At 64.6% G+C, this 224,104-nt stretch carries 216 protein-coding genes, 2 tRNA genes, 1 other RNA gene, 3 pseudogenes and 1 riboswitch (2 of these 223 running past the window's edge); of the genes and pseudogenes, 100 read left to right on the top strand and 122 right to left on the bottom strand.

Features of this window, described 5'->3' with window-relative positions; genetic code table 11:
- Positions 1-314: the final stretch of a patatin-like phospholipase family protein gene (locus tag METH_RS05830; protein WP_024089498.1), read on the top strand. It extends 502 nt beyond the left edge of the window; the window shows 314 of its 816 coding nt (coding positions 503-816); the start codon falls outside the window, past its left edge; its stop codon occupies positions 312-314.
- Between the two features lie 212 nt (positions 315-526).
- Here the strand turns inward: METH_RS05830 and betA are convergent, their stop codons facing one another.
- The 4 genes from betA to METH_RS05810 all read right to left on the bottom strand — a co-directional run bounded on the left by betA (position 527) and on the right by METH_RS05810 (position 6,654).
- Positions 527-2,182 carry a choline dehydrogenase gene (gene betA, locus METH_RS05825; protein WP_024089497.1) on the bottom strand — a complete coding sequence of 552 codons (1,656 nt, stop codon included), beginning with the start codon at positions 2,180-2,182 and terminating at the stop codon, positions 527-529.
- A gap of 108 nt (positions 2,183-2,290) precedes the next feature.
- Positions 2,291-3,748, bottom strand: coding sequence for a betaine-aldehyde dehydrogenase (betB, locus tag METH_RS05820; protein ID WP_024089496.1), 1,458 nt, complete (start codon positions 3,746-3,748; stop codon positions 2,291-2,293).
- A 63-nt stretch (positions 3,749-3,811) separates the two neighbouring features.
- Positions 3,812-5,320: a choline-sulfatase gene (gene betC / locus METH_RS05815; RefSeq protein ID WP_024089495.1), complete on the bottom strand. Its 1,509-nt coding sequence runs from the start codon at positions 5,318-5,320 to the stop codon at positions 3,812-3,814.
- 125 nt (positions 5,321-5,445) lie between these two features.
- Positions 5,446-6,654: a choline transporter gene (locus METH_RS05810; RefSeq protein ID WP_024089494.1), complete on the bottom strand. Its 1,209-nt coding sequence runs from the start codon at positions 6,652-6,654 to the stop codon at positions 5,446-5,448.
- 159 nt (positions 6,655-6,813) lie between these two features.
- On the opposite strand from METH_RS05810, the gene betI reads away from it, so the two are divergent.
- Positions 6,814-7,389: a choline-binding transcriptional repressor BetI gene (betI, locus tag METH_RS05805; RefSeq protein WP_024089493.1), complete on the top strand. Its 576-nt coding sequence runs from the start codon at positions 6,814-6,816 to the stop codon at positions 7,387-7,389.
- A gap of 40 nt (positions 7,390-7,429) precedes the next feature.
- On the opposite strand, the gene METH_RS05800 is transcribed toward betI, so the two are convergent.
- The 4 genes and pseudogenes from METH_RS05800 to METH_RS05785 all read right to left on the bottom strand — a co-directional run bounded on the left by METH_RS05800 (position 7,430) and on the right by METH_RS05785 (position 11,122).
- The gene (locus METH_RS05800) at positions 7,430-8,452 is read right to left on the bottom strand and encodes a DUF1036 domain-containing protein (protein ID WP_245602956.1); all 1,023 of its coding nucleotides are present in this window, start codon (positions 8,450-8,452) and stop codon (positions 7,430-7,432) included.
- Positions 8,453-8,518: 66 nt separating this feature from the next.
- Positions 8,519-9,379, bottom strand: coding sequence for a DMT family transporter (locus tag METH_RS05795; protein ID WP_024089491.1), 861 nt, complete (start codon positions 9,377-9,379; stop codon positions 8,519-8,521).
- A 110-nt stretch (positions 9,380-9,489) separates the two neighbouring features.
- Positions 9,490-10,435: pseudogene (locus METH_RS05790) on the bottom strand (pirin family protein).
- An 84-nt stretch (positions 10,436-10,519) separates the two neighbouring features.
- Complete coding sequence (locus METH_RS05785) at positions 10,520-11,122, bottom strand: LysE/ArgO family amino acid transporter (protein ID WP_024089490.1); 603 nt, start codon at positions 11,120-11,122, stop codon at positions 10,520-10,522.
- A gap of 89 nt (positions 11,123-11,211) precedes the next feature.
- On the opposite strand from METH_RS05785, the gene METH_RS05780 reads away from it, so the two are divergent.
- From METH_RS05780 to METH_RS22575, 4 genes are all read left to right on the top strand, one after another.
- The gene (locus METH_RS05780; RefSeq protein ID WP_024089489.1) at positions 11,212-12,099 is read left to right on the top strand and encodes a LysR family transcriptional regulator ArgP; all 888 of its coding nucleotides are present in this window, start codon (positions 11,212-11,214) and stop codon (positions 12,097-12,099) included.
- Between the two features lie 12 nt (positions 12,100-12,111).
- Complete coding sequence (locus tag METH_RS05775) at positions 12,112-12,804, top strand: nitroreductase family protein (protein WP_024089488.1); 693 nt, start codon at positions 12,112-12,114, stop codon at positions 12,802-12,804.
- An 88-nt stretch (positions 12,805-12,892) separates the two neighbouring features.
- A complete protein-coding gene (locus tag METH_RS05770) occupies positions 12,893-13,729 on the top strand; it encodes a COG3904 family protein (RefSeq protein ID WP_044008574.1) in 837 nt (278 codons plus the stop codon).
- A gap of 88 nt (positions 13,730-13,817) precedes the next feature.
- Positions 13,818-14,840 carry a DUF1036 domain-containing protein gene (locus tag METH_RS22575; protein WP_052348671.1) on the top strand — a complete coding sequence of 341 codons (1,023 nt, stop codon included), beginning with the start codon at positions 13,818-13,820 and terminating at the stop codon, positions 14,838-14,840.
- 179 nt (positions 14,841-15,019) lie between these two features.
- On the opposite strand, the gene METH_RS05760 is transcribed toward METH_RS22575, so the two are convergent.
- Positions 15,020-15,760 (bottom strand): YebC/PmpR family DNA-binding transcriptional regulator, encoded by a 741-nt coding sequence (locus METH_RS05760; protein ID WP_024089485.1) that lies wholly within the window; start codon positions 15,758-15,760, stop codon positions 15,020-15,022.
- A 123-nt stretch (positions 15,761-15,883) separates the two neighbouring features.
- Between METH_RS05760 and METH_RS05755 the strand changes: the two genes are divergently transcribed.
- A complete protein-coding gene (locus METH_RS05755) occupies positions 15,884-17,659 on the top strand; it encodes an SLC13 family permease (protein WP_024089484.1) in 1,776 nt (591 codons plus the stop codon).
- A 40-nt stretch (positions 17,660-17,699) separates the two neighbouring features.
- Here the strand turns inward: METH_RS05755 and METH_RS25130 are convergent, their stop codons facing one another.
- The 5 genes from METH_RS25130 to mgtE form a co-directional block, all read right to left on the bottom strand.
- Positions 17,700-17,831, bottom strand: coding sequence for a hypothetical protein (locus METH_RS25130; RefSeq protein ID WP_024089483.1), 132 nt, complete (start codon positions 17,829-17,831; stop codon positions 17,700-17,702).
- Positions 17,832-17,942: 111 nt separating this feature from the next.
- Positions 17,943-19,721 (bottom strand): SLC13 family permease, encoded by a 1,779-nt coding sequence (locus METH_RS05750; RefSeq protein WP_024089482.1) that lies wholly within the window; start codon positions 19,719-19,721, stop codon positions 17,943-17,945.
- Positions 19,722-19,934: 213 nt separating this feature from the next.
- Positions 19,935-20,747: a TIGR00282 family metallophosphoesterase gene (locus tag METH_RS05745; RefSeq protein ID WP_024089481.1), complete on the bottom strand. Its 813-nt coding sequence runs from the start codon at positions 20,745-20,747 to the stop codon at positions 19,935-19,937.
- 114 nt (positions 20,748-20,861) lie between these two features.
- Positions 20,862-21,425 (bottom strand): 5-formyltetrahydrofolate cyclo-ligase, encoded by a 564-nt coding sequence (locus METH_RS05740; RefSeq protein ID WP_024089480.1) that lies wholly within the window; start codon positions 21,423-21,425, stop codon positions 20,862-20,864.
- A 9-nt stretch (positions 21,426-21,434) separates the two neighbouring features.
- Positions 21,435-22,823: a magnesium transporter gene (gene mgtE / locus METH_RS05735; RefSeq protein ID WP_024089479.1), complete on the bottom strand. Its 1,389-nt coding sequence runs from the start codon at positions 22,821-22,823 to the stop codon at positions 21,435-21,437.
- A gap of 144 nt (positions 22,824-22,967) precedes the next feature.
- Here mgtE and guaD point away from each other — a divergent pair, with 144 nt between their 5' ends.
- Positions 22,968-24,266, top strand: coding sequence for a guanine deaminase (gene guaD / locus METH_RS05730; RefSeq protein WP_024089478.1), 1,299 nt, complete (start codon positions 22,968-22,970; stop codon positions 24,264-24,266).
- Between the two features lie 29 nt (positions 24,267-24,295).
- Here the strand turns inward: guaD and METH_RS05725 are convergent, their stop codons facing one another.
- The 3 genes from METH_RS05725 to METH_RS05715 all read right to left on the bottom strand — a co-directional run bounded on the left by METH_RS05725 (position 24,296) and on the right by METH_RS05715 (position 27,015).
- Positions 24,296-25,636: an 8-oxoguanine deaminase gene (locus METH_RS05725; RefSeq protein ID WP_024089477.1), complete on the bottom strand. Its 1,341-nt coding sequence runs from the start codon at positions 25,634-25,636 to the stop codon at positions 24,296-24,298.
- Between the two features lie 117 nt (positions 25,637-25,753).
- Positions 25,754-26,545, bottom strand: coding sequence for a histidinol-phosphatase (hisN, locus tag METH_RS05720; protein WP_024089476.1), 792 nt, complete (start codon positions 26,543-26,545; stop codon positions 25,754-25,756).
- Between the two features lie 98 nt (positions 26,546-26,643).
- The gene (locus METH_RS05715) at positions 26,644-27,015 is read right to left on the bottom strand and encodes a helix-turn-helix domain-containing protein (protein WP_024089475.1); all 372 of its coding nucleotides are present in this window, start codon (positions 27,013-27,015) and stop codon (positions 26,644-26,646) included.
- 352 nt (positions 27,016-27,367) lie between these two features.
- Between METH_RS05715 and METH_RS05710 the strand changes: the two genes are divergently transcribed.
- Positions 27,368-28,336, top strand: coding sequence for an NADPH:quinone oxidoreductase family protein (locus METH_RS05710; protein ID WP_024089474.1), 969 nt, complete (start codon positions 27,368-27,370; stop codon positions 28,334-28,336).
- 61 nt (positions 28,337-28,397) lie between these two features.
- Here METH_RS05710 and METH_RS05705 read toward each other — a convergent pair whose 3' ends face one another.
- On the bottom strand, positions 28,398-29,279 hold the full coding sequence (locus METH_RS05705; protein WP_024089473.1) for a LysR family transcriptional regulator: 882 nt from the start codon (positions 29,277-29,279) through the stop codon (positions 28,398-28,400).
- A gap of 125 nt (positions 29,280-29,404) precedes the next feature.
- Here METH_RS05705 and METH_RS05700 point away from each other — a divergent pair, with 125 nt between their 5' ends.
- From METH_RS05700 to METH_RS05690, 3 genes are all read left to right on the top strand, one after another.
- Complete coding sequence (locus METH_RS05700) at positions 29,405-29,626, top strand: DUF1127 domain-containing protein (protein ID WP_024089471.1); 222 nt, start codon at positions 29,405-29,407, stop codon at positions 29,624-29,626.
- Between the two features lie 197 nt (positions 29,627-29,823).
- Positions 29,824-30,600, top strand: a complete 777-nt coding sequence (locus METH_RS05695; RefSeq protein ID WP_024089470.1) for a Bax inhibitor-1/YccA family protein — start codon at positions 29,824-29,826, stop codon at positions 30,598-30,600.
- 94 nt (positions 30,601-30,694) lie between these two features.
- Positions 30,695-31,168 carry a GNAT family N-acetyltransferase gene (locus METH_RS05690; protein WP_024089469.1) on the top strand — a complete coding sequence of 158 codons (474 nt, stop codon included), beginning with the start codon at positions 30,695-30,697 and terminating at the stop codon, positions 31,166-31,168.
- Between the two features lie 719 nt (positions 31,169-31,887).
- Here METH_RS05690 and rpmG read toward each other — a convergent pair.
- From rpmG to gatC, 6 genes are all read right to left on the bottom strand, one after another.
- The gene (gene rpmG / locus METH_RS05680; protein WP_008554190.1) at positions 31,888-32,055 is read right to left on the bottom strand and encodes a 50S ribosomal protein L33; all 168 of its coding nucleotides are present in this window, start codon (positions 32,053-32,055) and stop codon (positions 31,888-31,890) included.
- A 119-nt stretch (positions 32,056-32,174) separates the two neighbouring features.
- Positions 32,175-32,603: RNase P RNA component class A (gene rnpB / locus METH_RS22835), an RNA gene on the bottom strand.
- 119 nt (positions 32,604-32,722) lie between these two features.
- Positions 32,723-33,412, bottom strand: coding sequence for an N-acetylmuramoyl-L-alanine amidase (locus METH_RS05675; RefSeq protein ID WP_024089466.1), 690 nt, complete (start codon positions 33,410-33,412; stop codon positions 32,723-32,725).
- Positions 33,412-34,188, bottom strand: coding sequence for an excalibur calcium-binding domain-containing protein (locus METH_RS05670; protein WP_024089465.1), 777 nt, complete (start codon positions 34,186-34,188; stop codon positions 33,412-33,414). The genes METH_RS05675 and METH_RS05670 overlap by 1 nt, the downstream gene beginning before the upstream one ends.
- Before the next feature lie 41 nt (positions 34,189-34,229).
- Positions 34,230-35,717 carry an Asp-tRNA(Asn)/Glu-tRNA(Gln) amidotransferase subunit GatA gene (gene gatA / locus METH_RS05665; RefSeq protein ID WP_024089464.1) on the bottom strand — a complete coding sequence of 496 codons (1,488 nt, stop codon included), beginning with the start codon at positions 35,715-35,717 and terminating at the stop codon, positions 34,230-34,232.
- 5 nt (positions 35,718-35,722) lie between these two features.
- Positions 35,723-36,010, bottom strand: a complete 288-nt coding sequence (gene gatC, locus METH_RS05660; RefSeq protein ID WP_024089463.1) for an Asp-tRNA(Asn)/Glu-tRNA(Gln) amidotransferase subunit GatC — start codon at positions 36,008-36,010, stop codon at positions 35,723-35,725.
- Positions 36,011-36,196: 186 nt separating this feature from the next.
- Here gatC and METH_RS05655 point away from each other — a divergent pair, with 186 nt between their 5' ends.
- Positions 36,197-36,889 carry a metal-dependent hydrolase gene (locus METH_RS05655; protein WP_024089462.1) on the top strand — a complete coding sequence of 231 codons (693 nt, stop codon included), beginning with the start codon at positions 36,197-36,199 and terminating at the stop codon, positions 36,887-36,889.
- 115 nt (positions 36,890-37,004) lie between these two features.
- Here the strand turns inward: METH_RS05655 and METH_RS05650 are convergent, their stop codons facing one another.
- The 4 genes from METH_RS05650 to METH_RS05635 form a co-directional block, all read right to left on the bottom strand.
- Entirely contained in the window at positions 37,005-37,631 is a 627-nt protein-coding gene (locus METH_RS05650) for a DNA-3-methyladenine glycosylase I (RefSeq protein WP_024089461.1), read from the bottom strand.
- On the bottom strand, positions 37,628-37,921 hold the full coding sequence (locus tag METH_RS05645) for a YciI family protein (RefSeq protein WP_024089460.1): 294 nt from the start codon (positions 37,919-37,921) through the stop codon (positions 37,628-37,630). Before METH_RS05645 ends, METH_RS05650 begins: the two co-directional genes overlap by 4 nt.
- Before the next feature lie 11 nt (positions 37,922-37,932).
- The gene (locus METH_RS05640) at positions 37,933-38,511 is read right to left on the bottom strand and encodes a TetR/AcrR family transcriptional regulator (RefSeq protein ID WP_024089459.1); all 579 of its coding nucleotides are present in this window, start codon (positions 38,509-38,511) and stop codon (positions 37,933-37,935) included.
- A 91-nt stretch (positions 38,512-38,602) separates the two neighbouring features.
- On the bottom strand, positions 38,603-39,052 hold the full coding sequence (locus METH_RS05635) for a nucleoside deaminase (protein WP_024089458.1): 450 nt from the start codon (positions 39,050-39,052) through the stop codon (positions 38,603-38,605).
- Between the two features lie 61 nt (positions 39,053-39,113).
- Here METH_RS05635 and METH_RS05630 point away from each other — a divergent pair, with 61 nt between their 5' ends.
- From METH_RS05630 to METH_RS05560, 15 genes are all read left to right on the top strand, one after another.
- On the top strand, positions 39,114-40,232 hold the full coding sequence (locus METH_RS05630; protein ID WP_024089457.1) for a pseudouridine synthase: 1,119 nt from the start codon (positions 39,114-39,116) through the stop codon (positions 40,230-40,232).
- A 173-nt stretch (positions 40,233-40,405) separates the two neighbouring features.
- Positions 40,406-41,299: a 5-bromo-4-chloroindolyl phosphate hydrolysis family protein gene (locus METH_RS05625; protein WP_024089456.1), complete on the top strand. Its 894-nt coding sequence runs from the start codon at positions 40,406-40,408 to the stop codon at positions 41,297-41,299.
- Positions 41,300-41,317: 18 nt separating this feature from the next.
- The gene (locus METH_RS05620) at positions 41,318-42,508 is read left to right on the top strand and encodes a toxic anion resistance protein (RefSeq protein WP_024089455.1); all 1,191 of its coding nucleotides are present in this window, start codon (positions 41,318-41,320) and stop codon (positions 42,506-42,508) included.
- Between the two features lie 5 nt (positions 42,509-42,513).
- Entirely contained in the window at positions 42,514-43,455 is a 942-nt protein-coding gene (locus METH_RS05615) for a DUF2927 domain-containing protein (protein WP_024089454.1), read from the top strand.
- A gap of 36 nt (positions 43,456-43,491) precedes the next feature.
- The gene (locus METH_RS05610; RefSeq protein WP_024089453.1) at positions 43,492-44,670 is read left to right on the top strand and encodes an SPFH domain-containing protein; all 1,179 of its coding nucleotides are present in this window, start codon (positions 43,492-43,494) and stop codon (positions 44,668-44,670) included.
- A gap of 70 nt (positions 44,671-44,740) precedes the next feature.
- Positions 44,741-45,862 (top strand): TFIIB-type zinc ribbon-containing protein, encoded by a 1,122-nt coding sequence (locus METH_RS05605; RefSeq protein ID WP_044008343.1) that lies wholly within the window; start codon positions 44,741-44,743, stop codon positions 45,860-45,862.
- A gap of 85 nt (positions 45,863-45,947) precedes the next feature.
- Positions 45,948-46,394 carry a D-aminoacyl-tRNA deacylase gene (gene dtd, locus METH_RS05600; RefSeq protein ID WP_024089451.1) on the top strand — a complete coding sequence of 149 codons (447 nt, stop codon included), beginning with the start codon at positions 45,948-45,950 and terminating at the stop codon, positions 46,392-46,394.
- A gap of 447 nt (positions 46,395-46,841) precedes the next feature.
- A complete protein-coding gene (locus METH_RS05595; RefSeq protein ID WP_024089450.1) occupies positions 46,842-48,425 on the top strand; it encodes an ABC transporter substrate-binding protein in 1,584 nt (527 codons plus the stop codon).
- Complete coding sequence (locus tag METH_RS05590) at positions 48,426-49,382, top strand: ABC transporter permease (RefSeq protein ID WP_024089449.1); 957 nt, start codon at positions 48,426-48,428, stop codon at positions 49,380-49,382.
- The gene (locus tag METH_RS05585) at positions 49,379-50,194 is read left to right on the top strand and encodes an ABC transporter permease (RefSeq protein ID WP_024089448.1); all 816 of its coding nucleotides are present in this window, start codon (positions 49,379-49,381) and stop codon (positions 50,192-50,194) included. Before METH_RS05590 ends, METH_RS05585 begins: the two co-directional genes overlap by 4 nt.
- On the top strand, positions 50,191-51,828 hold the full coding sequence (locus METH_RS05580) for an ABC transporter ATP-binding protein (protein ID WP_024089447.1): 1,638 nt from the start codon (positions 50,191-50,193) through the stop codon (positions 51,826-51,828). The genes METH_RS05585 and METH_RS05580 overlap by 4 nt, the downstream gene beginning before the upstream one ends.
- 222 nt (positions 51,829-52,050) lie before the next feature.
- Complete coding sequence (locus tag METH_RS05575) at positions 52,051-52,692, top strand: DUF1326 domain-containing protein (RefSeq protein WP_024089446.1); 642 nt, start codon at positions 52,051-52,053, stop codon at positions 52,690-52,692.
- 6 nt (positions 52,693-52,698) lie between these two features.
- On the top strand, positions 52,699-53,523 hold the full coding sequence (locus METH_RS05570; RefSeq protein WP_044008342.1) for a DUF2182 domain-containing protein: 825 nt from the start codon (positions 52,699-52,701) through the stop codon (positions 53,521-53,523).
- A gap of 148 nt (positions 53,524-53,671) precedes the next feature.
- Positions 53,672-54,508: an alkaline phosphatase family protein gene (locus METH_RS05565; protein ID WP_024089444.1), complete on the top strand. Its 837-nt coding sequence runs from the start codon at positions 53,672-53,674 to the stop codon at positions 54,506-54,508.
- 50 nt (positions 54,509-54,558) lie between these two features.
- Complete coding sequence (locus tag METH_RS05560) at positions 54,559-55,134, top strand: DUF4453 domain-containing protein (RefSeq protein ID WP_245602954.1); 576 nt, start codon at positions 54,559-54,561, stop codon at positions 55,132-55,134.
- On the opposite strand, the gene METH_RS05555 is transcribed toward METH_RS05560, so the two are convergent.
- The 4 genes from METH_RS05555 to METH_RS05540 all read right to left on the bottom strand — a co-directional run bounded on the left by METH_RS05555 (position 55,131) and on the right by METH_RS05540 (position 60,330).
- On the bottom strand, positions 55,131-56,066 hold the full coding sequence (locus METH_RS05555; protein ID WP_024089442.1) for an alpha/beta hydrolase: 936 nt from the start codon (positions 56,064-56,066) through the stop codon (positions 55,131-55,133). The genes METH_RS05560 and METH_RS05555 overlap by 4 nt on opposite strands.
- A 117-nt stretch (positions 56,067-56,183) precedes the next feature.
- Positions 56,184-58,076 carry an acyl-CoA synthetase gene (locus tag METH_RS05550; protein ID WP_024089441.1) on the bottom strand — a complete coding sequence of 631 codons (1,893 nt, stop codon included), beginning with the start codon at positions 58,074-58,076 and terminating at the stop codon, positions 56,184-56,186.
- 213 nt (positions 58,077-58,289) lie between these two features.
- Positions 58,290-60,089, bottom strand: coding sequence for an ABC transporter transmembrane domain-containing protein (locus METH_RS05545; protein WP_024089440.1), 1,800 nt, complete (start codon positions 60,087-60,089; stop codon positions 58,290-58,292).
- A 167-nt stretch (positions 60,090-60,256) separates the two neighbouring features.
- Positions 60,257-60,330, bottom strand: a tRNA-Gly gene (locus METH_RS05540).
- Positions 60,331-60,503: 173 nt separating this feature from the next.
- Between METH_RS05540 and METH_RS05535 the strand changes: the two genes are divergently transcribed.
- Entirely contained in the window at positions 60,504-61,217 is a 714-nt protein-coding gene (locus METH_RS05535) for a CbiX/SirB N-terminal domain-containing protein (protein WP_024089439.1), read from the top strand.
- Between the two features lie 105 nt (positions 61,218-61,322).
- Positions 61,323-61,396 (top strand) — tRNA-Cys (locus METH_RS05530).
- A 151-nt stretch (positions 61,397-61,547) separates the two neighbouring features.
- Here the strand turns inward: METH_RS05530 and METH_RS05525 are convergent.
- The 12 genes from METH_RS05525 to METH_RS05470 all read right to left on the bottom strand — a co-directional run bounded on the left by METH_RS05525 (position 61,548) and on the right by METH_RS05470 (position 77,436).
- Positions 61,548-63,161, bottom strand: a complete 1,614-nt coding sequence (locus METH_RS05525) for an AMP-binding protein (protein WP_024089438.1) — start codon at positions 63,159-63,161, stop codon at positions 61,548-61,550.
- Position 63,162: 1 nt separating this feature from the next.
- Positions 63,163-64,323, bottom strand: a complete 1,161-nt coding sequence (locus tag METH_RS05520; RefSeq protein ID WP_024089437.1) for an acyl-CoA dehydrogenase family protein — start codon at positions 64,321-64,323, stop codon at positions 63,163-63,165.
- 91 nt (positions 64,324-64,414) lie between these two features.
- On the bottom strand, positions 64,415-65,221 hold the full coding sequence (locus tag METH_RS05515; RefSeq protein WP_044008341.1) for an enoyl-CoA hydratase family protein: 807 nt from the start codon (positions 65,219-65,221) through the stop codon (positions 64,415-64,417).
- A complete protein-coding gene (locus METH_RS05510) occupies positions 65,218-65,670 on the bottom strand; it encodes a MarR family winged helix-turn-helix transcriptional regulator (RefSeq protein WP_024089435.1) in 453 nt (150 codons plus the stop codon). Before METH_RS05510 ends, METH_RS05515 begins: the two co-directional genes overlap by 4 nt.
- Complete coding sequence (locus tag METH_RS05505; protein WP_024089434.1) at positions 65,667-66,392, bottom strand: SDR family NAD(P)-dependent oxidoreductase; 726 nt, start codon at positions 66,390-66,392, stop codon at positions 65,667-65,669. The genes METH_RS05510 and METH_RS05505 overlap by 4 nt, the downstream gene beginning before the upstream one ends.
- The gene (locus tag METH_RS05500) at positions 66,389-68,683 is read right to left on the bottom strand and encodes a bifunctional salicylyl-CoA 5-hydroxylase/oxidoreductase (RefSeq protein ID WP_024089433.1); all 2,295 of its coding nucleotides are present in this window, start codon (positions 68,681-68,683) and stop codon (positions 66,389-66,391) included. The genes METH_RS05505 and METH_RS05500 overlap by 4 nt, the downstream gene beginning before the upstream one ends.
- Positions 68,684-68,859: 176 nt before the next feature.
- A complete protein-coding gene (gene ptsP, locus METH_RS05495; RefSeq protein ID WP_024089432.1) occupies positions 68,860-71,100 on the bottom strand; it encodes a phosphoenolpyruvate--protein phosphotransferase in 2,241 nt (746 codons plus the stop codon).
- Between the two features lie 271 nt (positions 71,101-71,371).
- The gene (locus tag METH_RS05490; protein WP_024089431.1) at positions 71,372-72,610 is read right to left on the bottom strand and encodes an aspartate kinase; all 1,239 of its coding nucleotides are present in this window, start codon (positions 72,608-72,610) and stop codon (positions 71,372-71,374) included.
- A 178-nt stretch (positions 72,611-72,788) separates the two neighbouring features.
- Positions 72,789-74,237: a TrkH family potassium uptake protein gene (locus METH_RS05485; protein WP_024089430.1), complete on the bottom strand. Its 1,449-nt coding sequence runs from the start codon at positions 74,235-74,237 to the stop codon at positions 72,789-72,791.
- Positions 74,238-74,284: 47 nt separating this feature from the next.
- Positions 74,285-75,076, bottom strand: a complete 792-nt coding sequence (locus METH_RS22570; protein WP_024089429.1) for a hypothetical protein — start codon at positions 75,074-75,076, stop codon at positions 74,285-74,287.
- Positions 75,077-75,366: 290 nt separating this feature from the next.
- Positions 75,367-76,470: a GTP cyclohydrolase FolE2 gene (folE2, locus tag METH_RS05475; protein WP_024089428.1), complete on the bottom strand. Its 1,104-nt coding sequence runs from the start codon at positions 76,468-76,470 to the stop codon at positions 75,367-75,369.
- Positions 76,471-76,581: 111 nt separating this feature from the next.
- Positions 76,582-77,436 (bottom strand): LysR substrate-binding domain-containing protein, encoded by an 855-nt coding sequence (locus METH_RS05470; RefSeq protein ID WP_024089427.1) that lies wholly within the window; start codon positions 77,434-77,436, stop codon positions 76,582-76,584.
- Positions 77,437-77,538: 102 nt separating this feature from the next.
- On the opposite strand from METH_RS05470, the gene METH_RS05465 reads away from it, so the two are divergent.
- Together METH_RS05465 and METH_RS05460 are read left to right on the top strand one after the other, a co-directional pair.
- Positions 77,539-78,327, top strand: a complete 789-nt coding sequence (locus tag METH_RS05465; protein WP_024089426.1) for a HalD/BesD family halogenase — start codon at positions 77,539-77,541, stop codon at positions 78,325-78,327.
- Positions 78,324-79,574 (top strand): M24 family metallopeptidase, encoded by a 1,251-nt coding sequence (locus tag METH_RS05460; protein ID WP_044008340.1) that lies wholly within the window; start codon positions 78,324-78,326, stop codon positions 79,572-79,574. Before METH_RS05465 ends, METH_RS05460 begins: the two co-directional genes overlap by 4 nt.
- A gap of 107 nt (positions 79,575-79,681) precedes the next feature.
- On the opposite strand, the gene metZ is transcribed toward METH_RS05460, so the two are convergent.
- The gene (gene metZ / locus METH_RS05455; protein WP_024089424.1) at positions 79,682-80,872 is read right to left on the bottom strand and encodes an O-succinylhomoserine sulfhydrylase; all 1,191 of its coding nucleotides are present in this window, start codon (positions 80,870-80,872) and stop codon (positions 79,682-79,684) included.
- Positions 80,873-80,932: 60 nt separating this feature from the next.
- A riboswitch (SAM riboswitch) is annotated at positions 80,933-81,012 on the bottom strand.
- A 484-nt stretch (positions 81,013-81,496) separates the two neighbouring features.
- The gene (locus METH_RS05450) at positions 81,497-82,939 is read right to left on the bottom strand and encodes an NCS1 family nucleobase:cation symporter-1 (protein ID WP_024089423.1); all 1,443 of its coding nucleotides are present in this window, start codon (positions 82,937-82,939) and stop codon (positions 81,497-81,499) included.
- 171 nt (positions 82,940-83,110) lie between these two features.
- On the opposite strand from METH_RS05450, the gene METH_RS05445 reads away from it, so the two are divergent.
- Together METH_RS05445 and METH_RS05440 are read left to right on the top strand one after the other, a co-directional pair.
- Positions 83,111-83,767 (top strand): GntR family transcriptional regulator, encoded by a 657-nt coding sequence (locus METH_RS05445; RefSeq protein WP_044008570.1) that lies wholly within the window; start codon positions 83,111-83,113, stop codon positions 83,765-83,767.
- 128 nt (positions 83,768-83,895) lie between these two features.
- Complete coding sequence (locus METH_RS05440) at positions 83,896-84,579, top strand: glutathione S-transferase N-terminal domain-containing protein (protein WP_024089421.1); 684 nt, start codon at positions 83,896-83,898, stop codon at positions 84,577-84,579.
- 160 nt (positions 84,580-84,739) lie between these two features.
- Here METH_RS05440 and METH_RS05435 read toward each other — a convergent pair whose 3' ends face one another.
- Together METH_RS05435 and METH_RS05430 are read right to left on the bottom strand one after the other, a co-directional pair.
- On the bottom strand, positions 84,740-85,354 hold the full coding sequence (locus METH_RS05435; protein WP_024089420.1) for an inner membrane-spanning protein YciB: 615 nt from the start codon (positions 85,352-85,354) through the stop codon (positions 84,740-84,742).
- Positions 85,355-85,383: 29 nt separating this feature from the next.
- Positions 85,384-86,286, bottom strand: a complete 903-nt coding sequence (locus tag METH_RS05430; protein ID WP_024089419.1) for a DMT family transporter — start codon at positions 86,284-86,286, stop codon at positions 85,384-85,386.
- A 60-nt stretch (positions 86,287-86,346) separates the two neighbouring features.
- On the opposite strand from METH_RS05430, the gene METH_RS05425 reads away from it, so the two are divergent.
- Positions 86,347-86,832 (top strand): MgtC/SapB family protein, encoded by a 486-nt coding sequence (locus METH_RS05425; protein ID WP_024089418.1) that lies wholly within the window; start codon positions 86,347-86,349, stop codon positions 86,830-86,832.
- Between the two features lie 13 nt (positions 86,833-86,845).
- Here METH_RS05425 and ftsY read toward each other — a convergent pair whose 3' ends face one another.
- Together ftsY and METH_RS05415 are read right to left on the bottom strand one after the other, a co-directional pair.
- A complete protein-coding gene (ftsY, locus tag METH_RS05420) occupies positions 86,846-88,024 on the bottom strand; it encodes a signal recognition particle-docking protein FtsY (protein ID WP_024089417.1) in 1,179 nt (392 codons plus the stop codon).
- Between the two features lie 77 nt (positions 88,025-88,101).
- A complete protein-coding gene (locus METH_RS05415) occupies positions 88,102-88,752 on the bottom strand; it encodes a lysoplasmalogenase (RefSeq protein WP_197538822.1) in 651 nt (216 codons plus the stop codon).
- 225 nt (positions 88,753-88,977) lie between these two features.
- On the opposite strand from METH_RS05415, the gene METH_RS05410 reads away from it, so the two are divergent.
- Complete coding sequence (locus METH_RS05410) at positions 88,978-89,364, top strand: hypothetical protein (protein WP_425412324.1); 387 nt, start codon at positions 88,978-88,980, stop codon at positions 89,362-89,364.
- Positions 89,365-89,405: 41 nt separating this feature from the next.
- On the opposite strand, the gene xseA is transcribed toward METH_RS05410, so the two are convergent.
- A complete protein-coding gene (gene xseA, locus METH_RS05405) occupies positions 89,406-90,899 on the bottom strand; it encodes an exodeoxyribonuclease VII large subunit (RefSeq protein WP_024089414.1) in 1,494 nt (497 codons plus the stop codon).
- Between the two features lie 135 nt (positions 90,900-91,034).
- On the opposite strand from xseA, the gene purD reads away from it, so the two are divergent.
- Together purD and METH_RS05395 are read left to right on the top strand one after the other, a co-directional pair.
- Positions 91,035-92,300, top strand: coding sequence for a phosphoribosylamine--glycine ligase (gene purD, locus METH_RS05400; protein ID WP_024089413.1), 1,266 nt, complete (start codon positions 91,035-91,037; stop codon positions 92,298-92,300).
- Between the two features lie 336 nt (positions 92,301-92,636).
- Positions 92,637-93,104 carry a GNAT family N-acetyltransferase gene (locus METH_RS05395; RefSeq protein ID WP_024089412.1) on the top strand — a complete coding sequence of 156 codons (468 nt, stop codon included), beginning with the start codon at positions 92,637-92,639 and terminating at the stop codon, positions 93,102-93,104.
- A 63-nt stretch (positions 93,105-93,167) separates the two neighbouring features.
- Here METH_RS05395 and METH_RS05390 read toward each other — a convergent pair whose 3' ends face one another.
- Together METH_RS05390 and METH_RS05380 are read right to left on the bottom strand one after the other, a co-directional pair.
- Positions 93,168-94,931 (bottom strand): DUF1217 domain-containing protein, encoded by a 1,764-nt coding sequence (locus METH_RS05390; protein ID WP_024089411.1) that lies wholly within the window; start codon positions 94,929-94,931, stop codon positions 93,168-93,170.
- Between the two features lie 968 nt (positions 94,932-95,899).
- Positions 95,900-96,223, bottom strand: a complete 324-nt coding sequence (locus METH_RS05380; protein ID WP_024089409.1) for a 2Fe-2S iron-sulfur cluster-binding protein — start codon at positions 96,221-96,223, stop codon at positions 95,900-95,902.
- Positions 96,224-96,388: 165 nt separating this feature from the next.
- On the opposite strand from METH_RS05380, the gene METH_RS05375 reads away from it, so the two are divergent.
- The 3 genes from METH_RS05375 to METH_RS05365 all read left to right on the top strand — a co-directional run bounded on the left by METH_RS05375 (position 96,389) and on the right by METH_RS05365 (position 98,193).
- Complete coding sequence (locus METH_RS05375; RefSeq protein WP_044008568.1) at positions 96,389-96,841, top strand: OB-fold nucleic acid binding domain-containing protein; 453 nt, start codon at positions 96,389-96,391, stop codon at positions 96,839-96,841.
- Positions 96,842-96,914: 73 nt separating this feature from the next.
- Positions 96,915-97,436 carry a peptidoglycan-binding domain-containing protein gene (locus METH_RS05370; protein WP_024089407.1) on the top strand — a complete coding sequence of 174 codons (522 nt, stop codon included), beginning with the start codon at positions 96,915-96,917 and terminating at the stop codon, positions 97,434-97,436.
- Between the two features lie 88 nt (positions 97,437-97,524).
- Positions 97,525-98,193 carry a Crp/Fnr family transcriptional regulator gene (locus METH_RS05365; protein ID WP_024089406.1) on the top strand — a complete coding sequence of 223 codons (669 nt, stop codon included), beginning with the start codon at positions 97,525-97,527 and terminating at the stop codon, positions 98,191-98,193.
- A 357-nt stretch (positions 98,194-98,550) separates the two neighbouring features.
- On the opposite strand, the gene METH_RS05360 is transcribed toward METH_RS05365, so the two are convergent.
- The 6 genes from METH_RS05360 to rpiA all read right to left on the bottom strand — a co-directional run bounded on the left by METH_RS05360 (position 98,551) and on the right by rpiA (position 104,939).
- Positions 98,551-99,993: a Do family serine endopeptidase gene (locus tag METH_RS05360; RefSeq protein WP_245602953.1), complete on the bottom strand. Its 1,443-nt coding sequence runs from the start codon at positions 99,991-99,993 to the stop codon at positions 98,551-98,553.
- 297 nt (positions 99,994-100,290) lie between these two features.
- Positions 100,291-100,485, bottom strand: coding sequence for a DUF2065 family protein (locus METH_RS05355; protein WP_024089404.1), 195 nt, complete (start codon positions 100,483-100,485; stop codon positions 100,291-100,293).
- On the bottom strand, positions 100,485-101,369 hold the full coding sequence (gene hflC / locus METH_RS05350) for a protease modulator HflC (protein WP_024089403.1): 885 nt from the start codon (positions 101,367-101,369) through the stop codon (positions 100,485-100,487). The genes METH_RS05355 and hflC overlap by 1 nt, the downstream gene beginning before the upstream one ends.
- Positions 101,369-102,514: an FtsH protease activity modulator HflK gene (gene hflK, locus METH_RS05345; protein ID WP_024089402.1), complete on the bottom strand. Its 1,146-nt coding sequence runs from the start codon at positions 102,512-102,514 to the stop codon at positions 101,369-101,371. The genes hflC and hflK overlap by 1 nt, the downstream gene beginning before the upstream one ends.
- A 79-nt stretch (positions 102,515-102,593) precedes the next feature.
- Positions 102,594-103,949, bottom strand: coding sequence for a glutathione-disulfide reductase (gor, locus tag METH_RS05340; RefSeq protein ID WP_024089401.1), 1,356 nt, complete (start codon positions 103,947-103,949; stop codon positions 102,594-102,596).
- 201 nt (positions 103,950-104,150) lie between these two features.
- Entirely contained in the window at positions 104,151-104,939 is a 789-nt protein-coding gene (gene rpiA, locus METH_RS05335) for a ribose-5-phosphate isomerase RpiA (protein WP_024089400.1), read from the bottom strand.
- Positions 104,940-105,082: 143 nt separating this feature from the next.
- Between rpiA and METH_RS05330 the strand changes: the two genes are divergently transcribed.
- From METH_RS05330 to METH_RS05315, 4 genes are all read left to right on the top strand, one after another.
- Complete coding sequence (locus METH_RS05330) at positions 105,083-105,859, top strand: methyltransferase domain-containing protein (RefSeq protein WP_024089399.1); 777 nt, start codon at positions 105,083-105,085, stop codon at positions 105,857-105,859.
- Positions 105,860-105,991: 132 nt separating this feature from the next.
- Positions 105,992-106,699, top strand: a complete 708-nt coding sequence (locus METH_RS05325; RefSeq protein ID WP_024089398.1) for a glutathione S-transferase family protein — start codon at positions 105,992-105,994, stop codon at positions 106,697-106,699.
- Positions 106,699-108,072: an L-serine ammonia-lyase gene (locus METH_RS05320; protein WP_024089397.1), complete on the top strand. Its 1,374-nt coding sequence runs from the start codon at positions 106,699-106,701 to the stop codon at positions 108,070-108,072. Before METH_RS05325 ends, METH_RS05320 begins: the two co-directional genes overlap by 1 nt.
- Before the next feature lie 195 nt (positions 108,073-108,267).
- The gene (locus tag METH_RS05315; protein WP_024089396.1) at positions 108,268-109,182 is read left to right on the top strand and encodes a DMT family transporter; all 915 of its coding nucleotides are present in this window, start codon (positions 108,268-108,270) and stop codon (positions 109,180-109,182) included.
- On the opposite strand, the gene METH_RS05310 is transcribed toward METH_RS05315, so the two are convergent.
- Positions 109,169-109,855, bottom strand: a complete 687-nt coding sequence (locus METH_RS05310; RefSeq protein WP_024089395.1) for a thiamine diphosphokinase — start codon at positions 109,853-109,855, stop codon at positions 109,169-109,171. The two genes, METH_RS05315 and METH_RS05310, sit on opposite strands and share 14 nt — an antisense overlap.
- Before the next feature lie 119 nt (positions 109,856-109,974).
- Between METH_RS05310 and METH_RS24290 the strand changes: the two genes are divergently transcribed.
- A complete protein-coding gene (locus tag METH_RS24290; protein ID WP_169731235.1) occupies positions 109,975-112,095 on the top strand; it encodes a chemotaxis protein CheA in 2,121 nt (706 codons plus the stop codon).
- A 231-nt stretch (positions 112,096-112,326) separates the two neighbouring features.
- On the opposite strand, the gene METH_RS05300 is transcribed toward METH_RS24290, so the two are convergent.
- The 5 genes from METH_RS05300 to nthA form a co-directional block, all read right to left on the bottom strand.
- Positions 112,327-112,563, bottom strand: a complete 237-nt coding sequence (locus METH_RS05300; RefSeq protein WP_024089393.1) for a DUF2842 domain-containing protein — start codon at positions 112,561-112,563, stop codon at positions 112,327-112,329.
- The gene (locus METH_RS05295) at positions 112,563-113,876 is read right to left on the bottom strand and encodes an adenylosuccinate synthase (protein ID WP_024089392.1); all 1,314 of its coding nucleotides are present in this window, start codon (positions 113,874-113,876) and stop codon (positions 112,563-112,565) included. The genes METH_RS05300 and METH_RS05295 overlap by 1 nt, the downstream gene beginning before the upstream one ends.
- A 724-nt stretch (positions 113,877-114,600) precedes the next feature.
- Complete coding sequence (locus tag METH_RS05290; protein ID WP_024089391.1) at positions 114,601-114,933, bottom strand: nitrile hydratase accessory protein; 333 nt, start codon at positions 114,931-114,933, stop codon at positions 114,601-114,603.
- Positions 114,930-115,607, bottom strand: coding sequence for a nitrile hydratase subunit beta (nthB, locus tag METH_RS05285; RefSeq protein WP_024089390.1), 678 nt, complete (start codon positions 115,605-115,607; stop codon positions 114,930-114,932). Before nthB ends, METH_RS05290 begins: the two co-directional genes overlap by 4 nt.
- Positions 115,604-116,230 (bottom strand): nitrile hydratase subunit alpha, encoded by a 627-nt coding sequence (gene nthA, locus METH_RS05280; protein WP_024089389.1) that lies wholly within the window; start codon positions 116,228-116,230, stop codon positions 115,604-115,606. Before nthA ends, nthB begins: the two co-directional genes overlap by 4 nt.
- A gap of 182 nt (positions 116,231-116,412) precedes the next feature.
- Between nthA and secG the strand changes: the two genes are divergently transcribed.
- Positions 116,413-116,775: a preprotein translocase subunit SecG gene (gene secG, locus METH_RS05275; protein ID WP_024089388.1), complete on the top strand. Its 363-nt coding sequence runs from the start codon at positions 116,413-116,415 to the stop codon at positions 116,773-116,775.
- A 171-nt stretch (positions 116,776-116,946) separates the two neighbouring features.
- Complete coding sequence (locus tag METH_RS05270; RefSeq protein ID WP_024089387.1) at positions 116,947-118,590, top strand: CTP synthase; 1,644 nt, start codon at positions 116,947-116,949, stop codon at positions 118,588-118,590.
- Between the two features lie 161 nt (positions 118,591-118,751).
- On the opposite strand, the gene METH_RS05265 is transcribed toward METH_RS05270, so the two are convergent.
- Positions 118,752-119,132, bottom strand: a complete 381-nt coding sequence (locus METH_RS05265) for a DUF983 domain-containing protein (protein WP_024089386.1) — start codon at positions 119,130-119,132, stop codon at positions 118,752-118,754.
- 166 nt (positions 119,133-119,298) lie between these two features.
- On the opposite strand from METH_RS05265, the gene METH_RS05260 reads away from it, so the two are divergent.
- Positions 119,299-120,669, top strand: a complete 1,371-nt coding sequence (locus tag METH_RS05260) for an aminotransferase-like domain-containing protein (protein WP_024089385.1) — start codon at positions 119,299-119,301, stop codon at positions 120,667-120,669.
- Positions 120,670-120,822: 153 nt separating this feature from the next.
- The gene (locus METH_RS05255; RefSeq protein ID WP_024089384.1) at positions 120,823-121,725 is read left to right on the top strand and encodes a fructose bisphosphate aldolase; all 903 of its coding nucleotides are present in this window, start codon (positions 120,823-120,825) and stop codon (positions 121,723-121,725) included.
- A 55-nt stretch (positions 121,726-121,780) separates the two neighbouring features.
- Here METH_RS05255 and METH_RS05250 read toward each other — a convergent pair whose 3' ends face one another.
- The 4 genes from METH_RS05250 to METH_RS05230 all read right to left on the bottom strand — a co-directional run bounded on the left by METH_RS05250 (position 121,781) and on the right by METH_RS05230 (position 123,966).
- Positions 121,781-122,038, bottom strand: a complete 258-nt coding sequence (locus METH_RS05250) for a hypothetical protein (protein WP_024089383.1) — start codon at positions 122,036-122,038, stop codon at positions 121,781-121,783.
- 47 nt (positions 122,039-122,085) lie between these two features.
- A complete protein-coding gene (locus METH_RS05245; RefSeq protein WP_024089382.1) occupies positions 122,086-122,283 on the bottom strand; it encodes a hypothetical protein in 198 nt (65 codons plus the stop codon).
- A 454-nt stretch (positions 122,284-122,737) separates the two neighbouring features.
- On the bottom strand, positions 122,738-123,523 hold the full coding sequence (locus METH_RS05235) for a crotonase/enoyl-CoA hydratase family protein (RefSeq protein ID WP_024089380.1): 786 nt from the start codon (positions 123,521-123,523) through the stop codon (positions 122,738-122,740).
- Between the two features lie 77 nt (positions 123,524-123,600).
- Entirely contained in the window at positions 123,601-123,966 is a 366-nt protein-coding gene (locus tag METH_RS05230; protein WP_024089379.1) for a hypothetical protein, read from the bottom strand.
- 213 nt (positions 123,967-124,179) lie between these two features.
- Here METH_RS05230 and METH_RS05225 point away from each other — a divergent pair, with 213 nt between their 5' ends.
- From METH_RS05225 to METH_RS05215, 3 genes are all read left to right on the top strand, one after another.
- Positions 124,180-125,289: a pyridoxal phosphate-dependent aminotransferase gene (locus METH_RS05225; protein WP_024089378.1), complete on the top strand. Its 1,110-nt coding sequence runs from the start codon at positions 124,180-124,182 to the stop codon at positions 125,287-125,289.
- Between the two features lie 90 nt (positions 125,290-125,379).
- Complete coding sequence (locus METH_RS05220; protein WP_024089377.1) at positions 125,380-125,574, top strand: hypothetical protein; 195 nt, start codon at positions 125,380-125,382, stop codon at positions 125,572-125,574.
- 193 nt (positions 125,575-125,767) lie between these two features.
- The gene (locus METH_RS05215) at positions 125,768-127,627 is read left to right on the top strand and encodes an ABC transporter ATP-binding protein (RefSeq protein ID WP_024089376.1); all 1,860 of its coding nucleotides are present in this window, start codon (positions 125,768-125,770) and stop codon (positions 127,625-127,627) included.
- A 124-nt stretch (positions 127,628-127,751) separates the two neighbouring features.
- On the opposite strand, the gene METH_RS05210 is transcribed toward METH_RS05215, so the two are convergent.
- Positions 127,752-128,432 (bottom strand): TIGR04283 family arsenosugar biosynthesis glycosyltransferase, encoded by a 681-nt coding sequence (locus tag METH_RS05210; protein ID WP_024089375.1) that lies wholly within the window; start codon positions 128,430-128,432, stop codon positions 127,752-127,754.
- A gap of 88 nt (positions 128,433-128,520) precedes the next feature.
- Here METH_RS05210 and ygfZ point away from each other — a divergent pair, with 88 nt between their 5' ends.
- From ygfZ to METH_RS24690, 4 genes and pseudogenes are all read left to right on the top strand, one after another.
- Positions 128,521-129,264, top strand: coding sequence for a CAF17-like 4Fe-4S cluster assembly/insertion protein YgfZ (ygfZ, locus tag METH_RS05205; RefSeq protein ID WP_024089374.1), 744 nt, complete (start codon positions 128,521-128,523; stop codon positions 129,262-129,264).
- A gap of 380 nt (positions 129,265-129,644) precedes the next feature.
- Positions 129,645-131,222, top strand: a complete 1,578-nt coding sequence (locus METH_RS05200) for an oleate hydratase (protein WP_024089373.1) — start codon at positions 129,645-129,647, stop codon at positions 131,220-131,222.
- 275 nt (positions 131,223-131,497) lie between these two features.
- Positions 131,498-132,371, top strand: a pseudogene (locus METH_RS25350) (tyrosine-type recombinase/integrase); the annotation flags it as partial.
- Positions 132,372-132,418: 47 nt separating this feature from the next.
- Positions 132,419-133,120: pseudogene (locus METH_RS24690) on the top strand (IS91 family transposase); the annotation flags it as partial.
- Positions 133,121-133,591: 471 nt separating this feature from the next.
- On the opposite strand, the gene efp reads toward METH_RS24690, so the two are convergent.
- On the bottom strand, positions 133,592-134,155 hold the full coding sequence (gene efp / locus METH_RS05180) for an elongation factor P (protein WP_024089371.1): 564 nt from the start codon (positions 134,153-134,155) through the stop codon (positions 133,592-133,594).
- Between the two features lie 219 nt (positions 134,156-134,374).
- On the opposite strand from efp, the gene METH_RS05175 reads away from it, so the two are divergent.
- Together METH_RS05175 and METH_RS05170 are read left to right on the top strand one after the other, a co-directional pair.
- Positions 134,375-134,692, top strand: coding sequence for a DUF6280 family protein (locus METH_RS05175; protein WP_008556013.1), 318 nt, complete (start codon positions 134,375-134,377; stop codon positions 134,690-134,692).
- A gap of 205 nt (positions 134,693-134,897) precedes the next feature.
- Positions 134,898-136,352 carry a cobyric acid synthase gene (locus METH_RS05170; RefSeq protein ID WP_024089369.1) on the top strand — a complete coding sequence of 485 codons (1,455 nt, stop codon included), beginning with the start codon at positions 134,898-134,900 and terminating at the stop codon, positions 136,350-136,352.
- Positions 136,353-136,662: 310 nt separating this feature from the next.
- Here the strand turns inward: METH_RS05170 and METH_RS05165 are convergent, their stop codons facing one another.
- The 6 genes from METH_RS05165 to METH_RS05140 form a co-directional block, all read right to left on the bottom strand.
- On the bottom strand, positions 136,663-136,983 hold the full coding sequence (locus tag METH_RS05165; protein ID WP_024089368.1) for a hypothetical protein: 321 nt from the start codon (positions 136,981-136,983) through the stop codon (positions 136,663-136,665).
- A gap of 585 nt (positions 136,984-137,568) precedes the next feature.
- Positions 137,569-138,813, bottom strand: a complete 1,245-nt coding sequence (locus METH_RS23780) for a hypothetical protein (RefSeq protein ID WP_024089367.1) — start codon at positions 138,811-138,813, stop codon at positions 137,569-137,571.
- Between the two features lie 75 nt (positions 138,814-138,888).
- Positions 138,889-140,313 carry a TolC family outer membrane protein gene (locus METH_RS05155; RefSeq protein WP_024089366.1) on the bottom strand — a complete coding sequence of 475 codons (1,425 nt, stop codon included), beginning with the start codon at positions 140,311-140,313 and terminating at the stop codon, positions 138,889-138,891.
- 136 nt (positions 140,314-140,449) lie between these two features.
- Complete coding sequence (locus tag METH_RS05150; RefSeq protein WP_024089365.1) at positions 140,450-141,103, bottom strand: protein-L-isoaspartate O-methyltransferase family protein; 654 nt, start codon at positions 141,101-141,103, stop codon at positions 140,450-140,452.
- Positions 141,104-141,338: 235 nt separating this feature from the next.
- The gene (locus tag METH_RS05145; RefSeq protein WP_044008338.1) at positions 141,339-141,680 is read right to left on the bottom strand and encodes a TraR/DksA family transcriptional regulator; all 342 of its coding nucleotides are present in this window, start codon (positions 141,678-141,680) and stop codon (positions 141,339-141,341) included.
- 154 nt (positions 141,681-141,834) lie between these two features.
- The gene (locus METH_RS05140) at positions 141,835-142,161 is read right to left on the bottom strand and encodes a TraR/DksA family transcriptional regulator (RefSeq protein ID WP_024089363.1); all 327 of its coding nucleotides are present in this window, start codon (positions 142,159-142,161) and stop codon (positions 141,835-141,837) included.
- Between the two features lie 175 nt (positions 142,162-142,336).
- On the opposite strand from METH_RS05140, the gene METH_RS23010 reads away from it, so the two are divergent.
- Entirely contained in the window at positions 142,337-142,474 is a 138-nt protein-coding gene (locus METH_RS23010; RefSeq protein ID WP_024089362.1) for an entericidin A/B family lipoprotein, read from the top strand.
- Between the two features lie 56 nt (positions 142,475-142,530).
- Here METH_RS23010 and METH_RS05135 read toward each other — a convergent pair whose 3' ends face one another.
- Together METH_RS05135 and METH_RS05130 are read right to left on the bottom strand one after the other, a co-directional pair.
- Complete coding sequence (locus tag METH_RS05135) at positions 142,531-142,773, bottom strand: hypothetical protein (RefSeq protein ID WP_024089361.1); 243 nt, start codon at positions 142,771-142,773, stop codon at positions 142,531-142,533.
- 111 nt (positions 142,774-142,884) lie between these two features.
- The gene (locus METH_RS05130) at positions 142,885-143,109 is read right to left on the bottom strand and encodes a hypothetical protein (protein ID WP_156927444.1); all 225 of its coding nucleotides are present in this window, start codon (positions 143,107-143,109) and stop codon (positions 142,885-142,887) included.
- Between the two features lie 344 nt (positions 143,110-143,453).
- Here METH_RS05130 and METH_RS05125 point away from each other — a divergent pair, with 344 nt between their 5' ends.
- Complete coding sequence (locus METH_RS05125) at positions 143,454-144,470, top strand: DUF4062 domain-containing protein (RefSeq protein WP_024089359.1); 1,017 nt, start codon at positions 143,454-143,456, stop codon at positions 144,468-144,470.
- A gap of 317 nt (positions 144,471-144,787) precedes the next feature.
- On the opposite strand, the gene lepA is transcribed toward METH_RS05125, so the two are convergent.
- Positions 144,788-146,587 carry a translation elongation factor 4 gene (lepA, locus tag METH_RS05120; protein WP_024089358.1) on the bottom strand — a complete coding sequence of 600 codons (1,800 nt, stop codon included), beginning with the start codon at positions 146,585-146,587 and terminating at the stop codon, positions 144,788-144,790.
- Positions 146,588-147,224: 637 nt separating this feature from the next.
- Between lepA and METH_RS05115 the strand changes: the two genes are divergently transcribed.
- From METH_RS05115 to METH_RS05105, 3 genes are all read left to right on the top strand, one after another.
- Positions 147,225-147,407, top strand: coding sequence for a hypothetical protein (locus METH_RS05115; RefSeq protein ID WP_024089357.1), 183 nt, complete (start codon positions 147,225-147,227; stop codon positions 147,405-147,407).
- A gap of 149 nt (positions 147,408-147,556) precedes the next feature.
- Complete coding sequence (locus tag METH_RS05110; protein ID WP_024089356.1) at positions 147,557-147,868, top strand: hypothetical protein; 312 nt, start codon at positions 147,557-147,559, stop codon at positions 147,866-147,868.
- Between the two features lie 178 nt (positions 147,869-148,046).
- Positions 148,047-149,012: a LysR family transcriptional regulator gene (locus METH_RS05105; RefSeq protein WP_024089355.1), complete on the top strand. Its 966-nt coding sequence runs from the start codon at positions 148,047-148,049 to the stop codon at positions 149,010-149,012.
- Here the strand turns inward: METH_RS05105 and METH_RS05100 are convergent, their stop codons facing one another.
- The gene (locus METH_RS05100) at positions 149,013-149,450 is read right to left on the bottom strand and encodes a low molecular weight protein-tyrosine-phosphatase (RefSeq protein WP_024089354.1); all 438 of its coding nucleotides are present in this window, start codon (positions 149,448-149,450) and stop codon (positions 149,013-149,015) included.
- 49 nt (positions 149,451-149,499) lie between these two features.
- Here METH_RS05100 and METH_RS05095 point away from each other — a divergent pair, with 49 nt between their 5' ends.
- The gene (locus METH_RS05095) at positions 149,500-150,198 is read left to right on the top strand and encodes an NAD-dependent deacylase (RefSeq protein ID WP_044008337.1); all 699 of its coding nucleotides are present in this window, start codon (positions 149,500-149,502) and stop codon (positions 150,196-150,198) included.
- Positions 150,199-150,289: 91 nt separating this feature from the next.
- Here METH_RS05095 and METH_RS05090 read toward each other — a convergent pair whose 3' ends face one another.
- From METH_RS05090 to meaB, 5 genes are all read right to left on the bottom strand, one after another.
- Positions 150,290-150,766 carry a copper chaperone PCu(A)C gene (locus METH_RS05090; RefSeq protein ID WP_024089352.1) on the bottom strand — a complete coding sequence of 159 codons (477 nt, stop codon included), beginning with the start codon at positions 150,764-150,766 and terminating at the stop codon, positions 150,290-150,292.
- A 56-nt stretch (positions 150,767-150,822) separates the two neighbouring features.
- Positions 150,823-151,170: a hypothetical protein gene (locus tag METH_RS05085; RefSeq protein WP_024089351.1), complete on the bottom strand. Its 348-nt coding sequence runs from the start codon at positions 151,168-151,170 to the stop codon at positions 150,823-150,825.
- 139 nt (positions 151,171-151,309) lie between these two features.
- On the bottom strand, positions 151,310-151,600 hold the full coding sequence (gene rpmB, locus METH_RS05080; RefSeq protein ID WP_024089350.1) for a 50S ribosomal protein L28: 291 nt from the start codon (positions 151,598-151,600) through the stop codon (positions 151,310-151,312).
- Positions 151,601-151,749: 149 nt separating this feature from the next.
- Positions 151,750-152,553: a hypothetical protein gene (locus METH_RS05075; RefSeq protein ID WP_024089349.1), complete on the bottom strand. Its 804-nt coding sequence runs from the start codon at positions 152,551-152,553 to the stop codon at positions 151,750-151,752.
- Between the two features lie 5 nt (positions 152,554-152,558).
- On the bottom strand, positions 152,559-153,536 hold the full coding sequence (gene meaB / locus METH_RS05070) for a methylmalonyl Co-A mutase-associated GTPase MeaB (RefSeq protein WP_024089348.1): 978 nt from the start codon (positions 153,534-153,536) through the stop codon (positions 152,559-152,561).
- A gap of 200 nt (positions 153,537-153,736) precedes the next feature.
- Here meaB and hrpB point away from each other — a divergent pair, with 200 nt between their 5' ends.
- The 3 genes from hrpB (at position 153,737) to METH_RS05055 (ending at position 158,440) form a co-directional block, all read left to right on the top strand.
- Positions 153,737-156,196 carry an ATP-dependent helicase HrpB gene (gene hrpB / locus METH_RS05065; RefSeq protein ID WP_024089347.1) on the top strand — a complete coding sequence of 820 codons (2,460 nt, stop codon included), beginning with the start codon at positions 153,737-153,739 and terminating at the stop codon, positions 156,194-156,196.
- A gap of 213 nt (positions 156,197-156,409) precedes the next feature.
- Complete coding sequence (locus tag METH_RS05060; protein ID WP_024089346.1) at positions 156,410-156,868, top strand: NUDIX hydrolase; 459 nt, start codon at positions 156,410-156,412, stop codon at positions 156,866-156,868.
- Positions 156,869-156,958: 90 nt separating this feature from the next.
- Positions 156,959-158,440 carry an inorganic phosphate transporter gene (locus METH_RS05055; protein WP_024089345.1) on the top strand — a complete coding sequence of 494 codons (1,482 nt, stop codon included), beginning with the start codon at positions 156,959-156,961 and terminating at the stop codon, positions 158,438-158,440.
- 307 nt (positions 158,441-158,747) lie between these two features.
- On the opposite strand, the gene argF is transcribed toward METH_RS05055, so the two are convergent.
- Together argF and METH_RS05045 are read right to left on the bottom strand one after the other, a co-directional pair.
- Complete coding sequence (gene argF / locus METH_RS05050; protein ID WP_024089343.1) at positions 158,748-159,674, bottom strand: ornithine carbamoyltransferase; 927 nt, start codon at positions 159,672-159,674, stop codon at positions 158,748-158,750.
- A gap of 76 nt (positions 159,675-159,750) precedes the next feature.
- Positions 159,751-160,926: an aspartate aminotransferase family protein gene (locus METH_RS05045; protein ID WP_024089342.1), complete on the bottom strand. Its 1,176-nt coding sequence runs from the start codon at positions 160,924-160,926 to the stop codon at positions 159,751-159,753.
- Positions 160,927-161,398: 472 nt separating this feature from the next.
- Between METH_RS05045 and METH_RS05040 the strand changes: the two genes are divergently transcribed.
- On the top strand, positions 161,399-162,316 hold the full coding sequence (locus METH_RS05040; RefSeq protein ID WP_024089341.1) for a DMT family transporter: 918 nt from the start codon (positions 161,399-161,401) through the stop codon (positions 162,314-162,316).
- 123 nt (positions 162,317-162,439) lie between these two features.
- Entirely contained in the window at positions 162,440-163,678 is a 1,239-nt protein-coding gene (locus METH_RS05035; protein WP_024089340.1) for an MFS transporter, read from the top strand.
- A gap of 5 nt (positions 163,679-163,683) precedes the next feature.
- On the opposite strand, the gene METH_RS05030 is transcribed toward METH_RS05035, so the two are convergent.
- Positions 163,684-164,496 carry an ABC transporter permease gene (locus METH_RS05030; RefSeq protein WP_024089339.1) on the bottom strand — a complete coding sequence of 271 codons (813 nt, stop codon included), beginning with the start codon at positions 164,494-164,496 and terminating at the stop codon, positions 163,684-163,686.
- A gap of 160 nt (positions 164,497-164,656) precedes the next feature.
- On the opposite strand from METH_RS05030, the gene METH_RS05025 reads away from it, so the two are divergent.
- A complete protein-coding gene (locus tag METH_RS05025; RefSeq protein ID WP_024089338.1) occupies positions 164,657-165,256 on the top strand; it encodes a GcrA family cell cycle regulator in 600 nt (199 codons plus the stop codon).
- 102 nt (positions 165,257-165,358) lie between these two features.
- On the opposite strand, the gene METH_RS05020 is transcribed toward METH_RS05025, so the two are convergent.
- Positions 165,359-165,877 (bottom strand): YHS domain-containing (seleno)protein, encoded by a 519-nt coding sequence (locus tag METH_RS05020; RefSeq protein WP_024089337.1) that lies wholly within the window; start codon positions 165,875-165,877, stop codon positions 165,359-165,361.
- 271 nt (positions 165,878-166,148) lie between these two features.
- Here METH_RS05020 and yghU point away from each other — a divergent pair, with 271 nt between their 5' ends.
- Positions 166,149-167,024 (top strand): glutathione-dependent disulfide-bond oxidoreductase, encoded by an 876-nt coding sequence (gene yghU, locus METH_RS05015; protein ID WP_024089336.1) that lies wholly within the window; start codon positions 166,149-166,151, stop codon positions 167,022-167,024.
- Between the two features lie 294 nt (positions 167,025-167,318).
- Here yghU and METH_RS05010 read toward each other — a convergent pair whose 3' ends face one another.
- Entirely contained in the window at positions 167,319-168,110 is a 792-nt protein-coding gene (locus METH_RS05010; RefSeq protein WP_024089335.1) for an SseB family protein, read from the bottom strand.
- Positions 168,107-168,700, bottom strand: a complete 594-nt coding sequence (locus METH_RS05005) for a uracil-DNA glycosylase family protein (protein WP_024089334.1) — start codon at positions 168,698-168,700, stop codon at positions 168,107-168,109. The genes METH_RS05010 and METH_RS05005 overlap by 4 nt, the downstream gene beginning before the upstream one ends.
- A gap of 270 nt (positions 168,701-168,970) precedes the next feature.
- On the opposite strand from METH_RS05005, the gene METH_RS05000 reads away from it, so the two are divergent.
- From METH_RS05000 to METH_RS04985, 4 genes are read left to right on the top strand one after another with little or no spacing between them, the layout of a single operon-like run.
- Complete coding sequence (locus METH_RS05000) at positions 168,971-169,630, top strand: ABC transporter ATP-binding protein (protein WP_024089333.1); 660 nt, start codon at positions 168,971-168,973, stop codon at positions 169,628-169,630.
- Entirely contained in the window at positions 169,608-171,323 is a 1,716-nt protein-coding gene (locus tag METH_RS04995; RefSeq protein ID WP_024089332.1) for a KpsE/RkpR family capsule polysaccharide export protein, read from the top strand. The genes METH_RS05000 and METH_RS04995 overlap by 23 nt, the downstream gene beginning before the upstream one ends.
- 15 nt (positions 171,324-171,338) lie before the next feature.
- Positions 171,339-172,172, top strand: a complete 834-nt coding sequence (gene kdsA / locus METH_RS04990) for a 3-deoxy-8-phosphooctulonate synthase (RefSeq protein WP_024089331.1) — start codon at positions 171,339-171,341, stop codon at positions 172,170-172,172.
- Positions 172,173-172,193: 21 nt separating this feature from the next.
- Positions 172,194-173,690: a phosphomannomutase/phosphoglucomutase gene (locus METH_RS04985; RefSeq protein ID WP_024089330.1), complete on the top strand. Its 1,497-nt coding sequence runs from the start codon at positions 172,194-172,196 to the stop codon at positions 173,688-173,690.
- Positions 173,691-173,902: 212 nt separating this feature from the next.
- On the opposite strand, the gene METH_RS04980 is transcribed toward METH_RS04985, so the two are convergent.
- Both METH_RS04980 and rimO read right to left on the bottom strand, forming a co-directional pair.
- Positions 173,903-175,819 (bottom strand): AsmA family protein, encoded by a 1,917-nt coding sequence (locus METH_RS04980; protein ID WP_024089329.1) that lies wholly within the window; start codon positions 175,817-175,819, stop codon positions 173,903-173,905.
- Between the two features lie 467 nt (positions 175,820-176,286).
- On the bottom strand, positions 176,287-177,690 hold the full coding sequence (gene rimO, locus METH_RS04975; RefSeq protein ID WP_024089328.1) for a 30S ribosomal protein S12 methylthiotransferase RimO: 1,404 nt from the start codon (positions 177,688-177,690) through the stop codon (positions 176,287-176,289).
- Positions 177,691-177,914: 224 nt separating this feature from the next.
- Here rimO and METH_RS04970 point away from each other — a divergent pair, with 224 nt between their 5' ends.
- Entirely contained in the window at positions 177,915-178,169 is a 255-nt protein-coding gene (locus METH_RS04970) for a CDGSH iron-sulfur domain-containing protein (RefSeq protein WP_024089327.1), read from the top strand.
- A gap of 235 nt (positions 178,170-178,404) precedes the next feature.
- On the opposite strand, the gene METH_RS04965 is transcribed toward METH_RS04970, so the two are convergent.
- The 4 genes from METH_RS04965 to METH_RS04950 all read right to left on the bottom strand — a co-directional run bounded on the left by METH_RS04965 (position 178,405) and on the right by METH_RS04950 (position 180,167).
- Positions 178,405-178,665 (bottom strand): DUF6455 family protein, encoded by a 261-nt coding sequence (locus METH_RS04965; protein ID WP_024089326.1) that lies wholly within the window; start codon positions 178,663-178,665, stop codon positions 178,405-178,407.
- Between the two features lie 41 nt (positions 178,666-178,706).
- Entirely contained in the window at positions 178,707-178,970 is a 264-nt protein-coding gene (locus METH_RS04960) for a DUF6455 family protein (RefSeq protein WP_024089325.1), read from the bottom strand.
- Between the two features lie 88 nt (positions 178,971-179,058).
- On the bottom strand, positions 179,059-179,451 hold the full coding sequence (locus METH_RS04955) for a YigZ family protein (protein ID WP_197538821.1): 393 nt from the start codon (positions 179,449-179,451) through the stop codon (positions 179,059-179,061).
- 2 nt (positions 179,452-179,453) lie between these two features.
- Positions 179,454-180,167 (bottom strand): M48 family metalloprotease, encoded by a 714-nt coding sequence (locus tag METH_RS04950; RefSeq protein WP_024089323.1) that lies wholly within the window; start codon positions 180,165-180,167, stop codon positions 179,454-179,456.
- A 149-nt stretch (positions 180,168-180,316) separates the two neighbouring features.
- Between METH_RS04950 and METH_RS04945 the strand changes: the two genes are divergently transcribed.
- Positions 180,317-180,553 carry a hypothetical protein gene (locus tag METH_RS04945; protein WP_024089321.1) on the top strand — a complete coding sequence of 79 codons (237 nt, stop codon included), beginning with the start codon at positions 180,317-180,319 and terminating at the stop codon, positions 180,551-180,553.
- A gap of 2 nt (positions 180,554-180,555) precedes the next feature.
- Here the strand turns inward: METH_RS04945 and METH_RS04940 are convergent, their stop codons facing one another.
- The gene (locus METH_RS04940) at positions 180,556-180,837 is read right to left on the bottom strand and encodes a DUF167 domain-containing protein (protein ID WP_024089320.1); all 282 of its coding nucleotides are present in this window, start codon (positions 180,835-180,837) and stop codon (positions 180,556-180,558) included.
- 198 nt (positions 180,838-181,035) lie between these two features.
- Here METH_RS04940 and METH_RS04935 point away from each other — a divergent pair, with 198 nt between their 5' ends.
- Positions 181,036-181,623, top strand: coding sequence for a nitroreductase family protein (locus tag METH_RS04935; RefSeq protein WP_044008562.1), 588 nt, complete (start codon positions 181,036-181,038; stop codon positions 181,621-181,623).
- Positions 181,620-182,309 carry an EI24 domain-containing protein gene (locus METH_RS04930; RefSeq protein ID WP_024089318.1) on the top strand — a complete coding sequence of 230 codons (690 nt, stop codon included), beginning with the start codon at positions 181,620-181,622 and terminating at the stop codon, positions 182,307-182,309. The genes METH_RS04935 and METH_RS04930 overlap by 4 nt, the downstream gene beginning before the upstream one ends.
- A 278-nt stretch (positions 182,310-182,587) precedes the next feature.
- On the opposite strand, the gene METH_RS04925 is transcribed toward METH_RS04930, so the two are convergent.
- Both METH_RS04925 and mce read right to left on the bottom strand, forming a co-directional pair.
- On the bottom strand, positions 182,588-182,863 hold the full coding sequence (locus tag METH_RS04925; RefSeq protein WP_024089317.1) for a DUF1467 family protein: 276 nt from the start codon (positions 182,861-182,863) through the stop codon (positions 182,588-182,590).
- 56 nt (positions 182,864-182,919) lie between these two features.
- Positions 182,920-183,324, bottom strand: a complete 405-nt coding sequence (gene mce / locus METH_RS04920; RefSeq protein WP_024089316.1) for a methylmalonyl-CoA epimerase — start codon at positions 183,322-183,324, stop codon at positions 182,920-182,922.
- Between the two features lie 177 nt (positions 183,325-183,501).
- On the opposite strand from mce, the gene METH_RS04915 reads away from it, so the two are divergent.
- Together METH_RS04915 and METH_RS24285 are read left to right on the top strand one after the other, a co-directional pair.
- A complete protein-coding gene (locus METH_RS04915; RefSeq protein ID WP_024089315.1) occupies positions 183,502-184,221 on the top strand; it encodes a response regulator in 720 nt (239 codons plus the stop codon).
- A 1-nt stretch (position 184,222) separates the two neighbouring features.
- Positions 184,223-184,363 (top strand): hypothetical protein, encoded by a 141-nt coding sequence (locus tag METH_RS24285; protein WP_024089314.1) that lies wholly within the window; start codon positions 184,223-184,225, stop codon positions 184,361-184,363.
- A gap of 493 nt (positions 184,364-184,856) precedes the next feature.
- Here METH_RS24285 and METH_RS04910 read toward each other — a convergent pair whose 3' ends face one another.
- The 5 genes from METH_RS04910 to METH_RS04890 form a co-directional block, all read right to left on the bottom strand.
- The gene (locus tag METH_RS04910) at positions 184,857-186,065 is read right to left on the bottom strand and encodes a DUF1501 domain-containing protein (protein WP_024089313.1); all 1,209 of its coding nucleotides are present in this window, start codon (positions 186,063-186,065) and stop codon (positions 184,857-184,859) included.
- A 15-nt stretch (positions 186,066-186,080) separates the two neighbouring features.
- Positions 186,081-187,466 carry a DUF1800 domain-containing protein gene (locus METH_RS04905; RefSeq protein WP_024089312.1) on the bottom strand — a complete coding sequence of 462 codons (1,386 nt, stop codon included), beginning with the start codon at positions 187,464-187,466 and terminating at the stop codon, positions 186,081-186,083.
- 215 nt (positions 187,467-187,681) lie between these two features.
- Positions 187,682-189,460: an aspartate--tRNA ligase gene (aspS, locus tag METH_RS04900; protein ID WP_024089311.1), complete on the bottom strand. Its 1,779-nt coding sequence runs from the start codon at positions 189,458-189,460 to the stop codon at positions 187,682-187,684.
- Between the two features lie 419 nt (positions 189,461-189,879).
- Positions 189,880-190,533 carry an aminotransferase class IV family protein gene (locus tag METH_RS04895; protein WP_044008561.1) on the bottom strand — a complete coding sequence of 218 codons (654 nt, stop codon included), beginning with the start codon at positions 190,531-190,533 and terminating at the stop codon, positions 189,880-189,882.
- Positions 190,476-191,657 (bottom strand): aminodeoxychorismate synthase component I, encoded by a 1,182-nt coding sequence (locus METH_RS04890; protein ID WP_024089309.1) that lies wholly within the window; start codon positions 191,655-191,657, stop codon positions 190,476-190,478. Before METH_RS04890 ends, METH_RS04895 begins: the two co-directional genes overlap by 58 nt.
- Positions 191,658-191,855: 198 nt before the next feature.
- Between METH_RS04890 and carB the strand changes: the two genes are divergently transcribed.
- Both carB and METH_RS04880 read left to right on the top strand, forming a co-directional pair.
- Positions 191,856-195,203 carry a carbamoyl-phosphate synthase large subunit gene (gene carB, locus METH_RS04885; protein ID WP_024089308.1) on the top strand — a complete coding sequence of 1,116 codons (3,348 nt, stop codon included), beginning with the start codon at positions 191,856-191,858 and terminating at the stop codon, positions 195,201-195,203.
- Positions 195,204-195,494: 291 nt separating this feature from the next.
- Complete coding sequence (locus tag METH_RS04880) at positions 195,495-196,013, top strand: recombinase (RefSeq protein ID WP_156927443.1); 519 nt, start codon at positions 195,495-195,497, stop codon at positions 196,011-196,013.
- Between the two features lie 104 nt (positions 196,014-196,117).
- Here the strand turns inward: METH_RS04880 and METH_RS04875 are convergent, their stop codons facing one another.
- The 3 genes from METH_RS04875 to METH_RS04865 all read right to left on the bottom strand — a co-directional run bounded on the left by METH_RS04875 (position 196,118) and on the right by METH_RS04865 (position 198,649).
- Complete coding sequence (locus tag METH_RS04875) at positions 196,118-196,828, bottom strand: trypsin-like serine peptidase (RefSeq protein ID WP_024089306.1); 711 nt, start codon at positions 196,826-196,828, stop codon at positions 196,118-196,120.
- Positions 196,829-197,463: 635 nt separating this feature from the next.
- Positions 197,464-198,192: an arsenical resistance protein ArsH gene (gene arsH, locus METH_RS04870; RefSeq protein WP_044008336.1), complete on the bottom strand. Its 729-nt coding sequence runs from the start codon at positions 198,190-198,192 to the stop codon at positions 197,464-197,466.
- Complete coding sequence (locus METH_RS04865) at positions 198,176-198,649, bottom strand: hypothetical protein (protein ID WP_024089304.1); 474 nt, start codon at positions 198,647-198,649, stop codon at positions 198,176-198,178. The genes arsH and METH_RS04865 overlap by 17 nt, the downstream gene beginning before the upstream one ends.
- Positions 198,650-199,019: 370 nt before the next feature.
- On the opposite strand from METH_RS04865, the gene METH_RS04860 reads away from it, so the two are divergent.
- Both METH_RS04860 and METH_RS04855 read left to right on the top strand, forming a co-directional pair.
- Entirely contained in the window at positions 199,020-199,622 is a 603-nt protein-coding gene (locus METH_RS04860; protein ID WP_024089303.1) for a thymidine kinase, read from the top strand.
- A 66-nt stretch (positions 199,623-199,688) separates the two neighbouring features.
- The gene (locus METH_RS04855) at positions 199,689-199,946 is read left to right on the top strand and encodes a LapA family protein (protein WP_024089302.1); all 258 of its coding nucleotides are present in this window, start codon (positions 199,689-199,691) and stop codon (positions 199,944-199,946) included.
- 28 nt (positions 199,947-199,974) lie between these two features.
- Here the strand turns inward: METH_RS04855 and METH_RS04850 are convergent, their stop codons facing one another.
- The 6 genes from METH_RS04850 to METH_RS04825 form a co-directional block, all read right to left on the bottom strand.
- Positions 199,975-200,928 carry a 2-hydroxyacid dehydrogenase gene (locus METH_RS04850; RefSeq protein ID WP_024089301.1) on the bottom strand — a complete coding sequence of 318 codons (954 nt, stop codon included), beginning with the start codon at positions 200,926-200,928 and terminating at the stop codon, positions 199,975-199,977.
- 1 nt (position 200,929) lies between these two features.
- Positions 200,930-201,268 (bottom strand): tRNA-binding protein, encoded by a 339-nt coding sequence (locus METH_RS04845; RefSeq protein WP_024089300.1) that lies wholly within the window; start codon positions 201,266-201,268, stop codon positions 200,930-200,932.
- Positions 201,261-202,076, bottom strand: a complete 816-nt coding sequence (gene proC, locus METH_RS04840) for a pyrroline-5-carboxylate reductase (protein WP_024089299.1) — start codon at positions 202,074-202,076, stop codon at positions 201,261-201,263. The genes METH_RS04845 and proC overlap by 8 nt, the downstream gene beginning before the upstream one ends.
- A 39-nt stretch (positions 202,077-202,115) precedes the next feature.
- The gene (locus METH_RS04835) at positions 202,116-202,616 is read right to left on the bottom strand and encodes a type III secretion system chaperone family protein (protein ID WP_024089298.1); all 501 of its coding nucleotides are present in this window, start codon (positions 202,614-202,616) and stop codon (positions 202,116-202,118) included.
- 298 nt (positions 202,617-202,914) lie between these two features.
- A complete protein-coding gene (locus tag METH_RS04830) occupies positions 202,915-203,466 on the bottom strand; it encodes a 2OG-Fe(II) oxygenase (RefSeq protein ID WP_024089297.1) in 552 nt (183 codons plus the stop codon).
- 203 nt (positions 203,467-203,669) lie between these two features.
- Entirely contained in the window at positions 203,670-203,915 is a 246-nt protein-coding gene (locus METH_RS04825; RefSeq protein WP_019296037.1) for an accessory factor UbiK family protein, read from the bottom strand.
- A 97-nt stretch (positions 203,916-204,012) separates the two neighbouring features.
- Between METH_RS04825 and lgt the strand changes: the two genes are divergently transcribed.
- From lgt to METH_RS04805, 5 genes are all read left to right on the top strand, one after another.
- Positions 204,013-204,912: a prolipoprotein diacylglyceryl transferase gene (gene lgt, locus METH_RS04820; protein ID WP_024089296.1), complete on the top strand. Its 900-nt coding sequence runs from the start codon at positions 204,013-204,015 to the stop codon at positions 204,910-204,912.
- Positions 204,909-205,976, top strand: a complete 1,068-nt coding sequence (locus METH_RS04815) for a class I SAM-dependent methyltransferase (RefSeq protein ID WP_024089295.1) — start codon at positions 204,909-204,911, stop codon at positions 205,974-205,976. The genes lgt and METH_RS04815 overlap by 4 nt, the downstream gene beginning before the upstream one ends.
- On the top strand, positions 205,973-206,728 hold the full coding sequence (pgeF, locus tag METH_RS04810; protein WP_024089294.1) for a peptidoglycan editing factor PgeF: 756 nt from the start codon (positions 205,973-205,975) through the stop codon (positions 206,726-206,728). Before METH_RS04815 ends, pgeF begins: the two co-directional genes overlap by 4 nt.
- Before the next feature lie 288 nt (positions 206,729-207,016).
- Positions 207,017-207,139: a hypothetical protein gene (locus METH_RS25120; RefSeq protein ID WP_024089293.1), complete on the top strand. Its 123-nt coding sequence runs from the start codon at positions 207,017-207,019 to the stop codon at positions 207,137-207,139.
- 329 nt (positions 207,140-207,468) lie between these two features.
- Entirely contained in the window at positions 207,469-208,248 is a 780-nt protein-coding gene (locus METH_RS04805; protein WP_024089292.1) for a Hint domain-containing protein, read from the top strand.
- Positions 208,249-208,333: 85 nt separating this feature from the next.
- Here the strand turns inward: METH_RS04805 and METH_RS04800 are convergent, their stop codons facing one another.
- Positions 208,334-208,834 (bottom strand): Lrp/AsnC family transcriptional regulator, encoded by a 501-nt coding sequence (locus METH_RS04800; protein WP_024089291.1) that lies wholly within the window; start codon positions 208,832-208,834, stop codon positions 208,334-208,336.
- A 240-nt stretch (positions 208,835-209,074) separates the two neighbouring features.
- On the opposite strand from METH_RS04800, the gene trxB reads away from it, so the two are divergent.
- The 5 genes from trxB to METH_RS04770 all read left to right on the top strand — a co-directional run bounded on the left by trxB (position 209,075) and on the right by METH_RS04770 (position 215,790).
- Positions 209,075-210,016 carry a thioredoxin-disulfide reductase gene (gene trxB / locus METH_RS04795; RefSeq protein WP_024089290.1) on the top strand — a complete coding sequence of 314 codons (942 nt, stop codon included), beginning with the start codon at positions 209,075-209,077 and terminating at the stop codon, positions 210,014-210,016.
- Positions 210,017-210,022: 6 nt separating this feature from the next.
- Positions 210,023-210,361 (top strand): ribonuclease E inhibitor RraB, encoded by a 339-nt coding sequence (locus METH_RS04790; protein WP_024089289.1) that lies wholly within the window; start codon positions 210,023-210,025, stop codon positions 210,359-210,361.
- Between the two features lie 318 nt (positions 210,362-210,679).
- Entirely contained in the window at positions 210,680-211,738 is a 1,059-nt protein-coding gene (locus METH_RS22550) for a Hint domain-containing protein (protein WP_024089288.1), read from the top strand.
- A 75-nt stretch (positions 211,739-211,813) separates the two neighbouring features.
- Complete coding sequence (locus METH_RS04780) at positions 211,814-213,493, top strand: adenylate/guanylate cyclase domain-containing protein (RefSeq protein WP_024089287.1); 1,680 nt, start codon at positions 211,814-211,816, stop codon at positions 213,491-213,493.
- A 233-nt stretch (positions 213,494-213,726) separates the two neighbouring features.
- Positions 213,727-215,790 carry a bifunctional sulfate adenylyltransferase/adenylylsulfate kinase gene (locus METH_RS04770; RefSeq protein WP_425412323.1) on the top strand — a complete coding sequence of 688 codons (2,064 nt, stop codon included), beginning with the start codon at positions 213,727-213,729 and terminating at the stop codon, positions 215,788-215,790.
- Between the two features lie 114 nt (positions 215,791-215,904).
- Here METH_RS04770 and METH_RS04765 read toward each other — a convergent pair whose 3' ends face one another.
- The 4 genes from METH_RS04765 to METH_RS04750 form a co-directional block, all read right to left on the bottom strand.
- Entirely contained in the window at positions 215,905-217,137 is a 1,233-nt protein-coding gene (locus METH_RS04765; RefSeq protein WP_024089284.1) for a class I SAM-dependent methyltransferase, read from the bottom strand.
- A gap of 204 nt (positions 217,138-217,341) precedes the next feature.
- Positions 217,342-218,226, bottom strand: coding sequence for a PhzF family phenazine biosynthesis protein (locus METH_RS04760; protein WP_024089283.1), 885 nt, complete (start codon positions 218,224-218,226; stop codon positions 217,342-217,344).
- A gap of 126 nt (positions 218,227-218,352) precedes the next feature.
- On the bottom strand, positions 218,353-218,577 hold the full coding sequence (locus tag METH_RS04755) for a DUF1150 family protein (RefSeq protein WP_024089282.1): 225 nt from the start codon (positions 218,575-218,577) through the stop codon (positions 218,353-218,355).
- A gap of 5 nt (positions 218,578-218,582) precedes the next feature.
- Entirely contained in the window at positions 218,583-218,996 is a 414-nt protein-coding gene (locus METH_RS04750) for an Hsp20 family protein (RefSeq protein ID WP_024089281.1), read from the bottom strand.
- Positions 218,997-219,177: 181 nt separating this feature from the next.
- Here METH_RS04750 and METH_RS04745 point away from each other — a divergent pair, with 181 nt between their 5' ends.
- Positions 219,178-219,402: a YdcH family protein gene (locus METH_RS04745; protein ID WP_024089280.1), complete on the top strand. Its 225-nt coding sequence runs from the start codon at positions 219,178-219,180 to the stop codon at positions 219,400-219,402.
- A 179-nt stretch (positions 219,403-219,581) separates the two neighbouring features.
- Here METH_RS04745 and METH_RS04740 read toward each other — a convergent pair whose 3' ends face one another.
- Positions 219,582-221,621, bottom strand: coding sequence for an NADH:flavin oxidoreductase (locus METH_RS04740; protein WP_084013761.1), 2,040 nt, complete (start codon positions 221,619-221,621; stop codon positions 219,582-219,584).
- A 251-nt stretch (positions 221,622-221,872) separates the two neighbouring features.
- On the opposite strand from METH_RS04740, the gene METH_RS04735 reads away from it, so the two are divergent.
- The 3 genes from METH_RS04735 to METH_RS04725 form a co-directional block, all read left to right on the top strand.
- On the top strand, positions 221,873-223,168 hold the full coding sequence (locus METH_RS04735; RefSeq protein ID WP_245602952.1) for a uracil-xanthine permease family protein: 1,296 nt from the start codon (positions 221,873-221,875) through the stop codon (positions 223,166-223,168).
- Between the two features lie 246 nt (positions 223,169-223,414).
- On the top strand, positions 223,415-223,903 hold the full coding sequence (gene purE, locus METH_RS04730) for a 5-(carboxyamino)imidazole ribonucleotide mutase (protein ID WP_024089276.1): 489 nt from the start codon (positions 223,415-223,417) through the stop codon (positions 223,901-223,903).
- A protein-coding gene (locus tag METH_RS04725) for a 5-(carboxyamino)imidazole ribonucleotide synthase (RefSeq protein WP_024089275.1) crosses the window boundary here: on the top strand, positions 223,896-224,104 show its start. It continues 880 nt past the right edge of the window; the window shows 209 of its 1,089 coding nt (coding positions 1-209); it begins with the start codon at positions 223,896-223,898; its stop codon lies beyond the right edge, outside the window. Before purE ends, METH_RS04725 begins: the two co-directional genes overlap by 8 nt.

Raw genomic sequence — 224,104 nt, 5'->3', positions numbered from 1 at the left:
GCAATGGCAGGCTGGCCGATCTGGTGCGGTTCGCCGCAACCATCCCGCCGGTGTTCAAACCGCCCCGCTGGGACGGGATGGCGGTGATTGATGGCGGCATGGCCGATCAGGCCCCTATGCCGGAGCCGGATGACGGGCGCACGCTGGTGGTGCTGACGCGGCCCTACAAACGCCTGCCGCAGGTGGCCGGGCGGCTGTATGTCTGGCCCGCTGAGGAAGTTCCTGCGGACAAGATAGACTTCACCGATCCAGCGAAGATCCAGGCGACCTGGGATGCAGGCCTGGCGGCTGGGGAAGCGTTCCTGCGGGAGTGAGCGGCAGTGGGGCTGCGGCCCAAGTCCGATCTGAGTACGATCTGGAAGCAACTGACCCGAGGCAAAAACCGGGACAGCGCCCCTGCCCGGCCGCCGAGGCGCAGATCAATGGATGCGGCGGCAGCGCTGATTGCCGGGCTGTCTTTCAGGCAGGAAATAAGCCGCCCGCGTAAAGGGGAGGTGGCGGGCGGCTTGCTGGCAGCGCAACAGGATCAGCGCTGCGCTTCGCGCCAGTTCGGGTTGAACCACGGCTCGGCGTTCGACGACGGCAGGCGGCGGCCCAGGATGTGGTCGGAGGCCTTCTCGCCGGTCATGATCGACGGGCCGTTGAGGTTGCCGTTGGTGATGCGCGGGAAGATCGAGCTGTCGGCAACCCGCAGGCCATCGACGCCGATGACACGGCATTCCGGGTCAACCACCGACATCGGATCCTCCGCAGCACCCATTTTGCAGGTGCCGCAGGGGTGATAGGCGCTTTCCACATGCTCGCGCAGGAAGCCGTCGATCTCGTCGTCGGTCTGCAGATCCATGCCGGGCTGGATCTCGTGCTTGAGGAACGGCTTCATCGCGTCCTGGGCAAAGATCTCGCGGGTGAGGCGCACGCATTTGCGGAAGTCGATCCAGTCCTGTTCGGTCGACATGTAGTTGAACAGGATGCTTGGCGCATCTTTCGGATCGGCAGAGTTCAGCGTGACCGCGCCGCGCGACCCGGAGCGCATCGGACCGACATGGGCCTGGAAGCCGTGGCCTTCGGCTGCGGCCTGACCGTCGTAGCGGACGGCAATGGGCAGGAAGTGGTACATGATGTCCGGATAGTCCACGCCCTTGCCGGAGCGGACAAAGGCGGCGCTTTCGAACTGGTTCGACGCCCCCAGGCCGGTCTTGGTGAACAGCCACTGCGCCCCCACCAGCGCCTTGCCGAAGAGGTTCCAGTATTTGAACAGGGTGATCGGCTGTTTGCAGGCGAACTGGAAGTAAAACTCCAGGTGGTCCTGCAGGTTCTGGCCCACGCCGGGCCGGTCGGCAACCACCTCGATGCCATGTTCGGCCAGATGTTTGGCCGGGCCGATGCCCGACAGCATCAGCATCTTGGGCGAGTTCAGCGAGGAGGCCGCCAGGATCACCTCGGCATTTGCGCGGATCACCTCGACCTTGCCGCCGCGTTCGATCTCGACCCCCACGGCGCGGCCGTCCTCGATCACCACCTTGCGGGCGAAAGCGCGGATCATATCGCAGTTGCTGCGCTTCAGCGCCGGGCGCAGATAGGCGTTGGCGGCGGACCAGCGGCGGCCTTTGTAGACCGTCATTTCCATCGGGCCGAAGCCTTCCTGCTGTTCACCGTTGTAGTCGGATGTGACCGGGTAGCCGGCCTGTTCGCCGGCCCTGACGAAAGCGTCATGCAGCGGGTTGTCGCGGGGGCCGCGGGTCACATGCAGCGGGCCGTCCTTGCCGCGCCAGTCCGGATCGCCGCCATGGCCGCGGCCGTTCCAGGTTTCCATGCGTTTGAAATAGGGCAGCACGTCGGCATAGGACCAGCCCGCGGCACCGCTGTCGGCCCAGTGGTTGTAGTCGCCTGCGTGGCCGCGCACATAAACCATGCCGTTGATCGAAGAGGAGCCGCCGATCACCTTGCCGCGCGGGCAGACCAGCTCGCGGCCGCCCAGATGCGGTTCGGGCTGGGATTTATAGCCCCAGTCGTAAAGGCTCATGTTCATCGGGTAGCTGAGCGCGCCCGGCATCTGGATGAGCGGCCCGGCATCGGTGCCGCCGTGTTCGATCACCAGGACTTTCTTGCCGGCCTCAGACAGCCGGTAGGCCATTGCACAGCCGGCAGACCCGGCCCCGACAATCACATAATCCGCGTTCATTTCTACTCTCCATCCGGCAGCCGGAAGATCTGGACTGCTGCCGTTTTCTTCAGATTGGGCGGGCGCGGGGCGCGCCCTGCCCGGCCGTTGTTTTCAGACGGGTGCCGGTCAGAACGCCGCTTCGACGTCGCCCATGCGGACGTAGACGGATTTCACCTGGCTGAAGTGCTTGATCGCCTCTTTCGAGTTCTCGCGGCCCACGCCGGAGGCTTTCACACCGCCGAACGGCGCCTCGACCGGCGCGTCGTTGTAGGAGTTGATGAAGCAGCTGCCGGCCTCAAGATTGCCGATCACCCGGTGCGCACGGGTGAAATCCTTGGTGAAGACACCGGCGGACAGGCCGAATTCGGTGTCATTGGCGCGGGCCACGACTTCTTCCTCGGTGTCGAAATCCAGCACCGACATAACCGGGCCGAAGATTTCCTCGCGCGCGATGGTCATATCGTCGGTCACGTCAGCAAACACGGTGGGCTCGATGAAGTAGCCGTCCATATCGGCGCGCTTGCCGCCGCAGATCAGGCGGGCGCCTTCGGCTTTGCCCTTTTCGATGTAGCCCAGCACGATGTTCATCTGGTTCTCAGTCACCATCGGGCCGAAGCTGGTGGACTCATCCATCGGGTCGCCCAGAATGGCGTTGCCGGTGCGCTCGGCGAGGCGGGCAAGGAATTTCTCCTTGATGCCCTTCTGCACAAACACCCGGGTGCCGTTGGAGCAGACCTGGCCGGAGGAGTAGAAGTTGCCGTTGATGGCGCCGCCGACGGCGTTGTCGATGTCGGCGTCATCGAAGATGATCAGCGGCGACTTGCCGCCCAGTTCCATGGTGACGTGCTTCATCCCCGCAGCGGCGGCGGCGTAGACCTTTTTGCCGGTCGGCACCGAGCCGGTGAGCGAGACCTTGTCGACGCGCGGGTCGGTGACCAGCGCGCCGCCAACCTCGCCCATGCCCTGAACGACATTGAACACGCCTGCGGGGGCGCCGGCCTCGATCAGGATTTCGGCCACTTTCAAGGCGCAGAGCGGGGTCGTCTCGGAGGGCTTGAACACCATCGAGTTGCCGCAGGCCAGCGCAGGCGCGCCCTTCCAGCAGGCAATCTGGGTGGGATAGTTCCAGGCGCCGATGCCGACGCAGAGGCCCAGGGCCTCGCGTTTGGTGTAGACCCAATCCTCGCCCAGCGGGATGTGTTCGCCGGTGAGCGAGGCCGCGAGGCCGCCGAAATATTCCAGCGCGTCGGCGCCGGAGGTGGCGTCGGCCACGAGCGTTTCCTGCAGCGGTTTGCCGGTGTCGTAGGTTTCCAGCACCGAAAGGCCGTGGTTGCGCTCGCGCATGATGTCGGCGGCCCGGCGCAGAACGCGGCCGCGTTCGGTGCCGGTCATTTTCGCCCATTCTTTCTGGGCTTCCTTAGCGGTGGACAGCGCCTGTTCGACGATTGCCGGGGTGGCGGCGTGGACAGTGGCGATCTGCTCGCCCGTCGCGGCATAGATCACCGGGATCGGGGTGCCGGCAGTGTCTTCGACGTAGGCGCCGTTGATGAAATGGCTGGCTTTGGGCTGTGCGGGGTGTGTCATGGTTTTCATGCCTCCGGCGGGGATATTGAGGGCCAGCAGAACTGGCCGGATACTGAATTCGGGTTACTCGCCCCTTGGGAAGCGTTTGCTTTCCTCAAGGGTGTTGAGATCCATGTGGTTGCGCATGTAGCGCTCGGATGCTTTTTGCAGCGGCTGGTAATCCCAGGGGTAATAGCCGCCCTGGCGCAGGGCCTCGTAGACGACCCAGCGGCGGGCCTGGCTGGCGCGCACCTCGGCGTCGAACTGGCCGAGGTTCCAGCGCGCGTCTGATTTGGCGCGCAAGGTTTCCAGCGTTCCGGCATGGGCCGGATCGGCCGCCAGATTGGTCAGCTCGTGCGGGTCGGCCTGCAGATCGAACAGTTGATCGGGGTCCAGCGCGCAGCGGTTGTATTTCCACTTGCCGTAGCGGAGCGACACCAGCGGCGCATATGAGGCCTCGGCTGCGTATTCGATGGCGACCGGTTCGGTCCGTTCCGTGCCGGTGGCCAGCGGCACCAGGTTGTGACCGTCGGTCCAGGGTTCGATCTCGGCCATATCGACACCGGCCAAGGCGCCCAGCGTCGGGGTCACATCCAGGGTGGAGACCGGTGTTTCGATCAGCCCCGCAGGCAGGTCCGGCGCCGAGATCATCAGCGGCACGCGCGAGGAGCCGTCATAGAAGCTCATCTTGAACCACAATCCGCGCTCGCCCAGCATGTCGCCGTGGTCGGAGACAAACAGGATGATCGCCTCCTGCCGCGTGGTTTCCAGCACGTTCAGGATCTCGCCGATCTTGTCGTCGAGATAGGAGATATTGGCGAAATAAGCGCGGCGGGAGCGTTTGATGTGGTCTTCGGTGATGTCGAAGCTGCGCCAGTCGTTGGCGTCAAAGATCCGCTGCGCGTGGGGGTCGTGGTCGTCATAGGCCATTGCCGGGACTTGCGGCAGCAGATGCTCGCAATCCTCGTACAGATCCCAGTATTTCTTGCGCGCCACATAGGGGTCATGCGGGTGGGTGAAGCTGACGGTCAGCGCCCAGGGGCGATCGTCCAGCCCGCGCGACAGCTCATACAGTTTGGCGGTGGCGTTATAGGCGACCTCGTCGTCGTACTCCATCTGGTTGGAGGTTTCCGCGACCCCTGCCCCGGTGACCGAGCCCATGTTGTGATACCACCAGTCGATCCGTTCGCCCGGTTTGCGGTAATCCGGGGTCCAGCCGAAATCGGCCGGGTAGATGTCGGTGGTCAGGCGGTCTTCGAACCCGTGCATCTGGTCGGGGCCGACAAAATGCATCTTGCCCGAGAGGCAGGTGTAATAGCCGGCCCGGCGCAGGTGGTGGGCATAGGTGGGGATATCGCTGCGGAATTCGGCGGCGTTGTCATAGACGCCGGTGCGCGACGGCAGCTGGCCGGACATGAAGCTGGCGCGGCCAGGCGCGCACAGCGGCGACGCGGTATAGGCGTTGGCGAAACGGGTGGAGCGTTCTGCCAGTTTCTTGAGGTTCGGAGCATGCAGCCAGTCGGCGGGGCCGTCCGGGAAGAGTGTCCCATTCAGTTGGTCAACCATCAGGATCAGGATATTCGGGGCACTCATCGCGGACCTCCCAAGTATTGGCGATGTTTCTTCGAAAGGCGCCTGGCAGGCCCGAAGGCACTGCCAGGCGGTTGGTGGCTGGTCCCGTCATTCAAGGAAACCAGGGGCCAGCCGGGAGACCGCCCCTAGTGGGCCGCCTTGATCTTGTCGAAGTCGAGCGTGTTTTCCTCGGGCGAGGCGGTGATGCTCATCACTTCGCCGCGCTTGAAGACCACGATGTAGGCCAGGCAGGCGACGTAGATGCCGATCACCGCGGTGCCGATCCACTGGATCTGCAGCCACTGGCTCTGGAATGCCAAGGTGAGGACAAACAGAACAACCGCATTGCCCAGCACATAAGGAATGGTGCCGAAACGCTTGGCCGTCAGGTTCAGGTTGTCGGTGTAGAGGCGGATCAGCGAGTCAAAGGAGTTGACCACAAAGATGATGCCCACCGCGACCATGGAGACGTTGATCAGCAGCGTCGTCTCGATGCTGTTCAGGTGGTAGTAGTAAAGCACCGAGAACCACACACCCAGCGGGATCGACGGGAAGATCAGCAGCGCGGCCAGAACCTGCCAGGTGCGCAACCCGCCGACAAAGCGCGAGGTGAACTGGCCGATCATGATCGACCAGGCGAACCACCAGAACAGGTAGAATTCGTGGTAGTCGGTCAGCGGCAGCACGAATTTGTGAATGTTGGCAAAGTAGCCGCCGATGTTGGAGGCGGTATCGCCGAAGGCGCCCAGACCCATGCCGGAATAGGCCCACATGCCGAGGATCAGCGCCAGGAACAGCACGGTGGATCCGACGGACAGAATGCGCACGTATTTGATGTCGGTCGAGGAGAAGGCGGCAAACAGGATCACCAGGAAGGTGATGACATAGAAGGCCGGGATCACCGTTTCGCCGTCGCCCATGAAGGTGGCGTAATACGGCAGGTAGATCAGGAACAGCGCGCCGGTGAAGGCGCAGGTGCCGATGATCACGATGTTGTTGATCCATTTCACCAGCGGGATCTCGAAGAACTTCACCCGCGGCTCGATCACGCAGAAATAGAAGGTCGTCAGGAAGTAGAAGCCCCAGATCAGGAAGCCCCAGAAGCCGAATTCCAGCGCCAGCGGGTTGGTGAAGCCGTAGGCGGGCTCGGCCGCGGTGTCGGCATAAAGCGGGAAATCCCAGGCCAGCGGGAACATGATCAGGCCCACGTCCAGCCCCGAGGTGAAGAGAATTGCGATGAAGGTGAACAAGTGGACCGGGGTCACGCCGACGTTGCGGACGTTCCACCACTTGATCACGCAGAACACCACCAGCGCAAAGGCCAGCAGAATCCCGAATGAAATGATTGAAGTCATATGTCCCTCCCATTTCCGGGCGGTTTCCGCCCTTAGACATGGGAGGAGTACATACCACAGCCGGCTGATGCGCCAAACAGTTTTTTAAACAGCCATTCAAGTTTTCAATTCGCGCTAACAACAGTTGAAACTGCGCCCCAATTGCCTCACAACTTATTCATGAGCAGGAAACGCATCCGGGACATCCGCAACGAAGAGCTGATCGAAGCCACCATCGTTGCCGTGCACAAGCGCGGCTACGGGGTTGTAACCATGGCGGAAATCGCGCGTGAGGCAGGCGCCTCGGCGGCGTCGATCAACTATTATTTCGGCTCCAAGGAAGGCCTGATGGAAGCCACCATGCTGCACCTTCTTGGCAAGCTCCGCCGCGCGATGAGCGAAGGTTACGCAACCGCCCGAACCCCGCGCGAGCGGCTTTATGCGGTGATGGATGCGAATTTTGCCGACGGCCTGTTCACCGTGCCGCAGTGCAGCATCTGGATGCAGTTCTGGGCAAATGCCCCCTATTCACCGCGCCTCAGCCGCCTGCACCGAATCAACCGGGCCCGGGTGCGCAGCCATTTCCTGGCCGAACTGCGGGCGCTGCTGCCTGCCGGGCAGCTGGAGACCGCGCGGCAGGCGCTGCAATGCTACATGGACGGGGTCTGGCTGCAGGCGGCGCAATCCGACGCTCCGCTGGACCCGGATGAAGCCCGCGCCGCGGCGCACCGGGTGGTGGATCTGGTGATCCCCTGAAGGCGCAATCTGCCACCCCCCCGGCCCCGGCGCCCTGCCTCTAGTACAGCCGCCAGTAGTCCAGCCGGGTGCCCTGCGGCAGGTAGATCAGGGTCATGGTCTCGTCGGTCAGGGATTTGATCTGGTAACACAGGCTGGTGCTGCTCAGGCTGTCCCAGACCTTCAGGTAGTCGCCCTCCTCTTCGGTTCCGCCGCAGCTGCCCTGCACCGCGATAAATTCCGGGGGCAGCTCGATGCCGCCGTAGCTGAACCGGCGCACGGCCCCGGAGATTTCGAACCTGTCCATTGGATTCCGCTCCGACATCCATTCCCCCTGCATCTGCTCCAGCATCCGGTCGAACCGGTTCGGTGCGCGCGGCGTGACACTGTACAATTCCAGGCTGCCAGAGTTGCCGAACCGGGTGGTCATCTCTCCGTCAACCTCCAGCGGGGTGCCGTGCAGCAGTCCCAGAAGATACGTAAAGACCGGATCCGAGATCTCCACCCTGCCTTCGGCGCCGAACTTCATACCGTTGCCGACAAACCTGCAGGTGACGAATTCGGCTGCATCCGGCTGTGTGCAGCCCTGAAAGACCACGTCCACCGAATAGTGTTCCTTGTTTTCCGCGTCGCGGCGGATTTCCTGAGGCGGCACTATCGCCGCGCTGCCGCTTGCGGGATGCGAGCGGCGGCTGAGTTGGATTGTCCGGTTTTCTGTGTCGAAGACCGCCTTGGCAAACCCCTGCCTGGCAGGATCCTGCAGCGCGCAATCCGCGCCATCCTCAATCCGGAAGCGGCCCGGTGCGGTGCAGAACCGGACACTGTCGTCGCGGAACCTGTAACCGGGGCTTTCGGCGCGGAAGTAGAAATAGTTGCGATGATAGCCCTGCGGCACCGGTTCCGCGCAATCGCCCGAAGGCAGCGGCTGCCAGCCCTGCGCAACCCAGCGGCCGCCGGTGTGCAAGGTGACGGCCAACTGATGCTGGACCTTTGTATCGTTGCAGATACGGGTCCCGGCCCGGGCGGCCATCTGGCCAAAGAACACGTCCAGCAACAGCACCGGCAGCCAAAGGTATTTCATCATTCTCCGCCCCCGCAGATGTCTGTAAGCGCGGGGCTTTAGCCCGGTGCCGCCACAACCATAAGAAAATCAAACGCCTGCTGCATTACCGGAAAGTGAAGAATCTTTCTTTTTTATCCTGGATTCACGCCAGGAAATGAAGCTGACCGCGGCCAGGATCAGCCCGCCGCCGGACATCACCCAGACGTCAACCGGCTCGCCGAATGCCAGGGCGCCAAGCAGCGTCGCCCAGACCAGCTGCAGGAATGTGACCGGCTGGGTCACCGCCACAGGCGCCGCGGCAAAGGCCAGGGTCATGGTATAGTGGCCCGCGGTGGCAAAGCAGGCGACCCCGAACAGGATGGCGATCTCGGCCGGCGTGGGTGTCACCCAGACCGCCAGCGCAAAAGGCGCCAGCCCCAGGGTCACAAAGGCCGACAGCATGCCGACCACAACGGCCGGGCTGTTGCTGCCGACGGTAAATTTGGCGATCAGGTAGGAGGCGCCGAAGAACACCGCAGTGAACAGCATCGCCATATGGCCGGGCGAAATCTCGCGGAAGCCCGGCCGCAGGATGATCGCGGCGCCGACCAGCGCCACGGCTATCGCCGAAATCCGGCGGATCGCAAGTTTCTCGCCCAGGAACAGCGCGGCGCCCAGGGTGACATAGACCGGCGACAGGTAGTTCATCGCGGTGACCTCGGCCAGCGGGATCTGGGTCATGGCGAAGAACCACAGGATCACCCCGGCGGTATGCACCGCGCCGCGGCCCGCAAACAGCGCCCAGAGCCGCGGGGTAAGATGCGCCCGGCGCAGGGCTCCGGCCATCGGAATCAGGAAGACCAGCCCCAGCAGATAGCGCAGAAAGGCGCTTTCAGCGGGCGGGATGCGGCTGCCAAGGTGTTTGACCAGCGCCGTAACAGCCACAAAGCAGAGGCCGGTGACGACCATCCAGAACACGCCCTTGAGCGGGTTCTGTGCATGTTGGATGGCGGCGGCGTTCTGTCTCATGAGCTGACAGAACACCCGTTCGGGCGGCAGCGCAAGACTTCACATGTGAATTATTTCCAGGGTTCGGGCAGCGGGGTGAATTCCTGATCATCGCCGGGGGGCAGATGGAAACGCCCCTGCTGCCAGTCGCCTGCGGCCCAGGCGGATTTTGCGGCCTCGATCCGGTCCCGGGAGGAGGCAACGAAGTTCCACCAGATGTAGCGCGGCCCGTTCAGCGTCGCTCCGCCCAGCGCCATCAGCCGCGCCCCCCTGCGCGCCGGCGGTCACGGTGATCTCATCCCCCGGGCGGAACACCATCATGCGGCCGGCCTCAAAGGTTTCGCCGGAGATTTCCACCGCCCCTTGCGTGACATAGAGCCCCCGGTCCTCGTGATCCGGGGGCAGAGGCAGCTTGGCCCCGGCCTGAAGCACCGCATCAGCATAAAAGGCTTCGGAATAAAGCGTTGCAGGCGCCTTTTCACCCCAGGCCGAGCCGAGGATCAGGCGCACAGCTTTGCCCTTGCCCTCCAGCAGCGGCAACGCCTCCTTGCCATGGTGTTCGAAAGTGGCGGGTGCATCCTCGTGGCTCTCGGGCAGTGCGATCCAGGTCTGGATGCCGAACAGGCTGCTTGGGCCTGTGCGGGTTGCGGGTGAGGTGCGCTCGGAATGGGTGACGCCCTGGCCTGCCACCATCCAGTTCACCTCGCCCGGAAAGATCATCTGATGGGTACCTAAGGAATCGCGGTGCTCAAACTCGCCCTGATAGAGGTAGGTCACGGTGCCAAGGCCGATATGCGGATGCGGCCGCACGTCGATCCCCTGCCCGGTCAGGAATTCGGCCGGGCCGGCCTGATCGAAGAAGATGAACGGCCCGACCATCTGGCGGCGCGGCGCGGGCAAGGCGCGGCGGACCTCAAACCCGCCGATGTCGCGGGCGCGCGGGATGATCACCGTTTCAATAGCATCAAGGCTGCCTGCATCAGGGCATCGCGGTTCCAAAGCCGGGTTCCAGCTCATCCTTCTCTCCTGTTGGTGGCTGCAAAAGACAGATAGCGCGATTCTGCGCAGGCGTCAGGGCGGCCTGCGCACAGGGGCTGTTCGTCACATCATCAACAGTTTGAGCGCAATCGCCCACATGGTGAGGCCGACAATGGCGTCCAGCACCTGCCAGGCGCGCGGCCGGGCAAAGACCGGGGCCAGCAGGCTGGCGCCATAGCCGAGCGTGAAGAAGAAGGTGAAGCTGGCGATGGCGGCACCGGCGGCAAAGACCAGCGGCTGCGGATACTGGGCCGAGATCGACCCCAGGAGCACCACGGTGTCCAGATAGACATGCGGGTTCAGCCAGGTGAGCGCCGCAACCGTCGCCAGCACCGGCAGCAGGGCCGCGCCTGCGCCTTCGCCCGCAGCGTCCAGGGTTTCGCCGCCGCGCCAGGCCGCGCGCAGGGCGCGGGCGCCGTACCAGACCAGAAAGGCGGCACCGCCCCAGCGCATCGCCTGTTCGAACCACGGAACCGCCAGCGCCACCGAGCCGAAGCCCAAGACCCCTGCGGTGATCAGCAGCGCGTCGGAGCCGGCGCAGGTGAGGCAGATCCAGAACACATGCTGGCGCCGCAGCCCCTGGCGCAGGACAAAGGCGTTCTGGGCGCCGATCGCCATGATCAGGCTCAGGCCAAGGGCAAATCCGGCAAGCAGGCTGGGGGGCATCGTGGTCTCCGTCGTTGTGCTGGGATTTGACTAATGCCCGCCGCGGCATTAATCCAGTTAAAGACACTTATGTCAGATTAGAGTTGCTAATGCAGATGGACCCCAGCCAGCTGGCAGCGCTGAGCGCGGTGCTGCGCCTCGGCGCCTTTGAGGCCGCGGCGCATGCGCTGTCGGTGACCCCCTCGGCCGTATCGCAGCGGATCAAGGCCCTGGAGGACCGCATTGGCACCGCGCTGGTGCTGCGCGGCGCGCCGTGCACCGGCACCGCAGCGGGCCTCAGGATTGCCAAACATGCCGAGGACATCGGCCTCTTGGAGGCGCAGCTGGCGCGTGAATTGTCATTGGAGGCGGACCACGGCCCGGTGCGGCTGCGGATTGCAGTCAATGCCGACAGTCTGGCCAGCTGGTTCATCGAGGCAATGGCTGGTGTGGAGGGGGTGCTGTTCGATCTGTTGGTGGACGATCAGGACCACAGCGCGGAGTGGCTGAAACGGGGGGAGGTGTCGGCGGCGGTGACCGCCAGCTCCAAGCCCGTGACCGGGTTTGATGCCTATCCGCTGGGCACGCTGAATTACGTGGCAACCGCCAGCCCGGATTATTTGGCGCGGTGGTTCCCGGACGGGGTGACCCCCGGGGCGGCCGCCCGCGCGCCCTGCCTGATTTTCAACGCAAAAGACAATCTGCAGCGGCTGTGGCTGGAACGGAATGCGGGGCCGGGGCTGTCTCCGCCGGCGCATTACCTGCCCTCGACACAAGCCTTCATTGATGCTGCCGCAGCGGGCCTGGGCTGGGGCATGAACCCGCTGGCCATGGTCGCCGGCGACATCCGCAGCGGACGGCTGGTGCCGCTGATCCCGGACACCGCGCTGCCGGTGCCCCTGACCTGGCAGGTTGCGCGGGTCATGGCCCCTGCCCTTGCGGAGGTGACCCGCGCGGTGCAGAAATCAGCTAAGATGTATTTGTCGCAAACCGCATGAGAAAGGCCGCCCATGGTTTCAAAAGATGCTCTCAGCTATGATCCGCTGCCCTTGCCGGACCGGGCTGGGTATTCCGACAAGGAAATGCAGCAAAAGGCGGCCGGTTTCCTGGCCCATATGCAGCGGCGGCACTCGGTGCGGGATTTTACCGGTCAGCCGGTTCCGCGGCAGGTGATCGAGACCTGTATCCGCGCCGCCGGAACCGCACCCTCGGGGGCCAATCACCAGCCCTGGTTCTTCACCGCGATCTCCCGCCCCGACCTGAAGGCGCGGATCCGCGCCGAGGCTGAGGAAGAGGAGAAAAAGTTCTATGCGGGCGGTGCGGGCGATGAATGGATCAAGGCGCTGGAGCCGATCGGCACCAATGCGGACAAACCGCATCTGACCACAGCGCCCTGGCTGATCGTGGTGTTTGCCCAGCGCTGGGGGGAATTCGAGGACGGCAGCCGCTACAAGCACTATTACGTGCCGGAAAGCGTGAACATCGCCACCGGTGTCTTGCTGACGGCGCTGCACACCGCGGGCCTGTGCACCCTCACCCACACGCCGAACCCGATGAAGTTCCTGAACAGCGCCCTGGGCCGCCCGGCCGCGGAAAAACCGACGATGATCATCGCCGTGGGCCATCCGGCCGAGGGCGCGACGGTGCCGTCTGTTGCCAAGCTGAAAAAACCGCTGGAGGAGATTTCGGCATTTCTGGAGTGACCGCCGCCGCGGGGATCCGGAAAATTCAAATTTTCCGGCCGGTTTTCTTGCAAGAAAATTGCACCGCTTGCGGCGGGCGGTGCGGCTGATGCGGGAGCCTGCCTCCCTGCGCCGCAGCCTGGGCCTGCAGGTGCTGCTGCCGCGGGCGGCGGTGGTGCTGGTCTGGCTGGCGCTGAACCAATGGACCCGCCTGCCGCTGCCGCTGGTCTTTTCCCTGATGGCGGCAGACGGGCTGTTTCTGCTGTGGCAGGCCCGTTTCTTTCTGCAAAGCGCCGATGCGCATGTGCGCAGCACCGGGGCGATGGCGCCGGTCTGGGGCGGCTATCTGGTGCTCATGCTGGCCGGCTTTGCCGCGGTCACCCTGTGGTGGGATGCGCAGCTGATTGCCCGGGCGGTGGATGAACCCGCCTATGCCGAACAGCGGCGGCAGGAACGCGAGGCGCTGTACCGGCTGACGGTGTCCGAAGATGGCCGCGTGCTGGTGTTTGACGGCGAGATCACATTCGGGCTGACCGGGCGGATAGACCGGATGGCCCGCCGGCACCCCGGCCTGCAGCAGATTTCCCTGACCGGTCCCGGCGGGCTGATTGCCGAAGCCCGGGGCGCGGCCAGGCTGATCCGGGACCGCGGGCTGGCCACCCGTGCAGAGGGTTTGTGCGCCTCTGCCTGCACGCTGATGTTCACGGCCGGCCATCGGCGCAGCCTGGGGGCCCTCGGGCAATTGGGGTTTCACGGCTATGGCTTGCAGTCCGCCAGCGGCCTGCCGCAGATCGACCTGGAGAAAGAGCAGGAAAAGGACCATGCGTTTTTGCTTGCGCAGGGGGTGAGCGCAGCGTTTGCAGACAGGATTTTTGCTATCCCGCACAACCAGATCTGGATACCGGACACCGCAGCCCTGCGCGCAGGCGGCGTTGTGACCGACTAGCAGGCCTGCCGCCGGGCAACCGGGTTTTCCTTGCCGCATCCGCCAATCTTCCCTAGCGTTTCGGGCATCAACCGGGGGACATTCGGACATGAAGCGCATTTTTGCGGCGGCGGGCCTGGGCTTGGGGCTGGCAGCTTCGCCTGCCATTGCCGGGCTGGAAATCTGCAACAAAGCAGGGCAAAGCCTGAGCCTGGCCATCGGCTATTCCAGCGACGGGGACTGGGTGTCCGAAGGCTGGTGGAACATTCCGGCCGGAGCGTGCAGAACGCCGGTCGGCGGCGATTTGAAGATCCGCTATTATTATTACCGGGCCAATGCCTCGGGCGCGGCTTTTGCCAGCGGCGATTACACGTTCTGCACGTCGCCTGAACCCTTTACCATTCACGGCGACAGCCAATGCGGCCCGCGCGGATATGAAACGCAGGGCTTTCGCAAACTGGACACCGGCGAGACCGCCACCCATTTCACCCTGACGCTCAATGCTGCGGCTGACCCGCCCGCCGCGCAGGCCCCGGTTGCGCAGGATCCGGCCCCGGCGCAAGGCATCACTCCGGGCACTTACGGCGAGCCTTATGCGGACGATGCGACCTTGCAGGGCTGTTCTTCCGACGGGCCGCGGGAATGCAGTTTCCACGCTGGCGGCACCAAGTTCTTGGTCCGCGATGACGGGCGCACGCCGCAGTTTGTCTTTTCGGTCATGGAAACGCTGGATACCGGCACGCCGATCGTTGTGGAGGGAGATCTGGAAGCGATTTACGACCGGACCGCGGATGTCGTCCTGCGGGATGTCTCGGTGCGGCCCTGGAGCGAGCATGACGGGCTGCTGAACAAGCTGCAGGGGCACTGGTATTCGGTGGACGATCCCAACGCGCAGTTTACCGTTCTGGGCGCGGAACGGGACAACAGCTATGACGGTGCATATGCCGGGCGGGACTACCTGGCGGTCTCGGAATGGTGCGGCGGGTTTGAAGGCAGCGGGCCGTATCTTTATGCCCGCGAGGAAGAGACCGGCGAGGATTACTGCTATGTGATCGACCATGTGGATCACCTGGAGCTGACGCTGATGTATCTGCCGCGCGGATCTATCCTGCGCTACCGCAAGCTGGAGTGACCCGGCGCGGGGGCGCTGCCCCCGCGGCCTTGCGCGGCCTCACCCCCGGAGTATTTGCGACCAGAAAGAAGCAACGGCCCGGTTCGGCCGGCCTGGTGCGGCTGGTCCGGTGCGGCTGGTCCGGACGTGAAAAGGCCCGCCGGTCCGGCGGGCCTGAATCGTGAAACGGCAGCCGCGGCTTAGAGCTGCGCCATGACCTCGTCGGAGGCTTCAAAGTTGGTGGTGACGCGCTGCACGTCATCGTCATCTTCCAGCGCATCGACCAGCTTCATCAGCTTTTGCATGCCTTCGAGATCCAGCTCGGTGGTGGTGCCCGGTTTCCAGACCAGCTTGGTGCTCTCGGACTCGCCCAGCTCCGCTTCCAGTGCGCTGGAGACATCGTTGAGGTCGGTGTCGGCACAATAGATGATATGGCCGTCCTCGGAGCTTTCGACATCTTCGGCGCCGGCTTCGATTGCTGCCATCATCACGGTATCGGCGTCGCCTGCAGAGGCCGGATAGGTGACTTCACCCTTGCGTTCGAACATGAAACCGACCGAGCCGGTCTCGCCCAGGTTGCCGCCATTCTTGGAGAAGGTCGAACGCACGTTGGAAGCGGTGCGGTTCTTGTTGTCGGTCATTGCCTCGACGATCACCGCCACGCCGCTGGGGCCATAGCCCTCGTAACGGATTTCGTCATAGTTTTCGGCGTCGCCGCCGACGGCCTTTTTGATCGCGCGGTCAATCACGTCCTTGGGGACGGACTGGCTTTTGGCTTCCTTCACCGCCAGGCGCAGACGCGGGTTCTTGTCGGGATCAGGGTCGCCCATCTTGGCGGCCACGGTGATCTCCTTGGCCAGCTTGGAAAACAGTTTCGACCGCGCGGCGTCCTGACGGCCCTTGCGGTGCTGAATGTTTGCCCATTTTGAATGGCCTGCCATGGTGCATCCTTGCTGCTGAATATCTGAATTGGCGCTCATATAGCCTTTGTCAGTGCCGGGTTTCAAGCACCCTGCCCCCGGCTTGGCCCTTGCTCCGCGGGGTTTCGCGGTTAAGCTGGCCCGATGACATATGATCAAGCCGTTTTGTTTTCGCTATTTGCTGCCGTTTTTGCCCTGCTGTTATGGGGGCGCTACCGGTATGATCTGGTGGCCTTTGCCGCGCTGATGGCGGGGGTGGTGCTGGGGGTGGTGCCTGCAAGCGATGCTTTTGCCGGGTTCGGCCACCCGGCAACGCTGGTGGTAGCGCTGGTGCTGATCGTTTCAGCCGGGCTGGTGCGGTCAGGCGCGGTGTTTCTGATCACCCGCACATTGGTGGATTCCACGCGGGGGCTGGGCGGCCATATTGCGCTGATGGGCGGGGTTGGCGCGGTTTTGTCGGCCTTCATGAACAATGTGGCGGCGCTGGCGCTGCTGATGCCAGTGGATATCCAGACCGCGCGCAAAGCCGGCCGGGCGCCGGGGCTGAGCCTGATGCCCCTGTCCTTTGCCACCATTCTGGGCGGCATGGCGACCCTGATCGGCACACCGCCCAACATCATCATCGCGGCGATCCGGGAGGAGCGGCTGGGAGAGCCGTTCCGGATGTTCGATTTTGCCCCTGTGGGCGGTGTGGCGGCGCTGGCGGGACTTGCCTTTGTGGCCTTGGCCGGCTGGCGGCTGATCCCGGCGCGGGAGAATGCAGCGGGCGCGTCCGAGGCGCAGCTGGCACCCTATATCGCGGAGCTGACGGTCGGCGAAGACTCGGAGGTTGCCGGCAAGCGGCTGGGTGAGCTGGAGGAAGAGGCCGAGAAGGCTGACGTGGCCATTCTGGGGCTGATCCGCGACGGCAAGCGGCGCTACGGGCGCTCGGTGGCGGCGGTGCTGCGGGAAGGCGACACGCTGGTGATCGAGGCAGAGCCGGAGGCGCTGGACGAGTTCCGCAGCGCGCTGAAGCTGGACTTTGCCGATGCCGCCCGGCAGGACAAGCTGACCGCCGCCGGCGAGGGGCTGGAACTGGTGGAACTGGTGGTGCCGGAATCCGCCCGCATCCGCGGCCGCAGCGCACAGTCCATCGGCCTGTCCTGGCGGCAAAGCGCAGTGCTGCTGGGGGTTGCCCGGCAGGGCCGCCGGATCACCCGGCACATCCGGCAGACCGATATCGAAGCCGGTGACATCCTGCTGCTGCTGTGCCCGCGCGGCCGGGTTGCGGATGTGGCTGAATGGCTGGGCTGCCTGCCGCTGGCGCAGCGCGGGCTGGCGGTGACGGCAGATGACAAGACCTGGGCCGCCATCGGTCTGTTTGCCGCCGCAGTTCTGGCGGCATCTGTCGGCCTGATCTACCTGCCGGTGGCCCTGGGGCTGGTGGCAATCGGTTATGTTCTGTTCAAGATCCTGCCGGTGGCGGAGATCTATGATCACGTGGAATGGCCGGTTGTGGTGCTGCTGGGGTCGATGATCCCGCTGGGGGCGGCACTGGACAGCTCAGGCGGCACCGCACTGATTGCCAATGCGCTGACAAGCCTGACCGAAGGCCTGCCCGCCTGGGCGGTGCTGACAGTGCTGATGGTGGTCACCATGACGCTGTCGGATGTGCTGAACAATACCGCCACCGCGATTGTCGCAGCGCCCGTGGGCATTCAGATGGCAGAGTCCCTCGGGGTATCTCCTGATCCGTTTCTGATGGCGGTGGCGGTCGCAGCCTCGGCGGCGTTCCTGACGCCGATCGGGCATAAGAACAACACGCTTGTGCTGGGTCCCGGCGGGTATCATTTTGGCGATTACTGGCGGATGGGGCTGCCGCTGGAGGTCTTGGTCATTGCCGTTTCCATTCCGGCAATCCTGGTATTCTGGCCTTTGTAGCGGGGGCAAACTTTTGCGGAAAAGTTTTGCCACAATCCTTTCACAAGGATTTTGCCGCCTGCGCGGATACCTCGGCAGGCTGCGTTTGCCGGTCCGCCCAGGCCTGCGTCATCAGCACAATGGCTGTTGATCCGCCCAGAACCGCGATCAGGAACAGTTTTCTGAAGTCCATGTGCCACCCTGTGAAACAGTCCCTGTTTCATATAGGCACGGCCGTAACAATTTCATGTAAACGGCGGGTGATGCGGCGGAACACTGCCATCACCAAAGGCATCCCGTGCTATCAGAGCGGCCAGAAAAACGGAATGATCAGCGACGCCAGCATGCCAACAGTCAGGTTCAGCGGGATGCCGACACGCAGAAAATCGGTGAACTTATAACCGCCCGGACCGTAAACCAGCGTATTGGTCTGGTAGCCGATCGGGGTGGCAAACGAAGCCGAGGCGGCCACCATCACGGCCACCACCAAGGGACGCGGATCCACCCCCATCGCCTGGGCCAGGCCAATGGCAATCGGGGTCACCACAACCGCCACCGCATTGTTCGATACCAGCTCGGTCAGGACAGAGGTCAGCAGATAAACCGCCCAGACCAGCAGGACCGGAGGCAGCATCGACAAGGCGGGCGCAATGGCGTTGACGATCAGGCTGACGGCACCCGAGCTTTCCAGCGCAGCTCCGATGGCAAGCATCGAAAAAATCAACGCCAGCAGCCGCCCGTCCACGAAAGAGAACGCCTCATCCGCGTCGATGCAGCGGGTCACGAACACCAGTGACACCATCAGCAGCGACAGCATCAGGATCGGCGCCACGCCCAGGGCGGCCAGCAGAACGATGCCCAGCAGAGCAACAACGGCAATCGGTGCGTGGCTGCGGCGGTAGGCGCGCTGGGTCGGTTGCGAGACGTCTGCCAGTTCCATATCGGTCGCCAGACGCTGGATATCGGCAGGTGCCCCCTCGAGCAGCAGAGTGTCGCCGATCCGCACCACAAGGTCATCCAGCTGCACGCCGATATTCTGGTTCCGGCGGTGCACCGCCAGGGTATAGACGCCATAGCGGCGGCGCAGGCGCATCGCGCCCAGGCTGCGGCCGACCATACGGCAGCCCGGAGTGATCAGCACTTCGACGGTTTCAGTTTCCACTGCCGAAACCTGGTCGACCCGTTTCAGCTCCTTATTGCTTTGCAGACTCAGCAGCTCGGTCATCCTGGTCCGCAGAACCACCCGGTCGCCGACCTGCAGCTCCACGCCCTCGAGGTTGCGGCGCAGCGATTCATCGCCGCGGATCACGTCGATCAGCCGCACGCCGGGGCGCTTGAACAGCTGCACGCCGGATGCTTCGCGGCCGATCAGGTTGCTTTCAGGCGGGATCACCGCTTCGGTGAAGAACTTCATCTTGGACTTATCGCTGAGCAGCATCGCCATGCTGTCGCGGTCCGGCAGCAACCGCGGTGCGATAAAACGCAGGTAGATCATGCCATAGACGACCAGGATCACGCCCAGCGGGGTGACCTCAAAAATCGTGAAGGGTTTCAGGCCCTGCGCCCGCGCCACGCCATCCACCAGCAGGTTGGTCGAGGTGCCGATCAGCGTCAGCGTGCCGCCCAGGATCGCCGCATAGCTGAGCGGGATCAGCATCTTGGACGCCGAAACATTCAGGGTGCGCGATATCTGGATGAAGACCGGGATCATCACCACCACCACCGGCGTGTTCGACACCACGGCAGAGGCGGCAACCACAAAAGCCACCAGCAGGGCAACCGCAAGCTTTGGGTTCACCTCGGCCTGTGTCTTGGCGATTTGGGTGAAGGCATCAAGAGCGCCGGTCCGCACCAGGGCGCCCATGATGATGAACATCGCGGCAATTGTCCAAGGCGCCGGGTTGGACAGCACCGGCAACGCCTGATCGTATGGCAGAACGCCGGTGGCCAGCATTGCCGCCACGCCGGTCAGCGCCACAACCTCGGTGGGGTAGGTTTCGCGCAGGAAGGCCAGGAACATGGCCAGGACAATGGCTATTGCCAGGACCGCGCTGCCGGTGTCGCCAAATTGGAAGAACTGCATATGCCGTGATTATGCCCATGTTGTTTCAGGCGGGTTTAGCGCGCCGCTGCACGCTCCGCCATCGCGCAGTTTCCCTGAAACCCCGGGACTGAGCAAGAATTTCCGCATCTGCTCCGCAACAGAGGCCTGCATTCGGGAATTTGTGCGGAAAATCGCGTCTGCACCGGCAAATCATCCCGCCCCAGCTGCGCCGCATGGCCGCAGGACACGGCGTTAGGGAGCCGCTTCCTGCAGCAGGCCGCCGTTGCGCACCATGCGAATCTGCTTGGCCGCGCCAGTGCGGTCGTCGGTCTCCACGAACACACCGGACAGGCTGGCCTCGCCATTTGCGGGAGTAAAGCGCGTCTTGGGCATTCCGGTCAGGAAGCGGCGCATCGGCTCGGCCTTATCCATGCCGATAACCGAATTGTAGTCGCCGCACATGCCGGCATCGGTGAGATAGCCGGTGCCTTCGGACAGGATCTGCGCGTCCGCTGTCGGCACATGGGTGTGGGTCCCCACCACCAGCGAGGCACGCCCGTTGCAAAAATGGCCCATCGCCATTTTCTCGGATGTGGCTTCGCAATGCACATCCACGATGATGGCCTGTGCCAGCCCGCCGCGGGGGTGCGATTTCAGCACCGCCTCAACCGCGCCGAAGGGGTCATCGAAAGCGCGTTTCATGAACACCTGGCCCAGCACCTGCACCACCAGCACCTTGCGCCCGCCCGGGGCCTGGAACAGCCGGTAGCCGCGGCCCGGTGCGCCCTTGGCAAAGTTCAGCGGCCGGATAATGCGCTGTTCCTGTTCGATGAACTGCAGCATGTCCTTCTGATCAAAGGCATGGTCGCCGAGGGTCAGGCAATCGACCCCGGCCTCCAGCAGCAGCTTGGCGTGATCGCCGCTCAGCCCCATGCCATTGGAGGCGTTTTCGCCGTTCACCACAACAAAATCGAGCCGCCAGTCCTGGCGCAGCCGCCGCAGATTTTCGGTAATGGCACTGCGCCCCGCGCGGCCCATCACATCGCCTAAAAACAGAATTCGCATTCCGGCGTGGTACGCCGTTGCGGCCGGCAGAACAAGGCCTGCGGCAGGCGTGCAAAACTTTTCTGAAAAATTTTGCCAGGATTTTTCACCAAAATCCTGGCTGTCCGGCCGATGTCAGCGGCTGAATTGCAGGATCCGGCTTTCGGTAACCAGCATATCGAGCGGCTGGTCGGTGGGTTCCAGCGGCAGGTCTTCGGCCTCTTGCGCGTCATAGGCAAAGCCGATCGCCAGCGTCGCCCGCTTGCCGCGCAACAGCTCCAGCGTGCGGTCATAGAAGCCGCCGCCATAGCCCAGCCGCCCGCCCTTGGCATCAAAGGCAACCAGCGGAACAATCAGGATCTCAGGCTCGAAAAAATCATCCGTTTCGGGAACCATGGCGCCAAAGGGGCCGTCGCGCAGCGGGCCTTCGGGCTGCCAGCGGCTGAATTTCAGCGGCTGGCCCGCCCCCATGATCACCGGCACGCCAACAGGCCCATGCGCAGCGGCTTCGGCCATTGCGGGCACCGGGTCGATTTCAGTCCGGATCGGCAGAAAGCCCGACAGCGGCACACCGCGGTAACCGGCCAGCACCTCGGACAGATGGCCGGCCGCGCCTGGGATATTGCGGGCGTGCGCTTCCTTGCGGCGGGCAAAGGCGGCCTTGCGGGCGGCGGCTTTGATTTCAGTCAGATCCGTCATCGCGGTCTCCTACAGCAAAACGGTTGCGGCAAGCCCGAGGAAGGCAAAAAAGCCGACCACATCGGTCACCGTGGTCACAAAGGCCCCCGAGGCCAGTGCCGGATCAATTCCGGCTTTCTCCAATAGAACCGGGATCACCGTGCCCGCCAGCCCTGCCACGACCAGATTGACCACCATAGCGACGGCAATCACCACACCCAGAATCGGCGAACCGAACCACGCGAGGCCCACCAGCCCCATCACGATGGCAAAGATCACCCCGTTGACCAGCCCCACCAGCACTTCCCTGCGGATCACCCGCCAGACGTTGGAGCCGGTCAGGTCGCGGGTGGCAATCGCACGCACCGCAACCGTCAGCGACTGGGTGCCCGCATTGCCGCCCATGGAGGCGACAATCGGCATCAGCACCGCAAGGGCCACGAACTCGGCAATAATTTCCTCGAACTGGGCAATCACCAATGAGGCCAGCACCGCCGTCACCAGGTTCACCGCCAGCCAGGGGAAGCGGCGTTTGGTGGTTTCTATCACCCGGTCGGCCAGCGAGCTTTCCTCGCCCACGCCAGCCAGACGCAGGATGTCTTCCTCGTGCTCCTCGTCCTGCACGATCATCGCATCGTCGATGGTGATCACACCGACCAGGCGCCCTTCGCCATCGGTCACTGGCGCCGAGATCAGGTGGTACTGGTTGAAGGCGTAGGCCACGTCCTCCTCGTCCTGATCGGCGGGAATCACCTGAAAGGTGTCTTCAACCAGTTCGGTCAGCGGCACTTCGCGCTTGGTGGCCATGATCCGGCCAAGGGTAACATTGCCGATCGGGTGCAGGCGCGGATCGACCAGGACCACATGATAGAACTGGTCCGGCAGATCCTCGGAGTTGCGCATGTAATCAATGGCCTGCCCGACATTCCAGTGTTCAGGGGCCATCACCACTTCGCGCTGCATCAAACGGCCGGCCGAGTTTTCCGGATAGCTCAGCGACTGTTCGACCGCGACCCGGTCGGCATCTTCAAGCGCCTCCAGGATGGCTTCCTGCTGCGGCACCTCAAGGTCTTCGAGAAGGTCGACGACATCGTCGCTTTCCATCTCCCGGACCGCATCGGCCAGAACCAGCGGGTTCAGCGTCTCGATGACTTCTTCGCGGATCGATTCGTCCAGTTCGGACAGGATCTCGCCGTCAAACTCACGGTCGTAAAGGCGGATCAGCCGCGCCCGGTCGCCGGCATCGACCTGTTCCAGAAGGTCGGCGATATCTGCCGCGTGCAGGTTTTCCAGCAGCTCCGTCAGCGCCTGCTGATCGCTCTGCTCCACCGCATCCAGAATCTGGACAACCAATTTGCGGTCCAGATCGTAGGAGTCGTCCTGAGACAGGTCGCCGGTGATGTTGTCGCCGCTGCTCATGTGGTGCTCCCGGGCATTTTGTGAGTGTTTGCCTGCAAAATAGAAGAAGCGGCTACCGGAAAACAATGACATCGGCATAATTTACCGGAGCTGATGCGGCGGGTATCCTGCCCGGAGCCGTTTTGCAAGGAAAGGGTTGGAAGAATGGGCACCGATTACATCCTGAAAGGGCGCGTTCTGTCTTTTGCCGGCTCTCCCTTTGCGGCGGAGCGGCCCGAAGATGCGGTCCGGCTGCTGGACGCGGTGGCGGTGCGGGACGGCCGGGTCGCAGGTGCGGGGCCGCTGGCACAGATGCAGGCACTGCTGCCGCAGGCGGAAACCCTGGATCACAGCGGCAAACTGATCATGGCGGGGTTTGTGGACGCCCATGTGCATTACCCGCAGACCGCGATTATCGCCAGTTGGGGCAAGCGGCTGATCGACTGGCTGAACAGCTATACCTTCCCCGAGGAGATGCGGTTTGCGGACCGGGCCTATGCCGATGAAATCGCCAGCCGCTACCTGGACCTGACAGCGGCGCATGGAACCACCACGGTGTGCAGCTATTGCACCATTCACCCGGAAAGCGTGGATGCGTTCTTCACGGCGGCGCAAGCGCGCGGGCAGCGGGTGGTTGCGGGCAAAACCTGCATGGACCGCAACGCACCCGGCGGCCTGCAGGACACGGCGCAGTCGGCGTATGACGATTCGGAGGCGCTGATCGGGCGCTGGCACGGCGTGGACCGGCTGGAATATGCAATTACCCCGCGGTTCTCCCCCACCTCCACCCCGGAGCAGCTGGAGGCGATGGGGGCCTTATGGGGCAAGCACCCTGAATGCCTGATGCAAACGCATCTGAGCGAGCAGACGGATGAGATCGCTTGGGTCAAATCCCTGTTCCCGCAGGCGCGGGATTATCTGGACACCTACGAGGAATTCGGCCTGCTGGGCGCGCGCGGGCTTTATGGCCATGCGATCCATCTGGAGGAGCGTGAACGGCACCGGCTGCGGGACTATGGCGCGGCGCTGATCCATTGCCCGACGTCGAACACCTTCATCGGCTCCGGGCTGTTCGATATGGCCGGGCTGATGGCCGAAGGCCAACGGATCGGACTGGCCACCGACACCGGCGGCGGGTCGAGTTTTTCGATGCTGCGCACGATGGCGGCGGCCTATGAGATCGGCCAGCTGCGCGGCACGGCGCTGCATGCGGCGCAGCTGTTGTGGCTGGCGACGCTTGGCTCCGCCACGGCGCTGCGGATGGAGGCGAGGATCGGCAATATCGCCCCCGGCATGGAGGCCGATCTGGTGGTTCTGGATCTGGGCTCCACCCCCGCCATCGCGCAGCGGTCAGCACGCGCCGGGGATCTCTGGGAGGCAGTGTTCCCCACCATCATGATGGGCGACGACCGCGCCATTGCCGAGGTCTGGATCGGCGGGCGGCCGGTTGAGCCGAGGCGCTGACGCGCCCCTGCTTCCGGCCTTGAGTATGTTCAGAAAGATGAAGCCAGCGCCCGGGCCAGCTTCCCGTGGCGTTCGATCAGCTGCGGCAGGTCGAGCGTGGTGATCTCGCCGCTGCGGATGATCTGCTTGCCTTCGACAAACAGGTGTTTCACCTGGGCCGGACCGGCCAGCAGCAACGCGGCGGCATCCCAGCTGCCGCTTGAGGCTACGCCGCCGGTGTCCCAAATGGCGATATCGGCCCGCTTGCCCGGCGCCAGCCGCCCGCAATCGGGGCGGCCCAGCACATCGGCGCCGCCGCGGGTGGCGATCTCCAGCGCCTCATAGGCGCTCATCGCGTCGGCGCCGTTGGCAACCCGCTGCAGCAGCATCGCCTGACGCGCCTCCGACGTCAGGCTGGCCATGTCATTGCTGGCGGATCCGTCCACCCCCAGCCCCACAGGAACCCCGGCGTCCCGCATTGCCCGCACAGGTGCAATGCCGCTGCCCAGACGGCAGTTGGAACAGGGGCAGTGCGCCACCCCGGTGCGGGTTCTTGCAAAGAGATCAATCTCTTGCACATCCAGTTTCACGCAATGCGCGTGCCAGACATCATCGCCGGTCCAGCCCAGCTCTTCGGCATACTGGCCGGGGCGGCAGCCGAATTTAGCCTCGGAATAGGCGATGTCCTCGTCATTCTCGGCCAGGTGGGTGTGCAGCATCACGCCCTTGTCGCGGGCCAGCAGTGCGGCGTCGCGCATCAGCTCGCGGCTGACCGAGAAGGGCGAGCATGGCGCAAGACCAACCCGGCACATGGAGCCTTCGGAGGCGTCATGAAAGGCATCCACCACGCGGATCATGTCATCGAGGATGGCGCGCTCCTCCTCAACCAGGCTGTCGGGCGGCAATCCGCCGTCGCTTTCGCCGATGCTCATCGCACCGCGGGTCGGATGGAAGCGCAGGCCCACATCGCGGGCGGCGTGGATAGTGTCCTCCAGGCGGGAGCCGTTGGGATAGAGATACAGGTGATCCGAGCTGAGCGTGCAGCCCGAGAGCGCCAGCTCCGCCAGGCCCAGCTGGGCAGAGACGAACATCTCGTCCGGGGTGAACTGCGCCCAGATGGGATAGAGCCGTTGCAGCCAGCCGAACAGCAGCGCATCCTGCGCCCCCGGCACCGCGCGGGTCAGGTTCTGGTAGAGGTGGTGGTGGGTGTTCACCAGCCCCGGCGTCACCACGCTGCCGCGGCCGGAGACGACGTTTCCGCGGGTTTGCAGCCCCTGACCCACGGCGGCAATCTCACCGCCGCGGATCAGTACATCGGCGCCATGCAGCACCCGCCGCGTATCATCCATCGTCAGGATGGTATCGGCATTTTGAATGAGGATCTCTGTCATTTTCACACACTCCTAAAGACAGCCCGCTTCAGAGGAATGTGCGATTGGCCGATGGAAAACGGGCGAAGAACCGGCCTGTGGGAAAAGTACAGGCAGGCACGGCCGGGTTCAACCGGTTTACGCCTGCCGCAGCAGTTTCAGCGCAGACGCGTGGATATCCGCATTGGCCGCGGCCAGGGCACGGCCGCCGTTGTGGGCCGGGTTGCCCTGCCAGTCGGTGACCATGCCGCCCGCGGCCTGGATCAGCGCAATCGGCGCCTGAATGTCATAAGCATTAAGACCGGCCTCGATCACCAGATCCACTTGCCCTGCCGCCACCAGCGCATAGGCATAGCAATCGGTGCCGTAGCGGGTCAGCTTGGCCTGGGCCGAGACCCGTTCGAATGCGGCGCGATCCTGCGGTGTGCCGACTTCCGGGAACGTGGTGAACAGGATCGCGTCTTCCAGCGCCGCAGTGGCGCGGGTCTGCAAAGGCCTTGCGCCGAGCGGGCCGGTCATGGCGGCAACGTCCGGTCCGCCGCAGAAACGCTCACCGGTATAGGGCTGGTCGATGACGCCCAGGAACGGGCCGTTTTCATCTGACAGCGCAATCAGCACGCCCCAGGTCGGGGTGCCGCTGATGAACCCCCGGGTGCCATCAATCGGGTCCAGCACCCAGGTGCGGCCGGAGGTGCCCGGCTTGGTGCCGAATTCCTCGCCCAGAATGCCGTCGCCGGGGCGCAAGTCCGCCAGAACCGCCCGCATCGCCTGCTCGGCAGCGCGGTCCGCGACAGTGACCGGATCAAACCCGCCTTCGAGCTTGTTCTCGGCGGTCAGCGCAGATGTGCGGAAATGCGGCAGGATGGCAGCGCGGGCTGCGTCTGCCATCCTGTGTGCAACGTCAAGATCTGAAAATGCGGCCTGTGTCATACCCGTACGGGTGCCACCCAGCCAAAATTATTGCAAGCGCAATCCCTGCCACCTGCAGGTTTTACGCCGGCAATCTGTCTATACCGGCCGTCCGGGTTTCAGGCGACGTCGCTCAGAACACGTGCCAATTCAAACAGGCGGCGGCGCTGGTTTTCCGGAATCGCATAGTAGGAGCGCACCAGATCAAGGGCTTCTTTGTCGCCCATCAGATCTTCCGGAACGGAGGCTTTCTCCGCGGGCGCTTTGCCTACTTCCTGCAGACCTTCGAAGAAGAAGCTCACCGGCACCTCAAGGGCGTCGGAAATGTCCCAGAGCCGGGAGGCGCTGACCCGGTTGGCACCGGTCTCATACTTCTGAATTTGCTGAAATTTTATGCCGACCTGCTCGGCGAGTTGCTGCTGCGTCATGCCGATCAGCCACCGGCGGTGGCGGATGCGCTTTCCCACATGCACGTCAACTGGATGAGCCATGCGTTTCTCCTAAGTCTAAAAATCCGGCCGTAACCCGGATCGCTGCAGTCATATAACCCGTTCTGGCGGCTTCAATTCTTTGCCGGAACACGGCTCCCCATCAGAGCGATCTAAGCTCAACCTCTGAGCAAAAGTGTACAACCCTTGCGATTGATTGCAAGGCTGTCGTCGCCCCGTGCGCAGCCCGCACGTTCAACCGCATGATTTCATGTATCATTTTTATAAAGGTTTTATTGCCAAGCTGCTGACGATCACGTACCTCCCCAGAAATAGCGAGGTGCGCACCGGTTCAGCACCCCGCAAGTGTGAGGGTGCGAATCACAGGGATTCCCGCAGAAGGTGAGGACAAAACATGCAGGCTTTCCAAGTTCAGGCCTTTGACCGACCAGCGTCGCTGACCGAAATCCAATGCCCCCCGCCGGGCCCCGGGGAAGCCGCCGTTGCGCTGCGGGCCTGCGGGCTGAACTTTGCCGACCTGCTGATGATGAAGGGCAGCTATCAGGACACGCCCGCGCCCCCCTTCACCCTGGGACTGGAAGCGGCAGGCGTGGTGACGGACCTGGGCGCGGGCACTCAAGGGTTTGCTCCGGGAGACCGGGTCGCGGTGTTCGGCGGCTCCGGCGGACTGGCCGAAGCCGGGGTTTTTGACGCAGCCCGGCTGATCCGGATCCCTGACGCGATGAGTTTCGAGCATGCCGCGGCAATGCAGATCGCCTATGGCACCAGTCACCTCGCACTGGATCACTGCGCCCGCCTGCAGCCGGGCGAGACGCTGCTGGTAACCGGAGCCGCCGGCGGTGTCGGGCTGACGGCTGTTGAAATCGGCAAACTGATGGGCGCGACAGTGATTGCCCAGGCCCGCGGACGGGAGAAGCTGGAGGTCGCTGCGGCTGCCGGTGCGGATCACCTGGTCGATGCCGGTGAAGACCTGCGCAGCACTGTGAAGGCATTGGGCGGCGCTGACGTGGTCTATGACGCAATCGGCGGGGACGTTTGGAAAGCGGCTTTCCGCTCTGCCAATCCCGGGGCGCGGCTGCTGCCGGTGGGGTTTGCCGGCGGCGACGTGCCGCAAATCCCGGCCAACCACCTGCTGGTGAAGAACCTGACCGTGATCGGTTTCTATCTGGGCGGTTACATGAAATTCCGGCCCGAAGCGGTGCGCCGGTCCTTTGAGACACTGTTTGCCTGGCACGGGGAAGGCCGCATCAAGCCGCATATCAGCCACACCCTGCCGCTGGAACGCGCGGCCGAAGGGTTGGACCTGCTGCGCAGCCGCAAGTCCACCGGCAAAGTGGTGATTACCATCGGCAGCAGCCGCTGACCGGAACAGGAAGCAGCCGCGCGCCCGGGCCCCTCCCGCCCGGTGCCGGAGCATCAGCGCGTTAACTGGCAGCGCGCAGCGGCGCGGACCACAGTCCCTGAAAGGCCTGACGGATGAATTCGGCCAGCTCGCCGACGTAGGGCGCGCGCACGCGCTCGGCTCCGTAGAGGTTGATGTGCTGCATCGGAAGATCCGGCAAGCCGCAGCCCTGTTCGACCAGCTCCTGATAGCCCGGCTGTGTCCCCTCCAGCAGCACACCGATGGCCAGATCGGCGCTGACCGTTGCCTCGACGGTGCGGTCGGAATCGCTGTCGAGCGCCATCTCCCATTCGATACCCGCCGCATCCAGCGCCGCCGTGGCCACGGGGCGGAAACTGCAGTTGCGGCAGAAGCCGAGCCGCAGGGGACGCTGCCGCCAGACCGATCCGTCCGGCGCGCCGACCCAGCGCAGCGGCATGCTGTGGATCGTCTCGGCGCCGCCGCCTGATTCGTTTTCCGTGGTCAGGATGAGGTCGTATGCGCCGCGCGCGAATTCGGCTTTGAGGTCGCGGGTATTGGACGTGCAGAGGTTCACATTCACCCGCGGGTAACTGAGATTGAACCGCTTCAGCACTTGCGGAATGACCGGATGCACCACGTCATGCGGCACCCCCAGCAGCACCTCGCCCTCAAAGGCCTGGTCTGTCAGCCTGCCGATCACCTCGTCATTCAGCGCCACCATCCTGCGGGCATAGCCAAGCATCTGCTCGCCCTCCGCTGTCAGCGCAATGGTGCGCCCGGATCGGTCCAGAAGGCTCAGCCCCAAAAGCTCCTCCAGCCGCTTCATCTGCATGGACACCGCCGACTGGGTGAGATGCAGAAAACCGGCCGCCCGGGTCACGCCGCCATTATCCGCCACCGCCACAAACGACCGGAGAGTCGTGATATCGAGATTTCGTATCATCACAGCACCTGATGCATTGTATCAAAAACATTCGTTTTTAAAATGTGCCACAAGGCGCCATATTCATCAACAGAATTGATCACCCAAAAGGGACGCATCACAAACCCAACTGAAGGATCCGCGCCATGACCCTTGCAACCTCCTCCTGCACCACCCCGTGCTCCGCCGCCAAGCCGCCGCTTACATTGGCCGCGCGCTTGCGTCTGCACCTTTCAGCATGGCGCCAGCGCCGCCAGCTGGCCAAGCTGGACGCCCGCGCATTGGACGACATCGGCCTGACCCCCTCCGAGGCAGATGCCGAGGCCCGGCGCGGGTTCTGGAGCGCTCCGGATCACTGGACCCGCTGAGTGTCTGCAGCCCGATTTGACACCGGCATTCGAGGCGGGCCGCCAGCCAGCGGCCCGTTTCCTCGTTTTTCATCTATTTATTGCCCCGAAATACTTGAACCGGAAGGCACTTCCACCGATATTTAGCGGGAAAGCTGCCGGCCGCGGCCCGGGTCGCGCGACGGCAGCAAGGGAGTAATTTACGGAGACCACCCAAGATGGCACAATTCGACACCATCCGGTCTGCCGCCGGCGCCCGCGCCGCGCAGATTGATGAGGGCCTGCGCGCCCATATGAACAAGGTCTACGGCACCATGGCCGCAGGCACTTTCATAACCTTCCTCGCTGCCTGGGCCATTTCCGGCCTGGCTGTCACTGCAGACCCGGCCAATGCCGTGGCCCAGCTGAGCGGGGACAAATACCTGACCAATCTCGGCTACGCGCTGTACGCATCGCCGCTGAAATGGGTCATCATGTTTGCACCGCTGGCCTTTGTCTTTGGCATCGGCGCGGCCGCAAACCGCATGTCGGCGGCCGGCGTTCAGCTGCTGTTCTACGCTTTCGCCACCGTGATGGGCCTGTCGATCAGCTCGATCTTCCTGGTATTCACCGGCGAGAGCATCGTGCAGGTGTTCCTGATCACATCCATCGCCTTTGCAGGTCTGTCGCTGGTCGGTTACACCACCAAGAAAGACCTGTCCGGCATGGGCGCCTTTCTGATCATGGGCCTGATCGGCCTGATCGTTGCCTCGATCGTCAATATTTTCCTGGCGTCGTCGGCGATGGCCTTTGCAATCTCGGTGATCGGCGTGCTGATCTTCGCGGGCCTCACCGCCTATGACACCCAGCGGATCAAGAACGACTACCTGCAGATGGCCCATTCCGGCGATCAGGAGTGGCTGGCCAAGTCTGCGATCATGGGCGCACTCAGCCTGTATCTGGACTTCATCAACATGTTCATGATGCTGCTCCAGCTGCTTGGTAACCGCGAATAAGCACTCAAAGGTTTTCACAATCAGCAAGGGGCGGGTCCTGAGGATCCGCCCCTTTTCATTTGCCGGTACAAAACAATAACAGGAGGAAATCCCCATGAAGGTCATCGAGATTCCCGCCGCGGAAGCCGGGCGCCTGCTGCCGCTGTTGCAGGACCTGCACGCGCTGCATGCCACGCACCAGCCGGAACGCCACATCCCCCAGCCCGGCAGCGCCGATCTGACCGAGTGGCTGCAGGACTGGCTGAAGGAGGAAACCGTCTTTGCTCTGGCTGCGGAAAGCCCGCAAGGGGCCCTGCTGGGCTATCTGATCTATGAGCTGCAAGACCGCCCGGCGCTGCCCATCCGCGCGGCAGAGACCCGCGCCATGCTGCACCATATTTCGGTAACCGAAGCCTGGCGCCGGATGGGTGTCGGCAAGGCTCTGGTGGAGGCGATGAGGACACGGGCACTGGCGGCCGGCGCCACAGTGATTGCCGCCACCTACGCGCCGTTCAACACCGCCTCGGCGGCGCTGTTGCAGGGCATGGGCATGGATCCGGTGCTGACCATGGCCGAGTGGCGCGCCTAGGGCCGCAGCCCCGGCGCCAGAGTCCGCAGCCAGGGCCAAGGGATAACGGCAGAGGCGGCCTTAAGATCCGGTGGCAGGGTGCAGGGTCAGGATCCGGGACCGGGGCAATCCAGCCCGGCGGATGCGGCGATTGCCCCCCCCGGCGGCCCGGCAGCCCCGCATCTCGCGGACTTCTCCGTCCGGGCGGCAGCCGGAGGCATCAGCGACCAGATCAGGAAACTCAGCCGCCGGGTCCTCCGGCAGCCCGGGCACTGCACTGTCCTCCGGGACGCTCAGCACGGCCATCCCGGCGCTGCCTGAGCGGACCCAGGCACAAAGACGGCCTGCGCCCCTGCAGCCGCACGATTTTGTCCGCCACAGCCTGCTGCCCCCCGGCAGGGGCTGACGGCACCACCCGCAGATCCCGTGCCTCGACTGCAGGCGGAAACGGCACCGCCGTCCCGCCATCAAAGGAACTGGAAACCGGTGCCCCGGCCGCTGCAAATGCAGCCGCAATCATGTAAATCTTCACAGCACATCCACCCGTTTGTTCATTAACCCACGGGCTTGAAGCTAGGCCGGAATTGGGGCGGAAACATGCGCGGCAGCCGGCTGCGCCGCGAAATCCGCCCGGTATTTTCCGAGAATTAGAAGCAGCCGCACGCGGCGGCGGCCGGCCAAAAAGAAAACGGGCCGCGGCTGGCGCGACCCGTTTCCGAAAATCATTCCAAAGGAAAGGCTTACTTGATTTTGCCTTCTTTGTACTCGACATGCTTGCGCACAACCGGGTCATACTTCCGCACAACCATTTTCTCGGTCATGGTGCGTGCGTTTTTCTTGGTCACATAGAAGTGGCCGGTGCCCGCGCTCGAGTTCAGGCGGATCTTGATTGTGGTCGGCTTCGCCATGGTGCTTCTCCTGCGTCCGAAAAGGCAGGAGCCTCTCGGTAAATTCCTATCTGAAGCCCGGCTTGTACCCGCCCCAGCCCCCAAGTCAATAGGATTCGGCCCAAATCCCGGGGTGTTTTATGCGCAGAAGGCCTGTAAGCCGGATCCTGTCCCCCCGGGACCGAAATCCCGGGCTCGACGGCCATTCATCTGGGGCGCGCATTGCTGCGTGCCTCTAGCTGCCAACCCGGCCCCTCTCGGCTGAAGCGTGCCTAGCAGCGGTTTCCCGTTTCCGGGACCTGCCTGCGCGGGGGCCCTATTTGGCATTGCTCCCGGTGGGGCTTGCCGTGCCGCCCCTGTTGCCAGGGGCGCGGTGGGCTCTTACCCCACCGTTTCACCCTTACCCCGGCTGCCGGCCGGAGGCGGACCTCCAAGCCGCCGGGGCGGTCTGTTTTCTGTGGCGCTTTCCGTCGGGTTTCCCCGCCCGGGCGTTACCCGGCACCGTTGCTTCATGGAGTCCGGACTTTCCTCGCGGAGCCGAAACCCCACGCGGCCGTCCAGCCTTCTGCGCGCCGGATGCGTAGAAACATCAGCGCGCGGCGTCAAGCGGATAGTTCAGGAGAAGCGGCTTTGCCCCACTTGGCGTCCGGCCAATTCGCCCCGGGGCGGTGCCTCGCAAAAACCCTGCTCAGAGCCCGCAGCAGCCAAGGGGCGGGAAATCCTCCGCCGCGAGCGGGCCGCGGGCCCAGGGCCGGAAGCGCAAGCGGACTGCGGCCAGCAGCGCGTCATCCTCTGCCGGAGCGGTAAAGCCAGCCCTATGCGCTGCCTTGCGGAAGTGATCGAAACTGAAGCCTTGCGGCGCCCCGCCGTTTCCACGTTCCGCGGCCAGCCCCTGACGGGCCAGCCGGGCCCAGTCGAACCGCGGGCCCGGGTCGGCCTTGCGCCCCGGTGCCATGCAGGAATGGCCGATGACACCGGCCGGAGGAATGGACCAGCGCTGCATGATCCCCTGCATCAGGTCTTCCAGCGCTGCCATCTGCGGCGCGCTGAAGGGATGATTGCCGCGATTGTCCAGCTCGATGCCGATGGAGCGGGAGTTTATGTCAGCCAGCCCGCACCACTCCCCTGCCCCGGCGTGCCAGGCGCGGCCTGCCTCGGCCACCAGCTGCCAAAGGGTGCCGTCCGATCCGATCAGGTAATGGGCGGACACCTCCGCCACCGGGTCGCAGAGCCGCTCCAGTGCGGCCTGAGCGCTTTCCATGGCGGTGTAGTGCAGCACAATCAGGGCCGGCGTCAGACCATCCCTGCGCGGCCCTGAATTCGGGCTGGGGCGCCAGCTGGCGCCCGGATGATCAGGCCCGCGCTGATCCGGCGCCATCAGTTCTGGACAGCCAGCCGGTACGGTGCCGGGTCCCAGCCGCAGGCAAAGCCGTCGCCATCCGGGTCCAGCGCCTGGCGGTCCCGCTGCGGGCCGCCTGCCTCGAGGAAAGCGATCTGGGCCTGGTCGGGCGACGCGAACTCTGCGCAGTTGCGCTTGCTGCGCGCCTGCAGGTTGATGCCGGAACGGCTGTAAAGGCGGGCGCCTCTGGGGTTGCTCGTGCTCAGCGCGTAGCGGACGATATTGGGGCTGGCGCTGTCTGCCCGCTGCGGCACGGCGACCGGCTGCACCTGCTGGTATTGCGCCCGCTGCCGCTCCAGCCGGGCGGCATCGCTTTCGATCGACTGACGGGCCGAGACCGCCTGGAAATCATTCTCATCCGAAATGGCGGCAGTCCCGCCCGGCTGCGGCGCCGGGTTGGAGGGGCTGGCCTGCAGCGGCGCGACTCCGGAATTCGCCTGTGACGCAGCAAGTGCCGCCGCGGTTTCGCGGGCGATGTCGGCAGCGCTGCCGGCGGCGGGTGCTGAAGACGCGAACGTGCCTGCTGCCGAAACCGAGCCCGGGCTGCGCGGCGCCGGGCTTACCTGATACGGTTCGCTGGAAACCCGGGCAGGCGGCACCAGCGGCGCCCCTGTAATTGTGGTGCCCGCGGCAGGCGGCGGCGCAAAAGGATCACCGTCAATGCCGACATTTGCGGCGCTGTCGGGAACCTGAGGGGAACAGGCAGCCAAAACCAGAAGGCTGCCTGCAGCGGCGTAAGATGCGAATGCGCGCATGGGGTTACCTGTCAGTTCTGCTCAACTCATTGAGCAGAGCATTACCACCATTGCTGCGGCTTGGCTACAAAGCCTGCTGCATTCTCCAGCGCATAGGCAGTGTTCAGCAGATCGCCCTCTTCCCAGGGTTTGCCGATCAGCTGCAGGCCCAGCGGCAGGCCCTGGCTGTCCAGCCCCGCAGGCACTGCAATTCCTGGCAGGCCGGCCAGGTTCACGGTGACGGTAAAGACGTCATTCAGATACATTTGCACCGGATCCGCGTCCGTCATCTCGCCAAGGCCAAAGGCCGCTGACGGGGTTGCCGGGGTCAGGATCGCATCGACACCAGCGGCAAACGCATCCTCGAAATCTTTCTTGATCAGGGTGCGGACGCGCCGGGCGCGGTTGTAATAGGCGTCATAAAAGCCTGCCGACAGCACATAGGTGCCAACCATCACACGGCGCTGCACCTCATGGCCGAAACCTTCGGCGCGGGTCTTTTCATACATCTCGGTGATGCCGTCGCCGGCTTCCAGCGCGGCGCGCTGGCCATAGCGGACACCGTCATAACGGGCCAGGTTCGAAGATGCTTCGGCCGGGGCGATCACATAATAGGCAGGCAGCGCGTATTTGGTGTGCGGCAGCGAGATGTCGACGATCTCGGCGCCCGCGGCCTTCAGCATTTCGGCGCCGTCCGCCCACAGCTTTTCGATCCCGCCCGGCATGCCGTCCATGCGGTATTCCTTGGGGATACCGATTTTCTTGCCTTTGATGTCGCCGGTCAGCATCGCCTCGAAATCCGGCACCGCCAGTTCGGCGCTGGTCGAATCCTTGGGGTCATGGCCGCACATGGCTTCCAGCATGATCGCAGCGTCGCGCACCGATTTGGTCATCGGGCCGGCCTGATCCAGCGAGGAGGCAAAGGCAACAATGCCCCAGCGCGAGCAGCGGCCGTAGGTCGGCTTGATGCCGACAGTGCCGGTGAAGGCGGCAGGCTGGCGGATCGAGCCGCCGGTGTCGGTGCCGGTTGCCGCGAGGCAAAGGTCGGCAGCGACGGCAGACGCAGAACCGCCCGAGGAGCCGCCGGGGGTCAGTTCTGCCGTGTCGCCGTCGCGGCGCCAGGGGCTGACGGCGTTGCCGTAAACCGAGGTCTCGTTGGACGAACCCATGGCGAATTCGTCCATGTTCAGCTTGCCCAGCATGACGGAGCCGGCATCGGCCAGCTTCTGCGAGACGGTGGATTCATATTCCGGCTTGAAGCCTTCGAGGATGCCGGAGGCCGCCTGCGACGGCACACCTTTGGTGCAGAACAAATCCTTGATGCCGACCGGCAGGCCGCACATGGAGGGGGCCTCGCCCGCCTTGATCCGCAGGTCCGCCGCCTTGGCGCGCTCGATGGCCATTTCCGGCGTCTTGTGCACAAAGGCGTTCAGCGCATCGGCCGCATCGATTGCCTTGAGGCAGGCCTCGGTCAGCTCGACGGAGGTGGTGTCGCGCTTGCGCAGCGCGTCGCGGGCCTCTGCCAGGCCCAGTTTATTCAGATCGCTCATGTCTCTTACTCCACAACCTTGGGCACGGCGAAGAAGCCTTCGCGGGCATCGGGCGCATTGGCCAGCACCTTGTCCTGCTGGCTGCCGTCGGTGACTTCATCCGCCCGGCGTTTCAGGCGCTGCGGAGTGACAGAGGTCATCGGCTCAATGCCCTCGACATCCACCTCGTTCAGCTGCTCAATGAAGCCCAGGATGTTGTTGAACTCGTCTGCCAGCGCCGGAAGTGCTGCGTCCTCAACCTTGATCCGGGCCAGTTTGGCCACCTTGGCGGCGGTGCTTTGGTCAATCGACATGGAAACCCTCATCTGGTGTTGCCTAGGCATTTACCGCCGCACCGCCCCGCCTGCAAGCCTGCAAGGGGCGTTCGCTGCATCCTGCGATGACAGGGCGGCTGGCCAGGCAAATTTTCCGCAGGCTTCAATTCCATTCCGCACCAGGCCTGTTAGGCTTCCGCCCGAAGACACGGGAGGAGATTTGAGATGAAGATCATTTGGCTGGGCCACGGATCGTTCCGCATCGAGACCAGCGGCCGGGTGCTGCTGGTAGACCCTTGGCTCAGCGGCAACCCGGTTCTGCCGGAAGACCGGCACGAGGCGGCCATTGCGGGCGCCACCCATATCCTGCTCACACATGTGCATTTCGACCATGTGGTGGATGTGCTGCCGCTGGCCAAACGGCTGGAGGTGCCGGTGGCGGGGCAATACGATTTGATGGGGCTGTGGGGCGAGACCGAAGGGGTTGAGACCATTGGCTTCAACAAGGGCGGCACCGTGGATCTGGACGGGGTGAAAGTTGCAATGGTGCCTGCTTCGCACAGTTCGACCTTCAACACTCAGGACGGCTTGCGCACGGGCGGCTCGGAGGTCGGATACATGCTGATGGCAGAGGGCAAGACAGTCTATCTGTCCGGCGATACCGCCATCATGGCTGACATGGAGTGGATGGGGGATTACTACAAACCCGATATCGGCATCCTGTCCGCGGGCGGGCATTTCACCATGGACATGAAGCAAGCGGCCTATGCGGCCAAGCGTTATTTCAACTTCAAGACGGTGATCCCCTGCCACTACAAAAGCTTCCCGGTGCTGGAGCAGGACGCATCGGACCTGATCGCGGGGCTGCCAGGCGTCGAGGTCATCGAACCGGAAGTGATGAAAGCAATCGAGCTTTAATCCGGAACCGCCGCCGCGCGGCTCCCGCCCGCCGCCGGATCTGCGCGGCAGACCGGCGCCCGTTGGGCCGGGCGCCGGGCCTCCTGGCCCGGCGCGGTAGCGCTACGGCCGGAAGCTATCGGCCAGAAGCCTCCAGCCGCGGCACGGTAAAGGCCTTTCTCGCCTCTGCTGCCTTTTTCCGGCAGATGCAGCCGTTGGCGTGGTCGTTGATCAGACCCATCGCCTGCATGAAGGCAAAAGCAGTCGTGGGGCCGACAAATTTCCAGCCGCGTTTCTTCAGCGCCTTGGACAGGGCCGCGGAATCAGGGCTGGTTGCGGCGGTCTGCGGTTCCGGCAGATTTTCGGGCCTGGGCTCAAAGCTCCAGAAAAACGCGGCCAGCGAGCCGGCCTCGGCCACCAGTTCCTGTGCCCGGGCCGCGTTGTTGATCACCGCTTCGATTTTGCCTCGGTGGCGGATGATGCCCTTGTTCTGCAGCAGCCGCTCCACATCTGCCGCGCCGAATTTGGCCATTTTGTTGAAATCGAAGCCGGCGAAGGCCGCGCGGAAATTTTCGCGCTTGTCCAGAATTGTCCGCCAGCTGAGGCCCGACTGGAAGCTCTCCAAGCAGACCTTCTCGAACAGGCGGATGTCGTCGCCCACCGGATAGCCCCACTCCTCGTCATGATAGCGCAGAAAATCCGGCGCAGAGGCGGCCCAGCCACAGCGGGGCTGGCCATCGGGGGCGGTGTAAAGCCGGCTCATGCGGCCGTCTTGAGAAAAGCAAGCCGCGCATCGGTCAGCACAGGCGAGAACCCGGTGATCTCAGCCGTCACGACATCCTCCGCCACAAAGGGATCCTGCGCCACGCGGGCGGCCAGATCCTCGCGGCTGCAGCCGTGGGCGAGGATTGCGCCGCCCCGCCCCTCTTCTATCGAACCGGCGGCCAGGAACACCTGATCCGCAAAGCCCTGGCGCAGCCAGGCCTTATGCGCCTCCATAAATTCACCCGCGCGATCCCTGCGGGCTGAAAATTTCAGAAAAACGACAAACATATCTGCTCCCTTCAATTTGGTTCCACAGGCACCAGGCCATGCAGCCAGGCCTGCATCTGTTCAACTTCACTTATGATAAATGCCGGATCGCGGAACGCCTGCGCCAGCGTGGCCACCCCTTGGCTCCGGGCCAGCAGGTGCATGGCCAGCGCATCCGCACCATTGGAGCAGCCCATTTCCTCGAACTGACGGCCAAGCCAGTCGCGGAACAGGGTGAAGACCGCATTGGCCTGGCCCTGTGCGGCGTGATCCAGCTTGCCCAGTTCCGTCACCAGCGTGCCAACAGGGCAGCCGTACAGCGTGATTTTGGCCTGATTGACGATCAGGATGCGGATGAAGCAGATGATCCGCCCTTCGGGGCTGCCGCCTTGGGCCTGCCACTTGGCCAGCATTATACGGGTGCTGGCCATACGGCGAGTGATCACCGCATCAAGAATCTCGTCCTTGCTCTTGAAATGGTGGTAGAAGTTCCCGCGCGAGATGCCGACGGAGGCAGCAATGTCCGCAAAGGATGTGGCTTCGAACCCACGTTCATAAAACAGCTGATCAGCTGCCCCGGCTATCCTGTCTTTTGTCCCATTCTGCGCCATTTCCACTCCCTAGGACAATCGACCTAAATCCACAAATAGGACAAATGACCTAATCCAGCAACCCTCAAATGAGACCGCGATGCGCCTGCATTCAGCGTTTTCTGGCGAAGAATTCCTTGAGCAATTCGCTGGCCTCGACCTCGGCGATGCCATCGTAGACCTCGGGCGCGTGATGCGCCTGAGGGTGCGAGAACACACAGGCGCCATGCGCCACGCCGCCGGACTTGGGGTCGGAAGCGCCGTAATAAACGCGCCGGATGCGGGCCGCGGCGATGGCGGCGGCGCACATTGCGCAAGGTTCCAGCGTCACATAAAGGTCATAGCCGGCAAGCCGCTCGCTGCCCAAGGACGCACAGGCTGCGCGGATGGTCAGGATCTCGGCGTGGGCAGTGGGGTCGTTCATCTCGCGCGTGCGGTTGCCCGCCAGGGCGGCAACCTGTCCGTCCGGCGCGATCAGCACGGCGCCGACCGGCACCTCGCCGCGTCCCGCCGCCTCCCGCGCCTGCTCGAGCGCCTTGTCCATATGCGATTTGAACGCCATGCCCCTTCCTGCCTGCGATTGCGCGCTTTCGCAAGGCGGCGGAATGCTCTATGGCACGCACATGAGCAATACACCCGCATCCCCCAAGGGCAAACCGGCCCCGAAAGCCGCGGCAGGCAAAGCGCCCGCCGCAAATCCGACTGACGGCAAGGCGCCCGAAGGCGACCGCATCGCCAAGGTCCTGTCGCGCGCCGGCGTCGCCTCGCGCCGGGAGGCTGAACGGATGATTTCCGAGGGCCGTGTGACGGTGAATGGCGACAAGATCGCCAGCCCGGCGCTGAACGTGACCGCCGCCGACCGGATCAGCGTCGATGGCAAGCCCCTGCCCGAGGCCGAGGCGCCGAGGATGTGGCTGTATTACAAGCCTATCGGGCTGGTCACCTCGAACAGCGACGAAAAAGGCCGCACAACGATCTTTGACGAGCTGCCCGAAGACATGCCCCGGGTGATGACGGTGGGACGGCTTGACATCAATTCCGAGGGCCTGTTGCTGCTGACCAATGACGGCGCCATCAAGCGCAAGCTCGAACTGCCCTCGACCGGCTGGCTGCGCCGCTACCGCGTGCGCATCAACGGCCGCCCGCGGGACGAGGATTTTGCGCCGCTGCGCAAGGGCGCGGTGATCGACGGCGAGAAATTCCAGCCGATGACGGTGTCGCTGGACCGCCAGCAGGGCGCCAATGCCTGGCTGACGGTGGGGCTGCGCGAGGGCAAGAACCGCGAGATCCGCCGCGCGATGGAGTATGTCGGGTTTAACGTGAACCGGCTGCTGCGGGTGTCCTATGGCCCGTTCCAGCTGGGCGAGCTGAAGCCCGGCGAGGTGGAGGAGCTGCGCTCGCGGGTGGTGCGCGACCAGCTGGGGCTGGAGCCGGAGGAGGAAAAACCTGCCGCCCGCCCGACCCGCGGGCGCGGCAAGCCGGGTGGCAAACCGGGTGGTAAGCCCATGGGAAAAACCGGTGGCCCTGGCGGCAAGCCAACTGGCAAGCCCGGCGGCAGGCCGGGCGGCGGTTTTGGCGGCAAGCCCGGTGATAAATCAACCCGTTCTGGGGGCGGAAAACCCGGCCCGAAAGGGCCTGGGAGCCGCGGCAGTACCGGTGACCGGGGCGCATCCCAGGGTGGAGGCCGGCCCGCACAACGCGGCGGCGGCAAGCCCTCTGGCGGAAAGAATCCCCGGCGCTGAGGCATTTGCGGCAGACTTCCCCCTAGCAAGATCGCCGGCTATCCCCTAGGTTTCCAATCAGTTAATCATTGCTGGCCGTTCTAGGGGGACCTGCGTGCAGAAACTTGCCTATGCCGCCCTATTGATCCTGATGCTGGGCCTCAGCACCGGCTGGATTGCAGGGGGCTGATCCTATGGCACAGCGTTACGGCGGCAAATACAGTCCCGACGGCAAATCCGCGCAGCCGCCCGCCAAACCCGCGCAATCCTTTCGCAATGCGCAAGTAGATCCTGTTGGCATGCGCGCCAACCTGATGTTTCTGCCGCCTGCGATCCTGACGCTTTTGTCACTGAATGACGGGGCAACAGGGCTGGCGCTGGGGTTGGTTGGCGCAGGCCTGTGGACCGGCGGGGCCTTCCTGCTGCGCGAAGGGCTGAAGGCCGAGGCGGCCTTTGCCGCCCGCAAGGTGGCCCGCAAACCCGCCCTGCCCCGCAAGATCCTGGCGGCCTTGCTGGCAGGCACCGGCGCAGCACTGGCCGCGTGGAAAGCTGAACCCGGCCTCCTGACCGCTGCCATCTATGGCACCGCAACGGTTGGGTTGCACCTTACTGCATTCGGGATCGACCCGCTGCAGGACAAAGGCGCCGAGGGCGTCGATGAATTCCAGCAATCCCGTGTCGCCCGCGCGGTGGACGAGGCGGAAGCGAACCTTGCTGCGATGCAGGACGCCGCCCTGCGGGCGCAGGACCGCAAGGTGGAGGCCCGGGTGGAGCAGTTCCAGGCGGTGGCCCGCGACCTGTTCCGCACGGTCGAGGAAGATCCGCGCGACCTGACTGCCGCGCGCAAGTATCTGACCGTGTATTTACAGGGCGCCCGCGATGCGACGGTGAAATTCGCCGAGATCTATGCCCGCAGCCGGGACGCCCAGGCCCTCAGCGATTACTTGGCTCTGCTGGATGATCTGGAACAGAATTTTGCCGCGCGCACCCGCAAAATGCTGGTGGCGGACCGCGCGGATCTGACCATTGAAATTGATGTGCTGCGCGACCGTTTGCAGCGTGAAGGGGTCCATCTGGACCAAAACTGATTAGCGAGGAAGCCGTTCATGTCCGAAGCCGTGCAACAGAAAGCCGTCCAAACCGAGGCCCTGGTCAACGAGGTCACGGCAATCGAACTGCCCGAGCCCGCCGCAGACATCCAGCCGCTGGAACAGGCCGACGCGGCCACCAGCGAGGCGATCCGGGTGCGGATGGATCAGATCGACATGGGCGACACCAATTCGATCATCCATTTCGGCTCTGCCGCCCAAAGCGAGCTGCAGACGATCAGCCAGGCGATGCTGGCCGATGTGCGCAACAAGGACGTCGGGCCTGCGGGCGACAGCTTGCGCAATATCGTGACCACTATCCGCGGCTTTTCGGTTTCCGAACTGGACATCCGCCGCAAGCCGACGTTCTGGGAACGCCTGCTGGGCAAGGCAGCCCCCTTTGCCAAATTCACTGCGCGGTATGAAACCGTGCAGGACCAGATCGACAAGGTCACCGATGACCTGCTGGGGCATGAGCACACCCTGCTGAAGGACATAAAGTCGCTCGATATGCTGTATGAAAAAACGCTGAGCTTTTATGACGAGCTGGCACTTTACATCGCGGCGGGCGAGGCCAAGCTGGCGGAGCTGGACGGGACGGCGATCCCGGCGAAAGAAGCCGAAGTGCAGGCCGCGCCGGAAGGTGATCAGGTGATGAAGGCGCAGGAGCTGCGCGACCTGCGCGCCGCCCGCGACGACCTGGAACGCCGGGTGCATGATCTGAAGCTCACCCGCCAGGTCACTATGCAGTCGCTGCCTTCGATCCGGCTGGTGCAGGAAAACGACAAGTCGCTGGTGACCAAGATCAACTCGACCCTGGTGAACACCGTGCCGCTGTGGGAGACCCAGCTGGCCCAGGCGCTGACCATCCAGCGTTCGGCCCAAGCAGCGGAGGCCGTGCGTGATGCCAATGACCTGACCAACGAATTGCTGACCTCCAACGCCGCCAATCTGCGCCAGTCGAACGAAATGATCCGGCAAGAGATGGAACGCGGTGTCTTTGACATCGAAGCGGTCAAACAGGCCAATGCCGACTTGATCGGCACCATTCAGGACAGCCTGCGGATTGCTGACGAGGGCAAGGCCAAACGCGCCGCAGCCGAGGCCGAATTGCAGAAGATGGAAGCCGAGCTGCGCGATACGCTGGCCGCTGCCAAGTCGCGCCGCGACGGGGTTGGCGACAACGCCGGCACCGCTGTGCCGGGCTGAGCGGAGTGGCAGGCGTGCAGGCAACGAAAGCCGTCTGGAAAAGCGCAGCAGCCCTGGCCGGGCTTGCCGCCGTGTCCGCCTGCCTGCCCTTTGCCCAGCCGGAATCGCTGGTGCCGCGGGCCCGCCCTGCTGTGCCGGTGCCGGCGGTCTACAAACCTTCTGCCGACAGCGCGCAGCTGGCCTATTACTATAATGCCTTGCAGCGCGACCTGCTGACCCGCGGGCTGCTGCGCACCGATGGCGGCGGCCCGGACACGCCCTATGATGCCGAGGATCTGGCGGAAAGTTTCGAGGCGCTGGCGTTTTACGATGAATACGGCGGATCCGGAATCTCCGGCGGCTTGGGCCGCTGGGCCGGGCCGGTGCGGATCGCCGCTGAATTCGGCCCGTCGGTGCCCGCGGACCAGCGAACAGCGGACAGGGAAACGGTTACCGCTTATGCCGCCCGGCTGGCCCGGATCACCAGCCACCCGGTCAACACTGTGGCCTCCCGGGCAAATTTCCACGTGATCTTTGCCAGCCTTGATGACAGCGCCTTTGTTGCTGAACGGGTGCGCGAACTGCTGCCCGCGATCAGCGCCAGGGACCTGTCGCTGCTGGCCGCCCCGCCCCGCAGTTTTTACTGTCTTGTGGTTGCCGGCGGCCCGCAAAGCAATCCGCTGTCCTACACCCGCGGGGTGGCGCTGATCCGCGCCGAACATCCCGATCTGGTGCGCAAGAGCTGCGTGCATGAGGAAGTGGCGCAAGGGCTGGGCCTCAGGAACGACAGCCCGCGGGCGCGGCCCTCGATCTTCAATGACGATGACGAATTTGCGCTGCTGACCAGCTTTGACGAAAAACTGCTGCAGATGCTGTATGATCCAAGATTGAAAACAGGGATGGGCGCCGCAGACGCCCGCCCGGTGATCCGCATTCTCGCCCGCGAGGCGATGGGCCAGGAACTGTAGGCCTGAAAATAAAGCCATGTGAAGAGGACCTGACAGATGGGTATTTTCGATTTTCTCAAAGGCGAATTCATTGATGTCATTCATTGGGTGGATGACACCCATGACACCATGGTCTGGCGGTTCGAGCGCGAGGGCCACGCGATCAAATACGGCGCCAAGCTGACGGTGCGCGAGGGCCAGGCAGCGGTGTTCGTGCATGAGGGCCAGCTGGCGGATGTGTTCACCCCAGGTCTCTACATGCTGGAGACCAACAACATGCCGGTGATGACCACGCTGCAGCACTGGGACCATGGCTTTCAGTCGCCGTTCAAGTCTGAGATCTATTTCGTCGACACCACCCGTTTCAGCGATCTGAAGTGGGGCACCAAGAACCCGATCATCTGCCGCGACCCCGAATTCGGCCCGGTGCGGCTGCGGGCCTTTGGCAGCTATACCATCAAGGTCGCCGACCCGGCCCGGTTCCTGACCGAGATCGTCGGCACCGATGGTGAATTCACCATGGACGAGATCTCCTTCCAGATCCGCAACATCATCGTCCAGGAGTTTTCCCGCGTGGTGGCGGGCAGCGGCATTCCGGTGCTGGACATGGCGGCCAACACGGCGGATCTGGGCAAGCTGGTGGCGGCGGAGATCTCTGGCACGCTGGCGGACTATGGCCTGATGATCCCGGAGCTGTACATCGAGAACATCTCGCTGCCGCCCGCAGTGGAAGAGGCGATGGACAAGCGCACCCAGATGGGCGTTCTGGGCGATCTGGGGCGTTACACGCAATTCTCGGCAGCCGAAGCGATGACCGCTGCGGCGCAAACCCCGAACAGCGGCATGGGCGCCGGCATGGGGATGGGCATGGGAATGGCGATGGCGCAGCAAATGGGGAACATGGCAGCGGGTCAGTCCGCAGGCCCCTGGGGCGCCCGCCCCGCCCCCGCTGCAGCCGCACCGTCCGCCCCTGCCGCAGCCCCGCAGGCCGCCCCCGTGGCCCCGCCGCCGCCGCCGGTCGAGCATGTCTGGCACATTGCCGTGGACGGGCAGACCTCCGGCCCGTTTTCCAAGGCGCGGATGGGACGGATGGCTCAGGAGGGCACGCTGTCGCGGGACACCCATGTCTGGACCCCGGGCCAGGATGGCTGGAAACGGGCCGGCGACGTGAACGAGGTGGCGCAACTGTTCACCGTCCTGCCGCCGCCTCCCCCGCCGCCGCCGCCAGCTGGCTGAGCTGCCAGGCCGCTGCGTCTGCTTCTTACCTTGACCAACTTTGCTACGACAGGTTCCTCTCCCCGTGACGATGCCCCCGCCGCCGCCCGCCGACCGCGCGCCGTCTGCCCTTGAGGGCAGCCACCGTTTCCCCTGCCCCAACTGCGGGGCGGATTACCGGTTTGATCCGGACGCCGGCGCGCTGATCTGCGATCATTGCGGTCAGCGGGAAGACGTGCGCGGCGGGCCCTGGGCAGGCTCCGCCCTGCAGGAGCAGGATTTCCGCGCCGCACTGGCGGAACAGCTGCCAGACGCGGAGATGGAGGTAACCCGCGTCTCCGCCTGTCCGAATTGCGCGGCGCAGGTGGAATTTGATCCGGATACCCACGCCAGGGAATGCCCATTCTGCGCCACCCCCGTGGTCACCGGCACCGGCAGCAACCGCCACATCAAACCCAAGGGCGTGCTGCCCTTTGCAATGACCGAGCGCGCTGCGCATAAGGCAATGACCGACTGGCTGGGCGGGCTGTGGTTCGCACCGGGCGGCCTGAGGGAATATGCCCGCAAGGGGCGGCGGATGCAGGGGATCTATGTGCCTTACTGGACCTATGACGCCCAGACCCGCAGCCGCTATTCCGGTCAGCGCGGCACGGTTTATTACGTGACCGAAACCTACCGGCAGGATGGCAAGACCAGAACCCGGCAGGTGCCCAAGGTGCGCTGGACAGCGGTTTCAGGCCGGGTGCAGCGGTTCTTTGACGATGTGCTGGTTCTGGCCTCCAAAGGCCTGCCCAAACGCTATACCGAAGCGCTGGAGCCCTGGGACCTGTCACAGCTTGAACCTTACCAGCCGCAGTATCTGGCGGGTTTCCGGGCCGAAGCCTATACCGTGGATCTGGAAACCGGCTTTGCAGAAGCGGGCCAGAGGATGGACCGGGCGATTGAACGCGATGTGCGCTTTGACATCGGCGGCGACCGGCAGCGGATCGGCGGTATCGACACTCAGGTGTCGGATGTCACGTTCAAACACATCCTTCTGCCGGTCTGGCTGGCGGCCTATAAATACCGCGGCAAGACGTATCGGTTTGTCATCAACGGGCAATCCGGGCGGGTGCAGGGCGAACGGCCCTACTCTGCAGTCAAGATAGCGGCTGCAGCGCTGGCTGCGGCCATCGTGATTGCCGCCATCGCCTATTTCGCCGGGCAGCAGTAAGCCCTGCCAGGCCTTTCGCACCAGCCGCGCGGCGTTGCAGGCGTTCATGGTCTGGCGCGGACAATACTTAGCAAGGACATAACAGATGCGGGCATTGATACAGCGGGTCAGCGAGGCCTCGGTCACCGTTGAGGGCAAGGTCACCGGAGAAATCGGAGCAGGGCTGCTGATCCTGATCTGCGCGATGCACGGCGACACCGAAGCCCAGGCGGACCAGCTGGCGGTCAAAATCTCCAAGCTCCGGATCTTCAAGGATGAAGCCGGCAAGATGAACCGTTCAGTGCTGGAGACCGGCGGCAGTGTGCTGGTGGTCAGCCAATTCACCCTGGCCGCCGACACCCGCCGCGGCAACCGGCCCGGGTTTTCCACCGCCGCCGCCCCTGCCGAGGGCGAACGGCTGTATGAGTATTTTGCCAGGCAACTGTCGCGGCTAGGTTTGGGAACTGCAAAAGGACAGTTCGGCGCCGACATGAAGGTCCGGCTTCTGAATGACGGCCCCGTCACGGTCTGGATGGACACAGAGCAGGTCTGATCCAGCATCAAAAGCCTGCCATCCGGTGTGCCGAAAACCCGCATCAGTGGTTGCCCCGCAAAGCCCCGCTTTACGCTGCAGAAACAGGCCAGGGTTTGGCCTTTTGCGGCGCGGAAGACGTTTTCAGACCTCAAAGCATCGATTCTTCCCGAATTCAAACCGGACTGATTGCCCGATCGTGGCAGATTCGAAAAAATTCCGGCCTTCCGGAGCACAAAAATTTCTTGTCGCATTCCAGATGTTTTTTTGATTTACACTCGGTATCACTCACAAAAACGGCACCTTACCCGAAAAAGGCGACGCCCGCTCCACCAGCCTCACAAGTGCGCATTCCCCCCCGCCAAGGGTTTCGCGAATAACGCTTGCGAGGTTGCAGCAAATGCGCAAATCTTGAACCATCAATCAAAAAACAGGTGCCGCAGCACCGCAATCAATCGGGAGAAATCGATGAATAGACATATGCAGTATCTCGCCAGCCAGGCTGTGGCGGGCAAACTGTCGCGCCGCGACTTCCTTGGCAAGGCCGCCGCTCTGGGCTTCACCGCTGTTTCTGCCAACCTGCTGCTGTCCGGTGCTGCCAAGGCGGCCGGACCGCAAAAGGGCGGCACCATCCGTTTGGGCCTGCAGGGCGGCTCCACCACCGACAGCATGGATCCGGCCCTGGTCACCAACACCGTTGGCCTGATGGTCACCCGCCTGTGGGGGGAGACGCTGGTCGAACTGGCTGACGATGGCGGCATCGAAAACAAGCTGGCTGAAAGCTATGAGGCTTCGGCGGATGCCAAGACCTGGACCTTCAAGATGCGCCCGGGCGTCACCTATTCCAACGGCCAGGATGTCACCGCCGAAGACGTGGTCAAGACCATGGAACGCCACAGCGGCGAGGACACCAAGTCCGGCGCCCTGGGGATCATGCGCGGCATCAAGGACGTGCGCGCCGATGGCGACAGCGTCGTCTTCGAACTGGACAGCCCGAATGCCGACCTTCCCTATCTGCTGGCAGACTACCACCTGATCATTCAGCCGGGCGGCGGCAATGACGATCCCGCGGCAGCCATCGGCACCGGCCCCTACATCATGAAGTCCGCCGATATGGGCGTGCGCTTTGTGGCTGAAAAGAACCCGAACTACTGGGGAGATCTGGGCAATGCGGAAACCGTTGAAATCATTGTCATCAATGATGACACCGCCCGTGTAGCCGCGCTGCAGTCCGGCCAGGTGGATGTGATCGACCGGGTGCCGCCGCGCACCGCAAAACTGGTGGACCGTGCGCCGAACATCTCCGTGCACTCGACCTCTGCGGCCGGCCATTACGTGTTCATCATGCACTGCAACACCGCGCCGTTCGACAACAACGACGTCCGCATGGCGCTGAAATACGGCATCAACCGCCAGGAAATGGTCGACAAGATCCTGAACGGCTATGGCACGGTGGGCAACGACACGCCGATCAATGCCTCCTACCCGATGTATACCGCGCTGGAGCAGCGCGCGTATGACCCGGACAAGGCGATGCACCACCTGAAAAAGGCGGGCTATGACGGTGAAATCCTCCTGCGCACCTCGGACAATTCCTTCCCGGGCGCCCCGGATGCTGCCGCGCTGTTCCAGCAGTCGCTTTCCAGCGCGGGCATCAAACTGGACGTGAAGCGCGAGCCGAACGACGGCTACTGGTCGGAAGTCTGGAACAACAAGCCGTTCTGCACCAGCTACTGGGGCGGCCGTCCGACCCAGGACCAGATGTTCACCACCGCCTATCTGTCGACCGCGGACTGGAACGACACCCGTTTCAACAACGAGCAATTCGACCAGATGCTGGTTGCCGCCCGCGGCGAACTGGACGTCGCCAAGCGGACGCAGATGTATGCCGACATGTCGACCATCCTGCGCGACGAAGGCGGTCTGATCTGTCCGATGTTCAACGACTTTGTCGAAGCGACCACCGATAAGGTGGACGGCTGGGTCGAAGGTGTGCCCGGTCAGGTTCTGATGAACGGCTATGCCGCCAGCAAGCTGTGGGTCAAAGCCTAAATGTCGCCTGTTTTCAAACTCTTGGCTCAGCGCATCGCGCTGAGCCTCCTCCTTCTTCTGCTCATCTCAGTAGTGATCTTTGCCGGCACGATGGTGCTGCCCGGCGATGTCGCCCAATCGATTCTGGGCCAATCGGCAACTCCCGAAGCGCTTGCCAACCTGAGAGCTGAGCTTGGTGTCAACGATCCGCCCGTGCAGCGCTATTTTGCCTGGCTGTTCGGTGCCATCCAGGGCGACCTGGGCACCGCGCTCACCAGCGGCCAGGATATTTCCGAGGCCCTTGCGAGCCGCTTCTGGAATACCCTGTTCCTTGCCTTCTGGGCGGCCGTGGTTGCGGTGCCCCTGGCCATTTTTCTGGGCCTGCTCGCCGTCCGCTTCAAGGACCGCTGGCCCGACAAGCTGATCTCCGGCGTCACTCTCGCCTCGATCTCCATTCCCGAATTCCTGATCGGCTATGTGCTGATGTATCTCATCGCGGTGAAGCTGCGGTGGTTCCCGTCGGTGGCGATGATCAACGACTCGATGAGCCTGTTCGAAAAGCTCAACGCCATCGCCCTGCCGATCGCCGTGCTGACCCTGGTGGTGCTGGCGCACATGATGCGGATGACTCGTGCGGCGATCCTCAACGTGATGCAGTCGGCCTATATCGAAACTGCCGAGCTGAAGGGGCTCAACGCCTTTCAGGTGATCTACCGGCATGCGTTCCCGAACGCGGTTGCCCCTATCGTTAATGTGGTGATGCTGAACCTTGCCTATCTGGTGGTCGGCGTCGTGGTGATCGAGGTGGTATTCGTCTACCCCGGCATGGGCCAGTATCTGGTCGACCATGTATCCAAGCGTGACGTCCCTGTGGTGCAGGCCTGCGGCCTGATCTTCGCCGCCGTCTATATCGGTCTCAATATGATTGCCGATATCGTTGCAATCCTGAGCAACCCGCGTCTGAGGCATCCGAAATGAAGAATATCCCCGTTTCCGCACTCATCGGGCTGTTCTTCACGGCCCTTTATTTCCTCGGCGCGATTCTTGCGCCGCTGCTGGCCCCTTACGGGGTGGGCGAAGTGGTCGGCGATGTCTGGGAACCCGCCAGCGCGGAGTTTCTGCTGGGCACCGACAACATCGGCCGCGATCTGCTGACCCGGATGATCTACGGCGGCCAGACCACAATCTTCATTGCCACCGCGGCAACCGTGCTGTCCTTTACCACCGGGTCCATTCTGGGCTTTATCGCCGCCGAGGCCGGCGGCTGGCTGGACCAGGCGATGTCGCGGTTTGTCGATCTGCTCATGTCGATCCCGACACTGATCTTTGCGCTGGTTGTGCTCTCGGTCATGCCAGTGACCATTCCCACCCTGATCGTGGTGATGGGCCTGCTGGACTCGACCCGGGTCTACCGGCTGGCCCGGGCGGTCGCGGTCGATATCGAAGTGATGGACTACGTCGAAGCAGCCCGGCTGCGCGGCGAGAAGACCTCGTGGATCATCTTCCGCGAAATCCTGCCCAATGCGCTGTCGCCGCTGGTCGCCGAGATGGGCCTGCGGTTCATCTTTGCGGTGCTGTTCGTCTCCACCCTGTCTTTCCTTGGCCTTGGTGTTCAGCCGCCGGCGGCTGACTGGGGCGGCATCGTGAAGGAAAACAAGGACGGCATTGTCTATGGCATTCCCGCGGCCCTGATCCCGGCCTTTGCCATCGCCACCCTGGCGATCTCGGTCAACCTGGTGGCTGACTGGGTGCTGAACCGGACAACCTCACTGAAAGGAGGCCGCGGATGAGCGATCCTCTGTTGAAAGTCCGCGACCTGAAGATCGGCGCGACCATCTATCCGCCGGGGGAAAAGCCCAAGGATATTGAGATCGTGCACGGGGTCAGCTTTGATCTCGCGCCCGGCAAGGTTCTGGGGCTGATCGGCGAATCCGGTGCCGGCAAATCCACCATCGGTCTTTCGGCCATGGCCTATGGCCGCGGCGGCGTGCGGATCACCGGCGGCGAGGTCTGGGTCAACGGGCGCGATATCCTGAAAACCGGCCTCCGCGATGTACGAAAACTGCGCGGCGGCGAAGTGACCTATGTGTCGCAATCGGCGGCGGCCTCTTTCAACCCGGCCAAAAAGATCATGGACCAGGTGGTCGAGGCGGCGGTGGAGCAAAAGAAGTTCTCCCGCAAGGAGGCCGAGGAGCGGGCACGTACCCTGTTCGCCAAACTGGGCCTGCCGGATCCGGACAACATCGGCGAGCGGTTCCCGCATCAGGTGTCAGGCGGCCAGCTGCAGCGCTGCATGACCGCGCTGGCGCTGTGCCCGGAGCCGGATCTGGTGGTGTTCGACGAGCCCACCACGGCGCTCGATGTGACCACCCAGATCGACGTGCTGATGGCGATCAAAGAAGCAATCCGCGACACCGGCGTTGCCGCGCTCTACATCACCCACGACCTGGCGGTTGTGGCGCAGGTGAGCGACGACATCATGGTGCTGAAGATGGGCAACACCGTGGAATACGGCAGTGTCGATCAGATCATCAACAACCCGCAGGAGGAGTACACCCAGGCGCTGGTCTCGGTCCGCTCCATCGAGCATGAGGAAAAGGCCCCGACGCCTGATCCAGTGCTCAGCGTGCGCAACATCACCGCGCGCTACAAGGGCACCCGCTTCGACGTGCTGCACAATGTGAATGTTGACCTCTATCCCGGCCAGACGCTGGCGGTGGTGGGCGAGTCCGGATCCGGAAAGTCCACCCTGGCCCGCGTCATCACCGGGCTTCTGCCGCCGCGCGAAGGCGAGATCGAATTTGCAGGGCGCACGCTGTCGGCAGACCTCAAGGGGCGCACCCGCGAGGACCTGCGCGAGTTGCAGATGATCTACCAGATGGCAGATGTCGCGATGAACCCGCGCCAGACCGTCGGCACCATAATCGGCCGGCCGCTGGAGTTCTACTTCGGGATGCGTGGCGCCGAGAAGAAGAAGCGGATCATCGAACTGCTGGACGAGATCGAGCTGGGCGAGAAGTTCATGGACCGCTATCCGGCAGAGCTGTCCGGCGGCCAGAAGCAGCGTGTCTGCATTGCCCGCTCGCTGGCTGCCAAGCCGAAGATGATCATCTGCGACGAGGTCACCTCGGCGCTGGACCCGCTGGTGGCAGACGGTATCCTGAAGCTGCTGCTGGATTTGCAGAAGATCGAAGATGTCGCTTATCTGTTCATCACCCACGATCTGGCAACCGTGCGCGCCATCTCTGACAACATCGCAGTGATGTACCAGGGCAAGGTTCAGCGCTACGGCGGCAAGTCCAAAGTGCTGAGCCCGCCGTTTGACGATTACACCGACCTGCTGCTGAGTTCCGTCCCCGAGATGAAGCTGGGCTGGCTGGAAGAGGTGATCGCCAACCGTAAAATGGAAAGCGCCGGCAACTGATCCGGCGGCCGATTGCGACGCGATGCGCCCCTGCCCGATTCCGGGCGGGGGCATTTTCTTTTTTTGCCCCTCGTGATTTTGTGGTAAATTGCCGCCACCGGAGCGAATGCGGCGGGTCCAGCCGCTAACAAGATCCAGACATTGAGCGCGGCCGTTTCCTGTGCAGGCCACCCCGTTTCCGACGGGCGGTTTTTTTGTTAACGATTTCCGGGAGGAACTGCCATGAAAGACTGGGCCATTCACGGTTTGGGAATTTCCAACTGCAACTGCGTTCCCGGCTGCCCCTGCCAGTTTTCGCAATTGCCCAGCGACGGCACCTGCGAGGCGATGCTGACTTTCCGCATCGACAAGGGCCATCACGGCGAGGTGTCTCTGGACGGGTTGACGGCTGCGGTGCTCTACAAGTGGCCGGGCGCCGTTCATGAAGGCAACGGCGAGATGCAGATGATCATCGACGAAGGCGCCTCCGCCGGGCAGCGCGCGGCGCTGGAAGCGATCATGCGCGGCGAGGACACCCAGGAATTTGCCACCATGTTCCATGTCTTCAGCACCATGAGCCCGACCAAGCACGAGACCCTGACCGCCCCGGTCTCCATCGATTTCGATGCGGAGAAGATGACCGGCTCGGCCAAGGCTGGCGATATCGCCGAAACCACGGTCAAGCCGATCGCCAATATCGTATCGGGAGAACCCCATTCCGTCAGCATCAAGCTGCCCAACGGGTTCGAGTACGCCGAGGCCCACGTTGCCAGCGGCAGCACCGTCACCCATCAGGGGGCAATCCGGCTGGAAAAAAACAGCGATACCCACACCCATGTGGCCGAACTGCATCTGACCGGCGACGGCGTCCAGCGAGCGGCCTGACCCGCCGTGGGCCGGCAGCAGCAGTTTCAGGGGCCGGCCGAACGCCTGGCCCGCCGCGATCAGGCGGTGGTGCTTGCTGCTGTCGGGGTGATCCTGCTGCTGAGCCTGCTTTACACCGTTTCCGGCGCAGGGATGGAGATGAGCGCGGTCGAGATGACCCGCATGGCCCGCCCCATCGGGGAGCCGATGCAGATGGGCGCGGTTGGCGCCTGGACCCCGGGTTACGCGGCGCTGATCTTTCTGATGTGGTGGATCATGATGATCGCCATGATGACTCCCAGCGCGGCGCCGGTTCTGCTGCTGTATACGGCCATCAAGAAAGCCGGCGCCCGGCCCGGCCAGGCACCGTTGCTGGGCCTCCTGTTCCTGTGCGGCTACCTGCTGGCCTGGGCCGTTTTTTCATTTGCTGCCACTGCCTTGCAATGGTGGCTGGAAACAGCGGGGCTGTCGGACGGCCCCATGATGTCGCTCAGCAGCCGCGCGCTTGGCGGCACGTTGCTGCTGGCGGCGGGCACCTATCAGTTTACCCCCTGCAAGCACGCCTGCCTGTTTCATTGCCGTATGCCGGTACAATTTCTGACCGCGCATAACCGCACAGGACTGGCCGGTGCTGTGCTGATGGGCGCCCATCACGGCGTTTTTTGCCTCGGCTGCTGCTGGGCATTGATGCTGCTGCTGTTTGCCGGCGGGGTCATGAACCTTTACTGGATTACCGGCCTTGCGCTGTATGTGCTGGCAGAAAAACATGCTCCCGACCCGCGCCTGTTTGCCTGTTCCACCGGCGGGCTTCTGGTGCTGGCCGGCTGCTATGTCCTTGCTACGGCATTCTGAGATCCGGCCGGCGCCTCCGCGGCAATGCAGCTGAACATCCACCTGTAATGCCGGTTTCTGACCATTCATTCGTTTTTTGAATGGCAAATCAAGAATCCGTCACGATGATACGGCACCGAGGCCCTTGCCATGCAAAAGGATTCGGCGAATGGACAACAAACTCCTGCTCATCATTCTGGATGGCGTGCCCTGGCGCAACTTCCGCCGCCTGTTCGGCAACCTCGAAGGCTGGGTGGACAGCGGCGATGCCCGGGTCTGGAAACTGCGCTCGGTGCTGCCGTCGATTTCGGCCAGCTGCTATGCCTCGATCCACACCGGCGTCGCGCCCGCCATCCATGGCTGCACTGGCAACGCCAATGTGTTCCGGCTGAAGGAAAAGGACGTGTTCTCCCAGGTGCGCGAAGCCGGCGGCGTCACCGGCGCCGTGGCACACAGCTACTGGTCGTCTTTCTTCAACCGTCATCCTTTCGACTACGTGCGCGACATCGAATATGACGAGCCGGAAAGCAAGACCATCACCCATGGCCGCTTTCATTCCATGACCGGCTACGGCAAGGACAACCAGATGACCCCGTCGGATATCGATCTGTTCGGCACGCTGACCAATCTCTGCCTGCGCTTTGGCCTGGACTACGGGATGCTGCACACCTGCACCCTGGACAGCATGGGCCACCGGTTCTTTCACGACTGCCACGAAATGGATCACGCCTGTTTCGTGATGGACGAAATGCTGGCCCCTTTCATCACCCGCTGGCGCGGCCTGGGGTATGAGGTGATTGTCACTGCCGACCACGGCCAGGACGAACGCGGCCATCACGGCGGCCGCAGCGCCCTGCAGCAGGAAACAGCACTCTATTACTTTGGCGAGGCCGAAGGCCCCGATCATGACGCAGTGGTCGACCAGCGCCAGCTGGCGCCCACTATCCTCAAGCGGCTGGGCGCGCCGGTAGCGGACAGCATGAAGGCAGAACCGTTCCTGAAATAACGCGGCTGCGGCGGCTTTGTGCTAGACTGCCGCTCAGCCGCCGTGTTCGAATGACAGGAATGATTGCCATGAAGTCCTTTGCTGCTGCGCTGTGCCTGCTGGCGTCCCCGGTTCTGGCCAGCGATGCCTGCCACGACCTTTGGTTCACCAGAAACGCTGTCATCGACCGTGCCGGGTACTGTTTCGGCTCGCCGCTGGGGCGGGCTGTGTTCAACAACGGCGATTGCATCGGCAAATCGGTCTCATTGCTGCCGCCTGCCGAGCGGATAGTGGCATTGGTCAAGGAGATGGAGGCGCGCTTTGGCTGCCGGGTGAACAACAAGCAGACCTATCTGGACCTGGACGATCTGTTCCTCAGGCACCAGCTGTGGGACCTTCCTGTGCGCGACGAATTTGAAAGCGCCTGCCTGGGCTGGCTGGGCCCGGTGACCGGCCTGCGGGCGGGGCACCGCCCGGAGGCCCCGCTGGTCGGGCAGATCGTTGCCGGGGACTATGTCAGCTACTCGCATATCCCGGTCGGCAGCTGGACCTATGTCACGACCTCCGGCCCGGACTGGCAAGCAACCAGCGGCGGCTGGCTGGATACATCCCTGGTTCAGGAGCAATGCCGCGAGGTTGCCGGCTAGGGCGCCTCGTGATCGTAGCTCCAGATCCCCTGCCCCAGCGCCTCGATCGCGACCGAGATCCGCTCAAAACTGTCCCGCGCCCGGCCCACGGTGTGGCGCGCGCGCAGGTATCCGTGGATCAGGCCCGGCTCGTTGATCCAATGCGCCTTGCCGCCGGCCTCCAGGATACGGTCGCGGTAATCGCGGGAGTCATCGCGCACCGGGTCGCAATCAGCCGTCACCAGCACTGTCGGCGGCAGGCCTGCAAAATCGCTGTCGGCAAGCGGTGTCAGCAGCGGATCATCTTGCGGTGCCGCGCCATCGGTTCGGATATCCATATAATACAGCACGTCCTCGCGGGTCAGCATCGGCGCCTGGGCGTGTTCAATATATGATCCCTGGTTCACATCGCCGCCAAAGACCCCATAGATCAGCACCTGTCCCAGAATTGCTTCCGTCCGGCCACGCGCATGATGGGCAACCGCGGCGCACAGGTTCGCACCGGCACTGTCACCCGCCAGGACAATACCGTTGCCGTAAACCGCCTCCACCCATTCCAAAGCTGTCCAGGCACCCTCGAAACCGGCCGGGTGCTTGTGTTCCGGCGCCAGGCGGTAATCCACGGCCACCACCCGGTAACCGGTCTGGGCGCAGATCTCGGCACAGACATCGTCGTGGCTGTCGAGCCCGCCGACCACAAATCCGCCGCCATGGCAGAACAGCACCGTGCGGGTCGGATCGCCTGCGGTGTAGACCCGGACCGGCACGCCATTGGCCGAGCTGTCGGTGACCGCCACAACATCCGGGCGCGGCGCCCGGAACTCGCGTGCCATGGAATCGTAAATCCGGCGCTGTTCCTCGATGGACATTTCCACGGCGTCATCAGGGTATAGCTCGCCGGTCTTCTGGATAAAGTCCCAGGTCTCCTCGTCGATCAGCCGTTCGTAATCCATCCGCGAGCCTCCCTGCGTGCCTGTTTTTCAGAGCCTAGGCAGAGATTCCCGCAAATGGAATGCCTGAATGAAAAAGCGCCCCTGAGGGCGCCCTTTATCTCACGCTGGCCGCCCGGTTCAGGCTGCCGCCGGCTCCCAGGGCCGGGTGAAACGGTCCAGAACACACGCGATTTCAGGCTCAGCACTGCCATTGGCCGCCACTTGGGCCACCAGACCCCGTTTCTTGTCGTCGGTCACGCTGACAACGCGCGCGGCCAGCCCGGCCTGTTCAAGCGCGCCGTTGTAAACGCGGGTGATCGCGTGTTTGCGCAGATCCGGCTTGAAGACTTTGCCCACGGCAGTCTTCGGCAGCTCCTTCAGCACTGTCAGATGCTTGGGGATCGCCGCGCGCTCATGCACGTGGATCTTGCAGTAGTCCAGAAGCTCCGCCTCGCTGACCGAGGCGCCTGCGACCAGTTCGACAAAGGCGCAAGGCAGCTCACCCGAATGGGCATCCGGCTGGCCGATAGCGCCGGCGAAAGCCACCGCTTCATGCCCCAGCAGCGCTTCTTCGATCTCAGCCGGGTCGATATTGTGGCCGCCCCGGATGATCAGATCTTTGGCACGGCCGGTGATCCACAGATAGCCATCCTCGTCAATCCGACCCAAGTCGCCAGTGCGCAGGTATTTGTCCTGATAGTAGAGGTCCACGTTTTTGTCGGTTTCGGTATAGGTGTTGCCGGGGTAGACGCCGGGGTTCGAGATGCAGATTTCCCCCACTTCATCGACACCGCACTCCAGCGGGCCGCCGGAGGTCTGCTTGACAATCCGCACATCGGTATAGGGGAGCGGGATCCCGACCGACCCAACCTTCTTCTCGCCGCCCGGAGGGTTGCAGGAAACCAGGCAGGTCGCCTCAGTCAACCCGTAACCTTCTACTATGGTCACGCCCGAAGCCGCTTCAAACCGCTTGAACAGCTCCATCGGCATGGGCGCCGAGCCGGAAAACGCAGTTTTCACCGAGGATATATCAGCGTCCACTTCGCGCTGCATCAGCGCCGAAACAGCGGTGGGCACGGTGATGATAAAGGTGATCTTCCAGCGTTCGATCAGCTTCCAAAAGTTGTCGAATACCCCCTCGCCCCGGTAGCCCTGCGGCGTCGGGAACACCACATGCGCCCCCGAGGATACGGCCGCCATCATGATCACATGCACCGCAAAGACGTGAAACAGCGGCAGCGGGCACATGATGTTGTCTTCTTCGGTGAAGAGCAGCGTGTGCCCCAGCCAGCCGTTATAGATCAAGCCCGAGTATTTGTGCTGCGCCACCTTGGGCATGCCGGTTGTGCCGCCGGTGTGGAAATAGCAGGCAACCCGGTCGCCGTTGCTGTCGGCGAAATTCAACGTGGCGGGCTGTTTCGCCATCTCTTTGGAGAAATTCAGGTAATCCGCATGGGCCGCCTTGGCCTGATTGTCCAGTTTGGGCCGGATCAGCGGCACGATCCAGGATTTCGGCGGCGTCAGATAGCGGTTCAGGTCCACTTCCAGCACCGTGTTCACCCCGGGCGCATGGCGCACCGCCTCGGCCACCTTCTGCGCCACATCAGTCTTGGGGAAGGGCCGCAGGGTCACCACCACCTTGGCCTTGGTCTCCCGCAGGATCGAGGCGATCTGTTCCGGCTCCAGCAGCGGGTTGATCGGGTTCACGATCCCGGCCACCGCGCCGCCCAGCATGGTCACCAGTGTTTCGTTGCAGTTGGGCAGCACATAGGCGACCACATCCTGCTCCCCGATCCCCAGCGCGCGGAACATGTTGGCCGCCTGGCTCACCTGAGCCTTCAGCCTGCTCCAGGTCAGAGTTTCCGCCTTATCCTGGGGGCCGGAAAAAATCTGATAGCTCACCGCCTTGCTGTTCGGGTATCTGCCCGCAGTCCGTGACAGCAGCCCGTACAGCGTGGCCGGCAGATCCCGCGCCTCATACGGCATTTCGTTCTGCAGCGCGTCGCGGTCCGCGACTCCGGAAAATCCCATTTATCTCCTCCCCGTTCCCCCAATGAATGGGGTGTTCTGTTTGCGCCAGACTATTGCAAACGCGCAATTGCGCAAGCTCCGGAGCAGGGTCACGCCAAGGCAGTTTACGGCATGACGTGGCGCCATTTTGCGGCCCGTTGCAGATTTCAGAACACAAACAGCCCGGACCCGGTGCGGGGTGCGGGGTGCTGGGTATTTTGCAGAATTCGGCGTCTACTCCGCGGCCAGCCCTTCGGTGAACTGCAGTTTGGCAAGACGCGCATAAAGCCCGCCCTGCGCCACCAGCTCATCATGGGTGCCGGTGGCCACGATCCGGCCCTGATCCATCACCACAATCCGGTCGGCCTTTTTGACAGTCGCCAGACGGTGCGCCACAATCAGGGTGGTCCGGCCCTGGCTCAACTCGTCCACCGCGGCCTGCACCAGACGCTCGCTTTCGGCATCCAGCGCCGAGGTCGCCTCGTCCAGCAACAGCACCGGCGCATCGCGCAGGATGGCACGGGCGATGGCAATCCGCTGCTTCTGGCCGCCCGACAGCATCACCCCGCGCTCGCCGACAAAGCTGTCATAGCCTTCGGGCAGTTTCGAGATGAAGTCATGCGCCGCGGCGGCCAGGGCGGCAGCCTCAACTTCGGCATCCGAGGCCTCAGGACGGCCAAAGCGGATGTTCTCGCGGGCCGAGGCCGCAAAAATCACCGGATCCTGCGGCACCAGCGCGATGTGATGGCGGAACTCATCCCGCTGCAGTGCAGTCAGCGCTACGCCGTCCAGCTTCACCGCACCCTGGTTCGGGTCATAAAACCGCTGCAGCAGCTGAATGATGGTGGTCTTGCCCGCCCCGGACGGGCCGACAAAGGCCACAGTCTCGCCCGGTTTCACCGCCAGCGACACCTTGTCCAGAGCCGAGACATCCGGGCGCGACGGATAGCGGAAAGACACGTTGTCGAACTGGATCTCACCCTTCACCGGCGCGGGCAGCACCTGGGCCGCAACGGGATCCAGCACGGTATCGGCCGCATTCAGCAGCTCCACCAGACGCTCGGTGGCGCCCGCCGCCCGTTGCAGCTCGCTCCAGATCTCCGACAGCGCCGCCACTGAGCCCGCCACCAGCACCGCGTAGATCACAAACTGGATCAGGGTCCCCTCGGACATAACCCCCGCGCGCACATCATTGGCACCCATCCACAGCACGCCGACAATGCCCGAGAACACCAGGAAAATAACGATCACCGTCAGATAAGCCCGGGTCCGGATCCGGCGGCAGGACACGGTATAGGCGGTCTCGGTCATCTCGCCGAACTTTTGGCGGCTGGCGGCCTCATGGGTAAAGGCCTGCACGGTCTGCACCGCCCCCAGCGCCTCACCGGCATTGCCCGAGGAGGCCGCAATCCAGTCCTGGTTTTCCTTGCTGATGGCACGCAGGCGGCGCCCCAGGACCAGGATCGGGACAATGACGGCCGGCACGATCAGCAGCACCATCATCGTCAGCTTGGCCGAGGTCAGCAGCATCAGCACCATGCCGCCCAGGAAGATCAGCAGGTTGCGCAGCGCGATCGACACCGAGGATCCCAGCACCGATTGGATCAGCGTGGTGTCGGTGGTGATCCGGCTCAGCACTTCACCGGTCATGACCCGTTCGTAAAACTCCGGGCTCATCCCGATCACCCGGTCGAACACCGCCTTGCGGATATCAGCCACAACCCGCTCGCCCAGCCGGGTCACCAGCGCATAGCGCACGCCGGTGCCCGCCGCGAGCAGCGCAGCAATCCCCAGCGCAGCGCCGAAGTAGAGGTTCAGCAGTTCGGACTCCGAGACCCGGAAATTATCCACCACCCGGCGCACCGCCAAAGGCAGCGTCAGCGACAGCCCTGCGGTCATCACCAGCGCACAGGTCGCGGCAAGCATCAGCAGACGGTACGGCCGCATGAACGGCCACAGCGCCGAAAGCACGCCAATCTTCCGGGAGCCTTCGCGCTCCTGTTCCGCATTCGGGGCCGCCTGTCTCCGCGCCATTCCGGATCCTTCTGCACTTTGGGCTGGCGGGTATGAAACCCCGCGCATTCGCCACGGTTCATGGCCCCGCAGGCCCCGCGCGTCAAGCGCTGAGCCGGTTCAAAAAGCACATGAACGCGCGAACATCCCGCGTCACGGTGTAACAGAATGGCAGAAGGGGGAGGATCTGGAGCGGGTAGCGGGAATCGAACCCGCACCTTAAGCTTGGAAGGCTCTTATGATACCATTTCACCATACCCGCTCAGAGTGTTTGCTGATTTAGGTGAAGCGCCCGGGAAGGTCAACCTCCTTGGTTTCGTTTCTCAGCACGCCGCAGAAAAAATCTTCCCAAGCCTTGCGGAGTGCCCGGCAAGCCCCCCAAATAGCGGAACAATCCCGACTACTTACGCAGTTTCAACAATCCGGACCCCCGCCTTGACGAAGACCACGCGCACCGCCGTCATCACCGCCCATGGCCAGCCTTCCGACCCTGGTCCGGCAGAGGCCGCTCTGGCCAGGCTTGCGGCCGAGGTTGCGGCGCATCTGCCGGATTGGGATATCCGCTCCGCCACCCTCGCCACGCCCGGGCGGCTGGAGCACGAAATGGCCGATGACACCGTGGTCTATCCGTTTTTCATGTCGCACGGATGGTTCACAGCCAAGGTTCTGCCTGACCGCCTGCAGGGCCGCAGCTATTGCATGGCCGCGCCTTTCGGTCTGGATGCCGCCCTTCCGGCCCTCGCTGCAGAGGCCGTCCGCCAGGCCGCGGAAAGGCAAGGCTGGCCGCTGGCTGAAACGCATCTTCTGCTCGCCGCCCACGGGTCTGCCCGCGGTCCCAAGGCGGCAGAGGCCGCAGAATGTTTTGCTGCCAGGCTGCGCCCCCTGCTGCCCGGCTGCGCAGTCTCGCCCGGCTATGTGGAGCAAGCTCCAAGGGTTGAATCCGCCGCAACCGCTTTGCCTGCGTATTCCATTTGCCTGCCGTTTTTTGCCCAGGCCGGCGACCATGTTAAACAGGACATCCCCCAGGCGCTCGAGGCTGCCGGTTTCCAAGGGCTTCTGCTGCCAGTCACGGGTGCCCTGCCCGGCATTCCCGCCCTGATTGCCGCTGGCATCCGCGCGGCGGCACTTGACCAAACTGCGGCGAGGTGAGATTCTACCCATCCGGAAAGAAAAGCAATTTTTGGTCCGGACAGAGGCAAAACGCCTCTTGCGCAGGCAGCGGGCATGTGATTAATCACGCCCTACACCACGGATGGCGAGTTGGCGGAGTGGTGACGCAGCGGATTGCAAATCCGTGTACACCGGTTCGATTCCGGTACTCGCCTCCACCCGCACTCAGATGTAATTGCCGCTCTATCTCGGCCCCTTACAGCCGCTGCAGCGTGGCAAAGGCTTGGTGAGCCCGTAAAACCCGCGCACCCACCCTGCCGGCAGTTTGACAGCCGCTGTCAGGACAAGCACCGGGAATGGCTCTGGCAGCTAGGCTTTCAGTCTGAAGCGCTGGATTTTGCCGGTTTCAGTCTTTGGCAGCGCTGCGGTGAACACAACCGAGCGCGGATACTTGTAAGGCGCGATCGCCGCCTTTACGTGGTCCTGCAGACGTTTCACCAGATCCGCCGACGGCTCCTGCCCCGCGGCCAGCACCACATGCGCCTGCACAATCTCGCCGCGGGCCTCGTCCGGGGCGCCGATCACCGCGCATTCCGCCACTGCCTCATGCGCCAGCAGGGCGGCTTCCACTTCAGGACCTGCAATATTGTAGCCGGCCGACACGATCATGTCGTCGTTCCGGGCGGCAAAGTGCAGATAGCCATCCTTATCCCGGATGAAACTGTCGCCGGTGATGTTCCATCCATCCCGGACATATTCCGCCTGCCGGTCATCAGCCAGGTAACGGCAGCCGGTCGGTCCCTTTACTGCCAGCCGCCCGACTTCGCCGCGCGGGGCCTCGGCGCCGTCTGCATCCAGCACCTTCACCTGGTAGCCGCCGACCGGTTTGCCGGTGCAGGCAGGCCGGTGATCGCTGAACCGGTTGGTGATGAAGATATGCAGCATCTCGGTCGCGCCGATCCCGTCCAGCATCGGCTTGCCGGTCTTCTGCATCCATTCGTCATAGACCGGCGCGGGCAGGGTTTCCCCGGCCGAAACCGCCGCCCGCAGCGAGGACAGATCCGCCCCCTCCTCCATCGCCCGCAGCATCACCCGGTAGGCTGTCGGCGCGGTGAAGCAGACCGTTGCCTTGTATTTCTCGATGATCTCGATGAGGTTCGGCGGGGTTGCGTTTTCCAGCAGCGTCGCCGCAGCGCCAAACCGCAAGGGAAAAATTGCCAGCCCGCCAAGCCCGAAGGTGAAAGCCAGCGGCGGCGAGCCGACAAAGACATCCTCGGGCTGCACATCCAGCACTTCACGCGCATAGCCATCGGCAATGATCAGCAAATCGCGGTGAAAATGCATCGTCGCCTTGGGCGACCCGGTGGTGCCGGAAGTGAACCCCAGCAAAGCCACGTCATCGCGCCCCGTCCGCACTGCCTCATAAGCCACGGGTTTTTCCAGCGCCAGCCGGTCCAGTTCCGCATCGTGATTGGACGTGCCATCAAAGCCCACCACGGTCTTCAAGAATTTCGAGTCTTTGGCGCAGGCGACCAATTCGTCCTTCAGCCGGGTGTCGCACAGCGCATGGGACACCTCGGCCTTATCGACGATCTTGGCCAGCTCCCCCTTGCGCAGCATCGGCATGGTATTGACCACCACCGCGCCCGCCTTGGTCGCCGCCAGCCAGCAGGCCACCATCGCCGGGTTGTTGGCCGAGCGGATCAGCACCCGGTTGCCAGGCTTCACCCCCAGATCCTCGCTCAGCACATGCGCCAGCCGGTTGGTCCAGTCGGCCAGCTCCTTGTAGGTGCGGTAGCGGCCGTTGCCGATCAGCGCAGTGCGGTCGCCAAACCCCTTCTCCACCATCGCATCGGTCAGCTCGACCGCGGCGTTCAGGTAGTCGGGATAGTCAAACCCCTCCAGCAGAAACCCGGGCCACTGCTCCGCCGGCGGCAGGTTATCCCGGGTGAAAGTGTCTTCATGCGCTGATGGTCCCAGCATCTCAGTTCCCTCCCTGAAAAGCGGCAAGCGCCTGGCGGGCGATCACCACCCGCTGCACGTCCGAGGCCCCTTCGTAAATGCGCAAGGCACGAATATCGCGGTAAAGCTCCTCAACCTTCTGGCCCCGGCGCACGCCGTCGCCGCCATGCAGCTGCACCGCCTTGTCGATGACCTGCTGCGCCTGATCGGTGGAAAACAGCTTGGCCATCGCCGCCTCGCGCGTCACCCGTGCCGCCCCGGAATCCTTGGCCCAAGCGGCGCGGTAAACCAGCAGCGCGCTGGCATCCACGTCCAGCGCCATATCGGCAATATGCCCCTGCACCATCTGCAGATCAAACAGCGGCGCGCCCTGCACCTGCCGGGTGGTAACCCGCGCCAGCGCCTCGTCCAGCGCCCGGCGGGCAAACCCCAGCGCCGCCGCCGCCACGGTCGAGCGGAACACATCCAGCACCGACATCGCGATCTTGAAGCCCTGCCCCGGTTGCCCAAGCAGCGCGGACTTCGGGATCCGGCAATCGGTAAAACGCAATGTTGCCAGCGGGTGCGGCGCGATGGTTTCCAGCCGTTCCACCACCTCAAACCCAGGCAGATCCGCCGGCACAACGAAAGCACTCAGCCCTTTGGCGCCCGGTGCCTCGCCGGTGCGGGCAAACAGCGTGTAGACATCGGCAATGCCTCCGTTGGAGATCCAGGTCTTCTCGCCATTCAACACGTAAGTATCGCCATCCAGCGTCGCCGTCATGGTGGAGTTGGCCACATCCGAGCCTGACTGCGGCTCGGTCAGGGCAAAGGCGGATATCGCCTTGCCTGCGCGGGTCAGCGGCAGCCATTCGCCCCGCTGCTCTGCCGTGCCGAACAGCGAGATCGCACCCGTCCCCAGCCCCTGCATGGCAAAGGCAAAATCTGCCAACCCGTCATGGCGCGCCAGCGTTTCGCGGATCAGGCACAGGCTGCGCACGTCCATCTGCTCCCCGGCCATAGCCCCGGAATGCTGCGTCCAGCCGCCCTCTCCCAGCGCAGCCACCAGCGCCCGGCAGGCCGCATCGGTGTTCGAATGATCTATGCCCGCCAGATGCGCCCCGGCCCAGTCTTCCAGCTCTGCCGCCAGTTCCCGGTGCCGGTCCTCAAAGAACGGCCAGTTCAAAAACGACTTGTCCGCCATGGCGCGGCTCTCCCTGCTTCATCTTTGTCCAAATACTCCCGCCGGAGGCTCCCGCACTCTCCTCCAGTGCAGCAGCCGCGGCTCAAGCGGTTCAGTCGCCCTCGAACAGCGGTTTTTCCTTGTTCACAAAGGCATGGTACGCGCGTTCGAAATCCGCGGTCTGCATGCAGATCGCCTGCGCCTGCGCCTCGGCCTCGATCGCCTGTTCGATCGACATCGACCATTCCTGCGCCAGCATCGTCTTGGTCATCATATGGCCGAAATTCGGCCCCGCCGCGATCCGCGCCGCCCAGGCCTGCGCCTCGGCGTCCAGCTGATCCGCCGCCACCAGTTTATTGTGGAATCCCCAGGCCTGGCCTTCCTCGGCGCTCATCGACCGCCCGGTATACAGCAGTTCCGCCGCCCGCCCCTGGCCGATGATCCGCGGCAGGATTGCGCAGGCGCCCATGTCGCAGCCCGCCAGCCCGACGCGGGTGAACAGAAACGCGGTCTTGGCTTCCGGCGTGGCGATGCGGATGTCCGAGGCCATGGCGATGATCGCCCCCGCCCCGACACAAATGCCGTCAATCGCCGCGATCACCGGTTTGCCGCAGGTCACGATCGCCTTGACCAGATCCCCGGTCATCCGGGTGAACGCCAGCAGCTCCCTCATGCTCATTTTGGTCAGCGGCCCGATAATGTCATGCACATCGCCGCCCGAGCAGAAATTTCCGCCATTGGATGCAAAGACCACCGCCTTAACGCTGTCGTCGTAATGCAGATCGCGGAACCAGTCGCGCAGCTCGGCGTAACTGTCGAACGTCAGAGGGTTTTTGCGCTCCGGCCGGTCCAGGGAGACCGTGGCGACGCCCTCCTCGATCCGGCACAGGAAATGCTCGGGATCCCTGTTCACCTTCATGACTTGCCTCCGTTTTCCAGCCTTCGGGCCACTGCTTCCAGGCTCTCGGCGATCCCCTGCACCTCATCCGGGTTCAGACCCGCAAAGGCAGCAGCGATCCAGCCTTCATGCGCCTCAGCCTGACGGGAGAATTCCGTCTTCCCCGCTTCGGTCAGCCGCACCAGATTGGCGCGCCGGTCGCCCTCAACTTTCTCGCGCAGCACATGGCCATCCTCGACCAGCCGCTCGACAATGCCGGTGACATTGCCGTTCGAGACTTTCAGAACACCTGACAACTCGCTCATCTTAAGGCCTTTTTCGTGCTGAACCAGCGCCGCCATCACGTCAAACCGCGGCAAGGTGGTGGCAAACTCGCGCCGCAGGTTCTCACGCACCTCGCTTTCCACCGCCTTGGTGGCCTTCAGCACCTTCAGCCATAGCCGCAGCCGGTCTTTGGAGGTGGTACTCAAACCTCGCCTCCCGAAACGCTCATCGCGTGCCCATTGACTGATGCCGCCCCCTCCGACGCCAAAAACACCGCTGTTGCCGCCACTTCTTCCGGTGTGATCAGCCGCTGCATCGGGTTGCCGCCGACCACCATCTTCAGCGCCTTGTCGCGGGAAATCCCCTGCCGATCCATCAGACCGGTGATCGCCGTCTCTGCCATTTCGGTATCAACAAACCCGGGGCAGACCGCATTGCAGGTGATGCCGCGCTTTGCCACGCTCTGCGCAACCGACCGCACCAGACCCAGCACCCCGTGTTTCGAGGCCGCATAGGCCGGGATATGCGCACCGCCCTGCAAGGACGCGGTCGAGGCAATGGCGATCAGCCGCCCGCCCGGTTTCATGCCGGCCCGCAGGGCTGCGCGGAAGGTCAGGAAGGTGCCCGTCATATTCACGGTCAGGGTCCGCTGCCAGTCCGCCAGCTCAACATCCTCAATCCTGGCGGCCGTCCCGGTGCCGGCATTTGCCACAACCACATCATAGGGCGTGTCGAACAGCGCCTCGACCTGCGCCTCATCCGTGACGTCGGCGGGTCTTATTTCCAGCCCCGTACCCGCCGCGGCTTGCTCCAGCGCGTCGCGCCGCCGGCCGGAAATTGTCACCTGACACTTCTGGGCTGCAAAGGCCTGCGCGATTGCCTTGCCAATGCCGGTGCCGCCGCCTGTCACAAGAACCCTGCGTGTCATGCCCGGATCACCTCCGCTTCGCGGTCGGCCAGCCGCCAGGCCTGATCCCGGCCCGCGTGATAGGGCAGCGGCCACTCGCCATGCCGGTCGCCGATCCGCGCCGCCTCGTGCAAGGTCCAATAGGGATCGGCCAGATGCGGCCGGCCCACGCAGACCAGATCCGCCCGCCCCGCCATCAGGATCGAATTGGCATGGTCCGCCTCATAGATATTGCCCACTGCCATGGTGGCAATTCCGGCCTCGTTGCGGATGCGGTCGGAAAACGGGGTCTGGAACATGCGGCCATAGACCGGTTGCGCGTCGGTCGAGGTCTGCCCGGCGGAAACGTCGATGATATCCGCCCCGGCGGCGGTAAAGGCCCTGGCGATTTCCACCGCTTCTTCCGGCGTGACGCCTTCGTCTCCAACCCAGTCATTGGCAGAAATCCTGACCGACATCGGCTTGGCCTCCGGCCAGACCGCACGCATCGCCTGGAACACCTCCAACGGATAGCGCAGGCGGTTCTCCAGCGCGCCGCCGTACTCATCGCCCCGAATGTTCGATTTTGGCGAGATAAACGATGAGATCAGGTATCCATGCGCCGCATGAAGTTCGATCATGTCAAACCCTGCACGCTCTGCCATTTCCGCAGATGCCACAAATTCCGCCTTGATCGCATCCATTTCCGCCCGCGTGATCTCCCGCGGGGCCGGATTGTTTGCCGACCATGGGATAGCTGAGGCCGATACGGTCTCCCAGTTGCCATCTGGCAAGGGCGCGTCCATCACCTCCCAGCCCAGCTGCGTCGAGCCCTTGCGCCCCGAATGGCCGATCTGGCAGCAGATCTTCGCGCCGGTCTCAGCATGCACAAAATTTGTCAGCCGTTTCCAGGCAGCCTCATGCTCCGGCGCATACAGCCCCGGACAGCCCAGCGAGATCCGGCCCTCGGCGCTGACACAGGTCATCTCAGTATAAACCAGCCCGGCGCCGCCCTTGGCCCGCTCGCCCAGATGGACGAAATGCCAGTCCGTCGGGCAGCCATCAACCGCCTTGTACTGCGCCATGGGGGAGACCACGATGCGGTTCTTCAGCTCCATATCCCGCAGCTTATAGGGGGCGAACATCGGTGGCCGCACCGGCGCATCCGCGGGCGCTCCGGCCCTGTCCTGGAACCATTTCTCGGCGCTCTGCAGCCACTCCGCATCCCGCAGGCGCAGGTTTTCGTGGGAGATCCGCTGCGACCGCGTCAGCAAGGAATAGTTGAACTGCACCGGATCCATATCCAGATAGCGCTCGACGTCCTCAAACCACTCCAGCGAGTTGCGCGCCGCCGACTGCAGCCGCAGCACATCCAGCCGCCGCTCCTCCTGATAGCGCTCAAAGGCGCGCTCAAGCGTCGGCTCGGAGCTGACCAGCTCCGCCAGCGCAATCGCGCTGTCAAAGGCCAGCCGGGTGCCGGATCCAATGGAGAAATGCGCCGTGGCCGAGGCATCGCCCAGCAGCACCACATTCTCGTGATACCATTTTTCGCACAGCACCCGCGGGAAGTTGATCCACACCGCGGCACCACGCAGATGCGCGGCATTCGACATCAACGCGTGCCCGCCCAGATGATCCGCAAAGATCTCCTCGCAGGTGCGGACGGTCTCCTCCTTGCTCATCCCCTCAAAGCCCCAGTTCTCCCAGGTCTCGGCCGAGCATTCCACAATCACCGTCGCGGTGTCCGCATCGAACTGATAGGCGTGGATCCACATCCAGCCGTGTTTGGTCTTCTCGAAAATAAAGGTGAAGGCGTCGTCGAATTTCTGATGCGTGCCCAGCCAGATGAACTTGCAGGGCCGCACATCGATTTCCGGTTTGAATTGTTCGGCGAACTCAGTGCGGACACCGGAGTTCAGCCCGTCGCAGCCGACCACCAGATCATAGTCTTTCTGATAGGCGGCAGCGGTCTTGGCCACGGTTTCAAATTGCAGGTCAACGCCCAGTTCGCGCGCCCGGCTTTGCAGCAGCAGCAGCATCTTCTTGCGGCCGATCCCGGCAAATCCGTGCCCGCCCGACACCGTGCGGGTGCCGTCATGAACCACCGCGATATCGTCCCAATAGGCAAAGTTCTCGCGGATCGCTTCGGCGCTTTCCGGGTCGTTTGCGCTCAGGTTGTCCAGCGCGTCATCCGACAGCACCACACCCCAGCCAAAGGTATCATCGGTTTTATTCCGCTCAATCACCGTGACCTGCGCCTCCGGCTGCCGCAGCTTCATCGAGATCGCAAAGTACAGGCCGGCAGGCCCTCCTCCCAAACAGGCGACTTTCATGATCATCCCTTCCCGCTCAGCGCACATCCTTGCGGATCAGGATAAGCGGGTCCGGAAAAACTTCAAGCCTAAAGTTTTAAGCTTGAAATAAGAGAGCGCAAAACTTTGGCGCAGCCCGTGCCCGGCCCGCTCAAGAGCTCAATGAAAACATCTGCCAGGCCCTGGGGCCGCGGCCGTCAAAGTTCCCGCAGGTATTGCATCACGGCCGGGCGCACCGCCTGGTCGCCGCGGTGGCGCGCGTCCGCGATGATCTTGCGCAGCTCGCCCAGATCCACCCGCAGCAGCAGGGACTTGACCGGCCCGATAGAGGCCGGGCGCATCGACAGCGTGCGGATGCCCATGGCAGCCAGGCACACAGCCTCGACCGGGCGGCCCGCATCCTCGCCGCAGAAGCTGAGCGGCGTGCCGGAGATCGCGCAGCGCTCCACGATCCGCTCGATGAAGCTCAGGAAGCTGACGTTCAGCGTGTCATAGCGCTTGCGCACCCGCTCATTCTCGCGGTCGGCCGCAAAAAAGAACTGTTTCAGGTCATTGCCGCCGATCGAGACAAAGGCCACCTCGTCAAAGAATTTCTGCGGCGCATAGGCCAGCGACGGCGTTTCCAGCATCGCGCCGATCTCCAGTTCGGCAGGCAGCACGTGGCCCAGAATACGTTCGCGCTCGATGGTCTTGTCCACTTCGGCCTTGGCCGCGCGGTATTCTTCGAACTGGGCGACAAAGGGGAACATGATCGACAACGGCCGCCCTTCGGCCGAACGCAGCAGCGCCTGCAGCTGCATCCGCATCACACCGGGCTTGTCCAAACCCACCCGGATCGCCCGCCAGCCCAAGGCCGGGTTCGGCTCATCCGTCGGCTTCATGTAGGGCAGCACCTTGTCGGAGCCGATGTCCAGCGTCCGGAACACCACCGGCTTGCCATGTGCCGCATCCAGCACCCGCTTGTACAAAGCAACCAATTCCGAGCGTTTCGGCATCTGATTGCGCACCAGGAATTGCAATTCCGTGCGAAACAGCCCCACGCCTTCGGCACCGGAACCATCCAGCGACGGCAGGTCCGCCATCAGCCCGGCATTCATCACCAGGCTGATGCGCTGGCCGTCGGTGGTGATCGCCGGCTTGTTGCGGATTGAGGCATAGCGCTCCTGCGCCTGGGCGTGCATCGCGATCTTGTCGCGGAACGCGCTGACAACCGTTTCATCGGGCCGCAGATGCGCCACGCCCTGATCGCCGTCCACCATGATGTGGTCGCCGTTCAGCGCCTCGGTTGTGATCCGCTGGGCATTCACCACCAGCGGAATGGCCAGCGCCCGCGCGACGATTGCGGCGTGGGATCCGACCGAGCCTTCCTCCAGCACGATGCCCCGCAACCGGCGGCCATACTCCAGCAGATCCCCCGGACCTATGTTGCGGGCGATCAGGATGGGATTTTCCGGCAGCTCGGCCCCGGTGTCCGCCCCCTGCCCGGTCAGGATCCGCAGCAGCCGGTTGGACAGGTCGTCCAGATCGCTGAGACGTTCGCGCAGGTAGGCGTCCTGCACTTGCGACATCCGGGCGCGGGCCTGGGATTGCTCCTTTTCCACCGCCGCCTCGGCGCTGAGGCCGCGGGCGATGTCTTCTTCCATCCGCCGCATCCAGCCTTTGGAATTGGCAAACATCCGGTAGGCTTCAAGAACCTGCAGCTGCTCCTTGTCGCCGTGGCGGGAGACTTCCAGCATCTTGTCAACGCCGACCCGCAGCTCCTCGACCGCGCTGTTCATCCGTTCCAGCTCACGCTGGGGATCATCGGCAATCGGATTGGTCACGATCACCCGCGGCTCATGCAGCCAGACATGGCCTTCCGCCGCGCCTTCCTGGGCCGAAGTGCCATGGATCAGAACCGGCTGCTGATGCAACGGCGACAGCGCCGCGCCTTCGCCGACAAAGGCGCCCAGTTCCGTCATCTCGGCGATGACCATCGCCACCACTTCCAGTGCATAAACCGCATCAGCCGAAAACTCGCGCGCCTCTTTGGACTGCACCACCAGGACGCCCAGCATCTCGCCCAGCCGCTGCACCGGCACCCCGAGAAAGGAGGAAAACCGCTCTTCCCCGGTTTCCGGCATATAGCGGAATCCTTTGGCATTCGGTGCATCCGGCGTGTTCACCACCTTGCCGAATTTTGCCACCCGGCCCACTAGGCCCTCGCCGATGCGCATCCGGGTCTGGTGCACCGATTCAAGGTTCAAACCCTGTGTTGCACAAAGCTCCAGCGTCTCGTCATCGCGAAACAGATAGACCGAGCACACCTCGGTCCCCATGCTATCGGCGATCAGATGGGTAATCTTGTCGAGCCGCGCCTGGCCGGCATCGTCGCCCGCCATCGCCTCGCGCAAGCGAACCAGAAGCTTCCTGCTTTCGGATTCTGTCGTGTCAGCCATTGCCACCCTCTCCCGAGGTCATTTCCCGCGCACCGCCGCCCTGACTGATCCCCGCAGAACGGACACCCCTCAGAGTAGTGCGCCAGTGCTCTCTCCTCCACCCACTTGTCCCACCCCAGCGGAAAAAGTCCAAGTGTTTTTGCAGCATTGCCCGCAAACAAAGCAGCCTGCCACGGCATTGCGCAAGATACCGCCCGCGGCAGGGGAGACACAACAAAGGCGCCGGAGCGGCGCCTTTGCAAGATACGGAAAACGGCTTCCCGGTCGGCGCTTAGCCGGCTTTTTCCAGCTCAAACGCGTCATGCAGCGCCTGCACGGCCAGCTCCATGTACTTGCGGTCGATCAGCACCGAAATCTTGATTTCGGAGGTTGTGATCACCTTGATGTTGACGCCCTCATCCGACAGCACCTTGAACATCTTGGCGGCCACGCCGGACTGCGAGCGCATGCCGATGCCGACCACCGAAACCTTGGCGACGTCCTTGTCGGCCAGCAGTTCGGCATAGTTCAGCTCGCCCTTTTCCTTGATTGCCAGCAGCGCCTGTTCGGCGCGGGCCACCTGGTCGGTCGGGCAGGAGAAAGTCATGTCGGTGCGGCCCTCATCCGAGATGTCCTGCACGATCATGTCGACATTCACGCCCGCATCGCTGAGGGTGGTGAAAATGGTTGCCGCGATACCGGGGCGGTCGGCCACCGACTGCACGGTCAGCTTGGCCTCGTCACGGGAATAGGCCACACCGGCCACAACATTGGATTCCATGATTTCCTCCTCGGCGCAGACCAGGGTTCCGGCCTCGTCAGTTTGTTCCTCAAAGCTCGACAGCACGCGCAGCTTCACCTTATAGCGCATTGCCAGTTCAACCGAGCGGGTCTGCAGCACCTTGGCGCCCAGCGAAGCCAGCTCCAGCATTTCTTCAAAGGCGATCTTGTCCAGCTTGCGCGCCTTGTCGCAAATCCGCGGGTCGGTGGTATAAACGCCGTCCACGTCGGTATAAATATCACAGCGCTCGGCCTCGAACGCCGCCGCAAAGGCCACCGCGGTGGTGTCCGAACCGCCACGGCCCAGCGTGGTGATGCGGCCTTCGGGGCTGATGCCCTGGAAACCGGCCACAACCGCCACCTTCATGCCCTCGTCAAACTTGGCACGGATGTTTTCCGGCGGGATCTCCTCGATCCGCGCCTGGCTATGCGCCGAAGTTGTCTTGAGCGGCACCTGCCAGCCCTGCCAGCTGCGGGCGGGAACATCCATTTCCTGCAGGGTCAGCGCCATCAGGCCGGCGGTCACATTCTCGCCCGAGGACACAATCGCATCATATTCGCGTGCGTCATACAGCGGCGAGGTCTCATCGACCCAGCCCACCAGCTCGTTGGTCTTGCCGGACATCGCCGACACAATGACGATCACGTCATAGCCCTTGGCCACTTCAACGCCGACGCGTTTGGCGGCGCGGCGGATGCGGTCCAGGTTGGCGACAGACGTGCCGCCGAATTTCATCACAAGTACGGGCATATGGAGCGGGTCTCCCTGCGCTTGCGGGTTTCGTTCCCGTGCCTCATATGCGAGCGTTCCCTTAAGGGCAAGGGCATGCAGCCCCATCCGGCAAGGAAGCTGCGGTTCAGGCGTCCGTTTCAGCGCGGCAAACCGCCACAACGGTCAGGCAGCGCAATTTTAGCCAACCCGAGGGCCCTCAGCTGCGCCAGAAGCGGACAGTCAGCATCGCGTAAACCGCCATCAGCTCCAGCCGCCCGATCAGCATCGCCGCGCTCAGGATCCATTTTGCCGGGTCGTTCAGGGTCGAAAAGTTGCCGGCAGGCCCGATGACATCCCCCAGGCCGGGCCCGATGTTGGCAACCGCCGTTGCGGCGCCTGAGACTGAGGTCACGAAATCCAGCCCGGTCAGCGCCAGCAACCAGGCGACAATGCCCAATGTCACCACAAAGAACATGAAAAAGGAGATCACCGAGCTCAGCACGTCGGCACCGACCGCCCGCCCGTCGAACCGCGGCACAAAGATTCCATGCGGCGAACGGATCCGCTGGATCTGCACCCGGATCGCCGAAAACAGCAGCTGATACCTGAAAATCTTCACTGAACAGGTGGTGGATCCCGCACAGCCGCCGATCAGACCGATGAAGAAGAACACTATGATCAGAAAGCTGCCCCACTCCATGTAATCGACACTGGCATAACCAGTGCCTGAGATGATCGAGGTGATATTGAACAGCGCTTCGCGGAACGCCTGTTCAGGATGATGCGGAAACACATAGACCAGCACAGCGGATGTAACGCCGACCAACAGCAGAATGACGATCAGGAACACACGGATCTGACTGTCGCGGAGCAGCGGCTCGGCATGGCCGTTGACCAGCTGCACATAGCGCACAAACGGCAGCGCCGCGAGAATCATGAAGACCGACGCCGCGTATTCCGCTGACCCAGAGAAGGTGCCGAACGACGCATCGTAATTGGAGAACCCGCCAGTCGACACTGTGGTCAGCGCATGAACCAGCGCGTCGAACCCCTGCATGCCCAGCATCAGGTAGACGATCATGCAAAACAGCGTCAGCACCGCGTATATAATCGAGATCTGCTTCGCGATCGCCTGTGCGCGCGGCAGGATTTTCCCCATTGTCTCAAAGGCTTCGGATCGGAAGATCTGCATCCCGCCGACCCGCAGTTCGGGCAGGAACACCATCGCCACCACAATGATGCCGATGCCGCCGAGCCATTGCAGGATGCCGCGCCACAACAGCAGCCCGCGCGGCAGATCGTCCAGCCCGGAAATCACGGTTGATCCGGTGGTGGTCAGCCCTGACATCGCTTCGAAAAACGCATCGACGAACCGCAGCTCGGTTGCCCCCAGCATCAGCGGGATGGCCCCGAACAGCGGCAGCGCCACCCAGACCATCGTGGTCAGCAGGAAGGTCTGGCGGATGCTCAGCCCCTCGCGCACCCCGTTGGCACAGCTCAAGGCCAGTATTCCGCCCACCAGAATGGTGAACAGCGCACTTTCCAGGAACACATGCCATTCTCCGCGGCCATCCATCAGATCGACCAGCAGCGGGAACAGCATCATGGCTCCCAGAATGACGACCAAAAGGCCGATAACATATCCAACCGGACGCAGATCAAACATGCGGGGCAGCGTTGGACCTGCGCACGGTAAGTGTCAAGCCTGCGACGCTATTCCTTGCCCTCGCCGCCTTTTGCAGCGTTGCGCGCGGGCATCTTCCGCAGCTTGGACGGCTTGCGCGGGCGTTTGCCGGGCGCCGCTTTTTCTGGTCGCGCCGGTTTGGCGGCCGGGGGCGCCGGTTCCGGTGCGGGTGTCTGCACAGCGAAGGATTTGGTCACTGCCGCCACCGCCGCGGACTGCGCAGTGTTCCGCTGTGTTTCCGGGCCGGCACGGCGGGCGGCAGATCCGCCGAACACCGCGGACGGCTCCGAAGCCGCATCAGCGGCTGCTTTATCTGTTGCGCCCGGCGTTGCCTGACTTGCCTTCGCCACCACCGGTTTTGCAACTTCCGGCTTCGCAACCGCAGCCTCGGCCGGCACGTTTTTTCCGACGGCTGCATTTCCTGCAGCGGCCGGCACGGCCGGTTTTTGCTCTGCGGTCTTGGGCGCGGCCGGCTTTCTGGCAACCGTCTTCCTTTTGGCAGCAGGCTTTTCTGCCGTCTTCCTGGCAGGCGGTTGCGCGGGCTGGACTGCGGGTGGAACTGAAGCCGCGTCTTCCGCAGCCTTTGACGATTCCGCAGTCTGCGGCTGTGCCGTGTCAGCCCATGCTGCCTGCGGCACCGCGAGGCCGAGGATTTTCCGCTGCAATTCAAACATGGAACGGGCGGCCCGCAACTGCTGCAGCGGCGCCGCAATCGCTGCTTCGCTCATTTGCCGCCACAGCTTCAACTGCGTGCCAGCCGTATAGCCGGCCCATTCCTGCGCCAAGGCCGGGAATGCGCCAGGCTGGTGAAAACTGCTCATCAGATACTCCTTACTTCATGCACTGGTTTCACCCTGCCTGTTCGGGCTGCGGCCGGGCAAAATAGGAGAAGCGCAGCCCCGGAGCAACTCCGGGCCTGCAGCAGCGGCAATCGGGTGTATCTTCCCTGCCCCATGCACAACGGCTCCCCAGAACACCTGGAGAATCCTCCAGGCTACAGTCCGGAGTTTACCATATTCCGCTGCGCGGCAGCATAAATAATGCGGCAGCGCAGAAATCACAGAGGATCCGCCGGAAGACTGCCTTATAATCAGGCACGTCAGCCCAGCATTTACCCTTGATGGATAAGGGTCGCGAACAGTTTCGGATCCAGGCTCATCGCCTTGAACAGCGGACCCTGGGTCAGCACGCTGACCGCATCATGGCTGTGCAGGCTTTCCTGATGGCTTGCGATCACCCGGAAATCGCCGATCCGCGCATCGCCTTGCAATGCTTCGCAGAACAGCCGCGCCGCGTCTTCAACAAAGATCGGATTGGCCGCGTTCAGCTCGGCAAAGGCCTGTTCATCCTCGCGCTTGACCATCACCTGGGTCTCGGTCGGCACCGCCTGGCGGCACAGTTCGATCAGGTCCTCGAACCACAGGCAGCCGCTGTCCGGCACCGACTGGACCGAAATCCGCGCCACCGAGCGCTGCGAGTGCGGCGTCGCCAGCTGGCCGCGCGACTGGCGGGCATGTTCAGACAGCTCCAGCGAGCACGGACAGGTCGAGGAATAGACATAGTCCAGGTGCATGATCTTCTCACGCACGCCGTCATGGTCCACCAATTCCAGCGCAAAATCGTAATATTGATAGCCGCTGAGACCGGACCGCAGGCTTTCGACCCTTGCCGGGAAGGAGAACCGCATCTGAATGCGCGCATCCGGGCTGTCCAGGTCGCTCAGGTAATCATCCAGCGCCGCCGCCATGACCTCAAAGCTGAAGGTGCGTTCGGCGTGGTTATAAAAGGTGCGCATGATCCGGGACATGTTGATGCCCTTCTTGGCCGCATCCAGCGAAACGGTGCCGGTGACGCTGGTTTCCAGTGTCAGATCGCCATCATCGCGGGTATGGAAGCGGATCGGCAGGCGGAAATTGGAAATCCCCACATGCTGGATCTGCTCCTGCGCGCCGCGGATCAGGCTGGTCGGCCCGTTCTGCAGGTCGGGCAGCGTGGCGCGGTACGCCTCGTCCGATTTGAAATCCTCGGGGTAGTGCCGCGACAGATCCGGGTAGTTTCCCACCTCGCGGCCGGGCAGCAGCCGCGCCACAGCCGGATCCAGCTGGGCGATCTCGGTCTCGGTCACAGTGCCGGCCCAGGCCCGCAGCACATCCAGCGCGGCGGCAGCGGCCTCGCGGTCCGGCGCCCCGGCAGCGTCGCGGTTGTGAATGTTCATCGGCGTTTCCCCCAAGTCATACGGCCCATATAGGAGCCGGCAGGCCACCCTCATATACTGTTACGCGGCAATTTTCAAAACGGATCCGCCAAATGCGGCAGAACCGGCGCCTTATCGGACCCCCAGCGCCTCTGCAAGCGCCCGCAAGCGCCGCGAGCGCGACTTGTAGTGCGCGGTGATCAGCACATAAGGCCGCGGCATGTCCAGTGCAGGTCCGTCCAGCCGGTGCAGCCGTCCGGCCCGGATTTCCCTGCCCGTCACCTGCGCGGGCAGCAAGGCAATGCCCAGCCCCGCCTGAACCAGTGCCACCGCGGCGGGCACCGTCGGAGCAACCGCCGATGCAACCGGTGCCTCCTGCCCGATCCCATGCTGCACAAAATACTGCCGCCAGCCCGGCACCGACGAAATCGTTGCCCCCCAGCTCATTTCCACCAGCGGCGCTGTCCGAATGTCCGCGGCCGGATCCATGCCAACCGGAATCAGCGCATCCGTGAACATCTCCTCTGTCCGGTAATCCGGATGTTCACCGCCATAGGACAGCCGGGCGTCGATGCCCTCGGCCTCCAGATCGATGCTGTCATCCTCGATCCGAAGCCGCACAGCCACATCCGGACGCGCCGCCCGGAAGATCTTCAGCCGATCCGGCAGCCACAGCTGCGCCAGCGCAGGCGTTGCCGAAATCACCAGCGGACGGTGCCCGCGGCCCTCGGTCAGCGCCTGGGTGAAACTGGCAATCTCTGCCAGCGACATTGCGGCTTTCCGGTAATAATCGCGCCCCGCATCCGTCAGCCGCACCTGATTGGCGCGGCGGGTGAACAGTTTCAGCCCCAGCCAGTCCTCCAGGTTCTTCACCTGCATCGACACCGCAGCCGAGCTCACCCCCTGCTCCGCCCCCGCTGCCGAGAAACTCCCGGTCCGGGCGGCGCATTCAAAGGCACGCAGGGCATTCAGGGGCGGCAGTTTCATGGCCGCACAGTGCAAGATTTCCTTATGCTCGCCAAGATATTTTATAGTGGTCAGACCCTCGCCCGGCGCGCAGGGTTTGCAAAAGCGCTTGGGAGATCAAACATGCACGATATTCTGGATCTGAACCGTTACCCGCTCGACCGCCCCGGCAGCCCCGAATGGCAGGCGCTGGTGGACCGCTGCCGCGCCGAACTGGCGCAGGACGGCATGTTCAGCCTGGACGGGCTGATGCAGCCTGAGGTGGCGCAGGGCGCCGCAGATGCGCTGCAGGGCAAGTTTGCGACCGAAAGCTTCCACCACAAACGCGAACACAACATTTATTTCAAAGACAGCGTTGAAGGCCTGGCGCCGGATCACCCGGCGCTGCAGAAGGTCGAAACGTCAAACTTCACCCTCTGCGCCGACCAGTTCCAGGGCTCGCCGGTTCTGCGGCTTTACGACTGGCCGCCGTTTGCCGAGTTCCTGGCCGCCACCATGGACAAGCAGAACCTCTACACCATGGATGACCCGCTGGCGCGGCTGAACATTATGTCCTACGGGGCGGAACAGGCGCTGAACTGGCATTTCGACCGGTCCGAATTCACCACCACAATGCTTCTGCAGGCCCCGGATGAGGGCGGCGAGTTCATCTACAGCCCCGAGCTGCGCAGCGACGACGACCCGAATTACCCAGGCGTCGAGCGCCTGCTGGCGGGCGAAGACCCCAACATGCGCGCGATCACCCTGTCGCCCGGCACCCTCAACATATTCCGCGGCAAAAACTCGCCCCACCGGGTGGGCACAGTGAAAGGAGACAAACACCGGGTGATTGCCGTCTTCACCTTTTACGAGCGCCCCGGCGTGCGGTTCACCGACGAAGAGAACATCGGCTTCTACGGCCGTGCATCATGACGGAGCTGGCGGTTTTCAAGGACGAACGCAAACGCAGCTTTCTGAATGCCGAAGGCGCGGACAAGCCGCTGAAATCCCCGCTGCCGCAGCCGGTGCTGGACCGCGCCAGGGCCTACCGGCTGCAGCGCTTGCGCGATGAGATGGCCCGCCAGGATGCGGCCGGGCTGCTGCTCTATGATCCGGTCAACATCCGCTATGCGTTTGATTGCTCCAACATGTCGGTCTGGACCGCCCACAACCCGATCCGCTATGCGCTGATCCTGAACGGCGGGCCGGGCATCATGTTCGAATTCAAAGGCTGCGAGCATTTGAACCACGGGCTGCCGGGGGTGGATGAAATCCGCAATGCCATTGGCTGGATGTTCATGTGCGCCGGCGATCAGGCCGCGGACCGGCTGCCCCCCTGGGCAGCGGAAATCGCGGATCTGGTCAAGCAACACGGCGGCGGCAGCATGCGGCTGGGTGTCGACCGGATGGAGCCCGAAGGCGTCCACGCGCTGAAGAGCCACGGTATGCAGATTGTCGACGGCGGCAAGATCACCGAGACCGCCCGTGCCATCAAATCGGCGGATGAGATCGAGCTGATGCGCTGGACTATCCGGGTCTGCGAGGCCGGCATGGCGCGGATCTATGAGCATTCGGTGCCGGGCGTCACCGAACAGGAGCTCTGGGCGCATCTGCATTTCGAGAATGCGCGCTCCGGCGGCGAGTGGCTGGAGACCAAGCTGCTCACCTGCGGGCCGAACACCAATCCCTGGTACAAGGAATGTTCCCCCCGCGAATGCCAGATCGGAGAGATGATCAGCTTTGACACCGACATGATCGGCCCCTACGGCTATTGCGCCGACCTGTCGCGCAGCTGGACCTGCGGCTATGCGCCGATGAACGGCACCCAGAAGCGGCTCTATGCGGCAGCGCGGGCGCAGATCGACCACAATATGGCGCTGCTGCAGCCGGGGCTGAGTTTCGCCGAGTTCAACGCCAAGAGCTGGCAAATCCCCGAAGCCTACCAGCCCTACCGCTATTCATTGGCGGCGCATGGTGTGGGGATGGCGGACGAATGGCCGGTGGTCCCGCTGCATCCCGATTTCGAGAGCAGCCACGGCGGCCAGTTCGAGGAAAACATGGTGATTTGCATTGAAAGCCTGATCGGCGAGCAGGGCTCGGAATCGGTCAAGCTGGAAACCCAGGTGCTGGTGACCAAAGACGGGCCGCAGCGGCTCGACAGTTTCCCCTGGGAGATGTGAAACAAAAAGAGGGGGCTGTCTGCCCCCTCTTGCGCCTCCGGCGCAATTCATCCCCGAGGATATTTCCGGACAGATGAAAAAGCGATCACCTGCCCGAATGCACACCCTCAGACGCTTGCCGCTTCCAGCGCCGCCGTGAGATCGGCGATCAGGTCATCCGTGTCCTCCAGCCCGACAGAGAAACGCACCAGGCCGGGGGTGATGCCCAGTTCAACCTTCAGCGCGTCACTGAGACGCTGGTGGGTGGTGGTCGCCGGGTGGGTGGCAATGGATTTCGCATCGCCGAGGTTGTTGGAAATCACCGGGATGGTCAGCGCGTTGAGGAACTTGAAGGCCGCTGCCTTGCCGCCTTTCAGGTCCAGCGACAGCACCGTGCCGCCCTTGCCGCCCAGCTGGGTCTGCACCAGCGCGTTCTGCGCATGCCCCGGCAGGCCCGGATAGATCATGCGCGCCAGCGCCGGATGACCGTCCAGGGCCCCGGCAATTTGCAGCGCGCTTTCGGCCTGTGCGTTGACCCGCAGCGAGATGGTTTCCAGCCCTTTCAGCATCACCCAGGCATTGAACGGGCTGAGCGAGCCTCCGGTGTGCTTCATATAGGGTTCCAGCGTGCCGCGGATATACTCCTTGGTGCCCAGCACCACGCCACCCAGCGCCCGGCCCTGGCCGTCGATATGCTTGGTGGCGGAATAGATCACCACATCGGCACCCTGTTCGATGGCACGGGAAAACACCGGCGTCGAGAACACATTGTCCACCACCACCGTCGCGCCGGCAGCACGAGCGATCTCCGCAACGCCTGCGATGTCGATCACTTCCAGCGTCGGGTTCGACATCGACTCGAAAAACACCGCCTTGGTGTCCGGCCGCACGGCAGCGCGCCAGGCCTCCAGATCGGTGCCGTCGATAAAGGTCACCTCGACCCCGAAACGCCCCAGTACATCCGCCAGGATATAGTTGCAGGAGCCGAACAGCGCCTTGGCAGAGACGACGTGATCCCCCGCCTTCACCAGCGAGGTCAGCGCGCCATTGACAGCCGCCATGCCCGAGGCCGCGGCAAAGGCATCCTCGGCCCCTTCCAGCGCCGCCATGCGCTTTTCGAACATGTCCACGGTCGGGTTGCCATAGCGGGCGTAGATGAATTCATCCGGGCCGGTTTCGATAAACCGCGCTTCGGCCTGTTCGGCGCTGTCATAGACAAAGCCCTGGGTCAGGAAGATCGCCTCGCTGACCTCGTTGTACTGGCTGCGGCGGGTGCCGCCGTGCACCAGTTTGGTGCGTTGGTTCCAGGTTTCGCTCATCACATGTCCTCCTGCGCCTTCCGCGCAATAAAAAACCCCCGTCCGGCCAAGCGAAAGGGGGTCCTTCACATCCTGACCTCTTTAGCGGGAATGTTTTACGTGGCCCGCAATCCGGTAACAAATCGCGCACGCCCGAGGCGGCAACCCTCAGGATTCAGTCAGTCCAAAGAAAACACCGCATCGGTCGTTTTCCACAGAGGGATCTTTGCCACGATCCCAGCAGTTCCCCCTCTCCGCCTGGGTATGCCAGCATGCTGAACGTCAAGCCCCAGGGCATACTTTAGCAAACCCGGCCGCTTGCGGCCATCTGGCCGGTCCGGGCACCGGAAAGGATTACGCCGGAATACAGCAGAAAAGCCCGTTTATGCAAGGCCGAATACGGCCTGGAATGCCGGCCGGCCTGCCGAGCAAAAGGTCTCGTTTTTCATCGCGGAGCCTGCGCCCCCTGCCCGGATAGCAGAACCGGGCGATCCTCAGCAGGCAGCGGGACTGTCCAGACGTTCGCCGCAGCCGCAGCCTGCAGGATGCGGCGCGGTCCCTGAGGTCAGGGAAGTGCCTGCCGCAAGGTTCCGGCAGTTTGCCGGTGGAGCACGCCTCCCCACCGGCAGCAACCTGGGTTCACACTCAGGTTTTAACGTGGTGCCTGGCAATGACGTTGTAGGCCAGGCCGCCGAGGATTGCGCCGATCACCCAGTTGAAACCAGACAAGAACGCGAACCACGGCACCCAGACAGTCGCCACCGAGAAAATGGCCGCCGCCGCGAAGGCTTTGACCGCAGCGTTGTTCCAGCCGTTGTCATAATGGTAAAGACCGGCATCCATGGTGTAGAGCTCGGCGACCTTCAGCTGCTCCTGACGGTGCATATAGTAGTCAACGATCATGATGCCGAAGATCGGCGCCAGTGTCGCGCCGAGCGTGTTGACGAAGCCGCTGATGCCGAACTGGCTGATGAAGCTGTTCCAGAACCCGCCGATGACCAGCGCAAACAGCGAGGTGATCAGGCCGGCCTTGCGGAAGCTGATCTTTTCAGGCGCCAGATTGGCAATACCGTTCACCGCCGGGATGAAATTGGCGACCAGGTTGATGCCGACAGTCGCCGCAAAGAAGGTGATTGCGGCAACGATACCCAGCAGCACACTGTCGGTCCGTTCAACGATCTCGGTCGGATTGATGATCTCCTCCCCGAAGACAACAGCCGCACCGCCGGTGGTCAGCAGGGCCAGGGCCGAAAACAGGATCATGTTGAACGGCAGCCCGGCAAAGTTGCCCAAGACCATCGCCCGCTGGTCCTTGGCATAGCGCGAAAAGTCGCTGAAATTGATCATCACAGCCGCAAAATAGGCCACCATGGTGCCGACGATCGCAATGAACCCCTTGAATTCGCTCCAGAAGGTGCCTGCGGGGTTGGCAAAGATCGTGGCCGTGGCGCTGAGCAGCTGACCGTCCGAGCGCTGCCAGAGCACGGCAACCAGGCCGATCATCACCAGATAGACAAAGGGGCCAGCGATATTGAGAAAGGTTTCCACCCAGTTCATGCCGCGCCAGAAGATGAGGATATGAAAGCCCCAGACCAACACGAAGGAAAGCCAGTCGATGCCGGTGAGGCCGAGGATCTCGGTGCCGCCGGAGATGCCGGTGAGCGAACGGATCAGCAGCGCCAGTGCGGTTGAGGCAAAGTAGACCTGAACCCCGTACCAGAACACCGCCACCGTTGCGCGCAGAATGGCCGGCAGTTTGGCCCCTTGGGTCCCCATGCTGGCACGGGCAAGGACCGGATAGGGTATGCCGTATTTCTCGCCCGGAGCACCGGAGAGATTCACCATCCACATCACGAACAGCCCGGCGCAGATCAGCGCCGCAAAGGCAGTCCAGCCGCCGACGCCATAGGAAATGAACAGCGACGCCACCAGCGAATAACCGAACAGCGACTGCACGTCATTGGCCCAGATGTTGAAGATGGCGAACCACCCCCATGTTTTTTCGTCGCTGCCAGCGGGGTTAAGCGCATTGCCTTCGGGGTCGAGTGTGCCCCCTTGCGCTATGCGCATGTCTCCTGTTGCAGTCATGTCTTCCTCCCTGGTGCTGTTCCGCGGCCGGCGGCTTCCTGCCGCCAGCCAAACAGCGTGGCAATCTAGTCTTGCAACTGACATATTAGCAGATATTCTATTTGGCATCTGTTCGGAATTCCAGATAGCACTTTATTGAAACCGCAGATAATGCCCATTAAGGAAAGCCGGATGACCCAGTCTCAGAATGTTCAGCTTTTGGCGGTGAAGGCGCAGCAGGCGCTGATGGCGGCGCTGCGCAGCGGGCAGCTGCGCGACGGGCAGTTTCTGTCGATGTCACAGCTGGTTACAATGCTCGGCTTGCCGCTGTCCGCGGTCCGCGAAGCGGTTAAGCACGCCAGTTCGCTGGGCCTGCTGGTCACGATGCCGAAACGCGGCATCCAGGTGATGGAGGCGCGCCCCGAAACCATCCGCGACTGCCTCGACTTCCGGATGGTACTGGACCAGGAGGGGGCACGGCGCCGGATTGCCAACGACGATCTGACCGGCCTCGGCGCCCTTCGGGACCGGCATCAGGCCTTCCGGGAAGCCGCCCTGCGCGGCGAGACCGGCAATACGCCGGACGGCCCCATAGAAGTCGACCTCTCGCTGCATGACTTCCTGGCCGCTGGACTTGGAAACGCCCAGCTGGCAGCAGCTTATGCAGCCAACCGGATGCGGACTGCCATTATCCAGAACGCCCGCCCTTTCCTGCAGGACCGGATCATTTCGGCTATGGAAGAACACCTTGCCATTATGGACGCCCTTGAACGCCACGATGCTGACGCCGCAACCGGCGCAATCCGGCTTCACTATACGCAGACCCTGCGATGGTGGGGCGTCACCTGACCTCCGCATCCCGCCGCGCTGTAAACCGGCCGGGGCCGGAACGGTCACGACGGCGGGAGAGCAGCCGCCTCTTGCATGCCCGGCGCCTGCCGTGTTCCTGTAGCCGGACAACCTGACGGAGAAAACAGATGCAGGAACCGATCCGGCTTTACTACTGGCCCACGCCCAACGGCTGGAAAATCTCCATAGCGTTGGAGGAAATGGGCCTGCCGTACGAGGCGACGCTGATCGACATCGGCAAGGGGGATCAGTTCGCACCGGAGTTCCTGAAGCTCTCCCCCAACAACCGGATGCCCGCGATTACGGACCCGGACGGCCCCGGCGGCACACCGGTTTCGCTGTTCGAAAGCGGCGCCATTCTGCAGTATCTCGCCCGCAAGGCCGGCCGGTTCTACGGCGCGGATGAACGCGCGTGGCTGGCTGTGGATCAATGGCTGATGTGGCAGATGGGCGGGCTCGGCCCGATGGCAGGCCAGGCGCATCATTTCCTGAAATACGCCCCCGAAGACCTGCCCTATGCGCAGGACCGCTACCGCAAGGAAGTCGCCCGCCTCTACGGCGTGCTGGACCGGCAGCTGGCAGAGAATGTGTTTGTGGCCGGGCCGGATTTTACGATTGCCGATATCGCTATCTGGCCCTGGGCGTCGCTGTGGGAAGGCCAGCAGCAGACGCTGGAGGACAAACCGCATATGGCCCGCTGGCTGGATCAGATGTGGTCCCGCCCCGGTGTGATTGCCGGCCGGGCGCTGCATGCGGACCTGCGCGCGGACCGGTCGGACACCAGGGCGCAGCAAGTGCTTTTCGGTAAGTAATCAATCGCACAAAACACAAGGCTTGGTCCGGCCGAAAGGCCGGGCTGCGCCTGCCTGCCCGTCAAACCCAAGGTTTGCTATGGCAAAACGGACAGGCGCATTCGCGCCAGCCCAGGCAGGCTCCGCCCTCAACGCCATTTCCGTAGGGTGGCTGCGCCGGTTACTCCGCCGGTTCGGCCTCTTCTTCCTCAGCGCCGTATTTCTGAAACAGCTGCCCTTGCAGCATGAAGAAGGCAAACATCGCCACCGGCAGCCCGAAAGTCTTGAAATAAACCCAAGTGTCGGTGCTTTGCGTCCGCCAGATCAGTTCATTGGCCACAGCCAGGCCAAAAAAGAACGCGCACAGCCGCCGGGTCAGGATCATCCAGCCTTGCTGCTGCAGCGGCATGACTTCCTCCATCACCACCTTCAGCCAGCTTTGCCCGCGCATAAGGCCGATGCCCAGCAGCCCGCCGAACAGCAGATACAGCATCGTCGGCTTCATCTTGATGAAGCGGTCATCGTTGAACCACACCGACATGCCGCCGAACAGCACCACCAGGATCAGGGTGGCAAACTGCATCCGCGACAGATGCCCGGTCAGCTTCCACAAGGCCAGCGTCGATGCCGCCATCAGCGGGATAAAGGCGGCGGTGATGACGATGAAGCCCTTGTATTCATTGCCGCCGATCAGAAACACCTCATCCTTCAGCTTCAGATAGCCGATGAAGAACAGCACGATCGGGCCCAGCTCGAGCAGCATCTTCAGGGTCGGGTTGATCTTCTTTCCGGCCATGGGGCCTCCTGTCAGTTCTGCGCGCGGTCTCAGCCGCCCATTTCCACTATCACGGCGCCCAGCGCGATCAAAGCCATCAGCGCAATCCGCCGCGGGCCCACGGTTTCCTTCAGCACCAGCCAGCCGATCAGCGCTGCAAACACGGTGGAAGTCTCGCGCAGCACCGCCGCCTCGCCCACCTTGTCAAGCCGGGTCGCCAGCATCACCGCCCCGAAGGAGGCAAAGGCCACCAGCCCGCCGAAGACCCCCTTGACCATCAGCGGCCCCGGCGGCGGCGGCTCCGGCATCCGCCGCCAGCGGGCAAAGGCAATAACCGGAAACACCAGCCCGTCGATCATGAAGAACCAGGCCAGGAAGGTGAAGGGATCAGCGGTCGCCCGGATGCCGTAGGCGTCATAGGTGGTATACAGCGCCACGAACAGCCCGGTGATCACCGCCAGCACCAGCGCAATCCCCAGCGTCTCCCGCGCGGAGACCAGGAAGATGAAATTGTAAATGGCAAGGCCGAAGATGCCGGCCAGCAGCACCCCGACACCAAGCCACTGCGTCACCGTGAAGACCTCGCCGAACAGCCAGTAGGCGCCGATCACCGTGAACAGCGGCCCGGTGCCGCGCACCACCGGGTAGACCACCGTATAGGCGCCCTTGGTATAGGCCAGCGCCTGGAACAGCTTGTACAGCACATGGATCACCCAGGCGCCAAAGAAGATCAGCCACATGTGCGGCTCGGGCCAGGGCACCACGAACAGCGCAAACGGCGCTGCCATCAGGGCATAGGAAATGTCGATGGCCCCGCGCGACAGCCAGGGGTCGTGGCGGCCCTTTTGCAGCGCCCCGAAGACCGCGTGCAGCACCGCGGCCATCAGCGCCAGATACAGCGCCGCCTGATGCCCGGCCGCGGTGCCTTCCAGTGAAATCAGCCATTCGCTCATGCCGGATTTCCTGTTGGCCGGCAGGGTGGAAATCGACTGGCGTCAGGGATCATGGACAGCATACGCGACACTCTGAGGCAGGATTTCGCAAACGGGTTCGGCGGGGTGCCGGCCCCGGTTGCCGCGTTTCGCCTGGTCGCGGCGCTGCTGCTCGCCGGGGTGATCGGGTTCGAGCGTGAACTGCGCGACAAGCCCGCCGGGCTGCGCACCCATATGCTGGTGTCCGTGGCGGCCTGCCTCTTCATGCTGATCAGCCAGCAGCTGGCGGCAACCCCCTTCATGAACTCAGGCGATGCACTGCGGGTGGACCCTCTCCGCCTGATCGAAGCGGTGACTGCAGGGGTGGCCTTTCTCGCTGCGGGGCTGATCTTTTCCTCCGGCGGCGAAGTGCGCAATGTCACCACCGGGGCCTCGCTCTGGCTGACCGGCGCCATCGGGCTCAGCTGCGGCAGCGGCGAGATCGCCTTGGCAGCGCTGGCCACCGCGCTGGTGCTTGCGGTGCTGATCCTGATGCGGGTGCTGGAGCACTGGATGGGCACCCGGTAACCGGGCGCAGCTCTCATCGGGTTTCAAGACCGGTGAGAGCCGCAGCAAAGTCTTCCGGATCAAAAGGGGCGAGGTCGTCGATCTGCTCCCCCACACCGATGGCGTGGATCGGCAGGCCGAATTTGTCCGCCAGCGCGACCAGCACGCCGCCCTTGGCGGTGCCGTCCAGCTTGGTCATCACCAGGCCCGAGACATCGGCCAGTTTCTGGAAGGTGCCCACCTGCGACAGCGCGTTCTGGCCAGTGGTCGCATCCAGCACCAGAAGCGTATTATGCGGGGCGGTTTCATCCTTCTTGCGGATCACCCGGACAATTTTCGACAGCTCCTCCATCAGGTCGGCGCGGTTCTGCAGCCGGCCTGCGGTGTCGATCATCAGAAGATCGGCGCCCTCTTCCTGCGCTTTCGTCATCGCGTCGAACGCCAGCGAGGCCGGGTCCGAACCTTCCGGGGCGGTCAGCACCGGCACGCCCGCACGGTCGCCCCAGACCTGCAGCTGTTCAACAGCCGCGGCGCGGAAGGTGTCGCCTGCAGCGATCACCACCTTTTTGCCGGCGCCCTTGAACTGGCTGGCCAGCTTGCCGATGGTGGTGGTCTTGCCCGAGCCGTTGACGCCCACCACCAGCACCACCTGCGGGCGTTTGGCGTAGATCGGCAGCGGCTTGGCCACCGGCTCCATGATGCGGGCGATTTCCTGCGCCAAGAGTTCCTTGATCTCGCGCGAGGACACCCGCTTTCCCATCCGGCCCTCGGCCAGATTGGCGGTGACGCGCAGCGCCGTGTCGACCCCCATGTCGGCGGCAATCAGCAGCTCTTCCAGCTGCTCCAGCATGTCGTCATCCAGCGCCCGGCGCGGCTCGGCGGCACTGCCGCGGCCCATCAGACGGCCCAGCAGGCCCGGCGCTTTCTTCTCCGGTTCAGGTGCAGATTCCGCTGCCGGTGCAGTTTCCGCTGCGGAGGCAGGCTGCGGCGCCGGTTCAGGCGCTGGTTCTGCCTCAGGGTCCGGTTGCGGCACAGGCTGCGGCACAGGCGCCGGGGCCGGCTGTTCAGGCGTGACAGCGGGCGCGTCCGCCAGGGCTTCCACTGCCTCGGCTGCACTGTCCTCCGCCCCCTCCTCGACAATCGCATCGAGCCCCTGCTCGAGCTTGGAGGAGGATTTGAACAGCCGCTCCTTGAGCTTTGAGAAAAACGCCATCTTGGTCTCCGCAAAAGGGTCTGCACCCCACCTAATGCGGATTGCGCCGGAGTGCAAAGCGCAAGGCGTCCTGCGCATCAGGAAAATATAGCAAAAAACCCTGCTTGCGCGCCCCAGTAAAGCAGCCAGACCGCATAGGGCGTGATCCGCCGCAGCGGGTGCTTTGCGCTCAGCACAAAGGTTTCCGCGGCCAGGATCATGTCCGACAGCATAAAGGCGCAGGCCGCGGCAAAGACCCAGGTGCCGGATGGCAGGGTCAGCGCCGCCGCCCCCATGCCAAGGATGACCGGGATATAGACCAGCACCGGCCCCTTCAGCGCGCCGGCCCGCGGTGCCAGAACCCGCGCCATGATCAGGCCAAGCCCCAGCAGCCCGGCCGCACCCAGCGCAGCCGGCAGCTGCAGGAGCCGGGCAGGATCGCTGTCCGCACGGGTCAGGAACAGCGCCGCATAAGCCAGATGCCCTGCGGCAAAGGCCCCCACGCCCGCGATAAAGGCGCCGTCGCCGTCGCGTGACAGGAACAGATCCCCCAGGGCGCAAAGACCCAGCGCCAGCACCAGCAGCAGCGGCGCCCCCGCCATGCCGGCGCCAAGCGCCAAAAGCGCGACCGCCGCGGTTTTGGCCAGGCTGCGCAGAATACCGGGCGGCTGCGCGGTCAGACCCAGATACCCGGCGGCGCAGAGCGCGGCCCCTGCCCCTGCCCCTACACCTGCTGCTGTCGCTTGCATCATCACGGTCCTGCCTCCCTGCCTGTTTGCGTCAGTTGGCGGCAACTCCCCCTCCGGTGTCAAAGGTGACCAAGCGGGAGCCATGTCAGCGCCGCCCGGCTTTGCGCCCCGCTTATGTCCCGCTTGCGGCCCGGTTGCTGCCCGGTTGCGGCCTGATTGCAACCCCGTGTGTTTCCCTTGGCCGCGACCCGCACACTCTGGCACAGTGGACCCATGCGCTGTCTGATGCTGATTCCCCTGATTGCCGCCCTCAACGGGCCGCTGCTGGCTGCCGAGCCGCTGAACGCCGAACAATTCGACCGCTATACCCAGGGCCGCACCCTGTTCTACGGTTTTGGCGGCAGCATGTACGGGGTGGAGCGCTACCTGCCCGGCCGGCGGGTGATCTGGTCCTTTCTGGACGGCAGATGCCAGGAGGGCAGCTGGTACGAGGACGCAGGCCGGATCTGTTTTATCTATGAAAACCGGGGCGATCCGCAGTGCTGGAGCTTTGAACTCGCCCCCGGCGGGCTGACCGCCCGGTTCGAAGATGACCCGGCCTCGACCGAATTGTACGAGGCCGAAGACATCGGCGAGAAAATGCTGTGCTACGGCCCTGACGCCGGTGTCTGAGGCCTGCTCCGGCGCAGTGAGTATTTCAGACCGCAAAGAAGCTAGGACAGCGAGCCCTGGCCGCCGCCGGACGGTTTCGCTGCGGCGGTCTGGGAAGCCGGATCCGCAGTGCCCGCCTCCAGGTCCAGAATGCCGTCGGCAAATTCGATCTGCAGCGGGCCGGCCTGGGCCGCAGCGGCCTTGGTGGTGAGGATCCCGGCCCCTGAACGCACCACCGCATAGCCGCGCTCCAGCGTCGCCTTGTAGCTGAGGATCTCCAGCTGGCGGCCTGCGGCCGAGAGGGTCTGGCGCTGGCGGTTGAGACGCAGCGACTGCGCCGCATCCAGCCGTTGCGCCAGATGGCCCAGCGCGTCTCTGCGGGCGGTGATCTCGCGCCGGATCGGCCGCAGGGTCAGGCGGGAGGACAGGTTTTGCAACCGGTCGCGGCGCCCCTGCACCAGCTGGCGCAGGGTGGCAGGGCGCAGGGAGGCGGCTGTTTCGCTCAGATGCACCCGGCGGCGCTGCACCCCGGAGATCAGCGCGCCCGGCAGCCGGTCGGCAATCCGGTCAAGCCGCTGGCGCGGGGTTTCCAGCAGGGTATCGGGCCTGGGCAGCGCGCGCGCCAGATCATTCAGCCGCTGACGGCGCTGCTGCACCGCCTGGCCGGCGGCGCGGGTCAGCCGCGCCCCCTGGGTCTCGGCCCAGGCCATCAGTTCCAGCCGCACCGGCACAGCAAGTTCCGCCGCCGCCGTCGGGGTCGGCGCCCGGCGGTCCGAGACAAAGTCGATCAGCGTGGTATCCGTCTCATGCCCCACGGCGGAGATCAGCGGGATCTGCGACGCCGCCGCGGCGCGGGCGACAATTTCTTCGTTGAAACCCCACAAATCCTCGATCGAGCCGCCGCCGCGGGCGACAATGATCAGGTCCGGCCGCGGCAGTGCGCCGCCCGGTGTCAGGCGGTTGAAGCCGTCGATGGCGCGGGCCACTTCGGGCGCGCAGTTCTGTCCCTGCACCGCCACCGGCCAGACCAGCACCTTGCGCGGGAAGCGGTCGCGCAAGCGATGCAGGATGTCGCGGATCACCGCGCCGGAGGGCGAGGTCACCACCCCGATGATCTGCGGCAGATAGGGCAGCGGCTTTTTGCGCCCGGGCGCAAACAGCCCCTCTGCCTCCAGCTGTTTCTTGCGCTTTTCCAGCAGCGCCATCAGCGCGCCCTGCCCCGCAACCGCAACCTCGTCGACGTTCATATTGTATTTCGACTGGGCGCCAAAGGCGGTCAGCCGGCCGGTGACCACCACCTCCAGCCCTTCCTCGGGCACCACCGACAGGCTGGAGACCTGCCCCTTCCAGGTGGTGCAGGCCAGCACCGACCGGTCGTCCTTGATGTCGTAATAGAGATGGCCGGAGCGCGCCTTGAACACCCGGCCCACTTCGCCTTTCACCCGGATGCGGCCGAAGGTGCCCTCCAGCGTGCGCTTCACCTCGCCGGAAATTTCCGAAACGGTGAATTCGGGCGCGTTCTGCCCCGGTTTTGGATCATCAAACAGGTCGGACATGACGGGGCTGCTCTCCTGCGGCTTGCGGCTGGTCTTGTTTTGAATTCGCGCGCAGCATAGAACCCGCCGCAAGCAAGGCAAGCCCCGGACAGGACCGGGGCGGCTCTCGGCTCAGTCAGATCGGAGTAGACGCAGATGAACATCCTTATCCTTGGCAGCGGCGGGCGTGAACATGCACTGGCCTGGGCGGTGATGCAGAACCCCAAATGCGACAAGCTGATCGTGGCGCCGGGCAATGCCGGGATCGCGCAGATCGCCGATTGCGCATCATTTGACATCGAGGACGGCGGCGCGGTGGCGGCGTTTGCCGAGGAAAACGCCATTGATTTCGCGATCATCGGCCCCGAGGCGCCCTTGGCCGCTGGGGTTGCCGACCGGCTGCGCGCCGCAGGATTGCTGGTGTTCGGCCCGTCTGAGGCGGCAGCCCGGCTGGAAGCCTCCAAAAGCTTCACCAAGGAAGTCTGCGACGCGGCGGGCGCGCCCACTGCCGCCTATGGCCATTTCACCGATGCAGAGGCCGCCAAGGCCCATGTGCGCAAACATGGCGCGCCGACCGTGGTCAAGGCCGACGGGCTGGCTGCCGGCAAGGGCGTGATCATCGCGATGACCGAGGCGGAGGCCATCGCCGCCATCGACGACATGTTCGGCGGCGCCTTCGGCGGCGCCGGCGCCGAGGTGGTGATCGAGGAATTCATGGAAGGCGAAGAGGCCTCTTTGTTTGTGCTGGTGGATGGCGAGGACGTGCTGGCGATCGGCTCGGCCCAGGACCACAAGCGGGTGGGCGAAGGCGACACCGGCCCCAACACCGGCGGCATGGGCGCCTATTCCCCCGCGCCGGTGCTGAGCGCCGAGATCGAAGCCCGCGCCATGGAAGAGATCGTGAAACCCACCATGCGTGTGATGGCAGAGCGCGGCATGCCCTATCAGGGGGTGCTTTATGCCGGCCTGATGATCAAGGACGGGTTGCCCCGGCTGGTGGAATACAACGTCCGTTTCGGCGACCCGGAATGCCAGGTGCTGATGATGCGGCTTGGCGCGCAGGCGCTGGACCTGATGCATGCCGCGGCTGAAGGGCGGCTTGGCGAGGCGCAGGTGAACTGGGGCGACGATCACGCGATCACGGTGGTGATGGCCGCCGAAGGCTATCCCGGATCTTATGAGAAAGGCACCGAGATCAAGGGCCTGGACGCGCTGCCCGAGGACAGCAGCAACATGGTGTTCCATGCCGGCACCAAGGCCGAAGACGGCAAGGTGCTGGCCGTCGGCGGCCGGGTGCTGAACGTGACCGCCCGCGGCGATACCCTGCAGGAGGCCCGCGACCGCGCCTATGCGATGGTGGACGGGGTCGAGTGGCCGCAAGGCTTCTTCCGCCGCGACATCGGCTGGCGCGCGCTGGACTGAACGCCTGCCGCGGCGGCGGCTCTCCCGCCTGTTCCCGGCCAATCAAAGATTGACCGTCGCAGTTGGGCCTGGCCGGGCGCGCCGGCGCCCGGCCAGGCCCCCTTGTTCCGCCCGCCGGCGGTATCCTTGCCGGGTGCAGTGCGGTATTCTGCACTTCAGCCGGACGCGGGATGCTGCAAAGCGGTGAGAATGGCCCTGGGAGGCAACGATCCGCCGTTACCGGCAGGACAGGCCATGCCGGTTGTCCGCTGCAGCCACCCGTGCCGTCTGCGCCTCCTGCGGACTGCACCGGGCCGGCCAGGAGGATGCGCGCCCCGCCCGCTGGGAGGTCCGACTTTGAAACTGCCCCGCAGACTCAGCGCTGACGATCCGCTGCTTGCCGAGGTGCTGGCCCTGATCCAGCGCAGCTTTGCCTATATGGACGGGCGCATTGATCCGCCCTCTTCCATGCACCGGCTGACAGTCGGCGGCATGGCGGAGCATTGCCGCGCTGGCGGCGAGATCTGGGCCGCCGGCAGCCCGCCCGCGGCCTGCATCTTCCTGATGCCGCAGGCAGACTGCCTGCACCTTGGCAAGCTGGCAGTTGATCCCGCCCGCCGGGGATCTGGCCTGGGCAGGCGGATGGTGGACCTGGCGGCACAGCGCGCCAGGGATCTGGGCCTGCCTGCGCTTGAGTTGCAGACGCGGATCGAACTGGTGGAAAACCACCGCCTGTTCGCCCGGCTGGGATTTGCCAAGACCGCAGAAGGTTCCCATCCCGGCTGCAGCAGGGTGACGAACATCACCATGCGATTGACGCTATAGCGCGCCCCTGCGATGCCGGGCGGTGCGGTTTGCTGTGCCTCAGGCCAAAGCGCATCCGCCGGGTCAGAACAGCGCCAGAATCGGATCGCTGAAGCCAGAGTTCCCAGACCCGTTGAGATCCGCCAGCATGAGGAACCTGTTACGGAAATCATCCAGTTTTGCATCCTCGAGAAGATCCGCCGGATGGGTGGTTCCGAATACGGAAAACGAGCGCTCCTTCATCTCCTCGACCTGCCGGTCCACGTCCAGCTGGCCGAAACTCGACGGCAGCGCCAATGCGGTTTCGAATACCGTTTTCAGCGGCGGCGAGCCGATGATGCCGTACCAATGGGCGTTCTCGCTGCCGCCTGCATCCGCAACGGTTTGCAGCTCGCGCTCAAAAGCCAGCGCCAGCCGCATGTTCGGATCGCTCTCGCCGATCTCAATTTCAAACTGGCGGGTGGTGTAAAGCTCGGAAATCTGCCCGGCAAAATCTTCCGGATACTCGCGGCCGGTGTCCCCGCCGTTGAAGGAGAACGCATACGCCATGGCTTTCAAACCGGTATCGTAATGCAGGTTGGCGTATGACGTGCTGGACGACAGGTCGGATTCAAATGCGCGGATCACAGTGTCGAAATCCAGGTTCCGTTTGCTTTGGCCGAAGATATCCAGCGTCGCTTCAAACAGGCTTGAATCAAAAACCAATTCCCGCGGATCTGTAAAGGTGCCCAGCTTGCCGGTGATTTCATCGGAGAACACCTTCATCTTGCTGACATAATCCGGCCAGCCGTTCTGAAACGCGTCGGCAAAGTCGTAATAGGCTGAATTTTCGGGCTGATTCACATAGGAGTCCGGATCGGACAAATCCGATTCCAAAATCTGGCGCAGCTCGTCCTCATCCCTGCCATACAGCCCGAATGTATCCAGCGCATGCTCCAGCACCTCCGGGTTCGACAACAGCTCATCCGGATCGGTCATCGCATTGATATCCGGCCAGCCGAATCCAAACGCCTTGGAAACAGCAAGATATCTTTTGTCCTCCAGCTGGTTCACAAAGGAGTCCGGATCGGTGGTATCAGAATTCAGAACCCGGCGCAGGAAATCGGGGCTGGTGCGTTCCAGATCAAAGGTATCGACGACGGCCTGCAGAAGATTTTCATCCCCCAGCAGGTCATCCGCGCTTGCCAGGCCTTCGGCGTGCTCGTTGAATTCCCCGACCAGCGCCTGGATGCTGTTTTCATACACCGGCGGCGTATTGAAACTGAATTGCCGGGCAAACTCGGCATATTTGGGATTACTCAGCTTGTTGACAAAGGACTCCGGATCTCCCAGGTCGGATTCCAGCACTTTCTGCAGAAAGAACTGATTTTTCTCGAACTCTTCCATTCCCACGTTGGCAAGCGCCTTGCGCAGCAGGGTGCCGTTTGCCAGCAAATCATCCGGCGAGGCGACACTGGCAAATTCAGCGCCGGCCTTGGCGCTGGGAAGCGACGGGCCATCCGGGCTGTTGAAGCCAAAGGTTTCCGCCAGCGATTGATACCGGCTGTCGTTGAGCCGGTTCGCAAAGGAGCCCGGGTCGCTGATATCGGATTCAAGCACCTTCTTGATGAACGCCCTGTTGCCGATATCCTCGTCCAGGCCAAAGGCGCCCAGCGTCACGGTCAGCAGTTTGTAGTCATCCAGCAGCTGGTCCGGTGTCTCAACGCTGGTGATTCTCTGATTGAAGTACTGCACCGTCCGGTCGATGACCGGCGACTTCTCATAGATTTCCTGCTGCTGGTCGCGGGTCCGCTGCAGGAAGGTCCACCCGCTGATACCGGTGCCCAACACATAGGGTGTAAAGCTCACGCGCCTGTCTCCTGTAAAACCGGCTCAGGCAGGTAAACGCCTGGCGCCGCTCGTCAGGGGCAAGGTAACCCGAAGGGGATGAATAAATCTGAAACACCGCGCAAAAACCGGGCAAGCCGCGGCGCAGCAGGCCTGGCTGTCCGGGCTGTCCGGGCTGCCAGGGCGGCAGGCACTCCCGCCGGTTCCGGCCCATCCTGGCGGAGGCCCTTCACAGTTGGGCCCGGCGCCGCGCCCTGCGCGCCGCAGGCCAGGGTTCCGCCGCAGGCCAGTGCGGCCTGCAGCCCCGTGTCCCTATTGGAACGGGCCGATGTCCCGGCTGGTAGATTGCGCCGTTGTGCAGACGCGATGCGATGATCCGGCGCCCATCGCCGCCGGCCGTCATCAGCTCCGGCCCCTGCCCGCATTTGCGGATGCCGGAGGTGATGCGGATGCCGGAGGTGATGAAGCCCTGGCCGGTCCGTTGATTGATCAGCCCGGGCCGGCTGGCGGTTGCTGTGGCCGGTATGCGGTGTTCCGGCGATCTTGCCCGCTGCGCCATGCAAGCCCGGCACGGCGCCAAGGCTCACATCGGTTTCGGCCACCATCACCGCATCCAGCCTGCCGTTGCGGGTCAAGTCCGCCAGACGCGGCGGCAGGTCTTCACAGACGCGATCCCGGGCAATACGGTTTCAAACCCCCAAACCTTGCCGTCCTGCCCGGCCGGCCAAAGCGGCAGCCCGGACCAGTCAGCCTCACCCCCCGGGCTCCCATGTGCATAACGCAGGGCCGGACCGGTGTATGCGGATGAGAGGATTCCGGCTGCCCGACCCGGCGCGGAGCCAAGGCCTGCGGAGGCCCGTTGCGCAGCGGCCGGTCCGCAGACCAGCCCTGCGCTGCCAGCGGCCCCAGGCACTGCACCTGCCCTGCGCGGCGGGCGGAACGGGGCCGGGCGCGCATCCTCAGACGCCGCGCCGCTGCCCCTGCGATCATCAGATCTGTTTTTCGGGCATATGCACCACCAGCCCGTCCAGCGCATCGCTCACCTTGATCTGGCAGGTCAGCCGCGAGCGGGCCGGATCCGGCTCATAGGCGAAATCCAGCATATCCTCTTCCATGTCGTCCTTGGCGGGCAGCTTCTCGACCCAGTCCGGCGCAATGTACACGTGGCAAGTCGAGCAGGCGCAAGCGCCGCCGCAATCGGCCTCGATTCCGGGAATATTGTTGTCGCGCGCGCCTTCCATCACGGTCAGCCCATTGGCGACATCCACGACATGGCTGGTGCCGTTGTGCTCAATGTAAGTGATCTTTGCCATTGTCAGCTCTCTTCCCTTTTCCGGTACTTGCGCGACTGTGTAGCCAAGCCCCTGCGCCGGTGCCACCCCCAATTGCGACCCTGCCCTGCCGCAGCTGGACTTTTCACGTCAATGTTCTATATTTGTTCACTCCGGATATTTTTCAACCGCAAGGCCGTTTTCCTCATGCCAGCCGCCGCCTCACCCCCCGCCCCCGGTCCCGCCCCCGCCGCAGCCTGCGCTGCGGGCGGGCACCGCTCACAGCCCTGGCCGCAGCCGCCGCACTGCCTGCCTGCGGCCCGGCTGCAGGAGCCGCCCCGGAACGCCCGCATCACCGTGGCCGGGCTGGTGATCCTGCGCCAGCGTCCCGGCACCGCCAAGGGGGTGATTTTTGTCACCCTTGAGGATGAAACCGGCACCGTCAACGTGATCGTCTGGCGCAAGATCTACGAGGCGTTCCGCCGGGCGGTGATCTCGGGCCGGCTCTTGCGCGTCACCGGCCGGCTGCAGCGGGCGCATGCCGTCACCCATGTGATTGCCGAGACGGTTGAGGATATTTCGCCGATGCTGGACCTGTTGCTGGCGGAACAAGGCCGCCGGGATGATCCCGCCTTTGCGCAGGGGCCGGAACTGGGCTAACCTGCCGTCAAAGCACCGGCGCCTGGAACGGACATGCGCGCCGGCAAAGTCACAGTGACAAAGGCATCCGGGCATGACGCCGAGCATATTCGAAACCAGCCGCCGGGTCTGGCCCGGGCTGCTGCTGGCGGTGCTGGCGGCCTGCGTCCAGCCGCCGCCCGGCGGCGACGTGTCCCGCGCCGGACGCTATGCCCCGCCGGGCGCGCCGCCCGGCACCTGCTGGAGCAAGCACATCTCGCCCGCCGTCATCGAAACCGTCACCAGCCAGGTGCAGGCACAGCCGGCGCAAACCGACAGCAGCGGCCGGGTCACCCGCCCCGCCGTCTTCCGCACCGAGACCCGCCAGCAGATCGTGCAGCCGCGGCAGAAGCACTGGATAGAAATCCCCTGCCCCGCCATGATGACGCCGGACTTTATCCGGACACTCCAGCGCGCCCTGGCCGTCCGCGGGATCTACCGCGGACCGGTTCACGGACAGATGGACGCCGCCACCCGCACGGCCGTGCAACGCTATCAGGCCCCGCTGGGGCTGGACAGCGGCACCCTGACGCTCACCTCCGCCCGCAGGCTGGGACTGATCGCCGTGGCGGGCTGAACCAACCGGTTCAGTTCCCCGGTTCCCCGGAGCCCATGGCTCTGCTAAGGTCCGCCGGACTGGGCACCTGACGCAAAGAGATTTGGCCATGCTGACAACCCGCCTGCCCGATACCGGCTTTCTTTCCGGCGCCTCCGGCCCGCTGCGCCGGATGCTGGAAAGCCAGGCCGCGGACGTGCGCCTGCGCCAGGGCGAGGTGCTGTTTGAACAGGGCGATGCGGGCGATGCGCTTTATGCGATCGCCGAGGGGGCGCTGGAATTTTCGGTGCTCTCTGCCTCGGGCCGCAAACTGTCGCTCGACATGATGCGCCCCGGCGCCGTGTTCGGCGAGATCACCCTGTTCGACCCCGGCGAACGCACCGCCACCGCCATCGCCGCCGAACCCAGCCGGGTGCTGCGCCTGCGCAGCCGCGACGTGCTGGATCAGATCCGCCAGTATCCCGATCTGGCCGCCGACCTGCTGCGGCTGGCCGGCCAGCGGATGCGCTGGATGAACACCCAGCTGAACGAGCAGGTGTTCCTGCCGATGCCGGTGCGGCTGGCGCGCAAATTGCTGTATCTGGCCCCCGAGGGCCGCGATGGCCGGATTGCCCTGTCGCAGGCCGAGCTGGCGGAGTTTGTCGGCGCCACCCGCGAGGCGGTTTCAAAAACCCTGGCCGCCTGGAAACGCAGCGGCCTGGTCAGCATCAGCCGCGGCGGCGTGCAGATCCTGGACCGCGCGGAACTGGCAGTGCTGGCCGGGCCGGATTCGATCTGACCGCCCCCGCAGCGCAATTTCCCGGAAAATCCGCACGAAAAGCCCTGTTCTGTAATCCCGGTCACAGAACCTTTGGCGGCATCCGGCAATAACCGGAAACAGACAGCCATTATCCGTTCCATCCCATTGGCTGCCTATCCCAAAAGAGCCATGCGCCCGCCAGCGCATGGCTCTTCCCCTTTCCGGGACCGGTCCCGGACCTCACGCAATATCCCGCTTAGCGCCCCGCGGCGGCCCTAGGGTGCCCTCCAGGGTTTTTACCGCCTGCCTCAACGCGCATACCCAATTGCGGGAACGGAAAAAGGCCGGGCAGAGGCCCGGCCTTTGACAGGTTGAACAGGATCGGCCTGCAGCGCGTTACTCCGCCAGGTTCAGCGCCACGAAACGCGGCTCGCCGCCGCGGCGCACCAGCAGCAGCAGCGACTTGCGGCCCGCCTCCCTGGCTTCGGCAACGCGGGCCTCCAGCTCGCTGATCGAGGTGACCTTCTGCTGGCCTGCCTCGGTGATCACATCGCCGGCGCGCAGGCCTTTTTCCCAAGCCTCCGATGCCTCGTCCACGGACAGAATGGCCAGTCCTTCGACCTCTTCGCCCACATTCAGCTCACCGCGCATCTGGTCGGTCAGAACCCCGACCGACAGGCCCAGCAATTCCTTTTCGCTCTGGCCCGGCTCGCCATCACCGTCCTGACGCCTGGACGGTCCGCGCTCGGCATCCTCGCGGCGGCCCAGGGTCACCCGCAGGGTTTCGGTCTTGCCCTCGCGGTAGACCACCAGCCGCACGGTCTTGCCGACCTCGGCATTGCCGACCTGGCGCACCAGGCCGCGGGTGTCCTTCACCTCGCCGCCGTCAAAGCTGACAATCACGTCGCCGGCCAGCACCCCGGCGTCCTTCGCGGGGCCATCCGGCACGTCCGTCACCAGCGCGCCGCGGGCCTTGTCCAGCCCGATCGCCTCAGCCAGATCCGCATCCACATCCTGGATCTTCACACCCAGCCAGCCGCGGCGCGTCTCGCCGAATTTCTTCAGCTGGTCGACCACTTTCACCACCACATTGGAGGCCATCGAGAAGCCGATCCCGATGGAGCCGCCATTGGGCGACAGAATCGCGGTGTTCACCCCGACCACATCGCCATCCATGTTGAACAGCGGCCCGCCGGAGTTGCCCCGGTTGATCGCCGCATCGGTCTGGATGTAGTCGTCATAAGACCCCGAAAGCTCGCGGTTGCGGGCCGAGACGATGCCCGCCGACAGCGAGAACCCCTGCCCCAGCGGGTTGCCCATGGCCACCACCCAATCACCGACGCGGGCGGTGTCGCTGTCGCCGAACTTGACGTATTTCAGCGGCGCCGGCGCCTCGACCTTCAACAGCGCGATATCGGTGTTGGGATCGGTGCCGATCACCTTGGCCGGCAACAGCTCATTGGGCTGGCCGGTGCCGGGGAAGAACTCGATCTCGATCTCATCCGCGCCTTCGATCACATGGTTGTTGGTGACGATATAGCCGTCCTCGGAAATCACAAAACCCGACCCCAGCGCCGAGGACCGGCGCGGGCGGCTGCCGTTGCCATTGCCGTTGCGGTCCTGGAACTCCCGGAAGAAATCCTCAAACGGCGAACCTTCGGGCACAATGCCCTGCGGACCGGTGCGGCCCTCGATCACGGTGGTGGTGGTGATGTTGACCACCGACGGGCTCACCTGGTTGGCCAGCGGCGCCAGGCTTTCGGGGCGCGCCATCGCGGCCGCGGCCTGCATCAGCAGGACCGCCATGGCCAGCACCGCAAGCCAGATCATGCGCATCATCGCGCTGCTGCTGCCTGCCCGGCCGGAAATTGCAATTGCCTGTGGCTGCACGGATCTACTCCTTGTCACTTCTCATTCTTCTTATCCGCCCCGGACCGGCGCAATCGCCGGCCACGCCGGGCGGAGCCTTACGGACCCAATGTAGGAACTCCCGCCCGCCCCGCAACAAATGTTGCAAGGAATAAAGCCGCTGTGAGCGGGTTTTCAGCCCGGACGGGGCGGGGACAGGTCCTGCTGCGGGCATCCTAGCAGGGAAACCTTACGGTTTCGCTGAAAATCTAGGGGGAAAACGGCGCCTCAGACCCCAAAACGGAACGCCAGCCAGACCAGGATCAGACCCAGCGCCAGCGCCGCCAGCCCGGCATTGCGGCGCTGCGCCTCGCTCAAGGCGCGCAGCATCTCCAGCAGATGCTCCACAAGCGAAGGGGCCAGTGCGTACACCAGCCCCTCTGCAATCAATACCAGCCCGAGAGCCAGGAGGATAAACCCCATTACTGCTCTGCCAGCGGCTTGCCGCTCGAGGATTTCAGGTAGTTGAAAAACTCGTTGTCCGGCGACAGCACCATGGTGGAATTCCCCGCCTTCAGCGAATTCGAATAGGCGTTCAGGCTGCGGTAGAATTCAAAGAACTCCGGGTCGGCACCATAGGCCTGGGCAAAGATCGCGTTGCGTTCGGCATCCGATTCACCGCGGATGATCTCGGCTTCGCGCTGCGCTTCGGACACCAGCTCGACCACGGTCCGGTCGGCCTGCGCCCGGATCCGCTGCGCCGCCTCGTTACCGCGGGCGCGCTCGTCGGTGGCTTCGCGCACACGCTCGGCCCGCATCCGCTCAAACGTCGCATCCAGGTTTTCCGACGGCAGGTCGGTGCGCTTCAGCCGCACGTCGATGATGGCAATGCCCAATGCGCGCGCATCGGCAATGGCGCCGTTGCGGATCCGCAGCATCAGCGCGGCACGGTCCGACGACAGGATATCGTTGGAGCTGACCGAGCCGAGGATCTCCCGGGTTTGCGCCCGCAGGATCGAATCCAGACGGTTTTCCGCGGTGGCGATACCGCCGACGCCAACTGCCTGACGGAACCGGTTGACGTCCACGATGCGGTAGCGCGCAAAGGCATCGACCACCAGACGGCGGTCGTCCGACGGGGTGATTTCCAGCGGGTCGATATCGCGGCTCAGGATGCGGTCGTCATAGCGCACGACCTCCTGGATCAGCGGGATCTTGAACGCCAGGCCCGGATCTTCCTTGACCGAAACCACCCGGCCGAACTGCAGCACCAGCGCCTTTTCACGCTCGTCCACAATAAACACCGATGACAGTGCGGTAATCACAGCGATCACCAGCACCGGCAGCAAAAGAGTTGTCTTACGCATCAGTTGCTTCCTCCGCGGCGCAGTTCATTCAGCGGCAGGTACGGCACGACGCCCTGGCCGTCGCCGGATTGCTCATCGAGGATGATCTTGTCGACCCGGCCCAGCACCTCTTCCATGGTTTCCAGGTACAGACGCTTGCGGGTCACCTCAGGCGCCTTCTGGTACTCGGTCAGAACCGCCGAGAACCGGCTCGCCTCACCCTGGGCTTCGTTGACAACCCGGGCGCGGTAGCCTTCGGCCCGTTCCAGCAGTTCCGCAGCCTGGCCGCGGGCCTCAGCCAGCGCATTGTTGGCATAGGCATCGGCTTCGTTCTGGCGCCGGTCGCGTTCCTGTTCAGCAGCCTGAACATCGCGGAAGGCGGCAATCACGGAGGCCGGCGGGTCGGCCTTGTCGAAGTTGACGCGGATGATGTTGATGCCGCTGTCATAATCATCCAGCGTGAACTGGATCAGCTCCTGCAGCCGCGAGGCGATCGAACCGCGGTCGCGGTTCAGGATCGGCGCCAGTTCGGACTGGGCGATAATCTCGCGCATCGCCGATTCCGACACCGCCCGGATGGTGGTGCGGGCATCGCGCAGGTTGAACAGGAACTTCGCCGGATCGCTGATGTTCCAGACCACCTGGAAATCAATATCGACGATGTTCTCATCGCCGGTCAGCATCAGCCCGGCTTCCGAGCTGCGGCCGCCGCCGACACCGATGTCTTCGGTCTGTTCACGGGTGACCGGCAGGATCTCCTTGGTCACCAGCGGCCAGGGCGCAAAGTTCAGGCCCGGCTGCCCGGTCGAGGAATATTCGCCCAGGAACAGCTCAACCGACTGTTCTTCCGGCTTCACAGTATAAAAGCTGGCAAAGCCCCACAGGACCGCTGCCGCAATAACGGCCAGCCCCACCGTGCCCTTGGTGAACATCGGTCCGCCGCCGCCGGAGCCGCCGCCGCCGCGCCCGCCGGAGCCGCCGCGCCCGCCCATAAGGACGCGCAGCTGCTCCTGGCCTTTCTTCACCAGTTCGTCAATCTCGGGGATCTGGGGCTCATCCGGCTTGCGGCCGCCGCCGCCGCCATTGTTGCCGCCGTTATTGCCCCGGTTGCCTCCGCCGCCAGAGGAGCCACCGCCCCCCCAGGGGCCACCGCTATTGCCCGCCATTTCTCTCCTATCCGTATGCTGCTGCCCATGAGTTTCCCCGATGGGCGGCATGTGTTGTCAATTATTGCCGGCCGCCCGATCAGGTCGAACGCACCGGAGTCTTCAAGGTTACCAACTCTTCCGACATTGTCGGATGGACCGCAACTGTACGGTCGAAATCTTCCTTGGTCGCACCCATCTTTACGGCGATTCCCGCCAGCTGGATCATCTCTCCGGCGCCGGGTGCGACGATATGGCAGCCCAGCACCTTGCGCGTCGCCTTGGAGACGATCAGCTTCATCAGCACCCGCTGGGCACGGCCCGCAAAGGCCTGCTGCATCGGCTTGAAGGAGGTTGCATAAACCTCGACCGGCTCCTGGTCGCTGGCGTCCTCTTCGCTCAGCCCCACAGTGCCCATCTCCGGCTGGGTGAAAACCGCCGTCGGGATCAGGTCATGGTCGGGGCTGGTCGGGTTGCCCTTGAACACCGTCTCGACAAAAGCCATGCCTTCGCGGATCGCCACCGGCGTCAGGTTCACCCGGTCGGTCACATCGCCGATCGCATAGACCGACGGCACCGAGGTCTGGCTGTACTGGTCGACCACGATCTCGCCCTTGCGGCCGCGCTCCACACCGATCTCCTCCAGGCCAAGGTTGCCGGAATTGGGGTTGCGGCCGGTGGCATACATCACCTTGTCGAACAGCCGTTCCTGGCCATTGGTCGACTTCACCCGGATCTTATCGCCTTCCTGGCGCATCTCCAGCACGTTGGTGCCCAGATGCACGTCGATCCCGGCCTGGCACATTTCCTCGCAGATCAGGCCGCGCGCCTCGTCGTCAAAGCCGCGCAGGATCTGCGCGCCGCGGTAGAACTGCGTGGTCTTCACGCCCAGCCCGTTCATGATGCCTGCAAACTCACTGGCGATATAGCCGCCGCCGACGATCAGCAGCGTCTCCGGCAGCTTGTCCAGGTGGAAAATCTCGTTCGAGGTGATCGCCAGCTCCGAGCCCGGAAACTCCGGCACCGACGGCCAGCCGCCGGTAGCGATCAGGATGTGCTTGGCGGTCTTGCGGGTGCCGTCGGCCAGCTCAACCGTATGCGCATCGGCCAGCTTCGCGCGCTGGTCGAAACTTTCGACGCCGTTATTCTTCAGGATATTGCGGTAGATGCCTTCCAGCCGGTCCAGTTCGGCATGCAGCTTGCCCTTGAAGCTGTCCCAGTTGAACCCGCCGGCCTGAATGTCCCAGCCATAGGCCTGGGCGTCCTCGACCATGCCGGAATATTCGGAGGCAAACACCATCAGCTTCTTCGGCACGCAGCCGCGGATCACGCAGGTGCCGCCATAGCGGTCCTCTTCGGCCAGCGCCACCTTGACGCCTTCCTGCGCCGCAACGCGGGCTGCCCGCACCCCGCCCGAGCCGCCGCCGATGACAAACAGATCGTAATCAAAGCTCATGAATTTCCGCCCTTTGCATCTCTTGTGCAGGTGTATCCCATAACGGACCACCAAACGCCATATGCCCAAGTGGGCGTTATTCGGCCGCTTTCAACCTTTTGCTGCAGAAACAAACGGGGATGTGAGGCGGAAAGCCCGTCACTCCGACCCAAGGCGCCGCCCGGCCTGCCGGCCGGGCGCACCATAGGTTTGCACCGGTCCTCAATCCGTCAGATCGGTGAACAGGTTGTCGGTCTCGGCAAAGTCCAGCCTGTCTTTCTCAACCGTGCCCTCGTTGATGTCGCGCACCTCGACCCGGCCGTCGCCATAGCCGATCACCACCGTGTCGCAGATGTCGATGAACAGCCCGTTCTCGATCACGCCGGGGATCTGGTTCAGCACCAGCGCCAGCTGACGCGCGTTACCGATGCGTTTCAGATGCAGGTCAAGAATGTAATTCCCCTCATCGGTCACAAACGGCGCATCGCCGTTCATCCGCAGGGTGGTGGTGCGGCCCATCACATCCATCGACACCAGGGTTTCCTCGATCAGCGCCTGGCTGCTCTGCCAGCCGAACGGCAGCACCTCGACCGGCAGCGGAAAGGCCCCCAGCCTCTCGACCGACTTGCTGGCGTCCGCAATCACCACCATCTGGTCCGATGCGGTGGCAACGATCTTCTCCTGCAGATGCGCGCCGCCGCCGCCCTTGATCAGGTTCAGATCGGCGTCAAACTCATCGGCGCCGTCAATGGTCATGTCCAGCCATTTGGCCTCGTCCAGCGACACCACATTGATGCCCACATCCCGCGCCAGCGCCGCGGTCCGGCTAGAGGTCGGCACGGCGGTGATCTTCAGCCCGTCGCGGCTCACCATCTCACCCAGGCAGCGCACCAGCCAGGCGGCGGTCGAGCCCGTGCCAAGACCAACCCGCATGCCATCCTCAACCATTTCAGCCGCCCGTTTGGCAGCCACGAATTTCGCCTTGTCGATCGGCGACAGCTCTCCGGTCATCGGGGGCCTCCATGAATACGCGTTTGCGGCGGTTATAGGCGGTTTGGCGCCTCTGCGCGAGGGGGCTTGCAGCGGTTTCCGGCACCGCGGCTGGAAATGCGCCGCAGCCGGGCTATTGATTTTCAACTTGGGGGACCAGAACCATGCTGCAATTCGACGAAGAAACCGCCCGCGTCCTGGAAGACGCCTATCAGGGCGCCGATGTGTCGCAGCGGCGGCGGGCCAGCTTTGACGCGCTGGCGCCGCTGCCGGGCGACCGCATCCTGGATCTGGGCTGCGGCAACGGGCTGCTGACACTTGAGCTGGCCCGCGCCGTCGGCCCCGCCGGCCATGTGACCGGCCTGGACGCCAGCCCCGACATGCTGGCCGCCGCCCGCAACCGGCTGGCAGGCCGCGCCAATACCACCCTGGCCGAGGGCGATGCCGCACGCCTGCCGTTTGAGCCGGAAAGCTTCACCAAGGCGGTTTCGCTGCAAGTCTTCGAATATCTGAACGACCGCCGCCCTGCCCTGAGCGCCCTGCACAACGTGCTGCAGCCGGGCGGGCGGCTGGTTGCGGGCGACATGCATTGGGGCACATTGGCCTGGCACAGCGACAACACCCGGCGCATGGAGCGGATGCTGGAGGCCTGGAACCGCCACATGGCGGTGCGTGATCTGCCCGCAAAACTGCCGGCCGAACTGCGCAGCTGCGGATTTGAAATGCAGCGGATGCACCCGGTTGCAGTCTGCGACACCGCCCTGCGCCCCGACGGGCTGGCGGCGATGATGATCCAGCTGATCCGCGCCTTTGCGGTGGACATCGGCGCCACCGACCCCGACGATGCCGCCGCCTGGGCGCAGGAACAGCAGGAACTGGCCGCCGAGGGGCGGTTCTTCCTGTCGCTGACCCATTTTGTCTGCACCGCCCGGCGGCAATGACCGCCTGTGCCGCAGGCAGGGATCCGCCGCTGTGCAGGGCGGCAGGGAATCAGGCATCACAAAGGCGGGTTTCCTATTGGAAACGCCGGAAATGGACACACGCGGCGGAGGTTTGCGACATATTGTTACGCCATGAAACCCGAATACCGTCTTCACTTCGCCCCTGACAATGCCTCGCTGGTCATCCGGCTGGCGCTGGAGGAGCTTGGCCAGCCGTATGAAACGGTGCTGGTCGACCGCCGGGCAAAGGCCCAGCGCAGCGCCGGATACCGGGCGCTCAATCCGAACGGTTTGATCCCGGTGCTGGAAACGCCGGACGGGCCGCTGTTTGAGACCGCTGCCATCCTCTTGTGGCTGGCCGGCCGGCACGGGGCGATGGCCCCGGCGGCAGGGAGCGCGGATTACGCGCCGTTTCTGAAATGGCTGTTCTTTGCCTCCAACACCCTGCACGCCGACCTGCGGATGCTGTTCTACCCGGAGCAATACATTGGCGCGGACAAGGCCCAGCAGGCACAGCTGCAGTCCGTCTTGCGCCAGCGGCTGCACCAGCATCTGACCAATCTGGACCGCGCCGCCGCCGGCCGCCCCGCCTGGCTGGGCGCACCGCAGCCCTCGGTTCTGGACTATTACCTGGCCTGCCAGATGCGCTGGATGGCGCTCTACCCTGCCGATGCGGACAGATCCTGGTTCCGCATTGCCGAATACCCCAGCCTGCAGCGCCTCTGCGCCGGGCTGGAACACCGCACGGCCGTTACCACCGCGCGCCAGGCCGAGGGCCTCGGTGCCGCCCCGTTCACCTCCCCCGCCTATGCCAATCCCCCAGAAGGATCAGCCACCTGATGTTCCTCTCCGTTTTCGACATGTTCAAAGTGGGCATCGGCCCGTCCTCCTCGCACACCATGGGTCCGATGGTCGCCGCCGCGCGGTTCCTCGATGTGATGCGCGCCTCGCCGTTCGAATTCCACGGGCTGCGCGCCTCGCTGCACGGCTCGCTGGCCTTCACCGGCGTCGGCCATGCCACCGACCGCGCCACCATTCTCGGCCTCGGCGGCTTCCGCCCCGATGATTACGACGATCAGAAGGCCGAGGCCTTCCTTGCGGAACTGGCCGAAACCCGCAAGATGCAGCCCGAGGGTCTGGGCGAGCTGCACTTCGACCCCAAGGCCGACATGATCTTCGACTACGATCACGCGCTGCCGGGCCACGCCAACGGCATGATCCTGATGGCCACCGACGCCCAGGGCGACGTGATCCTGAAACAGGTCTACTATTCGATCGGCGGCGGCTTTGTCGTCACCGAGGAAGAACTGGCCCAGGGCAAGGCGACCGACGAAGGCGACCCGGTGCCCTACCCGTTCAAATCCGCGGCCGAGATGCTGGAGATGGCCAAATCCAGCGGCAAATCGATTGCCGGCATGAAACGCGCCAATGAAATCGCCCGCGGCTGCCCCGAAAGCCTGTCCAAGGGCACCGCCCGCATCTGGCAGGTGATGAACGACTGCATCAACCGCGGGCTGGAGCGCGACGGCATCCTGCCCGGCGGCCTCAATGTGCGCCGCCGCGCCAAGGGCATCCATGACGCGCTGCTGGCCGAACGCGGCATGAACCTGACCGCGCCGCACACCATCAACGACTGGATGAGCGTCTATGCAATGGCGGTGAACGAGGAAAACGCCGCCGGCGGCCAGGTTGTGACCGCGCCGACCAATGGCGCCGCAGGCACCCTGCCGGCGGTGATCCGCTACTACCTCGACCATGTGCCTGGCGCGTCTGAGTCCCATGTCGAGGATTTCCTGCTGACCGCCGCCGCCATCGCCGGCCTGGTCAAATACAACGCGTCGATTTCCGGCGCCGAAGCCGGCTGCCAGGCCGAGGTCGGCTCGGCGGCCGCGATGTCGGCCGCCGGCCTTTGCGCGGTGATGGGCGGCACCCCCGAACAGGTGGAAAACGCCGCCGAGATCGCGCTGGAGCATCACCTCGGCATGACCTGCGACCCGGTCAAGGGCCTGGTGCAGATTCCCTGCATCGAGCGCAACGGCCTCGCGGCGATCAAGGCGGTCTCCGCCGCCTCCCTCGCGCTGCGCGGCGACGGCCAGCACTTCGTGCCGCTGGACGCCTGCATCGAAACCATGCGCCAGACCGGCGCCGACATGCATGACAAATACAAGGAAACCTCGCTCGGCGGCCTGGCGGTGAACGTCCCCAACTGCTGAGCCCCCGCTGTCCTGCAAAGAGAGCGTGACACAAGGCCCGTGGCTGACCTTGGGAAGGCGCGTATGCGCCTGACCGGGGGCAAGGTCAGGCGCGGGCCGTGCCGCGGCGCACCACCTCCCGAAAAGAGTGCAGCGCTCCTCTTTCCCCCGCAACTCCAGCTTGCACCGCCCACCGCGCCGGCCTAGCGTGGCGCCATGATACAGGACCGCCCCCTCCTCGGCATTGCCCTGATGCTGGGCTTCTGCGTGACCATCCCGGTCTGCGACGCCATCGCCAAACTGCTGGGCGCCCATATTCCCGTGGGGCAGATCGTCTTTGCCCGCTTCGCCTTTCAGGCGGCGCTGCTGGTCCCCTTTGCCTGGCTGCTGGGCTGCTCGCTGAGAATGCCGCGGCATGTGCTGCCTTACCTGCTGCTGCGGACCCTGCTGCAAATGGGCGGCGTCGGCGCCATGTTCACCGCCTTCAAATACCTACCCCTGGCCGATGCGGTGGCGATTGCCTTTGTGATGCCCTTCATCATGCTGCTCCTGGGCAAATACGTCCTGAACGAAGAAGTCGGGCTGCGCCGCCTCGGCGCCTGCGCGGCCGGCTTCACCGGCACCCTTCTGGTCATTCAGCCAAGCTTTGCCGCGGTGGGCTGGAACGCCCTGTGGCCGGTGCTGGTGGCGGTGATCTTTGCCCTGTTCATGCTGGCCACCCGCAAGATCGCAAAGGAGACCGAACCGGTCTCGCTGCAGGCGGTCTCCGGCCTACTGGCCAGCCTGTTCATGCTGCCGATGCTGTGGTTCGGTGACAATGCAGGCCTGGTCGGCCTCAACTTCGACATGCCGCCCAGCCACACCTGGGGCTTGCTGGCTGCGACCGGCGTGCTGGGCACCATCGCGCATCTGCTGATGACCTGGAGCCTGCGTTTTGCCCCCACCGCCACGCTGGCCTCGATGCAATACCTGGAAATCCCGGTGGCGGTGTTCTTCGGCTGGCTGATCTTTTCCGAGCTGCCCAACACGCTGGCCGCCTTCGGCATCCTGCTGACCATCAGCGCCGGGCTTTATGCGGTGCTGCGCGAGCGCAAGGCCTCGGAAACCGAGGAACGGATCAACCCCGCCTGAGATCCTGCCCGAGGTCCAGCCTGACCGCCGCCACCACCTCGGCCAGCAGCCGCCGCGGCACGATCGCCAGCAGCCCCGGCCCCTCCGGCACCAGCCGCAGCGGCCCGGTGGCCCGGTTCGAGGTGCCGATCCGCCCCATCGGCGACATCCGCAGCCCGCCGATGGGCCACTCCAGTCCTTCCGAACGCCCGGTCACCTCCTGCATCGGAAACAGCGAGATCACCTCCCCCGCCTCTGCGGGCAGCTCGACCGCATGGGTCAGGTGAAAGATCACTTCGGTTTCGCCGATCAGCACACACGGCGCCGGATGCCCCTGCACCAGCGTATTGAACGCCGCCAGCTGGTGATCCACCCGTGCGCCCAGAAACCCCACCGCCAGCACCGCCGGCGCCGCAATCCTGCGCAGCGCCTTGTCGAAATCGGTGCTGTCCTGCTCCGCCACCGGAAACAGGCTGCCCGGCGGCAGCCGGCCCCGCACATCCCCGGGCAGCGAGTCGAAATCACCGATCACCGCCTGCGGCACATGCCCCGCCGCCAGCGCCGCAACCGCGCCGCCATCCGCCGCCGCCAGCACCGGCGCCAGCGCCAGCGCCTCTTCCAGCGCGCCGGAGGCCAGCTCACCGCCGCCAACCAGGGTGATTGGTTCCAATTCCTCAACAATCAGATGATTCATGGGCAGCATTCCTGGCAGTTTTGGAAACAAGTCACAATGTGAACACAAAATGATACGATCAATTGCACGGATTCGAGCAAAATTGGTCCTTCAAGCCCATATGGTAAATAACAACTGATGTGACGAAGACGAGCGAGCTGATGGTACATAACAACAAAGTCTTGACCGTATCCTATGGAACCTTTTCCTGCACTTTGGAAGGGTTCGAGGATTCCTTCGGCACAATGAAGGCGATTGCCGAGTACTTCCGCGACCTGGCTTCCGATGACCGTTACTTTGGGGCGGAACCGCCGCAACCCGACGCCGACATGCTGGCCCGCATCGCCCAGCGCGAAATTGCCCGCCAGGTCGAGGCCCGCACCAGCGACGGCGGCATTCACCTGCGCGCCGCCACCCCGGCCCTTGGCGCCGCTGCTGCCGAAGCCCCGGCGCCGGCCCCGGCTGCCGCTCCGGCACCTGCACCTGCACCTGCGGCAGAAACCGCACCGGCCGCTGCGCCGGCTGCTGAACAGCCCGCTCCGGCACCCGCCGCGGACCAAGCCGCCGAAACCCCTGCCCCGGCGGCAGCGGAGCCGGCGGAACAGCCCGCAGCAGCTGAGGCCGAAGCTCAGGCAGACAGGCTTGCAGCCAAAGAGGCCAAAGCCGCTGCCGAAGCCATTGCCGAAGAAGCCAAGGCCGCCGCCGCAGAACTCGCCGCAGAAATCGCCGAAGCCGAAGCCGAAGCCGAAGCCGAAGCCGAAGCCGAAGCCGAAGCCGAAGCCGAAGCCGAAGCCGAAGAAACCATCACCGCCGTGCTGGAAACCGCAAGCGAAGACTCCGCTCCGGCCAAGGCTTCCTCTTCCGTCGAACTGCTCGAAGTCAACGAGCCGGAGGCCGAGACCGAGGCGGAAACCGAAGAACACGCCGCAGCGCCCGTCCGCCGCGAAGAAGACACCGTGCCGGCCGCCGACAGCATCGCCGCCAAGCTGCAGCGCATCCGCGCGGTGGTGGCACAGACCCCTGTCGAAGACTTCACCGAAGACGAACATGCCGACGATGTGCTGGAAAGCGCAGCCGAGGACATCACCAGCGCGCTGCTGGAGGATGGCAGCGACGGCGCGCCGGACTTCGATGATGAAGGCGACGATGCAATCGCCAAGGCACTGGACCGCCTGGACCTGAACACCGGGGCCGCCGAAACAGCAAGCGATGCGCCCGCACAAGACGGCGGCAGCCTGTTTGCCGGCCTGCAGGATGAAGACCTTGCGCCGGCTGCTGCAGATACCGCAGATGCCGCAGACAGCCGCGGCGCCGGCAGCACCGCTGACGAGGCCGCCGCCAAGCCTGCTCCGGCCCGGGTGCGGATCACCAAGGTCAAACGCGCCGATTTTGACCAGGCCGTCGCCTCTGGACAGCTGCAGGAAACCAATGCCAGCGAAGACCCGGCGCCCGCCCAGCCGTCCCTTTCGGAAGACGACGAAGCCGACCTGATGCGCGAACTGGCCGAGGTGGAGGCCGAGATCCTCGCCGCCTCCGAGGCGGATGAAGGTGCCGCTGAATCGCCCGATGCCGAAGCCCCGGCCCAGCCCGCAGCCGCCGGGCTGCCGGACAGCGATGTCTCCCGGCTGATGGCCGCCGCCGACGAAAAACTCGAAGACCCGGACACAACCTCTTCCCGCGAGGCCTACAGCCAGCTGCGCGCCGCCGTCGCCGCCACCAAGGCCGAAGGCGCTGCCGCCGTCAGCGCAGGCAGCGATGGCGCCAAACCCTACCGCGAAGACCTGGCCAGCGTGGTCCGCCCGCGCCGCCCGGAACCCCGCCCGAACGCCTCGGAACGCCCGGCCGCCCCGGCCGCCCGCCCGGCGCCGCTGAAACTGGTGGCCGAACAGCGCATTGACGAAGGCAGCGCGCCGCAGCAGCCGGTGCGCCCGCGCCGGGTCTCGGCTGGGGTTCTGGACGACGGCACCGAAGGCAGCAGCGGCTTTGCCTCCTACGCCGCCGACCGCGGCGCCGCCGAGCTGCATGAGCTGCTGGAAGCCGCCGCCGCCTATATCAGCTTTGTCGAAGGCCGCGACCACTTCTCGCGCCCGCAGCTGATGAGCAAGGCGCGCAGCGCCGGCAGCAGCGACTTCAACCGCGAGGACGGGCTGCGCTCCTTCGGCCAGCTCCTGCGCGACGGCAAGATCGAACGCTCCGGCAACGGCAAGTTCACCGCCTCCGGCGACATCGGCTTCAAGCCCGGCAAACGCGCCGCAGGCTGACACCCCGGACAGAACACACAAAAAAGGCGGCCTCCGGGGCCGCCTTTTTCCGTTCCACCGGCCAGATGCTGCTTCATCTGTGCAGAAATACCCCGGGGTGAATTGACCCGCAGGGCCAAGAGGGCCAGCGCCCCTCTTCATTCAAACCTGAGGGCCAGCGCCCCTCTCCACTCAAACCTGAGGGGCAGCGCCCCTCTACCCCTTCAAACCTGCGGGGCAGCGCCCCTGCGCTTACTGATCTTCCGCGTCCGGCTCCGCCTGGCCGACGCCGCGGAACACAAATTTGAACGGCAGCACCCAGGCAACCCCCAGCGCCACATAGACCAGCAGCTCCAGCCACAGCGGCGGCCGGTCCAGCCAGTTCATCACCGTGACCGCGGCCACGATGTAGACCGGCATCCCGACCAGCAGGATCACCAGCGCCCAGCGCCGCCGGGCCTTGTAGCTCAGCCCCTTGCTCCCGGCCATCAGTCGGCAAACGGGTCGGTCACCAGAATGGTGTCGTCCCGCTCCGGGCTGGTGGACAGCAATGCCACCGGGCAATCGATCAGCTCTTCCACCCGTTTCACGTATTTGATCGCATTGGCCGGCAGGTCGTTCCAGCTGCGCGCGCCTTCGGTGCTTTCGCTCCAGCCCGGCATTTCCTCGTAGATCGGGGTGCAGCGGGCCTGCTGGTCTGCCGCGGTCGGCAGGTAGTCCAGACGTTCCCCGTCCAGCTCATAGCCGACACAGATCTTCAGGGTCTCGAACCCGTCCAGCACATCCAGCTTGGTCAGCGAAATGCCATTGATGCCCGAAGTGGCGCAGGTCTGGCGCACCAGGCAGGCATCAAACCAGCCGCAGCGGCGCTGGCGGCCGGTGGTGGTGCCGAACTCATGGCCGCGCTCGCCCAGACGCTGGCCATCCGCATCCGGCGAGCCATCGGCCTGCAACAGCTCAGTCGGGAACGGGCCTTCGCCGACCCGGGTGGTATAGGCTTTGACAATGCCCAGCACATAATCGATCGAGCCGGGGCCGATGCCCACGCCGGTGGCCGCCTGGCCCGCAATCACGTTGGAGGAGGTCACAAAGGGATAGGTGCCGAAATCAATGTCCAGCAGGGCGCCCTGCGCGCCTTCGAACAGGATCCGCTTGCCCGCCTTGCGCTTCTCGTTCAGCACCTTCCAGACCGGCGCCGCATAGGGCAGGATCTGCGGTGCGATCTCTTTCAGCTGCTCGATCAGCGCGTCGCGGTCGACCGGATCGACGCCCAGCCCCTTGCGCAGCGGATCATGATGCTGCAGCGCGCGGTCGACACGGGCAATCAGCGTTGCCTCATCGGCCAGATCCGCCACGCGGATCGCACGGCGGCCCACCTTGTCCTCATAACACGGGCCGATGCCGCGGCCGGTGGTGCCGATCTTGGTGCCTTTCGAGGCCGCCTCTTCGCGCGCCCGGTCCAATTCGCCATGCAGCGGCAGGATCAGCGGCGTGTTTTCCGCAACCATCAGGGTTTCCGGCGAGATCTCCACACCCTGCGCCTGGACCGTGGCGATCTCTTTCATCAGGTGCCAGGGGTCCAGCACCACACCGTTGCCGATGACGCTCAGCTTGCCGCCGCGCACCACACCCGAGGGCAGCGCGTGCAGCTTGTAGACCTTGCCGTCAATGACCAGCGTATGGCCGGCGTTGTGGCCGCCCTGGAAGCGCGCGATCACGTCCGCACGCTCGCTCAGCCAATCCACGATCTTGCCTTTACCTTCGTCGCCCCACTGGGCGCCGACTACGACGACATTGGCCATATCCGGTCCTTTACAGTCTTGGTTCAAACCCACGCTCATATAGCGATGCTGCACCGGCAGGGGAACCGGTTTTTCGCCGCAGTCAGACGCCAGACACCCTTTTCAGCCCGATCACCAAGGGCTGCGCCTGCCTGGGCGGGCGCGAATGCGCCGGCTTGCCGCTGATTCCCGAACTGACAAAAAGGGCAATCGTCCCTTCGGCAAAAGGGCGGGCGTCTGCCCGCGGGGGGGGCGCCGCTGCGCTTGTGCGGGGCAATTTATCCCCGCAACATCCGTACGAGTTACTAATGGAGCACTGCCGTCTCGAAAGCGCCAGCCCGTTGGGGCGGGCAGGCGCTCGCCCGGCGGCGCTGCCGCGCCTTGATACCGGGCGGGTGTTGCGCACCCGCCGCACGCACGCTTCACGCGATCCTCATCCCCGTCGGACAGACTGCCAGCTGATCGATCGCCCGCCATGGCTCCGCGCGCGGGGCCATGATACAAGGCACAGGCATCTGTGCGGCTGCCTGCGCAGCACCCGGAGACCGGCCCCGATAATAAGGGGGTCGTTCAGGAACTCCTGTCCGAGCAGGCCCTGCGGGGTCTGTCCATCCTCTCACCGGCGGCGCCGCCCCCCTTGCTATCCGGTACCCCGACATAAGACAAAGCGTCAGCAGACAGACAGACAGACAGACAGACCCGCTTAGGGCGCAATGCCCCCCGGCGGCCGGACCTGCGGGCGCATTCAGCCCTGCAGATGCACCGGCGCGCCATGCGGGGTGGACAGATAGGCCTCCTCCCAACGGCTGCGCATCCCCTCGGCCTCGGCGCGGGAGGCCGTGCCGTCATCGGCCAGAACCTGCTCCAGCGTCTCCAGCCAGGCGCGGAAATAATCCTCGCCGCCATCCAGCTCCCGGTTCAGCCCGTGGCGTTTCAGCGTGGCCGAGAACCGCTGCACCCAGTCCGCCCAGGTAAACCTCCCAGCCTCGTTCAGTTGCACCGTGAGAGCAAAGACCTGCGCGTGCCAGGGTTCGGCAAACACAGGCTCCGGCGCGGATATGCCTGCACAGTCACTCATAGCGGCTCCAGATAGCTTTGCCACAGATCCAGCACCACCTCGTCCCCCGGGTGTTCTGCATGCGCCCACAGCACGCGCGCCGGAAACCGCACCGCATACAGCGGCTCGGGCGCCTCGCCCAGCCCATGCGCGCTGCTGTCAGGAAACACATGGGTGCCATGCATCCGCAGAATATAACCGCGCGCCCCGGCGGCATATTGCGGCAGCCGCGTGTGGCCGCCGTCCACCAGCGCATTATCCGCCGGCAGTCGCGCCCGCACCGCCTGCCCCGGATTGAACCGCGGCTTCGGCCCGCCCTGCCGGTCCGCCGGGCCGCCCTTGGCCAGCGCAGCGGCGGCATTCTTGGCCGTCAAGGCCCGTTCCGCCAGCGCGTGCAGCCCCGCCGCGCCCTTGCCCTGCAGATCCTCCCGCGTCAGCACATCTTTTTCGACCAGAAGATCCGCCAGCGCCGCGATCCATTTCTCATAGTAGGAAAAGCGGCTGTAATCCTGCGGAGACAGCCGCTCGCGCGCATGGCGCGAGGTATCGATGTTCCACTGCCCCAGCGCACCGCAGGCCAGCGTCACCGCCAATGCGCGGGCATGCCAGTCTTCGGCAAACACCGGTGCATCCGCGGCTTCCGGCACCACCGGGCCGTCGCCGAATCGCCCGCCCATGTCATGCACCCGGGTCATGACGGCGCCCCTTCCGGCACTTTTGCCAGACCGGTGCCGATCATGCTGTCACGGGTGACCAGCGCCGCCAAATCATCCTCGCTCAGACCCGCGCTGCCTTCGGGGCGCACCGGCAGCACAAGATACCGCACCTCAGCGGTCGAATCCCAGACCCGCACCGCGGTGCCTTCGGGCAGGGTTACGCCGAAATCCGCCAGCACCTTGCGCGGCTCCCGCACCGCCCGGGCGCGGTAGGCGTCGGATTTATACCAGCCCGGCGGAATGCCCAGCAGCGGCCACGGGTAGCAGCTGCACAGGGTGCAAACGACCATATTGTGCTGCGCGGGCGTGTTCTCCACCACCACCATATGCTCGCCCTGGCGGCCGTAATAGCCCAGGTCTGCCAGCACCGGATCGGCATCCGCCAGCAGCGCCGCCTTGAACTCCGGGTCGCTCCAGGCCCGCGCCACCACCCGGGCGCCGTTCTGCGGGCCGATCCTGTTCTGATAGGTCTCGATGATCTCCTCCAGCGCGGCGGGATCAATCAGCCCTTTTTCAACGAGAATCGTTTCCAGCGCTTTGACCCGCAAGGCGGGTTCCGGCGGTAAAAGAGCGTGCGGGTGGTCAGGGTCATCATGAGGCATGAAAAAACTCTGCCCTGCCGCCAGGGCCCGCGTCCAGTCACAATGCACTGCGCAAAGGCCGCAACAGGCCCTCTGACCGCACGTCACGCCGATGCTCCAAGGCGAAGCAAACTCCGCCCTTGCCCCCCCGGTCAATCTTGCCTATTTACCGCCCGATACTCAGCCAACCGCCGCAGGGACCCATGGAAAACGTTGTTCTCATCATCCATCTTCTTTTGGCTCTCGGCCTGATTGCAGTTGTACTGCTGCAGCGTTCCGAAGGCGGCGGCCTTGGCATGGGCGGCGGCGGCGGCGGCGGAGCGATCTCCGGCCGCGCGGCAGCCACCGCGCTCAGCAGGCTGACCTGGCTGCTGGCGATTGCCTTCATCTGCACCTCGATCACCCTGACCGTTCTGGCCGCGCAGAAATCAGCGGGCGCCTCGGTCACCGACCGTCTGGCCGTGCCGCAGACCGAAGATCCGGGCGCACCGGCGGCGCCGCTGGGCAGCGATCTGCTGCCGCCCAGCGAAGGCGACAACGCTCCGCTGGTTCCCAGCGCAGACTGATACACTACACCTTGAGAGGGTTTTAGGAGCCGCAACAGCATCTTGCGGTTCCCTTGCGTATGTCGCGCGAATCCTTTATATATAAAGTCCCGTGGTGCAGCGGTTTTTGAACCTGTTTCAAAACCCGCCGGGCAGCTGAAATCTGACTTCTCACGGGGGCAGCCGATACTCATGGCGCGTTTCATTTTCATTACTGGCGGTGTTGTTTCATCTCTGGGCAAAGGCCTGGCCTCGGCAGCGCTTGGCGCGCTCCTGCAGGCGCGCGGCTACTCCGTTCGCTTGCGCAAGCTGGACCCCTATCTGAACGTCGATCCGGGCACGATGAGCCCGTTTGAACACGGCGAGGTCTTTGTCACCGACGACGGCGCCGAGACCGATCTGGACCTGGGCCACTACGAACGCTTCACCGGCGTGCCCGCCCGCAAGACCGACTCGATCTCCTCGGGCCGGATCTACACCAACGTGCTGGAGAAAGAGCGCCGCGGCGATTACCTCGGCAAGACCATCCAGGTCATTCCGCATGTCACCAACGAGATCAAGGATTTCATCTCGATCGGCGAGGATGAGGTGGACTTCATGCTCTGCGAGATCGGCGGCACCGTCGGCGACATCGAAGGCCTGCCCTTCTTCGAGGCGATCCGCCAGTTCGCCCAGGACAAGCCGCGCGGCCAGTGCCTGTTCATGCACCTGACCCTGCTGCCTTATATCAAGGCGTCCGGCGAGCTGAAGACCAAACCGACCCAGCACTCGGTCAAGGAGCTGCGCTCGATCGGCCTGGCGCCGGACATCCTGGTCTGCCGCTCCGAAGGGCCGATCCCGAAGAAAGAGCGTGAAAAGCTGGCGCTGTTCTGCAACGTGCGCCCCGACTCGGTGATTGCCGCGCAGGATCTGAAATCGATCTACGAGGCGCCGCTGGCCTATCACCGCGAAGGCATGGATCAGGCGGTCCTGGATGCTTTCGGCATCTCCCCTGCCCCCAAGCCGAACCTGGCCCGCTGGGAAGATGTGGCCGACCGCATCTACAACCCCGAAGGCGAAGTGAAGGTGGCCATTGTCGGCAAATACACCCAGCTGGAAGACGCCTATAAATCCATCGCCGAGGCGCTGACCCACGGCGGCATGTCGAACCGGGTGAAGGTGAAGATCGAATGGGTCGACGCCGAGCTGTTCGACAAGGAAGACGCCGCCCCCTACCTGCAGGGATACCACGCGATCCTGGTGCCCGGCGGCTTTGGCGAGCGCGGCACCGAGGGCAAGATCAAGGCGGCGCAATATGCGCGCGAAAACAAGGTGCCCTATCTGGGCATCTGCCTCGGCATGCAGATGGCGGTCATCGAGGCCGCGCGCAACGTCGCGGGCATTGCCGAGGCCGGGTCCGAGGAATTCGACCATGAGGCTGGCAGGAAACGGTTCGAACCGGTGGTCTATCACCTGAAGGAATGGGTGCAGGGCAATCACAAGATCAGCCGCAAGGCCGATGATGACAAGGGCGGCACCATGCGCCTGGGCGCCTATGACGCGGCGCTGACCGAAGGCTCCAAAGTGGCCGCCGCCTATGGCAGCACCCATATCGAGGAACGCCACCGCCACCGCTATGAGGTGGACATCAAATACCGCGAAAAGCTGGAAGAATGCGGGCTGAACTTCTCGGGCATGTCGCCCGACGGCCGCCTGCCGGAAATCGTGGAATGGAAAGACCATCCCTGGTTCATCGGCGTGCAGTTCCACCCGGAACTGAAGTCCAAGCCGTTTGCGCCGCATCCTTTGTTTGACGATTTCGTGCGCGCCGCCAAAGACACCTCGCGCCTGGTCTGAGGGATCGTGCGGCAGGCAGGGGTCTCCCGCCCGCCGCCTGGCTCACATCACGTGAGCAGCGTCCGTTGGGCCCGGCGCCGCTGCGCGGCGCCGGGAACATACAGAAAAAGGCGGGCCAGCGGCCCGCCTTTTGCCTTTTTATTGATTTCATTCAGGCCGGTTCAGAAACCGTGCATCCGCTTGGCCCATTGATAGGCCACCACCAGCCCCTTCATCCGCGGCAGCATCGCCAGCGACGCCCCCGCCGTGATCACCGACATGATGATCGCCAGGGTCCAGGGGTCCGGGCGCAATTGCGTATAGACGATGTGCAGCGCAAAGCCGAGGATGTGGCCCACCACCAGGATGGTCAGATAGGCCGGGCCGTCATCGGCGCGCTGGTGGTGCAATTCCTGACCGCATTCCGAACAGCCGTCGTACACTTTCAGATAACTGTGCAGCAGCTTGCCTTCGCCGCAGTTCGGACAGCGCAGGCGCAGCCCCTTCAGCAAGGCCGGCTTCAGCTCCCGCTGGTCCTGTTGCAAAACATCCATCCCAGTCATCGCGGCGTCTCCTTGGGTTTGCCGCCTGATACAGTGATTCCCGCATTGAATGCAATCAACATAAAGTCAATATACCCTCATTGAAGTTGCATTGACGGCGGAAATCAGGCATTGAACCGATCAATCATGACACAATGCGCCGGAACACCGGCGGGAGACAGCGCAGATGAAACCCTGGACCCCTTCCAGCCTGAACAGCGGCAAGCCCCGCTACGTGGAGATCGCCGAAGCGATCAAGGCGGATATCGGCGCGGGCGTGCTGTCCCCCGGCGACCGGCTGCCGCCGCAACGGCGGGTGGCGCAGGATCTGGGCGTCGATTTCTCAACCGTCGCCCGCGGTTACGCCGAAGCGGTGCGGCGCGGCTATATCGAGAGCTTCGTCGGCCGCGGCACATTCGTGAAGGCGCCGGACGCGCTGCCGGAACGCCCCGATCCGCGCCGGGCGCTGGAGGAAGACCCGATGATGAACATGCCGCCGGAGCCGGACGACCCGGCGCTGCTGGCGCAGATGCAAAAGGGGCTGGAGCATGTCTCGGCCAATCTGATGCCGCTGCTGCGCTATCAATCGGTGACCGGCAGCCCGCAGGACCGGGCCATTGCGGCGGATTTACTGCAGGCAAACCACCTGCCCTGCGCGCCGGAACGGCTGGCGATCACGCCGGGCACCCATGCCAGTCTCTATGCAATCCTGACGCTGCTCTGCGCGCCGGGTTCGACCGTTTTGTGCGAGGCTGTGACCTATCCCGGGCTGCGGTCGATTGCGGCCCGGCTGGGGATCCGGCTGATCGGACTGGCCGCAGACCGTGACGGCATTCTGCCGGAGGCGCTGGAAAAGGCCGTCACCGGCCACTGGCCGGCGGCGCTGTATCTGAACCCGACCCTGCAGAACCCGACCACCCGCACCATGCCCGCGGCGCGGCGGCAGGAGATTGCCGCGGTGCTGCAAAAGCATGAGCTGCCGCTGATCGAGGATGACGCCTATTGCTTTGTCGCCCAGGAGGCGCCGGCCGCCATCAGCAGCCTGATCCCGGATCTGGGCTGGCATGTGGCGGGCCTGTCCAAATGTTTCGGCGCCGGGCTGCGGCTGGCCTGCACCACGGTGCCGCAGCGCGGCCTGATGGGGCAGTTCAGCCAGGCGCTGCGGTCGATGCATGTGATGGTGTCGCCGCTGAACCTGGCGCTGCTGGGGCGCTGGATCGAGGACGGCACCGCGGCGGAGATCCAGGCCTTTGTGCGCAAGGCCGCGGCCGCGCGGCAGGCGCTGGCGGCGGAGGTGCTGCAGGCGTGCTCCGCCGATGCGGACCCGCTGGCCTTCAACCTGTGGCTGACCCTGCCGCGCGGCACCAGCCGGGCCGAGGTGATGGGCCGCATGGCGACCCGCCAGATCGGCATCCTGCCCAGCGATGCCTTCACCGTCACCGGCCAGCCGGAGGAAGCGGTGCGGGTGTGCCTGGGCGGGCCGGTCAGCCTGGAAGAGCTGCGCGGCGATCTGATTGCGCTGAATGACGCGGTCACCCGCAAGGACTGGCTGGGCTGACGCCTGCTGCCGCGGCGCCGCGCGATCTGCTGCGCGATCTGCTGCCGCAGGCGGCAAATCCTGGCGCCGTTAGCGCAACACCCCGTTGTTTTCCAGCGGATTCGCGGTATAGACAGCGCCAAGACAGACCATTCCCAAGAAGAGTGACGCATTATGGCCAAAGACGCTTCCGTACATCAGGCACAACTCGACCGCATCGCCAACGGCAAGGGCTTTATCGCCGCGCTGGACCAGTCGGGCGGCTCGACCCCGAAAGCGCTGAAGCTTTATGGCGTGAATGAAGACGCCTATTCAAACGACGACGAGATGTTCGCCGAGATCCACAAGATGCGCACCCGCATCATCACCTCGCCGAGCTTCGGCAAGGACCGGATCCTGGGCGCGATCCTGTTTGAGAAGACCATGGACAGTGCCATCGGCGGCACACCGACGGCTGAGTATCTGTGGAACAGCTGCGGCGTGGTGCCGTTCCTGAAGGTCGACAAGGGCCTGGCGGAAGAAGCGAGCGGCGTGCAGATGATGAAACCGATGCCGGAGCTGGATGCGCTGCTGGCCCGGGCCAATGATGCAGGTATTTTCGGCACCAAGATGCGCTCGGTCATCAAGGACGCCAATGCCGCGGGCATCAAGGCGGTTGCCGCCCAGCAGTTCGAAGTGGGCCGGCAGATCGCCGCGGCCGGCCTGGTGCCGATCATCGAGCCGGAAGTGGACATCAATTCCGCAACCAAGGCAGAGGCCGAAGAGGTCCTGAAGACGGAGATCCTGGAGCAGCTGAATGCCCTGCCCGCGGACTGCAAGGTGGCGCTGAAGCTGACCATCCCGACCAAACCGGGCCTTTATGATGATCTGGCGGATCACGCCAATGTGGTCCGCGTTGTGGCGCTGTCCGGCGGCTACAGCACCGACACCGCCTGCGCGCGCCTGTCGCAGAACAGGAAGATGATCGCCTCGTTCAGCCGGGCGCTGACCGAAGGGCTGAACGCCGCCATGAGCGATGCGGAGTACGATGCCGCCTTGGGGGCTAATATCTCAAAGATCTACGACGCGTCGCTGTAAGCCGGCCGCAGATCAGTTGAACAGAAAGCCGCGCCTGCACAGGGCGCGGCTTTTTTCATGTCTGGCGGGTCAGGGGCTGGCGGGTCAGAGGCTGGCGGGTCAGGGGCTGGCGGGCCGGAGGCCTGACCGCCGGGCGCAGCCCGGCACCGCTGCGGAACGGCAGCCAGAGAAACCGCAATGCGGTCAGGGTGAACCAGACGGGCTGATCCTCTGCCGCCTGTCCCGCGCCGCTGGTCCAGGCCCAGAACACCAGCGCCGAGGCGGAGATCATCACCCCGCTGACGGCGCGCAGCCAGCGTGCCGCGCCAGGCATCGCCGCCTCTGCCGCCGGGGGCCTGCAGCTGGCGGCAAGCCATCCTTTCAGGCCGCTTCGGTCAGCGACGGGCGCAGGCCGGTGCAGCTGACCTTGTTTCCATTGGCCGCAAGGTAGCGCCGGGCCGCCTCGCGGTCTGCGAAGCTCAGAGCCTCGTCATAGAAATAGGTGATCCTGTCCCCGGTGCGGGAGAGCAGGGCGCCGCTTTCAAACAAGATGAACCATTTTTTCTGCACCATTTGCATCAGCCTCGCTCCTTTCTGAAGTCCGGTCCTGAGACAGGGGCGCCTCAGCCGGATGTACTGCAGGTGTTCAGAGCGCAACCAGCCATCCGGCGCCCGAACGGGCCTCCCGGCAGCAGAATTCCGAATGCTCGATTGGCCTGATTTGTGCCCTGCTGACGGCAGAATTCGCCCGCAAATGTTGCCAAAAAGTTAATCGGGGTTTCTGCTGATTCTACGCGGCATTTTTCTGCCGGCTGGCGGCGGTTTCCCGCCGGCAGAAGCGGATATTCGGAAAAATTGACGAGAAAGCACTGTTGCGGTTTCCGAAGGCCAGCCGACAGGACGGCGCCGGTTCCGGGCGCGCGTGCGCCCTCGGCGGCAAGGCGGCAAGGCGGCCTGCCCGGCCGCGGGACGGGCGTATTTGCGCCGCAAAGAAGAATGCAGGGCACGGCATCAGCCGGAAGCGGGCGCCGCGTCAGCCGAAGTCCGCAGAGCGTTTTTGCAGCTGTGCGGCGACCGCCTCCATCTGATCCGGCTTGCCGATCAGCTCAAGCTGTTCGGCGCTTTCCGCCAGCAGCACATCGGCCTGGGCGGCGCCGCTTTCGGCGACAGCGATCAGGCGTTTGGCGGCCCGGATGGCGGAGGGGCTTTTTGCTGCGATGACGGCGGCCAGCTCCTGGGCGCGGGTCAGCGGGCTGTCTGACAGTTCGCTCAGCAGGCCCCAGTCCAGCGCCTGCCGGGCGCCGATTTTCTCGGCCGTGTAGGTGAGCCGGCGCAGCACGTCGGAGCGCAGCAGCCGCGGCAGCAGCGCCATGCCGCCCATATCCGGGATCAGCCCCCATTTCATTTCCATCACCGACAGCTGCGCCTCGGGGTGGGCAATGCGGATGTCGGCGCCCAGCGCGATCTGCAGCCCGCCGCCGAAACAGGCGCCGTGGATGGCAGCGATCACCGGCACCGGCACCCGGCGCCAGACCATCGCCACCTCCTGGAACGCATTGGCGTCATGGTGGGTCCGCTCCATCACCAGGCTGTTCAGGTCGCGCTGCATCAGGCTGGTGAAACTGGCCATGTCGAGGCCCGCGCAGAAGCTTTTGCCTGATCCGGCCAGCACCACCGCGCGGGCATCCGAGGCGGCGACCTCCTGCCCGGCGGCGATGATCGCCTCGATCATCGCATCGTCGAGGGCGTTGTGCTTGTCCGGGCGGGCAAGCGTGACATAGGCGATGTGGTCCTTGTAGCCGGTGGTGACTCGGGCCATGGTGTGTTCCCCGCTGCTGATCTGCAGCCAGCCTGCCCCGGATGCGGGAGGGTTGCCAGTGCTACGTGGGGGCAGGATCAGGGCGCCAGCGGCAGGCGGGCGAACCAGGGAGAGCCGAGCGTCATCACATTAAGCCGCCCGCCCGCGCTCTTGCCGCCGGTGGTGACGCCAAGGCGCCCGTCCGGATCCTGCAGGGTGCGCAGGATGTTCGCCTGCCCGTCGAACTGCATCAGCATGCCGCGATGCACCGGGGCCGGGCGCACCAGCGGCCCCAGCCGCCAGATCGGATTGCGCAGAAACGGATAGGGCATAAGCTTTTCCGGCGGCAGGCGCGGGCTGGCAAAGGCAAGCCAATAGGTGCCGCCGCCCTGCGCCTCGAGGTTGCCAGGATAGCCGGGGAGGCTATTGAGGAAGACCTCGCGCCGGCCTGCCCTGTCCCTCATGAGCCAGGGCCGGTGGACCCGGGCGCGGTAGGCGGATCTTAGGCGATGGGGTCCACCGGCACCGGCCAGAACAGGAGGCAGGCAAGGGCTGCGGCCAGCAGGGCGCAGACAAAACGCATGAAAGAATTCCTGAAAGATCCCGTGCAGATCTGCGCGGGCGGCTGCGGCGACGCAAGCCTTGCCCCCTTCGCGAGCTTGCGGTTATCTGCACGCATGACTGGTCCCCGCTATACCCCGCTTGCGCAATCCCTGCCCGCCACCGTGCCGTTTGTCGGCCCCGAAACCCAGGAGCGCGCCCGCGGCCAGGCTTTTGCCGCGCGGCTAGGCGCCAATGAGAACATATTCGGCCCTTCGCCCAAGGCGGTTGCGGCGATGGCGCAGGCTTCCGCGGAGATCTGGAAATACGGCGATGCGCAAAGCCATGATCTGCGCCAGGCGCTGGCGGCGCATCACGCGGTGCGGCCGGAGCATATCATTGTCGGCGAAGGCATCGACGGGCTGCTGGGGTATCTGGTGCGGCTGCTGATCGGGCCGGGCGATGCGGTGGTGACCTCGCTCGGGGCCTATCCGACATTCAACTATCATGTGGCCGGGTTCGGCGGGGTGCTGCATACGGTGCCGTACCGGGACGACCGCGAGGATGTCGGGGCGTTGTTTGCCAAGGCGGCAGAAGTCGATGCCAAGATCGTCTATCTGGCCAATCCCGACAACCCGATGGGCAGCTGGCACAAGGGGGCTGAGATCGCCGCGGCGCTGGACCATCTGCCTGCGGGCTGCCTGCTGCTGCTGGACGAGGCTTATGTGGAATGCGCGCCCGAGGGCACCGCAGCCCCCGTCAGCGCCGATGACCCGCGGGTGATCCGGATGCGGACATTCTCAAAAGCCTATGGCATGGCCGGGGCGCGGGCGGGCTATGCGATGGCGCACCCGGATCTGATTTCAGCCTTCAACAAGGTGCGCAATCATTTCGGCATGAACCGGGCGGCGCAGGCCGGCGCCCTGGCGGCGCTGCAGGACCGGGACTGGCTGGCGCAGGTGCTGGCGCAGATCGCTGAGGCCCGTGCCCGGATTGCCGGGATCGCGGCGGACAACGGGCTGAGCGCCCTGCCCTCGGCCACCAATTTCGTGGCGATTGACTGCGGGCGGGACGGGGTGTTTGCCAAGGCAGTTTTGGATTCGCTGGTGGATCAGGGGATTTTTGTGCGGATGCCCTTTGCCGCGCCGCAAAACCGCTGCATCCGGGTGAGCTGCGGGCCGCAGGCGGAGCTGGATGGCTTTGCCGCGGCGCTGCCGCGGGCGCTGGCTTCGGCACGGGCCGGCTGAAACTTGCCAACGGCCGCCGGATCGCGCTGGTTTTACCGGACATTCCCCCCTGCTGGACTACTATTTTGGGGCAGAACCGGGAGAATTGTCATGCGTGACCCTGAATTGCCGGCCAGCGTGCCGGATTTCTTCATCGCCGCAATCACCTTTGCCGGGATCAACCTGGTGTGGATCTTCTTTGTGGTCTGGGTGATGTACGGAATGGTGCCTGTTCTGGTGCTGGCGGTGCTGATCAACCATCTTATCACCAGGCTGGACATCCGCCTGAACGCGCGGAAGGCTTGAAGCCCGCCTTGCGCCTGTTTCCAAGCGGCCGCTGACACGCGGCCCGGGCCATTGCGGCCGTCCTGCGGGGGCGTTTCCGCCCGCTGCCGCGTCACGGCGAATTGCTTGCGCCCTGCAACCGACCTGCTTAAATGGTTGCGGCATGTCAGAAAAGGCGCGAAATGACCCGAACTCCCTGCCGGACCCTCCCCGCATGAGCAAGCCTCACAAATCCTCCCGCGAGCTGTTCGGCTGGCTGTGGCGCGGCTATCTGCGCCATTACATCGGGCTGCTGGGCATCGCCGCGATCTTCATGCTGCTGGAAGGCGCCACCATGGGCGCGCTTGGCTACATGATGCAGCCGATGTTCGATCTGGTGTTTGTCGCCGGCAATTCCGACGCGCTGGTCTGGGTCAGCCTGGCGTTTCTGGCGATTTTCACCATGCGCGGCGTGTCCAGCGTCACCCAGAAGGTGCTGCTGAGCAAGGTCTCGCAGACCTCGGCGGCGCATCTGCGCAAGGACATGCTGGCGCGGCTGATCCGCCAGGACCCGGCATTTCACCAGCAGCATCCGCCGGGGCTGCTGATCCAGCGGATCCAGTCGGATGTCTATGCGATCAACGCGGTCTGGCAGGCGGTGATCACCGGCGCGGGGCGCGATCTGGTGGCGCTGGTGGCGGTGCTGGGCGTGGCCTTCAGCATTGATTGGCGCTGGACGCTGATCCTGCTGATCGGGGTGCCGGTGCTGCTGCTGCCGATCTCGACCATTCAGCGCTATGTGCGCAAGAAGGCGTCGCGGGCCCGGGATCTGGGCGCCGATCTGGCGACCCGGCTGGACGAGATTTTCCACGGCATCGTGCCGGTCAAGCTGAACCGGCTGGAGGAGTATCAGGTCCACCGGTTTTCCGAACGCACCGATGATTTTGTCCGCTCGGAAGTGAAGGCGGCCTTTGGCACCTCGTCGATTTCCGGGATGACCGACATCATGGCCGGTGTCGGTTTCATGGCGGTGCTGCTTTATGGCGGCAACGAGATCATTGCCGGCGAAAAGACCGTCGGCCAGTTCATGAGCTTTTTCACCTCGATCGGGCTGAGTTTCGAGCCGATGCGGCGGCTGGCGAATATTTCCGGCGTCTGGCAGGGCGCCGCGGCAGCGCTGGAGCGGATCAAGGAGCTGCTGGATGCGCCGATCCTGCTGAGCGAGCCGGAGCAGCCGCAGGCGGCACCCGAGGGGCTGCCTGCCATCAGCCTGAGCGGCGTCGATCTGAGTTACGGCGACGCACGGATCCTGCACGGGCTGACTTTGGAGGCCGAAGCAGGCAAGACCACCGCGCTGGTGGGCGCATCAGGTGCGGGGAAATCGACGATCTTCAACCTGCTGACCCGGATGGTGGATCCGCAGGCGGGATCCGTGACCGTGGGCGGGGTTGAGGTCACCAATCTGACAACCGCCGATCTGCGCGGGCTGTTTTCGGTGGTGACCCAGGATGCGATGCTGTTTGACGAGACCCTGCTTGAAAACATCGTTCTGGGCCGCACCGATGTCAGCGACGCGGAGCTGCAGGCGGCGCTGGAGGCCTCGCATGTGGCAGATTTCCTGCCCAAGCTGGAACATGGGCTGGACACCCGGGTCGGCCCGCGCGGCTCGGCCCTGTCGGGCGGCCAGCGGCAGCGGGTGGTGATTGCGCGGGCGCTGCTGCGCAACACGCCGGTGCTGCTGCTGGACGAGGCCACCTCGGCGCTGGATGCGCAATCCGAGAAGGTGGTGCAGCAGGCGCTGGACAAGCTGGCCGGCGGGCGCACCACGCTGGTGATCGCGCACCGGCTGTCGACCATCCGCAACGCCGACAAGATCGTGGTGATGGACCGCGGCCGGGTGCTGGACCAGGGCACGCACGACGAACTGCTGGCGCGCGGCGGCGTCTATGCCGACCTGTACCGGCTGCAGTTCCAGGACGGCAAGACGGTGGTGGATACTGCCGGCATTGCCGCTCAGGCGGAACAGGTGCCGGGCGGCGGCGCAAGCGGCAAGGAACGCTGGTTCCGCCGGTTCTCGCGCAAGGTGTTCGGCTGACGTCCATTTTTCATCTTAGAAAGCGCAGGGCGGTGCCAGACCGCGGGCGGAAGCGAAGCGCCCGCCCATGGGGGCGGTCGGGGGCGGTCGGGCGCTGCCCGGCCCCTCGGCCGGGAGCGGCATTTCATTTACTGTAGGCCTTTGCCAGCCTTTCTGGTTTCACTCCCAGAAAATACCGCATCAGCGTCCACAGGTTCCGCCCCCCGCGCCGCAGCCAGCCGGCCCGCTGATAGCGCGCCGCGCTGGTGAGCGCCGCGCAGGGCAAAGCGGTCAGCCCCGTCAGGCGCCGCACCAGGGCCACGTCCTCCATCAGCGGCTGATCCGGGTAGCCGCCCGCGGCCTCATACATATCGCGCCGGATCAGCAGGGCCTGATCGCCATAGGGCAGGCCGAACAGGCGGGACCGCAGATTGGCCCAGCCGGCAACCAAGGCAGGCATCAGCCCCTTGGCCCGGAACCGCAGCCGGAAATAGGCGGGGCGCCCCTGCCCGTCCTGCAAGTGCTGCGCCACGGCTGCAGCCCAGCCCGGTTCCATGTGGGTGTCGGCGTGCAGCACCAGAAGCCAGCTGCCCCTGGCCGCCGCACAGCCCCGGCGCAGCTGGCCGCCGCGCGACGCGGCGCCGCTGATCCATTCCGCCCCGGCAGAGTGGGCAATGGCGCGGGTTTCATCGTTTGAGCCGCCATCGCTGACCACCAGCTCGCGGATCAGCCCGGCGGCCAGACCCTCCATCAGATGTTCGAGGGCGGCGGGCAGCTCCCCGCTTGCGTTCAGGGTGGGAATGATGATGCTGACCGGCGCGGGCATGGCAGGAATTCCTGTTTTCTTCCGCCCTGCTTCCTATATCACTGGGCGGCACTATGAAACGTCCCCTTAGCCACACCGGAGACACAAAATGAGCGACCGCCGCATCCTGCGCCTGACTGGCAGTGACGCCAAACCCTTTCTGCAGGGGCTAGTCACCAACAATGTGGACCGGCTGGACGGCGGGCTGGTCTATGCCGCGCTGCTGACGCCGCAAGGCAAGTATCTGGCGGATTTCCTTCTGGCCGCGGACGGCGAGGCGGTGCTGCTGGATGTGGAGGCGTCGCTGGCCGAGGGGCTGCTGAAGCGGCTGAACATGTACCGGCTGCGCGCCGATGTGCAGGTGGAGATGACCGATCTGCAGGTGAAACGCGGCACAGGGGAGCCGCCCGCGGGCGCCCATGCCGACCCGCGCCATGCGGCGATGGGCTGGCGGGTGTACGGCGCCGAGGGCGGCGATGACGGCAGCGACTGGGATGCGATCCGGGTGGCGCATTGCATCCCTGAGACCGGCATTGAGCTGGGGCCGGAGAGCTATATTCTGGAAGCCGGTTTCGAGGCGCTGAACGGTGTGGATTTCCGCAAGGGCTGCTATGTCGGCCAGGAGGTGACGGCGCGGATGAAGCACAAGACCGAGCTGCGCAAAGGGTTCCGCACAGTGGACGTGGACGGCACGGCGCCGGTTGGCACGGAGATCACCGCAGACGGCAAGCCGGCGGGCACGCTGTTCACCCAATCCGGCGGCAAGGGCATTGCCTATCTGCGGCTCGACCGCGCCAAGGACGGGATGCTGGCCGGGGAGGCCCGTGTCGCCTGGCGTCCGCAAGCGGGCTGAACGGGACGGTTCTTTCCGTTCCGGCAAAGAAATACCGCGCAGCCGTCAGCTGCAGGGCGATGACGGGCTTGGGTCAGCTCTGCCCCAGCCGCACATCCTGCGTGCCTGAGGCGTTCCTGCAGCAAGGAGTCCCGGCCGGCTCTGCGGGACGGAGCAGACTCTTGTTTCATTTTATTCAAGTTCTGCTTTCGCTTCATACCTGCCGTTTTGCCAACAACTGCCTAAGACGATCCGGCATTCAGCAAGCGGCAATTGGCGTGCCGCGCAGGCGTCCTTGACGCGAACAGTCGCAAGTCCGACGCCGGATTAACCTAAGGCAACGCGATGCCAATCGCCCAGAGCTAACTTACGCAGGCCCCACACCGGAAGGGAAATGGCCAGTGTCAAAGCGAACATCACCTGAGCAACACCACATTTTGGGGGGTGGCATCGCTGGACTGGCAACTGCGGTCTATTTAGTCCGGGATGCAGGAGTCGAAGGCAAGAACATCCACATCTATGAGCAGCTCGGGGTTGCTGGTGGATCGCTGGACGGTTCAGGCGACGCCGAGTCCGGATATATGATCCGCGGTGGCCGCATGTTCGAGAAACACTTCGCCTGCACGTTCGACCTTCTGGACACAATCCCGTCCGTGAACGATCCAGACGTCAGCGTTACAGAGGATATCATGGCATTCAATCGCATGGTGCCCGGGTCGTCCAATTGCCGCCTCGTTCGGGACGGCCTACCGGCTGAGAACCGCTATGACCTCACGCTCAGTGCGCATGACATTGTCGCAATCAACCGCCTCATCCTTCAGCCAGAAAGCAGGTTGGCGGGGCGGAGCATCGAGGACTGGTTCAAGCCTTCCTTCTTCGAGAGCAACTTCTGGCTGATGTGGTCCACGATGTTCTCGTTTCAACCATGGCATGCGCTGACTGAAATGCGGCGCTACCTGCGGCGGTTCATCCATCTCTTCCCGGGCTTCACACGCATCGCGGGCATTCTGCGCACGCGTTATAATCAGTATGAGTCCCTGATCGCCCCCATCGTTACATGGCTGCGGCATCGGGATGTCAGGATCGCCACCGGCACGCAGGTTACCGACGTCACAATTGAAGGCACGCGGCAGGACCGGTGCATCACGGCCCTCGCTTTGGCCGATGGAAGACACGTGCAGATCAGTGAAGATGACCGTGTCTACCTCACCTTGGGGTCGATGACGGACGCGACCACCCAAGGGTCGAACGACCGCGCACCTGATCTGCATGATAAAGAAGGGGGTGCCTGGGCGCTTTGGCGCAAGCTGGCGGCACAAAACGAAGGATTTGGTCGCCCCGAGGCGTTCTGCGGCGACTTGAGCAAGACCGCATGGCATTCGTTTACGGTGACAATGGATGGCCCTGATTTTTTCGAGTTCATGGAAGATTTCACAAACAACCGGACAGGCACCGGAGGACTTGTCACTTTTGCTGATTCAGGGTGGACGCTGTCGGTCGTGCTGTTCCACCAGCCGCATTTCCGCGACCAAAAACATGGTGTCTACACCTTCTGGGGCTACGGTTTGCGCGGTGAGAGGCCCGGCGACTTTGTCAAGAAACCGATGCGGGAGGCGACAGGCAACGAGATCATCGAAGAGCTTTGCGGGCATCTGAAACTCCCTAAGGCGCAGGCAGCATGGTTCGACGACGCTCGGGTTCTGCCGTGTCGCATGCCGTACATCACCAGCCAGTTCATGCCCCGTCAACCAGGCGACCGCCCCGATGTACGCCCCAATGGTGCACGGAACTTCGCAGTGATTGGCCAATTCTGTGAACAGCCCCGCGATTGCGTTTTTACGGTGGAGTACTCCATACGCTCCGCGCGCTCCGCGGCCGCAGGGCTGACGGGCCGTGTCGATCCACCGCCGCCCGTCGCACGCACTGACCTTGACCCGATAGTTCTGATACGGGCGGCCCGTGTACTGACGGGTGTGTGACCATAGTGTTTGTCCACGAATACAATTCGGGCGCGCATCAGGCGCTTTCTTAGTTTGGTCCCTTTTTGCCTGGCATGAACGTTCGCTTCCCGCCTCTAACGGTCATCTGAGCGCGATGCAGCATGGGTCAATATGGGCCCATGCACTAAATCGCTCCGCGATATGGGCGCCTGTGGCTGGCGTTGCGGGAAACCGGGAATTGTTGCGCGGATTTCGATGACGGGTGTGTGCTGTTGGCCGAGGTGATTGTACCTCGGTTGACAGGGGGGGGGGCCATGACCGTTCAGCATCCTACACCGGCGACACCGCTTCGTGGCCGTATGATCGCGGATATGTCGGCGCGCAATCCGGGGCCGGCGTCTCAAACCAGCCACTTGCGGGCCTGCAAGCGGTTTGCAGCCTGGCTGGAGCGATCCCCCCGGGACCGCGGCACCCGATGATATGCGGGGCTTCCAGCGGCATCTGATGGAAAGCGGCAGCAGCATCTGTACCCGCAATCAAACCATGACCGGGGTGAAGTTTCTGTTCCGGGTGACGCTGCGGCGGCATGACCTGGCCGCGGAGGTTTTCAGCCTCAAGGAGCCGGGGAAGGTGCCGCTGGTGCTGAGCGGCACCGAGGTCAAGCCTATCCTGCTCATGGCACCAAGCTTGAAGGCGCGTGTGATGCTGTCGCTCGCCTATGGCTGCGGCCTGCGTGCGGGCGAAGTTGTCCGGCTCAAGGTCGGCGGCATCGACGAGGACCAGAAGATCATCCGCATCGTACAATCCAAGGGCCCGCAAGGATCGCAACGTGATGCTGCCCGCCGGCATTCCGGGATCATTGCGGGACTGGTGGAAAGAGCGTCCCACTGGTCAGGACACAGGCGTGGCCGGGCCTGAACGGGTCATTTTCCACGGCTATCGCGGCAAGCGCCTGTCTGCCCGTCAGATCCCGCGTTTGTTCAAGCAGGCAGCGCGGGCCGCGGGCATCACCAAGCCTGTGACGCTGCACACGCTGCGGCACAGTTTTGCGACACACCTGCTGGAGCGCGGCGTCGACATCCGGGTCATTTATTACCCGGCAGTCGGAACCCAGTTTCGATGAGAGGGCAGGCGCTGCTCGGGCACACCAAACTGACCACGACGGCGCACTATGCCAGTGTCGCTACCACTGCCCGGCAGGCGATTGCGCAGCAATCTGCCGAGAGGGGCACGACGGCCTGTCTTCGGACAGCACCAAGTGGATCGCCCGCCGCAGGAACTTCTTCCTCTCCGTCCGGGTGCTGTCCCGCCTCTAACGGCGCCTCATCCTGGACGGGCTGAACCGGCTGCACAAAGCCGGAAAGCTGCACTTCTTCGGCAACCATGCCGGGCTTGTGGATCGCGCGGCCTTCGACGGGTTCCTGCAACCGCTGCGCAGGATCGATAGGGTTGTGTATGCCAAGGAACCCTTCGCCGGACCCAGAGCCGTGCTGGCATAGCTGTCGCGCTACACCCACCGCGTCGCGATCGCCAACAGCCGCCTGATCCGCATGGACGGCCAAGGCGTCACTTTCCGCGTCAAGGATTACCGCGTCAACGGTCCGGGGCGGCATACCGCCATGACCCTCAAGACCGGCGAGTTCATCCGCCGGTTCCTGATCCCTGTCCAGCCCAAGGGGCAGCATCGCATCCGCCCCTACGGCTTCTTCGGGAATGGCAACCGTACCGCCGATATCGCCAGGATCAGGGACCTGCTCGGGGCCGCAACATCTGATCAGGGGCACGCGCACGACGGCACGGCCGGTGAGGCCGATGCACTTGCCCGCGTCCTCGCGCTGCCATGCCCCTGCTGCGGCGGGCGGTTGATCATCATCGGAACGATCCCGCAGGAACGGCAGCCCAGAGCGCCGCCAGGAACAGCGAGGGCTGCTGCATGACACGCGCGCCAAAGACCGGAAGTCCAATTGCCGCTGCTCGCGATACCGCTTGCGACCCCACCGGCATGGCCGGCACCCAGATGGCCGTAGTGCAAAAGGTCCCGAAAACCGCAGGATACAGCGCATGTTGAGCAAAGCCCGCAAAACTCACGCTGAGGCTGCCTTCAAGAGGGCAGCCGGCTCAACTTGGCCGGCTGGGACCAAGCCAGTCAACCGCTTCAAATCCCCATAGAGCCAGCTGATCCGCCCAATCCCAACCCCGCAATTTCCCGCTTGAGCGCTTCTCCGACGCCAGGCAATGCCGCGCGTCACTCAAACGTCGCGCGCGGCGTCCGAGGAGCCTGCACCTTCGCGGTTAATCCGGGGGGACACCGGCAGATGCGCCGCTGAAAGCTGAATTGGACGGCGCAGCAAAAATGAATGCCCCGCGCATCTGCACGGGGCATTCAGCTTGCGGTCTTCTGAGGCGGCTCAGGCGCGCTCGGAATATTCCATGGTCTCGGTATTCACCACGATCATCTCGTCCTGGCCGACAAACGGCGGCACCATGACCTTGACGCCGTTGTCCAGGATCGCGGGCTTGAAGGAATTCGCCGCGGTCTGGCCTTTGACGACCGGCTCGGTCTCGACGATCTGGCAGGTCACCTTCTGCGGCACGGTGGCGTTCAGCGCCTCGGATTCGTGGAATTCCACCACAATGGTCATACCGTCCTGCAGGAACGGGCGGCGTTCGCCCAGAAGCTCGGCCGGCAGTTCGATCTGCTCGTAGGTTTCGGTGTCCATGAACACCAGCATGCCGTCGCTCTCATAGAGGAACTGCTGGTCTTTCTGCTCCAGCCGGACCTTCTCGACCTTGTCCGCCGAGCGGAACCGCTCGTTCAGCTTGGAGCCGTTGCGCAGGTTGCGCAGCTCGACCTGGGCAAAGGCACCGCCCTTGCCGGGCTTGACGTGATCGACCTTCACCGCTGCCCACAAACCGCCATTATGTTCCAGGACGTTTCCGGGACGGATTTCGTTACCGTTGATCTTGGGCATGGGAAAATGCCTTTCAGATGGTTGTTGAAAACTTGCAAGACCCTATATCTGGCAGGCTGATCGCTGGCAAGACAAGGATATGGTGTGTACGAAGGATGAAGAAGCTATGCGCAAATTGCATGAATGCTATGCATCTGCGCTCTATCCGAATCGTCACACTTCCGTCATAAGCAGCGCTACGCCGAAAATTGCAATAGCAAGAACAACAAGGGATACGAGATGCGAGATTTCGTAGACGGCACCGCTTATAACAACGAGCAAGGCAACCGTGCCCGCAAACTTTTTGCAGCCGTTGTCCTGGCCGCACTGGATGATGCCATCGCCGACGACAAGAAATACGGCAATGGCCCGGAACAGATTGCCCGCTGGGCGCGCTCGCGCGATGGCCGCGAAGTGCTGTCCTGCGCCGGTATCGACCCCAATGAACGGGTGGTCGAAGGGCTGATGGACTTTGTCGGCCGCGGAGTGCGGACGTCCGTTGCGCTGTCGCGTGAAGAAAGCGAACGCCGCAACGCTGCGCAGGCAGAAGCCGCCTAAGGCCGCTGCCCCGCATTGCTGAAAAGCGCGCCCCTTGGGGCGCGTTTTTCTTTTGCGCGCCGCACTTTCCGCCAGGTCAACCCGCCGCAGGCTGACGTCGCGCGGGGACAGGGCGCCGACGGTTCCGGCACAGCGCCCATGGACGGCGCCGCCTAAGCTGCTATGCAGGCCCCTGACAGAGGGGCGCAGGCAGGGAGAGGCAGCAATGGCGCGTTCGATCATGATCCAGGGCACCGGCAGCAATGTCGGCAAGTCGCTCATTGTGGCGGGGCTGGCGCGCGCCTATGTGCGCCGCGGCCTGAAAGTGGCGCCGTTCAAGCCGCAGAACATGTCGAACAATGCCGCCGTCACCCCCGAAGGCGGCGAAATCGGCCGGGCGCAAGCGTTGCAGGCCCGGGCCGCGATGCGCCCCCCCCATACCGACATGAACCCGGTGCTGCTGAAGCCCGAGACCGACACCGGCGCCCAGGTGATTGTGCAGGGCCAGCGCCGCGGCACCCAGGGTGCCGGCTCCTTCATGCGCGACAAGAGCGGCCTGTTGGAGGCGGCGCTGGAAAGCTACCGGCGGCTGGCGGCGGAGGCCGATCTGGTGCTGATCGAGGGGGCGGGATCGCCCGCCGAGACCAACCTGCGCAAGAACGACATTGCCAATATGGGCTTTGCCTGTGCCGCGCAGGTGCCGGTGGTGATTGCCGGCGACATTCACCGCGGCGGGGTGATTGCGCAGATCGTCGGCACCCATGCGGTGCTGGAGCCGCAGGACCTGGAGCGGGTTGCCGGGTTCCTGGTGAACCGCTTCCGCGGCGATCTGAGCCTGTTTGATGCGGGCCGCGACGATATTGCCGCGCGCACCGGCTGGCCCAGCCTGGGGGTGGTGCCGTGGTTCTGGGACGCCTGGAAACTGCCGGCTGAAGACATGATGGACATCGCCTCGCACAAGGGCGGCGCCTGCAAGGTGGCGGTGCCGCAGCTGGAGCGGATGGCGAATTTCGACGACCTGGACCCGCTGGCCGCCGAACCGGCGGTGACGGTGGAGATCGTGCCGCCGGGCCGCGCCCTGCCCGGCGATGCCGATCTGGTGATCCTGCCCGGCAGCAAATCGACAATCGGCGATCTGGCGTATCTGCGCCGCCAGGGCTGGGATATCGACATTCAGGCCCACTGCCGCCGCGGCGGCCACGTGCTGGGCCTGTGCGGCGGCTATCAGATGCTGGGCAAGACCATTGACGATCCGGACGGTGTCGACGGCCGCCCCGGCAAGGTCGCGGGGCTGGGGCTTTTGGATGTGCATACGGTGATGTCGGGCGAAAAGCGCGTCACCCTGACCGAAGCGGTGACCCGCGACGGCAATCTGCCGGTGAGCGGATATGAAATCCACATGGGCCGCACAACCGGCGCGGACTGCGCCCGCGCCTGGCTGAGTATCGGCGGGCGGGCCGAGGGCGCCGCCTCGGCTGATGGCCGGGTCAAGGGATCCTACCTGCACGGGCTGTTTTCCTCGGATGCCTTCCGCGCCAGCGTGCTGGCGGCACTGGGGCACGAAAGCCAGGCCGGTTATGAAGACGGCGTCGAGGACACGCTGGACGCGCTGGCGGCGCATCTGGAGCAGTACATGGATCTGGACCAGATGCTGGAATTGTCCCGGCCGGTGAGGGTCTGAAAACGGGTTGAGGCAGCACTCCCGCGCCCGCGGCCAGCCCTGGCTGCGCCAGAGCCGTCCGCGGTCTTGGGCCCGGCGCCGCGCAAGGCGCGGCGCCGGGCCCAACGGGCGGGGGCTTTTTTAAAAGCCGCAGGCCGGGCGGGAGCAGCCCGTTTTCAGCGGCAGCTACCCGTCAGGACCGGTTGGTTCTGCGGCCGGCAATCGCCGAATAATAAAACACACCCGGATCCACCCCTTTGCAGTCAATGGTGCAGCCACTGAAACTTCAGTGGCTGCACTTCTCATTGCTCCAAACCGGGTAAAGATTTCATCAGGCGATTGACTGCGCCTGCCTGTTCGGCCGGTTCAGGCGCAGGGCCTGCGGGCCTGTTGCGAACCGGCGGCCGGCGGCCTGCCAGTTGACGCCCTTGAACGCGTTTTCCAATCGTGCTGTGTGATCCGCCACTCGATCGCAGATGAAGCCGATCTTCTTGTAGCCATCTCGCGGACAGAGGCCGGTGAATTCACTGATCTTCGAGATCGGGCTGCCGTTCGCAATCATCCGGAGAACGGCCCTGTTGGCGCTGCTGCGGTGCGGGCCCCTGATCTGGGGCCGATAGAGAACGATGCCAGGCGGGCTCTGCCCTTGCATCTCTGGGCACCCTTTGCCGCGGGCCCGGATTTCCGATAGAGCCCGGGATTGTCCTCAGGGCGTTTCCCGTGGTTCCCGCAGCCCTCGTTCGGTCAGCAGTCCCCCGGACCCTCCGCTTGGAACCGGCTGCGAAGGCGGCGATATTCGCCGGCCGCGGCAGCAATGTTTTTTATGATCGAGCATTGACCGCAAGCGCCGCACTTTAAGGTTTTTTCGTCCCCGGAGCCGCTGACTTTGCCTCGAGATTGGTTCGATTTGACGTTCCGGGAAAAATTTCTTTCCTTCTTGAAGAGCTCTGGCGGCTCCATGAAGAGACCGCGCGGGGGGGGGCGGCAGAAACTGACGCCGATCCCGTGACACGGCACTTGCAGACGACGTTCTCTCTCTGGCGAAGAATTGTTCGCGAGCACGTCCACGCGCCCTGCCTCGGAAAAAACCGCATACCGCGGTCATCGAGGGTAAGATTGGCCGGCATCTGGCCAACCGAAATTTTCTCTGCACCACGACCTGCAAAGGGCTGGCACCCGGGCACGTCTTTTTAAAGCCTGCCGCTTGCCCGCAGCGGCCTGCGGACGGTTTCAGGCCTCAGAGCAGATCATGCGCGGCCAGCGCGCGGTGGATTTCGCGGCGGACCAGTTTGCGCACGTTGCGGGTGATGCGCTCCCCCAGCGGGCCCTGCAGCTCCTCGCGCACGATACTGGCCACCAGTTCGCGCAGGCTGTCCTCGTCGAGGTAGTCGTCAGCGGACTCGGCCAGGGTTTCCAGGGCAGCTCCGGCGACAGCGGCTTCGGCCACGGTTTCAGCCCGCGCAACCGCGCTGCCATCGTTGACGCCGGGTCCCGGCGAAACCTCTGCGCCCGCCTCCTGCAGCGTATCATCAGCGGCGAATGCGCCGCCCCCGGCCTGCGGTCCGGAACGGCGGGCGGAGAGCGGTTCGTCGCGCCATTCGATGGTGTCGGTGCCGGCAAACGGCGCCTCCGTCTGGCTGTCCGGCTCCCATTGCTGCTGCTCCTGCTCATGCCCGCGGGCGCTGCGGGCCTCAAGCTCGGCAATTTTGCGCACAACAGAGGCGGCGCGGGCGCCGGCGGTTTCGATGGCGTGACCGGCGTCCGTGGCCTGACCGCCTGCTGGCGCGTCAGCGGCCGGACTGCCTGTGCCATCTGCCCGCTGGTCCGCGTCTGCGGCAGCGGCAAAAAGAGTGGCATTGGGGTCGCCCCAAGGGGCGCCCGCCGCAGCACCGGGCACGGTTTGCGAATGCGGGTCATGCAGTTCTGCATTCAGGCCTGAACCCTGGTTTCCCGAGTCCAAATGACCGGTATCCGAGCAGTCCGTTTCCAAATGGTCCGTATCGAAATGGCCGGTGTCGAAATGGCCTGGATCCGGCTGGACGGTCTGCAATCCCGAGTCCGGCTCCGCTTCGGCCAGCCCGTCATCCAAGGACGATCCGGTTTCAGGCACGTTGTTGCGGTGGCGGAAGGCAATCGGGGCTTCCGCTTCCAGCATCGCCGCGCTGCCGGAAGGGCCGGTTGCCACCGGTGCATCAGCGCCGTCTCCGGCCTGGCCGGAGCGGTCAGCGGCGCCGTCAGCCGGGCTGCGGGATGCTGCGCCGGTTTCAACTGCCGGAACATCAGCCGCCGGAACATCAGCCGCCGGATCACGAGTTCCGGGACCGCGGTCCGGGCCGCCCTCCTGCACCCGCAGGGCGGGCGTCAGAACCAGCCGCGCCGCCGGTTCGGGGGCCGCCGGCCCGCTGCGGCTGTCATCACTCACCAAGCGGCGGATTGAGGACAATACATCTTCGATCTCAGCATGGGTAACTGGGTCGGACATTTTATAAACCACTCTTGCCTCTTGAGTCAGAGTGTAGCGGCCTTCCCGTCACCGCACAACCGATAGGATGAATTGTCAGTTACGTCCCAAGGCCTTGAGCACCCGGTCCAAATCCTTGCCGCGCTTGCTGTATTGCGCAGGCGCGTCCTTGACCAGGTTGTAATAGAGCGCCGGGTCGTAGATCTCGACCGCCAGCCCCAGATGCTCGGCGGTGAGCAGCCCCTGCGCCTGCAACAGCTGGTAGGCCGCGATGGCCTGGTTGGCACGCGCATTCACCTCGCCGGTCTGAGCATCGAGATACTGCTGCTCTGCCTGCAGCACGTCCAGCGTCGTCCGTGCCCCCAGGGTCGCCTCTTCCCGGATGCCGTCAAAAGCGACCTTGGATGCACGCACCCGTTCATTGGAGGACACCAGGGTCGCCCGCGCCGTTTCCACGTTGAAGAACGCCGAGCTGACATTCTGGCGCACAGCGCGCTGGGTATTGATCAAGGCGCCGCGTTCCGAGTCGGCACTGGCAATGGCCCGCCGCCGGGTCGCCGCGTTGAGACCGCCGGCATAGAGCTGTTGCGACAGTGTCACTGAAGCCGAAGCATCCGAGTCGGTGCCGGTGCTGCCGTTCACGTCCTCGCTCAGGCCTGCGGAGGCACGGAACCTCACATTCGGCCCCAGGGCCTTGGTCGCTGCCTGGACCAGAATGTCGGCGGATTTGACCGAATGCTGCTGCGCCAGCAGATCCGGCTGGTTGCGGGCCGCGATGGACTGCGCCCGGTCAATCGAAACCGCCCGCGACGGCAGCCGCGGCTGACCGGCAATCCTCCCCGGCGCGTGGCCGACGATCTGCAGATAGGTCGCCCGGGCGGTCAGCAGAGCGCCTTCGGCATCGGTCAGATTGGCGCGCGCGGCAGCCACCTGGCTTTGCGCCAGCGCGACATCGGTGCGGGTCACCTCGCCCACTTCGAACCGGTCCTGCGCCGCCTTCAGCTCCTCTTGCAGCAAGCTCAGGTTGTTGCGGCGCAGGGCGACATTCTCCTGCCCCTGAAGCACCCCCACATAGGCCTGCACGGCATTGAGCAGCACCGTCTGCTCGACACTCAGCAACTGCTGGCGCGCGGCAAGCACCAGCTCCTGCGCCGCCAGTTTGCGCAGGCGGGTCTCGCCGCCGTCATAGAGCAGCTGGGTCAGCTGGATCTGGGTGCCGAGATCGTTGTTGGTGAACTCGTTGAAGGTGCCGAGCTGGTTGATGCTGCGGGAATAGGTATGGCTGGCGGTGATCGTCCAGTCGATCACGGGGCGCAGCCGGGACACGGCAATCGCCACGTCCTCATCCGCGGCCCGCAGCAGCGCCCGGTTCTGATCCAGCAGGCCGCTGGTCTTATAGGCGCCGATCATCGCGTCGGACAGGTTGTCCGCCGCCGCCGTCACCGGCACCAGCGCCGTGGCCGCCACGCCGCCGGCAAACACAAAAGCCTTCAACACATTCGCCGGGAATTTCATTCGCATCGGTCGCCTTATCTTTTGCCGCGCCGCCAGCCGCGATGGTTTTTTACTGCACTCCGGGCGCTCCTTTGTCCGGCGCCCGGCCTCTGGTTCAGTCTAACGGCTGCATCGCTGCGAAGGCAATGCCGCGTTCCGCGGATCAGAGCGCGAATTCACGCGCGGCTGCAAACCCCGGCAGCACCGGGGCGCCGGCATTGAAGGCAAACCGCCAGGAGATTCCGGAGCCGCTCTTGTAGCCGATTTTCATCTCGCCAAGCGCGCCGGTCATCATCAGCGCCGCAATCCGGCCGCCGTCCTTGAGCTGGTCCAGCAGGGCCGCGGGCAGCGCCTCGACGCCGCCCTCGACCAGGATCACGTCATAGGGGCCGTGTTCGGCGGCCCCTTCCGCCAGCGGGCCGCTGTGCACAATGGCATTGTCCGCGCCGGTCTCCGACAGCAGATCCTGCGCGTCGGCGGCCATGTCCGCGTCTTCTTCGACGCCGATCACCATCTGCGCCATCCGGGCGGCCACTGCGGTGGAATAGCCCAGCCCGCAGGCCACATCGAGCACCAGTTCGTCGTTCTGCAGATCCACCGCATCGAGCATCTTGGCCAGGGTGCGCGGTTCCATCAGCACCCGGGTGCCGCCCAGTTTCACGTTCTTGTCCGCGTAAGCCGCCTCGCGCTGCGCGTCGGGGACAAACTGTTCCCGCGGGACTGCCAGCATCGCCTTGATGATCGGGTATTTGGTGACATCCGACGGACGGATCTGGGTGTCCACCATCATGCGGCGGCGCTCAGTGAAATCTGGCATCTGCTAAACTCATTTGTTCAGTCGGTCAGGCAGGTTGTGACATATCCCGGCCGACACGGCAACGGGGCCTTTTGCGCAAAGCCCTGAAGTAGTGCAGCGCCGCAGCAGGACAACGGCGGCGGTTCAGGACCGGCTTCAGCCGGCGGGGCGGCTGCCCCCCGGCTGATGAAGCTCCCGGACCTGTCCGAGGCGTGTCACGCTGCCGCCCTGCCCCGCTGCGGCCGGGGCCGGACTGTCAGAGCGCGCAGCTTTTGCAGAAGGGCGAGGCCGGACGCTGGTCCAGCCAGTCATCGGCGATGTTGTCGCCGCAAATCCGGCAATAGCCATAGGACCCCTCGCGCAGGCGGGCCAGAGCCGCATCGATGCGGCGCAGCTCGTCCAGGCCGGCCCTGGCGGGGACCGCGATGGATCCGGCACCGGCATGGCCTGCCCCCGCCTGCCGGGCTGACCCCATCTGCACCGGGTCCGGCGCAAGGCCGGAATTTGCCGGGTCCGGCGCAAGGCCGATATGTGCCAGGGTGCCTGCCAGCGCCATCCGGCGCAGTTCAAGGGTTTGTTTTCTAGTGGAAAAGTCCATAGTACATGCCCTCCAGCTCAAATGTCGCACAACTTGCTGCGGGGTCAAAGCTACAGCCTTGATCCAAGTCAAGATACCCGCGATTTCCGGGGAGCACACTACCCTATAAGTTGCAAATTTCTGGTAAATCGCTTTCCGGACCGGAGGCCGGCCCCTAGCCCGCTGCAGCGCCTGCGCAGGTTTTGCACAGGGGGGCAGCGGGCAGCAGGTCCAGCCGCGCATCGGAAATCCGCTCGCCGCAGCCGGCGCAGATGCCGTAGGTTCCTGCACGGATCCGAGCGAGCGCGGCGTCAATGCGGCGCAGCTCGTCCAGTTCGGCCTTGCCAAGGCTTTCCAGCACCTCGTCGCCCTGCCGCTCGGAGGCGCGATCCTCCCAGTCCTTGGGCATCGGTGCGTCCAGCGTGTGCTCGACCCTGCCAAGATGGCCGGTCAGTTCGGCGCGGCGCGCCTCCAGTGCCTGTTTGCGGGTGGACAGGTCCATATCTCTGGTCTCCTCATGACTGTTTGCACATCCCAGTATACCTTCTCCTCGCCTGCCGCCTTGACCTTGCTCAACCGCATCGGATCCGCTGGCCTGCAATTGCTCTGGTCTGGACTGAGGCGGCTTGCTAGACATCCGCCAAAGAGTTTTGAGCAGAGATGAGGAGCCTTCGACGATGATCAGGATTTTTACGTGTGCGCTGATGCTGCTGGGGCTGGCCGCCTGCGAGACCACCAAGGGCGCAGGGCGCGACATTTCCAAGGCGGGACAGGCGATCAGCGGCGCCGCACAGGACGTGCAGGACGCGCTGTAAGCCCATCGGTTTCAAGACAGCAACGCCCGGCCCGGTGCCGGGCGTTTTTGTTGCGGTCACTCGATCCCGAGCATCGCCTTGGCTTCGGCCAGAACGGCGACCGAGGCCGCATGATCGCCGCCGTCATGCAAGCTCTGGCCCTCGTCGCGCATGCCTTGGACCGTTGCCAGATCGGCCTCCGACAGCTCGGTCCCGGAGGCCAGCGCCGCGTCGATGGCGGCAATGTCGGCGGGGCATTGCCCGGCCAGAAGCGGCGACGCCAAGAGGGTGATCGCGGCGGCCAAAGTCAGGTGTTTCATGGTGTTATCCTCCCCAGATGAACGGGGCGGAGGATAGCATGGAAATTGCACGTTTTCAGCAGCGGAATGCTGGCCTGGCCGCGGATGCGCGGAGAGTGGCGCATGGGCCAATCAGGCCTCCGCCAGCCAGATCATCGCTTCCCAACCGGCTTCGGCAGTGACTTCAGCCAGAACTTGCTTGTAGTAGCTGAAAGACGCAGCCAGGTCCTGCGCGCTGTTATCGCTGAACTGAAACAGGAAAGACGCGATGGCGAGCGGGGCGTCCGGGCATCCGGCCACTGGATAGCTGACAAGGTTGCCGCAGCCGTCCAGCAATTCAATTCTGGCAATCGCCATTCTTTGCTCTCTTGCAAAGGCCAGGAACCCGGCGATGTCCGGAAATTGCAGGATGAACGGTGAGGACCGGGAAACTACGGCGAAATCTGTCATATGGATTGGCCCCTTTGGAAGCCGATGGTTTGACCCGCACGCGGAGGGCAGCGCCCGGCCCGGCGGGGTGGGAAGCGAAGCGCCCGCGTCGTGCTGGAACCACGCCTCTGGCGTGGCGGGGGGCGGGACGGGCGCTGCCCGGTTTGGCGGCCGGGCGGTTAGGTCGACGTAAGTCGCAAGGAGCGACTTCAATAACGAGCATCCAGCAGATACAACCCTCGTCAAGCAGAACAACACCTTTGAGCGGAATAATGTCAAAAAAGAAGTACCAAGTTTTTCTCTCTTCGACTTACTCTGACCTGCGTGCCGAAAGAGACGCCATAACACGCACACTCTTTGAAATGGGTTGCATCCCGATTGGCATGGAAGCGTTCCCTGCAGCTGACGAGGAGCAGTTCGAGTTCATCAAGAAAATCATTGATGAAACGGACTACTACATCCTTGTAATCAAGGCCAGATATGGATCGATTGCACCTGATGGAATAAGCTACACAGAAAAGGAATATCTTTATGCAAAGGAGAAAGGCATTCCGGTTCTAGCATTTGTTCATAACAACCCACAGGCGCTAGATGGAAACGAAACAGACTTGCAAGATTCTCTAAAAGCTGAAAACTTCTTCCGTTTTCGAAACGAAGTCACCAATTCTCGCCTTGTGAAAATGTGGGATGATCCCGGAACACTGCCGGCTTTCGTTGTTTTGGCCTTGAACAGAGCTATGACGGAAAACCCGGGCATAGGTTGGACCCGCGGACCGACGGTCGACTCCGATCAGACGCTACTTCAGATTGTTTCATTGCAAAACGAACTTAAAGAAGCGAAGGAAAAAATCAGAGATTTTGAAGGTCAGCAGCAAGAGATCTCTAATATCGCAGGAATTGAAACAGATATTCCACTAACCGTAGAACCTTGGCTTTACAACCACCAAGGCTCCACTATTCGCGGCACTGACGTTACAGTCACCACAAGCCTAGAAAAGATATTCTCTACGCTTAGCCCAAACATGATTGAACCTCTCAATCAAGATGCCGCTTCTAATATTATGGCCTTGGAAGCGACAGACCAAAATCGCCCTTCAAAAGCGATCGAATATAAGTACAGATTAGAAAGGGAGACCCTAAATACAGCTCGCCTACAACTGGAAGCCCTCGGATTGATTACCGTCTACAGATCAAAGACAGTTGGAGGAGATGTGGCCAATTTCTGGCAACTAACAAAGCTAGGAGTTTCGGAAATGCGCAGGTTAAGAGTTCTAAAACGGAGCGATTGATTCTAGTGCTCCGTCGCACGTTTCTGATAACTAAAAAACATCTAGAACTTTACCTCATCTGACCTTCAACGGGCCGAACCGAGGTGATTTTGCTTGGCTTTAATATTGAGCCGTGCCCGCCCGTGGCGGCGGATCGGGCGCTGCCCGGCCTCTCGGCCGGGCGGGACTTTGGATGGGGCAGAAACAGAAAACGGGGCCGAAGCCCCGTGTTGCAACTGTTTGAAAAGGTCTCGTTTCCGCCGCAGAACGCCGGGGTGCGGGCACGCAATTGGCTGCGCCAACCGCTTTCGCCCGCGCGCCCTCGGAAACGGACAGCCTCAGCTGTCCATTTTGAGGGCGGAAATAAACGCTTCCTGCGGGATGTCGACCTTGCCGAACTGGCGCATCTTCTTCTTGCCCGCTTTCTGCTTGTCCAGCAGCTTGCGCTTCCGCGTCGCGTCGCCGCCGTAGCATTTGGCGGTCACGTCCTTGCGCAGGGCGGACAGGGTTTCGCGGGCAATCACCTTGCCGCCGATCGCCGCCTGGATCGGGATCTTGAACATGTGGCGCGGGATCAGCTCTTTCAGCTTTTCGCACATCGCACGGCCGCGCATCTCGGCCCGGTCGCGGTGCACCATCATCGACAGCGCATCGACCGGCTCGTCATTGACCAGCACCGACATCTTGACCAGCGCATCCTCGCGGTAGCCGGTCATCTGGTAGTCAAAGGAGGCATAGCCCTTGGTCACCGATTTCAGCCGGTCGTAGAAGTCGAACACCACCTCGTTCAGGGGCAGGTCATAGACCACCATGGCGCGGGAGCCGGCATAGGTCAGGTCTTCCTGCAGGCCGCGGCGCTCCTGGCAGAGCTTCAGCACATCGCCGAGGTAGTCGTCGGGCACCAGGATCGTCGCCTTGATGCGCGGCTCCTGGATGTGGTCGACCTTGGACATGTCGGGCATGTCGGCGGGGTTGTGCAGGTCGATCTTCTCGCCGTCCTTCATGAACACGTGGTAAATCACCGAAGGCGCGGTGGTGATCAGCTCGATGTTGTATTCGCGCTCGATCCGGTCGCGGATCACTTCGAGGTGCAGCAGCCCGAGGAAGCCGCAGCGGAAGCCGAAGCCCAGCGCGGCGGAGGTTTCCATTTCAAACGAGAAGGAGGCGTCGTTCAGGGCCAGCTTGTCGATCGCCTCGCGCAGGTCTTCGAATTCGGCGCTATCGACCGGGAACAGCCCGCAGAACACCACCGGCTGGGCGGGTTTGAAGCCTGGCAGCGCCACCTCGGTGCCGTTGCGGTCATTGGTGATGGTGTCGCCGACACGGGTGTCGCGCACCTGTTTGATCGAAGCGGTGAGGAAGCCGATCTCGCCGGGGCCGAGGCTGTCGATCATCTGCATTTCCGGGCGGAACACGCCGATACGGTCAACGTTATGCAGGGTGTCATTGGACATGAATTTGACCCGCATGCCCTTTTTCAGCACCCCGTCCATGATCCGCACCAGCACGATGACGCCGAGATAGGCGTCGTACCAGCTGTCCACCAGCATCGCCTTCAGCGGCGCGTCGCGGGTGCCTTTGGGGGCCGGCAGGTGCTGCACGATGGCTTCCAGCGTTTCGCGGATGCCCTGGCCGGTCTTGGCGGACACCTGAATGGCGCCCGAGGCGTCGATGCCGATCACATCCTCGATCTGTTCCGCCACCCGGTCGCAGTCGGAAGCCGGCAGGTCGATCTTGTTCAGCACCGGCACGATCTCGTGGTCGGCCTCCATCGCGTGATAGACATTGGCCAGGGTCTGCGCCTCGACCCCTTGCGAGCTGTCGACCACCAGAAGCGAGCCTTCGACCGCGCGCATGGAGCGGGAGACCTCATAGGCAAAGTCGACGTGGCCGGGGGTGTCGATCAGGTTCAGCACATAGGTGTCGCCGTCATCGGCAGTGTAATCGATGCGGACGGTGTTGGCCTTGATGGTGATCCCGCGCTCGCGCTCGATATCCATCGAGTCGAGAAGCTGTTCCTTCATATCGCGGTCCTTCACCGTGCCGGTCTCCTGGATAAGCCGGTCAGCGAGGGTGGATTTGCCATGGTCGATATGGGCGACGATGGAGAAATTGCGGATTTTGGCGAGGTCTGTCATGCAAGGGGATATGATTTGGTTTTGGGGTTTGGTCAAGCGGGCGCAGCGGTCCAGCTGATGATATTTCACCGGGTGGGGAATTGGAGGCCGGGTTTTGCGCCAGATCGAGACCGAAGATCAGCCAGGAGCCCGCTGTCAGGGGCGGCGCGTTCAGCCTGCGCCGCCTGCGCTTCAGGGCACTTCTGCACGCACATGCGTATCAGCATCAGGCAGCATGGTAATTCAACCACCCGCCCGGCCGGGAGGCCGGGCCGCGCCTGACCGCCCCCGCGGCAAGGCGCGCTGCGCCTCCCCAAGGTCAGACGCGGCCCTTCGCTCTGCAATAGGTCCGCCGCGCCTGAACAGGGCTCCGCCCGTTCGGGTCTGAAGTGGTGCCCCGCATCAATTCCAGGACGGCCCTCACTCCCCGCCGGAAGGCGCGCTTGCCCCCCAGAAAGTCAGCCGCCGCCCTCGGAACAAAGACGCGGCTGTTGCTTCCTGAAGGGGCCGTGCGGACAGCCCCCGGCGCTTCCAGACGCCCCGAACGCCTCAAATTCTCCCCGCCCCCTTCGCGTGCACCCGAAATGCGCTATACTCCTTCTGTACCGCGAAACGCGCGCCCCTCTGGTGGGAGACACAGCAAAGGAGGACGACCCGCATGGATGCAATCAAAGCCGCTGAATATGCACGCGCGCTCTATGCCGCGCATGGCGACAAAGCCGAAGCCGAAGCCGCGCAGAAGATGCGCACCTGCCAGGAAGCCGGCAAGGACACCGAGGCCGCAGACTGGAAAGCCGTGCGCCAGGCAGTCCGCGCCCTGCGCGGGCCGAACCAGGCCTGAAGACGGCAGCAGCCGGAGGGCCGGGGCAACCGGCGCTCCGGCCCTGACTCTCCCGATTACCGTGATTGAAACGCGCTTTGGCTTTTGGCATACTGCCGCCAATTCTGCGGGCAGCAGACCTGCTTGCCAAAAAACGGGGCACGAGCAAGATGAAATTTTTCCTGACCGCCGCGCTTTGCGCCGGGTTCCTCACCGCACTGGCGCCTGCCGGCGCCGAAGCCGGCGAGATTGAGCGCGCCTGCCGCCAGTCCGACCGCACCGCCGCCTCGCCCGGCTTGTGCCGCTGCATCCAGAAGGTGGCCAACCGCAGCCTGACACGGGCCGAGCGCAAGACCGTCTCGAAATGGTTCTCCGATCCGCACCAGGCCCAGGTGGTGCGTCAGTCCTCCAGCCGCACGGACGAACGGCTGTGGCTGCGCTATAAGGCGTTTGGCGATCACGCGGCGCGCAGCTGCGGCTGACGCCCCGGCTTTCAGTCTTTCAGTCAAACCGCGGAAACAGCCGCCCCTGCGGGCGCCTGTTTCCGTTCAGCTGCATCTGCGCTGCGGCATTTTCGCAAGGGGTTAGGCTGCGCCTTTGCCCCCCTTGACCGGGCTGCTGCAACGCGGAACAAACGGCGTAAGCTATTGGAGCGATTGCATGTTGATCAAAGGTGTTACCCTGCGCGGGCTGGAAGTGTTCGAAGCTTTGGCCAAAACCGGATCGGTGGCGCAGGCGGCGGAGATGACCGGCCTCAGCCAGCCCGCCGTCAGCCAGCAGATGCGCAACCTGGAAAAGGCGCTGGACAGCGAATTGATCGATCACGGCCGCCGTCCGATGGTGCTGACCGCCGCCGGGCGCAGTTTTCTGACCCGGACCGAGGCGGTCCTGTCCGAACTGCGGCTGGCGCAAAGCGAACTGACAGTGATGGACCTCACCCATCTGCAGGCGCTGTCGATCGGGCTGATAGATGATTTTGACAACGACCTGACACCGCGGCTGGCGACCATCCTTGCCGATAGCCTGACCCAGTGCCGGTTCAAGATGATCACCGCCTCCAGCCATGACATTGTGCAGGCGATGGAGGCGCGCGAGCTGCATATTGCCGTTGCCGCCACCACCGGCAGGCCGCACGACGGGCTGGTGGAGCACCCGCTGGTGCGCGACCCCTTCATCCTGGTGGCGCCCAAGGGGGCCTTGTCCGATGCGGCGCAGGCGGCAGAGCAGCTGCAGGATCTGCCCTTCCTGCGCTATGCGCGCGAGCAGCTGATCTCGCAGCAGATCGAGGGGCTGCTGGCGCGCCAGAAGCTGGAGTTCGAAGACCGGTTCGAGGTCGGCTCGCATCTGGCGCTGATGGCGATGGTGGCGCGGCGGATCGGCTGGGCGGTCACCACCCCGCTGGGCTACATGCGGGCGGCGCGGTTCCACGACCAGATCGAAGCCTTCCCGCTGCCCTTCGGCGAGATGTCGCGGACGATTTCGCTGTTTTCGGCCGCCGATTGGGCGGACCGGGTGCCGCGCGACGTGGCGGAAACCCTGCGGCGGCTGGTGCAGAGCCAGATGATCGACCCCGCCGTGCAGCGGCTGCCGTTTCTGGCGGGCGGGTTCCGGGTGATCGGGGCGTAATTACAGGGCCGCTTTCAATCCTTTGGCGGCCGCTTCGATCAGATCCAGGCAGCCATCGAAGTCGCGGGTGTAATAGGGATCGGGCACATGATCGGCGCCGGTTCCGGGGGCGTAGCCGGTGAACAGGCGCACTTGGGTATCATTGCCCGCCGGGCGCAGGGCTTCGATCGCCTCAAGGTTGCCGGCATCCATTGCGATGATCAGATCGAAGGCGTCGAAATCACCGCGCCGGAACTGCCGCGCCCGCAGGTCCGAGATATCCAGCCCGCGCGCGCTTGCCGCCGCCTGCATCGGGCCATAGGGCGGCTCGCCTGCGTGATAGGATGCCGTGCCGGCACTGTCTGTCTCAACCTCCGGGCACAGCGCGCGGAACACGCCCTCGGCCGCCGGCGAGCGGCAGATGTTTCCTAGGCAGACAAACAGAATACGGGTAGGCATGCGTTTATGGCTCCTGTGAACAGGGCCCGTGATAGGAGGTTCCGCAGCGATGGGAAAGAGTGCAAAGATCGTGATCCTGACCGGCGCCGGGATTTCCGCCGAAAGCGGGCTGGGCACCTTCCGCGACGAGGGCGGCCTGTGGGCGCAGCACCGGATCGAGGATGTGGCAACCCCTGAAGGCTTTGCCCGCGACCCGGATCTCGTGCATCGCTTTTACAACGCCCGCCGCGCCCAGGCGGCGGCGGCCCGGCCGAACCCTGCGCATCAGGCGCTGGCGCGGCTGCAGGCACAGCACAAGGGCGAGGTGGTCATCGTCACCCAGAATGTGGACGGGCTGCACGAGGCCGGCGGCGCGCAGGCGGTGCTGCATATGCACGGCACGCTGGCGGGGGCGCTGTGCGCCGCCTGCGGCCACCGCTGGCCCGCCCCTTTGGCAATGCGCACAGGCATAGCCTGCCCCGCCTGCGCGGCGCCTGCGGGCCGCCCGGATGTGGTCTGGTTCGGCGAGATCCCCTATTTCATGGAAGAGATCTTTGCGCATCTGGCGGCGGCGGATGTGTTTGCTGCCATCGGCACCTCGGGCGAGGTCTACCCGGCCGCCGCCTTTGTCGATGAGGCGCATCTGGCGGGCGCCCGTACGGTAGAGCTGAATCTGCAGCCTTCCGCCGCCGCCTCGCGCTTTGCCGAGCGCCGTTTCGGCCCGGCCAGCGAAACTGTTCCGGCCTGGGTGGCAGAGCTGCTCGGCTGACCCCGGACCCCGGAAAGCCCGCCCTCCGGCGGGCTTTGGGCGCGCAGGAGGGCTGCGGCGCAGCCTGACGCCGCGCCCGCCCTGCCCGGGTTCAGTTGGAGTGGCTGCCGTGGCCCCCGGCCTTGCGCTCCAGATCGACCGGCACCTCGACTTCCACCTCGCCGGCCTTCTCGAACACCAGCGTCAGCGTCACCGCATCACCGTGGTTCAGCGCCCGTGTCAGCCCCATGAACATGACATGATCGCCGCCGCGCTTCAGCATAAGGGTGCCGCCCCCGGCGATGGCAAAGCCGTCCTCCACATGCATCATCTTCATGACGCCGTCATCACTTTCCTTGTGAGTATGCAGCTGCACCCTTGCCGCCGCATCCGAGCGGACGCCGATCAGCCGGTCATCCGCATCGGTCTGGTTCACGATCTGCATGAAGGCGGCACCGGCCTTGGCAGCGGGCGAGGACACCCGGGCGTATTGATCACGCACCAGGATCTTATCGGCGCCGCCGGCAAAGGCCGAACCGGCCAGAACGGCCGCAGCGGCGGCGGCAACGAATTGGGATTTCAGGGACATTGCCTGTCTCCTTGTAAGAAAGCATTTGAATTTTGGGGTAACGGGGTTGTCTGCGGTCAGGCCGCAGGCGGCGAACGGGCGGTGGCCTCCGGTTCGCGATGCCCGCCCCTGGCCGGTTTTTGCGGAACCGCATCCACACGGCCCGCCGACTGACCGGGAACCGGCAGGGCGGCAGGCAGCGCCACCGCATCCAGCAGATGCATCACGCATTCGGGGCAGCTGTGCGGCGGCGGCACCGGCTGGCCGTCGCTGTCCACATAGACAATTTCCGGCCCCAAGCCTGTGCAGATCACCATCTGCCCGGCCGCGTCCCGCGCGCCCTGCCGTGCCGCAGCGCTATGCGCCGTCAGGGCAACCGCAAGGGCCAGGAACAGACCAAGATACAGGCGCGGAAAATGTTTCATCACCGGCAGATATGCCCGCCCGCCGCCGCCGCCGCAAGAGCCATCGCCGCGGCAGATTGCGCAAACGCAAACACCGCGCCGGGTTTCCCCGGCGCGGTGCCTGTAACTGTAATCCGGTGAAGGGATCAGGCCAGGTCTATCAAGCCTGGGCGGCTTGTGCCTTGGCGATCTCTTTCTTCACTTTCAGTGCGTTGTCGGACAGCTCTTCGTTCTTGGCTTTTGCCAGAAAGGCGTCCAGACCGCCACGGTGATCAACCGAGCGCAGCGCAGCAGCGGAGATCTTCAGCTTGACGCCGCGGCCCAGGGTCTCGGACTGCAGGGTCACATCATTCAGGTTCGGCAGAAACCGGCGGCGGGTTCTGTTTTTCGCGTGGCTGACATTGTTGCCAGTCATCGGGCCTTTTCCGGTCAGTTCGCAACGGCGCGACATATCATCATCCTTCGTTTCTGGAAGCCCGGAGCAGCTCCGGGCTAAATCACAAGGGGCGCGGCCATTGGCTGCGCCCGAAAACTGGTCCGCTGCTCATACGATCAACCAGCAACAGCGTCAAGTGATTCAACTCAGCTTTCTTGCGGGGTTTATTGCCCCTTTTCCTGTTCGGCTGCAAGCCTTTCCAGCCATGCGTCCGCAGCGGCGCCGAGCTGCGGCCTGCCGCGTTGCCGCGCAACCCGCGCCAGGCGCTGCCAATAGGTCGGAGAGCGCCTGCGCCGCTCTCTGTGCAGGCCAACAACCCGCGCCGCGGTCAGCGGCCCTGTGTGCAGCATCGACTGCAGGTCCCAGAAGCTGCCGCCCTCGCGGATCACCTGGCTGGCCGGATGGCCGCCGCAGGACAAGCGGCACAGCTGCAGATCCGGGAACACCGCCTGAATGTACAGCGCGTGGCTCAGGTCCATCTTGCGGAACGGATCGAACAGAACCACCCCCTGCAGGCCGTGGCGGCCATAGCGGATCAGATCGCCCAGGGCTTCATCGAAAGCCGCCGCTTCCTTGCGGCGGCGGTCGTGCGGCACCGCACCTTGCGCAATGGTGTATTGCGGCGAGACGGCGATCAGCCGCTGCAGGTTCAGCGCCGCAGAAAACCGCAGCGCCCCGTAGCCGCCCATCGAAAACCCCATCGCCGCCGCGTCCCGATAGCGCCCGGCCAGCTCTTTCAGGCTGCGGGACAGGGCCTGGGTCTCGCTGTTCACGTACCAGTCATTCTTGCGGCACTGGATATGCAGATGCGCATAGCCGTGCTGCGTCATGTTCCTGACCGGGCCGCGGTCTTCGAACTCCCCGGCCACGGCCACCCGCTGGCGGAAAGTCACGAACAGCCGTTCTGCCTGCGCATTGAACAGCGAAGCGCGCAGTTTTTCGCCGTCAAAGACGCGGATCTCCTGCATGCGCCTCAGCCCTTCAGATGATCCTGCAGCATCTGTTCCGCCGCCGCCGCCGGGGTCAGCGCGCCCTCGGCCACCTGGCCGGACAGCGCTGCCATGGCGGTTTGGGCACTGGCGGTATGCAGCCGCGCCAGCAGCGCCTGGCGCACCTCCTGATCGAACCAGTAGCAGGACTGATCCGCACGGCGGCGGTCCCAATGGCCGTTTTCCCGGCGCCAGGCGGTCAGCGCCTGCATCTCCTCCCAGGCCTGTTCCAGCCCGTGTTCCTCGACCGCCGAGACCATCAGCGCCTTGGGGAAGCCTTCCGGGTCCTGCGGGCGCTTGCGCAGCAGCCGCAGCGCGCCGGCGTAATCGGCGCAGGTGCGGGTCGCGACGGGTTTCAGGGGGCCGTCGGCCTTGTTGACAAGAATGAGATCGGCCATTTCCATGATGCCGCGCTTCACCCCCTGCAGCTCATCGCCGCCCGCAGGCGCCAGCAGCAGCAGGAACAGGTCCGACATCTCGGCCACCACGGTTTCCGACTGGCCGACGCCGACGGTCTCGACCAGCACCACGTCGAACCCGGCCGCCTCGCACAGGGCCACCGCCTCGCGCGAGCGGCGGGCGACGCCGCCCAGGTGGGTCTGGCTGGGGGACGGGCGGATAAAAGCGTTACGCTCGCGGCTGAGGCGCTCCATCCGGGTCTTGTCGCCCAGGATCGAACCGCCGGAGCGCGCCGAGCTGGGATCCACTGCCAGCACCGCCACCCGCAGGCCCAGCGCTGTCAGCATCATGCCGAAGCTTTCGATGAAGGTGGACTTGCCCACCCCCGGGGTGCCGGACAGGCCGATGCGCAGCGACTGGCGTTTGTGCTTTGCCAGCTCCGACAGCAGCTCCTGCGCCATGCTGCGGTGATCGGCGCGGCCGCTTTCCACCAGGGTGATGGCGCGGGCCAGGGCCCGGCGGTCGCCGTCCAAGATCTTCTGCTTCAGCTGTTCGGTATCCATGCGCGTCTTCCTGTCGTGATGGGCGGACCTTGGCGCAAGCCCGCCCGGATTGTCCAGTGCCTGCCATCTGCCGGGCAATCTACAACAGCAGCGGGCGCGGAAAAGGCGGCAAATCCGCCGCGCCTGCCCCCGTTTGCGCAGACTGCCGGGTGCTGACTGGGCGCTAGACCTTGCCGCCGCCTTTGGCGATAAGGCGGGTCATGACCAGATTGCCGATCGAAGACGCCCTTCCTGAATTGCTGGACGCCCTGCGCAAGCGGGGCCGTGCTGTGCTGCAGGCGCCGCCCGGCGCGGGCAAGACCACCCGGGTGCCGCTGGCCATGCTGGAGGCCGGGCTGACCGCGGCGCGGATCGTGATGCTGGAGCCCCGCCGCCTGGCGGCGCGCGCGGCCGCCGAGCGGATGGCGGAAACGCTGGGCGAGAGACCCGGGGAAACCGTCGGCTACCGGGTGCGCGGCGATGCCAAAGTGTCGAAATCCACCCGCATCGAAGTTGTGACCGAAGGCATCCTGACCCGGATGCTGCAGTCGGACCCGGATCTGCCCGGCGTGGGCGCGGTGATCTTTGATGAATTCCACGAACGGTCGCTGAACGCAGACCTGGGCCTTGCCTTGTGTCTTGAAGTGGCCGGCGCGCTGCGCGATGACCTGATCCTGATGGCGATGTCGGCAACGCTGGATGCCGGACCGGTGGCGGCGCTGATGGACGCGCCGATGGTCACCTCCGAAGGACGCAGCTATCCGGTGGAAACCCGCTGGCTGGACCGTCCCCTGCCCGCCCAGGCCCGCCGTGCGGACGCGCTTGCGGATCTGGTGGTGCAGGCGGAAAAGGACACCCGCAGCGCAGACAGCGATCAGGGCGGCGGCATTCTGGTGTTCCTGCCCGGCGAGGGCGAGATCCGCCGTGCGGCCGGCGCCCTGGCCAAACGCCTGCCCGGCCATTGCCATGTCCGGCCCCTGTTCGGCGCCCTGCCCTTTGCCGATCAGCGTGCCGCCATCCAGCCGGAAAAGGACGGGCGCAAGGTGGTGCTGGCAACCTCGATTGCCGAGACCTCGCTGACCATTCAGGACATCCGGGTGGTGGTGGATATGGGCCAGGCGCGGCGCGCGCGGTTCGATCCCGGCTCCGGCATGTCGCGGCTGGTAACGGAGAAAGTCACCCGCGCCGAGGCCACCCAGCGCCGGGGCCGCGCGGGCCGGGTTGCCGAGGGCGTCTGCTACCGGCTGTGGACCAAGGGCGAGGAAGGCGCGCTGATGGCGTTCCCGCCGGCCGAAATCGAAAGCGCCGACCTTACTGATCTGGCGCTGGAGCTGGCCTTGTGGGGCGCGGCACCGGAGGAGCTGTCGTTTCTCAGCCAGCCACCCGCCGGCGCGTTGAGCGAAGCGCAAGCGCTGCTGCAGATGCTGGGCGCCTTGACTGCGCAGGGGCGGATCACCAAACACGGCAAGGCGCTGTCGGCGCTGCCGCTGCACCCCCGACTTGGCCATATGCTGCTGACCGCAGGCCCGGCTGCAGCGCCGCTGGCGGCCCTCCTGGGCGAGCGCGACCCGTTGCGCGGGGCGCCTGCCGATCTGTCTCTGCGGCTGGAGGCGCTGAAAGATCCCAAGGGGTTTGAGCGCAAGCGCCCCTACCAGCTGAACCGCCCGGCGGTGGAACGGATCAAAAGCGAGGCCCGGCGGCTGGAGCGGCAGGCAGGGCGCGGCACCGGCATGCTGTCCCCGGCGGCGATGGCCGCGCTGGCCTATCCCGACCGCGTCGGTCAGCGGCGCAAGGGCGACGCGCCGCGGTTTGTGCTGTCCGGCGGCAAGGGCGCGGTGCTGGAAAGCAGCGACACGCTGGCGGGCGCTCCTTTCATCGTGGCGCTGGACACCGACGGCAACCCGCGTGAGGCCAGGATCCGGATGGCGGCGCAGATCTCCCTTGGCGAAATCCGCGCGCTGTTTGCGGATCAGACCGCCTGGAACGATGTCTGCGGCTGGTCCAAACGCGACCGCCGGGTGGTGTCGCGCCAGCAGGAGCGGTTCGGCGCCATCGTGCTGGACGACCGGATCTGGAAAGAGGTTCCGCAAGACGCCGTTGCCCACGCCATGCTGGACGGTGTGCGCGACCTGGGCCTGCGGCTGACCGGCGCCGCTGCGCGGCTGGCGGCGCGGGTGGAGTTGGTGCGGGCTGAGGGCCATGAGCTGCCGGATTTCACCATCCCCGGCCTGATGGACCAGCTGGAAGACTGGCTGCTGCCGATGCTGGACGGGGTGAAAAGCGCCGAAGAGTGGAAGCGTTTCGATCTTCTGCCCGCGCTGCGCGCCGCCCTCAACTGGGAGCAGACACAGCTGCTGGACCGCGAGGCGCCGGGCAGCTTCATCACGCCGCTGGGCCGCAAGATCCCGATCGGCTATGACGGCGAGGTGCCGGAAATCTCGGTCCGCCTGCAGGAGCTGTTCGGCGTCAGCCGCCACCCTGCCGTGGGCGGTGTGCCGCTGAAGATCACGCTGCTGTCGCCGGCCCAGCGCCCGATCCAGATCACCCGCGACCTGCCCGGCTTCTGGGCGGGGTCATACGCGGACGTGCGCAAGGACATGCGCGCGCAATATCCCAGGCACCCCTGGCCCGAAGACCCCACCCGCGAAGACCCGACGCTGCGCGCAAAACGCCGGAAATAGGCGCCGGGCTGCGATCCCGGCCCGGCCCGCGCCGGGGTCCGCCCCGCTGGGGTCTGCACCGCGGGCGCAAGCAGCCCGGGACCCGATGCAGCCTGCCGCTTGCAAGGCCGGCATATCTGCGGCTGCGGCCTTGAAACTCCGGGGATTCAGGCTTACTTTTCCACAATTCCAAACAAAACACGGGACCAACCCAACAACAAAGGCTGGGCAGATATGACAAGCACTCTGATCCGCGCCTGGGAAGAAATTCTCAAGCCGATGCTGAAACGACCAAACCGCCTGCAGGTTGCTGCGCTGTGCTACCGAACCGGCGCGGACGGCAAGGAAGTGCTGATGATCACCAGCCGCGGCACCGGCCGCTGGATCCTGCCCAAGGGCTGGCCGGTCGATGGCAAGGACGGACCGGATTCGGCCCTGCAGGAAGCCTGGGAAGAAGCCGGCGTCAGCGCGGCCCGCATTTCGGAAAAACCGATCGGCGAATACAATTACACCAAATACCACGACAACGGCACCGAAGAACCGGTGACGACGCTGATTTTCTCGGCCGAGGTCGAGCAGCTGACCGACGACTATCCCGAATCTGCTGAGCGCAACCGCCAGTGGATGCGCCCGGAGGAAGCCGCAACCCTGGTGCACGAGCCGCAGTTGCAGGACGTTTTGCGTCAATTGTAAAAGTTATGTGACATTTTCATGTCAGACGCTTGATCCGTAACCAGAGCGGCGTTAGGCGCGTGCGCAGACTTCGGAATCAGGAATGCCACGATGAGCGATGCAGATCCGCGCACGCAATGGAACACGCTGGACAAGGATCTGAACCGGATCTCCCAGCTCGAACTGGCCACAAGCTATGCCTCCCGCCCTCTGGTAGCACCCGGCATTGCGCTGGCCTTCATCGTGCTGGCAGGTCTCGGCGCCGGCGTGTTCTTTGGCAGTTCAGCGATGAATATGGTGGTAATCGCCGCCGCTGCCTTTGGCGCCTATATGGCGATCAACATCGGCGCCAATGACGTTGCCAACAACATGGGGCCGGCGGTGGGCGCAAACGCGCTGACCATGGGCGGCGCCATCGTGATTGCCGCTGTTGCCGAAAGCGCGGGCGCGCTGCTGGCCGGCGGCGATGTGGTCTCGACCATTTCCAAGGGCATTGTCGATCCCACGGCTGTCGCCAGCAGCGACGTGTTCATCTGGGCAATGATGGCGGCGCTGATCTCCTCGGCGCTATGGGTGAACCTGGCCACCTGGGTCGGCGCGCCTGTGTCCACCACCCATTCGGTGGTGGGCGGTGTTCTGGGCGCCGGTGTGGCGGCCGCAGGCGTTGCCGCCGTGAACTGGCCCACCATGGGCAAGATCGCCGCCAGCTGGGTGATCTCGCCCGTATTGGGCGGGGTGGTTGCCGCCCTGTTCCTGGCCTTCATCAAGGCCAAGATCATCTATCAGGACGACAAGATCGCAGCCGCGCGGCGCTGGGTGCCGGTGCTGGTCGGGATCATGGCCGGCGCCTTTGCTGCCTATCTCGCGCTTAAGGGCCTGAAACGGATCGTCAAGATCGACCTCGAGACCGCGCTGATGATCGGCGCCGGCACCGGGGCGCTGTCCTATGTGATCACCGCGCCGCTGATCAAGCGCCAGTCCGAGGGCATGGAGAACCGCAACAAGTCGCTGAAGGCGCTGTTCGGCCTGCCGCTGGTGATTTCCGCCGCCCTGCTGTCCTTTGCCCATGGCGCCAATGACGTCGCCAACGCAGTCGGACCGCTGGCTGCCATCGTGCACGCCACCGAATTCGGCGACTTCGCGGCCAAGGTGACCATCCCCACCTGGGTGATGGTGATCGGCGCCTTCGGGATCTCGTTCGGCCTGTTCCTGTTCGGCCCCAAGCTGATCCGCATGGTGGGCAGCCAGATCACCAAGCTGAACCCGATGCGCGCCTACTGTGTGTCGCTGTCTGCGGCGATCACCGTGATCGTGGCCAGCTGGCTGGGCCTGCCGGTGTCCTCCACCCATATCGCTGTGGGGGCCGTGTTCGGCGTCGGTTTCTTCCGCGAATGGCATATGGAGCGCCGCCTGAAAAAATCCGCCGAGGGCCTGCCGCCGGAAAAGCGTATCGCGCCCGAAGAACGCCGCCGCCGCAAGCTGGTGCGCCGCAGCCACTTCATGACCATTATTGCGGCCTGGGTCATCACCGTGCCCGCCGCCGCGCTGCTGTCAGCGGTGATCTACCTGTTGCTGAACGCCATCGTCGGCTGATCCGCACGGCTTCGGCACTTGAGAGCCCCCGCGCCAGCCGGCCGCGGGGGTTTTTTCGTTGCCCGGGTCAGAACGGCTCGCCCCCAAGGCCGCAGCACCAGCCCGCCGCGCCGGGCGCAAGGCATTGCGGAGGCCGGCACCGGTATCGTCCCAGGCCGTATGGATGCCTTTGGGCGGCAATTTCCGCGCCATCAACCGGGCCGGCCCGCGCCGGGCCAAAGGCCCGGCGCCACGCCCAACTGGCAAGGTTCATTCCATGGAAGGGACCGCGGCAGGCGGCAGCCCGCCGCCGCGCTAGCCGCAGAAATCAGCCGCCCATGCACCAGCGCATGACGGCCTTTTGCGCGTGCAGCCGGTTTTCCGCCTCGTCAAAGATCACGGACTGCGGGCCATCCATCACCGCCGAGGTCACCTCTTCCTCGCGGTGGGCGGGCAGGCAATGCATGAACAGCGCATCGGGCTTGGCATGGGCCATCAGGTCATCGTTCACCTGATAGGGACGCAGCATGTTATGGCGGCGCTCTTTGGACGATTGGCTGTCATGCATCGAGACCCAGGTATCGGCCACAATCAGATCGGCGCCTTCAACCGCTTTGAACGCATCCCGTTCAATGGTCACCTTGGCGCCCGCCTTGCGCGCCAGACCGATGAATTCCTCCTCCGGATCCAGTTGCGAAGGACCGGTGAAGGTGAGGTCGAACCCGAACTGCCCCGCCGCATGCAGGAACGAGGCGCAGACATTGTTGCCGTCGCCGGCCCAGACCACCTTCTTGCCCTTGATCGGGCCGCGGTGCTCTTCATAGGTCAGCACGTCGGCCATGATCTGGCAGGGATGGGTGCGGTCGGTGAGGCCGTTGATCACCGGCACATCGGCATAGTCCGCCATCTCGGTCAGCACCGTCTCGTCAAAGGTGCGGATCATGATCATATCGACATAGCGCGACAGAACGCGGGCGGTGTCGGCAATGGTCTCGCCATGGCCCAGCTGCATGTCCTTGCCCGACAGCACCATGGTCTGGCCGCCCATCTGGCGCACCCCCACATCAAAGGAGACGCGGGTCCGGGTCGAGGGTTTCTCGAAAATCAGCGCCACCATCCGGTCCTTCAGCGGCAGCTCGTCGTCCAGCGCCGCCTTGGGACGGCCGAGGCGCGCCTGTTTGGTGGCGCCGGCCTGGTCGATGATTTTGCGCAGGTCGGCAGGGTCGGTTTTGTGGATGTCGAGGAAATGCTTCATGTCGGTATCGCTTTGTTCTGGCGAAGGCCGGGGGCGCTGCCCCCGGACCCCCGGAGTATTTCTGCAAAGATGATGATCAGGCGGCGGTGACCTGGGCGGCGGTTTTTTCCAAGCGGCTGACGGCCTCGGCGATGTCTTCGTCGGTGAGAGTCAGCGGCGGCAGCAGGCGGATCACATTGTCCGCCGCCGGCACGGTGATCAGCTCGTTTTCATAGCCTGCGCTTACCACATCACTGTTCACCGCCTTGCACTTCAGGCCCAGCATCAGGCCAGCGCCGCGCACCTCCTCAAAAACCTCCGGGTGGTTGCCAACCAGCCCTTCCAGCTTTTGCCGCAGCAGGCCTGCCTTGCGGTTCACGTCGGCCAGGAAATCCGGGTCTGCCACATGGTCCATCACCGCGCAGCCGACCGCGCAGCCCAGAGGGTTGCCGCCGTAGGTGGAGCCATGGGTGCCCGCGGTCATGCCGCTGGCAGCACCTTCGGTGGCCAGCACCGCGCCCAAAGGAAAGCCGCCGCCGATGCCCTTGGCCACCATCATGATATCCGGGGTGATGCCCGCCCATTCATGGGCGAACAGCTTGCCGGTCCGCCCGACGCCGCATTGCACCTCGTCCAGGATCAGCAGCAGGCCGTGTTCATCGCAGATCTGCCGCAGCGCCTTCAGTTCGGCATCCGGCACCGGGCGGATGCCGCCCTCGCCTTGCACCGGTTCGATCATGATCGCGGCAGTGGTCCCGGTAATGGCATCGGTCAGCCCATCCAGATCGCCGAAGGTCAGGTGCACGAAGCCGGGCAGCAGCGGGCCGAAGCCCTTGGTCATCTTTTCCGACCCGGCTGCGGCGATCCCGGCAGAGGACCGGCCGTGGAACGAACCGTCAAAGGTGATGATCTCCACCCGCTCCGGCTGGCCCTTGTCGTAGAAATACTTGCGCGCCATCTTCACTGCCAGTTCGCAGGCCTCGGTGCCGGAATTGGTGAAGAACACGGTGTCGGCAAAGGTATGCTCCACCAGCTTGTCCGCCAGCGCCTGCTGTTGCGGGATATGGTAAAGGTTTGAGACATGCCACAGGTTCTGCGCCTGGCTGGTCAGCGCCTCAACCAGCGCCGGATGGGCATGGCCCAGCGCATTCACCGCAATGCCCGAGCCCAGATCCAGAAAGCGTCGCCCGTCCGCCGTGGTCAGCCAGGCGCCTTCGCCTTTGACGAACTCAAGCGGTGCACGGTTGTAGGTCGGCAGGACGGACGGGATCATCAGGATCATCCTTTTCATGGAGTGAAGCCAAAGCTGTGACTCAGCAAGGGCCTTAGGTCAACGGTGGGTCAACGGTTTTGGGAAAGCAGAGGCGCCGGAAAACGGCACAACAGATCAAAGGGCCGGTTACGCCAGGCGGCGTCGGCGTCGCGGAAGGGTGATATAAGCGCGTTTGATCATAAGAAGGTTCCATAATGGAGGTTCCGGCAAAAGAAAACCCCTTTTGGGAGGCTTGGACCGGCAAACCGGCACTGGCGCCCGGCAGCCGTTTTTTTCTGGTCCGAAATACTCCGGGGTGAATTGGCCGACTGGCCAAGAGGGGCCGCGCCCTTCTTTCATTTAGCCCTGCGGGGCAGCGCCCCTCTCCCCTGTAAACTTGCAGGGCAGCCTCCCCCTTTGCCGCATCGGAAACGCGGCTGGCGGCGATGCGTTTCCCCTTGCATCCCGCGGCGGCTTGCCGCACCGCTTGCCCATGAGCCTCGCTACTCCGCAGAACCCGCCGCTGGCCGCCGCCCTCATTCTGGCGGCAACAACCTTCATTGCCGGCACCACCCTGCTGGCCAAGGCGCTGGGAACCGATCTGCTGGGCGCGCCGCTGCACCCGCTGCAGATCAGCCATGGGCGGTTTGTGTTTGCCTTTCTGGCAATCTCCGCAGTGGTGATTGCCCTGCGGCCCAGGTTTATCCGGCCGCATTGGGGCTACCACATCGGACGCACCGCGTTCGGCTGGGCCGGGGTCACGCTGATGTTTGCCTCGGTTGCCTATATCCCGCTGGCCGATGCCACTGCGATCACCTTCCTGAACCCGGTGTTCGGCATGCTGCTGGCCATCCCGCTGCTGGGAGAGCGGGTCGGCCCCTGGCGCTGGGGCGCGGCGCTGATTGCCATGATCGGCGCCATGATCCTGCTGCGGCCGGCCCCGGCCAGTTTCCAGCCCGCGGCCCTGCTGGCGCTGGCGGCGGCGGCAGTGATGGGGCTGGAGCTGATCTTCATCAAGAAACTGGCAGGCCGCGAAGCGCCCTTGCAGGTGTTATGGTTCAACAACCTCTTGGGGATGCTGATTGCCAGCTGCGCCGTGCTGCCGGTCTGGCAAATGCCCAGCCTTGCGCAATGGGGGGCGCTGGCCGCGCTGGGGCTGCTGATGGCCTGTGCCCAGGCCTGTTTCATCAACGGCATGGCCCGCGCCGATGCCTCCTTTGCGGCGCCGTTCAGCTATGCCACGCTGGTTTTTGCAGCATTTTACGACTTTCTCGGCTTTGGCGCGGTGCCGGATGCCATCTCCCTGCTTGGCGCCTTTATCATCCTGGCGGGCGCCGCCATCCTCGCCTGGCGGGAAGGGCGGCCGATTCCCCCGGCCGGCCGCGCAGCCGCCGCCGCACAAAGATCCTAGGCGGCCGGCCTTCACGGAAGTTATTTCCGGTGCGCGGCCCGCCTGCGACCCCCGCGTCGAAAACCGGCATTTTTCCGGCATTTTGCGCGCCACCCTGTCCGGTAACAGGAGAGGAGGACGCAGATGCACGAGAGGCGGATACCCGAATGGCTGCGCCATGCGCCGGTGCCATCGGTGCGGGATTTTGGCATCCTGGCCGGGCTGGAAGCGGTGGTGCGCGGCACGCTGATCTCGGTCTTTCCGCTGATCATGTACCGGGCCTTGGGCGATGCCGGGCTGGTGTCGGCCTCATACTTTGCTGTCGGTATCCTGTCGCTGCTGGCCGGTCTGATGATCCCTGCCCTGATCCGGCTGGTGCCGCGCCGCTGGGCCTATTCGCTGGGGGCGCTGATGTTCGTCGCTTCGGCCGGTTTCGCCATCGAAGGCAGCCCGGCGTCGGTGCTTGCGGCCCTTGCGCTGAACACGGTGGCGGCGGTGACCACCTTCATCTGCTTCAATGCCTACGTGCTGGACTACATCTCGCGGGTGGCGCTGGGGCAATGCGAAACCTCGCGGATGTTCTATTCGGCGCTTGGCTGGACCGCCGGACCGGTGGCCGGCGTGCTGCTGCTGGAGGTCTGGCCCCCTGCCCCGTTCCTGATTTCCGCCGCGGCGGCGCTGCTGATGCTGGCGGCCTTCTGGTGGATGCGGATGGGCAACGGCAAGCAGATCGCCCGCGCCCGCGGCCCCGCCTCCAGCCCGCTGGCCTATGTGCCGCGCTTCCTGGCCCAGCCGCGGCTGGTCGCCGGCTGGCTGTTTGCAGTGATCCGCTCGGCCGGGTGGTGGATCTATGTCGTCTACCTGCCGATCTTTGCGATCGAAAAAGGCCTGGGAGAGGAGCTCGGCGGCATCCTGCTGTCTGTGACCAACGCGGCCCTGTTCGGCGCGCCGCTGCTGCAGCGCTGGGTGCAGCGGCATTCGATCCGGCTGGCGGTGCAGACCGGCTTTCTGGGGGTGACGGGCTGTTTTGGCGCGGCGGCCCTGGCCCAGGGCTGGCCGCCTGCCGCGATCGCTCTGCTGGTGGCCGGCTCGGCAGCGCTGATCCTGTTGGATATCTGCGCCGGGCTGCCGTTTTTGATGGCGGTCAAGCCGTCCGAGCGGACCGAGATGTCAGCCGTCTATTCCAGCTACCGCGACATTTCCGGCATTCTGACGCCGGGGGTTGCCTGGCTGGTTCTGCTGGCCGCGCCGGTTGCCGGGATCTTTGCGGCAGGCGCTGCGGCCACTGCGGGGGCTGTGCTGCTGGCGGGCAACCTGCACCCGCGGCTTGGCCGCAGGAAACCGGCGCCGGCGCCCGGAGGAAATCCGGTTCCGGCAGAATAGCGGCGTCAGGGTTTCAAACGGTAGCCGGAGCGCAGCATGGCCCAGGCCAGCAGGCACACACCAAAGGTGGCGCCGCTGCAGACGGCCAGCCCCAGCCAGGGCGAGCTGTCCGAAGTGCCGATCACCCCGAATCGCACCCCGTCGATCAGGTAGAACACCGGGTTCAGATGCGAAATCACCTTCAGTACCGGCGGCAAAGCCTCCACCGAATAAAAGGTGCCGGACAGGAAGGCGAGCGGGGTGACGATGAAATTGGTGATCGCCGCCATCTGGTCGAATTTGTCGGCAAAGACCCCGGCGACGATGCCCAAACCGCCCAGGAAAGCTGCGCCCAGCACGATAAACACCAGTGCTGCCAGCGGATGTGCGGGCACGATCTGCAACACCGCCATCAGCCCCAGTCCGATGGCCAGCGCCACCAGCGTGCCGCGGGCCACGGCGCCTGCCAGATAGCCCAGCAGGATCTCCAGCCCCGACAGGGGCGGCATCAATGTGTCGACGATGTTGCCCTGCACCTTGGCAATCACGATGGAAGACGAGGTATTGGCAAAAGCATTCTGGATCACTGTCATCATCATGATGCCGGGCGCCAGAAAGGTCAGGAACGGCACCCCCATCACATCGCCGCGTCTGGGGCCGATGGCAATGTTGAAGATCATCAGGAACAAGGCGGCCGTCATCAGCGGCGCCAGCAGCGTCTGGGTCCAGACCGCCAGGAACCGCTTCACTTCGCGCCAGGCCAGCGCCTTGAGCCCCAGCCAGTTCACCCGCCCGAACCGCCGCGCGCCCAATTCAACCTGATACCCCTGATCCGCCATGCTGCCCCCGTTTTCCGCTGCTTTGCCTGCATAACGGCTGCGGCATGGGGCGCAAGATGTCTTGTAACTCCGCCCGCAGTGATTAAAATAGAGCGATCATACGGAATAGGATGGCGGCCGCAGAAACCCTGGGGCCGCTATTAGCTTGGAAAGGCAACATATGTCCTGGACAGACGAGCGCGTCGAACTGCTCAAGAAAATGTGGGGCGAAGGCCAGTCGGCGAGTCAGATCGCCAAAGAACTGGGCGGCGTCACCCGCAACGCCGTGATCGGCAAGGTGCACCGCCTCGGCCTGTCCAACCGCAACAGCGGCGGCTCCAAGGCTGCCGAGCCGAAGGAAAAGCCCGCAGCCGCCCCGGCATCCGCGGCGCCAAAACCCGCCGCGGCGCCAAAACCCAAGCCGCAGCCGAAGACCGAACCGGCCCGTCCGGCGGCGGCCCAGCCTGCGGCAGCCGACGCCAAACCGGCAACGCCTGCACGCCGCCAGATCATCCCGGCCGGCCAGCCGCTGCCGCCGCAGCCCTCGGCCAATGAAATCAGCCCCGAGGCGCTGGCCAAGGTCAACGAGATCGAAAAGAAGGCCAAGAAGCTGAGCCTGATGGATCTGACCGAGCGCACCTGCAAATGGCCGGTGGGCGATCCGGCGACCGAGGACTTCTGGTTCTGCGGCCTGCCCGCCCAGCAGGGCAAGCCCTATTGCGAGGCGCATGTGGGCGTGGCGTTCCAGCCGATGTCCTCGCGCCGCGACCGCCGCCGCTGAGCGGCCCGCATCAGCAATGAAACAAACCCGCGCCAGCCAGCGCGGGTTTTTCTTTCGAGAGGCCCGGATTGCGGTCCGGGCACGCTGGGCTTCAGCCGCGGCTCAGTTCGCAACCGGCCCCTCAGACGTGAAGTTCGGGATCACGCTGTCCGAGGCGCCATCCGGCTCGATGCCCGGCCAGTTGCCCTCGGCCAGGGTGATATTGCCGGGAATGTCCGCTTCCCAGAAACCGACGACATTCTTTGTGATGTTCAGGTACAGCTTGTCATCGACGATGCGCCACAGGTTCGGGTTGGCGGGCACCTTGCCGCCCTTGGACACGCCATAGGCGCAGTGTCCGTCAAACTGCGGCGCATAATGGGCCGGGTTTTCCAGGAACGCGGTGCGGTTCTCCTCGGTCGAGAACGCCCAGGTCGCGCCATTGTAATCCGCCGTGATGTCCTGGCGCCCGCGGACCGGTGCGGTCTGGGGGCTGCCCACCGGATTCATGTCAAGTCCGCGGTAAGCCACCACGTCATAGCCGGACACGGCAAAACCGGTGCCGTCGACATATTGCCCGCCTGCAAAGGCCGGCAGGGCAAAGGACAGCGCTGCCACGGCAGCAAATGCAAAACGCTTCATCAGTTCATCCCTTTCATCGGTGTCCGGTTCCATCCCGGCGCCGGCATCGCATCCGGCTTGGGATCAAACACTACAGCCCCCGGTGCAGATGCGAAGGGGGGCTCACGCCTCTGTGTGCGCACACGAGCCGCCGTGAGCATTCTGTAAAATTTCCGTGGCCGGACCTTCCAGTCATTGGAAAATACAAATACTCCCTTATCTCTGCCAAAGCCGATTGCCGCAGCGCGTGCGATTGACCGCATACCGGAAACGATAAAACGAGGCCCGACAGATGAGCGACACCCCCTATACCCCGCCGGAAGTCTGGAAGTGGGAACGAGAGAACGGCGGCCAGTTCGCCTCCACCAACCGTCCCATTGCCGGTGCAACCCACGACAAGGAGCTGCCGGTGGGCGCGCACCCGCTGCAGCTTTACTCGCTGGCGACCCCGAACGGGGTGAAGGTCACGGTGATGCTGGAGGAGCTGCTGGCCAAGGGCCACGCGGGCGCCGAATACGACGCCTGGATTATCAAGATTGGCGACGGCGACCAGTTCGGCTCCGGCTTTGTGGAGATCAACCCGAACTCCAAGATTCCGGCGTTGATGGACCGCAGCGGCAGCGAACCGCTGCGGGTGTTCGAAAGCGCGTCGATCCTGATGCATCTGGCCGAAAAATTCGGAGAGTTCCTGCCCACGCAGGGCGCCGCGCGCACCGAGACCCTGAACTGGCTGTTCTGGCAGATGGGCAGCGCGCCGTATCTGGGCGGCGGCTTCGGCCATTTCTATGCCTATGCGCCGGAGAAATGGCAGTACCCGATCGACCGCTTTGCGATGGAGGCCAAGCGTCAGCTGGACGTGCTGGACCGGCAGCTGGCGGAGCGGACCTATATCGCCGGTGAGGACTATACCATTGCCGACATGGCGATCTGGCCCTGGTACGGCCAGCTGGTTCTGGGCCGCCTCTATGATGCCGCCGAATTCCTGGACGCGCAAAGCTACAAGAATGTGGTCCGCTGGGCCAAGGCGATCGACGCCCGCCCGGCGGTGCAGCGCGGCCGCATGGTGAACCGGTCGTTCGGCGACTTGGAGATGCAGCTGCACGAGCGCCACGATGCCAGCGACTTCGAGACCCGCACCCAGGACAAACTGGAACCGGCGGCGGAGTAACCGCCGGCCAGCCCCTCCCGCGCCCGCGGACGCCCGGGCAATGCCCGGGCCTGCCCTTGCGGCCTTGGGCCGGGCGCCGCGCTGACGCGCGGCGTGCGCGGTTCCCCCCTGACGCGGCAATAGGCCGGCTCATCCTTGTGGTGGCGCTTGAGGGCATATTTGCCCTCAAGCGCCTCTCAGCAGAAACCCCGCGCTGTGCGCCAGCACAGCGCCGCGCCCAACTGGGAGGCACATTGGACAATGTGCTGCAACAGGCGGGAGCCCCCGCGCCAGCTTCAGTCAGACCAGCTTCAGTCAGACCAGCCGCGGCGGCTTGTCCGGGTTGCTGCCCGGGATCTCCGGCTGATATGTATCCGGCTCCGGCGGCTGCGGCAGGTCGAACCGCAGACCAACCCGGGCCAGGCTGGCCGCAACCGGATCCTCGGCCGCAAAAAAAGCCACATCCATCGCCCCGGCCTCAATCCCGGAAAAGGTCAGCGCCTCGCTTGCCGCCTTGGCCAGCGACGGCTGCGCGGCCTCCTTGGCGCCGACAAAGCCCAGCAAATGCCCCTGGCCGCCGCCGGCATAGCGCACCCCCGCCAGATAGGCCGCCGCCGCCAGCCCGCCGGCAGTGGCCAGCTTGGCATCCAGCGCCGTCAGCAGCGCCTCCGGCAGCCCCTTGGGCGCAGTAAACATCTCCACCGCAGCTTCCACCTCTTCCGGCGCGTGGCCAAGGGTCTGATGCAGCCAGCCGACCGCCCCGGCCGGGATCAGGATGGCGGACGGAGCCACCTCCAGGTTCAGCCCCAGCCCGACCCCCTGCCCGGCCAGCATCTGCGCAATCACCCGGCCCGACAGCGCCGCATAAGGCACCGCCTTGCCGGCAAACTGCCCCAGCCGTTCCTCGCGGTCGAACACCAGGACAAACGCCCCCTCAGGTGTCTCGAACAGCTCCGGCGAGATCTGCCCGCCGGCGGCTTCTTCGGTCAGCATCAGGAACAGTTCGCTGTCGGCAAGCCGCTCGTAGAACCGCAGCCGGGCGGCATCATCCGCAGGCGCCGCCTCCATCGCCGCATGGGCCAGATCCAGCGGGGTCTCTTCTGTCATTGCATCAGCTCCTTCACCCCGGCCTGCAGCACCGGCAGCAGCTCGGTCTCGAACCAGGGGTTTTTCTTCAGCCAACCGGTATTACGCCAGGACGGATGCGGCAAGGGGAAGACCTGCGGCGCATGCTCCCGCCAGCCCTGCACCAGCGCCGTCACCGGCCCTTTCACCCCGAGGTGATAGCGCTGCGCATGCGCCCCGACCAGCACCCTGAGCCGGACCTGCGGCAGCTGCGCCATCACCTCGGTGTGCCAGGTCCGGCCGCAGACCGCAGGCGGCGGCAGATCCGCCTTTTTGCCGTTGTAGCCGGGAAAGCAGAACGCCATCGGCACCACGGCCACCCGGTCCTTGTCATAAAACTCCGCCTCACTCAGGCCCAGCCAGGCCCGCAGCCGGTCGCCCGAAGGGTCGGTAAAGGGCCGGCCGCTTTCATGCACCCGTGCGCCCGGCGCCTGGCCGGCAATCAGGATCCGGGCTGAGGGCCGGAACCACACCACGGGGCGCGGCTCATGCGCGGTTGCGGTTGCGGCAAAACGGTCTGCACAGATCCGGCAGCCCCGAATCTCTGCCTTCAATTGCTGACCCGCCGTCATTGTTCCGCGCCTGGAAACAGTCATCGCTCACTCCGCCTTGCCGCCCTGACGCCTGAAAACACGCCCCCTGCCCCGGATCAGGGCTGAAATGGTTAAAACTTCATTGATCAATTGCGGTACAATTCGACATAATAAAGCCAAAGTCGCGGCGTAGGCCATTAACACTCTTTTGATATCAAAGAGCCATGGGCGCCTAAGTACGCCGATGTGGAAAAGAGGCAGACAGTCAGAGCCCGCAAGAAGGCCGCACGAGCAGCACCGGAACCAGCAATGCTTGAGTTTGAAAACGTCAGCAAGTCCTTCTGGACAGGGACCCAGCGCAAGGTGATCCTTGACCGCGTGTCGTTCCGCGTCGAGCCGGGCAAATCGCTGGGCGTGCTGGCTCCGAACGGCACCGGCAAGACGACGCTGATCAACATGATGGCCGGCCTGGAAAAACCGGATGAGGGCGAGATCCGCCGGAACTGCAAGATATCCTTTCCGCTGGGGTTCATGGGCGGGGTGATCAGCCGCCTCTCGGCAATGGAGAACTGCCGCTATATCGCCAAGCTTTACGGGCTGGATCCCGACTATGTGGAGGCCTATTGCCGCTGGCTGTGCGGCCTGGGGGAGTATTTCGACCAGCCGCTTGGCACTTATTCTTCGGGGATGCGGGCCCGGTTCAGCTTCTCGCTGATGCTGGCGCTGGACTTCGACATCTACTTGATCGATGAAGGCATGCCCAGCACCACCGATGTGGAGTTCAACCGCAAGGCCGGCGAAATCCTGCAGGAACGGCTGGCGACAACCACAATCATCATTGTCTCCCACCAAGCCAAGACGCTGGAGAAATTTGCCCGTTCAGCTGCGGTCCTGCTGCAGGGCCAGTTGCACATATTTGACACTTTGGAAGAAGCGAAACAGCTCTATGACTACGAAACCGAGAGCTAAAAAGTTCCGCATCCGCCGCAGCCCAGCTGCAGCCGACGCCGGGGATCAGCCGCAGGCGGCCGGCGCCGCTGCAAGCCCGGCCGGGCACCCCCAGCCCCAACCAACGGCTGCCGCCCGGCCCGCGGCTCCTGCGGCGGCAGCGGCGCCTGCATCAGCAGCCCCGGCGACCCCGGACGCAGCACATCCGGCTGAACCGCAAACCCGCGCCGCGCCGCTGTCCGGCATGGTCAGCTCGGCCCGCGAGACCCAGCAGGAAACCGATATCGATGCGATCCGCCGCGAAGGGCTGACCGGCCGCCAATTGCGCCTGGCCCGCCGGATGGCGCAGAAACACAACCTGCCCGCAACCTCGGATTTTGAAGCTGTGCGGATGCTGCGCGAGCGCGGCATCGACCCGTTCAAGCGCGCCAACATGCTGGAACTGGTGGTGCCGCAGAACAAGGCGCAGCCGCCAGGCACCCCGCCTGCGCCGGGTTCCGTCCAGCTGCCGCAGACGGTGCCGGCGGGCAAGACCAGCCTGCCCTCGACCGAGCTGAGCCCGGCAGAGCGGCGCACCCGTGAAATCCAGGAAATTCAGCGCGATATCGCCCGCCGCCGCCGCCGCAAACTGACCTTGCTGGCAGCCAGGCTGGCCTTTTTCGTGCTGCTGCCGACGCTGGCCGCGGGGTTTTATTTCTACTCGGTGGCGACGCCGATGTATTCCTCCAAATCCGAGTTTCTGGTGCTGAAGGCCGACAGTGCCGCCGGTGGCGTCGGGGGTCTGCTGTCGGGCACCCAGTTTGCCACCAGCCAGGATTCGATTGCGGTGCAAAGCTACCTGATGTCCAAGGAGGCAATGCTGCGGCTGGACCGCGAGGCCGGCTTCAAGGCGCATTTCACCCAGGACTGGCTGGACCCGATCCAGCGGCTGGAAACCGACCCGACAAACGAGGAGGCCTATGCCACCTACAGCCGCAATGTGAAGATCGGCTATGACCCGACCGAAGGCGTGGTGCGGATGGAAGTCTCTGCCGCCGATCCCCAAGCCGCCGCGGAATTTTCGCGCAAGCTGATTTCCTATGCCCAGGAGAAGGTGAACAACCTGTCGCAGCAAAAGCGCGCCGACCAGATGTCCGAAGCCGCTACCGCCCTGCAGGACGCCGAAAGGCAGCGCCGGGCAGCGCAGGAACAGCTTGTGCTGCTGCAGCAGCAAGGCTCGGTTCTGGACCCCGAAGGGGTGGTGGCCTCATTGCGCCAGCAGATCAGCACCTTTGAAATCCAGCTGGAGGAAAAGCGGCTGGAACTGGCCGCCCTGCAGGACAATGCAAGGCCCAACCGGGCGAAGGTGTCCGGCGCCGAGGCGGACATCCGGCGGCTGGAAGCGGTGATTGCAAGCCTCAACAACCGGATGGTCGATGCCTCGGCCGGCGAAAATTCGCTGGCCAATCTGCGGATCCAGATCCAGATGGCCCAGGCCGACCTCGCGACCCGCGACCTGATGCTGCAATCGGCCTTGCAGCAAGTGGAAACCACCCGTCTGGAAGCCAACCGCCAGGTCCGCTATCTGACCACCGCAGTCGAGCCGGTGCCAAGCCAGGAACCCTCCTATCCGCGCAAGTTCGAGAATACCGTTTTGGCTTTCCTGATCTTTTCCGGTATTTATCTGATGTGCTCGCTCACCGCATCGATCCTGCGGGAACAGGTCTCATCGTAAAGCTATCGGAAGCTCATGAAAAACATCGACATCGCCGGCCTCACCCTCGGCAACGATTGTCCGCTGACAATTATTGCCGGTCCTTGCCAGCTGGAAACCGCAGACCACGCCCGGATGATTGCCGGGCAGCTGAAAGAAGCCTGTGAAAAGGCCGGCGCCCAGTTTGTGTTCAAAGCCTCCTATGACAAGGCCAACCGGACCTCCCTGTCGGGGGTGCGCGGCCTGGGGCTGGACGAAGGGCTGAAGGTCCTGGACACAATCCGCAGCGAATTCGGCGTGCCGGTGCTGACCGATGTCCACACCGAAGCGCAATGCGCGGTGGCGGCCGAAGCCGTTGATATCCTGCAGATCCCCGCGTTCCTGTGCCGCCAGACCGACATGCTGCTGGCGGCAGGCAACACCGGCAAGGCCGTCAACATCAAGAAGGGCCAGTTCCTGGCGCCCTGGGACATGGCCAATGTGGTCGCCAAGGTGGAAAGCACCGGCAACGAAAAGATCCTGCTGACCGAGCGCGGCACCTCGTTTGGATACAACACGCTGGTGGCCGACATGCGCGGCCTGCCGCAGATGGCCAAAGGAGGCTACCCGGTGGTGATGGATGCCACCCACTCCGTCCAGCAGCCCGGCGGCAAGGGCGGCTCCACCGGCGGCCAGCGCGAATTCGCACCGCTGATGGCGCGCGCGGCAGTGTCGCTTGGCATCTCGGCGGTCTTCATCGAGACCCATCAGGACCCGGACAATGCGCCGTCGGACGGGCCGAACATGATCTATCTCGACAAGATGCCGCAGCTGATCGAAAGCCTTATGCGCTTTGATGCGCTGGCCAAGGCCGACCCTATCCGTATTTGACCCAGAAAGAGATTTCGACAAATGACCAAACCGCAGCCTGAGGTGACCCCGAACACCTGGAGCTTTCTGCGCGACGCGATGATCAAGCCGACGGGCTTCCGCGAATATGATGCGCGCTGGAAATACCCCGAGGAAATCAACCTGCCCGGCATGACCGCGCTTGGCCTTGGCCTCGGCACCCAGATCCGCAAGCGCGGCATCGAGCCGGTGATTGCCGTCGGCAACGACTACCGCGACTATTCGCTGGCGATCAAGAACGCGCTGATCCTGGGCCTGATGCAGGCCGGTATCCAGGTCAAGGACATCGGCCCCGCCGTGTCGCCGATGGCCTATTTCGCGCAATTCCACCTGGATGTGCCTGCGGTCGCCATGGTCACCGCCTCGCACAACCCCAACGGCTGGACCGGCGTCAAGATGGGCTTTGACCGGCCGCTGACCCACGGCCCCGACGAGATGAACGAGCTGCGCGATATCGTGCTGAACGGCGAAGGCCGGCCTGCGCCCGGCGGTTCCTATGAATTCGTGGACGGCGTCAAGGAAGCCTACCTCGACGATCTGGCGGGCGATTTCAAAATGTCCCGCCCGCTGAAGGTGGTCTGCGCCACCGGCAATGGCACCGCCTCGGCCTTTGCGCCCGAACTGTTTGCCCGCATGGGCGTCGAGGTGGTCGAGAGCCACAACCAGCTCGACTACACCTTCCCGCATTACAACCCCAACCCGGAAGCGATGGAGATGCTGCACGACATGGCAGCCTCGGTGAAAGCCTCGGGCGCAGACCTGGCGCTGGGGTTTGACGGCGACGGCGACCGCTGCGGCGTGGTCGATGACGAGGGCGAGGAGATCTTTGCCGACAAGGTGGGGGTGATCATGGCCCGCGACCTCAGCAAGATCTATCCGAACGCCACCTTTGTCGCGGATGTGAAATCCACCGGCCTGTTCGCCAGCGATCCCGAGCTGCAGAAGAACGGCGTCACCGCCGATTACTGGAAGACCGGCCACAGCCACATGAAGCGGCGGGTCAAGGAAATCGGCGCGCTGGCAGGGTTCGAGAAATCCGGCCACTACTTCCTGGCGGAGCCCATCGGCCGCGGCTACGACTGCGGCATGCGGGTGGCGGTTGAAGTCTGCAAGATGCTGGACCGCAACCCGGATCAGTCGATGTCCGATCTGCGCAAGGCACTGCCCAAGACCTGGTCCACCCCGACCATGTCGCCCTATTGCGCCGACACCGAGAAATACACGGTGCTGGAGCGGCTGGTGCAGAAGCTGGTGGCCAAGCATGAGGCAGGCGAACGCATTGCCGGGCGGGCGATCAAGGAAGTTGTCACCGTGAACGGCGCCCGGATGATCCTGGACAACGGCTCCTGGGGGCTGGTGCGGGCCTCGTCGAACACCCCGAACCTGGTGGTGGTCTGCGAAAGCTCGGACAGCGAAGACGAAATGCGGGCGATTTTCGCCGATATCGACGCGGTGATCCGCACCGAACCGCTGGTCGGCGACTACGACCAGACCATCTGATCTCCTGATCAAGAGGGATCTCGCCTGCTTCGCAGGCGATCCGCGCCCGCCTCCGGCGGGCGCTTTTCTTTTGGCTGAGAAGCGATGCAAGGGCAGGTCTGCCCTTGCATGCGCCAGTTCCATTGTAAGGCGCCTGCGGCCGCGTCAAGGACAGGCCGGGCTTTGCCCGGGGACCTAGCGGCTCTGCTTGACCCGGCCTCCGGCTGGCGGGATCAGTCGCCGCCCAGGAGTTTCAGCAGCTGGTCGCGGGCCTCCTGTTCGATGCGCTGCTTCAGCACATCGTTGATGTCCTGTTCCGGAGCGATCTCCGTTTCCAGGTTCAGCTCCTCGCTCAGCTTCTGGCGCACCCGGTCCTTGGCCTCCTGCCCGGCATCATCAATTCTGGTCTGCAGCGCCTGGCTCAGGTCCGGGCGGATATCCGGGTTTGCCCAAGGACCGGTGATCCGCACCGGGATGGTCAGCACCTGATCGCTGCCTGCGCGCATCAGCTGCGGTGTGAACAGATAATCCAGATCCCGCGCGCCCAGTCCGATCCGGCCCTTGCCTTCGGCCCGGAACCCCTTGAGCAGAACCAGCAGGTCCTGGTTGCGCAGGTTGCCGCCTTCGAGTGTGTAGCTGGCCGTCATCTGGTCGAACACGGTGCTGCCGCCATTGCCGCCCGAGCGCATCAGCTGCTCCAGATCAAAGCCGGTAAAGAAACCTTTGCCCGCTTCCAGCCAGCCCTTGCCGCTGAGCGAGCGCATGATTGCGTCAACCGAATTGCCGGACCCGAGGAATTCCAGCTCCCCCAGCGCCTCGCCGTTCAGCCGGCTGTAGCCCGCGGTTTCCCCCAGGGCCCGCTCCAGCCTGATACCATCGAACGAAAGCGTCCCGGCCACCGACAGGCCATCGCGGTTGTTGGCAACCACCTGGCCCCGAATCTGGCCGTCGAACATGGATGCAGGCAGGAACTTCAGCACCGCGCGTTCCCGGTCGAGCGTCAGGTTCAGCGTGCTGGCGCCGAGTTTCACACCGCCGGTTTTCAGGCTGTCAAAGGACAGATCCACGGCGGCATCGGCCAGCCCCAGCACCGAGGCATCGATCGCGTCCTTCGGCCAGCCGGATGCAGCGCCGCCGCTGCTCCCGGAACCGCCCGGCCCGCCGGAAAACGCGGAGAAATCCAACGCGCCGCCGCGCAGCTGCGCGGTGATCTCAGGCCGCGGTTTGAACACGGCATCCGCTGCGCCGGTCAGCCTGTTGCCGCCCAGCTCCACCGCCAGATCGCGCATCGACAGCCGCCCGTCGGCGGTATAGGTCACATCGGCCCCGAATACGGTCTTTTGCGCCAGGGCATCCGGCAGGAACAGCCCCAGCGCGACACCGGTCTGCAGCGCGTCATCAGCGCCAAAGGTCAGCCGCCCGCTCGCCTCGCCATTGATATCGGCATGGCCGTCAAAGCGTCCCTTGCCGCCCGGTGCGGTGACGGTTGCCCCGACCGAGGATACCTCCCCCGCCAGGAACGCCGCAAAGGTTCCGATTTCGGCATCCAGCTCCACCGGCTCGCCGGCCGGACGCAGGGTCGCCTTGGCATTCACGGTTCCATCCGGGTCCGGCCACAGCAGGCCGAGGTCGATATTCTTCATCTCCACCGGCGCTTCGCCATGCGCGGCATAGCGCAGCGAGGCCCCGGTCAGCTCCACCGACTCAATCCTGAGCGGCAGCGCGCCGCTGCCGCCGGCAGAGGCACCGCCTTGCCCGGCTCCGGTGGCGCCAAAGACCCAGTTGCCGGTGCCATCCTCGCGGGTGGCCAGGTTCAGATGCGGCAGGATCGCCGAGATTTCCGTGACCCGGACATCGCCCTGCAACAGCTCGGCCGCCGCCACCCCGATGGTCAGCCGCTCGGCCCGCAGCATCGGCTCGGGGCCCGCCCAGTCCGCATTGGACAGCGTCACCGCATCCGCCTTGACCCCCAGTGTCGGCCAGAAGGTGAACCGCACCTTGCCGCCGAACTCCAGCTTGCGCCCGGTCTGGGTTTCCAGCTGATCGGCGGCCAGGCGCGCGATTTTCTCGCCCGGCAGCAGCAGCACCAGCGCCGCCAGTGCCACAACCGTCAGCACCAGCGCCGTCACGACCCGGATTATCAGCTTCATCGGCCCACTCCTCATGCCTTGTCCCCTTGTTCCGCCAAGGGTCTTTTCCCCAGCTTACCGCTTGGGTGACAGGGTGCAAAGCATGATACACCGCCCGGCATCAATGCTCTGCGTGCTTGGGGGGATTTACCGCAGCCGGCACCGCTGGTGCAGGCCAGGATATGAGCCGGGCCCGGGAACGGTCCGGGCAACCGTTTTCCGGCGATTGGATGTATGCCGTGAATTGGCCGAGGCAAGCCGCATGGCATCCGTCGGCGACCGTCAGGCGGCAGGCATCGAGGTCCGCGCTGCCGTCCCTGGCACAGAGCCCATAGGGTAAAAGCGTCTGGAGAGAAGGAAACCCCGGGTTTTGCCCCTATTGCACAGCAAAGCCGCCGTGATGGAGCCGCCTAGCTATGGATGCAGCTCCAGATCAGCTGCGGCCATACATCTTGTGTTCTTGCGAATTACGTTCCTGCGAAGCCTGTTCAGCGCAGCGCGCCCCACAGGTCATACTCCCCGGCCTCATCCACTTCAACCGTCACCAGATCCCCCGCCTGCAACCCTTCGGTTCCCTCATCAATGAACAGGTTGCCGTCGATCTCCGGCGCGTCGGCCTTGGTGCGGCAGGTGGCGATGCCGTCTTCGTCGATCTCGTCAACGATGACCTGCATGGTCTGGCCGACCTTGGCTGCCAGCTTGGCCTCGGAGACCGCCTGGGCCTTCTCCATAAACCGCTCCCAGCGCTCCTGCTTCACCTCTTCCGGCACATGGTCCGGCAGGTCGTTCGACCGCGCACCATCGACGTTTTCGTATTTGAAGCAACCGACGCGGTCCAGCAGCGCCTCGTCCATCCAGTCCAGCAAATGCTGGAACTCACCCTCGGTCTCGCCGGGGAAACCGACGATGAAGGTGGACCGCAGGGTGATATCCGGACAGGTCGCGCGCCAGGCTCGGATTTCGTCCAGCGTCTTGGCCGCCGCCGCAGGCCGCGCCATGCGGCGCAGCACATCCGGGTGGGCGTGCTGGAACGGAATGTCCAGATAGGGCAGCAGCGCGTTGTCCGGGTCCGCCATCAGCGGGATCAGGTCGCGCACATAGGGGTATGGGTAGACATAGTGCAGCCGCACCCACAGCTCGTCGGCCGGGGCCAGCTTGCCCAGCTCGCGCGACAGGTCGAGGATATGGCTGCGCACGTCCTCGCCCTTCCAGGGGTGGGTCGAATACTTGCGGTCCAGCCCGTAAGCCGAGGTGTCCTGGCTGATCACCAGCAGCTCGCGCACCCCGGCCTCAACCAGCTTTTCCGCCTCGCGCAGCACCGCGTGGACCGGGCGCGAGGCCAGCTTGCCGCGCATGTCGGGGATGATGCAGAACTTGCACTTGTGGTTGCAGCCCTCGGAGATCTTCAGATAGCTGAAATGCCGCGGGGTCAGTTTCACACCCGCCGCGGGCAGCAGGTCCACGTAAGGGTTCGGAGAAGGCGGCACCGCCGAATGCACCGCGTCCAGCACCTGTTCATACTGATGCGGGCCGGTGACCGCATGGATGCGCGGGTGGTGTTCGCGGATGTAATCCGGCTCGGCGCCCAGGCAGCCGGTCACGATCACCTTGCCGTTTTCCTTCAGCGCCTCGCCGATCGCTTCCAGGCTTTCCGCCTTGGCGCTGTCGAGGAAGCCGCAGGTGTTGACGATCACCGCATCGGCGCCCGCGTAGTCGGGCGAAATGCCATAGCCCTCGGCGCGCAGCCGGGTCAGGATGCGTTCGCTGTCCACCAGCGCCTTGGGGCAGCCGAGCGAAACCATGCCAAGGGTCGGCTGGTCGTTGCGCGGCGCATCACCGAACTGCGGGCGGGGGGCGAGGTCGGGGCGGAGGTCTGGCGGATTGCTGGTCATTCGCGCGCGTATATCAGGAATGCGGCAGGAGGCAAGGAAAACGGAGGGGGCCCTGCCTGCGCGCCGGGCACCGGCCGTTCCCCGCGGGAAGGCGTTTCACGCCCGGCCGGAGCTAGGCGCTGCCCGCGCCTTCCCGCGGGGTTGTGACCATCTGCCCCTCCCCTCGCGCCAATTCCCTGCTACGCTCTGGCCAGACCGCCACCAGCCAAGGAGCCCCCCCAGCCATGCCAAGCGACAGTACTCCAGCACCGGAAATCGCCCAGAAAGCCCCCTTCCCGGTCGAGGTGAGTGAAGGAAAGACCTATTTCTGGTGCGCCTGCGGCAAGTCCAGCAAGCAGCCGTTCTGCGATGGATCGCATAAGGGGACGGCCTTTGCGCCGGTCAAATACACCGCGGAGAAGGACGGCAAGCTGTTCTTTTGCGGCTGCAAGCATTCAGGCAACAAGCCCTTGTGCGACGGCAGCCACGCCAAGCTGTAGCAGACCACCCCGCCCGCCAAGCCTGCCAAGCCCGCCAAGCCTGCCACGCGCGCCGGGGGGGCCGGGCGGGCCGCGCTGCGGCCTAAGGCATCAGCCGATTGAATACAGCTGCAGCCAGGCAGAAATCCGGAACGGCGGGAGGAGTGTCATCGCGGCGGGCGGAACTCCACAGCACGCAGCAGCCACAGGTGGCGGAAGACACTGCCGAGGCTCCGGGCCTCGACAGCCATGTCTTTCATGCACTTCGGTCCTTCAGCTGCAACAGCGCATCCGCATTGCGGCAGCCCGGCACCGGTGCCTCGGCGCGGTCATTTGCGGACAGGAAAGCCTCGCATAGATCCGGCGCGCCGCAGCCGCGGCAGCGGGTGATCATCGCGGCCCAATCCGCGTGGCTGATCTCCCCCGCGGCAAAGGCAGATGTCAGGTCTGCCCCCACAGCCTTGCCCATCCGGGCCATCAGCCGGAAATGATACAGAGGGTCACCCAATGACTGCATGCTCGCGCTCCCTGCAGAGGCCGGGATAAGATCCCGGCCCATCAGGCCTGCTGCTCGTTCAAATAGGCCAGCAGATCGCGGTTGCGGCAGAAATCGGGGGCCTCAGCACCGGGGCGCAGGCCTTCGGACAGCCACTGGCGGCAGGCGCCAACGCCGCCGCAGCGGCCGCAGCGCAGCACCGCCTCGGCGATCTCGTCAAAGCGCAGGGTGCCGGCAACCGCCTCTTCCTCCAGATCCAGCCCGACGGCGCCGGCCATCCGGTCAAACAGTTCGGCGTGTTTTTTCAGATCGGCATGGGCGGTCATCGCGCGGCTCCCCGGATTTATTCATTTCCGGTACAGCTTAGCGGCAGCGCGCAGGCGCCGATTTGATGCAGGTCAAACCGGACCGGGTTCAGCCGGTGTTTCCGCTTAGATGGCCGAGATAGGCCCGCACCGCATCCTGCACCCGGCGGAACCGGTCGCCGCCCAGTTTCTTGCCGCCATACCAGCGGGTGACGATGATCACATGGTCTTTCAGGCCCTCGCGCTCCATCATCCGCAGGATCACCATGCCCGCGCCGCTTTCGCCGTCATCGGCCTTGAGCCCGCCCGCGGGCAGCATTGCGGCCCAGGTGTTATGGGTGGCCTTGGCATAGGCCCGGTCGGTCTTCAGCTCAGCCAGCACCGCGTCGACCTCGGCGCGCGACGCGACCCGCGCGCCGGTCACCGCATAGCGCGAGCCGCGGTCGGTCAGCACCACGCCCAGCCTGTCCAGCGCGGGCACAGCCTGGTCCTTGGCGGCCACGCTCAGTTCAGCCCGTGGCGGTCAATGGTGGATTGCACCACCCGGACCCGGTCGGGATTGGCGGGATGGGTGCCCAGGAAACGGTCGCCCGGATCCGGCAGCCGGTTGAAAAAGCGCACGCCGATGCTGGGCCGGTAGCCGGATTGGTGGGTGATGATGGTGCCCAGTTCATCCGCCTCCAGTTCAAAATCCTTGGAATAGGTGCGCGCGCCGACATAGCCGCCCACATCCTGCGCGGTCGAGACGGTGGCCGCGCTGCCGCCGACAAGGGCTGTGATCAGCCCGGCGCCGGCGCTGACCAGCGCCGAGTTCTGCGCCTGCCGTGCCAGATGGCCGCGGATATGATGCGCCGCCTCATGCGACATCACAAAGGCCAGCTCATCCTGATTGGCGATCTGCCCCAGCATCCGCTGCGTGAAGGTGATCACGGGCCGCCCCGAGCGGTCAAGGCTTTGGTAGGCATTGGGCGCTGCATTGGGGTTCGGGTCGATGCGGATCAGAAAATCGCAGTTCAGCCCCTGGGTCCGGCTGCGGCACGCCCGTTCAGCCACCGGCTCCACCCGCCGGCTCACGGAGGCAAAGGCGGTGCGCGCCTCCCCCGGTGCCATCCCCTGCACCCGCGGCGTCTGGGCAACCGGCGCAGAGTGCGGTGCAGGTTCAACCGCCACATCACAGGCGCTGACGGCAAGGGCAAGCAGACACAGAAAACGGCGCATGGCGGATCCTTTTGCGGTTCGCCTGCACTTTATCGCGCAAGGCCGGCGGAAGGCAATCGCCCGGCAGCGGAACCTTGCCGCCGGAACCCAGTGATAGTCCGTGATTGCAAGGCCTTGCCAGCGGCCCGGCAGCAGTGCAGGCTGGCCTTATGTTTACCATCGAACACGAATTCGACTCGACGGTCATTACCCTAGTGGATGAGGACGGCCCGCCGCTCATCGAGGATGTGACAATCAATTCCTTTGCCGAATGCGTCACCGTCGAGCAATACGACGCGCGCACCGACAGCGTGCAGAAAATCACCCTCTCGCACCTGCAGGTGCGGGATCTGGCCGCCGCGCTTGACCTGCCCGAGGGCGTCTACCGGCTGGTCGGCGAAGACTAGCCTCAGGCCGGTCCGGTATAGACAAAGACCTTGCTGCGCGAGGCCGCGCCGCGGCGCAAATTCAGATTGGAAGCCGCGGTGCCCATTGCCGCGGCAAGCAGGCTGCGGACGGCCTCCGTCGCCTTGCCGTTTTCCGGCGCCGCGGTGACCGAAACCTTCAGAACCCCCTCTGCCGGCACAATCGCATTGCGCGCCGCCTTGGGCGTGGCCCGCACCGCGATCTCCAACCCCGGAACACATAAATGGCCCAGGTCGGGCAGGTTTTTCTTCTTTGGCTTTCCCATGGCACCAGACATGCCCTGTGCAGGTTGCAAAGACCATAGGCCTTGCCGCTGCCCGGCAGCTCTGCCTCCGGCAACGGACCCCGGCCCCGCCGCCTGCTGCCTTTGCAGCACAAGTGCGGCACGCAAGGCCCGCCGGCCCTTGAAAATTCCCGCCAGCTTGCCGAAATTGGCAGCAAAAGATGTAAAAAGGTTTCACATATGCCCGCACGACCCGCACGCAATGACGCCGCCCTCGACTTCCTGCTGTCGCGCCGCTCGCGCCCGGCCAAGACGCTGGTGGCCCCTGCGCCCTCGCGCGAGGAGCTGCTGCCGATCCTGACCGCCGCGGCCCGCACGCCGGATCATGGCAAACTGGAGCCCTGGCGCTTCATCGTGGTGGAGAAACCCGCCATGGCCCGCTTGGCCGCCCTGACCCAGGCGGCCGGCGCGCGCCTCGGCAAAAGCCCCGAAGACATTGCCAAGGGCCGCAGCCAGTTCGACCTGGGCCAGCTTGCGGTGGTGGTGGTCGAGGTGCAGAAGGACAGCCCCAAGATCCCGGCCCTGGAACAGACATATTCCGCGGGCGCCGTGTGCCTCGGCCTGCTGAACGCCGCCCTGGCCTCGGGCTGGGGCGCCAACTGGCTCACCGGCTGGGCAAGCCATGACCGCGGCTTCTGCCAGGCGGCCTTTGATCTGGCGGAAAACGAGCGCATCGCCGGCATTGTCCACATCGCCACCGAAAGCACCGCCCCGCCCGAGCGCCCGCGCCCGGACCTGGAGGCCATCACAACCTGGGTGAACGCATGATCTTCACCGCCTTTTTCAAGACCCTCGGCCAGACCGGCGACCCGCGCTTCCGCAAGGTGCTGTTTCTTGGCGTCGGCCTGACCATTGCCCTGCTGATCGCCGCCTATGCAGGCTTTCTGATGCTGATCCAGTGGCTGGTCGGCCCCGAAGCCACCCTGCCGCTGCTGGGCGAGGTCACCTGGCTTGATGACCTTTTGTCGATCGGCTCGCTGTTCTTCATGCTGGTGCTGTCGGTGTTCCTGATGGTGCCGGTGGCCTCAGCCATCACCTCCTTGTTTCTCGAGGAGGTCGCCCAGGCGGTGGAGGACAAGCACTACCCGGCCCTGCCCCCGGCAGCCAAAGTGCCGTTCTGGGATGCGGTCAAGGACACGGTGAACTTCCTTGGCCTGCTGATTGCTGCCAACATCCTGGCGCTGTTCCTCTATGTGCTGTTCCCGCCTGCGGCGCTGTTCATTTTCTGGGGCCTCAACGGGTTTCTCTTGGGCCGGGAATATTTCACCCTCGCCGCCGCCCGCCGCATCGGCACGGCAGAGGCCAAGAAACTGCGGCGCAAACATGCCACCACCATCTGGGCCGCCGGCACGCTGATGGCGATGCCGCTGTCGGTGCCGCTGGTGAACCTGGTGATCCCGATCCTGGGCGCCGCCACTTTCACCCACATCTACCACGCGCTGTCCCGCAGATAAGGCACCCCGTCCCCGCCGCAGCCTTGACGCGGCTGCGGCGGATTGAAAAAAATGGCAGTGGCGTCTTGCGGGGCTGCCCTGCCTCTCAAGCGCTTCTCAGAAAAAACACTTCCTACTGCCTCTGTTTATTTTCACTTGGCGATACAGCCAGCTCCAGCCGGGCTGGCCGCCGCCGCGCCGCGCGCCCGCGCGGCGCCTTGCCCAACGGGCCCGGATGCAGGCCCTGCATCCAAGCCGGGCGGGAGCCGTTTTTGCAGATAATCAAAAATGCCCGCGGCTCACTCCTGCGCAGGCAGCATCCCCATCCAGTCGAAATCACGCACGCTGATCAATTCGGACAGGATGATTCCGGCAACAAGTGCCCAGATCACCGCAGCCGCACCGGTGGTGATCCAGGCCTTCTGCTTCAGAAAATGCTTCTCCGGCGCCCCCGCATGGGTGCCCGGCACCACATCGCCCCGGTCGCCCTGGGTCTCCAGACGGATCGGGATGATCACCAGAAAGGTCAAGAACCAGATCACCGCATAAAGCACGATCGCTGATGTAACACCCATGGCTCCGCCTTCCCGAAATTGCCCTGCCCCGCAGCCGGGACAGGGTGCTCATACCGTCAAACTTCTTCGAGTTCCACCAGGCAGCCGTTGAAATCCTTGGGATGCAGGAACAGCACCGGCTTGCCATGGGCGCCGGTCTTCGGCTCGCCCGTGCCCAGCACCCGCGCGCCCTCGGCCTGCAGGTGATCGCGCGCCGCCAGGATGTCTTCCACCTCATAGCAGACATGATGGATGCCGCCCGCCGGGTTCTTCTCGAGGAAGCCGTTGATCGGCGAGTTTTCCCCCAAGGGATACAGCAGCTCAATCTTGGTATTGGGCAACTCGATGAACACCACAGTGACGCCGTGATCCGGTTCATCCTGCGGTTCTCCGACCTTGGCACCCAGCGCGTTGCGGTATTGGGCGGATGCGGCCTCCAGATCGGGGACGGCAATGGCAACATGGTTCAAACGGCCAATCATCTCTGTTGTGCTCCTCTCACAAACATTTCCTCCGCTCCGGTTATGCGGCGGATGCTGCGCCGCGGCAAGTGCGCCAATCCGCACGGCGGCCCGCGCCGGCAGCAGAGCCCGCGCCGTTAACCAGTAATTAGCCTCGAATCCCTAGCGTCTGAGCCTATCCCGCAAGGAGGATACGTTATGGACGATTCGGAATTGTTTGCTGCTGCTCAGCGCCTGCCCGCCACCCGGCGCCCGCTGCTGGGGCTGACCATCCTGGTGGTGGAGGACAGCCGCTTTGCCTGCGAGGCGCTGCGCCTTCTGTGCCTGCGCAGCGGTGCCCGCATCCGCCGCGCCGACTGTTTGAAATCCGCCCGGCGGCATTTGCAGGTCTACCGTCCCTCGGTGCTGATTGCCGATGTCGGCCTGCCGGATGGCTCCGGCCTCGATCTGATCCGCGAACTGGCAGAAGCCAGCCCGCGCCCCAGCGTGATTCTGGCCACCTCGGGCGATTCAACGCTTGAGCAGGCCGCGCTCGACGCAGGGGCCGGCGGCTTCCTGGAAAAACCGATCACCTCGCTTGCGGCTTTCCAGGAAAGAATTCTGTCAAACCTGCCGCCCGACCGCCAGCTGCCCGGCCCGCGCGCCTTGTATGACGAAACGGTGGAACCCGATTTCCTGGCCTACCGCGATGACATGGCCCATGCCGCCGATGTGCTGAACATAAACCCGGAAGATAAAACCCTGGCTTATCTGGCGCAGTTTCTCGGCGGCGTTGCCCGCAGCGCCGGCGACGGCCCGCTGGCCGAGGCCGCCGACCGTCTGGCCCGCGCCCGGCGCAAGGGCAAACCGCTGACCCAGGATACCGCAACCCTGGCCGGCCTGGTGCAGGAGCGGCTGGAACGCCGCGTGGCAATCTGAGATGATCGAAGCATGCCTCATTGCCCTCGCCACGCTCGTCATCGTGCTGTACGGCCAAACCCGGCTGGAGGCCCGCGCCATCCGCCGCAACCGCAGCCGCCAGGACGGCCGCGCGTTAATCCTCTCCTCACGCAATCCATAGCTCCTGCGGCCGCCCCCGCGATGGTGGTCTGCCGGTTCTGGCCGCAGGCGCCGCGACCCCGCAAAGACGCGATGGCCAGCAGCTGCAGGCCTGACTGCCGGCTCCCCTCCTGTGGCCAGCCGCCGATGATCTGCCTGCGCGGCTGATCCCGGCCGGAACCTGCGCCCCTCCGCCAACGGACAGGCAAGAGCGCCCTATATCCCGCTGGCAATCCAACGGCCCGCTCGCGCCTCTGTGCCTCTGTGCCACTGCGGAGCGGCCTGGCAGCAATTGGCGCCGTTTCCGCCCCCCATTAAGCCTTTCCGGCCGCGCTTTCCAAGGCCGCACGTTGCCAGGACGCACCTTCCCAGGGCGCACTCCCGCGCCCGCCGCTCAGCGGCTTGCGCCGCACCGCTTGGCGGCCTTGGGCCCGGCACCGCCTTTCAGGCGGTGCCGGGCCCAACGGCTCTGACCGTTCCCTGAACGGGTTGAGCGGGCAGGAGATCCGCCGCTCTTACAAAAGCAAACCGGGGTCCTCTGCCATCGCCAGCCCCGGAAACACCGTTGTTTCCAGATCGGTTTTCCGGGCCCCCGCCAATCCATGCATCAGCCAGGCAAGATGCTGCCGCACATCCGCGGTCGGCATCAGATCCCGGCGCTCGTAAAGATCAGCCTCCGCCAGCCCCGGCCAGCGCCCCAGCACCCTGCCGCCGCGGATCGCCCCGCCTGCCAGCAGCATCGCACCGCCGGTGCCATGATCGGTGCCGCCAGTGCCGTTTTCGCGCACCGTGCGCCCGAATTCGGTCACAGCCGCCACCGCCGTCTTGCCCCAGATCCCGTCCCCCAGGCCGCTGCGCAGCTTCAGGACCGTCTCCGACAGCCGCCCCAGCGCGGATTTCAGGCCGTTTGCCTGGCGGTAATGCGTATCCCAGCCATTGATCGAAAACGCCGCAATCCTGGTATCGCCGCGCAGCTGCTCTGCGGCATAAGCGGCAATCTCGGTATGCGCTCTCGCCCTCGGCGCTGCCTGCATCATGCCGCTGTCCCCGCCGCCATCCTCTTCGGACCCCAAGGTCAGATCCTGCCGGGTCAGCTCCAGCGCCTCGTTCAGGGCGTTGTGGAACAGCGGATCCTCTTCCATCAGCAGGCCCGCCAGCCGCTCGGCCTGCGGGCTCATGGCCAGCCCCGCCCCGGGGGCCCAATGGGAGACCGGCGCCGCCCCGTCCAGCAGCAGCATCCGCTCCTGACCGATGGCAAAGGCGGTGCGCGCCTCCACACCGGGCATCTGCTGCAGCAATCGGTTCAGCCAGCCGTCTCTGGCGCCCCCCAATGCCGCGGTGCCCGCTTCCAGAATGTCCTGGCCGTCAAAATGACTGCGCCGGTCGCGGTAGGGGGTGGACACCGCCTGCACAAACCCCAATTCGCCTGCGCGCCACAACGGCAGCAACGGCGCCAGGCCCGGATGCAGGGCATAGAACCCGTCAAGATCGGCCGCCCCGGCCTGCGGCCCGCCCGACAGGGTCTGCCGCAATCCGGCCAATGAGGGGTCGCCGTAAGGCTGCACCGCATCCAGCGCATCCATGCCGCCGCGCAGGATGATCACCACCAGCCGCGTGTCCCAGGGGGCCGCGGCAAAGCTGACCGGCGTGACCAGCGGGCTGGCCGCCAGCGAACAGCCCAGCAGGGCGGAACGGGTCAGCAAGGATCGGCGTGTCAGGTGCATAATGCAGGCCTCCTGTTAGCGGCGCTGAAAGGCAGGAGAGGTCAGGATCAGCCCGACCGCCTCTGACTGGGTTTCGGCGGCGCGGGCCGCAAACCGGACCCGTTCATTGGCAAACCGGCCCAGCGCCGCAGTGGCAAAGACACGCGGATCCGGCAGCGGCTGCGCCAGCCGCCGCGGCGCGGCCAGCGCCCAGCGCAGCCGCGCGGCCAGCGCTTGCGGCGTGATCCAGGACAAATCCTCTTCCGGCCAGCCATCCGGCCCGCCGGAAAACTCCCAGCGCTGCCCCATCGGCGTCAAGGGCGCCAGCAGCAGCCGGTTCAGCTGCCCCGGCTTCAATGCGGAAAACCGCGACTCAGGCACCGCCAGCGCCCGGCAGGCAGAGGCGACATAATCAAACGGCGGTTTTACATTGCCCAGAACCGGCTGCCAGGCCGCGGAGTGTTCCAGCAGTGCGGCATAGACCTGCATCAGATCGCCGCCGCTGTCCTGATAACGCGCCGCCAGATGCGTCACCAGACCGGGGTCGGGCTGGTCAGAGGTGAAATGCACCGCCAGCTTCCAGGCGATATGCTGCGCGGTGGCGGGGTGGCGCGCCAGGTCGCGCAACGCCGCCAGCACCTGGCCCAGCTCCGGCTTGCCGCCGCCATAGGTCTGCCCCAGCACGGTTTCGGCTCCCGGCTCAGCCATTCCGGGGCGGAACACAAACCCCTTGTCCTGCGAGGCGCTCAGGCCGGTGAACAGCTCGGCCAATTGCCGCACATCCGCCTGGCCATACGGCCCGTCGACACCCAGCGTGTGCAATTCCAGCACTTCGCGGGCCAGGTTTTCGTTCAGCCCGCTCAGGCGCTTGCGCCGCTTCGCCGCCCGGCTGCCCGGCCCGGCCGAGCGGTTCTGGTCCAGGTAATGCAGCATCAGGGGGCTGGTGGCAGCGGCAATCAGCATATCCTCGAAACGCCCCCCCACATGCGGCCGGATCACCGTTTCGGCATAGGGTGCTGCCAGAATGCGCAAGGCACCGTTTTTCCCTTGCGCGGTAAAGTGATCGGCCCAGAACAGCACCAGCCGTTCACGGAAGGCATCGCGGGTAAAGACGTGGCGCAGCAGCCTTTGGCCATGCCACTTGAAGCGCGCCGCATTATGCGTGCGGCGGTACGCCTTAAAGGCTTTGTCCGCGGCCTCGTACCCGTGCTGGCCTTCCTGCCGCTTGCGGTTCCGTCTCAGCCGCTGGAACTCCTTGGCGCGCGCAAAGGCTTCGTCAAAACCGCTGACCGGAAATCTGCGCGCCATTTCATCGGCGCCCTGCAGACGGCCGAGCATGGCCTCAGCCGAAACCGGAGGCCGCACCAGCGGCGACAGCCCTGCGCCAAAGCGGATCTCCGCCAAATCTCCGTCAAACTGCATCGTCCTGTTCTCCCTGGACGGACTGGCTTCGCCGCAGGTTAGAGCATCAACGCCCGGGTCCACAGCTGATTTTCAAGTGATACGCAGATCTCCGCGCGTTCCGTCGCCAGTTCTGCAGATTTCCGGACCACCGTTGCCCAGCAATAAATGCGGCTCCGTCCCACGAAAAAGGCCCGGACAGTCGCCCGGGCCTTGTTTCAGCATTAAAATGCGGATTACTGATCCTGCGGAATCACCCGCAGGCCCAGTTCCATCAGCTGATCGCTCATCGGCTCGGACGGGGCCGACATCATCAGGTCTTCGGCGCGCTGGTTCATCGGGAACATGATGACCTCGCGGATGTTGGCCTCATCCGCCAGCAGCATCACCATGCGGTCGATGCCGGCCGCGCAGCCGCCGTGCGGCGGGGCGCCGTACTGGAACGCATTAACCATGCCGCCGAACCGCTTTTCGACCTCATCCTTGCCATAGCCGGCGATCTCGAACGCCTTGAACATGATCTCCGGCTTGTGGTTCCGGATCGCGCCCGAGACCAGCTCATAGCCGTTGCAGGCCAGGTCGTACTGGTAGCCCTTCACCGACAGCGGATCGCTCAGCAGCGCGTCCATGCCGCCCTGCGGCATCGAGAACGGGTTGTGCTCGAAATCAATGCGGCCGGTTTCCTCGTCTTTCTCGTAGATCGGGAAGTCCACGATCCAGGCAAAGGCGAAGCGGTCCTTGTCGGTGAGGCCCAGCTCTTCGCCGATCACGGTGCGGGCGCGGCCTGCAACGCTTTCGAACGCTTTCGGCTTGCCGCCCAGGAAGAAGGCCGCGTCGCCGACACCCAGACCCAGCTGCTGGCGGATCGCCTCGGTGCGCTCGGGGCCGATGTTCTTGGCCAGCGGGCCTGCGGCTTCCATGCCCTGGCCCTGGTCGCGCCAGAAGATATAGCCCATGCCCGGCAGGCCCTCTCCTTGCGCGAATTTATTCATCCGGTCGCAGAACTTGCGGCTGCCGCCGGTGGGGGCGGGAATGGCGCGGATTTCGGTGCCGTCCTGCTCCAGGATCTTCGCAAAGATGGCAAAGCCGGAGCCGCGGAAATGCTCGGAACAATCCTGCATCTTGATCGGGTTGCGCAGGTCCGGCTTGTCGGTGCCATACCATTTGGCGGCATCTTTATAGGAGATCTGCGGCCATTCGCTGTCGACCTTGCGGCCGCCGCCGAATTCCTCGAACACCCCCTGCATCACCGGCTGGATGGTGTCGAACACATCCTGCTGGGTGACAAAGGACATCTCCAGGTCGAGCTGGTAGAAATCGGTGGGCGAGCGGTCGGCGCGCGGGTCCTCATCGCGGAAGCAGGGCGCGATCTGGAAATACTTGTCAAAGCCGGAGACCATCATCAGCTGCTTGAACTGCTGCGGCGCCTGCGGCAGCGCGTAGAACTTGCCCGGGTGCAGACGCGAGGGCACCAGGAAGTCGCGCGCGCCCTCGGGGCTGGACGCGGTGATGATCGGGGTCTGGTATTCGTTGAAGCCCTTGTCCCACATGCGCTTGCGGATCGACTGGATCATGTTGGAGCGCAGCAGCATATTCTTCTGCATCTTCTCGCGGCGCAGGTCCAGATAGCGGTAGCGCAGGCGGGTTTCTTCCGGGTATTCCTGCTCGCCGAACACCATCAGCGGCAGTTCCTCGGATTTGCCCAGCACCTCGATGTCGCGGATGAACACCTCGATCTCGCCGGTGGGGATCTTGCTGTTGACCAGGCTCTCGTCGCGCGCCTTTACGTTGCCGTCAATGCGGATGCACCATTCGCTGCGGACCTTTTCGATCTCGGCAAAGACCGGGCTGTCCGGATCGGCCATCACCTGGGTCACGCCGTAGTGGTCGCGCAGGTCGATGAACAGCAACCCGCCGTGGTCGCGCACGCGGTGGACCCAGCCCGACAGGCGGACGGTGTCACCGACATTGGATTTGTTCAGTTCGGCGCAGGTATGGCTGCGATAGGCGTGCATGGCGGGACCTTTCGTGTCTCGGGTCGTCTGTCCGGGTGGACCGTCATTCGGGAGATGCGCCGGGGCGGCGCTTAAATTCGTCCGGGGTGGTACACAAGTTTGCAGCGTGGTTGTCAAGCAAACTGGCCAATTTCACCGCCCGCAGGCCGCCATTTGCGCAGGCTGCGCCCTGTGCGCAGAGGCTCCCGCCCCGTCCGCGTCCCGCCGCTGACGCGGCCAGGCGGCAAGCGTTGGGCCCGGCGCCGCGCCTGCAGCGCGGCGCGGGCGGCGTCCGGACGCCGCCGCAGCGCGCCAAGGGCGCGCTGCCGGGCCCAAGGGCAAGCGCCGTCTGGCGCCAGCCAGGCGTCGTTTCCGCGCGGGAGCGCCGCTTGCCGGATCTATTGTCAGATCCATTGTCAGATCCATTGCCGGACCTGCCGTCAGATCAGCCGGGCCGGGATCAGCCCGCGCAGGGAATTGCCCATGCGGATGGCCCGCGCCGCCTGCAGGTCTTGCAAGCCAAGAACCGCCTCGCGGCACTCCCCCCGCTCCAGCATCACCTGCCGAAGGATCCCCGGCAGCAGGCCGCAGGTGAGCGGCGGCGTGACCACCTGCCCATCCGCGCGGGTGACAAACAGATTGGTGATAGTGCCTTCGCAGACTTCGCCGCGCTGGTTCAGGAACAGCAGCTCATCCATACCGCCGGGCAGATTGGCCCGCGCCGCATCATACAGGATCCGGCGGGTGGTCTTGTGCTGCAGCCAGACATCCGCCGCATCCAGCCTTGTTTCAGCGATGCCCAGCCGCCATTCCGCAGGGCTGCTGCCCAGCGGCGGCGCCGTCAGCTCCAGCTGCCCGCCCGCGTCCAAAGCGAGGCGGCAGCGCCGCGGCCTGTCCCCGGCAGCCTCCGCCAGAACGTGCCGCGCCTGCGCCGGATCAAAGGGGATGCCGAACGCCGCAGCGCTGCGCGCCATCCGGGCCAGATGCTGCTCCAGATGCCGGAACCCCTCTCCCGGATGCCAGCCCAGCGTCTCGATCAGGCGGAAAGCGGGATCGTTCCGGATGGCGTCACGCGGGCGAACCGGGCTTTCCATAGCGCTTCCTCATATTCGGATCCGGCGGTGCTGTCCCAGACCACCCCGCCGCCCACATTAAGTGTCGCGCGGCCCTCTTCCAGCATCAGCGTGCGGATCGCCACGTTGAACTCCGACGCGCCGTCCGGCGCGGCCCAGCCGATGGTGCCGCAATAGACATCACGCGGCCAGGGTTCCAGATCGGCCAGGATCTCCATCGCCCGGATCTTCGGCGCACCGGTAATGGAGCCGCAAGGGAACAGCGCCGCAAAAATCTCTGCCAGCCCGGCGTCGGGCCGCAGCTTTGCCCGCACCATCGAGACCATCTGGTGCACGGTGGCGTAGCTTTCGACCGCGAACAGTTCCGGCACATGCACCGACCCGGTCTCCGCCACGCGGGAGATGTCGTTGCGCAGAAGATCCACGATCATCAGGTTTTCGGCGCGGTTCTTTTCGTCCTGGCGCAGGAAATCGCGGCGGCGCGCGTCCTCGACCGGATCATCGCTGCGCGGCTGGGTGCCCTTCATCGGTCGGGTCTCGATCACCCCCTCCGCATCGGTGCGGAAAAACAGCTCCGGCGAGCGCGACAAGAGATCCGGCAGACCGTCCTGCTCGACAAGGACGCCGTGGCCCACCGCCTGTCTGGCCTGCAGTGCGGCGTAAAGCTCCCCGGCAGTGCCAAAGGCCTCCGCATCAATCGGAAAAGTCAGGTTGGCCTGATAAATATCGCCCTTGCCGATATTGCGGTTCACCTCGGCAAAGGCTTCGGCGTAGCGTTCATAGCTCCAGCGCGGTTCCAAGTCGCCCAGCCCGCCTCCGCCCGGCTGAAAGGCCGGCACGCGCTTCGCCCCCGCCCAGGGCCGGACGCTGTTCTCAGCCTTCTGCGGCAGCGGCTCCGCGTAGACCCCGAAACAGATCAGCGGCAGCCGCCGCCCCGCTGGCATCCGCCCCGCCAGCTTCACCTCCAGCGCATAGCCCAATTCATAAGAGGCATAGCCCGCCAGCCAATGCCCCGCCGCGCGTGCGGCATCCAATGCGGCCAGCGCGGCGGGCACCTCTTCCGGCCCGTCCGCGCGGATCATGCGCAGCGGCTGGTCGAAACATGTGCCGGCCCCCTTGGGCCCCTGATCAAAGCGAATCCGCACTGGAATTGACTCCGTGAACGTCTGCCCCCACATATATCCGTTCGCTATGCGAACAAAAGGGGTGGATGCGGCATTTCCAATTCCGTTTCCGATCCCCCTTGAACCTTTCGGCGCGGTCCCTATAACGCAGGACAATTTGGGCACTTGCCAGTGCCCCTGATTCAATGCTGCCCGCGCGTCAACCAAAGGAATATGGCCATGCCCAAAAGAACCGACATCCAGTCGATTATGATCATCGGAGCCGGTCCGATCGTCATCGGGCAGGCCTGCGAGTTCGACTACTCCGGCGCCCAGGCCTGCAAAGCCCTGCGCGAAGAGGGCTACCGGGTCATCCTGGTGAACTCCAACCCGGCCACCATCATGACCGATCCGGGCCTGGCCGACGCCACCTATATCGAGCCGATCACCCCCGAAGTGGTCGCCAAGATCATCGAGAAGGAACGCCCCGACGCGCTGCTGCCGACCATGGGCGGGCAGACCGGGCTCAACACCTCGCTGGCGCTGGAAGAAATGGGCGTGCTCGAGAAATTCGGTGTCGAAATGATCGGCGCCACCCGCGATGCCATTGAAATGGCTGAAGACCGCAAGCTGTTCCGCGAAGCAATGGACCGCCTCGGCATCGAAAACCCGCGTGCCACCATCGTCACTGCACCCAAGCTGGTTGACGGCAAGGCGGACCTGGACGAAGGTGTCCGCATCGCACTGGAAGCGCTGGACGACATCGGCCTGCCCGCAATCATCCGCCCCGCCTTTACCATGGGCGGCACCGGCGGCGGCGTCGCCTACAACCGCGAAGATTACATCCACTTCTGCCGCACCGGCATGGACGCGTCCCCGGTGAACCAGATCCTGGTCGACGAAAGCCTGCTGGGCTGGAAAGAGTTCGAAATGGAAGTGGTCCGCGACAAGGCGGACAATGCGATCATCGTCTGCTCGATTGAAAACATCGACCCGATGGGCGTCCACACCGGCGATTCGATCACCGTGGCCCCGGCGCTGACGCTGACCGACAAAGAATACCAGATCATGCGCACCCATTCGATCAACGTGCTGCGCGAGATCGGCGTGGAAACCGGCGGCTCCAACGTGCAATGGGCGGTGAACCCCGCCGACGGCCGCATGGTGGTGATCGAGATGAACCCGCGGGTCAGCCGCTCCTCGGCGCTTGCGTCCAAGGCCACCGGCTTCCCCATCGCCAAGATCGCGGCGAAGCTGGCGGTCGGCTATACGCTGGACGAACTGGACAACGACATCACCAAGGTGACTCCGGCGTCGTTCGAGCCGAGCATCGATTATGTCGTCACTAAAATCCCGAAATTCGCCTTTGAGAAATTTCCCGGTTCCGAACCTTACCTCACCACCGCGATGAAATCGGTGGGCGAGGCGATGGCAATCGGCCGCACCATCCATGAATCGCTGCAAAAGGCGCTGGCGTCGATGGAATCCGGCCTCACCGGCTTTGACGAGGTGGAGATCCCCGGCGCCCCCGACAAGGCCGCGGTGTTCAAGGCGATCAGCCTGCAGACCCCGGACCGGATGCGCACCATCGCCCAGGCGATGCGCCACGGGCTGAGCGACGATGAAATCCACGGCGTCACCAAATTCGACCCCTGGTTCCTGGCCCGCATCCGCGAAATCGTCGAGGCCGAAGAAAAGGTCCGCGACGGCGGCCTGCCGGCCGACGAAAAAGGCCTGCGCGCGCTCAAGATGCTGGGTTTCACCGATGCCCGCCTGGCCAAGCTGACCGGCCGGACAGAGGCAGAAGTCCGCAAGGCCCGCCGCGCCGCCGGCGTCAACGCCGTGTTCAAGCGGATCGACACCTGCGCCGCCGAATTCGAGGCGCAGACGCCCTATATGTACTCGACCTATGAAGCGCCGGCCTTTGGCGACGCGGAGTGCGAGGCGCGCCCCTCTGACCGCAAAAAGGTGGTCATCCTCGGCGGCGGCCCGAACCGGATCGGCCAGGGCATCGAGTTCGACTACTGCTGCTGCCACGCCTGCTTTGCGCTGACCGACGCGGGCTATGAAACCATCATGATCAACTGCAACCCGGAAACCGTGTCGACCGACTATGACACCTCGGACCGGCTGTATTTCGAACCGCTGACCTTCGAGCACGTGATGGAAATCCTGCGGGTTGAGCAGGACAACGGCACCCTGCACGGCGTCATCGTGCAGTTCGGCGGCCAGACCCCGCTGAAACTGGCAAACGCGCTGGAAGAGGAAGGCATCCCGATCCTCGGCACCTCGCCCGACGCCATTGACCTGGCCGAAGACCGCGAGCGGTTCCAGGAGCTGGTCAACAACCTGGGCCTCAAGCAGCCGAAGAACGGCATTGCCTCCACCGACGAGCAAGCGCTTGCCATCGCTGAGGAAATCGGCTTCCCGCTGGTGATCCGCCCGTCTTATGTGCTGGGCGGCCGGGCGATGGAAATCGTCCGCGACATGGACCAGCTCCGGCGCTACATCGCCGAGGCGGTGGTGGTCTCCGGCGACAGCCCGGTGCTGCTCGACAGCTACCTCTCCGGCGCGGTTGAACTGGATGTGGACGCGATCTGCGACGGCAAAGACGTGCATGTGGCAGGCATCATGCAGCACATCGAAGAGGCCGGCGTGCACTCGGGCGACAGTGCCTGCAGCTTGCCGCCCTACTCGCTCGGCAAGCCGGTGATCGAACAGATCAAGGAACAGACATTCGCGCTGGCCAAGGCGCTGAATGTGGTGGGCCTGATGAACATCCAGTTCGCGATCAAACCCAATGACGCCGGCGAGGAGGAGATTTACCTGATCGAGGTGAACCCGCGCGCCTCGCGCACCGTGCCGTTTGTCGCCAAGGCCACCGACAGCGCCATTGCCTCGATCTCGGCCCGGGTGATGGCCGGGGAGCCGCTGTCGAACTTCCCGATGCGCGCGCCCTATCAGCCGGACGCAGGCTATGACGTCAACACCCCGATGGCCGACCCGATGACCCTGGCGGATCCGGACATGCCCTGGTTCTCGGTCAAGGAAGCGGTGCTGCCGTTCGCCCGCTTCCCCGGCGTCGACACCATCCTCGGCCCGGAAATGCGCTCCACCGGCGAAGTCATGGGCTGGGACCGCTCCTTTGCCCGCGCCTTCCTCAAGGCGCAGATGGGGGCCGGCATGGTGCTGCCGTCCCAGGGCCGCGCTTTCATCTCGATCAAGGATGCCGACAAGGGCCGGCTGATGCTGGAAGCGGCGCAGATCCTGGTGGAGCAAGGCTTTACCCTGGTCGCCACCCGCGGCACCCAGACCTGGCTCGATACCCAGGGCGTGGCCTGCGAGCTGGTGAACAAGGTCTATGAGGGCCGCCCCCACGTGGTGGACATGCTGAAGGACGGCGACGTCCAGCTGCTGATGAACACCACCGAAGGCGCGCAAGCCGTCGAGGACAGCAAGGAAATGCGCTCTGTCGCGCTTTATGACAAGATCCCCTATTTCACCACCGCGGCCGGCGCCAATGCCGCTGCACGGGCGATCAAGGCCCAGGCCGAAGGGGATGTCGAAGTGAAGTCGCTGCAGGGCTGACGCCCGGCGCCGCCTCTCTTCAGCACAGCGTTTCCAGCCCCGTATTTTGAGGGCTGTGTTCAAAAAAAGCCCCGGCATCGCCCGGGGCTTTTCCTTGTCCGCCGCCGCCACGGCATTCCGCTCAGGTCCCGCCGGGCGGTCACGCAGCCGTGTAGAGTTCTGACGCCGCAAGGCCCCGATCTGTGCCGCCGGTGCCCCCCGCAAGCCGCCGTTTCCAGATCAGGGAGAAGGGCCATGCCCCCCCAGCAAAGACCGCCGCAGGGTTGCCGGCCCTGGCGCCAATGGCCGCCTTTGCCCAGCACTGCCCTGTGGACGGCGGCCCTTCTGAACCTGCAGCAGCAAGCCGTGGCCGGAATCTATGAAGGCATCAAAGCCAGAATGGCCGAGGGCTGCGCCGGCAACGGCGATCCGGTCGGTGCTGACGTCCGCTCCTGGCAGGTGACATCAACCCGCCCGGCCCGTGCCGGCCCGCAAGGCGGGCGGTTTCTGCAGACCTTTGCAAACGGCATCGCCGCTGAACAGTATCTGAAGTTTGCGGATGACGGCTTTACCATGCCGGCCGGGTCGGTCCGTGCCAAGGAAAGCTTCAAGGTCAAGAACGGCAACGCCGTTCCCGGCCCGCGGTTCATCAGGACCAAACTGGCCGGCGGCGGGGCGCCCGTGGCCGGCGGCTGGCTTTATGCGGCCCTTCTGCCCAATGGCGCCGGGATGAAGGTCCGGCAAAGCTTCTGCGCTGGCTGCCGCATGGACTGGGAGGCCCCGGACAGCCTGGCCTGCCCACTGGAAGACGTCCGCCTCAGCAGCCAGTGACCGCAGGCCGGCCTGCCGCACATGGAAACAGCCCCGGAACCAAACGGGGCTGTTTCAGTTGATGCCGACCGCCGGGCGGCAGGGCTGTTGGGCTGCTCCCGCGGTCAACCGGCCTGCCGCATCAGCGTTTGCAGCGCGTGGCCCAGCGGGGCTGCCAGCGATACGCCTTTGCCGCCCATCCGCGCTTTGGACGAGATCACCGAGACCAGCCGCGGCGCGCGGCCCGGACGCGTCTGCAGCACCGGCGATCCGGACGCCCCGAGATCGACCCTGCAGGTGGTGATCAAGGAGTTCTGCCGCGCCACCAGCACCTGGCATGCGGTCTGCAGCCTGGGCGATCGTTCATGGCTGCGGGAATATGACATCACATCCACCCGCGCGCCCCGCTCCGGGGTTGCGGCCAGGGCCAGCGGACGGATCACATCAGGGCTGATCGGGCTGTCCAGGCGCAGCACAGCAATGTCGGTGACGGTTTGAAACTGGCCGGTCCGGCCGTGGCGGTAGCCCGGGTGAACAACCGCCTTGGCCACAGTGCGCGACGCCTTGGCCCGGAAGCCGTTGAGGCCCGCTTCAAATTTTATGCTGCGCGGATTGACCGCCTGGCCGTTGCGGATGTCATACATGCAATGGGCCGCTGTCAGCACCATATCCGGTGCGATCAGGCTGGCCGTGCACATGGCAGTGCCGCCGATATTCAGGCGGCCCACCGCCTCCCATCCCGGCACAGATTGCACCGGCGCCGGTTGCCCGGCCGCAGCCTCTCCAGTGCTGAATCCCATCAAAACGGCGGCGGCAATTCCCAGTAATCGTCTCATAACCCACTCCATGTTCCCACACCGCCATGGTCGGTGAGCCCTGGGGCTGGAATGCGGCTTGCTGCGGTGCCGCGCGGGCAGAAAGATGGGCAGAATGCGGCAGGATTAACAAAACGTTAACGCGGAGCCTCCGTGCCGGGACCGGGGCCCTGAAACCCCTTATTTACTTAACGATTGGCCTCAATTTTCGACAAATACCCTTAAAAACAAGGGAAAATCCGCTGGGTTTCGTTAGGAAAAAAATTCAGGATTTCCCCTATTTCCGCGTGTTTTCCAGCCTGGGCGGTAACTTCACGGCCCAATTGCGGCGGAAATGAGCCTTAACAAATGCCTAAATACCGGGAGAAGGGCCGCCCAATTTCTTAACTGCGCAGCACATGCTATGCGGGAAGGTCTGATCCGGACCGCCGCAATGCCTGTGCCGCCGGAGGCTTGCAGCGGCCCGTTTTCCGCTGCAAGGTGGCCAGACCCGATTGCTGACACCGGAGCCCTTGAATGCGCCTGACGCTGTTTCTCACCGCCCTTCTGGCCCTGGCTGCCTGCGACGTGCCATTGATCCCGCTGATCTGAATCAAAAAGCCCCGGCAGCGGCGCCGGGGCTCAGGTGTATCTGATTTACGGGACTGCCCCCGGGGCTACGTCTGCGACACCCGCTGATGGACCTCCTCGGCGCTCTCCACCCGCTCCGAATAGCGGTCGGTCAGATAGTCCTTGCGGCCCCGCACCAGCCAGGTGAATTTCACCAGCTCTTCCATCACATCCACCAGGCGGCGGTAGAACGGGCCTTCCGGCAGGCGCTCTCCCTCCCCGAATTCCAGCCAGGCCTTGGGGATCGAGCTTTGGTTCGGGATGGTCAGCATCCGCATCCAGCGGCCCAGGATCCGCATCTGGTTGACCGCATTGAAGCTTTGCGAGCCGCCCGAGACCTGCATCACCGCCAGCGTCTTGCCCTGGGTGGTGCGGATTCCGCCCTGCAGCGACAAGGGCAGCCAGTCGATCTGCAGCTTCATAATGCCGGTCATCGCGCCATGGCGTTCCGGGCTGGACCAGACCATGCCCTCGGACCAGACCGCCAGATCGCGCAGCTCAGCCACTTTGGGATGCTCCGCCGCGCCCGTGTCATCCGGCAGCGGCAGGCCGGAAGGGTCGAAAATCCGCGTCTCGCAGCCCAGGCTGCGCAGCACCCGCGCCGCCTCCTCAGCCGCCTTGCGGGAATAGCTCACGTCGCGCAGGGAGCCATAGAGCAGCAGAATACGCGGCGCATGGCGCGGGTCATCGGGCGCCGCCAGCGCCTCCACATCGATCGGATGCAGTTCGCTTTCCGCAATGGCGGGCAGGCTGTCGCCGTCACCGGTCACAGACACTGTCTTCCTCCAGATGCAGCTTCATATCCAGCAGGACCTGCTGCAGCAGCACCGTTTCCCGCAGCAGCCGCTTGGCCTCGTTGACGGTGATGATGCCATCCTCCATCGCTTCCTGGTATTCGCACATCAGCTGGGCAAAGCGCTGGCTCAGCGCGATCACATCGGAGTTCACTCCGCCGCTGCGGCCGGTCTCTTCTGCAGTGCCGTTGCCGTTGTAGGACAGCGTGATATTCTTCAGCTCCGCCAGCGCCGAGGTCACATGCGGATAGGACGCCGCCTTTTCCAGCTTGGCCACTGCGTCCACCGGCATGAACCGGTCGGCATGCTCGGCATTGTCCGAGTAATAGCGCCCCAGCGTCGCCTTGGACTTGCCGGTGATCTGGCAGGCGGCTTCGATGCCGACATCCTTCACCAGCGCTTCGGTGTGCTTTTTCAGATACGTCCCGATTTCAGCCATATACTTCCTACCTGGCTTGACCGCCGCCCCCTTGGGGGAACGAACCGGTTATTTTCCCATTTCTGAGTTGTAGAGGAATTGCGATACCTTATCCATCCCTCTGGTTTTTGGGGATTTAGCGAGTGGGATGATGCAATTGGCATCTTTTGATCAGTGCAATGCCGAACGGGTGAGTGACGTTCTGCGGTTCGGGTAATTGGTCTGCCCAGCACTTTGGCTCTCCGGGGCTTTCGGTTTGGATCTATCGGGGGTTGTTCCTCCCCGGCCATGCCTGCCCCGGCGAGCCCTCCCGCCACAGCCTTCCCGTTCTCTGCAGAACCCGCACGAATCCGGTTTTCCCCGCAGGCCGGGACAGATAAACCCCGCCCCCATGGCCAAGCTCTATTTCAACTACTCCACCATGAACGCGGGCAAGTCGACGGTGCTGTTGCAGGCGTCGCATAACTACCGCGAAAACCGCATGGACACCTACCTGCTGACCGCCCGGCTGGATGACCGCGCCGGCGAGGGCAGAATCGCCTCGCGGATCGGCATCGGCGAAGCGGCGGACATGTTTGCCGCGGGCGACGATCTTTATGCCCGCATCGAACAACGGCTGCGCCGCGGCCCGGTTGCGGCGATCTTTGTGGACGAGGCCCAGTTCCTGTCGCCCGACCAGGTCTGGCAGCTGGCCCGCGTCGTCGATGACCTGCGGGTGCCGGTGCTGGCCTACGGGCTGCGGGTGGATTTTCAGGGCAATCTGTTCCCCGGCTCCGCCACCCTGCTGGCGCTGGCGGATGAAATGCGCGAGGTGCGCACCATCTGCCACTGCGGCAAAAAGGCCACCATGGTGGTCCGCCAGGACGATCAGGGCCGGGTGCTGACCGAGGGCGACCAGGTGCAGATCGGCGGCAATGAGACCTATGTCTCGCTCTGCCGCCGCCACTGGCGTGAAGCGGCAGGCGATCTGCGCAGCAGCGGAACGGCAGAGTAAGCCGTCCGGATTAATCCGCGGTGATATGTGCTATACTTCTTTGAACCGCTTTCAAAGGAGGCCGTCATGGCAAACCGCGACCCTCTGGGCGACCCGCTGGCCGGCAAGCTGCGCTTTCACCTGTCCATCATGATCGGCGCCTGCATCGCCGGGGCAGCCGTCGTCGCCGCATTTGTGCTTGGGTACTATTCAGTCAGGGCCATTCTGATCTGCGCCGCCATCGGTGCACTTCTGGCCTGGCCCGCGGGCACCTGGGCCACCCGCAAGATCAAGCGCGAAGATCCCGCCTGGGACCACCGCAAGGACAAACCCAAGGACGCCTGAGCCGGGCAGGCTCAGGCAGACAGGTTTCTCAGACCCGGTTGGGCAATGCCGCGCCCGCAAGATATGCGGCCACATTGTCCAGCGCCATATGGCCCATATCGCTGCGCACCTCTTCGGTGGCGGTGCCCAGATGCGGCAGCAGGGTGGCGTTATCCAGATCAATCAGCGCCTGCGGCACCTTGGGCTCGAACTCATAAACATCCAGCCCCGCACCGCCGATCCGGCGGTTCTGCAGCGCCTCGATCAGCGCCGCCTCTTCCACCACTTCGCCGCGGGCGATGTTGATCAGATGCGCATGGGACTGCATCGCGCCCAGCACCTCGGCGTTGATCAGATGGGTGGTCTCGGCGCCGCCCGGCACCGCCACCACCAGGAAATCCACCTGCCCCGCCAGATCGATCAGGCTTTCGGCCCGGTCGGCCGGGAAATCCAGATCCTTGGGCGACCGCGCCACATAAGACACATCCATGCCGAAGCCATAGTGGCAGCGCCGCGCAATCGCCTGGCCGATCCGGCCCATGCCGGCAATGCCGACCCGTTTGCCGGTGGCGTGCAGGCCCAGCATCTGGGTCGGGTGCCAGCCCTCCCAATCGCCTTTGCGCAGCATCCGCTCGCCCTCGGAGGCACGGCGCGCCGACATCAGGATCAGCGTCATGGCAATGTCGGCGGTGGCATCGGTCACGGCCCCCGGCGTATTGGTCACTTCGACGCCTGCCGCCCGCGCGGCCGCCACATCAATGTGGTTGTAGCCGACACCGAAGTTGGCCAGCAGCTTGCAGCGCGGTGTGCCCGCCTTGGCAAAGATCTCAGCCGAGAACTTGTCGCCCAGCGTCGGCACGACAATGTCGAACTCCGCCAAGGCGCGCAGCATTTCCGCCTCGCTCATCACCGCGTTGGTCCCACGGATTTCCAGGTCGGCAAAAGCTTCCCGCGCCCGTGCCGTGACCGCTGCCGTCATCGGCCGCGCAATCCAGATTTTCATCTCAGTGCATCCTCCCGCCCAGCGGGACCTTTCCATCAGGCCCGGCCAGGAATATCTCTCCGTTTTCATCCGGCAGGCCCAGGACCAGGATCTCTGACATGAACGTGCCGATCTGCCGCGGCGGGAAGTTTACGACGGCCAGAACCTGCTTGCCCACCAGCGTTTCCGGCATGTAATGCGCCGTAATCTGCGCTGAGCTCTTTTTTACGCCGATTTCGGACCCGAAATCGACCCAAAGCTTGATTGCCGGCTTGCGCGCCTCGGGATAGGGCTCCGTGCGGATGATTTCGCCCACCCGGATGTCGACTTTCAGGAAGTCGTCAAAATTGATCTCAGCCACGCGACAGCTCCTTGGACCGGTTCGCCGCCGCCGCCACGGCGCGGTTCAACAGCGCCGGAAAACCGTCGCCGTCATCCATCAATACCTCAAGCGCGGCCTGTGTGGTGCCGTTGGGGCTGGTCACGTTGATGCGCAGCTGGCTGGGGCTTTCCTCTGCCGCTTCCGCCAGCGCCCCGGCGCCTGCAACGGTGGCCTTGGCCAATTGCATCGCCAGTTCCGCCGGCAGGCCCTGCGCCTCGCCCGCGGCGGCCAGCGTTTCGATCAGGTGGAACACATAGGCGGGGCCGGAACCGCTGACGCCGGTGACGGCATCCATCTGGCCCTCATTATCCAGCCGCACGGTCTGCCCGACGGCCTGCAACAGCCCCTCGGCACGGTCCAGATCGGCGCCGCTGGTGCGGGCATTGCCGATAATCGCGGTAATCCCGCGCCCGACGGCAGCGGGGGTGTTCGGCATCGCCCGCACGATCGGCGACTGCGCCCCCAGCACATCCTCAAAGGTGGCGATCGAAGTGCCGGCCGCTACCGAGATGAACAGGGTCGATCCGTTGCCGTAGCTTTGCAGCGCGGGCAGCGCCGCGCCCATCATCTGCGGCTTCACCGCGATCAGCACGATGCCCGGCGCCGCGGGCAGTTCTGCGTTGATATGGACGCCGGTGCCCTGCAGCCAGTCCGACGGGTGCGGATCGATCACCCAGACCGAGGCGGCGGGCAATCCGCCCTCCAGCCAGCCGGCCAGCATCGCCGATCCCATCTTGCCGCAGCCCAGCAGCACCAGCCCGCGCGCGGAAATTTCTTGCATATCCATCTTAAGCCCCTCCCCTAAATTCCAGGTTCAGGGCAAGGTTTACGCCCGCCCGTAGGCCTCTGCAATGGCGACCTGCATTGCGTCCTGGGTGCTGCGCTTGCCCCAGACCGCCAGCTGGATCGCCGGGTAATAGCGCTCGGCATTGGCCACCGCGGCATTCAGCATCGCATCGATCTGCTGCGGGCTGGCCATCTGGCCGCCGGACAGCATCAGACCATAGCGGAACAGCATCAGCTTGTGATCCGCCCAATAGGTAAAGGAGCCCTCCCAGCACTGGTCGTTCATGCTGTTGATCAGCTCATACAGCCGCGGCAGCTCCGCCTCCGGCGGCTCCATCTCAAAGCTGCAGACCAGCCGCAGGCATTCCTCGTAGCCCGACCAGGCCAGCGTCAGCGAGTAGGTGCGCCACTGCCCTTCCACCGACATGGCGATCTGGTCATCGCCAACCCGGTCAAAGTCCCATTCATGATGCGACGCCAAATGCTCGACGATATCAATGGGGTGGATGTCTTCTTCCAGGTGAAGCTCGGATAGTGCCATGTCGCCACCTCTCTCGTTGCCTAGCCAGCCGGGCACTGAGACCCCTATAGCTAGATTATTTTGCTATGGGCCGGGGGCGTATCCCCGCTCCCATACAAGATATGGTGGGGCTGAATTGAGGATCTGGCAACCTTTATTTTGGGGATATCTGCAATAACTTGTGGATGAACTATCCACAGCCCCCTAGATGCCGGCCCTGTAACCCTGCCCCACTCCGCCCGGCTGGTAAAGCCCGAACCGGCAGAGCGAGGCAGAAATTGCGCCGCGCCGCAGCCCCGCTCCGCGGCGCCGCCGGAAGTTACCGGAACGCCGGCCCGTGCGCCCAGACGGTCAGCGACTGGCGCGCGCCGCGGGTCACCGGGGTGACCTGATGCAGCAGAAAGCTGGGAAACACCGTGACGCTGCCCTGCGCCCGGCTGGCGGCCACCACATGGGCGCCGGGCATCACCTCCAGATCGCCGCCGTCATAGGCGCCGGGCTTGCTCAGCTGCACCATCAGGGTCAGCTTGCGCTTGCCCGCTACCGGCCCGTCGCCGATGTCCGAATGCCAGGCGAAATGGCCGCCGTCCTTGGCCTTGTAGCCGGCGGCCTGCGGGCTTTCGGCAAACTCGCGCAGATCGAAATTGAACAGCTCCCGGTTGGCCCGCCGCACCAGCGAGATCAGCCGGTCCATCACCCAGCCGGTCCCCGGCACATCATCCAGCCACACCACATCGGCCCGGCGCAGATTGTGATCGCGGGTCTGGCCCACCAGCCGCGCCTCGCTTTCCGGCTCGGCATTCACTTTCCTGGAAATCTCCGCGCACTCCAGCGCGCTGAACGCATTGGGCACTGAATAGACAGAAACCATGCTACCATCCTTCTGTTGCAGCAGCGGCAGCATGTACAGAATGGCAGGATCAGCGCTGTGCGGTTTTCGACCAGGCGGGCGGAAAGCGACGTGTTTCCATCCCCTGTTCTGCAAGGCAGCCATGCAAAGCGCCGCCAAGGCGCAAAAAAGCCCGCCGCAGCCTCACGCCGCAGCAGGCTCCGTCAACAGGCGCGGCGGCCCGGTTACTTCTGCGCCGCCTCCAGCGCGTCCAGCCGGGCCTTCAGCGCCTCATTCTCCTCGCGCGCCTTCTGCGCCATCGCGCGCACCGCGTCGAACTCCTCGCGGGTGACGAAATCACGGTCGGCCAGCCAGCGGTCGATCATGCTTTTCAGCGCGGTGTCCGCCTCGTCCTTGGCGCCCTGGGCCACGCCCATCGCATTGGTCATCAGCTGGGAAATATCGTCCAGGATCTTGTTGCGGGTCTGCATGCTCTTCTCCGTCTCGGGGCTGACTCCTATATGGGGAAGCGGGCGCGCGGCTGCAAGCCGTTGACTTCCCCCGAAGACCAGAGGCATTCAGACGCATATGCAGGCCATGATCCAATTCCCCGACCTCTCGCCCGAGATTTTCTCGATCTCCCTCGGCACGTTCGAATTTGCCCTGCGCTGGTATGCGCTGGCCTATATCGCAGGCATCGTCATTGCCTGGCGGCTGGCGGCGGCAGCTCTGCGCCGCCCCGCGCTGTGGCCCGCGCAGCAGCCGCCGATGAAGCCCGAACAGGTCGAGGATCTGCTGACCTGGATCATCCTCGGCGTGATCCTGGGCGGGCGTCTCGGCTTTGTGCTGTTTTACCAGCCCGCCTACTATCTGGCGCACCCGGCCGAGATCCTGAAGATCTGGCAGGGCGGCATGGCCTTTCACGGCGGGTTGATCGGGGTGGTTCTGGCGACGCTGATCTATGCCGCGCGCCACCGCATCCCGAAACTGCAGATTGCCGATCTGGTCGCCCATACCGTGGCGCCGGGGCTGCTGCTGGGGCGGCTGGCGAATTTCATCAATGCCGAGCTTTGGGGCCGCCCCACGGACCTGCCCTGGGGCGTTGCCTTCCCCGGCCCCGCCGCACAGGACTGCGGCCAGGCGCTCGGGGAACTCTGCGCCCGCCATCCCTCGCAGCTGTATGAAGCACTGATGGAGGGGCTGCTCCTCGGCGCCCTGCTCCTGTATCTCGCCTGGCGCCGCAACGCCTTCCACACCCCCGGCCGCCTGCTGGGCGTGTTTCTGGCGGGCTACGGCCTGGCCCGCTTCATCGTCGAATTCTTCCGCCAGCCGGACGCGCAGTTCGTCACCCCCGGCAATCCGCTGGGGCTGGCCTGGCATATGGACGGTCTCGGCCTCACCCAGGGCCAGGCGCTGTCGCTGCCGATGATCGCCATCGGCCTCTATTTCCTGCTTCGCGCCCGCCATACCGCCCGGAGCCCGGCATGAGCCTGGCAGATCACCTTGCCGCCCGCATCCAGGCGGATGGCCCGATGTCTGTTGCCGCCTACATGGCGGAGTGCCTGCTGCACCCCCGGTTCGGCTATTACACCACCCGCGATCCGCTGGGCGCCAAGGGCGATTTCACCACCGCGCCGGAAATCAGCCAGATGTTCGGCGAACTGATCGGCCTTGCCCTGGCCCAATGCTGGCTTGACCAGGGCGCCCCCGCCCCCTTCACCCTGGCCGAACTGGGACCGGGCCGCGGCACCCTGATGGCGGATCTGTTGCGCGCCACCCGCGGCGTGCCCGGCTTCCACGCGGCGATGCAGCTGCGCCTGGTCGAGGCCTCTCCGAAGCTGCGCCGCATCCAGGCCCGGACGCTGAACGCTTACGCCCCGGAATGGCTGGACACGGCGGAGGCCCTGCCGGACCAGCCGCTGCTGCTGGTGGCAAACGAGTTTTTCGATGCCCTGCCGGTCCGCCAGTTCATCCGCAGCGGCGATCACTGGAGCGAAAAGCGCATCGGCCTCACCGGCGGCACCCTCGCCTTCGGTCTCAGCCCGGCGGCGCCGCAGCCCGCCCTGGACCACCGGCTGCAGGACACCCAGGAGGGCGATCTGGTCGAGATCTGCGACGCCGCCGCCCCCGTGATCCAGGCCATCGCCGCCCGAATCGCAGCCCATGGCGGCGCCGCGCTGATCGCGGACTACGGCGACTGGCGCGCGCTTGGCGATACCCTGCAAGCTTTGCGTGCGCATGAACCCGCCGATCCGCTGCAGGCCCCCGGCGAGGCCGACCTGACCGCCCATGTGGACTTTGAGGCGCTGGCAATGGCCGCAAAATCCAAGGGTTGCGCCTTTACCCGCCTCACCCCCCAAGGGGTGTTTCTGGAGCGTCTCGGCATCACTGATCGCGCCCGCGCCCTGGCCGCGCCGCTGCAGGGCGAACCGCTGGAAACCCTGATCGCCGCACATCGGCGGTTGACGCACCCGGATGAAATGGGAAACCTGTTCAAAATACTTGGCCTCTATCCCTCGACGGCCGCTTCTCCGCCAGGATTGAACCCATGACGCTTGAAATCCTCACGTCCGATCTGCTTGGCCCGGTGCGGCACGGCTTTTTCACCCGCCGCGGCGGCGCCTCCTCGGGCATCTACCGCGGGCTGAACTGCGGCCTGGGCTCCACCGATCAGCGCGAGGCGGTGCAGATCAACCGCGCCCGCGCGGCCGCGGCAATGGACGTGCCCGCCGAGAATCTGATCGCCGTGCACCAGGTCCACAGCGCCGATGTGCAGGTTGTCACCGAACCCTCGCAGGACCGCCCCCGCGCCGATGCCATGGTCACCAATGTGCCGGGGCTGGCGCTGTCCATTCTGACCGCTGACTGCCAGCCGGTGCTGTTCTGCGACCCCGAGGCCGGCGTCATCGGCGCCGCCCATGCGGGCTGGCGCGGCACGCTGGACGGGGTGCTGGAGGCAACTCTCGACGCGATGGAGGGGCTCGGCGCCCGGCGCGCGGACACGGCGGCGGTGATCGGCCCCGCAATCTCGCAGCGCGCCTATGAGGTCGGCCCGGAATTCTTTGAAGATTTCGTGATGCAGGACGACGGCTACGCCCGTTTCTTTGCCAATGGCCAAGACGGCCGCTACCTGTTCGATCTGCCGGGCCTGGGCCTGCACAAGCTGCGCCAGGCCGGTGCAGGGGCGGCGGAATGGACCCGTTACTGCACCTATTCCGAGCCTGAGAAATTCTACTCCTACCGCCGCGCGACCCACGCGAAAGAGGCCGACTACGGCCGCCTGATCTCCTGCATCCGGCTTTAACCGCCCGTTAACCCGGGAAATTGCGGCGAATTTTAATAAATTCCGCCACATTCCTTGCCTTTCGCTGCGCCGCCCCTACTCCCAAACGGAAATTACACCATTTAAAACAACAACTTACCCTTAGAAACAGAGGGCGCGCGCCCGTCGTGCGCCGCTGCGGCGCCAGGCGGAAAATGCCCTCAGCCGGTCATATTCGCGGCGCAAATGTTACCCATAAACAGGTCAGAACAACACAAACAGCAGCACCCTCGGCACAAGGTTCAGCTGCCGGGCGAAGGACAGACCACCATGAAGATGAACAAGCGTTTCATTGCCTCCATCATCCGCTCCGCGAAAAGCGAGACCGTGACCCTGCCTTGGGCAGCCGCGCGCCGCCGCGACGGCCAGACCGCGAAGCAGAAACTGGGTTAACGCCGGGGACGGGTGCCCCGGCGGCGGCTTCCCCTGGCGCAAGCGCGCCAGCCCGGCCAGCCGCCGCCGGGGCACCCAACCGGTCTAGGCCGCGGCCGGCGGCCGCTTGACGCGTCCATAGCCGAACCGCCTTACATCCGTTCCGGCCTGCCGCCGGGACCCGCCCGAAGCGCTGCCAGGCCCGGCCGGATGTTAACCAATTTGCTTCAGAATTTTTGACAATTTGAACTAATTGCCGCCATTTGGTGCGCATACATATCGTTCAAGCACGTCTGTGTTGCCGGTGGGGGCCGATGCATACGGGCAGTTTGAAAGGAAAGGTGGCTGTAATGACCATCGCCCACTCGCTGCAGAAAGCTGCAGAAAATGCAATTGAAGCCAACGCGTTCCTGCAGGATCCGGCAGCCCAGCGCAGCGCAACCAAGCCGCAGCTGCGGCGCTATGAGGTCAGCAGCCTCCTGCCCGGCGGGGCAATTTCCGAAACCCGCCACATCGCGCCTGCCCTGCCGCTGTTCGAGGATGCGTTTTGCGCTTTTTCCCGCGGTTCCCTGGTGGAAACCGCCAATGGCCCGGTTGCCGTCGAAGACCTGCTGCCCGGCGATGACATCCTGACCCGCGATGGCGGCAGCCAGCCGCTGGTCTGGATCGGCCACACCAGCCTGCTGCCCGCGCAGCCCGGCAGCCGCGGCCGCAGCCACCGGCTGACCAGCTTCATGGCCGACAGCCTTGGCTTGCAAAAACCGGCCTCCAGCCTTGTCGCCGGCCCCGCCGCGCGGCTGCTGCGCGCCCCGCCGCATCTGCAGCGCGCGGACAGCAGCCCGCTGCTGACCCCGGTTGCGGAATTCCAGGACGGCATGAGCATCTTTGAAACCGCCCCGCCGGCGCCGGTGGACATGTACCACCTCTGCCTGCCGCGCCATGCCGCAATCAGCGTCGGCGGCCTGGAGTTTGAAACCTACCACCCGGGGCCGGATGCGCTGAAACTGGCAGGCTACGCGATCAAGACCTTGTTCCTGAACATGTTTGCCCATGCCGACAGCATCCGGGATTTCGGCCCGCTGGCCTATCCCAGGGCCGCCGGCAACAAACCCGGCGGCGCCTTTCTGTAAGCCGGCAGGCGGCAGCCCCGGACACAGCAAAGCCGGGCATATCCCTGCCCGGCTTTTGCCTGTCAGACCGCTGGCTGTTTGCAGCTTACGCCTCGCGCGCCAGCCGCTCCTCCAGCACTTCGAACGGCACGCCCGGCTCATCCTTGGCGCCGCGGATCACCAGCGAGGTTTTGACACTGGCCACATTCGGCGTGGTCAGCAGATCACCGGTCAGGAAGCTTTGGAATGTGCTCAGATCCGGGGCGACGCATTTCAGGATGAAATCCACCTCGCCGTTCAGCATGTGGCACTCGCGCACCAGCGGCCAGCTGCGGCATTTATCCTCGAACGCGCTCAGCTCCACCTCAGCCTGGCTTTCCAGCCCGACCATCGCAAAGACCTGCACCTCGAACCCCAGCTCGCGGGAATTCACATCGGCGTGGTAGCCGTGAATCAGCCCGGCCTCCTCCAGGGCGCGCACCCGGCGCAAACAGGGCGGCGCCGAAATGCCGACCCGCTTGGCCAGTTCCACATTCGTCATCCGCCCATCAGCTTGAAGCTCCGACAAAATCTTGCGATCGATCGGATCAAGGCGGGTTGTGACCATGTTGAAAGCTCCTGTGGAATTTGCGTTTCTTATAGCACTGCCGCCGGGCCGCGCAATAATGTTTCATCGCCGCGCAATATTCTTTGCGTTCCGCTGGCGCAAGCCGCGATGCCCGAAGCCCCGGCGGATTTACATCCTGCCGCATGCCAAGCCTTGGGGGTTTAAGCCCGCGGACCCTGCCGCTATATGCATTGCCTGACGGCGGCACGCCCGCCAGGCTGCATAACGTGGGGAACACACATGAGCGAGACGCGCCACACCAAGGTTCTGATCATCGGCTCCGGGCCTGCAGGCTATACCGCGGGGGTCTATGCCGCCCGCGCCATGCTGGAACCGGTTCTGGTTCAGGGGATCGAACCCGGCGGCCAGCTGACCACCACCACCGAGGTTGAAAACTATCCCGGCTTCACCGAGGTGCAGGGCCCCGACCTGATGATCAAGATGCAAGAGCACGCCGAGGCGATGGGCTGCGAGGTCATCGGCGACTACATCACCTCGCTCGACACCTCCGCGCGCCCGTTTGTCGCCAAGGCCGACAGCGGCACCACTTTCACCGCCGACGCGGTGATCCTGGCGACCGGCGCCCGCGCCAAATGGCTGGGCCTGCCCTCGGAAGAGAAATTCAAGGGCTTCGGCGTCTCCGCCTGCGCCACCTGCGACGGTTTCTTCTACCGCGGCCAGGAAATCGTGGTGATCGGCGGCGGCAACACCGCCGTGGAAGAGGCGCTGTTCCTCACCAACTTCGCCTCCAAGGTGACCCTGGTCCACCGCCGCGACGAGCTGCGCGCCGAGAAGATCCTGATCGACCGCCTGATGAAGAACGACAAGATCGAAACCCTGTGGTTCCACACCCTGGAAGAGGTCGTGGGCACCGAAAGCCCGCTGGGGGTCGAGGGCGTCGTGGTCAAGAACGTGCAGACCGGCGAGTTGAAGGAAATCCCCTGCAAGGGCGTTTTTGTCGCCATCGGCCACGCCCCCGCCAATGAGCTGGTCAAGGACGTGCTGGAACTGCACAACGGCGGCTATGTCCAGGTCAAACCCGGATCGACCGAAACCTCGATCCCCGGCATCTATGCCGCCGGCGATCTCACCGACCACAAATACCGCCAGGCGGTGACCTCGGCCGGCATGGGCTGCATGGCAGCACTGGACGCCGAGCGTTTCCTGGCCGAGCAGGACTGACCCCGGATGCCGCATGATTTCGAAACCCAGCGGGCCGGAACCGTTGCGGCATTCAACGATCTGCAGGCCGAACACGGCCTGCCGGAGGCGGCGGACGTGGATTACTTCTTTGTCCCCGCCCGCGACGGCGCCGACTGGCGCGCCCTGGCCGAAGCGCTGAGCCGCGAAGGCTACAGCTGCAGATACCTGAGCGCCGAGGAGGCGGAGGACGGCATCCCCTGTCTGGCGGCCACGCTGCCGGAGCAGATCATCTCCGCCACCGGCATCTGGATCGGCGAGGAAGTGGCCACCCGCACCGCCCTCGCCCACGGATTCGCGCCGGACGGCTGGGGGCTGGAGGGCTGAGCCCCCTCCAGGGCTCAAACCTGCCGGTCAGGTTTTGTTTACCCCTGGCCCGGCAACAGTCGGAACAGCAGGCCCCGCGCCGCCGCCGGACGCGCCTGCCCGAGCCATAGCGCCAGGCCGCCGCAGGCCTTCAGAGCCCTATCAAGCCTCTGGAATACCTGACTTTAACGGCGCCGCGCAGGCGGCTGCACACCGCCAAACGGGCGCCGGAGAAAACTTCATCCGGATTTCAGCAGCGCCTTAACCCGGCGTTAGAGAAAACTGCGCAAAACCCTCGGAAAACGACTGCACTTCAGATCGTTCTGCCGGGGGGCCAAAATGGCGATACGAACTTTCAACGCTTTCAATGCGGACTCATTTACCGTCGATGACGACTCGCCCCATATGACTGCGGGCAGTTCGATCATCAACAATTCGGACACCCCGGCCGGCACGGTATTCACCTTTGACTCCGGCTATTCCGCCGAGCGGATCACCGTCGACGACACCGCAGGCGACGCTGACACGATGGAGGATGACCAGTCAGGCGGCCATACCATCGTCGATGGCGGCTCCATGGTGGCCAGAGGCACCCCGGTCGAGGCCGAATCGCACCACTACCTGCAAGAGCTTGATGCCGACGGCAATCCGTTCGGCCCGGTCATCACCATCACCGTGTTTTCCCAGAACGGCGACGCCCAGGATGTCTGGGGCTTCGCCACCGACACCCCGCTGAAAGACGGTGCGCGCTACAAGAAAACCTCCGGCAGCAGTAACGGCAGCTCCAAATACGACAGCTTTGTGCCCTGCTTCGTGACCGGCACCGCGATCTGCACCGATCAGGGGCTGCGCCCGGTGGAACGGCTGCGCCCCGGCGACCGGGTGCTGACCCGCGACAACGGCTTTCAGCCGGTTCTCTGGGTTGGCATCCGCCGGATCGGGCCTGACTGGATGCAGGCCTGCCCGCATCTGCAGCCGGTGCGGGTTGCCGCCGATGCCTTCGGCCCCGGCCAGCCGGCCCGGGATCTTTGGATCTCGCCGCAGCACCGGCTGCTGCTGAAAGGCGGCGCCTGCCAGATGCTGTTCGAGGAGCCGGAGGTGCTCTCCGCCGCCGCCCATCTGCAGGCGCATCCCGGGGTCGACCGGCAGCCGGTGGCCCGGACCGCTTATGTGCATCTGCTGTTCGAGCGCCATCAGGCGGTGCTCTCCAACGGCCTCTGGACCGAAAGCTTCCAGCCCGGCGGGCAGTTTCTGGACAGCGGCAGCGCGGCCGCGCGGCAGGAGATCCTGGCGCTGTTCCCCGATCTCGCGCAAGCCGGCGGCAGCGCCTTCCCCGCCGCCCGCAGGGTTTTGAAACAAAAGGAAAGCCGCCTGCTGGCGGACCGGCCCCTGGGGTGAACGCCGCTCCGGCTTGACCACCGCGCCCGCCCGCCGCAGTCTGCACCCCGGAAACCGCGCAACAGGAGGACCAGGGTGGCAAGCGCGCTCTGGCAGGGCAATTGGATCAGCCGCACCCGGATCATCACCGGGCTGGTGCTGCTGACCTATGTCTTCTTCCATTTCATAAACATCGGCCTGGGGCTTTTGTCGCCCGGATGGATGGATGACTTCCAGGACATCCGCCAGCTGATCACCCGCAGCCTTCTTGGCAGCCTGGTCCTTTATGCCTCGCTGATCCTGCACGCGGGCCTCGCATTGTGGAACCTGGCCCGCCGCCGCACCCTGCGGATGCGCTTTGGCGAGGCGGTGCAAACCCTGCTTGGCCTGCTGATCCCGCTGCAGCTGCTCAGCCATCTGGTGTTCACCCGCTATGCGCACAAAATCTACGGCGTCAACGACGAATACCCCTATCAGATCGTGCTGATGTGGGCCTCGCCCGAGGTCTGGCAGCAAAGCGCGCTGCTGCTGGCGGTGTGGATCCACGGCTGCATGGGCCTGCACTACTGGCTGCGCCTGACCCGCTGGTGGCGGCCTCTGATCCCCTGGATGGCCGGGCTGGCGGTCTTCATCCCCGGCTTTGCCCTGGCCGGGCTGCTGACCGAAGGCCGCCGGATCTATGATCTGTTTGCCGAAGGCAGCCGGCGCGCCGAATTGATGGCCGGGTTCAACTGGCCCAGCCGCGAGGATTTTGCCGGACTGTACCGGGCCGACAGCGGATGGTTCACCGCTTTTCTCCTCCTCCTGGGGCTGACCGCGGCGGCGCATCTGCTGGCCCGGCTGCTGCGCCGCCGCCGGGCGGTGCAGATCCGCTATGCCTTCGGCCCTGAAATCCGCGGCAGCCGCGGCATGACCCTGCTGGAGATGTCCCAGGCCCACGGGGTCCAGCACACCTCGCTCTGCGGCGGCAAGGGGCGCTGCACAACCTGCCGGGTGGTGGTCGACGAAGGCGGCGAGCACCTGCCGCCGCCTGCCCCGCCCGAGGCCCGCAGCCTGGAACGGGTCAAGGCCCCCGCCAACATGCGGCTGGCCTGCCAGATCCGCCCCCAGGCGCCGCTGACCGTCACCCGCATGTTCCGCCCCGACGGGCAAAAGGGCCGCGCCCATGCCAGCCAGGGCAGCGAACAGCAGCTCGCGATTCTGTTTCTGGACATCCGCGGCTTTACCGCCCGCACCGCCGGCCAGCTGCCCTATGACGTGGTGTTCCTGCTGAACCGCTTCTTTGACGCCATCGTGCCCGCCATCACCGGCGCCGGCGGCACCGTGGACAAATACCTTGGCGACGGCCTGCTGGCCCTGTTCGAATCCCGCTCCCCCGCCCGCTCGGCCCAGGCGGCCCTGGACGCGGCAACCGCCATCGGCCACGCGCTGCGGGACTTCAACGCCCGGCTGGCCGCGGACGGCGAACCGGAGATCCGCATCGGCATCGGCATCCATCTGGGCGAGCTGGTTCTGGGCGAGATCGGCAGCGCCGGCCATGCCCCGCGCACCATCATCGGCGGCAGCGTCAACACTGCCAGCCGGCTTGAGGCCAAGACCAAGGATCTGGGCGTCGAACTGCTGATCTCGGCCCGTGTGCTGGACGCCGCCGGATACGAATCCGGCCATCTGGCGCTGGAAACCTTCCAGCTGCGCGGCGTTGCCGAACCGCTCCGGGCCCTGCCTGTCGCCTATGCGGCCGCCCTGCCGCGGACCCTGGCCGCGGAACAGCGTTAAGCCGCCCCGCTGCTGTGCAGAACGCCTGTTCGGCCGCCTCTGCCCGGCCGGCGCCAGTTGTCCGCGCCCGCCCCCAGAGGGCGGACAATCTGCCGCCCGGCCTGCCCCGTTGCAGCAAGGCAACGCAGCAGAAAATCGCCGGCCCTTCGGAAATTGCCCTTTGCTTTGCTGCTGAACCGTGCAATGCGTTCACGCGTGAACACACTTTGATCCGTTGAGCCGTGCCTGAAACCGTGACCATATCCACCCCTGACGAGGAAGACCTGCTCTTCCGCCTCCTGCGCCAGCTTGATGCGGCGCCGGATGCATCGCAGCGGGCCACGGCTGCGGCGCTGGGGATTTCTCTGGGCGGGCTGAACACGCAATTGCGCAGTGCCGCGGAAACCGGCCTGATCACCATCAGCAACCGCCCCGGCCCCGACAAGCGGCAGCGGTTTGCCTATTCCCTGACCACCCGGGGTGCTGCGGAAAAAGTGCGTCTCACCGATAAATTCCTCGCCCGCAAACTCGCAGAATACAACGCGCTGCACGCGGAACTCACAGGCGCGGCAAGCGGCCTGCCCCCTCTCAAACACAGGACTCATCCTATGCAAAGCAACCTGGCTCCCATCCCAGAGCTCTATGTTTCCTACGAAAGCGCACAGAAACTGAAGGTCGAAGCAGCCGGCCTGACCAGCTGGGACCTGTCCCCGCGCCAGATCTGCGACCTGGAACTGCTGATGAACGGCGGCTTCAACCCGCTGAAAGGGTTCCTGTCGGAAGACGACTATAACGGTGTCGTCGAAAACATGCGCCTGGCCGACGGCTCCCTGTGGCCGATGCCGGTCACCCTGGATGTGTCCGAAGACTTTGCCGGCAGCATCGAAATCGGCCAGGACATTGCCCTGCGCGACCAGGAAGGCGTGATCCTCGGCACCATGACCGTCACCGACCGCTGGGAGCCGAACAAATCGCGCGAAGCGGAAAAGGTGTTCGGCGCCGACGACGACGCGCATCCGGCCGTCAACTACCTGCACAACCAGGCCGGCAAGATCTACCTCGGCGGTCCGGTCACCGGCATTCAGCAGCCGGTGCATTATGACTTTCGCGGCCGCCGCGACACCCCGAATGAGCTGCGCGCACTGTTCCGCAAGCTGGGCTGGCGCAAAGTGGTTGCGTTCCAGACCCGCAACCCGCTGCACCGCGCCCACCAGGAGCTGACCTTCCGCGCCGCCAAGGAAGCGCAGGCCAACCTGCTGATCCACCCGGTCGTCGGCATGACCAAGCCCGGCGACGTCGACCACTTCACCCGCGTGCGCTGCTACGAGGCGGTGCTGGACAAATACCCCGCCGCCACCACCTCGATGTCGCTCTTGAACCTGGCCATGCGCATGGCCGGCCCGCGCGAAGCTGTCTGGCACGGCCTGATCCGCGCCAACCACGGCTGCACCCATTTCATCGTTGGCCGCGATCACGCAGGCCCCGGCAAGAACTCGGCAGGTGAGGATTTCTACGGCCCCTACGATGCCCAGGAGCTGTACCGCGCCAACCAGTCCGAAATCGGCTGCGAAATGGTCGACTTCAAGCACATGGTCTATGTGCAGGAGCGCGCCCAGTACGAACCGAACGACGAGATCGCCGACCGCGACAACGTCACCATCCTGAATATCTCCGGCACCGAACTGCGCCGCCGCCTGGCCGAAGGCCTGGAAATCCCGGAATGGTTCTCCTTCCCCGAGGTGGTCAAGGAACTGCGCCGCACCAAGCCGCCGCGCTCCAAGCAGGGCTTCACCGTGTTCTTCACCGGCTTCTCTGGCTCCGGCAAATCCACCATTGCCAACGCGCTGATGGTCAAGCTGATGGAAATGGGCGGCCGTCCGGTGACCCTGCTGGATGGCGACATCGTGCGGAAAAACCTGTCGAGCGAGCTGGGCTTCTCGAAAGAGCACCGCGACCTCAACATCCGCCGCATCGGCTATGTGGCCTCCGAGATCACCAAGAACGGCGGCATCGCGATCTGTGCGCCGATCGCACCCTATGCCACCACCCGCCGCGCCGTGCGCGAGGACGTCGAAGCCTTCGGCGCCTTTGTCGAAGTGCATGTTGCCACCACGATCGAGGAATGCGAACGCCGCGACCGCAAGGGCCTGTACAAGCTGGCGCGTGAAGGCAAGATCAAGGAGTTCACCGGCATTTCCGACCCCTACGACGTGCCGCAGAACCCCGAGCTGTCGGTTGAGACTGAAAACGTCGACGTCGACAACTGCGCCCACCAGGTGCTGCTGAAGCTGGAAAGCATGGGTCTGATCTCCGGCTGATCCGGACGCCAGAGCTGAACAAGACAGAACTGAACAAGACAGCGGCCCGCCAATCGGCGGGCCGTTTCCGTTTCCCGGCGCGGCAGTTCCGGCCGCTGCATCCGGCCCGCCTCTTTAGTGGAAAGACGGCGCCTGATGATCGGGACCCTTGGTATGTGCCGGCGCCCAGACCGCAGCTTCATCAGGGCCAAGCCCGTCGCGGACCTGCAGGGAATACCCGCCCTTCCACGCCCGGGTCATCCACAGGCCGGCAGAATCCGCAGCGCCGGCGCGGGGGGCCAGTCCGTGCACCGACAGGCTCAGCTGCGACGCGTCATGCTGCGCGGTCACCCGCAGCTGCGCGCCGGTCTTGGCAGGCAGCGGCCGGTCCAGCAAAAACGCTGTCCGCCCCCAATGGCCGCCGGACTGCAGATCATTCGCCACCTGAATGCCGGGGGCCAAGTCCATCTCGAAACTGACAAAAACCGCATGGACGGTGCCAGGGGCGGCGCAGACAAGATCCCCGGTTGTCCGCGCCGGATCAATGTCCGGCCGGGTGAAGTCAAACTGGAACAGCTCCGTTGCCGGCCCCAAAGACCGCATCCCGCAGGTCTCCAGATCATTCGGCGTCAGCTGGGCAACACGCGCAAACCGGTGAAACGCGCTCAGATCGAATCCCTCGGCCTTCTGCGGCCGCCAGAGATCCGCCAGCTTGCCGCTTTCCACCGGTTGCGCCATCAGCCTGCCCCGTTCAGGCACCGCACGCGCCCCCGGCTTGGCCAGCGCGGCCATCGCATGGGTCAGTGTCGCCAGCGCCCCCTCGCCCAGCAGAACGGTATCGACGATCTCCGAGATCACCACATCCGCCTGCTCCGGCATGTCCTCGCCCACGACAATATCGTGCGACCATTTCGGAATGACCGTGATTCTGCCGCTCAATCCGTTTTCCGCGATGACACGGGCCGCGGCCGCGGCGATCAGCGGCTGCTGCTCGCAGGTATAGACGTGTTTCGCCCCGGCCCGTGCCGCCAGCATTGCCGTCAAACCCGCGCCGCAGCCGATATCCAGCACCACGTCGCCCGGCCGCACCTTGGCCGCGATGGCCTGGGCATAGGCCCGGTTGCGCGCCTTGTCGGCAAGCATCGGGAAATGCCAGCGGGGCACAAACATCTGATGCAGCCGTTCCTGCAGCACCTGCGCTTCGTGGTGGCAGGGATCTGCGCTCAGCGCCTCCGAGAGGATCTGCGACGTCCGGACGCCGCCATCCCCCAGGGATTCGGATTTTGCCAGCTGGACCAGTCTTTCCGCCTCCCGGGCATCCTGAGGCTGGCACGTCTGAGAGGGCTGCGGCGTCTGATTTTGAAGCAACTTTTATTTTCCCTGTTTTAAGGCAAATGCGGATTGTTCAGACTATCCGCCACGCGCCTCTAACATTCGGTAAAGGAAAAGCGCTTACCGCCCGCCCCCTCAGGGCAATGGCAGCCCCCCGCGCCGTCATGGCGCAGGACCCGCAGCAGGATCCGCCGGGACGCGCCGGGACGCGCCAGGACGCGCCGGGAGATCCCCTGAAACCTAAACGCTGTCCGGCAGGTCCACCGTGCCGCGCATCAGCACAAAGCCTTCGCCCGCCACCTGCACGCCCTCAATCGCATCCGCAGACCCGATCCGCGCCACCCGTGCCCGGCCGGGACGGCCAAGGCCATGGCCCTGCTCGGCGATGAATTCTGCCTTCTCCATCAGCCCGTGACGCCACAGATAAGACGCCATGGCGCCGGTCGCGGACCCGGTGAACGGGTCCTCCGGCGGGCTGGGCGGCGCCATCAGAAGGCGCGAGAATGTATCGCCCGCCTCCGTCGCGCCCTCCAGCGTCACCAGAAACGGCTCCATCATGTCGATCCCATCGGCGCCCAGCGACTGCCCCAGGGCGGCCAGCGCCTCCAGGTTCAGCTCTGCCGCTTCCAGCGCCGCGCGGTCCTTCAGCACCGTCACGCAGAACGGCAGCCCGGTCGACACCTTCTGCGGCCGCCCTGCGATCGCCGCCACCGGCAGCGACACCGCCGCCGCCACCAGCGCGGGATCGGCAAAGGAGCCGAATTCCGGCGCCACCTGGGTCATCGAAATCAAATCGCCATCCAGCGTCACCGGCACGATGCCGGCGCCGGTTTCCAGCGTGATGCTGCCGCCCTCGATCAGCCCGCGGTCCCGCATCGCCGCCACCGTGGCAATGGTCGGATGGCCGGCAAAGGGGATCTCGCGGCTGGCCAGGAAATAGCGCACCTTCACATCCGCCGCCTCCGACGGGCCGGTGAAGGTGCATTCCACCAGCGAGGTCTCCCGCACGTAAGCGGTGCAGACCGCCTCCGGCAGATGCGCCGCCCGATGCACCACCGCACAGCCGTTGCCGCCAAAAGCGCGGCCCGCAAAGGCATCCACCCAGTCAAAATCATAGCGCGCCATCATCGCCCCCGGTTTTCTCAGACATCAAAAAAGGCGGGCCATTGCCCGCCTTTTCCATCTTGCGGGCCCGTCGCCCGAAGTCAATCTGCAGGCAGCTGCAGACTGCAGCCTTAACGCCGCCGGCCCCTAATGCACCGAAACCGGTGTCAGGTCGTTCTGGCGCGCCAGCACATAGGCCAGACGCCGGTCGGCCACCAGCGCCAGCTGGCCGCCCTCGGCGTCATGCACCGCATAAAGCTGCTCATGGCCGCCTGCGCTGTCCCGCACGTCCTTGGGAAGATCCGCCACCGCAACCGCCTTCACATAGACGATCCGCTCCGCGCCCTGGCTGAAATCAAACGGTGTTTGCATTGCTCTTACCCCTTTTTGATACTGATCGTCTGGACCACGGTTTCAGGCCGGGCACGGGTCAGATCCACATGCAGCAGCCCGTTTTCAATCACTGCCTCGCCCACTTCGACACCATCGGCCAGCACAAACATGCGCTGGAACTGGCGCGCCGCGATGCCGCGGTGCAGGAACACCCGCCCCTCGCTGTCGTCGCGCTGGCGGCCGCGGATCACCAGCTGGCGGTCCTCGACGGTGATCGCCAGATCCTCCTCGGCGAAACCGGCCACGGCCAGGGTGATGCGGTAGGAATGATCGGAAGTCTGTTCAATGTTATAGGGAGGATAGCCTTCGTTGCCCGATTTGGCCGAGCGTTCCAGAAGACGTTCCAACTGCTCGAATCCCAGCATATGCGGATAGGAGGCCAAGGTAAGTTTCGACACGGTGTTCGTCCTTTATGCCAAAGCGACGGATGCGCGCGGCCCCGGTCCCGGCAGCCGCTTCCAGAAGAATATGGGAAGTTCCTTCTGGATTCACAAGAGCATGTGCCCATAGGCCTAGCGGAAAAGCAGTTAAGGAAGTATCTTCAGCCTCACTTCAATCCTAAGCTTTACTGAGTCGCCAATGAACGCACCCACAGATGTGTCGATGAAGACCGATGAAGTCCTTAAGGTTGAGCTGGAGGTTTTCCGCAGGCAGCACCGGGATCTGGACGAGGCAATCGGCGCGCTGGAAGAACGCGCCACCAGCGATCAGCTGACGATCCGCCGCCTGAAAAAACAAAAGCTCATCCTCAAGGACAAGATCGCCTTGATCGAAGACCGGCTGACCCCGGATATTATCGCCTGACAGCGCCGCCGCCTCCAGTCAGGCCCGCGCCTGAGCCGCAGGGACGCCGCTGCAGAACGCAGTGTTTTATCAGTTTCCACCGGGTCTCCCGCCCGCTTTACCGCGCAGCCGGCTGCGCCGGACGCCGTTGGGCATGGCAGCGCGCCTGACGGCGCGCTGCGGGTCCGCTTCACTGCAGGTTACAGATCCTTGCAGAGCCGCAGCGCATCATAGATGGCAGCGTGCATATTGCGCCCGGAAACCGCATCCCCGGCCCGCGCCAGCCAGAAGCCGCCCTGCGGATTGATGGCGGCAAAGGGGCTGGTTCCGGCAATCATGGCCTGATGATCCAGCTGACCCAGATTGCGCGACAACGGCTTCAGCGCATGGTAAAGATCCTCTGCCGGGGCAACCCCGTGTTCCGAAACCGCATGGTCAGCCACACGCTCTTGCACCGCCCCGGTCAGCACATGGCGCAGGGTGATGCGCTTGCGATTGCCCTCGGCCGCCACCGACAGCGGCTCCAGAAAGCACTCGAACGCCACCCCCTGCCGCGCAAGATCCCGCAGCACCACCGCCGAATTGGTCGGCCCCAGGTCATGCGCCGCCATCCGGTCCGGCGTCACCAGCGTGACCGTGCAGCCGGCCCGCGCCATCGCATCCGCGCAGACCAGAGCGGCATGATCGCCGCATTCATCCAGCAGCAGCACCTCGCCCGAGACCCTTGCCGCGCCGCCCAGCACCTCCCAGCTGGAGGTGATCAGATCACCGCCGGGGATCTCCCGGGGCTGCGGCCAGCCGCCAGTCGCCACGATCACCGCATCCGGGTCTTCATCCAGCACGTCCTCCGCCTCGGCATAGGCGTTCAGGCGCACCTCCACGCCCAGCCGCTCCACTTCGGAGATCAGCCAGTCAGCCACCCCCCGGATCTGGCGCCGGGTCATGCCCTCGGCCGCCAGCGCAATCTGCCCGCCAAGCCTGCTGCCCGCCTCAAACAGCACCACCTGATGACCGCGTTCGGCGGCCACCCGCGCCGCCTCCAGCCCCGCCGGGCCGCCGCCCGCCACCACCACCTTGCGCCGCTCACGCGCAGGCGGGATCACATGCGGCATGGTGGCTTCGCGCCCGGTTGCGGCGTTATGGCCGCAGACCGCGGGCTTGCCCTGATTGACCCGGTCGACGCAATAGCCCAGCGCCACGCAGGGGCGGATGCGCTCCTCCTCGCCCCGGCGCAGCTTTGCCACCAGATAGGGATCCGCCATATGCGCCCGGGTCATGCCGATCATGTCCGCCTGGCCTTCGCGGAGGGCATGGCGGGCGGTGGCAATATCGGCGACGCCGCCGGCATGGAACACCGGCAGATCCACCGCCGCGCGGATCGCCCCCGCCACATTCAGATCCGGCGCCGCGGGCAGTCCCATCGGCGCCACCCAGCCCGCCAGCCCCAGATCGTCATAGGGCGCCCCCGCCAGCACGTTCAGGAAATCCACGGCCCCGGTGGCGGCGATCTTCTGCGCCGCTTCGATGCACTCAGCCGCACTCAGCCCGCCTTCCGTCAGCTCATCGCCGGTGACCCGCATCCCCAGGATCAGATCCGGCCCCACCGCCGCGCGCACCGCTTCCAGGACCTGCAGCGTCAGCCGCAGCCGGTTGTCGAGCGAACCGCCATAGTCATCCTCGCGCGTGTTCACCAGCGGCGACAGGAACTGCCCCAGCAGATGCGAATGCGACAGCAGCTCAACCCCGTCGAACCCGCCGTCCCGGCACCTGACAGCCGCGGCGGCAAAATCCTTGATAATGCGGGAGATGTCCTCCACCTCCATCACTTTCGGAAACGCCCGGTGCGCCCGCTCCCGCCGACCCGACGGCCCCGGCACCGGCAGCCAGTGCCCGTCATCCCAGGCGGTGCGCCGGCCCATATGGGTGATCTGGCACATCACCGCAGCGCCATGGCTGCGCACCCCCTCCGTCAGCCTCCGGAACCACGGCAGGATGCTGTCATCGCCGGCATAAAGCTGCCCGAAAACCGAAGGGCTGTCCGGCGCGATATTGGTCGAGCCGCCGATCATCGTCAGCGCAAGGCCGCCGCGCGCCTTCTCCTCATGGTACAGCCGGTAGCGGTCGCGCGGATGGCCGCCCTCCTGAAACGAGGGCGCATGCGCCGTGCTCATGATCCGGTTGCGCAAGGTAAGGTGGCGGATCTGCAAGGGCTGCAGAAGCGGGTCATTGGTCAGGATCATGGGGTGCGCTCCGTTAAGTGCTGCCACCTGCAATAGGTCCGGCCCGGCCGCGGGCCGGCTTGCAGAAAACCGGCATCTTCCGGGCGCTGTTGCGACACCGCGCCCGCGGCAGGCGGAATCTCCGTCTGACCGGATGGTCAAAAGCGGGTTTTCCGTTTACCAGCGGCGCAATTTGTGCCCCGCCGCCCGTTCCGGCACCGGCGGCACAGCCGAATAACCCGGCCGAATAACCCGGCCGATTGAACCAGAAGATGAGCCAGACAATGACCGCCACCAGCGACCGCAGTCCGGTGCCTGAACTCCAGGACACCGCGTACAGATTCTCCCCGAAACAAGCGCTGATCGGCGCCCAGATGCTGTTTGTCGCCTTCGGCGCGCTGGTGCTGGTGCCGCTTCTGACCGGGCTGAACCCCGGCGTGGCGCTGTTCACCGCGGGGATTGGCACGCTGATTTTCCAGATCGTGACCCGCGGCCAGGTGCCGGTGTTCCTGGCGTCGTCCTTTGCCTTCATTGCGCCGATCCTCTACGGCGTGCAGACCTGGGGCATGGCGGCGACCACCGGCGGGCTGGCGGCAGCGGGCCTGCTCTACGTGGCGCTCAGCTTCGCCATCCGCGCCTTTGGCGCCGGTTTCCTGCACCGTCTGCTGCCGCCGGTGGTGGTCGGCCCGGTGATCATGGTGATCGGCCTGTCGCTGGCGCCGGTGGCGGTGAACATGGCCACCGGCCTGGCGGGCGGCACCCAGGTGATGCCCAGGAACACTGCCCTGCTGCTCGCCGCTGCGGCCCTCGGCACCACCATGCTGACCGCAATCCTCGGCCGCGGCATCATGCGCGTGGTGCCGATCCTGGCCGGTGTCGCCGCAGGCTACGCCGCCGCGCTGATCCTCGGGGCGGCCACCGGGCAAAGCCTGATCGACACCGCGCCGCTGGCCGCGGCGGACTGGTTCGCAATCCCGGCCTTCGTCGCGCCCGAGTTCAACCCCGCCGCCATCCTGTTCATCCTGCCGGTCGCCATTGCGCCTGCAATCGAACACTTCGGCGACATCATGGCGATCTCCAATGTGACCCGGCGCGACTATATGCAGAAACCCGGCATCCAGAACACCATGCTGGGCGACGGCCTTGCCACTGCCGCCGCGGGCCTTCTGGGCGGACCGCCCAACACCACCTATTCCGAGGTCACCGGCGCCGTCACCCTGACCCGCGCCTTCAACCCGGCGATCATGACCTGGGCGGCGATCTTCGCCATCGCGCTCTCGTTCATGGGCAAGCTCTCGGGCGCCCTTGCCACCATCCCGATGCCGGTGATGGGCGGCATCATGATCCTGCTGTTCGGCATGGTCACCGTGGTCGGCCTCAGCGTGCTGGCCAAACTGGGCGAGGCGCTGTCCGAGGCCCGCAACATGGTGATCATCTCCACCGTTCTGGTCATCGGCCTCGGCGGGCTGACCCTGCAATTCGGCGAGGGCTTCACCCTGGCAGGCATCGGCCTCTCCGGCGTGGCCGGGCTGCTGCTGAACCAGATCCTGCCGCAGCAGCGCGGCTGATCCCGCCAGGCGCCGCCGGCGCCGCGCGCCCGCGCGGCGCCACGCCCAACCGCGGCGGCGGTGCAGCTTGCCTGCATCCCGCGCGGGCGGGAGCCCTCTGCAGCAAACCGCCAGACCGCCTGCGGCAAAGCGCCAAGCCTCATAAAACAGGGCAAATCCGGCCGTTTTCCGCTCCAACCCGCATTGCGCCAAATCCCAGTTTCCCTATAGTGCGCGCTCCACAAGCCGCGACAGGAGCCAACAGCCATGGCCGACATCAAAGTAGGCATCATCATGGGCAGCCAATCCGACTGGCCCACCATGAAGGAAGCCGCCACCATCCTGGATGAACTGGGTGTTCCCTATGAGGCCAAGATCGTCTCCGCCCACCGCACCCCGGACCGGCTGTGGGACTACGGAAAATCCGCCGCCGGGCGCGGGTTGCAGGTGATCATCGCAGGTGCCGGCGGTGCCGCGCATCTGCCCGGCATGGTGGCGTCCAAGACCCGCGTGCCGGTGGTTGGCGTGCCGGTGCAGACCCGGGCGCTGTCCGGTGTCGACTCGCTCTATTCCATCGTGCAGATGCCCAAGGGCTTCCCGGTTGCCACCATGGCGATCGGCGCCGCCGGCGCTGCCAACGCGGGCCTGATGGCGGCAGGCATCCTGGCGCTGCAGGACGCAGGCCTGGCCCAGCGGCTGGACGGCTGGCGCGCGGCGCTCTCCGCCTCCATCCCCGAGGAGCCCTCCGATGACTGAAGCTCACGCACAGGTTTTGCAGCCCGGCGCCACTATCGGCATCCTCGGCGGCGGCCAGCTCGGCCGGATGCTCTCGGTCGCGGCCTCCCGCCTCGGCTTCAAAACGCATATTTTCGAGCCGGGCGCCAACCCGCCCGCAGGCCATGTCGCCGACCGGGTGACCACCGCCGGTTATGAAGATGCCGGGGCGCTCAAAGCTTT

It is taken from the genome of Leisingera methylohalidivorans DSM 14336, from assembly GCF_000511355.1.
Lineage (GTDB): Bacteria > Pseudomonadota > Alphaproteobacteria > Rhodobacterales > Rhodobacteraceae > Leisingera > Leisingera methylohalidivorans.
Note: the sequence above shows the minus strand (reverse complement) of the source record. Positions and strands in the feature narration are given on the sequence as shown.

Excerpts from the sequence above, each read along its gene's own strand:
- METH_RS05780 (WP_024089489.1), top strand. The coding sequence starts at position 11,212 with ATGCAGATGGACCCCAGCCAGCTGGCAGCGCTGAGCGCGGTGCTGCGC.
- METH_RS05595 (WP_024089450.1), top strand. The coding sequence starts at position 46,842 with ATGAATAGACATATGCAGTATCTCGCCAGCCAGGCTGTGGCGGGCAAA.
- METH_RS05760 (WP_024089485.1), bottom strand. The coding sequence starts at position 15,760 with ATGGCAGGCCATTCAAAATGGGCAAACATTCAGCACCGCAAGGGCCGT.
- METH_RS05770 (WP_044008574.1), top strand. The coding sequence starts at position 12,893 with ATGCGGGAGCCTGCCTCCCTGCGCCGCAGCCTGGGCCTGCAGGTGCTG.
- METH_RS05750 (WP_024089482.1), bottom strand. The coding sequence starts at position 19,721 with ATGCAGTTCTTCCAATTTGGCGACACCGGCAGCGCGGTCCTGGCAATA.
- METH_RS04800 (WP_024089291.1), bottom strand. The coding sequence starts at position 208,834 with ATGGTCACAACCCGCCTTGATCCGATCGATCGCAAGATTTTGTCGGAG.
- METH_RS05565 (WP_024089444.1), top strand. The coding sequence starts at position 53,672 with ATGGACAACAAACTCCTGCTCATCATTCTGGATGGCGTGCCCTGGCGC.
- METH_RS05215 (WP_024089376.1), top strand. The coding sequence starts at position 125,768 with ATGAGCAAGCCTCACAAATCCTCCCGCGAGCTGTTCGGCTGGCTGTGG.
- METH_RS04850 (WP_024089301.1), bottom strand. The coding sequence starts at position 200,928 with ATGAAAATCTGGATTGCGCGGCCGATGACGGCAGCGGTCACGGCACGG.
- METH_RS05035 (WP_024089340.1), top strand. The coding sequence starts at position 162,440 with ATGCACGAGAGGCGGATACCCGAATGGCTGCGCCATGCGCCGGTGCCA.
- METH_RS05025 (WP_024089338.1), top strand. The coding sequence starts at position 164,657 with ATGTCCTGGACAGACGAGCGCGTCGAACTGCTCAAGAAAATGTGGGGC.
- METH_RS05700 (WP_024089471.1), top strand. The coding sequence starts at position 29,405 with ATGACCCTTGCAACCTCCTCCTGCACCACCCCGTGCTCCGCCGCCAAG.
- METH_RS05800 (WP_245602956.1), bottom strand. The coding sequence starts at position 8,452 with ATGATGAAATACCTTTGGCTGCCGGTGCTGTTGCTGGACGTGTTCTTT.
- METH_RS04985 (WP_024089330.1), top strand. The coding sequence starts at position 172,194 with ATGACCAAACCGCAGCCTGAGGTGACCCCGAACACCTGGAGCTTTCTG.
- METH_RS05375 (WP_044008568.1), top strand. The coding sequence starts at position 96,389 with ATGCCAGCCGCCGCCTCACCCCCCGCCCCCGGTCCCGCCCCCGCCGCA.
- METH_RS04980 (WP_024089329.1), bottom strand. The coding sequence starts at position 175,819 with ATGAAGCTGATAATCCGGGTCGTGACGGCGCTGGTGCTGACGGTTGTG.
- METH_RS05250 (WP_024089383.1), bottom strand. The coding sequence starts at position 122,038 with ATGCCTGGCGCGGCACGCTGGCTGCGCGCCGTCAGCGGGGTGATGATC.
- carB (WP_024089308.1), top strand. The coding sequence starts at position 191,856 with ATGCCCAAAAGAACCGACATCCAGTCGATTATGATCATCGGAGCCGGT.
- METH_RS25130 (WP_024089483.1), bottom strand. The coding sequence starts at position 17,831 with ATGGACTTCAGAAAACTGTTCCTGATCGCGGTTCTGGGCGGATCAACA.
- METH_RS05605 (WP_044008343.1), top strand. The coding sequence starts at position 44,741 with ATGCCCCCGCCGCCGCCCGCCGACCGCGCGCCGTCTGCCCTTGAGGGC.
- METH_RS04960 (WP_024089325.1), bottom strand. The coding sequence starts at position 178,970 with ATGACCGCCCATGCCGATCTGAAAAAACACGCCGAACTGTTTGACCGG.
- rimO (WP_024089328.1), bottom strand. The coding sequence starts at position 177,690 with ATGACCAGCAATCCGCCAGACCTCCGCCCCGACCTCGCCCCCCGCCCG.
- lgt (WP_024089296.1), top strand. The coding sequence starts at position 204,013 with ATGCAGGCCATGATCCAATTCCCCGACCTCTCGCCCGAGATTTTCTCG.
- METH_RS05575 (WP_024089446.1), top strand. The coding sequence starts at position 52,051 with ATGAAAGACTGGGCCATTCACGGTTTGGGAATTTCCAACTGCAACTGC.
- METH_RS05450 (WP_024089423.1), bottom strand. The coding sequence starts at position 82,939 with ATGACTGCAACAGGAGACATGCGCATAGCGCAAGGGGGCACACTCGAC.
- METH_RS04965 (WP_024089326.1), bottom strand. The coding sequence starts at position 178,665 with ATGCAGTCATTGGGTGACCCTCTGTATCATTTCCGGCTGATGGCCCGG.
- METH_RS04855 (WP_024089302.1), top strand. The coding sequence starts at position 199,689 with ATGGCAAACCGCGACCCTCTGGGCGACCCGCTGGCCGGCAAGCTGCGC.
- betA (WP_024089497.1), bottom strand. The coding sequence starts at position 2,182 with ATGAACGCGGATTATGTGATTGTCGGGGCCGGGTCTGCCGGCTGTGCA.
- METH_RS05145 (WP_044008338.1), bottom strand. The coding sequence starts at position 141,680 with ATGGACTTTTCCACTAGAAAACAAACCCTTGAACTGCGCCGGATGGCG.
- METH_RS05140 (WP_024089363.1), bottom strand. The coding sequence starts at position 142,161 with ATGGACCTGTCCACCCGCAAACAGGCACTGGAGGCGCGCCGCGCCGAA.
- METH_RS05505 (WP_024089434.1), bottom strand. The coding sequence starts at position 66,392 with ATGACACGCAGGGTTCTTGTGACAGGCGGCGGCACCGGCATTGGCAAG.
- gatA (WP_024089464.1), bottom strand. The coding sequence starts at position 35,717 with ATGAGCGATCTGAATAAACTGGGCCTGGCAGAGGCCCGCGACGCGCTG.
- METH_RS05460 (WP_044008340.1), top strand. The coding sequence starts at position 78,324 with ATGACGGAGCTGGCGGTTTTCAAGGACGAACGCAAACGCAGCTTTCTG.
- METH_RS04735 (WP_245602952.1), top strand. The coding sequence starts at position 221,873 with ATGAGCCAGACAATGACCGCCACCAGCGACCGCAGTCCGGTGCCTGAA.
- METH_RS23010 (WP_024089362.1), top strand. The coding sequence starts at position 142,337 with ATGATCAGGATTTTTACGTGTGCGCTGATGCTGCTGGGGCTGGCCGCC.
- METH_RS05590 (WP_024089449.1), top strand. The coding sequence starts at position 48,426 with ATGTCGCCTGTTTTCAAACTCTTGGCTCAGCGCATCGCGCTGAGCCTC.
- METH_RS05165 (WP_024089368.1), bottom strand. The coding sequence starts at position 136,983 with ATGCAAGGGCAGAGCCCGCCTGGCATCGTTCTCTATCGGCCCCAGATC.
- METH_RS04815 (WP_024089295.1), top strand. The coding sequence starts at position 204,909 with ATGAGCCTGGCAGATCACCTTGCCGCCCGCATCCAGGCGGATGGCCCG.
- METH_RS04825 (WP_019296037.1), bottom strand. The coding sequence starts at position 203,915 with ATGCAGACCCGCAACAAGATCCTGGACGATATTTCCCAGCTGATGACC.
- METH_RS05490 (WP_024089431.1), bottom strand. The coding sequence starts at position 72,610 with ATGCCCGTACTTGTGATGAAATTCGGCGGCACGTCTGTCGCCAACCTG.
- mce (WP_024089316.1), bottom strand. The coding sequence starts at position 183,324 with ATGATTGGCCGTTTGAACCATGTTGCCATTGCCGTCCCCGATCTGGAG.
- METH_RS05410 (WP_425412324.1), top strand. The coding sequence starts at position 88,978 with ATGCTGATTCCCCTGATTGCCGCCCTCAACGGGCCGCTGCTGGCTGCC.
- METH_RS04740 (WP_084013761.1), bottom strand. The coding sequence starts at position 221,621 with ATGATCCTGACCAATGACCCGCTTCTGCAGCCCTTGCAGATCCGCCAC.
- METH_RS22550 (WP_024089288.1), top strand. The coding sequence starts at position 210,680 with ATGGCGATACGAACTTTCAACGCTTTCAATGCGGACTCATTTACCGTC.
- METH_RS05640 (WP_024089459.1), bottom strand. The coding sequence starts at position 38,511 with ATGGCGCAGAATGGGACAAAAGACAGGATAGCCGGGGCAGCTGATCAG.
- betC (WP_024089495.1), bottom strand. The coding sequence starts at position 5,320 with ATGAGTGCCCCGAATATCCTGATCCTGATGGTTGACCAACTGAATGGG.
- nthA (WP_024089389.1), bottom strand. The coding sequence starts at position 116,230 with ATGCCTCATGATGACCCTGACCACCCGCACGCTCTTTTACCGCCGGAA.
- METH_RS05645 (WP_024089460.1), bottom strand. The coding sequence starts at position 37,921 with ATGTTTGTCGTTTTTCTGAAATTTTCAGCCCGCAGGGATCGCGCGGGT.
- METH_RS05130 (WP_156927444.1), bottom strand. The coding sequence starts at position 143,109 with ATGGCGATTGCCAGAATTGAATTGCTGGACGGCTGCGGCAACCTTGTC.
- METH_RS05100 (WP_024089354.1), bottom strand. The coding sequence starts at position 149,450 with ATGCCTACCCGTATTCTGTTTGTCTGCCTAGGAAACATCTGCCGCTCG.
- METH_RS05795 (WP_024089491.1), bottom strand. The coding sequence starts at position 9,379 with ATGGTCGTCACCGGCCTCTGCTTTGTGGCTGTTACGGCGCTGGTCAAA.
- METH_RS05155 (WP_024089366.1), bottom strand. The coding sequence starts at position 140,313 with ATGCGAATGAAATTCCCGGCGAATGTGTTGAAGGCTTTTGTGTTTGCC.
- METH_RS05715 (WP_024089475.1), bottom strand. The coding sequence starts at position 27,015 with ATGGCTCATCCAGTTGACGTGCATGTGGGAAAGCGCATCCGCCACCGC.
- METH_RS05435 (WP_024089420.1), bottom strand. The coding sequence starts at position 85,354 with ATGGCCGGAAAGAAGATCAACCCGACCCTGAAGATGCTGCTCGAGCTG.
- METH_RS05445 (WP_044008570.1), top strand. The coding sequence starts at position 83,111 with ATGACCCAGTCTCAGAATGTTCAGCTTTTGGCGGTGAAGGCGCAGCAG.
- METH_RS05620 (WP_024089455.1), top strand. The coding sequence starts at position 41,318 with ATGTCCGAAGCCGTGCAACAGAAAGCCGTCCAAACCGAGGCCCTGGTC.
- METH_RS05150 (WP_024089365.1), bottom strand. The coding sequence starts at position 141,103 with ATGCCAGATTTCACTGAGCGCCGCCGCATGATGGTGGACACCCAGATC.
- METH_RS05125 (WP_024089359.1), top strand. The coding sequence starts at position 143,454 with ATGTCAAAAAAGAAGTACCAAGTTTTTCTCTCTTCGACTTACTCTGAC.
- METH_RS05225 (WP_024089378.1), top strand. The coding sequence starts at position 124,180 with ATGACTGGTCCCCGCTATACCCCGCTTGCGCAATCCCTGCCCGCCACC.
- METH_RS05610 (WP_024089453.1), top strand. The coding sequence starts at position 43,492 with ATGGGTATTTTCGATTTTCTCAAAGGCGAATTCATTGATGTCATTCAT.
- ftsY (WP_024089417.1), bottom strand. The coding sequence starts at position 88,024 with ATGGCGTTTTTCTCAAAGCTCAAGGAGCGGCTGTTCAAATCCTCCTCC.
- METH_RS04910 (WP_024089313.1), bottom strand. The coding sequence starts at position 186,065 with ATGCACCTGACACGCCGATCCTTGCTGACCCGTTCCGCCCTGCTGGGC.
- pgeF (WP_024089294.1), top strand. The coding sequence starts at position 205,973 with ATGACGCTTGAAATCCTCACGTCCGATCTGCTTGGCCCGGTGCGGCAC.
- gor (WP_024089401.1), bottom strand. The coding sequence starts at position 103,949 with ATGAGCTTTGATTACGATCTGTTTGTCATCGGCGGCGGCTCGGGCGGG.
- METH_RS05045 (WP_024089342.1), bottom strand. The coding sequence starts at position 160,926 with ATGATCCCGTCCGTCCTGCCGACCTACAACCGTGCACCGCTTGAGTTC.
- rpiA (WP_024089400.1), bottom strand. The coding sequence starts at position 104,939 with ATGACCGGAGAGCTGTCGCCGATCGACAAGGCGAAATTCGTGGCTGCC.
- METH_RS22570 (WP_024089429.1), bottom strand. The coding sequence starts at position 75,076 with ATGAGCAGTTTTCACCAGCCTGGCGCATTCCCGGCCTTGGCGCAGGAA.
- METH_RS05295 (WP_024089392.1), bottom strand. The coding sequence starts at position 113,876 with ATGGCCAATGTCGTCGTAGTCGGCGCCCAGTGGGGCGACGAAGGTAAA.
- METH_RS04865 (WP_024089304.1), bottom strand. The coding sequence starts at position 198,649 with ATGGCTGAAATCGGGACGTATCTGAAAAAGCACACCGAAGCGCTGGTG.
- ptsP (WP_024089432.1), bottom strand. The coding sequence starts at position 71,100 with ATGGCTGACACGACAGAATCCGAAAGCAGGAAGCTTCTGGTTCGCTTG.
- METH_RS05635 (WP_024089458.1), bottom strand. The coding sequence starts at position 39,052 with ATGGCGTTCAAATCGCATATGGACAAGGCGCTCGAGCAGGCGCGGGAG.
- xseA (WP_024089414.1), bottom strand. The coding sequence starts at position 90,899 with ATGTCCGACCTGTTTGATGATCCAAAACCGGGGCAGAACGCGCCCGAA.
- METH_RS05315 (WP_024089396.1), top strand. The coding sequence starts at position 108,268 with ATGATACAGGACCGCCCCCTCCTCGGCATTGCCCTGATGCTGGGCTTC.
- METH_RS05470 (WP_024089427.1), bottom strand. The coding sequence starts at position 77,436 with ATGAAACTGCCGCCCCTGAATGCCCTGCGTGCCTTTGAATGCGCCGCC.
- METH_RS05690 (WP_024089469.1), top strand. The coding sequence starts at position 30,695 with ATGAAGGTCATCGAGATTCCCGCCGCGGAAGCCGGGCGCCTGCTGCCG.
- METH_RS05330 (WP_024089399.1), top strand. The coding sequence starts at position 105,083 with ATGCTGCAATTCGACGAAGAAACCGCCCGCGTCCTGGAAGACGCCTAT.
- METH_RS05040 (WP_024089341.1), top strand. The coding sequence starts at position 161,399 with ATGAGCCTCGCTACTCCGCAGAACCCGCCGCTGGCCGCCGCCCTCATT.
- METH_RS23780 (WP_024089367.1), bottom strand. The coding sequence starts at position 138,813 with ATGTCCGACCCAGTTACCCATGCTGAGATCGAAGATGTATTGTCCTCA.
- METH_RS04760 (WP_024089283.1), bottom strand. The coding sequence starts at position 218,226 with ATGGCGCGCTATGATTTTGACTGGGTGGATGCCTTTGCGGGCCGCGCT.
- METH_RS05000 (WP_024089333.1), top strand. The coding sequence starts at position 168,971 with ATGCTTGAGTTTGAAAACGTCAGCAAGTCCTTCTGGACAGGGACCCAG.
- METH_RS05210 (WP_024089375.1), bottom strand. The coding sequence starts at position 128,432 with ATGCCCGCGCCGGTCAGCATCATCATTCCCACCCTGAACGCAAGCGGG.
- METH_RS05255 (WP_024089384.1), top strand. The coding sequence starts at position 120,823 with ATGGCCAAAGACGCTTCCGTACATCAGGCACAACTCGACCGCATCGCC.
- METH_RS05265 (WP_024089386.1), bottom strand. The coding sequence starts at position 119,132 with ATGACTGGGATGGATGTTTTGCAACAGGACCAGCGGGAGCTGAAGCCG.
- METH_RS05310 (WP_024089395.1), bottom strand. The coding sequence starts at position 109,855 with ATGAATCATCTGATTGTTGAGGAATTGGAACCAATCACCCTGGTTGGC.
- aspS (WP_024089311.1), bottom strand. The coding sequence starts at position 189,460 with ATGCACGCCTATCGCAGCCATACCTGCGCCGAACTGAACAAATCCAAT.
- gatC (WP_024089463.1), bottom strand. The coding sequence starts at position 36,010 with ATGTCGATTGACCAAAGCACCGCCGCCAAGGTGGCCAAACTGGCCCGG.
- METH_RS04935 (WP_044008562.1), top strand. The coding sequence starts at position 181,036 with ATGCCCGCACGACCCGCACGCAATGACGCCGCCCTCGACTTCCTGCTG.
- METH_RS05085 (WP_024089351.1), bottom strand. The coding sequence starts at position 151,170 with ATGAAACATTTTCCGCGCCTGTATCTTGGTCTGTTCCTGGCCCTTGCG.
- proC (WP_024089299.1), bottom strand. The coding sequence starts at position 202,076 with ATGGATATGCAAGAAATTTCCGCGCGCGGGCTGGTGCTGCTGGGCTGC.
- METH_RS05745 (WP_024089481.1), bottom strand. The coding sequence starts at position 20,747 with ATGCGAATTCTGTTTTTAGGCGATGTGATGGGCCGCGCGGGGCGCAGT.
- METH_RS04790 (WP_024089289.1), top strand. The coding sequence starts at position 210,023 with ATGCCGCATGATTTCGAAACCCAGCGGGCCGGAACCGTTGCGGCATTC.
- hisN (WP_024089476.1), bottom strand. The coding sequence starts at position 26,545 with ATGACACAGGCCGCATTTTCAGATCTTGACGTTGCACACAGGATGGCA.
- METH_RS05555 (WP_024089442.1), bottom strand. The coding sequence starts at position 56,066 with ATGGATTACGAACGGCTGATCGACGAGGAGACCTGGGACTTTATCCAG.
- METH_RS05055 (WP_024089345.1), top strand. The coding sequence starts at position 156,959 with ATGAGCGATGCAGATCCGCGCACGCAATGGAACACGCTGGACAAGGAT.
- METH_RS04755 (WP_024089282.1), bottom strand. The coding sequence starts at position 218,577 with ATGCAAACACCGTTTGATTTCAGCCAGGGCGCGGAGCGGATCGTCTAT.
- METH_RS04745 (WP_024089280.1), top strand. The coding sequence starts at position 219,178 with ATGAACGCACCCACAGATGTGTCGATGAAGACCGATGAAGTCCTTAAG.
- METH_RS05520 (WP_024089437.1), bottom strand. The coding sequence starts at position 64,323 with ATGGCGGACAAGTCGTTTTTGAACTGGCCGTTCTTTGAGGACCGGCAC.
- hflC (WP_024089403.1), bottom strand. The coding sequence starts at position 101,369 with ATGCGTAAGACAACTCTTTTGCTGCCGGTGCTGGTGATCGCTGTGATT.
- METH_RS25120 (WP_024089293.1), top strand. The coding sequence starts at position 207,017 with ATGAAGATGAACAAGCGTTTCATTGCCTCCATCATCCGCTCCGCGAAA.
- METH_RS05500 (WP_024089433.1), bottom strand. The coding sequence starts at position 68,683 with ATGAAAGTCGCCTGTTTGGGAGGAGGGCCTGCCGGCCTGTACTTTGCG.
- METH_RS05290 (WP_024089391.1), bottom strand. The coding sequence starts at position 114,933 with ATGAGTGACTGTGCAGGCATATCCGCGCCGGAGCCTGTGTTTGCCGAA.
- METH_RS05370 (WP_024089407.1), top strand. The coding sequence starts at position 96,915 with ATGACGCCGAGCATATTCGAAACCAGCCGCCGGGTCTGGCCCGGGCTG.
- METH_RS05270 (WP_024089387.1), top strand. The coding sequence starts at position 116,947 with ATGGCGCGTTTCATTTTCATTACTGGCGGTGTTGTTTCATCTCTGGGC.
- METH_RS05525 (WP_024089438.1), bottom strand. The coding sequence starts at position 63,161 with ATGCTGGGACCATCAGCGCATGAAGACACTTTCACCCGGGATAACCTG.
- METH_RS04930 (WP_024089318.1), top strand. The coding sequence starts at position 181,620 with ATGATCTTCACCGCCTTTTTCAAGACCCTCGGCCAGACCGGCGACCCG.
- METH_RS04895 (WP_044008561.1), bottom strand. The coding sequence starts at position 190,533 with ATGGAAAGCCCGGTTCGCCCGCGTGACGCCATCCGGAACGATCCCGCT.
- METH_RS05775 (WP_024089488.1), top strand. The coding sequence starts at position 12,112 with ATGGTTTCAAAAGATGCTCTCAGCTATGATCCGCTGCCCTTGCCGGAC.
- METH_RS04915 (WP_024089315.1), top strand. The coding sequence starts at position 183,502 with ATGGACGATTCGGAATTGTTTGCTGCTGCTCAGCGCCTGCCCGCCACC.
- METH_RS05675 (WP_024089466.1), bottom strand. The coding sequence starts at position 33,412 with ATGGCGCCGGATCAGCGCGGGCCTGATCATCCGGGCGCCAGCTGGCGC.
- METH_RS05725 (WP_024089477.1), bottom strand. The coding sequence starts at position 25,636 with ATGACAGAGATCCTCATTCAAAATGCCGATACCATCCTGACGATGGAT.
- lepA (WP_024089358.1), bottom strand. The coding sequence starts at position 146,587 with ATGACAGACCTCGCCAAAATCCGCAATTTCTCCATCGTCGCCCATATC.
- METH_RS05175 (WP_008556013.1), top strand. The coding sequence starts at position 134,375 with ATGCGAGATTTCGTAGACGGCACCGCTTATAACAACGAGCAAGGCAAC.
- METH_RS05705 (WP_024089473.1), bottom strand. The coding sequence starts at position 29,279 with ATGATACGAAATCTCGATATCACGACTCTCCGGTCGTTTGTGGCGGTG.
- METH_RS05580 (WP_024089447.1), top strand. The coding sequence starts at position 50,191 with ATGAGCGATCCTCTGTTGAAAGTCCGCGACCTGAAGATCGGCGCGACC.
- METH_RS05740 (WP_024089480.1), bottom strand. The coding sequence starts at position 21,425 with ATGACGGATCTGACTGAAATCAAAGCCGCCGCCCGCAAGGCCGCCTTT.
- METH_RS05115 (WP_024089357.1), top strand. The coding sequence starts at position 147,225 with ATGGATGCAATCAAAGCCGCTGAATATGCACGCGCGCTCTATGCCGCG.
- METH_RS05030 (WP_024089339.1), bottom strand. The coding sequence starts at position 164,496 with ATGGCGGATCAGGGGTATCAGGTTGAATTGGGCGCGCGGCGGTTCGGG.
- METH_RS05650 (WP_024089461.1), bottom strand. The coding sequence starts at position 37,631 with ATGAGCCGGCTTTACACCGCCCCCGATGGCCAGCCCCGCTGTGGCTGG.
- METH_RS05170 (WP_024089369.1), top strand. The coding sequence starts at position 134,898 with ATGGCGCGTTCGATCATGATCCAGGGCACCGGCAGCAATGTCGGCAAG.
- METH_RS04860 (WP_024089303.1), top strand. The coding sequence starts at position 199,020 with ATGGCCAAGCTCTATTTCAACTACTCCACCATGAACGCGGGCAAGTCG.
- METH_RS05320 (WP_024089397.1), top strand. The coding sequence starts at position 106,699 with ATGTTCCTCTCCGTTTTCGACATGTTCAAAGTGGGCATCGGCCCGTCC.
- METH_RS05135 (WP_024089361.1), bottom strand. The coding sequence starts at position 142,773 with ATGAAACACCTGACTTTGGCCGCCGCGATCACCCTCTTGGCGTCGCCG.
- METH_RS04940 (WP_024089320.1), bottom strand. The coding sequence starts at position 180,837 with ATGGGAAAGCCAAAGAAGAAAAACCTGCCCGACCTGGGCCATTTATGT.
- METH_RS05060 (WP_024089346.1), top strand. The coding sequence starts at position 156,410 with ATGACAAGCACTCTGATCCGCGCCTGGGAAGAAATTCTCAAGCCGATG.
- METH_RS05655 (WP_024089462.1), top strand. The coding sequence starts at position 36,197 with ATGAAGATCATTTGGCTGGGCCACGGATCGTTCCGCATCGAGACCAGC.
- METH_RS05300 (WP_024089393.1), bottom strand. The coding sequence starts at position 112,563 with ATGGCCGGGAGCAAGGGGCTGAGCTACAAGGCCCGGCGGCGCTGGGCG.
- METH_RS05485 (WP_024089430.1), bottom strand. The coding sequence starts at position 74,237 with ATGTTTGATCTGCGTCCGGTTGGATATGTTATCGGCCTTTTGGTCGTC.
- METH_RS05005 (WP_024089334.1), bottom strand. The coding sequence starts at position 168,700 with ATGACGGCGGGTCAGCAATTGAAGGCAGAGATTCGGGGCTGCCGGATC.
- METH_RS05695 (WP_024089470.1), top strand. The coding sequence starts at position 29,824 with ATGGCACAATTCGACACCATCCGGTCTGCCGCCGGCGCCCGCGCCGCG.
- METH_RS05110 (WP_024089356.1), top strand. The coding sequence starts at position 147,557 with ATGAAATTTTTCCTGACCGCCGCGCTTTGCGCCGGGTTCCTCACCGCA.
- METH_RS05020 (WP_024089337.1), bottom strand. The coding sequence starts at position 165,877 with ATGAAGCGTTTTGCATTTGCTGCCGTGGCAGCGCTGTCCTTTGCCCTG.
- folE2 (WP_024089428.1), bottom strand. The coding sequence starts at position 76,470 with ATGAACATTCACAACCGCGACGCTGCCGGGGCGCCGGACCGCGAGGCC.
- kdsA (WP_024089331.1), top strand. The coding sequence starts at position 171,339 with ATGAAAAACATCGACATCGCCGGCCTCACCCTCGGCAACGATTGTCCG.
- rpmB (WP_024089350.1), bottom strand. The coding sequence starts at position 151,600 with ATGTCGCGCCGTTGCGAACTGACCGGAAAAGGCCCGATGACTGGCAAC.
- rpmG (WP_008554190.1), bottom strand. The coding sequence starts at position 32,055 with ATGGCGAAGCCGACCACAATCAAGATCCGCCTGAACTCGAGCGCGGGC.
- METH_RS05245 (WP_024089382.1), bottom strand. The coding sequence starts at position 122,283 with ATGCAAATGGTGCAGAAAAAATGGTTCATCTTGTTTGAAAGCGGCGCC.
- purE (WP_024089276.1), top strand. The coding sequence starts at position 223,415 with ATGGCCGACATCAAAGTAGGCATCATCATGGGCAGCCAATCCGACTGG.
- hrpB (WP_024089347.1), top strand. The coding sequence starts at position 153,737 with ATGACCAGATTGCCGATCGAAGACGCCCTTCCTGAATTGCTGGACGCC.
- betB (WP_024089496.1), bottom strand. The coding sequence starts at position 3,748 with ATGACACACCCCGCACAGCCCAAAGCCAGCCATTTCATCAACGGCGCC.
- metZ (WP_024089424.1), bottom strand. The coding sequence starts at position 80,872 with ATGAGCGAAACCTGGAACCAACGCACCAAACTGGTGCACGGCGGCACC.
- METH_RS05810 (WP_024089494.1), bottom strand. The coding sequence starts at position 6,654 with ATGACTTCAATCATTTCATTCGGGATTCTGCTGGCCTTTGCGCTGGTG.
- METH_RS05515 (WP_044008341.1), bottom strand. The coding sequence starts at position 65,221 with ATGAAGGTGAACAGGGATCCCGAGCATTTCCTGTGCCGGATCGAGGAG.
- METH_RS04945 (WP_024089321.1), top strand. The coding sequence starts at position 180,317 with ATGTTTACCATCGAACACGAATTCGACTCGACGGTCATTACCCTAGTG.
- METH_RS05670 (WP_024089465.1), bottom strand. The coding sequence starts at position 34,188 with ATGCGCGCATTCGCATCTTACGCCGCTGCAGGCAGCCTTCTGGTTTTG.
- METH_RS05430 (WP_024089419.1), bottom strand. The coding sequence starts at position 86,286 with ATGAGCGAATGGCTGATTTCACTGGAAGGCACCGCGGCCGGGCATCAG.
- meaB (WP_024089348.1), bottom strand. The coding sequence starts at position 153,536 with ATGGATACCGAACAGCTGAAGCAGAAGATCTTGGACGGCGACCGCCGG.
- METH_RS04805 (WP_024089292.1), top strand. The coding sequence starts at position 207,469 with ATGACCATCGCCCACTCGCTGCAGAAAGCTGCAGAAAATGCAATTGAA.
- nthB (WP_024089390.1), bottom strand. The coding sequence starts at position 115,607 with ATGACCCGGGTGCATGACATGGGCGGGCGATTCGGCGACGGCCCGGTG.
- METH_RS05415 (WP_197538822.1), bottom strand. The coding sequence starts at position 88,752 with ATGCAAGCGACAGCAGCAGGTGTAGGGGCAGGGGCAGGGGCCGCGCTC.
- efp (WP_024089371.1), bottom strand. The coding sequence starts at position 134,155 with ATGCCCAAGATCAACGGTAACGAAATCCGTCCCGGAAACGTCCTGGAA.
- METH_RS05105 (WP_024089355.1), top strand. The coding sequence starts at position 148,047 with ATGTTGATCAAAGGTGTTACCCTGCGCGGGCTGGAAGTGTTCGAAGCT.
- mgtE (WP_024089479.1), bottom strand. The coding sequence starts at position 22,823 with ATGAGCAGCGGCGACAACATCACCGGCGACCTGTCTCAGGACGACTCC.
- dtd (WP_024089451.1), top strand. The coding sequence starts at position 45,948 with ATGCGGGCATTGATACAGCGGGTCAGCGAGGCCTCGGTCACCGTTGAG.
- trxB (WP_024089290.1), top strand. The coding sequence starts at position 209,075 with ATGAGCGAGACGCGCCACACCAAGGTTCTGATCATCGGCTCCGGGCCT.
- METH_RS04925 (WP_024089317.1), bottom strand. The coding sequence starts at position 182,863 with ATGGGTGTTACATCAGCGATCGTGCTTTATGCGGTGATCTGGTTCTTG.
- METH_RS05710 (WP_024089474.1), top strand. The coding sequence starts at position 27,368 with ATGCAGGCTTTCCAAGTTCAGGCCTTTGACCGACCAGCGTCGCTGACC.
- METH_RS05585 (WP_024089448.1), top strand. The coding sequence starts at position 49,379 with ATGAAGAATATCCCCGTTTCCGCACTCATCGGGCTGTTCTTCACGGCC.
- METH_RS05625 (WP_024089456.1), top strand. The coding sequence starts at position 40,406 with ATGGCACAGCGTTACGGCGGCAAATACAGTCCCGACGGCAAATCCGCG.
- METH_RS04995 (WP_024089332.1), top strand. The coding sequence starts at position 169,608 with ATGACTACGAAACCGAGAGCTAAAAAGTTCCGCATCCGCCGCAGCCCA.
- METH_RS04830 (WP_024089297.1), bottom strand. The coding sequence starts at position 203,466 with ATGGTTTCTGTCTATTCAGTGCCCAATGCGTTCAGCGCGCTGGAGTGC.
- METH_RS24285 (WP_024089314.1), top strand. The coding sequence starts at position 184,223 with ATGATCGAAGCATGCCTCATTGCCCTCGCCACGCTCGTCATCGTGCTG.
- METH_RS05090 (WP_024089352.1), bottom strand. The coding sequence starts at position 150,766 with ATGTCCCTGAAATCCCAATTCGTTGCCGCCGCCGCTGCGGCCGTTCTG.
- METH_RS05235 (WP_024089380.1), bottom strand. The coding sequence starts at position 123,523 with ATGGCCCGAGTCACCACCGGCTACAAGGACCACATCGCCTATGTCACG.
- METH_RS04835 (WP_024089298.1), bottom strand. The coding sequence starts at position 202,616 with ATGGCACTATCCGAGCTTCACCTGGAAGAAGACATCCACCCCATTGAT.
- METH_RS05630 (WP_024089457.1), top strand. The coding sequence starts at position 39,114 with ATGAGCAATACACCCGCATCCCCCAAGGGCAAACCGGCCCCGAAAGCC.
- METH_RS05325 (WP_024089398.1), top strand. The coding sequence starts at position 105,992 with ATGAAACCCGAATACCGTCTTCACTTCGCCCCTGACAATGCCTCGCTG.
- betI (WP_024089493.1), top strand. The coding sequence starts at position 6,814 with ATGAGCAGGAAACGCATCCGGGACATCCGCAACGAAGAGCTGATCGAA.
- METH_RS22575 (WP_052348671.1), top strand. The coding sequence starts at position 13,818 with ATGAAGCGCATTTTTGCGGCGGCGGGCCTGGGCTTGGGGCTGGCAGCT.
- METH_RS05365 (WP_024089406.1), top strand. The coding sequence starts at position 97,525 with ATGCTGACAACCCGCCTGCCCGATACCGGCTTTCTTTCCGGCGCCTCC.
- METH_RS04970 (WP_024089327.1), top strand. The coding sequence starts at position 177,915 with ATGCCAAGCGACAGTACTCCAGCACCGGAAATCGCCCAGAAAGCCCCC.
- METH_RS04905 (WP_024089312.1), bottom strand. The coding sequence starts at position 187,466 with ATGCAGTTTGACGGAGATTTGGCGGAGATCCGCTTTGGCGCAGGGCTG.
- yghU (WP_024089336.1), top strand. The coding sequence starts at position 166,149 with ATGAGCGACACCCCCTATACCCCGCCGGAAGTCTGGAAGTGGGAACGA.
- METH_RS05785 (WP_024089490.1), bottom strand. The coding sequence starts at position 11,122 with ATGCCCCCCAGCCTGCTTGCCGGATTTGCCCTTGGCCTGAGCCTGATC.
- secG (WP_024089388.1), top strand. The coding sequence starts at position 116,413 with ATGGAAAACGTTGTTCTCATCATCCATCTTCTTTTGGCTCTCGGCCTG.
- METH_RS05355 (WP_024089404.1), bottom strand. The coding sequence starts at position 100,485 with ATGGGGTTTATCCTCCTGGCTCTCGGGCTGGTATTGATTGCAGAGGGG.
- METH_RS05010 (WP_024089335.1), bottom strand. The coding sequence starts at position 168,110 with ATGACAGAAGAGACCCCGCTGGATCTGGCCCATGCGGCGATGGAGGCG.
- METH_RS04875 (WP_024089306.1), bottom strand. The coding sequence starts at position 196,828 with ATGAGACGATTACTGGGAATTGCCGCCGCCGTTTTGATGGGATTCAGC.
- purD (WP_024089413.1), top strand. The coding sequence starts at position 91,035 with ATGAACATCCTTATCCTTGGCAGCGGCGGGCGTGAACATGCACTGGCC.
- METH_RS05360 (WP_245602953.1), bottom strand. The coding sequence starts at position 99,993 with ATGATGCGCATGATCTGGCTTGCGGTGCTGGCCATGGCGGTCCTGCTG.
- ygfZ (WP_024089374.1), top strand. The coding sequence starts at position 128,521 with ATGAGCGACCGCCGCATCCTGCGCCTGACTGGCAGTGACGCCAAACCC.
- METH_RS05440 (WP_024089421.1), top strand. The coding sequence starts at position 83,896 with ATGCAGGAACCGATCCGGCTTTACTACTGGCCCACGCCCAACGGCTGG.
- METH_RS05260 (WP_024089385.1), top strand. The coding sequence starts at position 119,299 with ATGAAACCCTGGACCCCTTCCAGCCTGAACAGCGGCAAGCCCCGCTAC.
- argF (WP_024089343.1), bottom strand. The coding sequence starts at position 159,674 with ATGAAGCATTTCCTCGACATCCACAAAACCGACCCTGCCGACCTGCGC.
- METH_RS05380 (WP_024089409.1), bottom strand. The coding sequence starts at position 96,223 with ATGGCAAAGATCACTTACATTGAGCACAACGGCACCAGCCATGTCGTG.
- METH_RS05230 (WP_024089379.1), bottom strand. The coding sequence starts at position 123,966 with ATGAGGGACAGGGCAGGCCGGCGCGAGGTCTTCCTCAATAGCCTCCCC.
- METH_RS05465 (WP_024089426.1), top strand. The coding sequence starts at position 77,539 with ATGCACGATATTCTGGATCTGAACCGTTACCCGCTCGACCGCCCCGGC.
- METH_RS05095 (WP_044008337.1), top strand. The coding sequence starts at position 149,500 with ATGGGAAAGAGTGCAAAGATCGTGATCCTGACCGGCGCCGGGATTTCC.
- hflK (WP_024089402.1), bottom strand. The coding sequence starts at position 102,514 with ATGGCGGGCAATAGCGGTGGCCCCTGGGGGGGCGGTGGCTCCTCTGGC.
- METH_RS05545 (WP_024089440.1), bottom strand. The coding sequence starts at position 60,089 with ATGGCGCGGAGACAGGCGGCCCCGAATGCGGAACAGGAGCGCGAAGGC.
- METH_RS05550 (WP_024089441.1), bottom strand. The coding sequence starts at position 58,076 with ATGGGATTTTCCGGAGTCGCGGACCGCGACGCGCTGCAGAACGAAATG.
- guaD (WP_024089478.1), top strand. The coding sequence starts at position 22,968 with ATGGGCACCGATTACATCCTGAAAGGGCGCGTTCTGTCTTTTGCCGGC.
- METH_RS05755 (WP_024089484.1), top strand. The coding sequence starts at position 15,884 with ATGACATATGATCAAGCCGTTTTGTTTTCGCTATTTGCTGCCGTTTTT.
- METH_RS05560 (WP_245602954.1), top strand. The coding sequence starts at position 54,559 with ATGACAGGAATGATTGCCATGAAGTCCTTTGCTGCTGCGCTGTGCCTG.
- METH_RS05220 (WP_024089377.1), top strand. The coding sequence starts at position 125,380 with ATGCGTGACCCTGAATTGCCGGCCAGCGTGCCGGATTTCTTCATCGCC.
- METH_RS05075 (WP_024089349.1), bottom strand. The coding sequence starts at position 152,553 with ATGCAGGAGATCCGCGTCTTTGACGGCGAAAAACTGCGCGCTTCGCTG.
- METH_RS04950 (WP_024089323.1), bottom strand. The coding sequence starts at position 180,167 with ATGCGCCGTTTTCTGTGTCTGCTTGCCCTTGCCGTCAGCGCCTGTGAT.